We start from the raw sequence: 227331 nt of genomic DNA on the forward strand, positions 1-227331 counted from the left end.
CGTGCAATTTGCTTGCACGCAACTGAGTCGGGCCGAGCTGCTGGAGCAGCTCACCGCCTTCGCGGCCCCTTTTCAAATGCAGATGGGCCTGCACCCGCTGGCCCAGCCCATGCGCACGGTGATCTTCGTGAGCAAGGAAGGCCACTGCCTCAACGACCTGCTGTTCCGCTGGAAGAGCGGCCTGCTGCCGCTGGACATCCGGGCCATCGTGAGCAACCACCGCGACTTCTACCAGCTCGCGGCCAGCTACAACGTGCCCTTCCACCACATCCCGGTCACGGCCGCCACCAAGCCCCAGGCCGAGGCGAAACAGCTCGAGATCATCCGCGGCGAAGGCGCCGAGCTGGTGGTGCTGGCGCGCTACATGCAGGTGCTGTCGAACGACCTGTGCCGCGAGCTCGCAGGCCGCGCGATCAACATCCACCACAGCTTCCTGCCCAGCTTCAAGGGCGCCAAGCCCTATTACCAGGCGCACGACCGCGGCGTGAAGCTGATCGGCGCCACCGCGCACTACGTGACGGCCGACCTCGACGAGGGCCCGATCATCGAGCAGGACGTGGCGCGCGTGGACCACACCGACACCGTGGAAGACCTCACCGCCCTGGGCCGCGACACCGAAAGCCAGGTGCTGGCGCGCGCCGTGAAGTGGCACGGCGAGCACCGCGTGCTGCTCAACGGCCACAAGACCGTGGTGTTCAAGTGAGGCTGCGTCACGACGAAGAGGCACGGCCCGCCGCCGGGCCGCCCCAAGGCGGGCCAGCCCCCTCGGGGGGCAGCGACCCGCGTCAGCGGCGGAGCGTGGGGGCCCTATGATCCGCATCCCGCCGATCCAGTGCCTGCTCACCTTCGAGGCGCTGGCGCGGCTGCGCAGCGTCACGCAGACCGCCGACGAGCTCAACGTCACGCCCAGCGCGGTGAGCCACCGCATCCGCCAGCTCGAGGAGGTGCTGGGCACCAAGCTGTTCGGCCGCGCCGACTTCTCGCTCACCACCGAAGGCAGCGAGTACCTGGCGCACGTGCGCGAGGGCCTGAGCTCGCTGCAGCAGTTTCCGAGCCAGAAGGCCGCGCCCGGGCGGCGCAAGCTGCGCCTGGCCATCACGCCCACCTTCGCGCGCTCGGTGGTGCTGCCGCGGCTCAAACAGTTCAGCGACACCTACCCCGAGATCGACCTCACGCTGCAGGTGAGCATCCCGCTGCTCGACGTGGTGGCCGAAGACGCCGACCTGATGGTGCGCTTCGGCACCGGCCGCTACGCCGATGTGGAACACCTGCTGCTGGCCAAGGACGAGGTCTCGCCCATGGCCTCGCCGGCTTTCGTGCGCGAGCACGGCCCCTTCGACACCCCGCAGGACCTTGAAGGCCTGCCCTTGCTGCGCAGTCCGCTGGAGCCCTGGCGCACCTGGTTCGCCGCCCACGACCTCGACTGGCCCGAGCCCGCCGAGGGCTCGCAGTTCAACGACATCGGCCTGATGTGCGACGCCGCCGCCGCCGGCATGGGCGTGGGCCTGCTGCGCTACAAACTCGCCGCGCCCTGGATCGACAGCGGCGCCCTGGTGCCGCTCTACCCACGCCGAGTGCCCAGCCCGCACGCCCACTACCTGTGCTGGCGCAGCGGCACCATGGAGCGCTGGGAATGCGCGGCCTTTGCGCGCTGGTTGCAACAGGCCATGGGGTAACACCCAGCCGCGCGGCCCCTGCTTGCCACTACCATCCGCGGTAACAAAAGGTAGGAGGTGGGGGTATGCGTGAGGTGTTGGCGCGCTGCTGGCGCGCGGCCGCCTGGGGTGTGGCGGCCTTGGTGCTGACCGGATGCGCGGCGACCGGTCCCCGCTTCAGCGAAGTGCAGGAAAACTTTCCCTCCATCAAGCCCGGCCATGGCCGCGTGATGGTGTACCGCACGGGCGGCCTGGGGCCGGCGATCCAGCCCGACGTGCGCCTGGACGGCGAGGTCGTGGGCCAGATGGTGCCCGAAGGCTTCTTCTTCGTCGACCGCCCCGTGGGGCGCCACACCGTGTCGGCACGCACCGAGGTGGAGAGCAGCGTGGACGTGGAGCTGGTCGACGGCGGCACGGTCTACGTCGAGGCCCTGATCACCCTGGGCCTGTTCGTGGGCCAGCCGCGCCTGAGCCTGCAAGGCGAAACCGTCGCCCGCGCCAAGCTCGCGGGCCTGGCCTACACCGGCGCCATTCCGCTGGTCGCGGGGCGGCCCGGCGGCACCGGCCAGGCGCCGCCCGCGGGCATCCCCAGCGGTCCTGGCGCCGCGCCCCGCACCGGCGGGCCCGTGACCCTGGACGATCTCAACGGCCTGCTGCCGCCCTCACGCTGAACGACATGCCCAAAGTGCTCACGACACGGATCCCTTGGCTGGTGGCGGCCCTGGCCGGCGCGCTGCTGGCGCCGGCCAGGGCCCAGCCCGTTCTCACCCCCGAGACCCTGTTCGAGCAGGTCTCGCCCAGCGTCTGGGTGGTGCGCACGCAGGACAGCGCGGGCAAGCCACTCGCACTCGGCAGCGCGGTCGTCATCGGCCCGGGCCGCCTCATCACCAACTGCCACGTGCTCGCGCGCGCCAAGACCGTCAGCGTCGCGCGCGAGAACGTGAGCTACGGCGCCACGCTCGAATTCCCCGACCCCGAGCGCGACCTGTGCCAGCTCAAGGTGGCCAACTTCACCGCGCCCCCCGTGACCATCGCCCCGCCCGACAGCCTGCGCGTGGGCGCCCGGGTCTACGCCATCGGCAACCCGCGCGGGCTGGAGACCACCATCAGCGACGGCCTGCTCTCGGGCATCCGCCGCAGCGAACAGAACAGCTTCGAGGCGCTGCAGATCACCGTGCCCATTTCTTCGGGCTCCAGCGGCGGCGGCCTGTTCGATGCGCGCGGCCGGCTCATCGGCATCACCACCTTCATGCTGCGCGACGCACAGAACCTGAACTTCGCGCTGCCCGCGAACTGGATTGCCGAGGTGCCCGAGCGCGCCCAGGCCGCGCTGGCCAAGCGCCAGGCCCAGGCCAGCACGGCGACCGCAGCGGGCGCACCGGCCGCGGCAGCACCCACGGGCGACCGGGTGTTCGAGTACCGGCTGCGCGACCGCCGCACCGGCGTGGCGCAGGCCATCGTGTACCGCCTGGACCGCGTGGACGGCGACCGCCTGGTCTTCAACCAGGGCAACCGCGTGGAGCGCACCGGGGGTGCGGTGCTCGAGAACAAGCAGCCCAGCGCCGGCGATTTCGATGCTGCCATGCCGCCGGGGGGCTGGGTGTCGGCGCCGCCCGAACCCGGGGCGCGCTGGTCGCTGCGCTACACCAACCGGCAGCTCGATCGCACGCTGCAGCTCGAACTCACGGCCCGCACCGGCGAAACCTCGAGTTTCCAGGTGGCCGGGCGCGAACTGCAGATCGTGCGCGTGAGCTTCGACGGTTACGTGCAACGCAGCGCGACCTCGATGCCCACCTCGGGCACTTTCAAGGCCAACGCCTGGTACGCCCCCGAGATCGGCCGCGTGGTGCGCTTCGACGTGCGCAGCCGCGGCGGCAACGGCCTGGCGCAATTCGACATCGACGAGGTCGTCGAGCTGGTCGACATCCGCAGCGAATAACCCCAGATCCCCATGTCCAGAACGCTCGCCACATCCCTGCTGCTGACCCTGGCCCTGCCCGCCCTGGCCCAGCCCGTTCTCACGCCCGAGACCCTGTTCGAGCAGGTCTCGCCCAGCGTCTGGGTGGTGCGCACGCAGGACAGCGCGGGCAAGCCACTCGCACTCGGCAGCGCGGTCGTCATCGGCCCGGGCCGCCTCATCACCAACTGCCACGTGCTCGTGCGTGCCAAGACCATCAGCGTCGCGCGCGAGAACGTGAGCTACGGCGCCACGCTCGAATTCCCCGACCCCGAGCGCGACCTGTGCCAGCTCAAGGTCGCCAACTTCAGCGCCCCACCGGTGACCATCGCCCCGCCCGACAGCTGGCGCGTGGGCGCCCGGGTCTACGCCATCGGCAACCCGCGCGGGCTGGAGACCACCATCAGCGACGGCCTGCTCTCGGGCATCCGCCGCAGCCAGCAGAACAGCTTCGAGGCGCTGCAGATCACGGTGCCGATCTCGCCCGGCTCCAGCGGCGGCGGCCTGTTCGACGCCCAGGGCCGGCTCATCGGCATCACCACCTTCGTGCTGCGCGACGCGCAGAACCTGAACTTCGCGCTGCCCGCGAACTGGATCGCCGAGGTGCCCGAGCGCGCCCAGGCCGCGCTGGCCAGGCGACAGACGGCCGCGAGCGCCGCCGCCACGCCGGCCGCCGCGCCCGCGGGCGACCGCGTGTTCGAGTACCGGCTGCGCGACCGCACGACCGGAAACGCCCAGAGCGTGGTGTACCGGCTCGAGCGCACCGAGGGCGACCAGCGCATCTTCAACCAGGGCGCGCGCGTGGAACGCGAAGGCGGCGGCGTGGTGAGCAACCGGCTGGCCATCGGCGGCGAGTTCGATGCCGTGATGCCCCCGGGCGGCTGGGTCTCGGCCCGCCCCGAACCCGGCGCGGGCTGGGACGCCCGCTACGAGGTGCGGCGCAACGACCTCTTGGTGCGCATGGAGTTGCGCGCGCAGGTGGCCGACAGCAGCACGCTGCGCGTGGGCGCGCGCGACCTCGAGGTGGTGCGGGTGAACTTCAGTGGCTTCACGCACCGCATCACCGGGGGCCACATGGTCAACAGCTCGCCCTACGAGGCCTCGGTCTGGTACGCGCCCGCCATCGGCCGCGTGGTGCGCTTCGAGGCGCTGGCGCGCGGGCGCGCCGTGCAGGTCAACGAATCGCTCGAACTCATCGACATCCGCGGCGAATGAGCGCGCGCGGCCAGGCGGCCGCGCCCGCCGCCGCTCACTCGATCGTCAGCCGCTGGCCCACCGCCGGGGCCTTCTTGGGCAGCGTCAGGTGCAGCACGCCGTTGTCGTACCGGGCGCGCGACGCGCTTTCGTCGATCTCTTCGGGCAACTGGAAGCTGCGCGCCACCGCGCCGTAGTAGCGCTCGCTGCGCAGCACGCGCTCGCCTTCGCGCTGGGCGTCCTGCTGCTTCACCTCGGCGCGCAGCGTGACCACGTTGCCTTCGATGGTCACGTGGATGTCTTCCTTGGACACGCCCGGCACCTCGGCATCGACGGTGTAGGCGTTGGCGGCCTCGCGCACATCGACCTTCATGCGTGCCGGCAGCGCGTCGCCGTGCAGCGGCTTGACGTAGAAGCCCGGTGCCACGTCCTTGAAGAAGTCGTCGAACAGGCTGCCGCGGGAGATGAGAGCGTTCATGGCTGGGTCCTCCAGATTCGGTTGCACAACAAGGGGGGCCGCGACCGCCGCAGCACCCGGTGAGCGTCAACTGGCGTTGCCCCCGGGGCTTTTCAAGCCCCCCGGGCGGCCCCGGCGACGGCCGCGGCTCACGGTTCGATGCAGGTTTTTTCAATGACCGTTCGGCGGCCGCGGCCTACACTGACCGGCACGGAAGCCGCTCCATGAACGCCCCCACCCTGCCCCCGCACACCGACCACCTGCAACGCGCCGAACGCCAGGCCGCCGTGGTGCGCGCGCTGCAGCCGCTGCTGCCGGCGCACGCCCTGCTCTGGCACGACGAGGACACTATTCCCTACGAATGCGACGGCCTCACCGCCTACCGCGAACGCCCGCTGGTGGTGGCCCTGCCGGAGACCGAGGCCCAGGTGGCCGCGGTGCTCAAGGCCTGCCACGCGCTGGACGTGCCCGTGGTGGCGCGCGGCGCCGGCACCGGCCTGTCGGGCGGCGCCATGCCGCACGCGCAGGGCGTGGTGCTGTCGCTGGCCAAGTTCAACCGCATCGTGGCCATCGACGCCCGCGCGCGCACCGCCACCGTGCAGGCCGGCGTGCGCAACCTGGCCATCAGCGAGGCCGCCGCTCCTTTCGGCCTGTACTACGCGCCCGACCCGAGCAGCCAGATCGCCTGCACCATCGGCGGCAACGTGGCCGAGAACTCGGGCGGCGTGCACTGCCTGAAGTACGGACTCACCATCCACAACGTGCTGCAGGTGCGCGGCTACAGCATCGAGGGCGAACCGCTGGTGTTCGGCGGCGAGGCGCTCGACGCGCCCGGGCTCGACCTGCTGCCGCTGGTGGTGGGCAGCGAGGGCATGCTGGCCGTGACCACCGAGGTGGTGGTGCGCCTGGTGCCCAAGCCCCAGCTCGCGCGCTGCATCATGGCCAGCTTCGACGACGTGCGCAAAGCCGGCGACGCCGTGGCCGCGGTGATCGCGGCCGGCATCATCCCGGCCGGTCTGGAGATGATGGACAAGCCCATGACGGCCGCGGTCGAGGACTTCGTGCACGCCGGCTACGACCTCGATGCCGAGGCCATCCTGTTGTGCGAGAGCGACGGCACGCCCGAAGAGGTGGCCGAGGAGATCGGCCGCATGAGCGCGGTGCTGCGCGACCACGGCGCCACCGCGATCGCGGTCAGCCGCGACGAGGCCGAGCGGCTGCGCTTCTGGAGCGGCCGCAAGAACGCCTTTCCGGCCAGCGGCCGCATCAGCCCCGACTACATGTGCATGGATTCGACCATCCCGCGCAAGCGGCTGGCCGACATCCTGCTCGCCATCCAGGGCATGGAGAAAACCTACGGCCTGCGCTGCGCCAACGTGTTCCACGCCGGCGACGGCAACCTGCACCCGCTGATCCTGTTCGACGCCAACGACCCCGACCAGCTGCAGCGCTGCGAGCGCTTCGGCGCCGACATCCTCGAAACCAGCGTGGCCATGGGCGGCACCGTCACCGGCGAACACGGCGTGGGCGTGGAAAAGCTCAACAGCATGTGCGTGCAGTTCAGCGCCGAAGAGAACGCGCAGATGTTTGCGGTGAAAGCGGCATTTGACACCAAAGGCTTACTCAACCCCGGCAAGGTGATTCCGACCCTGCAGCGCTGCGCCGAGTACGGCCGCATGCTGGTGCGCGGCGGACGGCTCGCACACCCCGAACTGCCCCGTTTCTGATCGGCTTTTCGCACGCCGGGGGGCGCGGCACCTCGGGTACATTGCGGCAATGAGCGCCACGCTGCCGCCCGGTCTGGAGCAGTTGGCCCGCCGTGAGGGCGAGGCCGGCGCGACCGAGCGCGAACGCGCGCTGATGCTCGAACTGCGCACCCTGCGCGCCGAGAACGCCTACCTCCGCCAGCGCTACGCGCGGCAACTGGGCGGCGAACCGGCGGCCAACAGCAGCGGCCCCGGCGCACCGCCCGAGGATCTGCCCCTGCCGCTCGAGCCCACGGGCGCGGGTGCGCCCGTGGCGCCCTTCGAGTACGAGGCCTTGTTCAACGCGCTCGGCAGCGTCTTTCCCATCGGCATCTTCCGCACCGACGAGGCCGGGCTGCTCACCCACGTGGACGCTCAGCTGCTGCAGATCTGCGGCATGCAGCGCGACGAGCTGCCCAACTTCGGCTGGCTCAAGAACGTGCACCCCGACGACGCCGAGCGCGTGCAGGCCCACTGGGTGCGCGTGATCTCGCGCGGCGAAGCGCTGAGCATCGAATTCCGCCTGCTGCGCGCGGGCGAGGTCCGCCACCTGATCGCGCGCAACGCGCCGCTGCGCGACGCGCAGGGCGTGCTCACCGGCCAGCTCGGCTTCGTGCAGGACATCACCACGCTGCGTGTGCTCGAAGCCGAGTCGCGCATCAAGGAAGAGCTCAACCGCCAGATCATCGCCAGCAGCCCCGACTGCACCAAGGTGCTCGATCTCGCGGGCCGCCTGGTGCAGATCACCGAACAGGGCCGCCGCCTGGTCGAAGTCGACGACTTCGAGCAGATCCGCCTGAGCGACTGGACCAGCTGGTGGCCCGAGGAAGGCGCCACGCTTGCGCGCGAGGCCGTGGCCGCGGCCGGCCGCGGCGAGAGCTCGCGCTTCGTGGCCTACGGCACCACTTTCAAGGGCACGCCCAAGTGGTGGGACACGGCCGTCACCCCGATCTCCGACAACCTCGGCGAGCCCGTGATGCTGCTCGTGATCTCGCGCGACATCACCGAGCAGCACCGCCAGCAGGAGGAGATCCGCCGATTCAACGCCGAACTCGAGAAGCGCGTGCGCGAGCGCACCGACGAACTCGCCGACGCCAAGGAGCGCGTGAGCATGGCGCTCACCGAGGCGCAGTCGCTCTACAACGGCGCGCCCTGCGGCTACCACTCGCTCGACGCCAGCGGCACCTTCGTGCTCATGAACCGCACCGAGCTCGAATGGCTGGGCTACGAGCGGCACGAGGTGGTCGGGCAGCTGCACCTGCGCGACGTGGTGCTGCCCGAGCAGCTCGATTTCGCGCTCGGCCGGCTGCGCGATCTGGTCATGGGCGGGAAGATCGAGCCCGCCGAGATGACCATGCGCCGCCGCGACGGCAGCAGCTTCGTGGCCCTGGTCAGCAGCACCGCGGTGCGCGACCAGAAGGGGCGCTTCGTGCGCACCAACAACACGCTGATCGACATCACGGCGCGCAAGCAGGCCGAAGAGGCGCTGGCCGTGCAGACCCGCTTCCTGCAGGCGGTGACCGACACCGTGCCGGTGCAGCTCGCCTACTTCGACCGCGATCTGGTGTGCCGGCTGGCCAACAAGAGCTACGCGCGCTGGCGCAGCGGCACGCCCGGCGAGGTCGTGGGCCTGCACCTGCGCGACATCGCGCAGCCGCAGGACTACAACGCGGCGCTCGATCGGCTGCAGGCCGCGCTGCAGGGCGTGCCCCAGCGCTTCGAGGGCGAGCGCTCGTTCCCCGACGGCCACCGCTTCTACGCGAGCATCGAGTACACCCCCTTCGTGGTGAACGGCGAGGTGCAGGGCATCATCATCCAGATGCTCGACATCACCGAGCGCAAGACCGCCGAAGACACCCAGCGCGAGCAACAGCGCTTCCTCGAACGCATCACCGACCAGGTGCCCGGGCTGATCGCCTACCTCGACGCCGGCCTGCACTTCCGCTTCGCCAACGCCGAGCACCAGCGCCTCTATGGCATGGACCCGCAGCAGATCCTGGGCCGGCACATCCGCGACTGCGTGCCGCCCGGCGAATGGGCCGACATCGCACCGCACATGGTGCGCGCGCTGGCCGGATCGCCGCAGCACTTCGAGACCTGGCGCCAGACCGTCGACGGCCAGCCGATCTTCATCAGCGCCAACTACCTGCCCGACATGGACGCCGACGGCCGGGCGCGCGGGCTGTTCGTGCAGATCATCGACATCACCGAGCGCAAGCGCATCGAGGAGCGGGTGAGCCACCTCAACGAGGAGCTCGAGCTGCGCATCCAGGAGCGCTCGGCCGAGCTGCTCGAAAGCGAGCAGCGTTTCCGGCTCATGGTGGACAACCTGCGCGACTACTGCATCTTCTTCATGGATGCGAACGGCTTCATCACCGACTGGACCGACAGCGCACAGCGCATGGACGGTTATTCGCCGGTGCAGATGCTGGGCCGTCACTACGGCGTGCTGTTCGACCCGGGCGACCCCGAGGCCGGCAAGCTCGACGCCGAGCGCATGCTGCGTCTGGCGGCCTCGCGCGGCCAGCACGACGTGCAGGGCTGGCTCACCCGCAAGGACGGCTCGCGTTACTGGTCGCATTCGGTGCTGATCGCGCTGCGCGACCAGAAGGGCGACCTCAAGGGTTTCGCGAAGATCAACCGCGACATGACCGACGCCAAGCAGCTCGACGACCTGATGCACAACATCAACGACGAGCTCGAAAAGCGCGTGGTCGAGCGCACCGAGCAGCTGCTCGCGGCCAACCGCGACCTCGAATCCTTCTCGTACTCGGTGTCGCACGACCTGCGCTCACCGCTGCGCCACATCTCCAGCTTCGTGAGCCTGCTCGAAGAACACCTGGGCACCGAGCGCGACGAGACCACCACCCGCTACCTCGCCACCATCGGCAACTCGGCCCGCCACATGAGCCAGCTCATCGACGGGCTGCTGGCGTTCTCGCGCCTGGGCCGGGCGGCGGTCAACATCGCGCCGGTCGATTTCAACCACCTGGTGAGCGCCGTGGTGTCGCAGATCGCCCACGACACCGACGGGCGGGTGGTCGACTGGCACATCGCCCCCGACCTGCCCCTGGTGCACGGTGACGCGCTGCTGCTGCGCGAAGTCTGGGCCAACTTGCTGGGCAACGCCTTCAAGTACACGCGCCCGCGCGAGCGCGCCGTGATCGACGTGAGCTGGAACCTCGAACCGGTGCGCGGCTACGTGTTCTCGATCCGTGACAACGGCGTGGGTTTCGATACAAAATATTCCCAGAAGCTTTTTGGCGTTTTCCAACGCCTGCACCGCGCTTCGGAATTCGAAGGAACAGGGATCGGGCTCGCGCTCACACGGCGCATCATCGAGCGACACGGCGGCAGCGTGTGGGCGGAAAGCCGCCTGGGCGAAGGCAGCGTGTTCCACTTCTCGCTCCCGATAGATGGCCCTCGTTTGCCGGACACGACCGACTCCATGCCGGCCCCGCTCGAACCATGAACAAGAACGCCGATGCCATCCTCCTCGTCGAGGACAACCCCGATGACGCCGAGCTCACCAAGCTCGCGCTCTCCCGCCATGGCCTCGAGGGACGTGTCACCCACGTCTCCGACGGCATGCAGGCGCTCGACTACCTGTTCCGCCGCAACCAGTTCGCCAACCGCCCGGGCAGCCACCCGGTGCTGGTGCTGCTCGACCTGAAGATGCCCCTGCTCGACGGCATCGGCGTGCTCAAGGAAATCAAGAGCTCCGATCAGCTGCACAACATCCCGGTGGTGGTGCTCACCTCGTCCACCGAACCGAGCGACCTGCTGCGCGCCTACGACGCCGGCACCAACGCCTACATCGCCAAACCCACCGAGTTCTCGCAATTCCTGAGCGCCATGAAGCACGTCTGCGAGTTCTGGGTGAACATCAACCAGACCGCGCCGCCCATGGCCACGGCCGGTGTGCGCAACACCGGCTTCGGCGAGCTGCTCTGAGCCCTCACCAGGGGTCGACGTAACGCGCCGGCCCCGGGCGCAGCTGGGCACCGGCCAGGCCGCGCAGCAGCCAGTCGCGCGTGTCGGCGGGGTCGATCACGGCGTCGATCTCGAGTGTGGTGGCCATGGGGATCGCCGCGCCCTGTGCCACCTGGCGCGCCAGCAGTTCATCGAACAGCGCCTGCCGCTGCGGGCCCTCGGGCAGGGCCTCGAGCTCCTTGCGAAACCCCAGGCGCACCGCACCCTCCAGGCCCATGGCGCCGCATTCGGCGCTGGGCCAGGCCACGGTGAAGCCCGGCGCGTGGAAACCGCCCCCGGTGAGCCCCATGGCCCCGAGACCGAAGGCCTTGCGCAGCAGCACGCTGAAAAACGGCACGCGCAGCGAAGCCGCAACCACGAACAGGCGGCTCACGTGGCGCACCTGTGCGCGCGATTCCGCCTCGGGCCCGACCATGAACCCCGGCGTGTCGACCAGGCTCACGATCGGCAGGCCCCAGGCATCGCAGAGCTGCATGAAGCGCGCGAGCTTGTCGGCCGCGTCGGCGTCGACCGCGCCGCCCAGGTGCTGCGGGTTGCTGGCCACGAAACCCACGGCGCGCCCGCCCAGCCGCCCCAGACCGGTGTGCACCGCCTGGCCGAAGCCCTCGCGCAGCCAGACCACGCGCCCCGCGTCGGCCAGGCCCAGCACCACCGGGCGGCTGTCGTAGCTGCGCACGCGGCTCTCGGGCAGGGCCTTGCGCAGGGCCAGCGGGTCGGGCGCCGGGCCGGCGGGCGTGCCGCCCTGGAACAGCGCCAGACAGTGCTTCGCCCGAGCCACGGCCTCGGCCTCGTCGTCCACCAGGAGGTCGATCACGCCATTGGCCTGCTGCACCGCGGCCGGACCGATGTCTTCGGGCCGGTGGCGGCCCAGGCCCGCGCCCTCGACCATGGCCGGTCCGCCCATGCCGATGTTGCTGCCGCGCGTGGCGATGATCAGGTCGCAGCAGCCCAGCAGCGCCGCGTTGCCCGCAAAGCAGCGCCCGGCCGCGATGCCGAGCGTGGGCACGCGGCCCGACAGGCGCGCCATGGCCGCGAAGGTGCCCACGTGCAGGCCGGCCACGATGGCCATGTCGGTGTCGCCCGGGCGCCCGCCACCGCCTTCGGCGAACAGCACCACGGGCAGTTGCTGGTCGAGCGCGATGCCCAGCAGCCGGTCGGTCTTCTGGTGGTTGCGCATGCCCTGGGTGCCCGCGAGCACCGTGGCGTCGTAGGCCAGCACCGCGGTGCGCGCGCGCGGGTCGCCGAACAGCCCTCCGTTGACCGAGCCGATGCCCGCCACCAGGCCGTCGGCCGGTGTCTGGGCGATCAGCTCCGCCTCGCTGCGGCGCGCGGTCTGCGCCGCGATGGCGAGCGCGCCGTATTCGATGAAGCTGCCCGGGTCGCAGAGGTCCGCCACGTTCTCGCGCGCCGTGCGCAGGCCCTGGGCGTGGCGGCGTGCCACCGCCTCGGGCCGCGCCGCATCGGCCACGAAGGCCATGCGCTCGCGCCAGCGGCGCAGATCCTCGCGCTCGCCGGCCGGGGCAGCGGCCTGGGTGGATGCGTCGGGTGGGGTCGGGCGGGGGGCCGGGGCGGCCGCGTCGAGCCGCCAGAGCGGGTCGCCGGTCTGCACCGTGTCACCGGCCTGTACCAGGCATTCGGCGAGCCGGCCGTCGCCCTCGGCGCGCAGCTCGTGCTCCATCTTCATCGCCTCGACCACCAGCAGCGGCTGGCCCTGGCGCACCGCCTCACCCGGCCGTGCGAGCCATTCGACGACCTGGGCCTGCAGGGGGGAGCGCAAGCGCGGCGCTCAGTAGATGTCGGAGTCGGCCCACTGCGACGAGGGGCCGAATTCGGGCTGCTTGGCCGGCATGTTGAGGTTGAGCACGAACACCACCTCGCCGCCGAAGCGGCCCACGCCCAGGCTCTTCATGAGCTGCTGCTCCTGCTCCGGGCGTTCCATGCGCAGGAAGCAGATGGCCTGCTTGGTGCCTTCGTGCATGGCGGTGAGGATGTCCAGACGCGTGATGCGGCCGAATTCGCTGCACAGCTGGTGCAAGGCGGATTTCAGGCTCGACACATCGCTGTGCTGCCTGAGTTCTGCGAGTGCGCTCACCTTGTCAACTCCGGTCGGGTCTGGATGGGTCGTTTGCATGCGGTTTCGCGAGTGTCGGGGGCCTGTGCGAAACCACGATGACGTTGCCTGGGCATCGTAGACGAGTCGCTACAGGAAGTCACAAGTATGTTACAAAAATCCGCCACACCCGGGCCCAGCGTGCCGCAGTTCACGCCCGGCACCCCACCTTGTGTCTCCTGAACCGCGTCCGGCGGCCGGCGCGCTCGCTATCCTAGCCCTGCCATGCGCCGCTCCCCCACCCTGCCCACCCCGATTCCTCCCCACAACGTCGACGCCCGCGAGGCCTTCGACCGCGTGTCGCACCACCTGGTGCGCGAAGCCGACTTGTCGGCGGCCGCGTGTCTGGAGCGCCAGGGCGCGCAGTGGGCGCTGCTGGGCAGCGCGGGCCTCGACGAGGGCCAGGCCGAGGTGGTGGTGCAGCTCTGCGCCGACTTCGGGGCCGGCGAGGAATGGATCGGCGATGCCGGGCGCGAGGCGCGCTGGTCGGCGCTGGACCTGGGCCGTGGGCGGCGCGGCCTGCGCCACCTGCACTGGCTGCCCATGAGCCGCGCGCCGGGCGCGGCCATTTTGCTGATCGACGCCCAGCCGCGCGAGGAACGGCGCGAGCTGCCGGCGCTGGCCCTGATCGCCGAGCAGGCCTGCGACCTGCTGCTGGCGCTGCGCGAGGCGCGCGCGCTGCGGGCCGAGCAGCAGGTGCAGCGGCGCAACCACCAGAGCCAGATCGCGCTGATCGAGCGCACCGCTTCGCTCGGCAGTTGGTCGATCGAAACCGAAGGCCAGCACCTCGAATGCTCGCCGGGCCTGCTCGGGCTCTTCGACCTTCCGCCCGATGCCCACCCGCGCACGCTCGAAGAAATGCTCGAACGCCACGCGCCCGAGTGGCGCAACGGGCTCAAGCAGCGCATCGAGCGCTGCGCGCTGCGCGGCGAACCCTTCGACGAAGAGGTGCAGATCCTGCTCGAGGGCGTGGGCCCGAAATGGGTGCGCACCGTGGGCGACGCGGTGGAAGACCCGCACGGCAACGTGGTGCGTGTGCAGATCGCGGTGCACGACATCTCGGCCACCAAGCAGGCCCAGCAGGAAACCCTGCGCCTGGCGATGCGCCTGACCACCACGCTGGCTTCGATCACCGAGGCCTTCGTCACGCTGGACCGCCAGTGCTGCTTCACCTACCTCAACCAGGAAAGCGAGCGGCTGCTGCAGAAGACCACGGCCGACCTGCTGGGCCTGGAGCTCTGGCACGACTTCGCCCCCGCCGTGGCGCAGCGCCTGAAGGAGCAGCTCTACCGCTCGCTGCAGACCAACCGGCGCGTCGAGATCGAAGACTGGTTCCCCTCGCTGGGCAAGTGGCTCGAGGTGCGCGCCTACCCCTTCGCCGAGGGCCTGGCCGTGTACTTCCGCGACGTGACCGAGCGCCGCCGCTCGCAGGAGCAGCTCATGCTGCTCGAGACCAGCGTGGCGCGGCTCAACGACATCGTGCTGATCGCCGAGACCGCCAGCGGCAACGACGAGCCGCGCATCGTGTTCGTCAACGACGCCTTCGAGCTGCACACGGGCTACGCGCGCGCCGACGTGCTCGAACAATCGCCGCGCATGCTGTTCGACCTCGAGGCCGTGGGCGCGCGGCTGCACGAGCTCGCGCGCGGCCTGCGCGACACGCGCAAGGCCCGCACCGAGCTGCTGGTGCGGCGCAAGAGCGGCACGCAGTTCTGGGTCGAGCTCGAGGTGGTGTCGGTGCAGGCGGCGGCCGACGAGGTCTCGCACTGGGTGGCCGTGGGCCGCGACATCACGCAGCGCAAGACCGCCGAGGACATGATCCGGCACCTGGCCTTCTACGACCCGCTGACCGACCTGCCCAACCGCCAGCTGCTGCTCGACCGGCTGCAGAAGGCCACGGCCAGCAGCGCGCGCAGCGGCCAGCACGGCGCGCTGCTGTTCATCGACCTGGACAACTTCAAGATCCTCAATGACACGCTGGGCCACCACATGGGCGACCAGCTGCTCAAGAAGGTGGCGCAACGCCTGAGCGCGAGCGTGCGCAAGACCGACCTGGTGGCGCGCCTGGGCGGCGACGAGTTCGTGGTGATGGCCGACGACCTCAGCAACGACCCGGCCGCGGCCGCGCACAAGGCGCGCGTGCTCGGCGAGAAGGTGCTCAACACGCTGCGCGAGCCTTTCGGCCTCAACGGCCACCAGCATTTCGCCACACCCAGCATCGGCGTGGCCATCTTCAGCGGCGCGCAGGCCGACGTGGGCGAGCTGCTCAAGCAGGCCGACCTCGCCATGTACCAGGCCAAGTCGATGGGCCGCAACACGCTGTGTTTCTTCGACCCGGCGATGCAATCGGCCATGACCGCCAACGCGCGCACCGGCTCCGACCTGCGCAGCGGCCTGCGCCGCGGCGAATTCCTGCTGTACTACCAGCCGCAGGTGGACCGCGCGGGTGTGATCACCGGCGTGGAGGCGCTGCTGCGCTGGAACCACCCCGAGCGCGGCCTGATCCCGCCGTCGGAATTCATCCCGGTGGCCGAAGACACCGGCCTGATCCTGCCGCTGGGGCAGTGGGCGCTGGAGACCGCGTGCGCGCAGCTCGCCGCCTGGGCGCGCCGCCCCGAGACCGCGAACCTGAGCATCGCGGTGAACGTGAGCGTGCGCCAGTTCCGCCACCCCGATTTCGTCGACCTCGTGATGGCCTGCATCCGCAACAGCGGCATCCGGCCGCAGCGGCTCAAGCTCGAACTCACCGAAAGCCTGCTGGCCGACCGCATGGAGATCACCATCCAGAAGATGGGCATGCTCAAGGCCCTGGGCGTGACGCTCTCGCTCGACGACTTCGGTGTCGGGTACTCGTCGCTGTCGGTGCTCAAGCGGCTGCCGCTGGACCAGCTCAAGATCGACAAGGCCTTCGTGGCCGACGTGCTGACCGACCCCAACGACGCCGCGATCTCGCGCGCCATCATCGCGCTCGCGCAGTCGCTGAGCCTGCAGGTGGTGGCCGAGGGCGTGGAAACCGTGGAGCAGCGCGACTTCCTCACCTACCAGGGCTGCGACCAGTTCCAGGGCTACCTGTTCTCCAAGCCGCTGCCGATCGAACAGCTCGACGCCCTGCTCGCCAACCCCATGGCGGGCATGGTCGTGATGTGAACGCTCAGACGTTGAGCAGCAGGAAGCGCCGCTCCCAGGGGCTCACCACGTCGAAGTACTCGCGGTACTCGGTGTCCTTGATGGCGCCGTAGGCCTGGATGAAGTGCTCGCCGAACAGCTCCACGAGCGGCGCGCACTGCATGAGCTTTTCCACCGCGTCGTCGAGGTGGCGCGGCAGCTGGTGCGGCTGCTCGTAGGCGCTGCCGGTGAGCGGCTCGCTGGGCTTGAGGCCCTGCTTCATGCCCAGGTAGCCGCAGGCCAGGCTGGCGGCCAGCGCCAGGTACGGGTTCACATCGACCCCCGCGAGCCGGTTCTCCACGCGGCGCGCCTGCGGCCCCGAGTGCGGCACGCGCAGGCCGCAGGTGCGGTTGTCGTAGCCCCAGCTCAGGTTGATGGGTGCCGAGGTGTAGCGCGACAGGCGCCGGTACGAATTGACGTAGGGCGCGAAAAAGGCCGTGGCCGCGGGCAGGTAGGTCTGCAGGCCGCCGATGAAATGGAAGAAGCGGTCGGAGGCCTCGCCGTCGGGCCGGCTGAAGATGTTCTGGCCGTCGTGAAGGCCCACCACGCTCTGGTGGATGTGCATGGCGCTGCCGGGCTGGCCCTGCATGGGCTTGGCCATGAAGGTCGCGTACATCTGGTGGCGGATCGCCACCTCGCGGATGGTGCGCTTGAACAGGAAGACCTGGTCGGCCAGCGGCAGCGGGTCGCCGTGGTCGAGGTTGATCTCCATCTGCGCCGTGCCCATTTCGTGGATCAGCGTGTCGAGCTGGATGCCCTCGGCCTCGCACCAGTCGTACATGACGTCGAAGATGTCGTCGTACTCGTTGATGGCGTCCATCGAGAAGCTCTGCATGCCCGCCTCGCTGCGGCGCGTGCGGCCCACGGGCGCCTTGAGCGGGATGTCCTCGTCGGGCTCGACCTGCACCAGGTAGAACTCCATCTCGGGCGCCACGATGGGCTTCCAGCCCTCGTCTTCGTAGAGCTTGAGCACGCGGCGCAGCACGTTGCGCGGCGACAGGTCCACCGCCTGGCCGTCGAAGGCGAAGCAGTCGTGGATGATCTGCGCGGTGGGCTCCTTGGCCCAGGGCACGGGCCGCAGCGTGGTCGGGTCGGGCCGCAGCTGCATGTCGGGGTCGGCCACCGAGGTGTAGTCCTTCTCGGGGTAGTCGCCGGTCACGGTCATGGTGAGCACGGCCTCGGGCAGGCGCAGGCCCACGGCGGGGTCGTACTTGTGGCGCGGCACGATCTTGCCGCGCGCCTGGCCTGCCATGTCGGGAATCAGGCACTCGATTTCGGTGATGCGGTTGTCGTCCAGCCACTGCTGGATGCGCAAGGCGTCGGTCATGGTGTCGCGCAGGGCCGCCACGGGCCCTTTACCAGTTGGTGATGCGGGGGTTGTCGAACCGGTACTCGTTGGGCACGGCCAGGTTCGAATACGAGAAGGACAGGCTGACGTCGAGCGAGCTGACCTGGTGCCACCAGCCCAGCGGCAGGAACACGGTTTCGCCGGGCTCCACCACCACGTCGAGCACCTTGGCCTGCGCGAACAGCGGGTAGCGCGCCAGGTCGGGGCGGTCGATGTCGACCGGGCTGTACACCTCGAAGTGGTTGTAGAGCAGCGGCGTCTGCAGCGGCGAGATGAAGCGCCAGCGCTTGCGGCCCACGACCTGCGTGTGGCAGAGCATGAGCGTGTCGTGGTGCAGCGGCGTGACCGTGCCCGCGGGCCCGAACCAGAACGAGGCGCGCCGCGCGAGCTGCGAGCGGTCGCAGAACGCGGGCAGCGTGCCGATGTCGTCGAGCAGCGGCGCGAAGCCGGGGCGGCTCAGCATCTCGTTGTTGGCCGTCAGGTAGTAGTCGTTGGTGGCGCCACCGGCCAGCACGCGGTCGACGAAATCGGCCAGGCGCGTCTTGCGCTGGTGCTCGAGCTTGTTCACCTCGTAGTTCGGGTCGGCGCTGCGCTCGGCCTGCACCTCGACCTCGAGATGGCCGAAGCGCTCGCGCAGGTCCTGCGGCGACCAGCGCCGCATCGCCGGCCAGTCGCGGGCCACGTCGGTCAGCACCACGGGCCGGCTGCCGATCACATACTTGTCCATGAACTCGGCCGGCGACACGCGGCTGCGCTTTTCGACGTGGCCATACAAAGGGTCGAGCTCGCGCAGGCGCTGCTGGTTGGCCATGACCGAGGCCAGCTTGGCATTGAGTTGCTGGAACTTGCGCGCCGCGAGGAAGGCCGGGTCTTCTTCCATGGCGCGGAGGGCGCGCTCGCACTCGGCCGGGTCGAGCCCGGCCTGCGCCATGGTGGCCAGCATGGATTCGGGCGTGCAATGCCGCAGCCGGTTCTCGGCGATCCACTGCCGCCAGCCGGCGTCGAGCGCGCGAAACCCCTCGCCGCCCGGTCGGGGCGCTGGCGGGATGGCGGGGTCGTGGCTCATGCGGGCGCAGTATCGCACCGCCATGGTCCGCGCCAGGGCCGCTTGGGCGCGGCCGCGCAGCACCACACGCCAGGCTCAGGCCGCTGCCGGGTCCTTGAGCGGCCGGTGCCCGAAGACCGCACGCCCCACGCGCACCAGGGTGGTGCCGGCGGCCACGGCCGCCTCGAGGTCGTCGCTCATGCCCATGGACAGGGTGTCGAGCGCGTGGCCCCGGGCCCGCAGGTCGTCGTAGGCCTCGCGCACGCGCAGGAACACGGCGCGCTGGGCGTCGAAGCCGGCCACGGGCTCGGGAATGCTCATGAGGCCGCGCAGCCGCAAGCCGGGCAAGGCGGCCACCGCGTCGGCCAGCGCCGGCAGCTCGGCCAGCGTCACACCCGACTTGTTGGCGCCGCCATCCACGTTGAGCTGCAGGCACACGTTGAGCGGCGCCAGGCCGGCCGGGCGCTGCTCGCTCAGGCGCTGCGCGATCTTGAGCCGGTCAACCGATTGCACCCAATCGAATTGCGCGGCAACCACCCGCGTCTTGTTGCTTTGCAGCGGGCCGATGCAGTGCCATTCGAGCGCGGCACGCGGCACGCTTTCGGCCACCAGCGCGATCTTCTCGATGCCTTCCTGCACATAGTTTTCGCCGAAAGCCGTCTGGCCGGCGGCATGGGCCTGACGGACGGCATCGGCTCCGAAGGTCTTTGAAACCGCGAGCAAAGTAACCTCTGAACTCTGCCGCGAAGCCGCTTCGCAGGCCGCTCGCAGCCGCTCCCGCACCTGCTGGAGATTGGCAGCGATGCTCGTCATAATCGTTTGCACATTCCTACTCGAACACGGAAAACCCGGGATGGACATCACCCAATTGCTGGCGTTCAGCGTCAAGAACAAGGCCTCCGACCTGCACCTGTCCGCCGGGCTGCCGCCCATGATACGGGTGCATGGCGACGTGCGGCGCATCAACGTCGAGCCGCTGGACCACAAGGCCGTTCATGCCATGGTCTACGACATCATGAACGACAGCCAGCGCAAGCAGTACGAGGAGTTCATGGAATGCGACTTCTCGTTCGAGATCGAAGGCCTGGCGCGTTTCCGCGTCAACGCGTTCAACCAGAACCGCGGCGCGGGCGCCGTGTTCCGGACCATTCCGAGCAAGATCCTCACGCTCGAACAGCTCAACGCCCCGAAGATCTTCGCCGACCTGGCGCTGCGCCCGCGCGGCCTGGTGCTGGTCACCGGCCCCACGGGTTCGGGCAAGTCGACCACGCTGGCCGGCATGATCAACCACCTCAATGAAACCGAGTACGGCCACATCCTCACGGTCGAAGACCCGGTGGAATTCGTGCACGACTCCAAAAAGTGCCTGGTGAACCAGCGCGAGGTGGGTCCGCACACGCTGAGCTTCTCGAACGCGCTGCGCTCGGCGCTGCGCGAAGACCCCGACGCCATCCTGGTGGGCGAGATGCGCGACCTCGAAACCATCCGCCTGGCCATGACGGCCGCCGAAACCGGCCACCTGGTGTTCGGCACGCTGCACACCTCGAGCGCGGCCAAGACCATCGACCGCATCATCGACGTCTTCCCCGCCGAAGAAAAGGACATGGTGCGCGCGATGCTGTCGGAATCGCTGGTGGCCGTGATCTCGCAGACGCTGTGCAAGCTCAAGGACGGCAGCGGCCGCGTGGCCGCGCACGAGATCATGCTGGGCACCAGCGCCATCCGCAACCTGATCCGCGAGGCCAAGGTCGCACAGATGTACTCGGCCATCCAGACCGGCAACAGCGTGGGCATGCAGACGCTCGACCAGAACCTGGCCGACCTCGTGCGGCGCAACGTGATCAGCGCCGCCGAGGCCCGCAGCAAGGCCAAGATCCCCGAGAACTTCCCCGGCTGACACCCGACGCGACCGAGGCAGCACCACCATGGAACGCGACCAGGCATCCAAGTTCATCAACGACCTGCTCAAGCTGATGCTGAGCCGCGGCGGCAGCGACCTCTTCATCACGGCCGACTTCCCGCCCGCCATCAAGGTCGACGGTGCGATCACCAAGGTCTCGCCGCAGCCGCTCACCGCGGGCCACACGCTTGCGCTGGCGCGTTCGATCATGAACGACAAGCAGGCCGCGGAATTCGAGCGCACCAAGGAGTGCAACTTCGCGATCTCGCCGCCCGCCATCGGCCGCTTCCGCTGCAACGCCTTCATCCAGCAGGGCAAGGTGGGCCTGGTGCTGCGCACGATTCCCGCCACGCTGCCCACCATCGACAAGCTCGGCCTGCCGCAGGTGCTCAAGGACGTGGTGATGTCCAAGCGCGGCCTGTGCATCCTGGTGGGCGCCACGGGCTCGGGCAAGTCCACCTCGCTCGCGGCCATGGTCGACTGGCGCAACGAGAAATCGCACGGCCACATCGTCACGGTCGAAGACCCGATCGAGTTCGTGCACCCGCACAAGAACTGCGTGGTCACGCAGCGCGAGGTGGGCCTGGACACCGACAGCTGGGAGGCCGCGCTCAAGAACACGCTGCGCCAGGCGCCCGACGTGATCCTGATGGGCGAGATCCGCGACCGCGAGACCATGGAGCACGCGATCCAGTTCGCCGAAACCGGCCACCTGTGCCTGGCCACGCTGCACGCCAACAGCGCCAACCAGGCACTCGACCGCATCATCAACTTCTTCCCCGAAGAGCGCCGGCCCCAACTGCTCATGGACCTCTCGCTCAACCTGCGCGCGCTCATCTCGCAGCGCCTGGTGCCGCGGCAGGACAACAAGGGCCGCTACGCCGCGGTCGAGATCCTGCTCAACTCGCCGCTCATCTCCGACCTGATCTTCAAGGGCGAGGTGGCCGAGATCAAGGAAGTGATGAAGAAGAGCACCAACATCGGCATGCAGACCTTCGACCAGTCGCTGTTCGACGCCTTCGAGGCCAACCTCATCACCTACGAAGACGCGCTGCGCAACGCCGACTCGCTCAACGATCTGCGGCTGCACATCAAGCTGCACAGCCAGCGCGCGAAGACCCTCGATCTCGCTGCCGGTACGGAGCACCTGACGATCGTCTGAGCCAGGCTGGGTACCATCTCCGGGTTGCCAACAACACAACCCAGGAGATGACACCTTGAACGCCAAGACCTACGAACCCACGCCTGCCCGCCGCGTTGCCTTCCTGGGGCTGGGCGTCATGGGCGGCCCGATGGCCGCCCACCTCGCCAAGGCAGGCCACCAGGTCACGGTCTACAACCGCACCGCCGCCAAGGCCGAGGCCTGGGCGAAACAGCACGGCGGCGCCTTCAAGGCCACGCCGCGCGAGGCCGCCGCGGGCGCCGAGATCGTGTTCGCCTGCGTGGGCAACGACGACGACCTGCGCTCGATCACGCTCGGGGCCGACGGCGCCTTCGCGGGCATGCAGCCCGGCGCCATCTTCGTCGACCACACCACCGCCTCGGCCGACGTCGCGCGAGAGCTCTACGCGGCGGCCAAGGCCCTGGGCATCGCCTTCGTCGACGCGCCCGTCTCGGGCGGCCAGGCGGGCGCCGAGAACGGCCTGCTCACCGTGATGTGCGGCGGCGACGCGCCCGCGTTCGACACCGTCAAGCCCGTGGCCATGGCCTTCTCGCGCGCCTTCACGCTCATGGGCGCGAGCGGCGCCGGCCAACTCACCAAAATGGTCAACCAGATCTGCATCGCGGGCCTGGTGCAAGGCCTGTCCGAGGCCATCGCCTTCGGTCAGAAGGCGGGGCTCGACATGAACCTCGTGCTCGACGTGATCGGCAAGGGCGCGGCCCAGAGCTGGCAGATGGACAACCGCGGCAAGACCATGGTGGCCGACCAGTTCAACTTCGGCTTCGCGGTCGACTGGATGCGCAAGGACCTGGGCCTGGTGCTCGACGAGGCCAAGCGCAACGGCGCCCGCCTGCCCGTGACGGCGCTGGTGGACCAGTTCTACGCCGACGTGCAGGCCATGGGCGGCGCGCGCTACGACACCTCGAGCCTGATCAAGCGGCTGCGCTGAGCCGCGGCGCGTTCACTGGCGCGGCGCTTCAGTGCCGCTGCCCGTGCCCGTGCCCGGCTGCGCGGCCGGCGCGGGCGCCAGGCGCTGCAGCTCTTCTTCGCTGAGCACCTCGAAGATGCGCACCACGCGCTGCACGCCCTCGGTGTTGCGCGCCACCTCGGTCGCGCGGTCGGCTTCTTTCTGCGTCACGCGGCCCATGAGGTAGACCACGCCATTGGCCGTGGTGACCTTGATGTTGGTCACGGGCAGGTCGCGCGCATCGACGAAGCCGGCCTTCACGCGGCCCGTGATGAGCGAGTCGCTGGTGCGCTGCGACAGGCCGGGCGAGTTCATCACCTTGAGCTCGTTGACGATGCTGCGCACGTTGTCCACGCCGGCCACGATCTTCTCGGCCTCGGCGCGCGTGGCCTCGCTGTTGACCTCGCCGGTGAGCAGCACCTGGCGGTTGTAGCTGTTCACCGACACGTTGGCGCGGCCACCCAGGGTGTCGCGCAGGCGGTTGGCCGCGCGCAATTCGATCGCCTGGTCGTCGACCTGCGCGCCCGAGCTGCGCCGGTCCACGGCCATGAGCGTGCCCACGGCCGCGCCGCCGATCACCAGCGGCGCGCAGGCGGACATCAGGGTGGACAGCGCCACCGTGGCGAGCAGGGTGGTGCCGATGCGGGGCAGGCGTTTCAGGTTCATGCGGGGTTCTCCGTGTCGGTCGAAAGGGCGTCGGGCAGGCCGAGCAACTGGGCGTCGAGCCCGTCGGCCAGGCAATGCAGCACCAGCAGCTGCAGTTCGATCACGCGCGCCGCCTGCTCGTGCGGCACGCACAGGTGCACGTCGGTGTCGCGCATCAGCGGCGCGATGCGTCCGCCACGCGCGCCGGTGATGGCGATGACGGTCATGTCGCGCTCGTGCGCGGCCTCGACGGCGGCCACCAGGTTGCCGGCCTGGCCGTCGGGGCTGATCACCAGCAGCACGTCGCCGGCCTGGCCGAGCGCGTGCACCTGGCGCGCGAACACCTGGCGACCGTCGAAATCGGCCGCAATGCCGGTGATCACGGGAGCGTTGGACGCGAGCGCGAAGGCCGCCAGGCCGGGCCGGTCGCGTTCGTGGCGGCCGACGATCTGGGCCGCGAACAGCTGCGCGAGCGCCGCGCCCGCGCCGTTGCCGCAACTGAGCAGCCGGCCGCCCCCCGTGAGGCCCGCGAGCAGGGCGGCCACGGCCGCCTCGATCAGGGGCGCGAGCGTGGGCGCGCTCTGGTACTTCAGGTCGGCGCTGTCGATGAACTGCTGCTGGATGCGCTGCAAGAGCATGGGGCGATGATAGCGGCGGGGTTCGTATCAAAAAGCGTCACCGGCATCGAATGCGGCGCGCAACCATTGCGGCGCTTCATCGCCTTCGAACAGCACGGCGTCGAAGCGGCACCTGGGCGTGGACCGCATGCGCGCCAGAAAGTGCCGCGCCGCGAACACGATGCGCCGCCGCTTCACCGAACCGATGCTCGCGGCCGCGCCGCCGTGGTCGCCCGCGCGGCGCTGGCGCACCTCCACGAAGACCAGCGTGCCATCAGGCTCCCGCATAATCAGGTCGACCTCGCCGCCCCCGCGCCCGGGGGTGCGGAAGTTGCGCATCACCAGCTGCAGGCCGGCCCGGCTCAGCAGCGCCAGCGCCTGGTCTTCGGCCTGCCGCCCCAAGGCGGTCGGCGACGCCGGCGACGGCTTTTCATTGCCCCTCACGTGTCACTCCCTTCGATCGATCTGCTCACCGCCGCGCGCCTGGCCGCGGGGGCGCAGCATTATCCGAACGGGTCGCTGTACCTTCTGGCCACCCCGATCGGAAATCGCGCAGACATCACATATCGCGCGCTGCACCTGCTCGACCTGGCCGACGCCGTGGCCTGCGAGGACACGCGCCACACCGCCGCGCTGTTGCAGGCCTACGGCCTGCACAAGCCCCTGATCGCGGCGCACGAGCACAACGAGCGCGAGGCCGCGCAGGCCGTGATCGAGCGCCTGCGCCAAGGCCAGCGCGTGGCCTACGTGAGCGACGCCGGCACGCCCGGCCTGAGCGACCCGGGCGCGCGCCTGGTGGCCGAGGCCCGCGCCGCGGGCTTTCGCTGCGTGCCGCTGCCGGGCGCGAGCGCGCTGACGGCGCTGCTCAGCGTGGCGGGCGAGGTGGTGGGCGAGGGCCGCTTTCGCTTCGCGGGCTTTCTGCCCCCCAAGGGCGCGGAGCGCGAGCGCGCGCTGCAGGCCATCGCGGCCAGCCCCGAGGCCTGCGCCCTGCTCGAGGCGCCGCACCGCATCGAGGCGCTCGCCACCTCATTGGCCGCGCATCTGGGCCCGCGCGCGGTGACCGTCGGGCGCGAGCTCACCAAGCAGTTCGAAGAGGTGGACACCGTGGCCGCGGCCGCGCTGCCCGGCTGGCTCGCTGCCCACCCGCAGCGCACGCGCGGCGAATTCGCGCTGCTGGTGCACGCGCTTGCGCCCGGGCCTGCGACCGAAGGCGAGGTGGACGCCGAGGCCCTGCGCGTGCTCGACACGCTGCTCGAGGAGTTGCCGCTGAAGTCGGCGGTGAAACTGGCCGCCCGCCTCACGGGCCGGCCACGCAACGCGCTCTACGAGGCCGCGCTGGCGCGCAAACCCCCGGCCTGAGTCAGGGCTGGCGCGAGGGGCCGCGCGCGTCGGGAATCTCGCGCGCTTCCACGTCGACCACCTCACCACGCGGCGCTGCGGCCGGCTGGCCCCAGCCGCCCTGGGCGAAGCGCTGCGAGCGCTCGCGCATGCGCGCGAACAGCACCACGGGCGCCGGCTTGCGGCCCGTGAGCAGCGAAAACAGCGAGAGCCCGAGCACCGCCAGCAGCGACGCAAGCAGCAGGCTCAGCAGGAAGACCGCGGCGGCCAGGCCCAGCGTCAGGCGCAGCACGGTGCGGCCCAGGCGGCCCAGCAGATCGGCAACAGCGTTCATGGGTGACAGAGCGGTGTCAGGCACAGGAGTTCCGGCGATGAAAAACACAGCACCCAGCTGCGGCCAGGCACTCTGCTTGCAAGCACCGCCCGTCGGCGCCGCCGCGGCGCCACCGACGGCTGCTATTCTCCCCCGCGTCCCGACCCCACACCATGAAGTCCCGACTGACCCAAATCTTCCTGCGCGGCCTGCTGGCCTTCCTGCCGGTGGCGCTCACGCTCTACGTCCTCTACCTGTTCGTGGCCTGGACCGAGCGGCTCGCCATGGGCCTGATCCGGCCCTTCATCGGCGATTTCTACCTGCCCGGCCTGGGCATCGTGATCGCGGGCTCGCTGATCTTCGGCCTGGGCATGCTGGTGTCGCACCCGGGCTTTGCGCGCGTGCTGGCCTGGGCCGAGCTGCCCTTCACCAACCTGCCGGTGGTCAAGAGCATTTACTCGTCGCTCAAGAACTTCGCCGAGTACTTCGCGCCCCACGGCAAAGACCAGCCGCAGCAGCAGCAGGTGGTGCTGCTACGCGCACCCGGCCAGGACATGTCCATCGTGGGCCTGGTGACGCGGCAGAACTTCAGCGGCCTGCCGGGCGCGCTCGGCGAGCTCGACCAGGTGGCGGTGTACCTGCCCATGGGCTACATGATCGGCGGCTACACCGTGTTCGTGCCGCGCGACTGGATCACGCCCATCGACATGTCGGTCGAGGAGGCGATGCGCTCCTCGCTGATCGCCTGGATGTCCTCCAACCGAGACCCGGGCTGACGCTGCCATGGACTCGCTGACGCAGGTGGCGCTGGGCGCGGCGGTGACGGTGGCCGTCATGGGACGGCGCACGGCCGTGTGGAAATCGGCGCTCTGGGGCGCCGTGGCCGGCACCTTGCCCGACCTCGACGCCCTCATCGACCACGGCGATGCCGTGCTCAACATGGTGCTGCACCGGGGCGAGTCGCACGCGCTGTTCTACCTGAGCCTGTTTGCGCCCCTGATGGCCTGGGGCGTGGCGCGCCTGCACGGCGAGACCGCCCTGTGGCGGCGCTGGTGGCTGGCCCTGTGGCTCGCCCTGGTCACCCACCCGCTGCTCGACACCATGACGGTGTACGGCACGCAGCTGCTGCTGCCCTTCACCAACCACCCCTACGGCGTGGGCAGCGTGTTCATCATCGACCCGCTCTATACCGTGCCGCTGCTGATCGGCGTGGTGCTGGCGCTGCGCACGCCGCTGGCCGTGGGCCTGAAGGCCAACGCCGCGGGGCTGCTGCTGAGCAGCGCCTACCTGGTGTGGAGCGTGCTCGTGCAGCAGCACGTGGAGCTGGTGGCGCGCGACTCGCTGCAACGCCAGGGCATCGACGCCAACGCGGTGCTGGTCACGCCCGCGCCGTTCAACACCGTGCTCTGGCGCGTGGTGGCCATGACCGACACCGAGTACGTCGAGGGCTACCACTCACTGCTCGACAACCCGCCGGTGATCGAGTGGCACCGCTTCGACCGCGGCGCCGAACTCGCGGCCGCGCACGGCGACGTGGAGGGCCTGCGCCGCCTGGCCGCGTTCACCCACGGCTTCTACAGCGTGCACGAACACGACGGCCGCCTCTTCGTGACCGACCTGCGCATGGGCCAGGAGCCGAGCTACATCTTCCGCTTCGACCTCGGCACCATGACCGAGCGCGCGCACGGCCCGGTGGCCGCGCAACTCAGCGGCGAGCGCATGGACATGCGCGCCGGCCTGCAGTGGCTGTGGCCGCGCCTGCTGGGCCAGCCGCTGCCGCCGCCGGGCCTGAACCTGCCCTGAGCGGGCTCAGCCGAGCAGCAGCGTCACCACCACGATCGCCAGGCCGATCAGCAGGTTCACGAACACCCAGGTGCGGACCTTGGCCTGCGCGGCGGCGCCCGCGGCCCAGTCGCCGGCAGCGACGGCGCGCGACAGGCGCTTGTACAACGCAAAACGGATGTGGCCGAAGATGGCCATCATCACGATGCCCAGCACGGCCATGATGGTCCAGTGCAAGGGCATGTGAAACGGCACGCCGGCCTGCACCGAGGCCTTGGCCACGCGGCCGATCATCCACAGCCCGGTCACCAGCACCAGCGGCGCGGCCACCAGCACGGCCTGGAAGAAACGGCCCAGCACGGCGTGCACGAGGCGCAGCCGCTGCTCGGGGCCGGGCAGCACACCCAGCGAGGGGCGCAGGCAGAAGTGGGCGAAGAGCATGCCGCCGACCCAAAGCACCACCGCGAGCACGTGAACGAGTTTGAGGAGTGAATCGATCATGGGGCGGATCTTCACACATCCGCCGTCACGCCCGCCTGCCGTTTCTGCAGGCGGTACGGCGGCAGGCCCTTGAGCATGCGCCGGCCGTACGACTGGCGCAGCAGCCGCGCGTCGTAGCAGACCACGGTGGCTTCGTCGGTCTCGGTGCGCAGCGCGCGGCCGGTCCATTGCAGCAGCCGCGCGCCGGTGGCGGGCACCACGAGCTCGCTGAACGGGTCGCGGCCCTGGGCCTTGAGCCAGTCGGCGCGCGCCTGGCCCACCGGGTCGCTCGGTGAGGCGAAAGGCAGCTTGGTGATGAACACCCACTCGCAGAGCTCGCCCGGCAGGTCCAGGCCTTCGCCGAACGATTGCAGGCCGAACAGGATCGAGGGCTCGCCGTCGGCCACGCGCTGCGCGTGGCGCTTGAGCAGCGCGGTGCGCGAGGCCTCGCCCTGCACCAGCACGCGCGCGCGCAGGTCGGCGTTCGCGCCGCGTTCGAGCAGGCTGGTGGCGCTGCGCATCTGCGCGCGCGAGGTGAACAGCACCAGCGCACCGCGACGCACCTCGCGCAGATCGGCCATGAGCAGATCCAGCATCTCGCGCGTGTAGCCGTCCACGTCCTTGGGGTCGGCCTCGGTGTGCACCACCACGAGCCGGCCCTGCCTGGCGTGGTCAAAGGGGCTTTGCACCATGCGCGTGACCGTGGCCGCGTCCCAGGCCAGGCCGGCCTCGTGCAGGAAGTGCTCGAAGCCGCCGCAGGTGACCAGCGAGGCCGAGGTGACCACCGCGCCGCGCACGTGCTTCCACAGGTGGTGGTGCAGCAGGCTGCCCGGCTGCAGCGGGCAGGCGTGCGCGCTGAGCGTGACCATGCCGTGCTGCACGCCGGCCTGCAGCCACTTGGCCAGCGGCGGCCCGCCGGCCTCGCCGCCCTGCAGCCACAGGCCCGCGGTCTCGTGCAGGCTTTGCAAGCGCGGCGCGAAGCGGCCGATGCGCGCGTAGTGCTCGGCGCTGCGCGTGGCCTCGCCGGGGTTCTCGCGCGCATTGGCGCGCAGCTGCACCGCGAGCGCCTCGGCGAGCTTGAGCAGCACGCCCGCATGGGCCTGCAGCGTGGCCAGCGGTTCGGTCCATTCGCCGGGCAGCACGCCGTTGTCGAAGCGGTGCGCCAGCGGCGGCGCCTCGGACGCGAGATCGCGCACCGCAGGGCCCACGGCCGCCATGCCCAGGCGCGCGAGCTCGGCCAGCGCGGCCTTGGCGCCGCGCGCGTGCTCGTTCAGGTCCACGCCGTGCGGGTGCGCCATGGCCTTGGCCACCTCGTCGAAGGCCTTGGGCAGGCGGTCGAGCCAGGTGCCGTGCATCAGGTCCATGTGCGCGGTGAACTGGCCCTGGGCCACGTCGGGCAGGTGGTGCGCCTCGTCGAGCACCAGGTAGCAGTCCTGCGGCTTGGGCAGGGCGTGAAGGCCCAGCGTGGACAGCAGCAGGTCGTGGTTGACCACGATCACCTGCGCGTGCGCGAGCCGGTTGCGCGCCTGGTAGTAGCTGCAGCCGTTGTAGGCCGGGCAGTGGCGCGCGGTGCAGGTGTGGCGCTCGGCCGCCACCGGCGCCCAGAGCGCGCCCTCGGGCGGCTCGGCGAGGCGGTCGCGGTCGCCGTCCCAGTCGCCCTGGTCGAGCGCGATGGCCCAGCGGGCGTAGGTCTGGGTGCGTTCGGCCAGGTCGCCCGCGGGCCGGGTGCCGGGCTCGCCCTCGAACAGGTCGGCGCTGCCGTCGTCGCCCGCGGCCAGGGTGTCGAGCTTGAGCCGGCACACGTAGCGCCCGCGCCCCTTGGCGAGCGCATAGGCGAAGGGCTGCGGCATGAGCGCTGCGAGCGCGGGCAGATCCTTGGCGATCAGCTGTTCCTGCAGCGCCACCGTGGCGGTGCTGATGATCACGCGGCGCTCCTGCGCGAGCGCGAGCGGGATCACCGTGGCCGCGTAGGCCGCCGACTTGCCCACGCCGGTGCCGGCCTGCACCACCGCGATGCCGCGCTCGGGCCGGCCCGCCTCGCCCGACACGCTGTCGTCGCCGAGCTTCACGCCCGCGAGCGTCTCGGCGATGAAGGCGGCCATCTCGCGCTGGCCCGCGCGGGCGCGAAAGCCCGGGGCGCGCGCCACCACGTGGTCGAAGGCGGCCAGCGCGAGGGCTTCGCGCGCCAGGTCGCCCTGCGGCGCGGCGGATGGGGGGGAGGCGGGGGACGGATCGCTCATGCAGCCCGGCATTGTCGCCGTTGGCCCGACTTCCCCCCTGGTCATGTTGCGGAGCAACAATGCGCGCATGGCCACCCGCAAGACCCCCCCTCCCCCCATCCAGAAGATCGACCTGGCCCTGCAGGGCGGCGGCTCGCACGGCGCCTTCACCTGGGGCGTGCTCGACCGCCTGCTCGACGACGACACGCTGGAGATCGCCGCCATCAGCGGCACCAGCGCGGGCGCGATGAACGCCGTGGCCCTGGCCGCGGGCCTGATGGAAGGCGGCCGCGAAGGCGCGCGCGCCGCGCTCAAGCGCTTCTGGACCCGCGTGGGCGAGCTCTCGCCTTTCGGCGCCGCGGGCGGCGGGGTCGAACCCTGGCTCGACCCCGAGAGCCCCTGGGCCGCGCCCTGGCTGGCGCCCGCGCGCGCCTACGCGCAGTGGTTCAGCGCCCAGGTCTCGCCCTACCAGTTCAACCCGCTCAACCTCAATCCGCTGCGCCGCATCCTGCTCGACACGGTGGACTTCGAGCGGGTTCGCCACTGCCACAAGACGCGGCTGTTCATCTCGGCCACGCGCGTGCGCACCGGCGGGCTGCGCATCTTCGGCCAGCACGAGCTCACGCCCGAGGTGGTGCTGGCCTCGGCCTGCCTGCCCCTGCTGTTCCAGGCGGTCGAGATCGACGGCGAGGCCTACTGGGACGGCGGCTATGCGGGCAACCCCTCGCTGATGCCCCTGGTGCTCGACACCCCGGCCGACGACCTGCTGGTGGTGCAGATCAACCCCGCCGAGCGCGAAGCCCTGCCCACGCGCGCGGGCGAGATCCTCGACCGCATCAACGAGGTCACCTTCAACGCCAGCCTGCTGCGCGAGCTGCGCTCGATCGCGCTGCTCAAGCAGGTGCTCGCGGCCGAGGGCTGGGTCGCGCGCCAGCTGCGCAGCCCGGTGCTGCGCGGCATCGAGCGGCTGCGGCTGCACCGCGTGGACGGCGGCGACGCGCTCGCCGCCCACGGCGCGGGCAGCAAGACGCGCACCGACCCGGCCTTCCTTGAGCGCCTGTTCGCGCAGGGCCGCGAGGCCGCCGAGCACTGGTTCAAGGCCCACCGCAGCGCCGTCGGCGTTCGCAGCACCATCGACGTGGACGCCGCGGCCCGCGGCTGAACGCCGCCGCCACAATCGCGCCATGCTCACACGCCTGCTGCGCGGCCTGCTCGCGCTCGCCATCGCCGGCCCGTTGGCCGCCCAGACCCCGACACCGGCGCTCTCGCCGCCCGCCCCGGCCCCCGCCGCCTGCCCGCCCCAGGCCCAGCCGCCCGGCCCGCAGCAGCTGCAGGCCGCGCAGGCGCAGGCACGCGACCGCGGCGCGCTCTGGCGGCTCGAACGCGACGGCCGCACGTCCTGGCTCTACGGCACGCTGCACGTGGGCAAGCTCGAATGGGCCTTTCCCGGCCCGCAGGTGCTCGATGCGCTGCGCCGCAGCGACAGCGTGGCGCTCGAACTCGACGTGAGCGACCCCGCGCTGGCCCAGCAGCTGCGCGAGGGCCTCGCCGGGCCCGCCCCCACCCCGCCGGCCGCGCTGCAGCAGCGGCTAGACCGCCAGATCGCCGCCGCCTGCGTGCCGGCCGCGGCGTTCGCGGCCCTGCACCCGCTGCAGCAAGGCATGGCGCTGCTGCTGCTCGACGCGCGCTGGATCGGCCTGGACCCGGGCTACGGCGTCGAGCACGTGCTCGCGGGTTTCGCCAAGTCCAGCCGGCGCCCGCTGATCGCGCTCGAATCGGCCCGGCAGCAGCTGCAGGCCCTGGCGCCCGCCACGCCCGAAGAGGCCTTGCGCGCGCTCGACGGCACGCTCACGCTGCTCGAAAGCGGCCGCTCGCGCGAGGTGCTCGCGCGGCTCGCACAGGCCTGGGCCGACGGCGACCTCGACACCGTGGCCCGCTACGAAAGCTGGTGCGACTGCGCCACCACCGACGACGACCGAGCGGCGCTGCGCCGGCTCAACGACGGGCGCAACCCGCACCTGGCCGATCGCATCGCGGCCCTGCACGGCGAAGGCCGCCGCCTGTTCGCCGCCGTCGGCCTGCTGCACATGACGGGCGAGCAGGCGCTGCCGCGGCTGCTCGCCGAACGCGGCTTTCGCGTGGCGCGCGTGCCGCTACAGTGACAGGCCGCGCGCTCCCTTCCACCCAACGCCCCCGCCGCCATGCCCCACCCCATCCAGCACGAAGAGCCCGGCCCGACCGGCGCCTTCTTCTACGAACTTGGCGGCGAGCGCCTGGCCGAGATGACTTACAGCCGCACCAACCCTTCGCTGATCATCATCGACCACACCGGGGTCGACGAGCGCCTCAAGGGCCAGGGCGTGGGCCGCGAGCTGCTCGACGCCCTCGTGGCCTGGGCGCGCGAAACGCAAACCCGGGTGATCGCGCTGTGCCCCTTCGCCAAGGCCCAGTTCGACAAGGACCCCTCGATCCGCGACGTGCTGAAGTGAGCCGCGCCTAGGGCAGCGGCAGCCCGAAACTGAAGCGCGCGCCCTGCCCGGGCTCGCCCTCGCCGCGGATCCAGCCGCCGTGGCGTTCGAGCACGCGCTGCACCGTGGCCAGGCCCACGCCCGTGCCCTCGAAGGCCTTGGGCGAGTGCAGGCGCTTGAAGGGCTCGAACAGCTGGCCCGCGTAGCGCATGTCGAAGCCCGCGCCGTTGTCGCTCACGGTGAACGCGGTCTCGTCGCCGCCCGTGTCCAGGCGTTCGACGCGGATGCGCGCCACCGGCGCCTCGCGCGTGTACTTCCAGGCATTGCCCAGCAGGTTCTGCAGCACCGAGCGCAACAGCGCCGGGTCGCCCCAGGCGCGCAGGCCGTCCTCGATGAACCAGTCCGATGCGCGCTGCGGCTCGCCCGCGCCGAGTTCGGCCGCCAGCGTGCGCGCCAGCGCGCTGATGTCCACCCAGGCCGGCTTCAGCTCGCCGCGGTTCACGCGCGCGAGCGCGAGCAGCGCGTCAATGAGCTGGCCCATGCCGCTGGCCGACTGCCGGATGCGTTCGAGGTGCTCGCGCGCCTCGGCGCCGAGCCGCTCGCCGTGCTCCTCGGCGAGCAGGCTGGCGAAGCCGTTGATGCCGCGCAGCGGCGTGCGCAGGTCGTGCGACACGCTGTAGGCGAAGGATTCAAGTTCGCGGTTGAGCTGCGAGAGTTCGCGCGTGCGGGCCGCCACGCGGTCTTCAAGCTCCTCGTTGAGGCGCCGCAGCACCTCTTCGGCCTCGCGCACCGCGGTGATGTCCTGCACCGTGCCCACGCTGCGCACCGCCTGCTCGCCATCGAATTCGGTGAGGGCGGTCTCGCGCACGTGCTTGATGCGCCCATCGGGCATGCACAGCCGGTGCACCATGCCCTGCAGTTCGCGCGTGTCCACCACGGCGCGGTAAGCCTCCGCCACCAGGGCCTGGTCGTCGGCGTGCACGCGCGACAGGAAGCTGCGAAACGACGGCCGGTGCGTCGCCGGATCGAGTTCGAGGATGCGGTAGATCTCGTCCGACCAGCTGAGCTGCCCGCTGCGCAGGTCGCGCTCCCAGTTGCCGATCGACGCGATGCGCTGGGCCTCCTTGAGCCGCGTTTCGCTGGCCTGCAGGCGCTCCTCGACGCGCCGGCGCGCGGTGATGTCGATCACCGTGAACTGCAGCAGCGTGCGGCCTTCGGACTCGAAGCGCATCAGGTGCACCTCGGCGTCCCAACGCTGCCCGTCGCTGCGCTGGTGCAGCCACTCGAAGACGGCCATGCCCCGTTCCATGGCCTGCGCCATGTGGGCCTGTGCGGCCTCGGTCGATTCCACGCCGTTGCGCTGCTGCGGCGCCGACACGGCCGACACGTGGGTGCCCAGGGTCTGTTCGCGCCCGCCCAGGCGGTAGGCGCGCACCGCCGCGTCGTTGCATTCGATCAGGCACATCGTCGCCGGGTCGATCACGCCCATGGGCACCTGCGAGCTGTCGAACAGGCGGTTGCGCAGCGCTCGCGCCGCCTGGGTTCGGGCCTCGCTGCGCGCGAGCCGGCGCAGCAGCAGCACCATGCCCAGGCCGCCGAGCAGCAGCAGCGCGGTCAGCGCCGAGGTGAGCTCGCGCGCACGCGCCACCGCGGGCGCGAGCGGGGCGAGCACGCCCTCGTCGGCCAGGCCCACGCTCACCACCAGCCCGTGCTCGCGCAGGCGAGACCAGCCGTACAGGCGCGGCGTGCCGTCCATGTGGCCGCTCATGCGGAAGGTGCCCTCATCGCGCAGCGGCAGGGCCGTGCTCAGGAAGGGCCGGTCGGCCGGCAGCCGCTTGCCCATGGCGGCTTCGTTGTCGCGGCTGCGCGCAAAGAAGGTGCCGTCGGGGCCGACCAGCGCGATCACGTCGAGCGGCGACAGCGCCACCGCGCCCAGGCGCCGCGCGAGGAATTCGGTCGACAGGCCCACCTGCACCGTGCCCTCGAAGCGGCCGTTGCGCAGCAGCGGCCGCGCCGCGGTCACGGTCCAGCCCCCGTTCAGGCGCGAGCGCTGCGGCTGGCCGATGAACAGGCGGTCGCGGCCGTCGCTCAGGGCCTGGAAGTGCGGCTGCTCGTCGATGCGCGTGGGCGGGCCGCGCTCGGTGGTGTGGAAGACGATGCGGCCTTGCGCGTCGGCCACCGAGAGGTGCGTGACCATGCGGCGCGGCACGCCCTCGATCAGCACCCGCGCCGCGCGCTCGACATCGGCGGGGTCGCGCAGCCATTCGCGCCGGGCCGTCTGCAGCTGCCCGTCGGCGAGCGCGATCAGGCTTTCCACCTGGCCGGCCACGGCGTCGGCCAGGTGCAGGCTGCGCTGCCCGGCGGCCGCGCGCAGCTGCTCCTGCAGCTGCGTCTGGGCGCGGCCGGTCTGCCACCACAGCAGGGCCGCGGCCAGCGCGGTGAGGGCCAGCACCAGCAGCACCGGCAGGCGGGCGCGCCAGGCCTTCATGGGGTGGGCACCTCGCCCAGCAGGTGCACCGCACCGGCGTAGTCGAGCACCTCCACCGCCTCGCGCAGCGCGCGGGCGCGCGCCGCGCCCAGCTGCAGCACCAGGGCCGCCTCGCGCCCGAGTACCCATTGCACGGCGTCGAGGTCGCGGCGCAGCAGCAGCGCCATCAGCTCGCCCACCACGGGGCGCTCGGTCTGCGCGCCGCCGGGCGCGGGGGCCGCGGAGGGCGACAGCGCAGCGATCTGCACCAGCAGCGCGCGCAGCAGGGCGTCGGTCCGCGCGACGGCATCGGTCACGCGCGCCCAGTCCTCATCGGCCGCGAGCCGGGCCGCGGCCTCGGTGGCCGCGGCGCGCAAGGCCTCGGCGCCCACGCCGGCGGCGCTGCCGCAGAGCTTGTGCAGCGAAGCCTGCAGCGCCTCGCGGCCGCCGTCGGCGCGGGCCTGCAGCCAGCGGTGGGCTTCGTCGCCCCAGCGCGCGTACTGCAGGGTCATGGCGCGCAGCGCACGCCACAGCACGTCGGGCGATCCGCCGCAGCGCTGGCGACTCAGGGCCTCGTCCAGCCCCGCCACACGCGGCCACTGGGCGGCCGCGGCCGGCGCATCGGCCACCACCACCCCCACCCGCGCCAGCGTGGCCGCGGGCAGGGCGTCGCGCAGGGTCTGGGCCATGTGCAGCGGCGTGAAGGGCTTGCCCAGAAAGCCGTTCATGCCGGCCGCCCGCGCGCGCTCGCGTTCGTTCGCCAGCGTCCCCGCCGTCAGCGCGATCACCGGCAGTGCCGCGGTGGCCGGCTCGGCGCGCAGGCGCTGGCAGGCCTGCAGGCCGTCGAGCACGGGCATCTGCACGTCCATCAGCACCAGATCGACCGCGCCGGGGTGGCGGCCCAGCCAGTCGAGCGCCTGCTGGCCATCGGCACAGACCGTGCTCGTCGCGCCCTGGGCCGTGAGCAGCGCGGCGGTGATGTGGCAGTTGGTGTCGTTGTCGTCGCAGACCAGCACGCGCAGGCCCGCAAGCCAGCGCAGCGGCTGCGGGCCCGCCTCGGTGCGGCGCACCCAGCGCTGCGACGGCACCTGCCGCGCCGGCAGCGCCTGCGCCAGCGCGGCGAGCACGGCGGCGCCATCGGCGCGCAAGGGCAGGTGCAGGGTATCGGGCGCGTCCGGGTGCGGCGCGGGCGCGCCCAGCACCAGGCGCAGGCCGGCCGCGTCCGGCAGGGCCTCGCCATCGCGGCCATCGATCAGTTGCACGTCGGCCGCGGGCGTGGCGCCTTCGTGCAGTTCCCAGCCGAGGTCGTGCACCCAGCGCGCCCAGCGCTCGCGCCAGGCCGGCCGAGGCGTGTGCACGGCCACGCGCAGCGGCGGCAGCGCCAGGACGGCGTCGCCGCTGCCGGGCTCCACCAGCGGCAGGTCGACCCAGAAGGTGCTGCCTTCGCCGGGCCGGCTGCGCACGCCGACCTCGCCCCCCATGAGCGTGGCGAGCTGCTTCACGATGGTCAGGCCCAGGCCGCTGCCGCCGTGGCGGCGCATCACGCCGGGGTCGGCCTGCACGAAGGGCTCGAACACCTGCTCGAGCCGGTCGGCCTCGATGCCGCGGCCGCTGTCGATCACGCTCAGGCGCAGCCACTCGCGCCCGGCCTGCGTGTGGCGGCGCCAGCGCAGCACCACCGCGCCGCGCTCGCTGAACTTGATGGCGTTGCCCAGCAGGTTGGTGAGCACCTGCCGCACGCGCTTGGCATCGCCGAACAGCCAGGCCGGCAGTTGCGCATCGAGGTCGTTGCGCAGGCTCAGGCCCTTGGCCTGGGCCTGCAGGCCGTACACGCCCACCAGCTCCTCGGCGAGCGCGCGCGGCTGCCAGGGCACGGGGTCGAGCGCGAGCTCGCCGGCCTCGATGCGCGCCAGGTCGAGTACCTCGTTGACCGCGTCGAGCAGGGCCTGGCCGGCCTGGTCGGCGCGGTGCAGCAGGTCGCGCTCGCGCGCGCCGCCGAGGTCGCGCGCGAGCAGGCGCTGGATGCCCAGCAACGCGTGCAGCGGCGTGCGCAGCTCGTGGCTCATGATCGCGAGGAAGTGCGTCTTGGCGCGGTTCGCGGTCTCGGCCTGCAGGCGCGCGTCGGCCAGGGTCTGCTCGAGCGCCTTGCGCTCGGTGATGTCCTGGTGGGTGCCGTACATCCACTCGGGCTGGTCGTCGGCGGTGCGCGTGAACACCCGGCCCCGTGTGTGCACCCACACCCAGTGCCCGTCGCGGTGGCGCATGCGCACCTCGCATTCGTAGAACGGCGCTTCGCCCTGGCAGTGCGCCTGCAGTGCCTGAGCCGAACGCACCAGGTCCTCGGGGTGCAGGTGGTCGTGCCAGGTGTCGGCGCTCACGGGCTGCAGCTCGTCGAGGCGCCAGCCGATGATGCCGGCCCAGCGCTCGTTGTAGCGGGTGTCGCCGGTCTGCAGGTTCCAGGCCCAGGTGCCAACGTTCGTGCCTTCGATGATGCTGGCCAGCTCCTGGCGTTCACGGCGCTGGCGCTCGAGGGCGCGCGCGAGTTCGTGGCGCATGCGCGCGAGCCGGTCGAGCATGGCGTCGAAGCTGCGCGTGGCCATGCCCATCTCGTCGCGTGCCACGTAGCCCACGCGGGTGTCCGGCAGGCCGGTGGCCTCCACGCGCGCGGCGGTGGCCGCCAGCAGACCGAGCGGGCGCACCAGGCGGCGCACCACCACGCCGGCCAGCAGCAGCATGAGGGCCACCAGCGCGGCGTTGTAAAGCACGGCCCAGCGCGCCTGGCGCTGGCGCTCACTCTGGCGCAGCGCCTCGATGTGGCCCTCGTAGTGGTAGGCCTGCGCGCTCAGCGTTCGCAGGCTCTGCATCAGGCGCTCGCTCACCGGGCCGTCGCCGATGCGCCCCGCGGGCGCGGCGAGCGTCAGGCCGTCGAACAGCGACTCGAGCTCGGCGAACGCCTTGTCGAACTCGCCCACGGCGGTGGCGTCGATGGCGTCCAGGCGCCGCAGCTGCTGCAGGTCGCCGCGCAGCTCGGCCAGCTCGGTGGCCCAGCGCTGCGCCATGCCCGGGCGGTCGCGCAGCAGGTCGTCCTGCACGGTGGTGAGCAGGCGCACCGAGGTGGCCGCCATGTGGCCCACGAGCCGCTGCTGCTGGTCGACGCTGCCGATCCAGTCGATCGCGCGGTTGAGCTGACAGCCGCGCGCGAGCACCACCACCAGCGTGGTGACCACCACCGCCAACAGCAGCGCGCGCAGGCTGGCGCGAAAGGGAACCCCGGGTGTGCTCATCGCGACGGGCCTGTGTGCCGGGCCGGCAGGGGTCGATGCATGGCTCTGTTTCTCCGAAACCCGGGGGGCCGTCGGCGCGGCCTTTGCTGTGGTGGTCCCTGACGCAACGCACCCGCGTTGGCCGTTCAGCTTACTCAGCGGGCCCGGCGTTTCCGGGCCGCGGCGTGTGGGGAAACCTTGACAGGGCGCGCCGGACTTTCTGGCGCGTGGGTTCGAAGCGATCCGGCGCCGGGCCGCCCCAAGCCGGATCAGCCCCCTCGGGGGGCAGCGACCCGCGCAGCGGCGGAGCGTGGGGGCTCAAGGTTCGTCGTCGGGGTTGTCGCGCGCCAAAGGCGGCGCGCCCGCCAGCAGCGCGTCGGCGCGCGCCTGGATGCGCGCGATCACGGCGTCGAGCACCTCGCGCTCGCCGGCCGACAGGTCGGCCACCAGCGCCTGGTTGATGGCGCGGATGCGCGGAAAGATGTCGCCATGCACGCGGCGCCCCGCCTCGCTCAGGAACACATGCACCTCGCGCCGGTCGCTGGGCTTGGGGCGGCGTTCGATCAGGCCCTTGTCGGCCAGGGTGGTGAGGGTGCGCGAGGTGCGCGCGCGGTCGAGCATGGCGCGCTCGGCCAGCTCGGACGACAGCACGCCCTCGTTCTCGGCCAGGAAGGACAGCACGCGCCATTCGCGCCGCGTCATGCCGTGCAGGCTCTCGCAGAGCTGCACCACCTGCCGGCCCGCGGTCACGTGGATGCGGTAGAGGCGGTAGAGCAGGAATTCGGCCTGGTGGCCGGGCTGGGCCAGGGTGTCGGCTGGCATAGGGTTATCCCCCGCAATGATTGATTTCTGCAATCGATTGTGAATGCCTAGCATGGGCCCTCCAAGGGGGAACACACCCCGCCGCGCCCCGACCGGAGACACGCCATGCCCCTCACCCGCCGCCTGCTGCACGCCGCCCTGCTGGGCCTGACCGTTCTGGCCGCCGCCCCGGCCCCGGCCCAGGACAAGACCCCGCTCAAGATCGTGGTGGGCTTTCCGCCCGGGGGCTCGGCCGACACGCTGGCGCGCCTGATCGCCGAGAACCTGCGCGACCAGTACGGCCCCATCGTGGTCGAGAACAAGCCCGGCGCGGGCGGGCGCATCGCGCTGCAGCAGGTCAAGCGCGCCGAGCCCGACGGCCACACCGTGATCGTGCTGCCCAGCGGGCCCATGGTGCTGTTCCCGCACGTCTACAAGAAGCTCGACTACGACCCGGTGAAAGACTTCACCCCGGTCTCGCTGATCGCCAACTTCCAGTTCGGCGTGGTGGCGGGCCCCGCGAGCAAGGTGAAGACCGTGGGCGAGATGGTGGCCGCGGCCAAGGCGCAGCCGGGCGTGATGTCGTACGGCACACCGGGCCTGGGCACGCTGCCGCACTTCATGGGCGTGCTGTTCGAGCAGCAGGTGGGCGCGAAGCTGAACCACGTGCCGTTCCAGGGCGGCGGCCCGGCCAACACGGCCCTCATCGGCGGACACATCGACTACAAGTTCGACGTCGTCTCCGAGACCGCCGAACTGCACCGCAGCAACAAGGTCCGCATCATCGCCGTCACCGGCGCGCAGCGCGACCCGCAGGTGCCCGAGGTGCCCACGCTCAAGGAGAGCGGCATCGACATGGTGGCCGGTGCCTGGTTCGCCATGTACGGCCCCGCCAACCTCAACCCCGCGGTGCGCGATCGCCTCTCGCGCGCGGTCGCCGCGGCGGTGAAGACGCCCGCCTTGCGCGAGCGCCTGATCGGCCTGGGCTACGAGCCCGTGGGCTCCACGCCCGCCGAGCTCGCCACCGCGCAGGCCAACGACCTCAAGCGCTGGGAAGCCCCGATCAAGGCCACCGGCATCCAGCTCGATTGAAGACATGGCCCCCACGCTCCGCCGCTTCGCGGGTCGCTGCCCCCCGAGGGGGCTGATCCGGCTTGGGGCGGCCCGGCGCCGGATCGATTTCATCACCCAAGGAGATTGCCCATGACCCCGCGACGCGCTGTGCTGGCCCTGTGCCTGGCCGCCGCCCTCGTTCCCCCCGCCGTGCAGGCCCAGACCGCCTGGCCCACGCAGACCGTCCGCTTCGTCAACAACTTCCCCGCGGGCGGGCCGTCGGACATCCTGGCGCGCTCGGTCGGCCAGGTGCTGCAGGAGCAGTTCAAGCAGAGCGTGGTGGTCGACAACAAGCCCGGCGCGGCCGGCAACATCGGCGCGGCCGACGTGGCCAAGGCCGCGGGCGACGGCAGCACCCTGCTGTTCGGCATCGACACCACCTTCACCATCAACCCGCACCTCTACCCCAACCAGGGCTTCAAGGGCAGCGACCTCAAGCCGGTGATCATCATGGCCTCGTCGGGCCTGCTGATCGGCGTGAACCCCGCCACCGGCCTCAAGACCCTGCCGCAGCTGGTGGAGCAGAGCAAAACCAAGGCCTTCAACTTCAGCTCGGCCGGCAGCGGCAGCCCGGGCCACCTCGCGGTCGAGGTGTTTGCCGAGGCCACGAAGCACAAGCTCAACCACATCCCTTACCGCGGCAACACCCCGGCCGTGACGGCCGTGCTCGCGGGCGAGGTGGACGGCGGCACCCTGGCCACGCCGGGCATGCTGCCGCACGTCAAGAGCGGCAAGATCACCGCGCTGGCCGTCACCAGCCGCCAGCGCTCCAAGCTCGCGCCCGACATCCCCACCGTGGGCGAGCTCGGCCTCAAATCGCTCGAGCAGGAGGTGTACTACCTGGTGATGGCGCCGGCCAGCACGCCCGACGCCCTGGTGCAGGCCATGGGCAAGGCGATCGCCGACGCGCTGCAGCGCCCCGATGTGCAGGCCCGCCTGCTCAACCTCGACCTGTTCCCCGAAGGCCTGCAGGGCGCGGCCGCGGCCAAGCGCCTGGCCGACCTGAACGCGCGCTACGGCGCGCTCGTGAAGGCCACCGGCATGAAGGTGGAGTGAACGCGCCGTGACCCGACCCAACATCGTCTACATCGTCTGCGACGACCTCGGCTACGCCGACCTGGGCTGCTACGGCGGCCGCGAGGCCGGCTTCGGCCGCGTCTCGCCGCACATCGACGCGCTGGCCGCGGGCGGGCTGAAGTTCACCGAGGGCTATTCGAACTCGCCGGTGTGCTCGCCCACGCGCTTCGCGCTCATGACCCTGCGCTACCAGTACCGGCTGCGCGGCGCGGCCGAAGAGCCCATCAACAGCAAGGCGCGCAAGAGCCAGACCCTGGGCCTGCCGTCCGAGCACCCCACCCTGCCCTCGCTGCTGCGCGGCGCGGGCTACCGCACGGCGCTGATCGGCAAGTGGCACCTGGGCTACCCGCCGGCCTTCGGCCCGCTGCGCTCGGGCTACGAGGAATTCTTCGGCCCCATGGCCGGCGGCGTCGACTACTTCACCCACTGCGCGAGCACCGGCGACCACGACCTGTGGTTCGGCGAGAACGAGCACCCCGAGGTCGGCTACCTCACCGACCTGCTGAGCCGCCGCGCCGTGGACTACGTGCACCGCATGGCCGAGGGCGCGAAGGCCGGCACGCCCTTCATGCTCAGCCTGCACTACACCGCGCCGCACTGGCCCTGGGAAACGCGCGACGACGCGCACGTGGCGCCCGAGGTGGCGAAGAACCTGTTCCACCTGCACGGCGGCAACATCGAGAGCTACCGCCGCATGATCCACCACATGGACGAAGGCATCGGCTGGCTGATGGACGCGCTGCGCCAGCACGGCCTGGCCGACAACACCATCGTGGTCTTCACGAGCGACAACGGCGGCGAGCGCTTCTCGGACAACTGGCCGCTCGTGGGCGGCAAGATGGACCTCACCGAAGGCGGCATCCGCGTGCCCTGGATCGTGCACTGGCCCGCGCAGGTGCCGGCCGGCACCACCACCGCGCAACACGGCATGAGCATGGACTTCTCGCGCACCCTGCTCGACGCCGCCGGCGTGGCGCCGGCCGACTCGCACGCGCCCGACGGCGTGTCGCTGCTGCCGGTGTGGCGCGAGCCCGCCAAGCGGCTGCACCGCCCCATGCACTGGCGCATGAACCACCGCGGCCAGCGCGCGCTGCGCGACGGCGACTGGAAATACCTGCGCGTGGACGGCCACGACTACCTGTTCAACATCGCGCAGGACGCGCGCGAGCGCGCCAACCGGGCCGCGCACGAACCCGAGCGCCTGGCCGCGATGCGCGAGGCCTGGGAGGCCTGGAACGCCACCATGCCGCCGATTCCCGAGGACGCGACGGTGAGCCTGGGCTACGGCGCCAAGGACATGCCGCAGCGCTGAACCCGCGCCCGCCGCGCGGGTGCGCGGCTACGATCGCCCCATGAGCCGCTGGCACCGCCTGTTCCCTTTCCTGCAATGGCCGCGGCCCGATGCGGCGCTGTGGCGCGGTGAAGCCCTCGCGGGCCTCACCGTGGGCCTGATGGTGATCCCGCAGGGCGTGGCCTACGCGGCCATCGCGGGCATGCCGCTGGTGACCGGCATCTACGCGGCGCTGCTGCCGGCGCTGATCGCGGTGCTGTTCTCGGCCTCGCCGCGGCTGTCGGTGGGGCCCACGGCGCTCACCTGCCTGCTGGTGGGCAGCTCGCTTGCGCCACTGGCCGCGCCGGGCAGCGCGCAATGGGTGCAGCTCGCGGTGTGGTTGGCGCTGCTCACCGGCCTGCTGCAGGTGGTGCTGGGCGCGGCGCGCTTCGGCTGGCTGCTCAACCTGGTGAATTCGCCCGTGCTCATGGCCTTCACGCAGGCCGCGGCGGTGCTGATCATCGCGTCGCAATTGCCCGCGCTGCTGGGTTTTGCCAACGGCGCGGCGCTGCTCGCGCTGCAAGGCTGGCAGCCCGCTTCCCTGGCGTTCGGCGCGGGCGCGCTGCTGGCGCTGGTGGCCGCGCGGCGGCTGCGGCCGGGCTTTCCGTCGGTGCTCGCATTGGTGCTGGCGAGTGCGGCCATCGCGCGCGCCACCGGCTTCGAGGCCGCGGGGGGTGCGGTCATCGGCGCGCTGCCGCAGGGCCTGCCCGCGCTCGCGCTGCCGGCCTGGCCGGGCTGGGACATGCTGGGCGCGCTGCTGCTGCCGGTGCTGGTGATCACGCTGGTCAGCTTTCTGGAAACCGCGAGCAGCGCCAAGGTGGACAACGGCCGCCGCGGTGCGCGCTGGGACCAGGACCAGGACCTGATCGGCCAGGGCCTGGCCAAGATCGCCTCGGGCCTCACGGGCGCCATGCCCACGAGCTCGTCGTTCTCGCGCTCGGCGCTCAACCTCTACGCGGGCGCCCAGACCGGTTGGGCCACGGTGTTCTCGGTGGGGGTGGTGCTGCTGGCGCTGCTCCTGGCCATGCCGCTGCTGCACCACGTGCCGCTGGCCGTGCTCGCGGCCATCGTGGTGCTGCCGGTGTGGGGGCTGATCCAGCCGCGCGGCTTCACCCGCCTGTGGCGCGTCTCGCGCGTGGAGGCCGCGATCGCGCTCGCCACGGCCGCCATCACGCTGCTGGCCGCGCCGCGCCTGTACTGGGGCGTGCTCGCGGGCGTGGTGATGGCGCTGACGCACTTCCTGTACCTGCGGCTGCACCCGCGCATCATCGAGGTGGGCCTGCACGCCGACGGCAGCCTGCGCGACCGCCACCTGTGGCAGCTGCCGCCGCTGGCGCCGCGGCTGTATGCGCTGCGCATGGACGCCGCGCTCGACTTCGCCACCGCCGCCGGCTTCGAGCGCGCGGTCGGCGAGCACCTGCAGGCGCAGCCCGACACGCGCCACGTGATGCTGATCGCGCACCCCATCAACTGGATCGACGCCACCGGCGCCGAGGCCTTCGGCCGCGTGCACGAGCAGCTCGAGCAGCGCGGCGTGCACCTGCACCTGGTGGGCATCAAGCTGCCGGTGGAGAACGTGCTGCGCGCTGCGGGCCTGCTGGGCGAGAGCGCGCGGCTGCACCTGTACCGCACCGAGGCCGAGGCCCTGCAGGCGATCGGCGCGGGCGCACTGGCCGACGACTAGGCCGCGGGCCCGTCTTCGGCCGCGAGCGCCGCGGCCTGCAACTGCTCGGCCGCGGCGTCGAAGCACAGATCGTCGATCGCCACGGCCACGGCCTGGGCCACGGCCGCGCCCAGGCGCCGGGCGATCGCCGCGCGCAGGTGCGCGAAGCTCGCCCCGGCGTCGAGGTCGTTCGATTCGAGCTGGGACAGCAGCGCCTGCAGCTGGGCCTGCCATTGCACATCGTCGAGCGCCTGATCGGGCGGCGCGGCGGCGCCGGCGCGCTCGTCGTCCGCGCGGAGTTCACGGGCGGTGTAGACCGCAGCGCCCTGTTCCAGCTGGGCGAAGCGGCGCTGCAGCTCGGCCAGCGTGGCCGCGGCGTCGGCCAGGGCGTGCGCGTCGAGTGCGGCTTCCAGGCCGGTGGCGGCGCGTGCCAGGTCGAGCGCACCGATCATGCCCGCGCTGCCGCGCAGCCGGTGCGCGCGCACACGCCAGTGGTCCTGCTGCGCGGCGTCCCAGGCGAGCGGGCCGTCGGCGGGCAGCGCGGCCCATTCGTGCTGTTCGGCCAGCAAGCGCGTGAGCACGCGCTGGAACAGCTGCTCGTCGCCGCCGAGCGTGCGGTGCGCGCTGAGCGCGTCCACACCCTCGACCCGGGGCCAGCCGGCCGGCGGTGCGGCCGCGGGCACGGCGAGCGGCGCGGGCGTGGCCGCCACGGCCGCACCCGCGCCGGGACAGGCGCGCCGCAGCGCGGCCAGCAGCAGCGCGGGCTCGAGCGGCTTGGCCACGAAGTCGCTGAAGCCGGCGTCGAGCGCACGCTGGCGCTCGTCGGCCAGGGCGCCCGCGGTGAGCGCGATCACGGGCAGGCCCGTGAACGAGGTGTCGGCACGGATGCGGCGCGTGGCCTCCAGGCCGTCCATCACGGGCATCTGCACGTCCATGAGCACCACATCCACCGCGCCGGCCTGGGCCTGCAGCCAGGCCAGGGCCTGCGCGCCGTCGCCGCAGGTGTGCACGCGTGCGCCCTCGCGTTCGAGCATGCGCCGCGCGATGTCGAGATTGACCTCGCTGTCGTCGACCAGCAGCACGCGCAGGCCGTTGAGGCCGTGTGCGGGGGCCGCCGCCGGCGCCGGCCGCAGCGCGCTGACCGCGGCCTCGTGCAACGGCACGCTGACCCAGAACTCGCTGCCCTGGCCCGGCGTGCTCGACAGGCCCGCCTCACCCTGCATCAGCCCGACCAGGCGGCGCACGATGGACAGGCCCAGGCCCGTGCCGCCGAAGCGGCGCGTGGTGGTTTCGTCGGCCTGGGTGAAGGGCTGGAACAGGCGCGCCTGCTGCTCGGGCGTGATGCCGATGCCGCTGTCGCGCACGCTCAGGCGCAGGCGCGGCGCGCCGCCGGCCTCGTCGCGCGCCGCCGCGATCACCACGCCGCCGCGGGCGGTGAACTTGATGGCGTTGCCCACCAGGTTGACCAGCACCTGGCGCAGCCGGCCCGCGTCGCCGATCAGCGCCTCGGGCAGTGCGGGGCCGCGCTCCAGCGTGAGCGCGAGGCCCTTGTGCTGCGCCTGCACCCCATAAACCGACTCGACCTCGCGCAGCAGCTCGCACAGCGAGAAGGGCTCGCGTTCGAGCCGCATCTCGCCGGCCTCGATCTTGGCCAGGTCGAGCACGTCGTTGACGATGCCCAGCAGCGCACGTCCCGCGGTCTGCGCCTTGGTCAGCAGCGCGCGCTGGTCGCCGTCGAGCGGGCTGTCGGCCAGCAGGTGGGTCACCCCGAGCACGGCGTTGAGCGGCGTGCGGATCTCGTGGCTCATGTTGGCGAGGAAGGCGCTCTTGCTGGCGCTGGCGGCCTCGGCCGCGCGCTTGGCCTCGCGCAGGTCCTGCTCGATCGCCTTGCTGGCGCTGATGTCGAGCTGGGTGCCGTACATCCATTCGGGCTCGCCCGCGGGGGTCCAGCTGCGCACCTGGCCGCGGTTGAGCACCCAGATCCAGTGGCCCTCGGCATGGCGCATGCGCACCTCGCTGGCGTAGAAAGCGTGTTCGCCCGCGAAGTGGCGGCGCAGCGCGCGCTGCGCGCGCGGCACGTCGTCGGGGTGGACGTGGTCGAGCCAGGCCTGCTGGCTGCTCGGGCGCAGCTCGTCGTAGTCGTGGCCCAGCATCTGGGCCCAGCGCTCGTTGTAGCGGCACTCGCCGGTCTGCACATTCCATTCCCAGGTGCCCACGTGGGTGCCCTGCAGGATGCTTTGCAGCCGCATGCGCTCGGTGGCCTGCTGCGCGAGCGCGGCCTCGAGGGCGCGGCGGTTGCGGTTGCGTTCGGTGACGTCGTCGATCACCGCGTACCAGCCCTGCACGCCGCCGTCGCGCAGGTCGGGCAGGTAGCGCATGTGCATCTCGCGCAGTTCGCCGGTGAGCGGGCTGGCCATCGAGAGCTCGAAGGACTGCGGCTCGCCGCGCAGCACCGCCGCGATGTGCGGTTGCAGGGTGGCGTAGACGGCATCGCCGACCACCTCGTGCGCGCGCTGGCCGCGAATGTCACCGCCATGCGGCCGGCGCCACTCGAGGTTGGCCCGGTTGGCCTCGCGGTTGACCTGGTCGCGGTCCCAGTAGCTGATCATGGAAGGCATGGCGTCGAGCACGGTGCGCAGGAAACGCTGCACGTCTTCGAGCGATCGGGTGCGCTCGACCACACGCGCCTCGAGACTGGCGTTGATGTCGAGCAGGTGCTGCTCGTGCTGCTGACGCTGCACCAGCAGCACCCATTGCAAGGCCGCCACCAGCAGGGTCACCAGCGCGCCCACCCAGGCCACCAGCGCAGGCGACAGCAAACCGAACTGCGCCGCGTACGACGGGCGCATCTCGGTGCGAACCATCCAGGAGCGGCCATAGGGCACCCGCAGCAGCGACACGCTGCCCGCGCCGGCCGCCGGCGGCGCGCCTTGCGCCGCGGTGTTGAAAAACACGGCCGCATGCTCGACATCGGTGATGTCGGTGAGCGACAGCGCGATGTGCTCGGTGTGCAGCGGCAGCCCCGCCAGCACATCGTCCACCAGCAGCGGGGCGTAGGCCCAGCCGAAGGCCGCGGCCTCGCGGCGCTCGGGCGAGTCCAGGGGCAGGCCCGGCCGGTAGATCGGCAGCAGCAGCAGGAAGGCCCGGTCCTCGGCCTTGGTCGCCTGCACCAGCGTGATCGGCGCGCTCAGCATCGCGCGGCCGCTGCGCATGGCGGTCTGCGCCGCCAGGCGGCGCCGGGGCTCGCTCGCGATGTCCAGCCCGACGGCCTCGCGGTTGCGTTCGAGCGGCTCGACCAGTTCGATGATGAAGTGGTCGCCCGCGTGCGGCGCGTGCGCGGCGCCGTGGGTCGGCGGCGGCACGGCATGGTGGCGGGCGTGCTCGCGCCATTCATCCGCGGGCACGCGGTGCACGAAGCCGAAGCCGCGCGCGCCGGGAAACTCGCGCTCCATGTCGCGCGAGGCCATGTAGTAGCGGAAGTCGGCCGCCGTGATGCCGTGCTCGCCCGCCTTCTGGATCAGGCCGCGCGCGCCGCGCAACCCGTATTCGTAGAGCGCGAACCGCGCGTGGATGGCGTCGGCCAGTTCGCGCGACTCGACGGCGAAGCGCTCGTCGACGAAGGCGGCGTTGCTGCGTTCCTGCCGCAGCACCATCAGCGTGGTCAGCAAGGCGCCGAGGGCCAGCGTGCACACGACCCAGAAGGCGTTGGCGTAGCGCGAAGGCCAGTTCATGCAGCGCCCAGCCCCTGACTCAGGCGGCCGCAAAGGCCTGGCGCACCGGGGCCGCCGCCTCGGCGATGCGATGGACCAGGGTGGCCAGGCGATCGGTCTGACCCGCGCGCGCGGCGCTTTCGAAAGCGTCGAACAGGTGGCCCAGGCGGTACGCACCCACCGCGTGCGACGAGGACTTGATGCGGTGCGCCGTGAGTCCGGCGCGGTGCCAGTCGCCCGCGCGCAGGGCCTCCCGCAGCTCGCCCTCGGCGCGGCTCAGCGTGCTCAGGAAGATCTGGCGCATCTCGTTCTGCGCGTCGGGGTCGGGGCCGATCGCGCGCGTCAGGGCCTCGGGGTCGAAGTCGGGCCGGCCCGCGATCGAGGGGCCGCCTTCCTCCACCGCCGCGGGCCCACCCGGGGGCAGCCAGCGGCGCAGTGCGGCGGCCAGGCGCTCCAGCGGCACGGGCTTGGTGAGGTAGTCGTCCATGCCACAGGCAATGGCGCGCTCGGCCTCGCCGCGCACCGCGTTGGCGGTGAGCGCGACGATGGGCAGGCGGCGGCCCGCGGTCTCTTCGGCGCGGATGGCGGCGCACAGGGCATCGCCGTCCAGCCCCGGCATGTGCAGATCGGTCAGCAGCACGCTGAAACGGCCGCCCTCGGCGCGCCAGCGCGCAAGCGCCTGCTCGCCGTCGTGAACCATCACCGCGGGCACCCCCAGCCGCTGCAGCTGGCGGCCGATCACCAGCCGGTTCACCGGGTTGTCTTCGGCCACCAGCACCGGCAGGCAGCCGCCGGGCAGGTCGCAGTTCGGTTCGGACTCACCGGTGTCGGCGGGCATGCGCAACTCGGGTTCGATGGCCCGCTGCACCGCCTGCAGCAGCGCGCGGCGGTGCAGGGCGTCGGCGTCGAGCCAGAGCCAGCCGCCGCTGTCGGGGCGCGCGCCACGTTGCGGGCCGGGACGCAGCGCCACCCGGCCCTGCAGGCCTTCGCGCTCGACCAGCCAGTGGCCCAGGGTGCCGGGCTCCGCGGATTCGGCGGTTTCGCTCAGCACCACCGTGGCACCCGCATGTTCGAGGTAGTGGCCCCAGTCGCCGAGACCGTCGGGGCGGCGGCCGTGCCAGGTGCAGCGCACACCGGCCAGCGGCGCCGGCACACCGGCGTCGGCCGCCAGCGGCTGCGCCGCGCGGGCGCTGCGCAGCGGCAGGTGCACGGTGAAGCGCGCGCCCGCGCCGGGCCGGGACTCGACCGCGATGTGGCCGCCCATGCCCTTGACCAGGCGCTGCGAGATCGCCAGCCCCAGGCCGGTGCCGCCGAAGCGGCGCGTGGTGCGGGCATCGGCCTGCTCGAAGGGACGGAACAGGCGCGCCAGCGCGTCGGGCGTCATGCCCACGCCGTTGTCGCGCACCTCGATGGCGAGCCGGCCTTCGTGTTCAAAGGCGCGCAGCGCCACCTGGCCGCCGACACTGGTCTTGCTGCCGCTGAACTTGATGGCGTTGCCCAGCAGGTTGGCCACCACCTGGCGCAGCCGCACGGCGTCGCCCATGAGCGCGCGCGGCAGCTCGGGCTGCACGAACACGTGCAGCGCCACCTGCTGCTGCGCAGCGGTGCCGAGCCAGGCGTCGGCCGTGCTTTCGATCAGGCGGCGCAGCTCGAAGGGCTTGTCTTCCAGATCGAGCCGGCCCGACTCGATCTTGGAGAAATCGAGGATGTCGTCGATCAGGCCCAGCAGGGTGTGGGCCGATTCGCGCGCCGAGTGCAGCAGCTCCTGCTGGTGCGGCGGCAGGCCGCTGCGGTCCATGAGCTCGATCAGCCCCACCACGCCGTTCATGGGCGTGCGGATCTCGTGGCTCATGGTGGCCAGGAAGGCGCTCTTGGCCTCGCTCGCGGCCTCGGCGGCGCTGCGCGCCTGCTCGAGTTCGGCGGTGCGCAAGGCCACCAGCGACTGCAGGCGTTCGCGCTGCAGGGCCTCGAGTTCGAGGCGCTCCTGGCGCTCGCGCCGGGCTGTGAGCCAGTGCGAGGCGGCGCGCGCCAGGTCTTCGAGCGTCTGGCGGGCGACCGGGTCGAGCTGGCGCGGCTCGGTGTCGATCACGCACAGCGTGCCCAGCACCTCGTCCTGATCGCCGATGGGCAGCCCGGCGTAGAAGCGGATGTGGGGGTAGCCGGTCACGAGCGGGTGGCGCGCGAAGCGCTGGTGCTCGCGCAGGTCGTCGACCACCAGGGCGCGGCGCCGGTCGACCACGGTGGAGCAGAAGGCGGTTTCGCGCGGCATCCAGGCGCGCGGGGTTTCGGTGCTGGCCACCGACCAGGCGCTGTCCGTGCCCACCACGTTGACCATGGCCACGGGGCAGTTCAGGGCCCGGGCCGCCACGCGCACCAGGCCGTCGAGCACCGGGTCTTCGGGCATCGCATCCAGCGACAGGCGATCGAGCGCCTGCTGGCGGCGCAGCTCGGCGGCGCTGGCGAGGTCGATCACCGCGCTCATTGCATGTGCTCCGGCGGGCGCGTGCCCTCCTGGCCCGGCAGGTGGCGCTTGGCCCACCAGCGCAGCACCATGGGCAGCTCGCGCCAATGCCAGGTGCTGGGCCCGCTGGGCGGGGCGCCGGCGGCGGGTTCTTCGAAGGCGAAGACCTCGAGCTCGGCGCGCCAGCGCGCGAGCTGACCGATCAGGGCCCGGCCACCCGCGCGGTCCAGCCGCGCGTCCACGATGGCCACCGAGGGCGGCTCGGCCAGGGCCAGGCGCAGGGCGTCGATGGGATCGCTGGTCCAGCGAACGCGGACCTGCACCGGCCAGCGCGACAGCACCTCGCGCACGGTCGGCACGCACTGGCTGCGGGCGCTGACCACGAGCACGTCCACCGGATCGATCCGGGGAGAGCTGTCGGCGCTGAGTGGCATTCGAATCTCCGGGTACATGGAGACGAATGGTGCGCTCGGGGGACCCCGGCGAATGCCGGGAAAACTGGATCGGCCCGCGGCGGAAACTGTGCGTTTCCAGGCCACACCGATGCGCGCGGCCGACCTTCACATACCCCGCGCCCGTACCGGCCCCGCGCACGCTCTAGATTGCCTCCCCACGCCCCGCCCCTGAGGGCGTTCCAGGGAGGCCCCATGTTCTTCGCCCTGCGGCGCGTGCCCGTGTTCGCGCTCGCGCTGGCCTGGCTGCTCTGCGCCGCACCGGCCCGCGCCGACACCGCCCCCACCCCCACCTACGACTGCGCCCAGGGCCAGTGCATCGGCTACTACTGGAGCGATCCGGCGGTGCACTTCCCCACCCCGGCGCAGGCCTGCGCCTACGGCGGCACGCAGTACCGCCCGCCCATCCCCATGAGCTGGTGCCCCGCCGATGGCTTCTGCCGCCAGGCCCCCGCCACCAACCCCTGCGCCGGCCCCGGCTACATCGTGCCCTACGTGCTGCGCTGGACTGCGCCGCCACCGCCTCCACCGCCTCCACCGCCTCCACCGCCTCCACCGCCTCCACCGCCACCGCCCACACCCCCCACCGCCGCGCTCGAAGAGCGTTCCTGCCCCGTCGGCAACCCCACCCTGCCCGGCAGCGGCACCAAGGTCCACCACGAGCGCGACTACGCCCCCGCCTTCGCCCACCCCATCCCCTTCGAGCGCCACTACCGCTCGCACTTCACCTACGCCCCCCTGGCCCCCGACAACGGCTGGCTGCACACCTACAGCGCCCGCCTGGACTGGCCCGGCGCGGGCAACGAGGTCTTCGCCCTGCGCCCCGACGGCCAGGTGCACCGCTTCGTGCGCGGCGCCAGCGGCGCCTGGGCCGCCGAGCAGCCCGGCCTTGAACTCACGGCCGAGCTCGACGCCACGAGCCGGCTCAGCGGCTGGCGCCTCACCCAGCGGCCCGAGGGCCGCAGCGAGCGCTACGACCCCAGCGGCCTGCTGCAAAGCATCGACGAGCGCAACGGCTGGCGGCTGCGCCTGCTGCGCGACGCCCAGGGCATCACCGTCGTCAACCACTTCGGGCGCTCGCTGCGCCTGCAGCACGACGCCCAGGGCCATGTCAGCGCGCTCACCACGCCCGCGGGCGAGCGCATCCGCTACGAGCACGATGCGCAAGGCCGCCACGTCGGCGTGGTCTGGCCCGACGGCCACAGCCGGCGCTACCACCACGAAGACCCCGCGCTGCCCTACGCCCTGACCGGCATCACCGACGAGACCGGCCAGCGCATCGGCACCTACCGCTACGACGCCCAGGGCCGCGTGATCGAAACCCAGCGCGCCAACGGCGCCGAGCGGCTGCAGTTCGCCTACGGGCAGGACAGCAGCGGCGCCCCGCAGACCACCGTCACCGACTTCAGCAGCGGCCCCCCGATCGGCCGCACCTGGCGCTTCGTGCGGCAGGGCCGGCTGCTGCAGCCCGCCGGCGTGAGCGCGCCCTGCACCGTGTGCGGGGCCACCGCGCAGGCCATCGAGTACGACGGCGCCGGCCTCAAGCGCCGCGCGCTGCAGCACGACGGCAGCGTGGTCTTCTACCGCCACGACGCGCGCGGCCTGGAGATCGAGCGCGCGGCCTTCCCCGCCACCCTGGCCAGCGCCAGCACCCGCCCGGAGCTGGCCCTGGCCACATCGGTCACCACCACCGAGCGCGACCCCGACTCGGGTCTGCCCACGCGCATCGCCGAGCCCGCTCGCCTCACCACCTTCGAGCACAGCGGCGCAGGCATCACCGCCGTGGGCACGCAGGCCACCAGCGACCCCAGCGGCGCGGCCGGCTTCAACGCCACCCCCAGCGGGCCGCTGCGGCGCACCGAGTCCCTCTACGACAGCCAGGCCCTGGTCACGCGCATCAGCGAGTACGAAGACGGCACGCTCACCCAGCGCTGGGACCTCGCCTACAACGACCTGGGCGACCTCACGGGCGTCGTCGATGCGACGCGGGGGCAGCGCGCAACGGTCACGCAACACACCGCCGACGGGCGCGTCCTGCAGGGCACCACCGACCAGGGCGTGCCGATCGCGGTCGCCTACGGCCCCAGGGGCGCCATCACCCAGATCACGCGCGGCAGCCAGACGGTTCGCTTCACCTACAACCCGGTGGGCACCCTGGTGCAGGTTCGCCTGCCCGACGGCCAGGTGATCGACCACGTGGTCGACGCGATGCAGGCGCTCGTGGACGCTCGGCTCAACGGCGCCTCGGTCACGGCACAGATGCTGGCCCGGGGTGATTACGCGGACTCAACGGCCAAAGGGCAGGTCGAAGCGGTCCGGCAGGCACTGATCCGAAGTGTGCAGGGGCTGCTGCCCACCGCCCACGCCCAGGTCGTGGTGCTGGGCGGGGGGCGCGTGCCACCACCGCCCGTGTTCGATCCGCGCACCGATATGCTGATGTCGCCCATCAGCGCGGCGGACCAAGCGATACAGGCGCTCAACGAGGCCATCGCGCGCGCCTGCCGCTGCGACCCGTATCAGGGCTTCGGTACACCCAAGTTCACCGCTGTGACCTTTGCGCATGTGTTCTACGGCGGCCACATGCTCCCGATGTTCTCGGATAAAAGCTACTTCGCACCCACGGAGAAGGTGGGGCAGGCGTTGGTCGATGAGGTGGTTGGCCGTGCCACGAAAAGCAAAACCCAGGGCAACCGCGAGATCTTTAACGTTGAAATGGGTCGGGTGATGGGCATGCGGTACGACACCGAAAGCACTTCCAGCGACAAACTGACGCCCACCCAATGGATCACCATGGTCGTGGAGCGCAACAACTGCTCAAGCAATTGGCGCTTCAACGAAGTGGTCACCCTCTATCCAGACCAAGAACGCAAATGAAGCACCTGCGAATCGGGGACATCGATCTTTCCGAATACGTTTGGCAGCCCACCCACGTGCACGATCGGACCGTGATCCGCATCGACCGAGCGGTGATGGCGCTCGATCCTGAAGCCGAGATAAGCAATGGCGGTCCCGGGGAAAGGAGTGGCATTCAATGGAGCTTTCTGGTCACCAAGAACGGACAACCTACCCCGAGGAAACTCCAAGAGTTTCTGACGGGCGAAGACGAGCAATGGCAAATCGCACTCAGCTACCGTGGGCCCTTGATCACCGCGATCAGCTTCCAAGGAGAGCGTCGAGCAGGCAACCGCCCTGACCTGATCCACATGATGGCGGACAAGGTCACGTCCCCCGCGCTGGTCGCCATGACCAAGAAGTTGGCCGATGATCTCCGTCTTGTTTATCTCGACGCCGGCGAACTCATGGCCCTGGAAATCCCCTGGGACGAGTTGCAAGGCAATGCGGCAGACCGCCTCGACTACTCGGAAATGCCCAACGCATTCAACCTGCTGTTCTACGAGTACTGAGGCTGTTGCCAGGGCAGCTACGGCCCTCCCGCCCAATGCTTCCCTGGACGCAGGCTTGACTCGCCCAACCACCGTGCCGTCAAGGGCGTGCCCGCCAAGGGGCGGATCAGGCTGCACGAGCCTGTCCGCAATCCGAAACAAGCCGTGCCTCAAAGATCGTCGGCGCTGATCAGCCCTTCGCGGATGGCCAGGCGCACGAGCGCGGGCAAGTCGGTCACGCCGAGTTTGGCCATGAGCCGGCTGCGGTAGCTCTCGACGGTCTTGGGCGACAGGTGCAGCTTCTCGCCGATGGCCACGCTGGTGTGGCCTTGCACCACGAGCTGGATCACCTGGCGTTCGCGCACCGACAGCGATTCGATGCCGCCACCGTCGCTGCCCTGGGTCAGCCCTTCGACGGCCAGCTCGGCCACCTCGCCGCCCAGGTGCTTGCGCCCGGCGGACACCGCTTCGACCGCGGCCAGCACCTCGGCCGCGGGCGAACCCTTGAGCACGTAGCCGTGCGCGCCCAGGCGCATGGCCTCGGCCACGTGTCGCGGCTGGGCCGACATGGTGAGCATCACCACGCGCGTGGACAGCTTGCGCTTGACCAGCTGCTCCAGCAATTCGAAGCCCGAACGCTGGCCGAGCTGCAGGTCGAGCAGCACCACCGTGGGCGTCAGGCGCACGATCTCGGCCAGTGCCGCGGTGGGGTTGTCGGACTCGCCCACCACGCGATGGCCGGCGTCTTCGAGCACGGCGCGCAGGCCGTCGCGCAGCATGGCGTGGTCATCGACAAGGTACAGGTCGCTCATGGTCTGGGATCTCCTTCTTGTTTTAGCCGGGAAGCAGGTTGTCGCGCACCGAGTCGAGTGCGCCGAAGCCGCTGTCGGGCCGCGCGGCCCAGATCAGCGTGATCACGGTGCCGCCTTCGCGGCGCGCGCGTGCCTGCAGCCGCGCGCCGATGGCCAGCGCGCGCTCGCGCATGCCCACCATGCCCAGGTGGCCCGGACGGCCTTCGGCCAGCTCGGGCGGCAGCCCGACACCGTTGTCGCCGATGTCCAGCCGCAGGCGATCGGCATCGCCCGAGACGCGCACGCGGATCTGCGTGCCCCGCGCGTGTTCGATGGCATTGGCCACGGCCTCGCGCGCCACCATGAAGGCCGCGTACTCCACGTCCTCGGGCCAGCGCTGCCCGGCGATGTCGGGGTCGTGCGTGAGCTCCAGCCGCACGGGATCGGCCTCGGGCACGCGCTGGCGGATCTCGTTGTCGAGCGCCGCAAGCAGCCCGGCCTTCTCGAGCAGCGGCGGGCGCAGCTTCACCAGTGCCTGGCGCACCTCGACGATGGCCTGGTCGATCTGCGTGTTCACGACGCGCAGGCGGTCCTGCGCGCGCTGGGGCAGCGCGATGTCGCGCAACTGGTTGCAGACCGAATCGAAGGACAGCCGGATCGCGCCCAGCGTCTGGCCGAGCTGGTCGTGCAGGGTCTGCGCGAGTTCGCGCGTGGTGACCTGTTCCTGGTGCAGCAGGCGCTGCGTGAGCTCGGACAACTCGACCTGGTAGCGCGACAGCGCCTGCTCGGCGCGCACGCGTTCGCTCACGTCGCGCAGGATGGCGGTGAGGCGCTTCTCGCCACGCACCGTCACCTGCGAGATCGAGGCCTCGAGCTCGATCTCGGTGCCGTCGGGCCGCAATCCCTTGACGCGGCCGAAACCCATGGGCCGCGTGGTCGCGCTCGACTCGCCGAAGTGCCGCATCAGCCCGAGGTGGCCGCCGCGGTGCTCCCGCGGCAGCAGCGCGTCCAGCGGCTGGCCCAGCATTTCGTCGGCGCTGCGCCCGAAGATGCGCGCCGCCGCGGGATTGAAGAGGTTGATGCGGCCGTTCATGTCCACGCTGATCACGGCGTCGCTGGCGGCGTTGATCACGGCCGCCAGCACCTCGCCCTGCTCGCGCAGGCGCTCCGCGCCCTGGTGTTCGGCCGTGAGGTCGCGCACCTGCACCAGGATGCCCAGCGGCTCGCCATCGACGCCGAACACCTTGCTCAGCCACCAGTCGCCCCACACCTCGGTGCCGTCGCGCAGCACCAGGTGGCCCTGGAAGGTCTGCGGCTCGTTGCGCACCGCCATCAGCGCACGCAGGTCCTGGCGCACGCGGCTGTCGGGGTCTTTGTCCCGAAAGATCTCGTCCACGTGCCGGCCTTCGGCCTCGGCCGCGCTCCAGCCGAACACGCGCTCGCAGGCGCGGTTCCAGAACAGCACGCGGTAGTCCTTGTCGACCAGGTAGACCGGCGCAGGCAGGTTGGCCAGCATGGCCTGCAGGCGGCTCGCGTCGTGCAGCAACTGGGCCAGCGCGAGCTCGCTGCGCGTGCCGGTGCCGCTGCGGGGCAGGCGGCGCATCTGCTCGGTGATGGTGCGCAGCACCGCGCCCGGCGCGTTGGCCGACTCGCCGTCGAGCCGCTCGGCCACGGCGTCGAGCAGCTCGCTGTAGGGCCGCGCGAGGCGGCGCGACAACCAGAACCCGGCCACGCTCAGGATCAGCGCGGTGAGCCCGCCGGTCCACAGGATGCTGAGCTCGAGTTCGCGCACCGGCGCCAGCACCTGGTCGAGCGGTTGCCAGGCCACCACCTGCCAGTCCGATCGCAGGCCCGCATCGAAGGCCTTGACGCCGACGCGCACCAGCATCACGCGCCCGTCGTTCTCGCCCTCGAGCACCGTGGGCAGGCCTTCGGCGCTGTTGTAGAGCGTGCTGCGCAAGGCGTCGGACACGGGCGCGCGCTGGCCCAGCAGCAGCTTGCCTTCGAGATCGGTGAGTTCGAGCTGCAGGCCGCGCTGCGTTTCGGGCGCGCCCAGCGTGCGCTCGCGCAGCGCATCGAAAAAGGCCGCGTCGAGGTGCGCGGCGAGCACGCCGCCGGTGCCGCCCGAGGCGTCGGGGTACGGCATGGCGATGTCGGCCAGTTCGTCGGGCACGCGCATGCTGCGCGCCTGCAGCGGCGCCACCAGCGCCACCGGCGCGTGCAGGCTGCCGAACCAGGGGCCGCGCAGGCCCTCGGTGAACACCGGGCGCTGGGCGATGTTGCTGCCCAGCAGCAGGCCGTCGCTGGCGGCCACCACCGTGCCGCGCAGGTCGGTCGCGCCGATCCACACGTAAGCGGGTGAGCTGTGCCGCAACCGGCCCAGGTGCTGCTGCCACACGTCCAGGCCCATGCCGAGCGCGGGCATGCCGGCGACCAGTTCGAGCTCGGCGCCACGGCGCGCCAGCGCGCGCGATATCTGATCCGCGAAAGCCTCGGCCACCTGTTCGACGCGCTGTCCCGCGCGTCGCTCGAGCTCCTGGCCGATGATGCGCTCGACCAGCCACACCACGAGCGCCAGCAGCAACACGGCCACGGCGGCGGGCAGCAGTGGCAACCAGATCTGCACCGAGCGTTTTCGGTGTTCCGCCATGCGGGCGTTCTCCTTCTCCCTGACCGGCGCCCTCCCCGGTTCGCTGACGGGCGGTCCCCACTTTACATACATCACCGGGTATCAACAACCGCAGCCCGTGCCTGCAGCGGTCCCTTGCCGGCCGCGCGTGCAAGCCGTCACGCTGGCGCGATGCGCGAAGCGGCGCTAGAGTCGCCCGGACCGGGGAGCCGCCCCGGCAAGCGCCATGCGGGCAAAGCCCGCACACCAGGGAGGCGATGCATGACACCTGCGGCCCAGGAACCCACCACCGCTGCGTCCGCCGATGCCGCGGCCGATGCGCTGCTCGCGCTCGGCCGGCAGGCGCCGTGCGGCCTGCTCGCACTCGACGCGGGGCTGCGCGTGCGGGCCCTCAACGACACGCTGCTCGACTGGCTGGGCCGCGACCGCGCCGAGCTCGAGCGCCTGACCGGCCACTCGGGCTGGGCCGACTTCCCCACGCTGGCCCGGCTCAATGCCGAGTCCGACCTGCAACAGCTGCGCGCGCACCTGCACGCCCTGCAGACCAGCGACAAGGCCCCGCCGCTGCAGCTGCGCCTGTTCGGCAAGGACGGCGGCTTCTTCACGGTCGAGCTGATGTCGCAGGCCGAGCGCGATCCGCAGGGGCGCTTTCTGCACTCGCGCACGGTGGTGGTCGACGTGAGTGCGCGCCAGAAGATCGAGCACCAGATCGTGGCCCGGCTGCGCCTGCTGCAGACCATCACCGACCGCACGCCTTCACGCCTGGCCTATTTCGACAAGGACCTGGTCTGCCGCTTCTGCAACGCCGCCTACGCCGAAGGCTATGGCCTGGCGGCCGACGACGTGATCGGCGCCGAGCTGGGCCGGCTGCTCGCCCCCGAGGTGCTGCCCGAGGTGCTGCCGCGCGTGGCGCGCGTGCTCAATGGCGAAGCCCTGAGCCATGAGGCCGAACGCCGCGACGCCAACGACCAGCCGCACTACCACGAGGTGCACTACCTGCCCGACCTGCAGGACGGACGCACACAGGGATTCTTCATCGAGCTCATCGACATCACCGAGCGCCGCCGCACCGAAGACTTCGTCTTCAACGCCAACCTGGACCTCGAAGAGCGGGTGGCCCAGCGCAGCGCCGAGCTCTACGCGAGCGAGCAGCGCTTTCGCCTCATGTCGCAGGCGATCCGCGACCACGCGATCTTCTTCCTCGACCCCGACGGCGCCGTGCACGAATGGACCGACAGCGCGCAGCGCCTGCACGGCTTCGAGCGCGGCCACATCCTGGGCCGCGCGCTCGACGCGGTGTTCCAGCCCGAGGCCGACGGCCAGCCGCAGGACCCGCAGGAACTGCTCGACCGCTGCGTCGAACAAGGCCACGCCGAGCAGCAGGGCTGGAGCCTGCGCCGCGACGGCTCGCGCTTCTGGTCGAACGCCACGCTGACCGCGCTGCACGACGACAAAGACGGCTTGCAGGGCCTGTCGGTGATCGTGCGCGACCTCACCGAGCACAAGCGCCTGGCCGACATGACCGCGCAACTGCACCGCGAACTCGAACAGCGCGTGGCCCAGCGCACGGCGCAACTCGACGCCGCGCACCGCGACCTCGACGCCTTCTCGTACACCGTGGCGCACGACCTGCGCGCGCCGCTGCGCCACATCGGCCAGTACGTGGCGCTCACCCAGGAGGTGCTCGAACCCGAGGCGCGCCACGAGCTGCTGCAGCACCAGGCCGCGATCGCGGCGGCCACGCGGCGGATGGGGCTCATGATCGACGGCTTGCTCGAGTTCACGCGCCTGGGCCGCGTGCGCATCGACCTCGTGCCGGTGTCGCTGTCGCCGCTGGTGCACGGCATGGTGAACCGGCTGCGCGGCGAGGTCGCGCCGCGCGAGATCGAATGGTCCATCGACACCGGCCTGCCGCTGGTGATGGGCGATCCGATCCTGCTCGCCGAGGTGTTCGACAAGCTGCTGGACAACGCCACCAAGTTCACGCGCCGCGTGCCGCAGGCGCGCATCGAGATCGGGCAATTGCCCGGCACCGACCCTGAGCACCACGTGCTGTTCGTGCGCGACAACGGCGTGGGCTTCGACCCGAGCAAGGCGCGCTCGCTGTTCCTGCTGTTCCAGCGCCAGCACCACTCCATGGACTACGAAGGCATCGGCCTGGGCCTGGCGCTGGCGCACCGCATCGTCTCGCGCCACGGCGGGCGGCTGTGGTGCGAGACCGCGCCCGGCGAGGGCTGCACCTTCTTCATCGAGCTGCCCCGCGCCACGGTGGACGCACCGGCGCCGGCCGAGACCTGAGGCCCGGGCGCCAGGCGGTGGTCAAACGGCGACCGCTGGCAGTGATTCCCGACGTCCGGCGTCAAGGTTTCCCCACAGCGCTCCGATAGAGCAGGGAATTCGCCGGCGGCCACGAGCCGCGCGCGAAGACGAACCGTTCCCCTGCCTCTCGATCCCGCCACAGCGGGCAAGCCCCATGAACCTCGTTCGCAACATGAGCGTCGGCGCCAAACTCTGGGCCGGCGTCGCCCTGATCATCCTGGCCCTGCTGGCCACCATCGCCACGGCGGGCATGCGCTCGGCGCGCCTCAACGAGGCCTCGCAGAAGAGCCTGTCCATGCTGTCGACCAAGACCGCGCTGGCCATCGAATGGGCCGGCCTGACCGAGACCAACGTCACCCGCGTGCAGGCCTCGACCCTGTCGAGCGACCCGGTGATCGCCGAGATCTACAAAGACCTGATCCCTGCGGGCGTGGCGCGGATCAGCGAGCTGCAAAAGCAGCTCAACGCGATGGAGATGAACGCCGCCGAGAAGGCCCAGCTCGACAAGATCGCTGCGCACCGCAAGGGCGTGCTCGATTCGCTGGCCAAGGCCAACGAGCTCAAGAAGAACGGCGACGCGGCCGGCGCGGCCGAAGAAATCCGCGCGCGCTTCAACCCGCTCGTGGGCCCCTACCTGCAGGCGCTGCGCGACTTCGGCCAGATGCAGACAGTCATCATGGAAGAAGCCCAGGCCCGGCTCGCGCACGAGCGTTCGGCCAGCCTGGTGATCGCGAGCGCGCAGGTGGTCGGCCTGATCGTGGCGATCGCCGTGGGCGCGTTCTTCCTGATCCGCAACATCCGCACGCCGCTGCGCGACACCATCGCGTTTGCCGAGCGCGTGGCCGAGGGTGACCTCACGGCGCGCATCGACAACCAGCGCGGCGACGAGTTCGGCGCCATGATCCGCGCGCTCTCGGGCATGCGCGACCGCCTGGTGCACGTGGTGGCCGACGTCAAGCGCGGCACCGACAACATCACCGTGGCCGCGCGCGAGATCGCCACCGGCAACAACGACCTGTCTTCGCGCACCGAGCAGACCGCGAGCAGCCTGCAGCAGACCGCGGCCTCGATGGAGCAGATGTCGGGCGCGATCAAGCAGTCGGCCGAATCCGCCCGCGTGGCCAACCAGCTCGCCGACGTGGCGGGCCAGAGCGCGCAAAAAGGCGGCCAGGTGGTGTCGCAGGTGGTCGCGACCATGGAAGAGATCAACCAGGCCTCGCGCCGCATCAACGACATCATCGGCGTGATCGACGGCATCGCCTTCCAGACCAACATCCTCGCGCTCAACGCGGCGGTGGAAGCCGCGCGCGCCGGTGAACAGGGCCGGGGTTTCGCGGTGGTGGCCGGCGAGGTGCGCAACCTCGCACAGCGCAGCGCCGAAGCGGCCAAGGAGATCAAGGGCCTGATCGGCGCCAGCGTGGAGAAGGTGACCGTGGGCAGCGAGCTCGTGGGCCAGGCCGGTCAGTCGATGTCTGAGATCGTGGGCAACGTGGCCCGGGTGCGCGACATCATCGGCGAGATCGCGAGCGCCTCGGGCGAGCAGGCCGATGGCGTGAACCAGATCAACGCCGCCGTGGCCAACCTCGACCAGATGACGCAGCAGAACGCCGCGCTGGTGGAAGAAAGCGCGGCCGCCGCCACCAGCATGAACGAGCAGGCCACGCGCCTGGCCGAGGTGGTGCGCATCTTCCGCGTGGACGCTCAGCGCGGCTGAGCGCCTCGGGCGGCGGAGGCGCGCTCGCGCCCCGCCTCAGGCCGTGGCGCGCGCCGCGGCTTGCACCGGCTGCAGCCGGGCGATCACCTCGTCGCTCGCGAGCACGTCGCCGAAGAACAGAATCCAGTTGTTCAGGCAGTGCTCGTGCTCGGCCGGCGTCACGGCCGAGAGCGCGTCGTCGACCATGATGGTGGCGTAGTCCATCATCATCGCGTCGCGCGCGGTCGATTCGCAGCACACGTTGGTCACGGTGCCACCGATCAGCACGTGCGTGATGCCGCGCGCCTCGAGCACCTCGGCCAGGTTCGACGAACCCGGCACCAGCGCGCTGTAGCAGCGCTTGACCACGCGCACGTCCTGCGGCTGCGGCGTGAGGCCGGGCGCGATCTGGAAGCCCTCGTGGCTGCTCGAAAGCTCGCGCAGCCGGCGCGCGCTGCGCTCGGGCGTGAGCATGTGCGCGTGGTGGTGCGACCAGAAGTCGTCGGCGCCGTCGGCGCTGGTCTGCACCCAGATCACGTGGCCGCCGGCCGCGCGCAGCGCGTCGGCCAGGCGGTTCACCGCGGGGAAGGTGGCGCGCGAGGGCGCACATTCGCCGAGGTAGCCGGGCTGGGTGTAGTAGTTCTGCAGATCGATGACCACGAACGCGGTGCGCGCGGGGTCGAGCCGGTCGTAGGGGTGCAGGCGGCCTTGCCGGGCCACCACCCGATCGACCACCCAGGACGGGAATTGCATGCGGGGGCTCCTGCGGTTCAGCCGTAGCGGCGCGCCATCATGGCTTCGACGCGCGCGATCACGAGGTACATCAGGCCCGAGAGGATGCCCAGCACCACGATGGCCGTCATGACCACGTTGAGCTGGAACACCTGGCTGCCGTTGACGATGAGAAAGCCCAGGCCGGCGCTGGCCGACTGGAACTCGCCCACGATCACGCCCACGAGCGCGAGGCCGATGTTCATCTTGAGCGCGGCCACCAGCGTGGGCACGCTGCCGGGCATCACCACCAGCCGCAGCACCTGCGCGCGGCTGGCGCCGAGCGTGCGCGCGAGCTTGATCTTGTTCGGGTCGATGCTCTTGAAGCCGTCGTAGACCACCATGATGGTCACGAACACCGCGATGGCCACGGCCATGCCGTACACCGAGTACTCCGAGCCGAGCCAGATGTAGAAGATCGGCACGAAGGCGATCTTGGGCATGGCGTTGGCGACCACGAGGAAGGGGTCGAGCACCTTGTGCGCGAAGTCCGACCACCACAGGCCCGCGGCCACGCCGATGCCGATGACCATGCTGAGCACGAAGCCGATCAGCGTGGCCTTGAAGGTGGCCCAGGTGTGGCCCAGCAGGTTGCCGTTGTTGAGCAGCTCCAGAAAGGTGGGCCAGAGCGCGCTCGGGTAGCTCGTGAGCATGGGGTTGACCACGTGCGTCTTGGCCAGCACCTCCCACAGCACGAGGAAGGCCACCAGCAGCGCGATGCGGGTGGCGAAGATGTAGTGGCGGCGGCGGCGTTCGCGCGACTGCCACTGGCGGTAGGCCGGGCTGGGCTCGCGGCCCGCCGCGGGCGGGGTGGGCTGGGCCATGGCGCTGGCCATGGTCACGGGGGCGGTGGTGTTCATGGGGGTCATCCTTCCACGTGGACGTCGAGTTCGTCCCACAGCAGCGAGAAGTAGGTGTTGAACTCGGGCAGCGAGCGCACCTCGAAGGGGCTCGGGCGGCCCGGGCCGTGGCTGTCGAAACGCATCAGGTGCTGTGACTTGATGCGCCCCGGGCGGCGCGAGAGCACCACCACGCGGTCGGTCATGGCGATGGCTTCGCCGATGTCGTGCGTCACCAGCACCACCGATTTGCCTTCGTCGCGCAGCACCTCCACCACCTCGTCGGCGATGGCCAGTCGGGTCTGCGAGTCGAGCGCGGAGAAGGGTTCGTCGAGCAGCACCACGTCGGGGTCGGTCACCAGGGTGCGCGCGAGCGCCACGCGCTGGCGCATGCCGCCCGAGAGCTGGCGCGGGAAGTGGTGCAGGAAGTCGCCCATGCCGCATTTGTGCAGCAGGTGCGCGGCGCGCTCGCGCGCTTCGCGCATGGGCCGGCCCTGGATCTGCGCGCCCAGCGTGGCGTTGTCGAGGATGCTGCGCCATTCGAACAGGTAGTCCTGCTGCAGCATGTAGCCCACGCGCGGCGACGGGCCCTTGACGCGCTCGCCGTGCACGCGCACCTCTCCCGACGAGGGCTCGAGGATGCCGGCCATGAGCGAGAGCAGCGTGCTCTTGCCGCAGCCCGACTGGCCGATCAGGCTCACGAATTCGCCCGGCGCCACGTCGAGCGAGATGCGGTCGAGCGCCTGCGTTTCGCCGGCGGTGGTGAAGTAGCGCAGCGAGACGTCGTTGATCTCGATGCGCGGCTGCGCCTGGCTGGCGGCGGCGGGCGCGGGCCGTTCGAGCACGGCGCTCATTGCGAAGCCTTTGCGGTGAAGTCGGTCACCACCAGCTGCTCGTACTTCACGCGCTTGGCGTTGTCGAGCACACCGCTGGTCACGAGCATGTCCTGCAGCGTGTCCATGGCCTGGCGCTGCACCGTGGGATTGGTCTTCCACAGACCGATGCCGCGGTAGCGCTCGACCGCGGCCACCAGATCGGCCTGGCTCATGGACGGGAAGTATTCGGCGATGTGGCTCGCGAGGTCGGCCGCGGGGGCGCTGGCCACGTACTTCTGCGCCTTCACGATGGCGTTGGTCCAGGCCTGGGCCACGGCGGGGTTCTTGGCGAGGAAGGCGTCGGTGGCGGTGAACACGGTGTAGTCGACCGGGCCCACCACGCGGCCGATCGAGGCCACCACGGTGCCCTTGCCGGTCTTCTCGAGCATGGTGGCTTCGGGCTCCAGGAAGATGCCGTAGTCGTTCTGCCCCGCGAGCCAGGCGCCGGTGCGCGCGGCCGGGCCGATGTTGTTCACGAGCTTGAGGTCCTTCTTGGGATCGAGCCCGTTCTTGCGCATCGCGGTTTCCAGGAACACATCGGGGTTGGAGCCCGGGCGGAAGGCCATCACGGCCTTGCCCTTGAGCTGGTCCCAGGCGAAGGCCCCCGCGGGCTTCTCGCGCGCCACGAGCAGGAAGCCGTCGGTGGCGGTCAGGCCCGAGAAGATCTTGGGTTTCACCGGCGATTCACTGTTCGCCACGTAAATCGAGGCCTCGGGGCCGATGAGCACGATGTCGGCGCTGCCCGAGAGCAGCGCGGCCATGCCCTTGTCGGTGCCTTGAGAGGTCTTCATGCTCACGTCGAGCCCGGCCTCCTTGAAGAAGCCGCGGTTGAGGGCGACGTAGGTGGGCAGATAGAGCACCGAGCGCACCACCTCTTCGTAGCGCACCTTGGCGGGCGCGGCGGTCTGGGCGGCGGCCGGGCCGGTCAGACCCAGCCCGAGGGCCACCACACCCAGGGCGTGGACGGCGCGGGACCACAAAGGTCGGAACGGGCGGCTGGGCGATACGGACATGGCAGGCTCCTGTGAGGGTTGAAGGAGGAAGGGGTGTTGACGAATACTGTATGCAATCAACGTGCCAGCACCCCCGGGCCACCCCGTGGCCTCTGGACGGCACTCTATCCGGAATACAGTATTCCGAGATTAGGGATTGCCCGTGCCCACAGCCCCCTGTCATACACTCCGCGCCCATGCCCGCCCGCAGCCCTGCACCACCGCCGCCGCGCCGCCCGGCCGTGGTGCACGACCACCACACGCTGCTCTCCACCGAAGACTCGCCCTACTACCAGATCTGGGTGCTGACCAACCTCACGGGCAAGCCCTTCAACGCGCGGTTCGGTGAGCGCTTCGACCTCAACCTCACCGAGTGGCGCATTCTGCTCACGCTGGCGGACAAACCCTACATCACGGCGCAGGCGCTGGCCGACTACACCGGACTCGACAAGATGAGCGTGTCGCGCGTGGTGCGCAAGCTCGAGGCCCAGGGTCGGCTGGAGCGCGAGAACAGCGCGACCGACCGGCGCAGCTTCCACCTGCTGCTCACCGAGGCCGGCTGGGCCGTGTACGAGGAGATCGCACAGGCCGCGATCGAACGCGAAGCCGACATCTACGCCGGCCTCACCCCGGCCGAACTCAAGACCCTGCACAAGCTGCTGGGCAAGCTGTCGGAGCGGGCGCGCCTCGACCCACTGGCAGGCGAAAGCGCCTGAGACCCGGGCCTCAGAAGCCGTAGGGCTCGAGCCGCGCATCGCCGCCCGCGTGCGCAGGGCCCTCGGCCCAGGCCAGCAGCGTGCAGCCGAAGGTGCTGCACACCGACACCTCCGAGCCAGGCTCGATCACCACCACCGCCGGCCCGGCGATGCGCGTGCCGCCCACGCTGAGGTCGCCGGCGAGCAGGAACCAGTCGGTCAGGCCGCGGTGCTGCAGGGCGTCGAGCCGCGCGCCGGGCCACAGCTGCAGCGCACAGATGCGGCGGTCATGCCCGGTGCCGGCGTAGTCGAACACCGCGCGGCGCGACACGCCCGCGAAGGGCGAGGCCACGGGCACCACTTCGTCGAGCACCACCGTGATGTCGGGCGGGTTGAACGGCGCGTCGTTGCTCACCACGGTCTTGCGCGCATGCGGGTGGATGGCGGCGCCATCGGGTTCGATCACCACACCGCCTTCGAGGCGCGAGAAAAGGGTGCAGCCGCCGTAGGTCACGGCGTCGTGCGTGGCCCCCGCGAGGTTGATGCCCACCGCGCCGGCACGCGTGGTGCACTGGTAGTCCACCAGTTCGCCCGACAGGAAGTAGCTGCTCGCAGTGCCGCGGTGCTGGTGCACACCCGAGCGGCTCATGGGGTCGAAGCTGATCAGGCCCAGGAACAGACCGGCGGCCTCGTCGCGCCGCACCGCCTTCTCGCGCGCGGTGCCGCGCGGCGTGGTGCGCCAGGGCAGGGCCTCGAGGTCGTAGGCATAGACGCCAGGCTGCACACGGTGGCCGGCGATCCAGCCCGGGGTTCGCACGTCGTCGGGCAAAGCAGGGGCGGCAAGGGTGCTCATGGGCGGTCTCCTAAGGGTAAATGCGGGGGTCGGCTATTTGGTAACGATCGTTACTATATGGCCGAACCACCGGAGTTGTCATGTCTTCTGCTGCCGATGCCGCCGCGTCCGATGCGCGCACCACCGTCGTCACGGGCGGCTCGAGCGGCATTGGTGCGGCCACGGTGGCGCTGCTGATCGAACGCGGCCATCGCGTGGTCTCGCTCGATCGCGCGCTGCCCGACGCATCGCTGGCCGCCGCCATCGCGCAAGGCCGCTTCGAACACCTGGCCTGCGACCTGGCGCGCGAGGAGTCGGTGGTGCAGGCCTTCGCGCAGATCGCGGCCGAGCACGGCGCCGTGCACGGCCTGGTCAACAGCGCGGGGGTGGAATCGCGCCACCTGTTGTGCGACATGCCCCTGGACGCCTGGGACCGCGTGATCGACATCAACCTGCGCGGCACCATGTTGTGCGTGCGCGAGGCCGCGCCGCTGATGCCCGCGGGCGCGGCCATCGTCAACGTGGCCTCGATCGCGGGCAAGCGCATGTCGTACTCGGGCGATGCCGCCTACACCGCCTCCAAGGGTGCGGTGCTGGCCTTCACGCGCCACATGGCATTCGAGCTCGCGGGCCAGGGCCTGCGCATGAACGCGGTCTGCCCCGGCCCCACGCTCACGCCCATGATCCACCGCAGCCTCGGCCCCGAGCGCATCGCCGCCGTGGCCCAAACCGTGCCGCTGGGCCGCTGGGTGGACGCGCGCGACGTGGCCGAAGCCATTGCCTTCCTGCTCTCGCCCGGCGCCGCCATGATCACCGGCAGCACCATCGACGTCGATGGCGGCATGCTGGTGTCGAACGGCACCCCGCACCGGGACTACATCGCCGCACGGCAAGCCCCCCACCGCACGCCACCTTCAATGGAGACAACGCCATGAACCGGATCCGCCCCCTGCTCGCCGGGATCGCCCTGGCCGCCACCTGCGCCCTGAGTGCCACCGCCCAGGCCCAGCCCGCGCTGCGCATGGCCTACGTGGCACCGCCGCCCGTGTGGGGTCCCATCGCCGATCGCTTCGCCAAGGAGGTCGCCGAGCGCAGCAACGGCGAGCTCAAGGTGCAGAGCTTCGGCGCCGGCCAGCTCGGCAGCCTGCCGCAGAACTACGCGGGCCTGCGCACCGGCCAGATCGACATGATGCTGGCCGACACCGGCACGCTGGCGCTGGCCAAGGGCGGCAAGGATTTCAATGCGCTGTTCGCGCCCTACGTGTTCCGCGACCACGCGCACTTCAAGGCCTACATGCAATCGGACACCTTCCGCCAGATGCTCGCGCCCGTCGAGCAGGAAGCGGGCTTCAAGTACGTGGGCTACGTGTCCGACCGCGCACCGCGCCAGCTCACCACCAGCAACCGCAAGGTGCTCAAGCCCGACGACATGAAGGGCCTGAAGGTGCGCGTGCCGGAGACGCCCGCGATCCTCGAGGTGATGAAGGCCTGGGGTGCGGCGCCCACGCCGGTGCCCGCGGCCGAGCTCTACCTGGCCATGAAGCAGGGCCTGGTCGATGGTCAGGACAACGGCTTCGACGCCATCGCGGGCGCCAAGTACTTCGAGGTGCAGAAGTACGCCATGCGCATCGACTACATCCAGTCGGGTCTGATGGTGCTGATGGCGGCCGACAAGTGGGCGCGTCTGTCGCCGACCCAGCAGAAGGCCATGACCGAAGCCGCCGCGGCGACCGAGAAGTGGGCCAGCCAGATGACCTGGGACGTGTCGGCCAAGTCCATCGACACGCTCAAGGCCAACGGCATGGAGATCGTCGAACCCGACCTCGCGGCCTTCCGCAAGTCGGCCGACGAGGCCAGCACGAAGTTCGACGGCCAGCTCTGGTCCAAGGGCACGCTGGAGAAGATCCGGGCCGTGAAGTGAAGGCCGCGCGATGAACGCCCTGTTCGCCGGGCTCGACCGGCTGATCACCGGCCTGCTCGGCCTGTCGCTGCTCGCGCTGGTGGGCATCGGCGGCGCGCAGATCGTGCTGCGCGTGGCCCTGTCCTACCCGCTGCCCTGGGCCACCGAGTTCAGCGTGGTGCTCATGATCTGGGCCACCATGCTCGCGGGCTATGTGGGCGTGCGCCGCAACAGCCACCTCTCGGCCGATTTCCTCGGCCTGTCCATGTCGGCGGGCGTGCGGCGCGGCCTGCGCCTGTTCTCGCTCGCGCTCTCGCTGGCCTTCGTGCTCACCTACGGCTGGCAGAGCCGGCTCGTGATCGACGCGATGGAGGGCATCCCGTTCACCTCGTTGCCGCTCACGCAGCCGCTGCTGTACTGGTCGCTGCCCGTGGGCGCGGCGCTGATGGCGCTGGCGCTCGCCGACCAGCTCTGGCGCGAACGCCGCGCCGCGCCGGAGGCCTGAGCCCATGCAGCAGGTGATCCTGTTCGGCGTGCTCATGCTCGCCTTCATGGCCCTCGCGGTCATCGGTGTGCCGGTGTTCTTCGCGATGGGCCTGGCCGCCATCGTGTTCATCGCTTTCAGTGGCGGGGCGGTGCCGCTCAACATCGTGGCCTCGTCCATGGTGCAGGGCATGGACTCGTTCGCGTTCCTCGCGATCCCGTTCTTCTTCCTCGCGGGCGAGCTCATGAACACGGGCGGCATCACGCGCCGCCTGCTCAACGTGGCCATGGCCGCGGTGGGCCACATCCGCGGCGGCCTGTCGCACGTGGCCATCCTGGCGAGCATGGTGTTCTCGGGCGTGTCGGGCTCGGCCGTGGCCGACGCCTCGGCGATCGGCTCGTCCATGATCCCGGCCATGAAGGACAAGGGCTACCCGGGCGCCTACGCCGCGGCGGTGGTGGCCGCGGCCTCCACCATGGGGCCCATCATCCCGCCCTCGATCGCCTTCGTGGTCTATGCCCTGGTGAGCGATGTGTCCGTGGGCCAGCTCTTCATTGCAGGCGCGCTGCCGGGCCTGCTCATGGGCGTGTACCTGCTGGCCGCCGCGAGCTGGGTCGCGCACCGGCGCGCCCTGCCCTTCTCCGAGCGCACCTCGCTGCGCGCGCTGATGCGCGCCGTGTGGGACGCGCTGCCCGCGCTGGCCATGCCGGTGATCATCATCGGCGGCATCGTGGGCGGCGTGGTCACGCCCACCGAGGCCGGCATCGCCGCGGTGCTCTACGCGCTGGTGATCAGCGTGTGCTTCTACCGCGAGCTCACGCTGCGCCAGTGCTGGACCATCCTGTGCGAATGCATGGTGAGTTCGGGGATCATCCTGCTCACCATCGCGGCTTCGGGCATCTTCTCGTGGCTGGTCGCCAACCTGGCCATCGGCGAAACCCTGGCCACCACACTCAAGGGCCTCACCGACAGCCCCTGGGTGATGCTTGCGCTGATCAACATCGTGCTGCTGCTCTGGGGCCTGGCGCTCGAGCCCGCCGTGGCGCTGGTCACGCTGGTGCCCGTGCTGGTGCCGATCGCCAATGCCTACGGCATCGACCTGGTGCACCTGGGCGTGATCGTGGTGCTCAACCTCATGATCGGCCAGCTCACGCCGCCCTCGGGCGTGATCACCTTCCTCACCGCGCAGATCGCCGGCTCGCCGCTGCACGCGGTGTTCAAGGAAGCCTGGCCCTTCACGCTGGCGCTCATCGCGGTGCTGCTGATCGTGACCTTTGTGCCCGCGGTGTCGCTCTGGCTGCCCGCGGTCCTCGGCGGATGACCCAAGCTTAAAGAACCTTAAGTACGCACCAAAGGCCCACGGCGGCGCCATTCGGCGCGTTTTCATGCGGCCTTTGGTTTGCATCGGCCTGCCGCTCGTCGCGCCGCCCTAAAGGCGTGCACGCGCCGACGATATCGGTGCCAGGGTCACCATTTTGTGAACCCCGCGAGTCTTAGATTCTTGGAGCGGTGCCATGGGGTTCGATCGCCTCTCGGTCAAGGCCAGATTGCTGGCTGGTTTTCTGTTGTTGTCGGTCATCGTGCTCGCGGTGGCCACGCTGTCGGTGCGTGCGCTCGGGCATGAGCACGCTGCCTTCACGCAGTACGTGAGCGAGACCTCGTACCGCATGACGCTGGCCAACGACATCCTCGATGCCACGAACGCGCGCGCCATCGGCGTGCGCAACCTGGTGCTGGTGAGCACGCCGGCCGACCGCGAACAGGAAAAGAAGGCCACCGAGACCGCACACGCGCAGGTGGTGGACCGGTTCAAGAAGCTGCGCGAAGCGCTCGACGCCGACGAGCACACCACCGCCACCGAGCGCAAGCTGTTCGATGAAGTTGTGCAGGTGGAGGCGCGCTACGGCCCGGTGGCGCTGGACATCCTCGAGCGCGCGAGCCGCGGCGACCGCGAAGGCGCCATCGAACGCATGGACCGCGACTGCCGGCCGCTGCTGGCCGCCCTGGTGAAGGCCGCACACGCCTACCTCGAGCATGCGACGAACGAGGCCGCCCGGGAGGTCAAAACCTCGGACGCGGGCTACGCCTTCAACCGCAACCTCATGATCGGCAGCAGCGCCGTGGCCCTGGTGGCCGCGCTGATGCTGGCCCTGCTGCTCACGCGCTCCATCGTCACGCCGATCCGCGAGGCGGTGCAGGTGGCACAGACCGTGGCCGCGGGCGACCTGCGCTCGAGCATCGTGGTGAACAGCCGCAACGAGCTCGGCGAGCTGCAGGCCGCGCTCAAGGCCATGAATGAAAGCCTGGTGCGCATCGTGTCCGACGTGCGCCAGGGCAGCGACAGCATCGCCACCGGCAGCACGCAGATCGCCACCGGCAATGCCGACCTCTCGTCGCGCACGGAACTGCAGGCCAGCAACCTGCAGCAGACCGCGGCCTCGATGGAGCAGATGAACGCCACCGTGCGCACCAGCGCCGACACCGCGCGCCAGGCCACGCAGCTCGCCCATTCGGCCAGCGGGGCCGCCGTCAAGGGCGGCGAGGTGGTGGGCCAGGTGGTGCAGACCATGCAGGACATCCAGCACAGCAGCCAGAAGATCGGCGACATCATCGGCGTGATCGACGGCATCGCCTTCCAGACCAACATCCTCGCGCTCAACGCGGCGGTGGAAGCGGCGCGCGCCGGTGAACAGGGCAGGGGTTTCGCGGTGGTGGCCGGCGAGGTGCGCAACCTCGCGCAGCGCAGCGCCGAGGCGGCCAAGGAGATCAAGGGCCTGATCAACGCCAGCGTGGAAAAGGTGGACGCGGGCTCGCGCCTGGTGAGCGACGCGCGCGGCGCGATGGACGACATCGTGGCCCAGGTGCAGCGCGTGACCGATCTCATCGCCGAGATCGGCGCCGCCACGCACGAGCAGACCCATGGCATCGGCCAGGTCAACTCGGCCATTGCCCAGCTCGACCAGGCCACGCAGCAGAACGCCGCGCTGGTCGAAGAGAGCGCGGCCGCGGCCGAGAGCCTGCGCACGCAGGCCGCGCGGCTGGCCGAGGCGGTGGGCTTCTTCCGCCTCAACCACGCCTGAGCGGCGCGCTCAGGCCGCGGTGCGCAGCGCCCAGGCGCGTTGCGCCGCCGGCCGCGCCAGGCAGCGGCGGTGCCAGTCGTGGGTGCGCGGCAGTTCGCCACGCGCGAGCACGCTCAGCCGCTGCAGCACCGCGGCCAGGTTCAGGTCGGCCACGGTGAAGCGCTCGCCCAGCAGCCAGTCGCGCGTGGCCAGGTGGTCTTCGAGCACCCGCAGGCGCTGCTGCAGCTTGTCGATGGCTTCTTCCGCCAGCGCGGGAATGCGCTGCTCCGGCGGCAGGAAGCCGGTGTGGTGGAACCACTGGCGCGCCAGCGGCTCGGCCTCGGTCGCGGCCCACAGCGTCCATTGGTAGATCTGCGCCACGCCGCGGGCGTCGTCGGCCCACAGGCCGCCCTCGGGCCGCGTCTGCGCCAGGTGCAGCGTGATCGCGAGCGATTCGAACAGCACCAGGCCGTCGTCGTCGATCGCGGGCACGGTGCCGTTGGGGTTGATCGCGCGGTAGGCCGGCTCGCGGGTTTCGGGGCCCTGGTAGTGCCAGCGCAGGTGCTCGTAGGGCAGGCCCAGTTCTTCGGCCGCCCACAGGGGGCGGATCGCGCGCGAGGCGGCAATGCCATAGATCTTCAGGGTCACGTCGGTCCTTGGATGAGGGAGAGAAAGCGCACGTTTCAGCAGGCCAGCGCCATGCCGTCCTTGCGGCGGTCGGAGCCGCCTTCGAGGCGGCCGTCGTCGAGGCGCCGCACCACCTGGGCGCCGCCGAAATCGCTGCGGCCGCCGAGCTCGCCCAGGCCCGCGGGTTCGGTGTAGCCCGCGGCACGCAGCGCGCGCACCACGGCCTCGGGCGTGCCGGCCTCGATGGCCAGGGCGCGGCGCGCTTCGAGCCGCCAGCGCGGCGCGTCGATGGCGGCCTGCAGGGCCTGGCCCCAGGCCGCCGTGCGCACCATGAGCTGCACGTGGCCCTGTGGCTGCATGGCCCCGCCCACCACGCCAAAGCCCGCGTGGAACGCGCCGCCGCGCAGCGCCGCGCCAGGGACCACGGTGTGGTACGGGCGCTTGCCGGGCGCAGCGCCATTGAGCTCGCCGGGCGCGGCGAAGCCGAAGCCCCGGTTCTGCAACGCGAAGCCCGCGCCGGGCACGCCGATGCCGCTGCCGAAGCGCTTGAACACACTGCTCATGAGCGTCACGGCCAGGCCTTGTGCGTCCACCACCACGGTGCACACCGTGTTGCCGGCCGGGTCCGCCACCACGCGCTTGGCCTCGGCCATGGCGGCGTCCATGGCGTCGACCATGGCCACGGCGGTGGCCGGGTCCTCGGGGTCCAGCGGCAAGGCGTCGAGCGCTTCGAGCGCGTGCAGCACCGCGAGGCCGTGGGTGTTGGGCGGGCATTCCAGCACCTCCAGCCCGCGGAAGCGGCCGCGCAGCGGGGCGGCGAAATCACCGCGGTGGGCCGCGAAGTCGCTCGCCGACAGCACGCCGCCACGCGCGCGGCTGGCCTGTTCGGCCGCGCGCGCGGCGGGGCCTTGGTAGAAGGCTTCGGGGCCGTCTTCGGCAATGGCCTGCAGCGTGGCCGCGAGCTCGGGGTTGCTGAACACCGTGCCGGCCGTGGGCACCGCGTCGGCGCGGTACAGGCGCGCCGACACCGGGTCGGCCGCGATCACGGGCTGGAACAGCGCCCATTCGCGCGCCGCCACCGGCGACACCGCAAAGCCCTGGCGTGCGGCCTCGATCGCCGGGCCGAACAGCTCGCGCCAGTCGGCGCGGCCATGGCGCTGGTGCAGGTCGTGCCAACCGCGCACCGCGCCCGGCACGGTGAGGGTGTGCACATGGCGCTCGGGCAGGCGCTGGCCCGGGAAGGCGGCCAGGCAGGCCGGATCGAAGGCCGCGGGCGAGCGGCCCGAGCCGTTGTAGGCCTGCGGCTCGGCGCCGGGCGGCACCAGCATGGCGAGCAGATCGCCGCCGATGCCGGTGGCCATGGGCTCGACCACGCCCATCACCGCGTCGGCCGCGATCGCCGCATCGACCGCGCTGCCGCCCAACGCCAGCAAGCGGGCCGCGGCCTGCGCCGCCAGGGGATGGCCGGTGGCGACCATGGCGCCGGTGCTGGTCACGGGGGGTGAAGGGGGGGTATCGGTCACGGGCCTCTCCAATTCATGAATACAGTATACCGATGAGATGGAAGGGGCGGCGGCACCGATTGCACCGCTGCCGCCCACGGCCCGGCCGTCATTTCTCTGCGGAAGCCACCCGCCAGCCTGGCACGAAGCCTGCATAGGCTTTTTCGTCTGGATGTATACCGTATCCAGATTGATCAGAAGATGGTTTTCGATTCCCTTGAATGCGTACTTTCCACCTCATGAACGCCCCAAACGCGGGCCCATGACGCACCAAGGGAGGGCGGGAAAACCCTGTCAGCCCCATAAAAGTATTCTGTATACCATCTGACGCCCTCTTGACCCCCTCACAGCCCCCCACCCCACGGACAAGCTTATGGATTCCAACGTAACCCTCACAGCGGCGCACTGGATGTACCTGCTGGGCGTGATCAGCATCATCGTGACGATGGTGTTCCGCGCCAACGTGCTCGTGCCCTCGATCGCGGCCACCTTCCTTGTCGGTCTCGCCTGGACCGGCAGCGCCCTCGGCGGCCTGGGCAGCATCTACAGCGCCAGCCTGGTCGCGGCCAAGGAGCTGTTCAACATCTTCCTGGTCATCGCGCTGATGACGGCCCTGCTCAACGCCCTCAAGGCGCTGAAGTCCGACATCCTGATGGTCAAGCCCTTCCGGGTGCTGATGAAGAACGGGCCGGTGTCGTACCTGCTGCTCGCGGCCATCACCTACTTCATCTCGCTGTTCTTCTGGCCCACGCCCGCGGTGCCGCTGGTGTGCGCGGTGCTGCTGCCCGCCGCCATCGCCGCCGGCCTGCCCCCGATCGTGGGCGCGGCCGCCATCGCCGTGGCCGGCCAGGGCATGGCGCTGTCGTCCGACTACGTGATCGGCGTGGCCCCCGGCATCAGCGCCAAGGCCGCCGGTGCCGCGGCCGCGGTGATCGCCGACCGCGCGCTCGCGCTCTCGCTCATCACCGGCCTGGTCGCGCTGGTGCTGATCTTCGTGTTCCACCGCCGCAAGTTCCTGCCCGCCAGCCCGGCCCACCTGGAGCGCTGGCAAGAGCTGGCCGTGAAGGGCGAGCTGGCGCAGCACGAGCACGAAGGCACGGCCCACAAGGCCGAGATCGCCCAGGGCACGAGCCGCGAGCACCAGCCCGTGACCGGCCAGGACCTGCGCCGCGAGCTGCAAAGCGTGCCGGCCGACGACATCAAGTGGTCCAAGCTGTTCGCCGTGGTCACGCCGCTGGTGTTCCTGGCCGTGATCGTGCTCATGGTGCTGCCCAAGCTCGGCGTGCCGCTGGGCGACTTCAAGGGCGGGGCCGGCGCTTCGCTGGTGGGCGGTGCGGCCGCGCTGCTGATGATCTTCGCCACGCTCGCCATGAAGGGCGCGCGCCAGATGCTCGAAGCCAGCGCCGACCACATCACCGAAGGCTTCGTGTTCGCCTTCCGCGCCATGGGCTCGGTGCTGCCGATCGCGGGCTTCTTCTTCCTGGGCGCGAGCGAGACCGCCGCGGCCATCTTCGGCGGCGACGCCGGCGCCACGCCCAGCCTGCTGTTCGACCTGGTGCGCAGCGCGCAGGACTGGATCCCGCACAACCCGCTGTTCGTGGCCTTCGGCCTGCTGATCGTGGGCATGGTCACCGGCATCGACGGTTCGGGCTTCTCGGGCCTGCCGCTCACCGGCGCGCTCGCGGGTGCCCTGGGCCCGGTCTCCAACATCGACGCCACCACGCTCGCCGCGATCGGCCAGATGGGCGCCATCTGGACCGGCGGCGGCACCCTGATCGCGTGGTCTTCGCTGATCGCCGTGGCCGGTTTCGCGCGCGTCTCGGTGACCGACCTGGTGCGCGTGCTGGCGCTGCCGGTGCTGCTCGGCCTGGCCGCCTCCACCATCGCCGCGGTGGTGCTGTTCTGAATCTCCCGTCCCCTGTGTTCCCTCACCTCTCACCAAGCAAAAGCATGAAAAAAACCCTTCTCATCGCCTGCGCCACGCTCGCCAGCGGCGCGGCCTTCGCCCAGTCCAGCGTCACGCTGTACGGCCTGGCCGACATGTACCTGTCGAGCCAGAAAAACCCCGCCACCGGCCTGCGTACCACCAGGCTCGACAGCAGCGGCATCTATGAAAGCCGCTTCGGCTTCAAGGGCAGCGAAGACCTCGGCGACGGCACCAAGGCCAACTTCCAGCTCGAATCGGGCTTCGCCATGGACAACGGCGGCGCGCCCGGTCTGTCGTTCACGCGCCAGTCGTGGGTCGGCCTTTCGGGCGGCTTTGGCGACGTGCGCTTCGGCAAGGCCTGGAGCGCCTTCGACGACATCAGCGGCAGCGCCCTGGTGGCCAAGAACTCGGTGCTCGCCCCCAACCAGGGCGCCTGGCTCAGCACCTCGTACCGCGACGCGCCCAACAACGGCTTCTACTACGCCTCGCCCGACTTCGGCGGCTTCAGCGGCGTCGTGAGCTACGGCATGGCCGAGAACAAGACCGCCACCGTGGGCCAGGGCTCGATCAGCAGCGTGCACGTGAAGTACGCCGCCGGCCCGGTGTTCGCGGGCGCCGCGTACCAGACCGAAAAGGCCACGGGCAACGCGGAGGCCATCAAGTTCACGCGCCTGAACGGCTCGTACCAGCTCGGCCCGGCCAAGCTCATGGCCAGCTACGGCCGCGTGGCCTTCGGCGATGCCAAGACCAACGAATGGGCGCTGGGCACCGACTACGCCCTGGGCGGCGCGTGGACGATCTCGGCCGGCATCGCGCAGTCGAAGGGCGCGGTCACCGGCTTCACGGGCGACACCAACTACACCGGCAAGCTCGTGACCACCGTGGCCGCGGGCGCGCCCGACGTCAAGCGCACCGGCTACAGCGTGGCGGCCTTCTACAGCCTGAGCAAGCGCACCACGGTGTACGGCGGCTACCGCGGCAACACCATCAAGACCCCGGGCGCGGCCGACCAGAAGGGCGACCTGTTCGCGCTGGGCCTGCTGCACCTGTTCTGATCACGACCCGCCGCGCCCCGCGCGGCGTCTGCCTTTTCTTCCTTTGGAGTCCTTCGGGATCCTTTGGCCGCGCGGTGCGCGGCCTTTTTTCGTTCATGAAGCGCTCGCATAGAATCCACCGGCTTCGGGCCCGACCGGACCTTGCCTGTCGCCACCCCCACGGAGCCCGGACCACGCCATGACACTGCCCAGAAAGGAAGCCTCCCTCGGGGCCAGCCATTCGCCTCTGACCACCCTGGTCGTCGAGGCCCTGCGCGAACGCATCATGAGCGGCTCCATTCCCCCGGGCGAACGCCTGGTGGAAAGCAAGCTGTCCGAAGAACTCGGGGTGTCGCGCATGCCGGTGCGCGAGGCGCTGCGCCAGCTCGCGGCCGAGGGCATCGTCACCATCGAGCCGCGCCGCGGCGCTTCCGTCACCGCCTTCAGCCCCGAACAGGTGCGCGAACTGGTCGAGGTGCGGGCCACGTTGGAAGGCCTCAACGCCAAGCTCGCGGCCCAGCGCCACGATGCGAAGCAGATCGCCGAGATGGAGCGCATCCTGGCCGAGGGCAGCCGCCTGATCGACAGCGACGACCAGGCCGCGCTGCTCGAGATGAACAAGCGCTTCCACGACGCGTTGGGCAGCATCGCCGCGAACTCGGTGCTGCAGGAACTCATGCGCTCGCTGCGTGACCGAACCGCGCTGCTGTTCGCGCCGCTCAACCGCGGGCGCGGTCAGCAGAACTGGGACGAGCACGCCGCGATCCTGCGCGCGGTGATCAAGGGCGATGCCGAACTCGCCTCGCTGCTCGCGATGCGCCACGTGTACAACGCGGCGCAGATGGAGCCCTGAGGAGCACCCCCCCCGCCGGGCGGGGTTCGCTCAGGCCTGGCCGGCCTGCATCCGCTGCCACACCAGGCCCGCCAGGGCCACGTCTTCCAGGCCCACGCCCACCGACTTGTAGAGCGTGATCTCGCGCGGGTCCTGGCGGCCGGGCTGCAGGCCCGCCACCAGCTCGCCGAGCTCCACCAGGCGCTCTTCGGTGACCAGGCCGGGCGCGGCCAGCACGAGATCGCCGGCCTCTTTCAGGGTCTGGGGCTTCCACTCCACCGCGATGCGGGACGCGCGGCGCAGCGCCGTGTCGTCGAGCTCGCGCGTGTGCGGCAGGCTCGAGCCGATGGCGGCCACGAAGCTGCCCTCGGCCAGTTGCTCGCCGCGAAACAGCGGCGTGGTCGATCGCGAGGCCGTGACCACGATGTCGGCGCCCTCCACCGCGGTCTCGGGCGCCACCAGGCGCACCGGCACGCCGCAGGCGGCCTGCAGTTCGTCGGCCAGCGTGGCGGGGGCATACGGATCGCTCACGCGGATCTCGCGCAGCGGGAACGCGGCGGCCATCTGCTGCGCGTGCATGCGGCCCTGCACGCCCGCGCCGTACAAGGCCATCACCTGCGCATCGGGGCGCGCCAGGCGGCGCGCGGCGATCACCGAGCACGCGGCGGTGCGCAGCCGCGTGATGGCGCCGGCGTCGAACGAGGCCAGCGCGCGGCCGTCGTCGGCGGCGAACAGCAGGATCACGAAGGTGAACTGGCCCTGCAGCGTGGTGTAGACCTTGGCCCCCACCACGCCCTGCCCCGGCACCACCGCGCCCAGCGTCGAGAGCTTGATGCCGCCGGCCTCGGTGCGCACGCGCGTCTGCATCGCGGCCTCGCCGCGGCCGAAGCGCGCGAACGCGTCTTCGAGCACGGCCTGGGCCTGCTCGGGGCCGATGGTGGCGTCGACCATCGCGTCGGTGATGTGTTGCATGGGGGCTTTCAGGCGGTCAGGGTGCGGAACAGGACGACGAGCGCGCCGATGGCCGCCATGGCCAGCAGCAGCTTGCGCACCAGCGGCGCGGGAACGTGGCGCTTGATGGGGTTGGACGCGAAGAAGCCCAGGAACATCCAGGGCATGAGCAGCGCGCTCAGCAGGTATTCGTGCGCGCCCATGCGGCCCACCACGGTGAGCACGGCGATGGACACCGCCGAGCCGATGAAGAAGATGGCGCCGAAGGTGCCGCGCAACTGCGCTGCGCCCATGTTCTGCATGGCGATGGCGAACGGCGGCGCGCCGGCCGAGGTGATGGTGCCCATCATCCCCGAGGCCAGGCCCGCCACGGCCATGTTGCGCCGCGTGGGCATCACGCGCCAGCCCGTGAGGCTCAGGCTCACGCCCGTGAGGATGAGCAGCGCGAACAGCAGCGACAGGGTCTGCACCGACAGCATCACCAGGCACGCGGCCGCGAGCACCGTGCCCCCCAGGCGGCCGACCACGGCCACGCCGGCCAGCGGCCACTGGATGGCCTCTCGGTCGCGCAGGCCGCCCATGAGCGCGAGCGGGCAGCTCAGCACCAGCAGCGGACCGGGCACGAGTTCGGGGAACCACATGGCCGCCAGCGGCGCGCTGAACATGGCAAAGCCCAGGCCGCTCACGCCTTGCAAACAGGCGCCCACCACCACGAGCAGGCCGGCCGCGAGGTAATGCGCCCCGCTCACGCCCTGCACCAGGTCGTTGGTCAGCCAGTCCATGGCGTTCACCAGGACACGGCGATGTCGCCCTTGACGAAGGTCTGGCAGGCCATGCGGTAGCCCGCGGCGAGGTCGGCCTCGCTCAGGTGCTTGCGTTCCTTGGCCTTCACGTCGTCGGTGTTGGCCAGGCCTTCTTCGATGCGGCACTTGCAGGTGCCGCACAGGCCGCCGCCGCACTTGAACGGAATGCCACCCTTCTCGCGCAGCGACACGCGCAGCAGGTTGCTGTTCTCGGGGGCGCTGACCTGCTTGCCGGCGTTGCTGATGAAGGTGATGTTGACGGTGCTCATGGGGCTCAGGCCGGGGCGTTGAACGTGGCCGTGTCGCGCGGCTGCAGGCTCGCCTGCATGCTGCCGAAGCTGCACAGGTGCTGCAGTTCGCGGCGCGCGGCGTCCAGGCTCTGGAAGGATTCGAGGAATTTCGACGGCACCGAATTGACGGTGACGGGCTCGCCCTCGTCGATCACGCGCACGCGGGTGGGCGTGAGCAGCTCGGCGATGAGGAAGCGCGCCTTCACGCGGCCGAAGAACACGTAGTCCCAGGCTTCGATGGGCTGCAGGCCTTCGCCCGCTTCGGTGCGGAACTGGCCGGGCTTGGTGGTGAGGATCACGTACATGGCGGGGCTCATTCCTGCAGCAGTTCGATGTCGTGCTCGATCCAGAGCTGGCAGGTGAGCCGCCAGCCCTGCTCGAGCCGTTCGCCGAGCTGTTTCTTCTCTTTCCAGTTCGGCGGCGGCAGGTGCTCGGCCCCGGCGATCACGCGGGTGGCGCACTTGGAGCACTTGCCCATGCCGCACTCGTACTTGAGGTGGGGATACGGGTAGGCCTTGATGCCCGCGCGCACCACCAGGTTGGTCTTGGGCTGGACCTCGTCGCGGTAGGTCTGGCCGTTCTTGTGGAAGGTGACGATGGGCATGGGCGGAAGGGGTGGAGGGACGGATTCGCATTGAAAGTATACAGTATACTTTCAACAGTTCTGAGTGATTTCCTTACGGATGGCTCGGAAAACCCCGCTTTGGATCTCGCTATGTATACTGTATACGCCAATCGGGGTGAGCACAGCCCCGAAGCCGCTGTCTCCACACCTTCCACCCCTCAGGAGCCCACCATGTCCGCACTGCTTTCCCGCGACGAATTCCGCACCGCCCTCGAAAACGCCATCAAAGGCAAGAGCGCCAACCAGTCCCCCTTCAGCCTGGCCTGGGCCGGCGGCACGCTCTCGCGCGAGCACCTCGCGCGCTGGGCCGAGAACCACTACCACTACGTGGGCCCGTTCGCCGACTACCTGGGCTACCTGTACGCGCGCACGCCCGACCACATGACCGAGGCCAAGGACTTCCTGCTGGCCAACATGTATGAAGAAGAGATCGGCGGCGACCGCCACACCGACCTGCTGATCCGCTTCGGCGAAGCCTGCGGCACCACGCGCGAGCGCATCGTCGACCCCGACAACATGAGCGCCACCACGCGCGCCCTGCAAAGCTGGTGCTACGCCGTGGCCATGCGCGAAGACCCGGTGGTGGCTGTGGCCGGCCTGGTCGTGGGCCTGGAATCGCAGGTGCCCTCGATCTACCGCAAGCAGACCCCCACGCTGCGCGAGAAGTACGGCTTCACCGATGAAGAGGTCGAGTTCTTCGACCTGCACATCGTGTCCGACGAGATCCACGGCGAGCGCGGCTACCAGATCGTGCTCGAGCACGCCAACACGCCCGAGTTGCAAAAGCGCTGCCTGCGCATCTGCGAGATCGGCGCCGAAATGCGCCTGCTCTACACCACCGCGCTCTACAACGACTACGTGGCCCCCAGCCTGATGCCGCTGGCCAAAGCCGCCTGATCGCCCGCGCGTCGACAGCCCCCCGGAGCCGCACACATGCAGACCGAAGAGTTCCTCAACCACATCGATGGCCAATGGCTGAAGTGCCGCGGCGCCCGCACCTTCGACAACACCAACCCGGCCAACACCGATGACACGGTGGGCCGCTTCCAGGCGTCCACCGCGATCGACGCGGAAGACGCCGTGAACGCGGCCACGGCCGCCTTCGAGACCTGGCGCAAAACGCCCGTGAGCCAGCGCGCCAAGGTCTTGAACAAGGCGGCCGATTACCTCGAAGCCAACGCCCAGCGCTTTGGCGAAGAGCTCAGCCGGGAAGAAGGCAAGCCGGTGGCGCAAGGCAAGGACGAATTCCTGCGCGCCGCCCAGACCTTCCGCTTCTACGCCACCGAAGGCCAGACCTTCGGCGGCGAGACCTATGTGCAGGACGACGCCGACATGATGGTCTACAGCCAGCGCGAGCCGCTGGGCGTGGTGTCGGTGATCTCGCCCTGGAACTTCCCCGCGTCCATCCCCGCGCGAAAGATCGCGCCCGCGCTGATCACGGGCAACACGATCGTGTTCAAGCCTTCGTCGGACGCGCCGCTCAGCGGCCTGCGGCTGGTGGAGGCGCTGATCGAGGGCGGCATTCCCAAGGGCGTCATCAACTACATCACCGGCCGCGCCGGTGACGTGGGCCCGATCATCACCACCTCGAAATCCATCCGCGCCATCTCGTTCACGGGCTCCACGCAGGCGGGCATGCACATCCACCGCACGGTGCACCTCACCACGCGGCTGCAGATGGAGCTCGGCGGCAAGAACCCGCTGATCGTGATGGAAGACGCCGACCTCGACAAAGCGGTCGACCTCGCCATCAAGGGCGGCTTCTCGCTCACCGGCCAGGCCTGCACCGGCACCAGCCGCGTGATCGCGATCAAGAGCGTCAAGGCCGCCTTCACCGAGAAGCTGGTGGAGCGCGTGAAGGGCCTGAAGATCGGCCCCGGCACCCAGCCCGGCATGGACCTGGGCCCGCTGGCCACCGCCAAGCAGCTCGAAACCGTGCTGCGCTACCTGGAGATCGGCCGCGCCGAAGCGCGCCTGCTCTGCGGCGGCGAACGCCTCACGGGCGAACCCTTCGACAAGGGCTTTTACGTGACGCCCGCCGTGTTCGACAACGTGACGCAAGACATGCGCATCGCGCGCGAGGAAATCTTCGGCCCCGTGATCGCCGTGATCGAGGCCGAGGACTTCGCCGACGCCATGGCCAAGGCCAACGACAGCGAGTACGGCCTGTCGGCCGCCATCGCCACGCGCAACCCGCGCTACATGCACGCCTTCGCCAACGAGATCCAGTCGGGCACGGTGAAGATCAACCGCACCACCACCGGCAACCTGGTGAACGCGCCCTTTGGCGGCATGAAGAACTCGAGCACCTCCACCTTCCGCGAGTCGGGCCGCGTGGGCCTGGAATTCTTCACGCAGACCAAGGTGGTCTACCGCGGCCTTTGAGCCCCAACGCATTGCACACAGCCCCATGAAACAAGCCCTCAAACTGCAACTGCCCGAAGCGCGCGCCATGGCCGCCGCCGCCCTTGAAAAAGCCCAGGCCCTGGGCGTGCCCGAGACGGTGTGCATCACCGACGAAGGCGGCTTCCCCATCGTGCTCGAACGCATGGACGGCGCCCGCGTGACCGGCCCGCAGATCGCCTGGAACAAGGCCTTCACCGCGGCCGGCCACAAGCGCTCGACCCACCTCTTCAACACCCCGCCCAACGGCCCCGCCCTGCCCGGCAACGAAGCCTTCGGCATCCAGTGGAGCTTCGAAGGCAAGTTCGCCGTGTTCGTGGGCGGCTTCCCCATCGTGGTGAATGGCGAGGTGGTGGGCGGCGTGGGCCTGAGCGGCGGCAACGGCGAGCAGGACACCGCCTGCGGCGTGGCCGCGCTGCAGGCCCTGCAAGACCTGCTGGCCGCACAAGGCCTGCAGGTGCAGGTGAAAGCCGACCTCAAGCTCTGATTTCAGGAGCAAGGCGCATGGCCCACCGCATCACCTGGCTCGAAACCGGCCACAGCTTCGAGGCCGAGAGCGACGAGGCCGTGCTGAGCGCAGCGCGCCGCAGCGACGTGCCCTTTGCCTACGACTGCCGATCGGGCGGCTGCGGCACCTGCCGCGTGCGCGTGGTGCAAGGCGAGGTGCGCTACGACGACGAACTGCCCATGGGCCTGAGCGAAGAAGAAGCCGCCGCGGGCCAGGCCCTGCTGTGCCAGGCCCGCGCCTGCAGCGACCTGGTGCTGAGCGCCGACCCGCCCGACCTGGGCACGCCCCCGCAGCGCCTGCTCGCGCGCGTGGACAGCGTGCAGCCCCTGTGCAGCGACGTGACCCGCCTCTGCCTGGAACTGCCCGTGGACGCCGGCTTCAGCTACCGCCCCGGCCAGTACATGAACGTGCACCTGCCCGACGGCGGCCACCGCAGCTTCTCGATGGCCTCGGCCCCCAAGGGCGCGGTGGTGGACTTTCACATTCGCCGCATTGCGGGCGGCCGCTTCACCGACGGCGAGCTTGCGCAACTGCAGCCCGGCGACGCGCTGGAGGTGGAGCTGCCCCTGGGCAGCTTCTGCCTGCGCCCGCAGGACTACCGCCCCATCGTGATGCTGGCCACCGGCACCGGCCTGGCCCCGCTCAAGGCCATGCTCGAAGCCCTGCAAGGCGACCCCGACTGCCCGCCCGTGAGCCTGTACTGGGGCGCGCGCACCGAGGCCGACCTGTACCTGCACGACGAAATCGCCCAATGGGGCGAAGGCCTCTACGAATTCAACTACGTGCCCGTGCTCTCACGCGCGGGCGATGCGTGGACCGGCCGCCGCGGCCACGTGCAACACGCCGTGGTGCAAGACCTGGGCGAACAGCTCGGCGAATGCGCGTTCTACCTCTGCGGCTCGCCCGCGATGATTGCCGACGCGAAGAAGACGCTGGTGGCGCACGGGGCGGATGCGGGGTTCTTTTATTCGGACGGGTTTGTGTTTCAGCGGGAGCTGGCGGCGGGCTGAGCGCCTCGCTTCGCTGCGGCCCCCGCCGCTACACTGGCGCGCATGCACGCCGCCATCGCCCAGCACCGCGCCGCCATCGCCGCCATCTGCGAGCGCTACCGCATTCGCCGGCTGGAAGTGGTGGGCTCGGCGGCCCGGGGCGACGACTTCGACCCGCAAACCAGCGATGCGGACTTTCTGGTGGAGTACGCGCCCGATGCGCAACCCGGGCTGCACACCTACTTCGGTGCCAAGGCCGAACTCGAACAGGTGCTGGGGCGGGGCGTCGATTTGATCGAGCCCGATGCGGTGCGCAACCCTTACGTGCTGGCCAGCCTCAACCGGCATCGGGAAGCGATTTATGCATCGTGACCCGCGGGCGTTCTTGTGGGACGTGCGCGAGGCAGCTCAGGCGATCCAGTTTTTCATCGATAGGCACTGGTGAATGGAGGCACGGTGCAGAACGGCGTGCGCGCGCGTCTTCTGCACAGTTCACCGAACCCATATCCCCCAACTGAGGGATGTATGAGGCGGCGGTGTGATCGTTCGCACGCCATTAGGTGGGAGCCCTGTTGGCAAGCGTGCATTGCACCCCTAGGCTAGGTTTTCTAGATTCGGGAGGCCTTATGAAACGCATTGCACTTCCTAAAGCAGCGACGATGTTCACGGCGTTCGCCGCGCTGTCGTATGCGCAATCCTGCGATCGGTCATGGCAGACGGCCAAGGATGGGTCGCGGTGTGGGGATCGGGCGGCGGATATAAGGGTGGGTGAACGGTGAATGAGGCGGTTGGGACTTCTGCGTACGATTGCCATTGAGTGATTTCAATGTTTCGACACAGGGAATCGACGTCCGAACCTTACCCAAGCAGATCGACTGACCAAAGAACAAACGGCGGTTGATAGGCAAACCGCGGCACGGCACGTGGCCCGCCCCGCCTCAGTACGCCTTGGTAATCGCACTCGGTACGTCCTCGCCGTTCCGCTGTCGCGCCCGATAATCTTTAGGATCACAACGAGCGGTCAACGTACACCATGACAAAAATTATCTGTCTCTTCAACCATAAGGGCGGCGTAAGTAAGACGACTACTGCCTTCAATCTCGGTTGGATGATGGCCGCTATGGGAAAAAAGGTCATCCTCGCGGACTTCGATCCGCAGTGCAACCTCACCGGAATGGTTATGGGCTTTAAGGGCCTAGACGACCTAGCGGCAATTTACGACGGTGCGCCGCCCAACAACGTTAAGGATGGCTTGGCCCCTGCCTTCGAATCCCAGCCGCGAGCGATTACCGCTGTGGCCTGTGAGCAGGTCAAAGGCAACGATAACCTCCTTTTGATCCCTGGCCACATAAGGCTGGCCGAGTACGAAACAACGCTTGGAATCGCGCAAGAGCTTAGTGGCTCGCTGCTCGCGCTGCGAAATTTGCCAGGATCGATTCGCTACCTTTTGAATCAGACCGGAGCCAAATACAACGCAGATTATGTGTTAGTCGATATGAGCCCAAGCCTCGGGCCTGTCAATCAAAATTTAATTGCCACCTGCGATTATTTTCTGGTCCCGCTGCACCCCGACTACTTTTCTGCAATGGCACTAGATTCGCTCGCAGCAACATTGCCACGATGGCGCGCATGGGCTGAGACGGCATTCAACATCGATGTCCTTGCGAAGGCAGACTATCCGTTCCCTGAACCGAAGGCACAGTTCATCGGGGCTGTTATTCAGAAGTACCGGCCTCGCAATGGCGGAGCTAGTAAAGCGTTTCAACACTGGATTGATCAGTTGGTCGCAGGTCTGAAGGACTCGCTGGTGCCAGCACTGGAAGCGGCCAAGATGGTTGACGCTAAAGACTTTAAGGCTCGCACCGGCTTTGATCCATGGCAGCCACTGCTTGAGATGCAGGACTTCAATAGCCTCATTGCATACTCGCAAGAGCATCAAACACCCGTATTTGCTTTGACTGAGACACAGATTCAGCAAGGTGGGGCCGTCTGGGCGACGGCCAAAAAGAATATGGATGGTTTCGCGGGCTTGCTGGAGGAGTGCGCTGAGCGAGTCTTTAAGCTCACAGCCTAGGCGCCGTGACACCGATTCAACTCTACCAACAGGTGTGTCTGCGTGCCGATCACCTGTTGAGCATTCAGGCCTATGTTTCGGCTAATGCAACAGCGGCCGTGAACTCCGATGAGCTTCTCCGCGCGGAATGGGCTGCCCGCGTCAGTGCACTCGACTTATTTGTGCACGAGTTGGTAGCCCAGAGAATGGTTCAGATCTTCGACGGGGCACGGCCAAGCTGTGATGGTTTCAATCGCTTCCTGCTCTCCACGGAAACGGCACGTCGAATCGCCGAGGCAACATCGAAGGCTACTAGGAGCGCAGCCTTTGACCTTGCAGTAAGAGCGCAGATTGAGCGTGCCACCTACCAATATCCTGATGATGTTGCTGCGGGAGTGCGCAATTTCAGCTCCGTAGAGCTATGGCCTTCCGTGGCACTCCAATTTGGCGCGACCAACGCCACCAAAGCAAGTCCAGCGAACGCCATTAAGCTTCAGCTCACACAGATCGTCCGTAGAAGAAACAAGATAGTCCACGAAGGCGACTTGCAGCCATCGTCGCCAAGGACGCCTTGGCCCATTTCCGCCGGGGATGTGGCTAGCGTTCGCCAGTTCATCGACTCAGTTGTTGCGGCAATCGATGCCGTGACTGCATAGTGCGAAAAACGACCGAGCCCTAACTGGCGCCCGTGCGTCTGCCAGCCTTTAGCGGATAGCAGCCAGCGAGCGCGAGATGGCTGACCGCCGGCAACCGCTGATTTGCTATTAAGCACCACCGCCCCCAGTCACAGCCTCCTCCCCTGCCCCTCCCTCGCCGCCACAAACGCCTCAAACGCCTGCGCACTCGTCTTCTTGGGCACATACCCAAACCGCCGTTTCAGCGCCGTGTTCAGCAACACCGGCCGATACCGCAAAAAGTCGATTTGCTCGGGCCCATACCTTGAGACGCCCAGCGCCTGCCCCACGGTGAGCAGCACGCGCAGCAGGCGCGGGGGCAGCACCAGCGGCCGCTTGCCCAGGCGGGCGGCAATTTCGTGGATGGTGAGCGCGCCGTCGCCCGCGAGGTTGTAGCAACCGGGGGGCGCTTCGCCGCTCAGGGCGTGCAGCAGCGCGCCCACCACGTCTTCGTCCCACACGAACACAAAGGGGCTGTCGCTGCCCGCAATGGCAATGGGGCGCGGCTTTTCGAACAGGGCGGTGATCTGGTTGTCCACGCGCTCGCCCAATATCGTGCCGATGCGCAGCACGGTTTGCGCAAGGTTGGGGTGGTTGCGGCGGGCCTGGGCCAGCATCTCTTCCACCAGGCGCTTGTGGTGCGCGTAGGCAAAGGCCTCGTGGCCGCGCAGCGGGTGGTCTTCGGTGATCCACGCGGGGTTGTCGGCGTGATAGCCGTAGGCCGCCCCGCTCGACGACACCACCAGGTGCCGCACGCCGTGCGCAAGGCAGGCGGTGAGCACGTTGCGCGTGCCGCCCACGTCCACCGCGTACTCCAGCTCGCGGGTCGATCCCTTGCCCGGGGTGACGATGGAGGCCAGGTGCACCACGGTGTCGATGCGGTGGTCGGCCAGCACGCCGCCCAGGCCGTGGTCGCGCACGTCGAGCACGCGGTATTCCACACCGGGCAGGCGGCGCTCGGGCGGCACCTCGCGCACGTCGGTGGCCACCACCACGGTGTCGGGCCGCTGCGCGAGCGCGGCCACCAGGCCGCGGCCCAGGAAGCCGTCGGCCCCGGTGATGAGGATGCGCTCGGCCCGCGTCATGCGCGGTGCTCCGGCACACCGCCCTGCAGCGGCCGCTTGCCCCACCAGCCCGCAAGCAGCATGCCCGCGATGATGTCCCAGAAGCCCCACACGCCGGCCACCACGGCCATGCCGCCGAGCCCGCCGAAGAAGCTGAAGATCAGCACCAGGCCCAGGCCCGCATTGCGAATGCCCACCTCGATCGAGAGCGCGCGGCGGTCGTAGTCGGGCAGGCCCACGGCGCGCGCGCTCAGCCAGCCGATGAGGAAGGCCAGCGCGTCGTGGATGGCCACGGCCACGATCACCAGGCCCACGTAGTCGAGGAAGTAGCGCCAGTTGCCCGCGATGGCGCCCACGATGAAGCCGATGAGCGCGAGGAAGCTCAGGATGCGCACCGGCTTCTTGAAGCGCGCGGTGGCCGCGGGAAAACGCTGCGCGAGCCACACGCCCAGCACGAAGGGAATGCCGATGATGAGCAGGATGTGGCCCACCATCTGCACCGGGTCGAGCGCGATGGTTTTGAGCAGGCCCGAGGCCGTGGGGTGCAGGCCGCCCCAGAAGGCGAAGTTCAGCGGCATGGCGACGATGGCGATGGCGTTGGACACCGCCGTCATGGACACGCTGAGCGCCACGTTGCCGTTGGCGCGGTGGGTGAGGATGTTGCTCACATTGCCCGGCGGGCAGCAGGCCACCAGGATCATGCCGAGCGCGATGCTCGGGCCCACGCCCAGCAGCAGCGTGAGCCCGAAGGTGATGGCGGGCAGGAACAGGAACTGCGCCACGATGCCCACCGCAAAGGCCAGGGGCATGCGCAGCACGCGCTTGAAATCGTCCACCCGCGTGTCCAGCGCAATGCCGAACATCAGGAACCCCAGCACCGCGTTGAGCACGGCCAGCGACGCGGGGTTGAAGTTCAGCCGTATCTCGTCCACAGGCAGCATGCGGGGGTCTCCTCGTTGTGGTTCTTCACATCAACCCAAGGCCTGGGCGGCTTCGCGCACGGCCTTGCGGTAGGCGTCTTTGTTCACGTAGTAGGCCATGCGCTCGAGCTGCAGGTAGCGGTAGCCGCCCGAAAGATCGGGCCAGCGCCCGGGGCCGGCGCTCTTGAGGGCCTTGAGCGCGGCGGCCGGCGGCGCGCCATCGTCCAGGCCCTTGAAGTAGCGCGCCACGAGCTCGGCCTGTTCGTAGCGGCCCTGCCAGCCCAGGCCGCTGGCCTCGACCATGCCGAGCACGGCCAGGCGGTCGAAGCCGGGCGCGAAGATGTTGAGGTACAGGCGCGGCGCCATGCCCTGCCAGTTGAGCAGCGCGTGGTCGAGGAAGGGGTAGTGCAGCTTGTAGCCGGTGGCGGTGAGGATGAGGTCGTAGTCGCGCGCGCTGCCGTCCTTGAAGTGCACGGTGTCGCCGTCGAGCCGCTGCACGTCGGCGCGCACGCCCACGTCGCCGTGGCCGATGTGGTACAGGATGAGCGAGTTCACCACCGGGTGCGACTCGTACATGCGGTAGTTCGGCTTGGGAAAACCGAAGCGCACCGGGTCGCCTGTGAACCACTTGAGGATGGTGCTGTCGATGCGCTGTTTCAGCCAGGGCGGCAGCCTGATCTTGCCGCCCACCGAATCGGCCGGTTTGCCGAACACATACTTGGGCACGAAGTAATAGCCGCGCCGCACCGAGATGTCGATGCTGCGGGCGTGGTGCACCGCGTCCACCGCGATGTCGCAGCCCGAGTTGCCCGCGCCCACGATGAGCACGCGCTTGCCCGCGAGCTGCGTGGCCGATTTGTAGCGCGCGGTGTGCCAGATCTCGCCGTTGAAGTGCCCCTCGAAGCGCGGCACGCTGGGCTCGGCGAGCGTGCCGTTGGCCACCACCACGCCCTTGTAGCGCGCGGTCACGGGCGCGTCGTCGCCGGTTTGTGTGGTCACGCGCCACAAGGTGTCGGGCGCGGCCGATTCGGGCGCCACCTGCAGCACGCGCGTGTTGAAGCGGTAGTGCGCGTTGAGGCCGAAGCGCTCGGCGAAGGCGCGGAAGTAGTCGAGCAGTTCGCGGTGGCTGGGGTAGTCGGCCACGTGATCGGGCATGGGGAATTCGCTGAATTCCGTCATGCGCTTGCTCGAAATCAGGTGCGCCGATGCATACACCGTGGAGCGCGGGTTGCCGATGTTCCAGAGCCCGCCCACCTCGCTGTGCGCCTCGAAGCCCTGGAAGGGCACGCCGTGCTTCTGCAGGCAGCGCGCGCCCGCCAGGCCCGAGGGCCCGGCGCCGATGAGGGCGATCTGTTGTTCGGTGGCGGTGGTCATCGATGGAGTCCGGGGATGTCGGTGGCACCGGCTTCGCCGGCGCGGGGTTTGCGCGGCTGGCGCAGCAGCAGGCGGTCGTGCCACGCGGCGGGCAGCAGGCCCAGCGCGCGCGACAACCAGCCAATGCGCCGCGGCAGCACGATGTGCTCGCGCCCCGCGGCCACGCCCGCGAGCAGGCGGCGCGCGGCCTCGTCGGGTTCGAGCAGGCCGGGCATGGCGAAGCGGTTGCCCGCGGTGAGCGCGGTGCGCAGGTAGCCCGGGCTCACGGTGTGCACCGTCAGGCGCGTGGGGCGCAGCTCGGCGCGCAGGCTTTGCAGGTAGGCGATCAGGCCGGCCTTGCTGGCGCAGTACGCGCCGTTGCCCGGCATGCCGCGCCAGCCCGCGATGCTGGCCACGCCCACGAAGGCGGTGCGGGCCGCGGCATGGCCGCGCAGCGCGGCCAGAAAGGGCGAGAAGGTGCAGGCCACGCCGAGCAGGTTGATCTCGAGCATGCGGCGCAGCACGGGCAGGTCGTCGGGCACGGCGGTGTCGAAGCCGCCGGCCACGCCCGCGTTGGCCACCACCAGGTCGGGCGGGCCCATGTGCTGCAGCCAGTCGGCCGCCATCGCGGCCATGGCCGCGGGCTCGCTCACGTCGGGCGTGTAGGCGCGGCAGCGTTCGGGCGCCAGGGCCACGAGCGCGTCGAGCGTGGCGCGGTTCAAACCCACCAGGGCCACGCGCGCGCCGCTGGCGATGAGCGCGCGCGCGAGCGCCTGGCCCAGGCCGCCGCAGGCGCCCGTGATCACGGCGTTGCCGAAGGGGGCGGTGTGCTGCAAGGGGGCTCCCGTTAGACCAGGGTCTCCACGGGCGTGTCGAAGCGGTAGCCCGCGCCGCGTTCGGTCACGATCAGCGTGGGCTTGGCGTGGTCGGCCTCGATCTTGCGGCGCAGGCGCAGCACCTGCACGTCGATCGTGCGGTCGTACACCTCGGCGTTGTGCAGCCGCGAGAGGTCGAGCAGCTGGTCGCGGCTGAGCACGCGCTGGGGCGCGCTGCAGAAGGCCACGAGCAGGCTGTATTCGTTGTTGGAGAGTTCGAGCTTGCGGCCGTCGGGCGCGGTGAGGCGGCGCGTGCGCAGGTTCAATTCCCAGCCCGCGAAGCGGAAGGCGCGGCGCTTGTCGGTGCGCACCGTGTCGAGCACGGGCTGCGGCTGGTAGCGGCGCAGCACGGCGCGGATGCGCGCGAGCAGCTCGCGCGGGCTGAAAGGCTTGGTCACGTAATCGTCGGCGCCGAGCTCCAGGCCCATCACGCGGTCGGCCTCTTCGGCGCGGCCCGTGAGCAGGATCACCGGAATGGGCGCGCGTTCGCGCAGTCGCCGCGCGAGCGTGAGGCCGTCTTCCCCGGGCAGCTTGAGGTCGAGCACCACGAGGTCGATGGCCTCCTGGTCGAGCAACGCAAACATCGCGCGGCCGTTCTCCACCGCGGTCACGCGCAGGTCCGACTCGCCCAGGTAGCCCGACAAAAGATCGCGCAGCGCAGGGTCGTCGTCCACCACCAGAATGTGGGGTGGCGCCACCGGCGCGTGCTGCTCCTCCAGATCCGACATCCATCACTCCATGCAAGGCCAGGCGCGTTCGATGGTAGCGTGAACACCCCGCGCCCCGCCCATTCCACCATGCAGACCCCCGAACTCCTGCTCGACGACGCCGAGGCCGACAGCGGCCCGCCCCGCTGGCGCGAGCTGCTGCTGCACCGCTCGGTGCTGGTGCCGGTGCTGGTGGCGCTGCTGCTGTTGCTGGGCCTGGCCGCGGGCCTGGCCTCGCTGCGCGAGCAAACGCTGAACGCCGAGCGCCGCACCCTGGGCGCGCTGGTGGCCGCGCTGGCCGACCAGGCCGACAGCGCGCTGGCCGCCTCGCAAACCGCCATGCAGGCCACGGCCGAAGAGCTCGCCGCGGGCGCCTGGGAAGCCGACGACGAGGTGGCGCAACCGCTGCTGCGCGCGCGCGCCGCGGCCCTGCCCTGGGTGCGCCAGATGCTGCTCGCGGGCACCGACGGCCACGTGCTGCAGGCTGCCGACGACGACACCGACATGCCGCCATTGACCGGCGCCGACTACTTCCGCGCCGCGCTGGGCGCGCCCGCGGGCGAGGCCGGCCTGGGCACGCCCGAGCGCTGGCCCGGCCAGCCCCATCCCTGGGTACCGCTGTCCATGCCCTGGTACGGGCCCGAGGGCCGCCAGAGCGGCGTGATCGTGCTCGCGGCCGACCCGTCGCTGCTGGTGGGCGGCTTCACGCGCACCAGCCCCGCGCCCGACGCGCGCCTGCAGCTGGTGCGCAACGACGGCCGCCTGTGGCTGGCCGAGCCCGCGGGCGCCGGGCCCACGGTCTGGCCCGAGGGCTGGCCCCCGCCCGACGAGCGCCCCGCGTGGTCGCTCGAACTCGACAGCGCGCACGACGGCGACGCCGTGCGCCACTGGATCGTGGTGGGCCACGCCATGCGCCGCGCGCCCATGAACATGGTGCTCGCGCGCGACCGCGACGCCGTGCTGCGCGACTGGCGCTCGCAGGCCTGGCTGGTGGCGGGTTTCGGCGTGCTGGCGCTGTTCATCACCGCGGCGCTGAGCCTGCGCCACGCGCGCGAGCAGCGCTGGCGCGAACAGAGCCAGCGCCACCTGCAACGCCAGCAGGAACGCGCGGCGCGCGCCTTCCTCGCGGCGCGCGAAGGCCTGTGGGAATGGGTGCCCGAGCGCCAGCGCCATTCGCTGTCGCCGCGCATGCGCGAGCTCGCGGGCTTCGGCCCCGGCGACGACGTGAGCGCCGACAGCCCGCTGGGCTGGCACGACCGCGTGGCCGCCGACGAACACGCGCGGCTCGCCGAGGCCGTGCAGGCCCACCTGCAGCAGGCCACGCCCGATTTCTCGGTGGTGCTGCGTATCGCGCCGCCCGGCCAGGCGCCGCGCCACGTGCGCGTGCGCGGCCGCGCCATGGCCCACGCGGGCGACGGCCCGCCGCCGCTGGCCGGCACCGCCTACGACGTGACCGACGAGGTCGCCATGGCCGAGCAGACGCGCCGCCTCGACGAGCAACTGCAGCGGGCGCGCCGGCTCGAAGCGCTGGGCACGCTCGCGGGTGGCGTGGCGCACGACTTCAACAACGTGCTCGCGGCCATCCAGGGCTATGGCGAGCGCGCGCAGGACCAGGCCGGCCCGGACAGCCCGCTGCGCCCGCACCTCGACCGCATCCTCGACGCCGCGCGCCGCGGCAAGACGCTGGTCGAACGCATCACCGCCTCGGGCCAGCCCGGCGCGGGCCAGCGCCGCCGCTTCGAGCCGCGCGAGCTGCTCGAAGAGGCCTGGGCCCTGGCCACGCAAGACCTGCCCGACACGGTGCAGGCGACGCTCGACGCCGGCAGCGACATCCCGCCCATCGAGGGCGATCCGGTGGCCTGGTTCGAGGCCTGCCTGAACCTGCTGCGCAACGCGGTGCAGGCGCTGCCCGGCGGCGGCCGCCTGCACGCGGTGCTGGCGCAGGAGACCGTGACGCAGGCGCGCGTGCTCTGGCACGGCCGCCTCACGCCGGGCCGCTGGCTGCGGCTGAGCGTGAACGACGACGGCCCGGGCATTGCACCCGAGCACGTGCCGCACCTGCTCGAACCCTTCTTCACCACGCGCGCCGGCCACGGCGGCACCGGCCTGGGCATGACCGTGGTGCACAACACCGTGCGCGACGCGGGCGGCGCGCTCGACCTGCGCACGGCGCCCGGCGAAGGCACGCGCTTCGACCTCTACCTGCCCTGCCCGGCGGGCGACGCCGCGGGCCCGCGCGCCGGGCTCGCGGCCGCCGACGCGCCCGGCCAGGGCGAGGTGGTGCTGGTGGTCGACGACGAGCCCGCGCTCGTGGCCCTGCTCGAAGAGACCCTGGCCGAGCTCGGCTACGAGCCGCGCGGCTTCACCGATCCGCTGCAGGCCCTGGCCGCGTTCGAGGCCGAGCCCGCGCTGTTCACCGGCATCGTGAGCGACCAGCGCATGCCGGGCCTCACCGGGCTCGCGCTGGTGGCGCGCTGCAAGGCGCTCGCGCCCGGGCTCGCGAGCGTGATCGTCACCGCCCACGGCGGCGCCGATTTCGAGCAGGGCGTGGCCGACACCGGCGTGGACGCCGTGCTGCGCAAGCCGCTCTCGCTCAACGAACTCGGCGAGGCCCTGGCCCGCGTGTTCGCGCAGCGCCGTCGCTGAGCGGCGACACCCCAGGTTGCAAGTGAAACCGGCGCCCGGCGCGCCGACACACGGCGTGCAACGCGCCCCACGAGCATCAGCCCCGTGGTTGATCGAACGCAGCAACGACCGCAAACCCCCACCGCTGCACCCTGGAGAGACACATGAAATTCCGCACCGCCCTGATCGCATCCGCCATCGCCGCCCTCGGGGCGAGCGCCTGGGCCCAGGCCCCGGCCACCCCGGCCACCCCCGCAACGCCGGCCGCCCCCGCCGTGACCGCCCCGGCCGCACCGTCCACCATGACCATGCCTGCGCAGGCCAAGGACACCACCAAGGCCAAGGCCGACAAGAAGGCCACCGCGAAGAAAACCACGCACAAGAAGAAAGTCAAGAAAGCCAAGGCCAACGCCGCCAAGCCCGCGTAAGCCGGCCCCCACCGAATCCTCCCCCTGCGTCGACAACGACGCTTCACAGAGGCCATCATGCGATGGCCTCTTTTTTTTCCGCCATGGCCGACGACACCCCCACCCCCGCTCCCCGCCCCGGCTGGCGCGCGCTGCCCTGGCGCTGGCTGGTCAGCGCAGGCAGCCTGCTGGCGCTGGCCGCGGCGCTGTGGTGGTTGCACCGCGCGCTGGCCGGCACGCCGCTGCGCGAGGTGCTGCACAGCCTGGGCGCCCTGCCCTGGCCCGCGCTGGGCCTGGCGCTGGCGGGCACCGCGTTCAGCTATGGCGCGCTCGCCGCCCACGACGTGCTGGCCCTGCGCGTGCTGCAGCGGCGCGACCTGCCCTGGCCGCGCGCGGCCCTCACCGGCTTCATGGCCACGGCCGTTGGCCACAACGTGGGGCTGTCGCTGCTCAGCGGCGGCGCGGTGCGGCTGCGGCTCTATGGCGCCTGGGGCCTGGGCGCGGGCGAGGTGGCCACCCTCACCAGCCTGGTGGGCCTCTCGTTCGGCCTCGGCGTCACCCTGTGCGCCGGCGCGGCGCTGCTGCTCGAACCCGCGTCCACGCTGGCCGCGCTGCACCTGCCGGCCACCGCCGCGCGCGCGCTCGGCGTGCTGCTGGTGCTGCTGCCGCTGGCCTGGCTGCTGCGGCTGGCGATCGGGCCGCGCACGCTCACCGTGCGGCACTGGCAGTGGCCGCTGCCCACACCGGCCCAGGGTGCGCTGCAGCTGCTGCTCTCGCTCGCCGACCTGGCCGCGGCCTCGCTCGTGCTGTGGAGCCTGCTGCCGCCGGACACCGTGGGCTGGGTGCCGTTCCTGGGGCTGTACCTCATGGCCATGGTGGTGGGCATCGCGAGCCATGTGCCCGGGGGCCTGGGCGTGTTCGAGGCGGTGCTCATCGCAGGCCTGCCGCAGGTGCCCGCGCACACCCTGCTCGCGGCCAGCCTGGCCTACCGCGCCGTGTACTACCTGCTGCCGCTGGCGCTGGCCGCGCTCGCCGGCCTGGCCATGCTGCTGCACACGCAGGCGGCGCGCGCGCAGCGCTGGTTCTCGCTCACGCAGCCGGTGGCCGCCTGGGTCGCGCCCTGGCTGGGCGCCACGGTGGTGTTCGCGGCGGGCGCGGTGCTGCTGTTCTCGGGCAGCCTGCCGGCCGACGGCGCGCGGCTGCACGCGCTGCGCGGCGTGGTGCCGCTGGCCGCGGTCGAGGTCTCGCACCTCGCGGGCAGTCTCATCGGCCTGGCGCTGCTGATCCTCTCGCAGGCCCTGCTGCAGCGCGTGGACGCGGCGCGCCGGCTTGCACTGGGCCTGCTGCTCGCGGGCGCGCTGGCCTCGCTGCTCAAGGGCCTGGACCTGGGCGAGGCCGCACTGTCGCTGGGCGCGGCGGCCGTGCTGTACGCGGGCCGCGCGGGCTTCCGGCGGCAGGCGCGCTGGCGCTGGGGCCGCGACCTGGGCGCCCTCGGGCCGCAGGCCTGGCTGGGCGTTGGCGTGGTGGTGATCGCCACGCTCTGGCTCGGTCTGTTCAGCTTCCGCCACGTGGAGTACAGCAACGAGCTCTGGTGGCAGTTCGCCCTGCGCGCCCAGGCCCCGCGCGCGCTGCGCGCCGGTGTGCTGGTGGCGGTGGCCTGCGTGGCGCTGCTGGTGTGGCAGGCGGTGCGGCCGCGCCGCGCGCCGCCCGAACGCGCCACACCCGAACAGCTCGCGGTGGCCGCGCGACTGGTGGCCGCCAGCGCGCGCACCGACGCGGCGCTCGCGCTGCTGGGCGACAAGCGCCTGCTGATCGACGAAGGCGGGCAGGCCATGCTCATGTACCAGGTGCAGTCGCGCAGCTGGATCGCCATGGGCGACCCGGTGGGCGAGCCCGAGGCCGGCGAGGCGCTGGCCTGGCGGCTGCGCGAGATGGCCGACCGCCACGGCGCTCGCGCGGTCTTCTACCAGGTCGACGCGCAGCGCCTGCCGCTCTACCTCGACATGGGCCTGAGCGCGATCAAGCTCGGCGAGGAAGCGCTGGTGCCGCTGACCGGCTTCACGCTCGAAGGCCCGCGCCGCGCGGCGCTGCGCCAGGCCGTGCGACGCGCCGAGCGCGACGGCCTGTCGTTCGAGGTGGTGCCGCCCGAGGCGGTGCCCGCGCACCTGCCTGCGCTGCGCCGCGTGTCCGAGCGCTGGCTGCAGGCCAAGGCCACGCGCGAGAAGGGCTTTTCGCTCGGCCGCTTCGACCCCGACTACCTGCGCCACTTCCCCATGGCCCTGGTGTGGCGCGCGGGCGAGGTGGTGGGCTTCGCCAACCTCTGGACCGGCAACGGCCGCGACGAGCTCTCGATCGACCTCATGCGCCACGACCCCGGGGCCGTGCCCGGGGTCATGGACTACCTGTTCGCGCAATGCATGGTGTGGGGCGCGGCGCGCGGCTTCCAGGCCTTCAGCCTGGGCATGGCGCCCCTGGCCGGGCTCGAGACCCACCCGCTCGCGCCGCTGTGGCACCGGCTGGGCACCACGCTGTTCCGCAGCGGCGAGCACTTCTACAACTTCCAGGGCCTGCGCGCCTACAAGCAGAAGTTCGACCCCGAGTGGAAGCCGCGCTACCTGGCCTGCCCGGGCGGGCTCGCGCTGCCTGGCGTGCTGATCGACGTGGCCACGCTGATCGGTGGCGGCTGGCGCGGCGTGATCGCGCGCTGAGCGGCCTGTGTTTCATTCGAAACACGCGCGGCGCCAGCGGTAGCGCGGTGGAGATGCGCGGCGCGCATCCTTGCGTTCACACGCTGGACCCAGAAACCCGGACATGGTGCCCGGGCAGCACCAGCCGGAGGTTTTGCAATGGACGCGATGCAAACAGCCTTGGTGGGTATCGATTCCCTGATCCATGCCACGGGTCATCCGCACCCCACCGCCCCCGCCATGGGCAGCACCGACGTGCAGGCCCTGCGCGACGACGTGCGCGAGGCCATCGTCGCGATCTACTGCGACCACGACGAGCAGGCCGCGCGACGCGTGGGCCATGCGCGCTGGCTGCTGCGCGAAAGCGCGGGCGCGGGCTCGCTCTCGTCGGTGCACATCGAGGAAGCGGCCTTCCACCTCCGGCAGCACCACCCCTGGGAAGCGCTGAGCGCGCTGCGCCTGGCGGGTGATGCCCTGCTCGCGGTCCAGCCCCTTTCAGGAGAACGCTCATGAACCTCGATACCGAACCCGCACCCGACCGCCGCGCCCCGCGCACCGGCCCGCGCTGGGTGCTCGCCCCGCTGCTCGCCGCCATGCTGGCCTCGGGCGCGGTGGGCGGCCTGTCCACCCAGTGGTGGCAGCAGCGCCACGCCGCGCCGGCCCGCAGTGCCGCGGTGGCCAGCCCGGCCGGCACCCGGCTCAGCGTGCCCGACTTCTCGGCCATCGCGCAAGAACACGGCGACGCGGTGGTGAACATCGCCGTGAGCGGCACGCGCCGCGTGGCCTTCGATGGCCAGAACAACCCCTTCGAGGGCATTCCGGGCTGGGGCCCGCGCCAGCCGCCCGGTCCGCAGACCGTGCGCGGCCAGGGCTCGGGCTTCATCGTCGACGCCGACGGCGTGATCCTCACCAACGCGCACGTGGTCGAGGGCGCGCAACGCGTGACCGTGAAGCTGCGCGACCGCCGCGAGTACAGCGCGCGCGTGGTGGGCGTGGACCCGCAGACCGACGTGGCCGTGCTCAAGATCGACGCCAAGGGCCTGCCCGTGGCGCCGCTGGGCAGCGAGCAATCGCTCAAGGTGGGCGAATGGGTGCTGGCCATCGGCTCGCCCTTCGGCTTCGAGAACACCGCCACCGCGGGCGTGGTGAGCGCCAAGGGCCGCAGCCTGCCCGACGAGACCACCGTGCCCTTCATCCAGACCGACGTCGCCATCAACCCCGGCAACTCGGGCGGCCCGCTGTTCAACGCCGACGGGCAGGTGGTGGGCATCAACTCGCAGATCTACAGCCAGACAGGGGGCTACCAGGGCCTGGCGTTCGCGATCCCGATCGACGTCGCCCTCAAGGTGAAGGACCAGATCATGCGCACCGGTCATGCAGAACACGCGCGCCTGGGGGTGGCCGCGCAAGAGGTGGACCAGGCGCTCGCCGAGTCTTTCGGGCTGAAGTCGCCGCGCGGCGCACTGATCACCGACGTGGAGAACGGCAGCCCGGCGCAGCGCGCGGGCCTGCGCGCAGGCGACGTGATCCTGAGCCTGGGCCCGAAGAAGATCGACACCGTGGCCGACCTGCCGCTGGCCATCGGCCAGGCCAGACCCGGCGACCGCGTGGAGATCGGCTACTGGCGCGAGCGCCACGACGCGCACGCCACGGCCGAACTCGCCGACGCGCGCGCCAAGACCAGCGCCACGGCCAAAGCCGAGCGCGGCGGCCGCGAATGGGGCGGCGATGTGAAGCTCGGCCTGGCGCTGCGCCCGCTCACGCCGGGCGAGCGCGAGGCCTCGGGCCAGCGCCGCGGCCTGCTGATCGAGGGCGTGACCGGCCCGGCCGAGTCGGCCGGCGTGAGCCCGGGCGACATCCTCATCGGCATCAACGGCCAGCCCGTGTCCACGCCCGACGAGGTGCGCGCCGCGGTGAAGGGCCTCAAGGGCTCCGTGGCCCTGCAACTTCGCCGCGACGACGCGGTGCTGTTCGTGCCGGTGCAGGTGGGGTGATGCGCGAGGGGCCCCGAAGGCCTCAACCCGCGACAGACCACCCCGACAGGCGCAACTCTTCGGCCATTACGCCGGCGATCCATCGCCGGCGTTCATCGCTCATGCGCGCGCGGATGGCACCCACGCTGATGGCCGCATAGGTGCCGGGTGTGACCTCGAAATACACACCCACACCACTCACGCCTTCGGCCACCAGGTTGTCGGTGAAGGCATGGCCGCGCCGGCGCGTCTGCGCCACCTGGCGCCGAAGGTGGGCCAGCGAACTGCGCTCGGGTGGCAGTTCACCGCGGTGGCGTGTGTGGAAGGCGTCGAGCTCAGCTTCGCTGAGCGTGGCGAGCAATGCGGTACCGGCCGAACCGACGCCCAGCAGACGCAAGCCCCCCAACTGCAGCACCAGCGCCTTGATGGGGAACGCGCCTTCCTCGTAGTGAACGCAGTGCGCGTAGTCACCATTGCGCACCACGAGGTAGACAGTGTCCTCGGTCCGGCGGGCCAGGCGGATCATCAGCGGGCGGCAGCGTTCGACGATGGGCACACGGCTCATGGTGGCCAAACCGAGTTGCATGGCCTCCAGCCCCAGGCGATAAAGCTTTCGGTCGTCGCGCGCCACCAGGCCGGTTTGCACCAGCGAACTCACCAGACGGTAGGTGGTACTGCGGTCAAGCCCCGTGGCCGCCACGAGCGACGCAAGCGAAATGCCGCGCTCGTGGTTCAGGCCCACGAGCTTGAGCAGGTCGATGGCACGAAACACCGCCTGTGCACCGGGCAGGCGGGCGCCATCGGCCAGCGGCTCAGGGGTCACCGGCATCGCGAAGCGGGTTGATTTGTTCACCATGTGCACATCATCGGCGGCGTGCTTGACTCTGTGCAAGGTACTTTTGTTCACGATGTGAACAAAACGCCAAGTCGGGCCCGCCGCGCGCGAAAGGCCCGCACGATACTGACTTGGACGGCCAAGGCATCGACCGCAGCCGCAACCACAACGGAGACAAGCCTTGAAACGATCCACCTTCATCGCCCTGAGTTGCCTGGCTGCCCTGGCGCCGGCGGCCTTTGCACAGGGCAGCAGCGACTACCCGAGCAAGCCGGTTCGCGTGCTCGTGGGCTACCCGCCCGGCGGGGCGTCCGACATCATTGCGCGGCTGGTCAGCGAAGAACTCGCGAAGCTCAACAAGCAGCCCTTCGTGGTGGAAAACCGCCCGGGTGTGGGCGGCATGCTGGCCCTGCAGCAACTCACCCGCGAGGCACCCGATGGCCAAACGCTCGGCCTGGGTGTCAGCGGCACGCTCACCACCGGCCCGCACCTGCAGAAGAACAAGCTCTACGACCCACTGACCGACTTCGCGTCTGTGGGTCCGGTGGCCAAGGCGCCCATGGTGCTGCTGGCCTACCCCGGCTACAAGTACGACACCGTGAACGCGGTGGTGCGCGAAGCACGCGCCAAGCCGGGCGAAGTGATGTTCGCGTCGGGCGCGCAGGCCTTCGAGCTCGCGCTGCAACTGCTCAACACCCAGGCTGGCATCAAGATCACCTCGGTGCCCTACCCCGGCGGCGCCAAGGCCTCGATCGACGTGATGTCGGGCCGCGTGCCGCTGATGGTCGACACCATCGGCGCGCAGCAGGAGAACATCAAGGCCGGCAAACTCAAGGCCCTGGCCGTGCTCGACAGCCGCCGCTCGCCGGTGCTGCCGGACGTGCCGACCATGCAGCAGTCGGGCGTGAGCGGCTACCAGGCCGTGGGCTGGACCAGCCTCGTGGCGCCCAAGGGAACGCCCGATGCGGTGGTGAACAAGCTCAACGCCCAGGTGCAGCAGATTCTGGCCATGCCGCACATTCGCGACAAACTGCTCGGCATCGGCTTCGAGCCCTGGCCGGGCAGTGCGAAGCAGCTCACCGAAACCGTCGCGACCGAGTACGCGAAATGGGGCGAGGTGGTGCGCGCCGCCGGCATGCAGCCGCAGTAAGCCACCCGCCCGTTCCCACGCCTTTCCCCACTGCCGTGCCGCGCCACCCGCGTGGCAGGGCGCAGCTTTGCCCGCCAACACCATGAACTCTGCCACCGACACCCTCGACACCTGGATCCGATCACTTGACCACGCGCTGCCGGACGCCAACGTGCCCACCCTTCTGATGACGCTGCTGCACCTCACCGGCGACACGCGCTGGCTCGGCGACCGCTACCAGTGCACGCACATCCGCGGCATCGACGACCACGACAGCGGGGGCCTGCCGCCCGACGTGCAGGCCGAGGTGCGTGAGGCCGCGCGCGAAGCCATCGTGGCCTGGAAGCGGGGCCGCGCGCCGGTGCTGCCAGCGCCGGACATCGAGCAACTGGTGGAGATGCTCCGCCGCAGCGTGGGCGAAGAAGTGCCGCACGCCTACGGCCCGATGGTGTCCGCGTGGCTGGGCAACGACCCGGCCTGGCGCATCGACCAGCGCGACAGCACCTGCGTGCCGCCGGGCTTTCATGTGGTGGTGATCGGCGCTGGCGTGGCTGGGCTGTGCGCGTCCATCCGCCTGCAGGGCGCGGGCATCGCGCACACGGTGATCGAGAAGAACAACGAGGTGGGCGGCACGTGGTACGAGAACCGCTACCCGGGCGCTGGCGTGGACACGCCCAACCACATCTACTCGTACTCCTTCGCGCAGGCCGACTGGACGCGCTACTTCGCGCTGCGCGAAGAGATCCAGGCCTACTTCGTCGAGGTGTCGCACCGCTTCGGTGTGCGCCAGTACATCCGCTTCAACACCCGCGTGGCTTCGGCCACCTACAACGAAGCCGGCATGGACTGGTCCGTGCGTGTGTGCGACGGGCAGGGCCGCAGCGAGGTGCTGCATGCCAACGTCGTCATCAGCGCAGTGGGCCTGCTCAACGTACCGAAGATGCCCGACATCAAGGGCCTGTCCAGCTTCCAGGGCCCGTGCTTTCACAGCGCGCGCTGGCCCGAGGGCCTGGACGTGCGTGGCAAGCGCGTGGCCGTGATCGGCAACGGCGCCAGCGCCATGCAGATCGTGCCCGCGATCGCCTCGCAGGTGGCACAGCTCACGGTGTTCCAGCGCTCCAAGCAGTGGGCCGCACCATTCGACCGCTTTCAGAAGCCGGTCCCCGCGAGCGCGCGCTTTCTGCTCAAAGAGGTGCCCTACTACCAGCCGTGGTACCGGCAGCGCCTGGCCTGGATCTTCAACGACCGCGTACACGCGTCGCTGCAGATCGACCCCGAGTGGCCGCACCCCGAGCGCGCGATCAACCGCCGCAACGACCGGCACCGCGAGATGTTCGTGAAGTACATCCAGGCCGAACTCGGCGAGCGCCAGGACCTGCTGCCCGAGGTGCTTCCCGACTACCCGCCTTTCGGCAAACGCATGCTGATGGACAACGGCTGGTTCCGCACCGCCACGCGGGAGAACGTTCGCATCGTCAACGACGGCATTGCCCGTATCGAGCCCGACGCCGTGGTCACGGCCGATGGCACGCGCCACGAGGTTGACATTCTGGTGGTGTGCACCGGCTTCGATGCCATCAACCTACTCTCCTCCTTCGAACTGGTGGGCCGCGATGGCCGCACGGTGCGCGAAGCTTGGGACGCGCAGGGCGCGCAGGCCTACCTGGGCGTGGCCACGCCGGGCTTTCCCAACTTCTTCATGCTGGCCGGCCCCAACACCGCGCTCGGCCACGGCGGCAGCGTGGTGGCGCTGCTGGAAACCCAGGTGCAGTACGTGCTGACGCTGATCAGGGACGCGCTGAACCAGCACGGCGCGCCGTTCGAGATCGAGGTTCGGCGCGATGTGCACGACGCCTACAACCTGCGGGTTCAGGAAGCGCACGCCAGGATGATCTGGACACACAAGGGCATGACCAACTGGTACCGCAACAAGCGCGGTCGGGTGGTGGCGCCCATGCCCTTCCGCAACGACGACTACTGGCACATGACGCGCCGTCACGGCCTGGCCGACTACCAGGTGCGCCGCGGTACGCCCGCCGCGAGCAACGTGGTGGAGGCCGCAACGTGACGACCGGCACCTCGCCACGGCCAGGGCCGCACCTGCTCAGCGGGCTGCGCATTCTCGACCTGGGCACCATGGTGGCCGGCCCGGTGGCAGCCACGCTTTTCGCCGATTTCGGCGCTGAGGTGATCAAGGTCGAAGTGCCTGAGCGCGGCGACACGGTGCGCGACCTCGGCCCCTTCGTGGACGGCAAGTGCCTGTACTGGAGCGTGGAGGCACGCAACAAGAAGTCGGTGACGCTGGACCTGCGCAAGCCCGAGGGCCGCGAGCTGCTGCTGCAGCTGGTGGAGCAGGCCGATGCGGTGGTGGAGAACTTCCGCCCCGGCACGCTGGAGAGGTGGGACCTCTCCTACGAGACCATGAAGGCGCGCAATCCGAAACTGGTGATGCTGCGCATCTCGGGCTTCGGTCAGACCGGCCCCTACCGCGAGCGCGCCGGCTACGACCGCATCGCACTGGCCTTCGGTGGGCTCATGGGCATCACCGGCTACGCCGACCGGCCGCCGGTGCGCATCGGCACCTCGATCGCCGACTACCAGTCGGCGATCCTGGGCGCGTTCGCGCTGATGATGGCCATCTACCACCGCGACCTGCACGGCGGTGAAGGGCAGTCCATCGACCTCGCGATGTACGAATCCATCATCCGCTTCACCGAGGTGCTGGTGCCGGCCTACGACCGCCTGGGCACGGTGCGTGAGCGCCGCGGCAACAAACACTTCGCGGCCGCACCGGGCGAACACTTCCGTACCAGCGACGGCCGCTACGTGATCCTCACCGTGTCGGCCGACGCGGGCTTCCAGCGGCTCGCGCGCTGCATGGGCCGCGACGACTGGTTGGTGGATCCGCGCTTCGCGACGCACGAGCAGCGCTGGGCACACGTGGACGAACTCAATGCCGCGCTGGCCACCTGGATCGAGTCTCTGCCGGTGGACGAGTTGTGTGCGCGACTCGACGAGGCCAAGCTCGCCTACTCGTTCATCTACAGCATCGAGGACATCATGAAAGACCCGCACTACCAGGCGCGGGGAACGATCGCCTCGGTGCCCGACCCGAAGATCGGGCCGGTGCGCATGGCCGGTGTGGTGCCACGCTTCTCCGACACGCCCGAACAGCCGATCGCGCCCGCCCCCGACCTCGGCCAGCACAACGACGAGATCTATGGCGGCCTGCTCGGCCTGAGCCCCGAGCGCATCGCGGCGCTCACCAAGGCGGGCGTGCTGTGATGCGCGCGGCGGTGCTCGGCGGCGGTGGCGTGGCCGGCATCGCCTGGGCCAGCGGCCTGTTGGCGGGCATGGCGCGTGAGGGCGTGCACGTGGCGCAGGCCGATGTTTTCGTGGGCACCTCGGCCGGCTCGGTGGTGGGTGCGCAGCTGGCTTGCGGCGCGGCACCCGAGGCCCTGCTCGCTGAGCACCTGACCCCAAGGCATGCATCCCTCGAAACCGCACGCCCGTATTCGCAGGCCGATGCAGAGGCGCGCAACCGCGCGCTGATGGACAAGGTGGCTGGCGACCTCGCGGCCGCGCGCCGCCGCATCGGCGCGTTCGCGCTGCGCAGCGGCACCGTGCCGCCCGCCGAGCGCCGCGCCATTGTGGCTGCGCGGCTGCCACAAACGCACTGGCCGGACAGCGCGCTGCGCGTGGTGGCGGTGGACGCCGCCAGTGGCGAACACCGGGTGTTCGACCGGCACAGTGGCGTGGAACTGGTCGATGCCGTGGCCGCGAGTTGCGCGGTGCCCGGCGCCTGGCCGGTGGTGGCCATTCAGGGCCGGCAGTACATGGACGGCGGCATTCGCTCGCTCACCAACGCCGACATCGCACTCGGCGCTTCGCGGGTGCTGGTGATCGCGCCGCTCGGCTGGGGCGATGGCAACCCGGTGAGCGGCCACCTGCGGGCCGAGGTGGCCCGGCTGCGCGAAGCCGGTGCCCGCGTGAACGTGATCGTGCCCGACCCGGCTTCGGCCGAGGCCCTGGGCGACAACGTGCTCGACCCGGCCCGCCGCGCACCCAGCGCACGGGCCGGGTTGGCGCAAGGGCTGCGCGCTGCCGCCGGCGTGGCCGCCGACTGGGCGACCTGAGTCAAAGCCCCCAACCACCACAGGAGACAAGACATGCCCCTTTCCCGACGCCACCTGCTGGCCGCCGCCGCGGCCCTGCCCCTGGGCGCGCCACTGTGCGCCGACACCTGGCCCGACCAGCCGATGAAGGTGATGGTGCCCTTCCCCGCCGGGGGTTCCACCGACATCCTGGGCCGCATGGTGGCCGAACACCTGCAGAAGCAGTTCGGCAAGCCCTGCACGGTGGAGAACCTGCCAGGCGCCACCGGCACCATCGGCGTGGGCGCGGTGGCGCGCGCCAAGGCGGACGGCCACACGCTGCTGATGGGCTCGGTGGGCACCATGGTCACCAACCATTTCGCTTACGAGAAATTGCCCTATGGCATCGACGCCATCGCGCCGGTGATCAACCTGGCCGAGACGCCCAACGTGCTGATGGTGCGCACCAGCCTGAACGTCAACACACCACAGGAGCTGGTGGCGCTCATGAAGGCCCAGCCCGACAAGTTCCAATACGGCAGCTCGGGTATCGCCTCCAGTTCGCACCTGTCGTGTGAGCTGTTCAAGGCGCGAGCCGGCGTGAGCGCGGTGCACGTGCCCTACAAGGGCGGCGCGCCCATGCTCAACGACCTCGTTGGTGGCTCGATCGACTTCAGCATCGACCAGATCTCGTCCTCGCTCAAGCTGATCCAGGCCGGCCGCATCAAGGCCCTGGCCGTGACATCGCGCGCGCGCTCGAAGCAGTTGCCCGAGCTGCCCACGCTCGGCGAAAGCCTGCTGCCGGGCTTCGTGGCCTCGCCGTGGTTCTGTGTCGGCGCGCCCGCGGGCACGCCGCGCCCGGTGGTGGAGCGCATCAACGCCGCGCTCAACGCCATGCTCGCAGAGCCCGCGGTGCTGGCGCGCCTGGAGGGCTACGGCATCGTGCCGGTGGGCGGCAGTGCCGACGAGCTGGGCGCCCTGGTGCAGCGCGAGGCGGCACAGGTGCGCGAACTGGCCACGCGCGTGAACCTGCGCGCGGGATGATGGCGATGCACCACCCCGACTACACCCCGCAACGCGTGGCCGACCGGCTGCAGATCCAGGACGTGCAGCACCGCTGGTGCCGCGCGGTCGACCGGCTCGACGCCCCGGGCATGCTGGCCGTGTTCTGGCCCGGCGCGATCGACAGCCACGGCCCCTACATCGGCCCGGTCGAGGGGCTGGTGGACTGGATCCTCGTGCGGCACCAGCCGATCGCGGTCTCCAGCCACTTCATCGGCAACCTGCTGATCGAGTTCGCCGGCCCCGACCTGGCACTGGTGGAAACCTATGTGCGCACCATCCAGCAGTACCCGGCCCACGCCAAGTCGCAGCTCGCGCAGCTCACCGGCGGTGCGGCGGGCGACGAGGGCACGGCGATGGACATGTTCACCTCGTCGCGCTACCTGGACCGCATGGAGCGGCGCCAGGGCGAGTGGCGCATCGCGCGCCGCGACCTGATCCAGGACTGGAAGCAGATCGTGGACGTGAAGTACCCGGCGCTCGCGCCCAAGCCGGGCTGGCACATCGGCCTGCGCGACGGCCAGGACCTGATGCAGACCCGCCGGCGCGAACTCGGCATTGGCTGAGGCGCGGCCTCAGCCGTTCAGCGCCGCCGCGTGGTGCGCGATGTGCTCGCCCACGAAGCTCTGGATGAAGAAGTAGCCGTGGTCGTAGCCCGCGTGGCGGCGCAGCGTGAGCGGCTGGCCGGCCGCGGTGCATGCGGATTCGAGCCGATCGGGCGCGAGCTGCTGGGCCAGGAAGTTGTCGTCCAAGCCCTGGTCCACCAGCAGCGAGGGCGCGCGCACACCGGCTTCGATGAGTTTCACCGCGTCGTGCCTGGCCCAGGCGGCGCGGTCGTCGCCCAGGTAGCCGCCGAAGGCTTTGTGGCCCCAGGGCACTTCGGTGGGCGCGCTGATCGGCGCGAAGGCCGACACGCTCTGAAAGCGCCCCGGATGGCGCAGCGCCAGCGTGAGCGCGCCGTGCCCGCCCATGGAATGGCCGAGGATGCCTGCGCGATCGGCCTGCACCGGGAAGTGCGCCGCGAGCACGCCCGGCAGCTCGTCCATGAGCCAGCTCTCCATGCGCCAGTGCGTGGCATAAGGCGGCTGCGTGGCATCGAGGTAGAAGCCCGCGCCGTGGCCGAAGTCCCAGTGCGCGTCGGCCTCGGCCACGCCGGTGCCGCGCGGACTGGTGTCGGGCGTGATCAGGATCAGGCCGTGCGCGGCCGCGTGCTGCTGCGCGCCGGCCTTGATCGCAAACGTCTGCTCGTTGCAGGTGAGGCCGGCCAGGCAGAACAGCACGGGCCGCGGGCCCTGTTCGGCCTGCGGCGGCACGAACACGCCGAAGCGCATGGGCAGGCCGATCTGCGCCGAGTCGTGTTCGTGGAAGCCCTGCACGCCGCCGAAGCAGCGGTGCGTCTCCAGCGTCTTGATCCCGGCCATCTCAGAACACGACCACCGAACGGATGGACTCGCCGGCCTTCATCAGGTCGAAGCCCTTGTTGATGTCTTCGAGCTTGAGCGTGTGCGTGATGAGGTCGTCGATGTTGAGCTTGCCTTCCATGTACCAGTCGACGATCTTGGGCACGTCGGTGCGGCCGCGCGCGCCACCGAAGGCCGAGCCTTCCCACTTGCGGCCGGTGACGAGCTGGAACGGGCGCGTGCTGATCTCGGCGCCCGCCTCGGCCACCCCGATGATGATGCTGCGGCCCCAGCCCTTGTGCGTGCACTCGAGCGCCTGGCGCATCACCTGCGTGTTGCCGATGCACTCGAACGAGTAGTCGGCGCCGCCGTCGGTGAGCTGCACGATGGCATCGACCACGTTCGGCACCTCCTTGGGGTTGATGAAGTGCGTCATGCCGAACTTGCGCGCCATGGCCTCGCGCGCGGGGTTCAGGTCGATGCCGATGATCTTGTCGGCGCCCACCATCTTCGCGCCCTGGATCACGTTCAGGCCGATGCCGCCGAGGCCGAACACCACCACGTTGGCGCCCGCCTCCACCTTGGCGGTGTAGATCACCGCGCCCACGCCGGTGGTGACGCCGCAGCCGATGTAGCAGACCTTGTCGAAGGGCGCGTCGGGCCGGATCTTGGCCAGCGCGATCTCTGGCGCGACGATGTGGTTGCTGAAGGTGCTCGTGCCCATGTAGTGCAGGATGGGCTTGCCGTTGAGCGAGAAGCGCGAAGTGCCGTCGGGCATCAGGCCCTTGCCCTGCGTGCCGCGGATGAGCTGGCACAGGTTGGTCTTGCGGCTCAGGCAGAACTTGCACTGGCGGCACTCGGGCGTGTAGAGCGGGATCACGTGATCGCCGGGCTTGAGCGAGGTCACGCCCGCGCCCACCTCGAGCACCACGCCCGCGCCCTCGTGGCCCAGCACCGCGGGGAACAGGCCCTCGGGGTCCGCGCCCGAGAGCGTGTAGTAGTCGGTGTGGCAAATGCCCGTGGCCTTGATCTCCACCAGCACCTCGCCCGCGCGCGGGCCTTCGAGGTCGAGTTCTTCAATGGTGAGGGGAGCGCCTGCTTTCCAGGCGACGGCGGCACGGGTTTTCATGGGAATGTTCCTCGGGCAATGGATCGAAAAGAGCCGCCGATCCTAAGGGAACCCCCTGGCGCATTCAGGGCGCGGGACATTCGCCGCCTTGGGCGCCGCGCCCACCGCCTGCCCCAATCACTCGGGCCGGATGCCGGCCTTCTGGACGATGTCCTTGTAGCGCGCCGCGTCGCTGCGGATGCGCTGCGCGAAGTCGGCCGATGACATGCCTCCCAGTTCGGCGCCGGCTTCGGCAAAGCGCTTCTTCACGTCGGGCTGCTCCAGCGTCTTCACCACCTCGGCGTGCAGCCGCGCCAGGACGTCGGCCGGCACGCCCTTGGGCGCGAACAGGCCCACCCAGTTGGAGGCGTCCACGTTCTTCACGCCCGCTTCGGCCGCGGGCACCCAGTCCTTGTTGAAGCCTGAGCGGCGCGCGGTCGTCAGGCCCAGCACCTTCACGCGGCCGGCCTGCAGGTGTGGCAGCACCGCGGGGATCGCGACCACACCGAGCGCCACCTCGCCCGAGGCCACGGCCGCCATGGCAGGCGCGCCGCCGCGATAGGGCACATGCAGCAGCTTGGCGCCCGCTTCCACCGCGAACCATTCACCCGCCAGGTGGTTGATGCTGCCGTTGCCCGGCGAAGAAAAGGTGATGCTGCCCGGCGCCTTGCGCGCCGCGGCCACCAGTTCCGCCACCGTGTTGAACGGCTGCTGCGCGTTGGCCACCAGCAGCATCGGGGTGTCGCTGATCATGGTGATGGGCGCGAAGTCGCGGTCGAGTTCGTAGGGCACGTTGGGGAAGAGGCCCGGGTTCACCGCGAACTCGCCGGTGTGCGCGGCCAGCAGGGTGTAGCCATCCGGTGCGGCCTTGGCCGCGGCCGAAACGGCGATGAAGCCGTTGCCGCCCGGCCGGTTGTCGACCACGAAGTTCCAGCCCAGGCGTTCGGTCAGCTTCTGGGTGAGCAGGCGTGCCGTGATGTCGACCACTCCACCCGGTGCGAAGGGCACGATCACACGGATCGGTCGGCTCGGGTAGTCCTGCGCCAGCAGAGTGCCGGGCATGAAGGCGGGCGCAGCCAGCAGCGTTGCCATCCGCAGGGCGCGGCGTCGGTCGGGTTGGAAGGGGCGCATCCTTGTCTCCTCGTTGTTGGTTTCAGGGGCGCGATGCTTTGGGAGACGCGCGCGACGCGCAAACGATTTATCTCGGGCATCACCATGAAGAAGATTCATGCGCCCTCGGGCCGGGGCCGCAGGCCTGTGACGCTCGCGGCTCAGGCATGAAAGACTTTCATTCGCTCCACCGATATTTCTCGTTTGTCAGCCCAGGGGGCGCTGGCCAGAATCCGCGCCCTATGAAGAACGAAGTTCCCGGCGCACTGCTGAACGCCAGCGATGGTGTCCCCATCGCCTACCAAGCCCGCATGGCTCCGGCCGGTGCGCCCGTGATGGCACTGGTGCACTCGCTGGGCATGGACCACAGCTTCTGGAACGCGGTGGCGCAGCGCCTGGGCGATCGCGCCTCGCTGGTGGCGATCGACGCCCGCGGCCACGGCCGATCGGGCACGGCCCGCACACCGGCGAGCACCGCGCGCATGTCGCAAGACCTGCGCGAGGTGCTCGCGCAACTCGGCCTGAACCGCGTGGTGGTCGGCGGCGCGTCCATGGGCGGCTGCGTGGCGCTGCAGTTCGCCATCGACCACCCGCAACGCACCGCCGGCCTGGCCCTGATCGACACCACCGCATGGTACGGCCCCACGGCACCGACCGATTGGGAGGCCCGCGCGCAAAAGGCGCTCGCGCAGGGCCTGGCGTCGCTCACCGACTTCCAGGTCACGCGCTGGTTCAGCGACGGTTTTCGCGAACGCGAACCGGCCCAGGTGCAGCACTGGGTCGACGTGTTCCTGCGCAACGATCTCGAAGGCTACGTGCAGGCCTGCCGCATGCTCGGCGGCTTCGATGCCAGGGCCTCGCTCGCGGGGATCCGCGTGCCCACGCTGATCCAGGTCGGCGAAGAAGACTACGCCGCGCCGGTCGCCATGTCGCGCGCGATGCACGAGGCGATCCCCAGGGCGACGCTCGACGTGATCGAAGGCGCGCGCCACCTCACACCGCTTGAGGTGCCCGACCGGGTCGCCCAGGCACTCCTCGACCTCTGCGCCCAGGTGTCGCCATGACCCCGTTCGAATTCCTGCTCCCGTACTCGCTCGACGAAGCGCTGTCCCTGCTCGACCCCGAAGACCCCAACGTGCGCCCGGTGGGCGGCGGCACGGCGGTGATGCTGATGATGAAAGCGGGCGTGCTGCGGCCCACGCGGCTGGTCAGCCTGCAGCGCATCGGCGACCAGCACGCCCGCATCGCGCGCCAGGCCGATGGCAGCCTGCGCATCGGCGGCATGGCGCGACTGGCGGACATCGAAGCCCACCCCGCCGTGCGCGAGGGCTGGCCAATGCTGGCGCACGCCTTGCGTGGCGTGGCCAATCCCCGGGTGCGCGCCGTGGCCACCATCGGCGGCAATCTCAGCCACGCCGATCCGCACATGGACATGCCGCCCGTGATGGCGGCGCTCGATGCCACGGTCGTCATCAGCGGGCCGCAAGGGGTGCGCGAGGTTCCTGCCGCGGCCCTGTGCACCGGCTACTACGAGACCGTGGTGCGGCGCGACGAACTGATCACCGAATTGCGCGTGCCGCCGCAGGCCGGACCCGGGGCCTACCTCAAGCTCACGACGCGCGCGGCCCACGACTGGCCTGCGCTGGGTCTGGCCGTGGTGCTGGGCCTGCAAGGCGAGCGCGTCACGCACGCACGCATCTTCACCGGGGCCGCCACCGACTGCCCGACGCCGCTGCGCAACGCACAGACCATCCTGGAGCAGCGCGGCCTGAGCGCGCCGGTGCTGCGCGAGGCGGCCGAGGCCGCGGTGGCCGAGGCGCCGCTGGTGGCCGACTCGCACGGCAGCGCGGCCTACAAGCGCCAACTGTTGCGCGTGGCCTTGCCCCGCGCCGTGCAGAACGCCCTGAACCGCAACCGGAGCCACGCATGAGCGACATTCGCACGCCAGACCCCCAGGTGGGCCGGCGCATGGACCGCCTCGAATCGGTGGCCAAAGTCACCGGCACCGCCGACTACACGCACAACGTCGAGCTGCCACGCATGCTGCACGCCAAGGTGGTACGCAGTCCGCACGCGCACGCGCGCATCCTCGGTATCGACACCCGGGCCGCCCAGGACATGCCTGGCGTAACGCATGTGATCACGGCGCAGGACGTGATCCGACGGATCCCCGATCCGCACTACGGCCCGGCGTTCCATGACCAACCCATCCTCGCCATCGAGAAGGTGCGTCACGTGGGTGAACCCGTCGCCGTGGTGCTGGCGGGTGATCCGCACGCCGCCGAAGCCGCGGCCGGGCTGGTGGTGGTGGACTACGAGGTGCTGCCCGCGGTATTCGACGAGGTCGAGGCGGCCACGTCGACGGTGCTGGTGCACGACGCGCTCAAGCCCGCCGGCACCTTTCCCGATCTCAAGCACCTGGCCGGCCGCAAGGGCACCAACGTCGCCCTCGACTACCGGCTGCGTCACGGCGACGTGGCCAAGGCCTTTGCCGAAGCGGCGCAGGTGTTCGACCACACCTTCAAGACCCAGCAGGTCATGCACGTGCCCATGGAGCCCATGGTGACGGTGGCTGAGCCCCAGGGCGAAGGCATCGTGATCCACACCGCTTCGCAGAGCCCGTCGTTCGTTCGCATCGAGATCGCGCGCCTGCTGGGCTGGCGCGAGAACCAGGTGCAGGTGAAGACGCGCCTGCTCGGCGGCGGCTTCGGCGCCAAGCTCTACATCAAGCTCGAGGCGCTGACCGTGGCGCTGGCGCTCATCGCGCGGCGCCCGGTGCGTCTGGCGCTGACGATGGAAGAGCAGTTCTACACCATCACCAAGCACGCCACCACCTTCCGCATCCGCAGCGCGGTGGATGCCGAGGGCCGCATCACAGGTCGCCACTGCGAGGTGTACTGGAACGGTGGGGCCTACGCCGACATCGGCCCGCGCGTGACGCAGAAGTCGGGCTTCACCGCCGGCGGTCCGTACGACATTGCCAACCTCGACATCGACTCCTACCAGGTCTATACGCACCTGCCGCCCGCCGGTGCGTTCCGCGGCTTCGGCATCACGCAGGTGGTGTGGGGCTACGAATGCCAGGCCGACCTGATCGCGCGGGCGCTGGGCATGGACCCCCTGGCATTCCGGCGCTTGAACCTGTTGGAAAACGGACGACCGCACGCCACGGGCACGGTCATGAAAGACGCCGCACTGCGCCAGGTGCTCGACGCGGTGGCGCGCCGCATGCAATGGGAGCAGCCGATCGACCGGGGCACGGGCACCGTGCGGCGCGGCCGCGGCATCGGCCTGGGCTTCAAGGCCCTGGTGGCCCCCACCACATCGGTGGCCACCATCACCCTGGGGGGCGACGGCAGCTGTGTGCTCCTGATCAGCACCGTGGACATGGGACAGGGCTCGGACACCGCCATGGCGCTGGTGGCCGCCGACGCCCTGGGCCTCAAGGCCGAGCAGATCCGTGTGGTGCACCCGGACACCGACGTGACGCCTTACGACATGGCCACCCTGGGCTCGCGCTCGACCTTCCACATGGGTCACGCCGTGCGCCTGGCCGCGCAGGACCTGCTGGACCAGCTGGCGGCGCTCGCGCAGCAGCTCGGCCTTCCGTTCCAGGGCATCGCCGATGCGGGCCTGCTGCTGCGCAAGAAGTACGGCATGCCCGCGGGCACGCTGGTGGGCACGGGCACCTTCATGCCGCCATACCAGTCGCCCGATGCGCAAGGCCGATCGCCCGACATCACGCCCAACTGGATGATCGGAGGCACGGGCGTCGAGGTCGAGGTGGACACCGAGACGGGCCACTTCCGCCTGCTGCGCATCGAGAACGTGGTCGATTGCGGCACGCCACTCAATCCCAAGGTGGTCGAGTCGCAGATCTCCGGCGCGGCGATCATGCAGCTCGGCATGACCCACCTGGAGAAGATGGAGTTCGATGCCGAGGGCCGGCTGCGCAACGCCTCGTTCTCCGAGTACAAGATCCCGGGCATCCACGACATCCCCGAGGCCTTCGGCTGCGAGGCGGTGGACGCACAACAGGCATCGGGCCCCTATGGCGCCAAAGGCCTGGGCGAAAGCGGCTGCTTCGGCGTCGCTTCGGCCGTGGCGGAGGCCATCCACGACGCCGTGGGCGTTCGCATCTTTTCGCTGCCCATCACGCCCGAATCGGTGATGCGCGCGCTGGCCGCGCAGCGCGGCGAAACCCTGGCCGATTGAGGCACGACCCCATGAGCACCACCAGCACCCTGATCCAGTTCCATCTCAACGGTGAGCCTGTGGCACGCCAGGTCGAGGCTTACCACTCGCTGGTCGAGGTGGTGCGCGACTGCGGCCTGCACGGCGCGCGCGAAAGCTGCGGCCAGGGCCTTTGCGGCTGCTGCACCGTGGTCGTCAACGGCCAGGCCGTCACCGGCTGCATCTTCCCCGCCATGCACGCCGACGGCGCCGAGGTGGCGACCATCGAAGGCCTGGCGCGCGACGGTCAGCTCGACCCGGTGCAGCAGGCCTTCATCGACGCTGGCGCGTTCCAGTGCGGCTTCTGCACGCCCGGCTTCATCCTGATGGCGAAGCAATTGCTCGCGCACAACCCCGAACCCCAGGACCACGAGATCCGCAACCACCTGGCCGGCAACCTCTGTCGCTGTGGCGCGTATCCCGAGATCGTGAAAGCCGTGAAGCTCGCGGCCGAGCGCTTGCGCGCGCCCACCCACGCGGCGCCGTGACCCGCACAACGAAGAACACCATGGACATCCAAGGCGAAAAAATCCTCCAGGCCGACCGCGACACCGTGTGGCGGGCCCTCAACGACCCGCGCGTGTTGCAACGCTGTCTGGCGGGTTGCGACACCTTCGAAGCCGACGGCGACAACCGCTACCGCGTGGCCATGGCGGCCACGGTGGGGCCGGTGCGCGCGCGCTTCGCGGGCAAGCTCGAGCTGCGCGACGTGCAGCCCCCCACCTCCTACGCCCTGAACTTCGAGGGCTCGGGCGGCGTCGCGGGCTTCGGCAAGGGGAGTGCCTCGGTGGCGCTGGATGACGTGGCCGAGGGCACCCGCCTGCGCTATCGCGCCAACGCCCAGGTGGGCGGACGGCTGGCCCAGGTCGGCGCGCGCCTGATCGACGGCGTGACCCGGCGCATGGCGGACGATTTCTTCACCCGCTTCGTGCGCGAGCTGTCGGCGCCTGCGGACGGCGCCGGCGACACCGCGGCGCAGCCAATGCGCCCGGCGGCAGCGCCCGCCACCGCACCCCAGGCGGCACCGGCCCTGGTCCCGACGGCCCAGGTACCGGCCACCGCCGGCACCAGCGCAAACACCATCGCGGTGATCGCGGCCGCCGTTTCGGCCACGGCCGCCTCGGTGGCCGTGCTGGCCGCGGTGCTCGCCCTGCGGGCGGGCTGAGCACCCCCAAAGACAACCGGCCCTCGAGGGGCCGGTGTCAGGAAGTGGGCCGGGGCCACGCCCCGGCGGCGCCCCTCAGCGGCGCGCGTCCTCGCGAATCATGTCCGCCCCCTTCTCCCCGATCATGATCGCCGTGGCATTGGTGTTGCCCGAAATGATGCGCGGCATGATGGACGCGTCGACGACGCGAAGCCCCTGCACCCCGTGCACCCGCAGCCGCTCGTCCACCACGGCCTGATCGTCCTGCCCCATGCGGCAGGTGCCCACAGGATGAAAGATGGTACCCGCCATCTTGCGGATGCCATCGAGCAGTTCGTCGTCGCCCTGCACCTGGTGGCCGGGCAGAAACTCCTCGGGGGCGAAGCGTTGCATGGCCGGCGCCTGGCACACCTCGCGCAGCATCCGCAGCCCCTTCACCACCGTTCGGCAATCGCGCTCGGTGTCGAGGAAGTTCAGCTGGATGGCCGGCGCGGCCAGCGGGTCCGGGCTCTTGAGGCGCACGCTGCCCCGGCTCTCCGGGTGCAGCATGCAGACACCCGCGGTGAACCCCGGGAACGCGTGCGGCGGGTCGCCGAGCTTGTCGTAGGTGATGGGGTAACAGACGAACTGCAGGTCGGGTGTGGGCTGCGACGGATCACTGCGCACGAAGGCATTCACCAGGGCGGGCGGGATCGTCAACGGGCCACGGCGGCGCAGCGCATAGTCCAGGCCCATCAGCGCCTTGCCCCACAGGCTCGAGGCCTGCTGGTTGAGGGTGACGGTGTCCTTCACGCGCAGCATGGTGCGCGCGGCGATGTGGTCCTGCAGGTTGGCGCCGACGCCGGGCAGGTGTTGCACGCTCGGGATGCCCAGGCGCTGCAGGGCCTGGGCATCGCCCACGCCCGACAACTGCAGCACCTGGGCCGAGCCGATGGTGCCGCCCGAGAGGATGACCTCGCGCGCCGCCTCGATCCGCAGGTCCTGCCCGCCGCGCCGCACCACCAGACCGGTGGCACGGCGGCCCTCGAACGCCACGCGCAGCACCTGGGTGCGGGTGAACACCGTGAGGTTCGGACGCTGGCGCGCGGGCTTGAGGAAGGCGCGCGCGGTGCTCATGCGAACCCCGCGCTTTTGCGTCACCTCGAAGTAGCCCACGCCCTCGTTGTCGCCGGTGTTGAAGTCGTCGCTGCGGGGAATGCCGCACTGCACGGCCGCGTCGCAGAAGGCGTCGAGCACCTCCCACCCGGCGCGCAACCCCTCCACGCGCAGCTCGCCCCCGCTGCCGTGCGCGGCGCTGGCGCCGCGGTGGTGGTCCTCGGAGCGCTTGAAGTAGGGCAGCACCTCGGACCACGACCACCCGCGGTTGCCCATCGCGGCCCAGCCGTCGAAATCGGCGGCCTGGCCGCGGATGTAGACCATGGCGTTGATGGACGATGAGCCCCCCAGCACGCGGCCGCGGGGGTACTTGATGCCGCGGCCCGCGAGGTTGGCGTCGGGCTCGGCCGTGTAGCACCAGTCGGTGCGCGGGTTGTTGATGGTGTAGAAGTAGCCGATCGGGATGTGGATCCACGGGTACCAATCGGTCTCGCCCGCTTCGATCAGCGCCACGCGCACAGCGGGATCGGCGGACAGCCGGTTGGCCAGCACGCAGCCGGCCGAACCGGCGCCCACGATCACATGGTCGAAACGACCCAGCGATTCCATGCTCATCGCGGCGTCAACCCAGCTTGAACGGATCGCGCAGGTTGCCGCTCAGCTCCACCCACACGGTCTTGGTTTCGAGGAAGGCGTCGAGCCCGTCCTGCCCGTTCTCGCGGCCGATGCCGCTGTGCTTGAAGCCGCCAAAGGGCGCGAACGGTGCGGTGACGCGGTAGGCATTGACCCAGACGCTGCCGGCGCGCAGCTGCGTGGCCACGCGGTGCGCGCGCTGCACGTTCTGCGTCCATATGCCGGCGGCCAGGCCGTAGCGCGTGTCGTTGGCGATGCGGATCGCTTCCTCTTCGGTGTCGAAGGTGATCACCGACAGCACCGGCCCGAACACCTCCTCGCGCGCGATGTCCATGCCGTTGTGCACCTGGGTGAGGATCGTGGGCTGCACGAAGTAGCCGCCCAGCGCGTCCTGGCGGCCGCCGTAGGCCAGGCAGGCCCCTTCGGCCTCGGCCGCCTTCACCATCGACAGGATCTTGTTGAACTGCTGGCCGGTGGCGGCCGGTCCCATTTCGCTGGCCAGGTCCAGCGGGTCGCCGAGCTTGATGCTGCGCGCGCGGGCCACCAGCCGCTCGACCACCTGGTCGTGGATGGATCGGTGCACCACGAGACGCGAGCCCGCCATGCAGGTCTGGCCAGTGGCCGCGTACACGCCGGAGATGACGCCGTTGACCGCCGCCTCGATGTCACAGTCCTCGAACACCACCTGCGGCGACTTGCCGCCGAGCTCGAGCGACACGCGCGTGAGGTTCTCGGCGCCGGCCCGTGCGATGGCCTTGCCCACGCCGTCCGAGCCAGTGAAGCTGATCTTGTCGATGTCGGGGCTGGACACCAGCCAGCGCCCCGCGTCGGCCCCACCCGTGACGACGTTGAAGACGCCTGGCGGAAACCCCGCCTCCTCCACCAGCTCGGCGAAGCGCAGCGTGGACACCGGGGTGTGCTCCGAGGGCTTCACCACGAAGGTGCAGCCGGCAGCGAGCGCCGGTGCGAGCTTGAACATCATGAGCAGGCAGGGCGAGTTCCACGGCGTGATGGCCGCGACGACCCCGATGGGTTCCTTGCGCGTGAAGGCGATGAAGTTGGGTCGGTCGCTGGGCAACACGTCGCCCTGGCTCTGCGTGGCCATGCCGGCGTAGTGGTACATCCACTGGGGCAGGTAATTCCACTGGCCGAGCATCTCGCGCAGCAGCTTGCCGTTGTCCATCGACTCGATGCGCGCCATGCGCTCGGCGTCGCGCGCGATCAGGTCACCGAGCTTGCGCATCAGCGCGGCCCGCTGTTGCGGCGTGGTGCGGCGCCACGGCCCGTTGTCGAAGGCGTCACGGGCAGCCGCGATGGCGGCTTTCACGTCGGCTTCGCCGGCATCGGGAACGGTGGCCCAGACCTGCTGGGTGTAGGGGTTGAGGCTGTCGAGCGTGCGGCCGCTGCTGCCATCGACCCATTGCCCACCGATGTACATCTGCAGGCGTTCGGTGCGGGCGTCGGAAGGGGAGGTTCGGGTGTCCATCGTGGTTCGCAAATTGAATGGCCAGGAAGTGGCTGCGTGCAGTCTAGGAGGGCGGCCTCGACGCGGCGAGCGATTGTTTTTCATCGCCGCATGAGGGGGTCTCATTCGGCGGTGGTCACGGCAACCAGCTGCAGCTCGATCAGGCAGCCATGGTGCAGCTCGGGCACCGGCACCACGGCCCGCGCCGGGCGATGCGGGCCCAGCACCTGCGCATAGACCGCATTGAATGCTGGCCAGTGGCCAACGCCCGCGAGGTAGGCGGTGCACTGCACCACCTGGGGCCAGTCGCATCCCGCGGCCTGCAACACCTGATGGCAGCGCTGCAACACGTCGCGCACCTGCGAATCGAAGTCCGGCAGGGCGGGGTCGGGCAGCATGCCCGACACGAACACGAAACCGTTGGCCCGCACGGCCTGCGCGTAGTGGCCTGCGGGCGCGGGCAGGCCGGGCGCCTGGATGAATTGCATGGGATGCTCCTGAACGAAAACGCCGACCCCACCCGCGGCGGAGGTCGGCGTGCAAGGGACCGGGGATCAGTGCGCCGCGATCACTTCCACAGCGCGCACTTCGATTCGGCCTTGGTGTTGAAGGCGTCTTCGCCCTTCACCGTGGCCACCAGGTTGTAGTAATCCCAGGGGTACTTGGATTCGGATGGCTTCTTCACCTGCATCAGGTAGTAGTCGTGCACCATGCGGCCGTCGGGGCGGATGTAGCCGTTCTTGGCGAAGAAGTCGTTGATCTTCGCGGTCTTGAGCTGCGCCATGACCTTGTCGGCGTTGTCGGTGCCCACCGCCTTCACCGCGTTGAGGTAGGTGGTGGTGGCCGAGTAGGCCCCGGCCTGCAGCACCGAGGGCATGCGCTTGGTCTTCTCGAAGAAGCGGCGCGACCAGGCGCGGGTTTCCTCGTTCAGGTCCCAGTACCAGGCCTCGGACAGGTACATGCCCTGGGTGGCCTGCAGGCCCATGGTGTGGGTGTCCGAGATGAACTGCATCATGGCGGTCATGCGCATGTTGCGGTTGACGCCGAACTCGGCGGCGGCCTTGACCGAGTTGTGCAGATCGCTGCCCGCATTGGCCAGGCCCAGCACCTGCGCCCGCGACGCCTGCGCCTGCATCAGGAACGAGGAAAAGTCCGACGCCGACACCGGGTGGCGCACCGAGCCCTGCACCTGCCCCCCGGCGGACTTCACCACCTCGGAGGTGTCCTTCTCCAGCGAATGGCCGAAGGCGTAGTCGGCCACCAGGAAGTACCAGGACTTGCCGCCCGCATCCGTCACCGCCCGGCCGGCCACACGCGCCTGCGCGATGGTGTCGAGCGCGTAGTTCACGGTGTAGGGCGTGCACTCCTCGTTGGTGAGGCGGGCGGTACCGGCGCCCACCGAGATGTAGACCGTCTTCTTCTCGGCCGACACCTTGGACATGGCCAGGCCGACGGCGGAGTTCACCCCGCCCAGCAACAGATCGACCTGGTTCACGTCGATCCACTCCCGCGCTTTGGTGGACGCGATGTCGGGCTTGTTCTGGTGGTCCACGAACATCAGCTCGATCTTCTTGCCATTCACCTGACCGCCGAAGTCGGCAATCGCCATGCGCACGGCCTCCACGCCACCCGCGCCGTCGATGTCGGAGAACAGGCCGGACATGTCGGTGGCGAAACCGATCTTGACCACGTCTTGCGTGTACTGCGCATGCACCGGTGCGGCCAGGCACAGGGCGGCGCCCAGGAAGAGCGCGGACTTGGCGCCGGGGAAGGATTTCATGTTCATCTCCTGCTGCGTGTTCGTGAATGGAGCCCGGGGGGCGCACGCAGGCCTGCGTGGGCTTGGTCGGGTGCGGCGGAGAGTACTGGTGGGGTCCGGGGCGTGCGAGCGATAGTTTTTCATCCGGCCATGAGAGCCCCTCATTCGCGCACACGGCGGGTGAGAACGCCTCATGACGCCATGAATGGGTTTCAGTGGTGAAGCGCCGGCGCTGTGCCTAAGCTTTTCTCATGCAAGCACCGCGATCCCCCCACGCCGGCTCAGCCCACCACGACGCGCCCGAGTCGGTGGTCGACAACCCGTTCCTCGAACTGATCGGCGTGCGGCAGACGCAATGGTGCGAAGGCTATGCCGAGTTCGAGTTGCCGGTTCAGCCCTGCCTGCTCAACCGGCAAGGCGTGCTGCAGGGCGGCGTGCTGTCCACCCTGCTGGATGTGGCCTGCGGCTACGCGGGTCTCTACAGCCCGCCGGCGCACGAACCCCTGCACGGCCACACCGTCTCGCTCACGGTGAACTTCATCAACAAGGGCGCCAGCGGCGTGGTGGTGGCCAAGGGCTTTCTGGTGCAGCGCGCGCGCACGCTGTTCTTTGCGCGCGGCGAGGCCTGGCTCGACGGCACCCTGCTGCTGGCGAGCGCACAAGGCAGCTTCAAACTCACGGGACGCGCGCGATGACCGCTCACCGCGCCGCGCCGGGCCCAGCCTGCCGCTACCATTGCGCCGCTGGGTCAATAGGGAATGCAGGGTTGGAAGAGCGCAGGGATCATCCCGCGCCGACACATCGACGCCGGACGGAAGAAGCCGGGCCGCAGCACTTGAGAGCACCCGCATGAGACCCTTCATTCCTTCCTTGCAGAGCCTGCTGGCATTCGAGTCCGCAGCGCGTCACCTGAGCTTCACGCGCGCCGCGCAAGAGCTGTCGGTCACGCAGACCGCCATCAGCCACCAGATCAAGGCTCTCGAGGACCGGCTGGAGATCAAGCTGTTCACCCGCAAGCGCAACACCCTGGCGCTCACCCCCGCGGCCACGGAGTACCTGCGCTCGGTGAGTGAAGCCATCAGCATGCTGGCCATCGCCAGCGACAACACGCGCAAGAAGGTGGTGAACACGGTGCTGGTCATCGCCTGCCTGCCGGCCTATGCGGTGCACTGCCTGATCCCGCGCCTGCCCGATTTCCAGCGCCGCCACCCGGACATCACGGTGCACCTGTCCACCAGCGCCAACTTCGACGAGTTCGACAACAACACGCACGACGTGTCGATCCGCTACGGCTCGGGACGCTGGAGCGGCATGCGTGCGGACCTGCTGCACGGCGAGACCTTCTTCCCGGTCTGCTCCCCGCAGTTGCTGGAAAGCCTGGGCAGCGAGGGCAGCGAGGCGGAGCGGCTGGCCCGCTTCGTGCGGATCCGCACCTACTTCTACTCGCTTTACCAGGACGACTGGCCCGCCTGGCTCGATGCCGCGGGGCACAGCCATGTGCGTTTCGCGGGCGAGTCCGTGTTCCAGTTGCAGCTCACCTCGCAAGCTGCGGCCGTGGAAGGTATGGGCCTGGCCATCGGACGCACGCCGCTGATCGACCGCGACCTGGCCCGGGGCACCCTGGTGGCCCCCTTCGGCACACGCGTGGCGTCCAGTTCCAGCTACTTCCTCGCCTCGACCGCGGCCAAGTCCAAGCTGCGGCGCGTGGAGCTGTTCCGTGAGTGGGCCCTGGCCAATCTGAGCCTGCCGAAGGCAGACGGCGCCAGCGCCTGATGCCGCCGTCCATGGAGCGCTGCGACGCCCTGGTCGACTGGCAGCCGGTGGAGTGCCTGCTGGCCGCCCACGCGGCCAGCAGCCCACGGCGCCCGGCCCTGGTCGACGTGGATCGGGACCAGTCGCTGGACTTCGGCGAGCTGGCGCGCCTGGTGGACGGCGTGGCGCTGCAGCTGCGGGACCTCGGCGTGCACCGCGGCACGCGCGTGGTCCTGATCGCCGACGGCCCGATCGAGACGCTGGTTGTCTGGCTCGCGCTGTGGCGCCTGGCCGCCGTGGTCTGCCCGTTCGACATTTCGCAGATCGGCGCGGCCAGCACGCAAGCCGCATTCAACACGCTGCAGCCGGCGCTGGTGCTGCACGGCCAGCGCATCGGGGTGGTCGACATCCCGGCCAGCGCCGTGCCCTGCGCGCGCTTCAGCCAATGGCCACCGGTGCCGGGCCAGGCCACGGCGATCACGCTCACCGCGGCCGACCCTGGAGCCGCCGCCCGGCTGCGGGGTCTGGGCCCGACACCCGGGGATGTCGCCGCAGCCTGCTGCACCTCGGGCAGCAGCGGTCGCATGAAGATCGTGATGCATGACCACGCCTCGTACTGGCTCAACGGCCTGGTCAGCAGCGCACTGCTCGACCTGCGTGGCGACGACCGTCTGCTGGACTACCGCTCGCTGAGCTGGTATTCGCCGCAGATCCTCACGCTCATGCCGTTTCTCCAGACCGGGCTCTCGTTGTGCCTGGCGCGGCAGTTCTCGGCGTCGCGCTTCGCCGACTGGATTGCGCAGCACCGCATCACCGTGGCGGCCGGGGTACCCACCGTGCTGAATATCCTGCTGAGCCAGCCGCTCGAGCGCCTGCGGGCCAGCGCGCAAGGCCTGCGCGTGATGTCGTCGAGTTCGGCGCCGCTGGCCCAACGCACCTGGGAACGCTTCGAGCGCGAGACCGGCATCACCGTGCTCAACCTGTACGGTTCGTCCGAAGGCGGCTGGATCTGCGGCAATCGGCTGGGTGACCGGCGGGTGGGCACTGCCGGCAAACCGGTGCCCGGCATCGCCTTGCGCATCGTGGACGCGACCGGTCGCACGTGCGCGGCGGGCGAGCCGGGCGAGGTGGTGATCGAAGGTGCCAAGCTGGCCCTGGGCACGCTGCAGGCCGATGGTGCGCTGCAGCCGATTCGCGGTGGTCGCTTCGCCACCCGCGATCTGGCGCTGCGCGACCGCGATGGCTTCGTGCGCCTGCTGGGTCGCATGGACGATCTCGTGATCCGCGGCGGCGTCAAGCTCTCGCCTGGCGAGATCGAGGACGCCTTGCTGCAACACCCGGCGGTGGCCGAGGCCGCGGCCGTGGGCGTGAGCGATCCCATCTACGGCCAAGAGGCTGTGTGCTTCGTGGTGCTGCGAGAGGGCAGCCACACCGACACCGCCGCACTGCTCGCGCACGCGGCGGCGCTGCTGCCGCGCGAGAAGCGGCCCAAGGCGGTTTGCGCGATCGACACCCTGCCGCGCAACGCGCGCGGCAAGTTGCGGCGCGACGCGCTGCGCGCGCGCTGGCACGACATGGAAGGCGGCGCGCCCGAGGCGCCGGGCGCCTGATCGGCTCAGGCGGTCTCGACCAGCGTCAGCAGGCGCATCACCATGTTCGCTACGGCGTCGGGGCGCTCGATCTGCACCAGGTGACGGGCCGAGGGGACCACGGTGAGCCGTGCGTCGAGGATGCCGCGCTGCAGCGCCTGCGACATTGCCACCGGCGTGGCGTAGTCCTCCTCACCCACGAGGATGGCCGTGGGCACGCCGATGCGCGGCAGCAGGTTGCGTCCGTCGAAGCGGCCCAGCATTTCCGACATCGCTGCGAAAGCGGGCACATCGTTGCCCAGAAAAGTGTGCACGCAGCGCTCCACCGCATCGGGTCGCGCGACGCGGAAGGCGTCGGTGAACCACCGCGTTTCCTGGAACGGGATCATGGCCGCCAGCCCCTCTTCCCGGGCCCGGCGCGCGCGCGCGTTCCACGTCATCGGAGCATCCGGGCCGTACCAGGCCGTGGTGTCCACCAGGCCCAGCGCACACAGCCGGTCGGCGTGGTCGGCGGCGAACTGCAGCGACACACAGCCCCCGAGCGACGCCCCGACGAGCACGGTGCGCTCCCACCCCAGGTGATCCAGCACGCCACGCAGGTCGCGGGCCAGGCGCTCGGTGCCATACGGCGGCGGCGGCTTGTCGGAGCGGCCGTGCCCACGCAGGTCCAGGCAGAGCAGGCTGGCGCTGTCGCCCAGGCGTTCGGCCACCGGTGTCCACAGCGCGTGGTCCATGCCCAGCGAATGCAGGAAGGCCACGCGGGGCCGCGCGGCCGAGACCTCGCGCAGCCGGAAGGCGATGCGCGTGCCGTCGTCGGCGCGGGCAAACTGCAGGGCAGCTTCGCTCATGCGCCGTCCTGTCCGGCTGCCGGCCGGCGCTTGCCGGCACGCAGGCCCATGATGCCGCGGCGGAAGGCCAGCACGCAGAAAATGAACATCACGCCCATGGCCGTGGTGACCGACTGGCCCAGGGCCGTGAACCCCTCCCACCCGCTGAGCTGGGTGAGCAGGCTGCCGAACTGCCCGAGCTTGCCTTCGAGCAGCAGCACCAGCGTGGAGCCGACCACAGGACCGAACAGCGTGCCCACGCCGCCGATCATGGTCATGAGGATCACCTGCCCCGAGGTGAGCCAGTGCACATCGGTCAGCGTGGCAAAACCGAGCACCAGCGTCTTCAAAGAACCGGCCAGCCCCGACAAGGCCGCCGACAGCACGAACGCGGTGAGCTTGACGCGGTTGGCGTCGTAGCCGAGCGAGGTGGCGCGCGCCTCGTTCTCGCGCACCCCCTTGAGCACCTGGCCGAAGGGCGAGGTCGTGGTACGCATGATCAGCAGGTAGGCAGCCACCACGATCGCCACGGTCACGTAGTACATGTTGAGGTCGTTGCGCAGGTCGATGAGTCCGAACAGCGTGCCGCGCGGCACGCCCTGCAGGCCGTCCTCACCACCGGTGGCGGGTGTCTGCACCGCGATGAAGTACACCAACTGGGCCAGCGCGAGCGTGATCATCGAGAAGTAGATGCCCTGACGCCGGATGGCGATGGCACCGAACACCCATCCCAGCAGCGCGCCGGCTGCGGTGCCGGCGATCAGGCCGACCTCGGGCGGCCAGCCCCAGGCCTTCATGGCGTGGCCGGCGAGGTAGGCCGATCCCCCCAGGAAGGCCGCGTGTCCGAACGACAGCAGCCCCGCGTACCCGAGCAGCAGGTTGAAGGCCGAGGCAAACAGCGCGAAGCACAGCACCTTCATGACGAAGACCGGGTACGCGCCGAGCAGCGGGGCCACCAGCAGCCCGACGAGGACGAGGCCGTAGCCCCAGCGATGCAGGCGCTTCATCTCAGCGCTCCTTTCCGAACAGGCCGGCAGGCCGCAGCAGCAGCACCACCACCATGACCACGAAGACCACGGTGGCGGACGCTTCGGGATAAACCACCTTGGTCAGACCTTCGAGCACACCCAGCCCCAGGCCGGTGAGGATGGAGCCCATGATCGAGCCCATGCCGCCGATCACCACCACCGCGAAGACCACGATGATCAGGTTCTGCCCCATGAGCGGCGACACCTGCATCACCGGTGCGGCGAGCACCCCCGCAAAGCCCGCCAGGGCCACGCCGAAGGCGTAGGTGAGCATCACCATCAGCGGCACGTTGACGCCGAAGGCCTCGACCAGGCGCGGGTTCTCGGTGCCGGCGCGCAGGTAGGCGCCGAGGCGCGTCCGCTCGATGAGGAACCAGGTGCCGAAGCACACGGCCAGCGAAGCGACCACCACCCAGATGCGGTAGTTGGGCAGGAACATGAAGCCCAGTTGCGTGGCCCCCTGCAAGGCGGGCGGCGGGCTGTAGGGCAAGCCCGAAGCGCCGTAGATGGCGCGCAGCACACCTTCGAGCACGAGCGTGACGCCCAGGGTGAGCAGCATGCCGTAGAGGTGGTCGAGCTTGTAGATCCAGCGCAGCAGCAGCCGCTCGATCGCGACACCAAACACGCCCACGAGCAAGGGTGCGATCACCAGCATGGCCCAGTAATTGATGCCGAACTGGTTGAGGCCGACCCAGGTGAGCACCGCGCCGAGCATGAACAAGGCGCCGTGCGCGAAGTTGATGACGTGCAGCAGGCCGAAGATGACGGCGAGGCCCAGGCTGAGGATGGCGTAGAACGAGCCATTGACCAGGCCAAGCAACAGTTGGCTGAGCAGAACGGAGGCGGGGATATCGAACAATTGCATGGCTTTGCTCACACGCCCAGCAGCTCTTGCAGCTGAGGCATCCTGGCATTCAGTTCTGGCGCGGCAAAGGCTTCCACCACGCGGCCGTGCTCCATCACGTAGAAGCGATCGGCCAGCGGCGCGGCAAAGCGGAAGTTCTGCTCCACCATGAGCACGGTGTAGCCCTTGGCACGCAGCGTGCGGATCATGGCGGCCAGTGCCTGCACGATCACCGGCGCCAACCCTTCGGAGATTTCGTCGAGCAGCAGCAAGCGCGCACCGGTGCGCAGGATGCGACCGACAGCCAGCATCTGCTGCTCACCGCCCGACAGGCGTGTGCCCGGGCTCTGGCGCCGCTCGGCGAGGTTGGGGAACAGCTCGTGGATTTCCTCCACGCTCATGCCCCCGGCGGCATTGCGCAGCCGCGGCGGCAGCAGCAGGTTCTCCTCCACCGACAGGCTGGCGAAAATGCCGCGCTCCTCGGGGCAGTAGCCGATGCCCAGCGGGGCGATCCGGTGGGTCGGCAGGCCAATGGTCTCGCGGCCAAACACCTCGATGCTCCCGCGGCGCGAACCCGTGAGTCCGAGAATGGCGCGCAAGGTGCTGGTGCGCCCCGCGCCGTTGCGCCCCAGCAGGGTGACCACCTCGCCCTCGCGAACCTCAAGGTCCACGCCGTGCAGCACATGGGATTCGCCGTACCAGGCGTGCAGCCCGGTGATGCGCAATGCGGTGCCCATCTCAGTGCACCCCCTGCAGGCTGGTGGCTTCGGACCCCATGTAGGCCTCAAGCACGGCCGGATTGGTCGACACGTCGGCGTAATTGCCTTCGGCCAGCACGGCGCCGCGCTGCAACACCGTGATGGTGTCGGCGATCGTCGAGACGACGTTCATGTTGTGCTCCACCATGAGCACCGTCCGGCCCACGGCCACGCGCCGGATCAGTTCGGTGACGCGGTGCACGTCCTCGTGGCCCATGCCCTGGGTGGGCTCGTCCAGCAGCATGAGCACCGGGTCCATCGCCAACGTGGTGGCGATCTCGAGCGCCCGCTTGCGGCCGTAGGACAGGTTGACACAGGTTTCATTCGCGAACGGCGCCAGCCCCACCTCGTCCAGCAGCTCGAGGGCCCGCGCGTGCAGCGGACGCAGCGACGCCTCGCTGCGCCAGAAGTGGTACGTGGTTCCGAGCTGGCGCTGAAGGCCCAGGCGCACGTTTTCGAGCACTGTGAGGTGCGGAAACACCGCCGAGATCTGGAACGAGCGGATCACGCCGCGGCGGGCGATGTCGGCGGGTGCTTCTCGGGTGATGTCATGGCCATCGAACACGATGCGGCCATCGCTGGGCTCGAGGAACTTGGTCAGCAGGTTGAAGCAGGTGGTCTTGCCCGCGCCGTTGGGTCCGATCAGGGCATGGATCGTCCCCCGGCGCACGGTGAGGTTCACGCCGTTCACGGCGGTGAAGCCCTTGAACGCTTTCGTGAGGTGTTGGGTTTGCAGCAGGATCGGGCTCATCGGCGGTGTCTCGAATGGGCGCGGATACTAGCCACGGGGTTCGGGAGGCGCCAACGAGAGTTCTTCATGCGTGCATGAGCGAACCTGTGGCGCTGCCGCCGAGCCAACAGTCCACCTCATGACCGCATGAAGAACTCTCGCTTGCGACGCGTTCGGGCGCTGGGCTAGCCTATCGGCATCCCGGTTTTCCGCCGGGCGGGCCCGCCCCCGCTCCGCCCTCCCCCCAGAAGAGACAAGGACCTTCCATGAACCAGGCCACCACCGCTCCCGCCACCGAACAACCCCTGGTCCGTGCCGCCATGCCGGCCAAGGCCGCCGACCGCTTCATCCGCAACACGTGGTACGTGGCCATGTGGTCGGCCGACCTCGAGCCCGGCAAGATGGTGGCGCGCACCCTGCTCAACGAGCCCATCGTGTTCTTCCGCAAGGAGGACGGCGGCATCGCGGCCATGACCGACCGCTGTTCGCACCGATTCGCGCCGCTGTCCATGGGCAAGCTGATGGCGGGCGACCGGGTGCAATGCATCTACCACGGCCTGGAGTTCGGCGCCGATGGCAAGTGCGTGAAGAATCCGCACGGCAACTGCACCATCCCGGCCGCGGCCCACCTCAAGGCCTACACGGTGGTGGAACGCCACACGCTGTTGTGGATCTGGATGGGCGACAAGACACCCGACCCGTCGAAGATTCCGGACTACAGCTGCCTGGACGACCGGCCGGACCTGCACATTACCCGCCCCGGCTACCTGTCGGTGAAAGCCAACTACGAGCTGGTGGTGGACAACCTGCTCGACCTCAGCCACACGTCGTACGTGCACGCGGGCATCCTGGGCAATGCCGATACCGTCGAAGCCGACATCAAGGTGGAGCAAACGGGCGATGTGGTGGCGGTGAGCCGCCCCTCGAAGAACGCCGACACCCCGGGCATTCTCAAGATGATGAGCCCGCCCGGCTTCGAGCGCGGCGACCAGTGGAGCACGATCAGCTGGTATGCGCCCTGCTACATGATCCTGGAGTTCGGCGTGAGCAAGCCGGGCGAGCCCAAGGAAAAAGGCACGGGCTACTTCGCCCTGCACCTGCTCACGCCGGAGACCGAGCGCACCACGCACTACCACTACTCCGCCGCGCGCTGGAACGTGCTCACCGAGGGCGACGAAAAGAACAGCGCGATCCGCGACAAGATCTTCGAGATGCGCACCTTCGCCTTTGCCGAACAGGACGTGCCCGTGATCGAGGCCCAGCAGCGCCTGATGGACCAGTCGCGCACGCCGCTCTCGCCCGTGCTGCTCGCCATCGACGCAGGCCCGACGCGCTACCGCCGCGTGCTCGACCGCCTGCTCAGCGAAGACGCACGGCCGCAATGAGCGCCCCCCATGACGGCGAACGCATGAGCGTTCGCATCGCGCGGCGCGAAGCCGCCGCCACCGACATCGTCGCGCTCGAGCTGGTGCCTGCCGACGGTGGCGAGCTGCCGCCTTTTGATGCGGGCGCACACCTGGACGTGGAGGTGGCCCCGGGGCTGGTGCGCCAGTACTCGCTTTGCAACCCGCCGGGCGAGCGCCACCGCTACCGGCTCGGGGTATTGCGCGATCCGGCCTCGCGGGGCGGCTCGCTCGCGGTGCACCGCGACCTGATCGAGGGCCGGCTGCTGCAGGTCGGCCGCCCCCGCAACCAGTTTGCACTCGCCAGCGACGACCGCCCGGTGGTGCTGGCGGCCGGGGGCATCGGGATCACGCCGCTGCTGGCCATGGCGCACGCACTGCACGCGCGGGGCACGCCGTTCACGCTGCACTACTGTGCGCGCAGCCGCGACCGTGCGGCCTTCGTGGCCGAGATCGAGGGCAGCGGCTTCGGCGCTGCGCTGCGGCTGCACCTCGACGACGGCCCCGACGCCCAGCGCCTGTCGCTGGACGCCCTGTTCGCCGACCGCCAGGCGCACGTGTACTGCTGCGGACCGGAAGGCTTCATCGCCCACGTCAGCGCTGGCGCGGCCGCCCGCGACTGGCCGGCGGACCAGATGCATGTCGAGCATTTCAAGGCCGAGGTGGAACAGTCAGGCGGCGCCTTCGCCCTGGAGGCCCGCCGCAGCGGCGTGACCGTGCTCGTGCCCGAAGGACGCAGCGCCGCGCAGGTGCTGATGGAGGCGGGGGTGGCGGTGCCGCTGTCGTGCGAGCAGGGCATTTGCGGTACCTGCCTGGTGGCGGTGATCGAGGGCGTGCCGGAGCATCGCGACGAATACCAAACCGACGAAGAGAAAGCGGCCAACACGCACATGACGCCATGCTGTTCACGGGCGCGCTCGGCGCGCCTGGTGCTCGACCTCTGAAACCGGGGGCCAGCGCTCAGCGCGTGTGCGTGTTCTTGCGGTGCGCCGGCTTGGTCACCGCGGCGGCGGTCGACTCGGGGTCGTACTCGTTGACGTAGGGAATGCGGGCCGTGGTCCGCTGCAGCAGGTCGACGAGCACGTCGATCTCCTCGGGGCTCAGGTCGGACAGCAGGCGGCGCTCGCGCTCGAGCGCCACCTGGATGATGCGGTCGTGCAACTCGTAGCCCGCGGGCGTGAGCTCGAGCACGTTGCGGCGCGCATTGGTCGGGTCGACGGTGACGCTGAGGTAGCCCTTTTCTTCCAGGCGGCGCGACTCGCGGCTCACCGAGGCCTTGTCGATGCCGATCACCGTGGTCACGCGCGCGGACGCGATGCCAGGCTCGATCGCCACCATCGCGAGCACGCGCCATTCGATGATGCCGATGTCGAAGCGCTTGAGGTAAAGCCGCGACGCGCCGCTGGACAGCTTGTTGGCCAGGACGGTGAAGTAATACGTGACGTAGTACGAGAGGTTGAGCACCTCCCGCTTGGGGCGGCTACGGGGTGCCGCCTTCTCTTTCGCCTTCTCTTTCGCCTTGCCCGCTGCCGCAGGCTTGCCCGCCGTCTTGCTCATTCCGATGGTCCCTGGTCACGTGCTGTGACAACGGATGTACTGTACAAGCTCCCCGGGCAGCCCCGCCTTCACAGGCCGTTGGCGAACGCCGCGATGTCGTCGGCGAGCAGCTCGGGCACCTCCAGGCCGGGGAAGTGGCCGCCGCGCGGCAGCGCGGTCCAGCGCACCACGTTGTAGGCCTTCTCCACCAGGCCGCGCGGCGGGGGCACGAACATCGGGTCGCGCGTGGCGGCGAAGGCCACCGGCACGTTCACGCGCTGGCCACCGGGGTAGCCGGGCGGGCCTTCGGCGGTGAGCGCGCGGTAGATCCAGATCGACGACGCGGCGGTGCCGGTGACCAGGTAGAGCATCACGTTGCGCAGCAGCCGGTCGGCCAGCTCGGGCGTGCGGAACAACGCCGACGGATCGCCCTGCGCCGGGTCGCTCCAGGCGGCGAACTTTTCGAGCATCCACGCGAGCAGCCCCACCGGGTTGTCGGCCAGCAGGAAGCCCGCGGTCGCCGGTCGCGTGGTCTGCAGGCGGAAGTAGGCGCCGTCGTCCTCGAAGCGCTCGCGAAAGCCCGCGAGCCAGGCCTGCTCCTCGGGCTCCTTGACCAGGCCGGCCACGAAGCGCGGGCTGACCATGGTCATGTGCACCCCCGCGCAGTGCGCGGGCTGGTCGAAGCCCAGCCAGGCGGACACGATGGAGCCCCAGTCGGCGCCGTGTGCCACGTAGCGCGCATGGCCGAGCACCTCGGTCATGAGCGCATGCACCGAGCGGGCCACCGCGCGCGGTCCCATGGGCTGTTCGGGCGTGTCCGAATAACCGGTCCCGGGCAGCGAGACCACCACCACGTCGCGGCCGCCGTCGTCCGCGCCGGCCACGCGGTCCGCCACCTCGAGGTATTCGAGAAAGCTGCCCGGCCAGCCGTGCACCAGCACCAGCGGTGCGCGGTCGCTGGCGCGGGCAGCACGCACGTGCACGCCATGCAGCACCGTGCCTGCGGCCTCGGCTTTGAAGTGCTCGCGCTGGTTCAGCCGCGCTTCCTCGGCGCGCCAATCGAAGTGGTTCAGCCAGCGGTCCGCCAGGTGGCGCACCGTTTCCGCCTCGGCCCCGCAAGACCAGCCCAGGCCGGGCGGCACATGCGGCCAGCGGTATTCGGCGAGCTGGCGGCGGATGCGGCTGAGAACGGCCTCGTCGGCGTGCGGCGTGAAGGGGATGGCGGTGGCCATGGCGGTCTCCTGAATGGGGGCTTGTTGAATGCGGAAGGCCTGAGCATAATGTTGCAACCTCAACGTTGCAATACCAACTGCAAACCGATCGAGGCCACGAACCGGACAACCCCGCCACGAAGGAGACAACCGTCATGAGCAGCCCCGAGCAACAACCCGCGCAGCATCCCCGGCACCGCGTGATGCACACCATGGTGCGCGTGCGCGACCTGGAGCAGTCGCTGGACTTCTACACCCGCCTGCTGGGCATGAAGCTGCTGCGCCGCAAGGACTACCCCGAAGGCCGCTTTTCGCTGGCCTTCGTGGGCTACGGCGCCGAGATCGACCACGCCGTGATCGAGCTGACGCACAACTGGGACCAGGACAAGCCCTATGAGCTCGGTGGCGGCTACGGCCACATCGCCATCGCGGTGGACGACCTCTATGCCGTCTGCGCGGATCTCAAGGCCAAGGGCGCGAACATCGTGCGTGAGGCCGGCCCGATGAAGAACGACACGCTCCACCTGGCCTTCGTGCAGGACCCGGACGGCTACAAGATCGAGCTGATCGACGCCAAGACCGTGGCGGCCTGAGGGAACGGCATGATCACCTTCTACACCTACCCCGGCCCCAACGCGCGCAAGGCGCAGATCATGCTCGAGGAGTCGGGCGAGGCCTACCAGGCCGTCACCGTCGACATCAAAAAGGGCGAGCAGTTCGACCCGAAGTTCCTCGCCATCTCGCCGAACAACAAGATCCCCGCCATCGTCGACCACACGGCGGACGGCCCGGTACCGGTGTTCGAGACCGCGGCCATCCTCACCTACCTGGCGGAGAAGAGCGGCCGGCTGTTGCCCGCCGCGGGCGCGAAGCGCTACGACGTGCTGGCCTGGCTGGTCTGGGGCACGGGCTCGGTGGGCGGCACGCTGCCGCAGTTGCATCACTACAGCGATCTGCCCGATCGCGTGCCCGGCACGGTCGAGCGCTTCAACACCGAGGCGGTGCGGCTCTTCAAGGTGCTCGAGCGGCGGCTGCAGCAGAACGAGTACATCTGCGGCGATTACTCGATCGCCGACATCCCCACCTTCTGCTCCACCGCGGGCTGGCTGCAGCGCGTCAAGGGCTGGTCGGATGGCGCGCTGGGCGACACGCCCGCGATCGATCGCTGGCTCAAGGCCGTGGCCGCGCGCCCGGCGGTGCAGCGCGTGGGCTGACACGCCGCGGGGGCGGCGCCCGCCCCCGCCCTTCAGAGGCAGCGCGCGAACAGCGCTTCGAGGCGTTGCCAATGGCGCTCCGCGCTGACGGCGTCGTAGGCGTGCGCGCGCTGCGGAAACACGAAGCCGTGCTGGGCGCCCGGGTACCACTCGAGCGTGTGCGGCGCACCGCTGGCGCGCAGCTGCCGTTCGAGCTCGGCCATCTCGGCCGGCGGCGCCCATTTGTCGATCTCGGCGCAGGCCACGTAGGTCTCGCAGCGCAGGCGCGCTGCAAGGCGGTGCGGCGAATCGGGCGCCTCGGTGACCATGTTGGCGCCGTGGATGGACGCGATGGCGGCGATGCGATCGGGGTAGCGATCGGCCGCACCGATGACGAAGGGGCCGCTCATGCAATAGCCCACGGCGCCGATGCGCTCGCGCCGCGCCGCGCGGTCGCTGTCCACGAAGTCGAGCATCGCGCCGGTGTCGCGCTGCACCATCGCGATGCTCAGGCGGCCCATCATGGCGCGCAGGATGTCCATGCCGGCCTCGCCGGGCTGCAGCACGAAGCGGCGCGTCTCGCGGTAATAGAGGTTGGGCATGAGCACCAGGTAGCCCAGGCCGGCCAGGCGGCGCGCCATATCGCGCAGTTCGTCGCGCACGCCGAAAGCGTCCATGTAGAACAGCACCACCGGGTGCGGCCCGGGTCCGTCGGGCACGAACCGCTCGGTGTTCATCACGCCGTCGGGCGTGTTCAGGTCGATGACGCTTTCCTGCACTGTCGAAGTCCTCAAAGATCGAGCACGAGCTCGGGGGTTTTGGCGCGCGAGCAGCACAGCGCCATGCACTGGCCGCTGGCGCGCTCGCGTTCGTCAAGGTAGCTGTCGCGGTGGTCGGGCACGCCCGCCAGCACGCGCGTGACGCAGGTGCCGCAGACGCCTTGCTCGCACGACACCGGCACCTCCACGCCGGCCTCGGCCAGCGCTTCGTGCACCGCGCGGCCCGGCGCCACGCGCACGCGCAGGCCGCTGCTGGCCACGACCACGTCGAAGGCGGCATCGCCGGCCTGCACCGCGGGCGATTCGGCGCTGAAGCGCTCCACGCACACCTGTTCATCGCGCCAGCCCTGCGCGCGGGCCGCGGCCAGCACGTCGGCGATGTAGCCCGCCGGGCCGCACACGCACAGGCGCGCGCGCGCATCGGGCCGGGCCAGCACGCGCTCGAGCGCGATGCGCGCGCAGCCCGGGTCGCCGCTGGCGTGCACATGCACGCGGTCGGCATAGCCCGCGGTGGCGAGCCGCTCGCGAAAGGCGGCCGTCGCCGCATGGCGCACGCTGTAGTGCAGCGCGAAGGAAGCGCCATCGGCGTGCAGCTGCTCGGCCATGGCCAGCAGCGGCGTGATGCCGATGCCCGCGCCCAGCAGCAGCGTGTGCGAAGCCGGCGCGAGCGCGAACAGGTTGCGCGGCGTGCCGATCTGCAGCACCGCGCCTTCGTGCACCGCTTCGTGTAGCGCCACCGACCCGCCGCGCGAGGGCGCGGCACGCTGCACGCCAAGCAGGTAGCGGTCGCGTTCCCAGGGCGCGTTGCACAGCGAGTACTGGCGCACCGCACCACCGGGCAGGTACACGTCCACGTGCGCACCGGCGCTGAAAGGCGGCAGCTCACTGCCATCGATCGCACGCAGCTCGAACACCGCCACGGCCGCGCCGTCGAGCGTCTTGCGCGCGACCCTCACGTCGAGGCCGCTCATGACCGGGTCGCCCTCAACCCGGCGTCGCGGTCGCGGGCTGAATCGGCACCACCGGGCGGACCGCGGCGTCCTGCTGCGCCTTGTGGGCCACCTGCCGCGCCTCGGCCTCGGCCATGCGGCGCACGATGCGGCGCAACTGCACGCGGGTGGCGTCGGACACGATGTCGACCAGGCCGTCTTCGCCGAGCTCGTTCAGGCGCGCCTGCTGCCCTTCGCAGATCAGCTTGTCTTCCATGAAGGCTTCGGAGATGTGGTCCATCAGCGCCGCGGTGGCCGCCTCGTCTTCGGGCCGATAGCCGTTGGCCGGTGCAAAGAAATAAAAGCACGTGTTCTCGGTCTCGGGCGTGAGGCCGTGGAAGATGCGCAGCGAGAAGCCGCCGCTGCGGTGCCCGTGCTCACGCGCGCCGGTGCCGGCGTCGACCGCGCCGCTCCACTGCAGCACATTGCTCGGCGGCGAGAACTCGAACTCCTGCCAGCGGTCGACGCGGCCCTGGAACGGCACGGCGGCGAGGTAGGTCGGCGGCGGCACCGAGTTGAGCATCCAGCGCACGTACTTGATGCTGTCGTCGGTCTTGGTGACGTCCATCAGCGCCTCGACGTGCGTGAGCGGGTTGCCGCCGATGGTGGAGCCGTGCACGTAACCCAGGTGGGTCAGGTCCATGAGGTTGTCCACCATGAGCATGTAGCCGGCCTTGATGTGATAGAAGCCGCGGTGGTGGGGCCAATTGGCGTGGTCGTCGTTGTAGGGGTAGTCGACGATCTTCGACGGGTCGGCGAGCTCGGGGTCGCCCATCCAGATCCAGATGAACTCGTTCTTCTCGACCACCGGGTAGGCGCGGACCTTGGCGCGCGCGGGGATCTTGTCCTGCCCGGGAATGTGCACACAGCGGCCCGCGCAGTCGTGCACCACGCCGTGGTAGCCGCACTGCAGGCCGGCGTCCACCACCACGCCCATGGACAGCGGCGCGGCGCGGTGGCAGCACTTGTCCTCGAGCGCCGCGATCTGCTGCGTCTGTTTGTCCCGGAACAGCACCACCGGCTGGTCGCAGATGCGGCGCGCGAAGGGTTTGTCGGCGACCTCGTGGCCCCAGGCGGCGATGTACCAGGTGTTCAGGATGAACATGGCGCTTCCTTTCTCTTGTCTCAGCTCTTCGAGTACTTGGCGATCAGCGACTTGGCCGTCTGCAGCAGCCTCTCGCCGTCGTAGCCGCGCTTGTTCATGTCGGCCACCCACTCTTCTTTCACCGGACCCGCGAGGCGGATGAACTCCTGCGCATCGGCCTTGGAGATGGTGTGGATGGTGTTGCCGCGGTCGGCCACGGCCTTGCGGCCGATCGCGTCGCTGGACTGGGTGATGGTGCCGAACTGCGCCGAGGTCTCGATGCCCGAGTTCGCGTCGATCACCTTCTTCAGATCCGGCGGCAGCGACTCGTACTTGCTGCGGTTCATCGCCATCACAAAAGTGCCGGTGTAGAAGCCGGGCACGTCGTCGGCGAAGTCGGTCGAAAACTTGGTGAGCTCGTGCACCTTGACCGACGGCACCACGTCCCAGGCCGTGGCCACGCCCTGGATGGTGCCCTTGGACAAGGCGTCGGGGATGCCTGGCAAGGGCATGCCCACCGGCACCGCGCCGTAGGTGGAGAGCTGGCGCGTGATCAGGCGCGACGGCGCTCGCAGCTTCATGCCCTTGAGATCGGACACCGTCCTGATCGGCTGCGTGGTGTGGAACGAGCCGCGGCCGTGCACGTGCAGCGCGAGCACCTTGGTGTCCTTGAACTCGTCGGGCGCCTGGGTCTGGATGTACTCCCAGTAGGCGCGCGAGGTGGCGCCGGCCTCGGACATCATGAAAGGCAGCTCGAACACCTCGCCGCGCACGAAGCGACCGGGCATGTAGCCGGGCAGGGTCCAGACGATGTCGACCACGCCGTCGCGGGCCTGGTCGTAGAGCTGTGGCGGCGTGCCGCCCATCTGCATGGCCGGGTAGGCCTCGAAGCGGATGCGCCCGCCCGCGTCTTTTTCGACTTTCTCCATCCAGGGCTTGAGCATGAGCGTCCACACGTTGGACGTGGGCGCCATGAAGGTGTGGAAGCGCAGGGTGACCGGCGCCTGGGCATGGACGCCGGACAGCGCACTGCCCAGCGCCACGGCGGCCGACGATTGCAGGAACTGACGTCGTTGGATCATGTTGTCTCCTTCGGGGGTGGATGAGCGCCCGGATCTTTTTGTCCGCTGCGGCAAATGTTCCTACTGCAACGTTGCAACCGCAACATATGGAATGCCCTCTTGACAGATCGCCCGCGCCGGATCAAGCGGGATGCGGCGCCGTCTCCACGTCGACGCTGGTGGCGTCGTAGGAGAACAGCCAGTCGTAGCGCTGCTGCACGCGCTCGGGCGACCATTCGCGGTTCACGTAATCGGCCGCGCCCTCGGCACTGGCCAGGCGCGGGTCGTGAAAGCGGCGCGCGTTGTCGGCCGAGCCGCGCACGATGCGCGCGGTGCGCTCGTGGCGCAACGCCTCGAAGCGGCGGAAGGCCTCGGCCGGGTCGTCGGGCCGGGCGGCAAGACAGCGCGCCACCACCACGCCGTCTTCGATGGCCATCATCGCGCCCTGCGCGAGGAAGGGCAGCGTGGGGTGGCAGGCGTCGCCAACCAGCGTGGCGCGGCCCTCGCTCCAGCGCGGCATGGGATCGCGCCCCAGCAGCGCCCAGCGGTACGGCTGTTCGATGGCGCGCACGATGGCGTGCACGTCCTCGTGCCAGTGCGCGAAGTCGCGCAGGCATTCGTCGACCGTGCCGCGGGTGTTCCACGACTCGTCGGTCCAGCCGGGCTTCTCGACCACACCGACGAAGTTGAGCAACTCGCCGCGGCGCACCGGGTAGGTGACCACGTGCGCCCCCGGCCCCACCCAGTTGGTGCCCACGGGCGCAGCCAGGTGCGCGGGCAGGCGCGACATCGGCACCAGGCCGCGCCAGGCCATGCAGCCGGTGAACCAGGGCACGCCAGCGCCGAACAGGCGCTCGCGGCAGGCCGAGTGGATTCCGTCGGCGCCGATCAGGGCGTCAAAGTGCTGCGCCCCGTGGCCTTCGACCTCGAGCCACACGCCGTCGCCCTGTTCCTCGTGGCGAAGGTAGCGCCCGCCCGCATGGATGCAGCCCGGCTGCGCCGCGAGCACCGCCTCGGCGAGCACCCGGTGCAGGTCGGCGCGGTGCAGCATGAGGTAGGGATAGCCGTAACGCGCCACCGAGCTCTCGCCGAGGTCGAACAGCGTCCAGCGCTGCCCGGTGCTCCAAAGGCGGATCTGCTTGCCCGCAGGCGCGCTCGCCACCTCGCGCACCGCGGCCTCCAGGCCCAGCGCGAACAGGCAGCGCGTGCCATTCGCGCTCACCTGGATACCGGCCCCCACCTCGCCAAAGGCCGGGGCCTGCTCGAACACCTGCACTTCGGCGCCTTCGCGCAGCAGCGCCAGCGCCGCCGTCAACCCGCCAATGCCCGCACCGATCACCGCCACCCGCAACCGCTTCGCCATGTCACCGCCTTTCATGAAGCGGCATTGGAGCGCGCCGGGGCCCGCCGGTGAAGTTTGACTATCTGATCGACTGATATGCTGCGCTTATGAATCTCAGCCTGCGCCAACTCGAGGCCTTCGTGGCGATCGCGCGCTGGCGCAACCTCACGCGCGCGGCCGACCAGATCCACATCACCCAGGCCGGCCTGAGCCTGATGCTGCGCGACATGGAAACGCAGCTCGACTGCCGGCTGTTCGAGCGCACCACGCGCTCGGTGTCGCTCACCGAGGGCGGCGCGCGCCTGCTGCCGCTGGCCGAACGCACGCTGCGCGACTTCCGCGAGGTCAGCGGCCAGCTGGGCAAGCTCACGGCCGAAGCCGCGCGCACCGTGAGCGTGGCGGCCACACCGCTGGTGGCCGCCGACGTGCTGCCCCAGGTCTGCGGCGAACTGGCGCACAGCCACCCGCAGCTGCGTGTGGTGGTGAAAGACGTGGACCGGCGCCAGATCCAGCCCCTGGTGGACAGCGGCGAGGTCGACCTGGGCCTGGGCATCCTGTTCCGGCCCTCGCCCACCACGGTGCGCGAGCGGCTGCTGCGCCTGCCCCTGGTGTGCGTGGGCGCGCGCGGCAGCCTGCAGCCGCTGCTGGGGGCGCGTGGCACCCTGAGCTGGGCCGCCTTGCGCAAGGTGCGCCTGCTGGCGCTGCCACCCGGCAACGCCATCCAGCAGATCGTGGACGCCCAGCTCGCGCCCGCTGCCCCGGCCGAAGACCGCCCCACTTTCGCCAACCTGCACACCGTGATCGCCATGGCGGAGGCCGGCCTGGGCGTGGCCGTGCTGCCCGCGTTCGTGCGCGGCACCTGCGAGCGCCACGCGGTCGACGTGCACCGCATCGGGCCGCCCGCGGTGTCGATCGAGTTCTTCTCCATCGCGCGCCGCGGCAGCGTGCTCACGCCGGCGGCGGTGCCGCTGCTGGCCGCACTCAAGGCGCGGCTGGCGCGCTTCGCCTAGCGGCGGTGCGCCTCAGCCCGCGCGCAGGGCCTTCAGTTCTGCCTCGGCCACATCGATGCGCACCGTGCCCTTGGCCACCAGCACGCGCGCCACGCGCTCGATTTCCTCGCCGAGGGCGCCGGCCATCATGGCAATGTTCTGTGCGTGCAGCGCCATGTGCCCCTTCTGGATGCCGGTGGTGGCCAGCGCCTTCATGGCGGAGAAGTTCTGCGCCAGGCCCACGGCCGCGATGGTGCGCGCCAGCGCTTCGGCGCTGCGCACGCCCAGCACCTTGAGCGCGATCTTGGCCGTGGGGTGCAGCTTGGTGGCGCCGCCCACCAGGCCCACGGCCATGGGCAGTTCGATACTGCCCGCCAGATCGCCTTCGGCCGTGACCTCCCAGTGCGTGAGGCTGGCGTAGCGGCCGTTGCGCGCGGCGTAGGCGTGGGCGCCGGCCTCCACCGCGCGGGTGTCGTTGCCCGTGGCCAGCACCACCGCGCTGATGCCGTTCATGATGCCCTTGTTGTGCGTGGCCGCGCGGTAGGGGTCGGCATCGGCGAAGTGGTAGGCCGAGAGCATGCCGTCGCGCACCGCTTCGCCGCCGATGGCGGCCAGCGGCCACACGCAACGCGCGCGCGCCAGGCGCCGGTCGGCGAGGTTGGAGAGGATGCGCAGGTTGGTGCGCCCCCCGGTCCAGCCCGCGATCTGGGGGGCGAGTTTCTCGGCCATGGTGTTCACCGCGTTCGCGCCCATGGCGTCGCGCGTGTCGACCACGATGTGCGTGATCACCATGGTGCCGCCGCGCGTCTCGAGCACGCGCACCTCGAGGTCGCGGAAGCCGCCGCCGAGCTGCAGCAGCACGGGGTCGCAGGCGTCGCAGCTGGCCTGCACTTCGGCCTTGCGCTCAAGGATGCGCAGCCGCGCGAGCTGCGGATCGCCCACGCCGGTGAGCTGGATCTGGGCAATCATCAGCGTGCCCGACATCGAGGTGGTGAAGCCCCCGGCGTCGTAACACTGGCGCGCGGCATTGCACACCGCGGCCACCACCGAGGATTCTTCGGTGGCCATGGGAATGAGCCGGTCTTCGCCATCGATGCGCATGTTGGTCGCGATGCCCACCGGGATGTTCATGGTGCCCACCACGTTCTCGATCAGGTGGTCGGCGAGTTCGGCGGGCAGGTTGCCGGTGTCGAGCAGGTGCGCGCACTCGCCCGGCTCGAGGCCGGCGAAGCGCGCCACGGCCTCGACACGATCGGCGATGGGCAGCTTGTGAAAGCCGGCGATGCGGCTGCTGGATGCGGGAGTGCTCATGGGCGGTCTCGTGCGGAGGAAGAAAGGGAAAGGGATCAGCGCGCCGCCATCAGGCGCGGCAACCAGGTGATGAGGTCGGGGAAGGCGGCGCAGACCAGCAGGCCCACGAACTGCAAGCCGAAGAAGGGCAGGATGCCGCGGTACACGTGGCCCATGTCCAGGTGCTTGGGCAGCGTGCCCTTGATGTAGAACAGCGTGTAGCCGAAGGGCGGGCTGATGTAGCCCATCTGGATCGTGATCGCGTAGAGCACGCCGAACCAGATCTCGTCGAAGCCGAGCAGGCGCACGATGGGCAGGAACACCGGCACGGTGAGCAGGATGATGCCCAGCTCGTCGAGCACCGTGCCCAGGAAGATCAGCAGCAGCATCATGGCCGCGAGCACCACCCAGCGGTTCACCTCCAGGCCCTTGATGAACTCGAGCAGGGTGTCGGCGCCGCCGAGGCCGGTGAAGATCGCCACGTAGGCCTTGGCCCCGATGGTGATCCACAGGATCATCGAGGTGGCCTTGAGCGCGTCCACGCCTGCCTCGCGCAGCATGGGCAGGCGCAGCCGGCGCTTGAGCAGGGCCGGTACCATGGCGCCGGCCACACCCACGGCGGCCGATTCGGTGGGCGTGGCCACGCCGAAGAAGATCGAACCCAGGATCAGCACGATCAGCATCGAAGGGAACACCAGGGCCTTGAGCGCGAGCAGCTTGTCGCGCAGCGGCGCGCGCTGCGCGCCCGCCTCCAGCGGCACCCACTCGGGTTTGAGCCAGCCCACCACCACGATGTAGGCGATGTAGAGCACCGCCAGGATCAGCCCGGGCACGATGCCGGCGATCAGCATCTGGCCGATCGAGACCTGCGCCGTGACCGCGTAGACGATGGTCAGCACCGAGGGCGGGATGAGGATGCCCAGCGTGCCGGCGGCGCAGATGGTGCCCAGTGCGAGCTGGGGCTGGTAGCCACGGCGCAGCATCTCGGGCAGCGCGAGAATGCCCATCGCCGTGACGGCCGCGCCCACCACGCCGGTCATGGCCGCCATCACCACGCAGATGATCACGGTGCCGATGGCCAGGCCGCCGCGCAGGCCGCCGAACCACAGCGCCATGGCGCGGTAGAGGTCTTCGATCACGCCCGAGCGCTGCAGCACGCAGGCCATCAGGATGAACAACGGGATCGCCAGCAGCGCCTCCGACTTCATCGTGTCGAAGATCTGCAGCACCAGCACGATGACCGCGCTGGGCTCCCACAGCGTCACGGTGAACAACAGCGACAGGCCGCCCAGCACGAAGGCGATGGGCAGGCCGCTGAGCATGAACAGCGTGAGGCTGCCGAACATCAGCAAGAGCACCAGGTTGCCGCTCATGCCGCCCCCTGCACCGGTTCGCCACAGAGGGCGTGCACGAACTCCACCAGCGCCTGCAGCAGCATCAGCAGCAGCGCGACCGGCACCGCGGCCTTCACCGGCCACACGGGCGGGTTCCAGGCCGAGAAGCTGGTCTCGCGGTACTCGAAGGCGCTGAGCGCCGCGGGCACGCTGAAGTACAGCAGGATGGCGCAGAACACCACGATCACCGGGTAGTTCACCAGGTCGAGCCGGCGCGTCCAGGCGGGGCTCAGGCGCTGGCGCAGCAGGTCGAGCGCCACGTGGCCCTTGAGGTGCAGCAGGTAGGGCCCGCCGAACAGGAAGTAGGGGCCGAACAGCAGCACGGCCAGTTCCATGCCCCACACCGTGGGGGCGTTGAAGCAGTAGCGCATCACCACCTCATAGAGCATCACCGGCACCACGATGGCCATGCCCCAGACGGTGATCTGGAACAGCCAGCGGTTGGCGGTGGTGATGGCGCGGGTGGTGGCAGACAGCCAGACGGGCATGCCGGGTCTCCTGGGTCGGGGCGCGCGGCGCCACGCCGCCGCGGGGGCGGCGGCGCGGTCCGCGGCGGCGGGGTTCAGCCCAGCAGGCCGAGCTCTTTCATGAACGCGACCTGGCTGTCCAGGATGCGCGTGGCCAGGGCGTCGCCCTTGGTGGCGGTGCGCCAGGCCTCCATGGCCTTGGGCCGTGCGGCGGCCACGTCGGCCGGGTTGAAGCGGATGATTTCGCAGCCCTTGGCCGCGTACTTCGCGAGCACCGTGGCGTCGCTCACCAGGATGTGCTGGCGCAGCGAGGCCGAGACCTCGCGCGCGGCCCCCGCGAGCGCCACCTTGAACTCGGCGGGCAGGCGGTCGTGCGCACCGCGGTTGGCCACGTAGGCGGTGGCGGTGGTGGGCTGGTGAAAGCCCGGCACCACCACGAACTTGGCCACCTCGGCCAGGCCGGCCTCGAAGTTGGCGGTGAGGTCGCCGCGGTCGGCCATGTCGATCACGCCCTTGTCGAGCGCGGAATACACCTCGCCCGTGGGCAGCGGCGTCACCGCCACACCCATCGCGCCCATCACGGTGGAGGCCAGGCCCACGAAGCGGCCCTTCTTGCCCGCGAGGTCGGCGATCTTGCGGATCGGCACCTTGGAGTGCAGCGGCTCCTGGCCGTACACCGTGGGCGCGATGTAGTGCAGGCCCGCGGGCGCGTAGGCCTGGCGCACCAACTCGAGACCGCCGCGCTCATAGAACCAGGCCTCGTACTCGTCGCTCTCGGCAAAGCCGAAGGGGATGGTGCTGGTGAAGGCGAAGGCAGGAATCTTGCCGGCCTCGTAGCCGTCGAAGGTCTTCATCATTTCGAAGGCACCGCCGCGCACGGCGTCGAAGGCCTGGGCAGCGGGCACGATCTGCCCGGCCGCGAACAGGTTGATCTTGAAGCGCCCGCCCGTGAGTTCGGCCACGCGCGCCACGAAGCGCTCTTCGTACTTCTGCGGCGTGGTGCCGCCGTCCCACAGGGCCTGCATGCGCCAGGTGACGGCGGGCGACTGCGCGTGCAGCGCCAGGGGGGCGGCCGCGCTGGCGGCCAGGGCGGTCTTGAGCAGACCGCGGCGTGGGATCGCTGGGGGTTTCATGGCTTGTCTCCAGAGGCTTGTGGTTGTTCGCCCGCCCATCGGCCGGGTCGTGCGCAAGGCCTGCGCTGCGCAAAAGTCTATGGACGCGCGCCCATGAGCATGGGTACAGTTTGGACACAGATCCACAAACTGTGTCCATCGGTCGATGGACACAATCCCCGAGGCCCGCGCATGGAAACGCCCACCCCGCACACCAAGGCCGAGGCCCTCACCGCACGGCTGGCGCAGGCCATCGAACAGGGGGGCCTGCCCGCGGGCAGCCGCCTGCGATCGGTGCGCGACGCCGCGGCCAAGGAAGGCCTGGGCGTGAACACCGTGGTCGAGGCCTACAACCGGCTGGTGGCGCGCGGCTACGCCGAGGCGCGCCCAGGCTCGGGCTTCTACGTGCGCCGCCTCGCGCGCTCGCGCACCGCGGCGGCGCCTTCGCACGTGAGCGAAGCGGTGGACGTGGTGTCGCTGCTGCGCGAGCAGCTCGAACAGCACTACGAGGTGCGCGTGGGCGACGGGCGCCCGCCGGCCTCGTGGATGGAAGGCTCGGACATCGCGCGCCAGCTCAAGCTCGCGCGCGGCAGCGACGCGCCCGACCCGGGTCACGGCTACGGCTCGCCCTGGGGCTATGCGCCCTTGCGCGACACGGTGGCGCGGCTGCTCAACGAACGCGCGATCCACGTGCACGCGCGCCAGGTGCTGCTGACCCAGGGCGCCAACCACGCGCTCGACCTGATCGTGCGCCACCTGCTCGAGCCCGGCGACACGGTGCTGGTCGACTCGCCGGGCTACTACCCGCTGTTCGGCAAGCTCAAGCTGGCCAAGGTGAAGCTGCTGGGCGTGCCGCGCCTGCCCGACGGGCCCGACCTCGGCGTGCTGGAGGCGCTGCTGCGGGCCCACCGGCCGCGGGTGTTCTTCACCCAGTCGCTCGCGCACAACCCCACGGGCGGCTCGCTGAGCCTGCCCAAGGCGCACAAGCTGCTGCAGCTCGCGGCCGAGCACGACTGCCTGGTGGTGGAGGACGACCCCTTCGCCGATCTGCAGCCCGCGGGCGCGCCGCGGCTGGCCGCGCTCGACCAGCTCGAGCGCGTGATCTACGTGAGCAGTTTTTCCAAGACGCTGTCGGCCGGCCTGCGCGTGGGCTACATCGCGGGGCCGGCGCAGCACATCGGCGCGCTGTGCGATCTCAAGATGGTGACCATCGTCTCGACCTCGGATTTCGTCGAGCGCGTGGTGCACCAGCTGGTCACCACCGGCCAGTACCGGCGCCACCTCAACCGGCTGAAGGCGCGCCTGTCCGAGGCCTTCCTGCCGGCCACGCGGGCGCTCACGCGCGCCGGGGTGCAGGTGCAGCCCGCCGACCCGGCGGGCTACTACCTGTGGGCCACGCTGCCGCGCGGCCTGTCCGAGCTGGCGCTGGCGCGGCAGGCCGCGAAGGCGGGCATCTTCCTGGCCCCGGGCTCGGTGTTCTTCCCCGAGCGCCGGGCCGACGTGGCGGCCGTGCGCGTGAACGTGGCCTACGCCAGCGACCCGCGCTTCCTGCGTTTTCTGGCGGCTGCGGTGAAGGCGGCGCGCTGAGCGGGCCGCCGCGCGGCCGGCCTCAGGCCGCGACGGGCTCGAGCAGGGCGTCCACCTCGGCCTCGGCCGCGGCCAGCGCGCGGCCGCGCGGTTCGTCGCCCATGGCCAGGCCTTCGGCGTGCACGAAGCGCACGTCGCTCATGCCCAGGAAGCCCAGGAAGTTGCGCACGAAAGGCGTCTGCGTGTCGTGCGGCTGGCCCTTGTAGAGACCGCCGCGCGCGGCGAACACGTAGACCTGCTTGCCCTTGACCAGGCCCTCGGGGCCGTTGGCGGTGTAGCGGAAGGTGATGCCGGCGCGCGCGATCTGGTCGAAGTAGGCCTTCAGCGTGGACGGGATGCCGAAGTTGTAGAGCGGCAGGCCCAGGGCGATCACGTCGGCGCCTTGCAGCTCGGCGATCAGCGCATCGGACGCGGCCACCAGCGCCTGCTGCTCGGGCGTGCGCTGCTCGGCGGGCGTGCCGAACGCGCCCACGTGCGCCAGGCTCAGGTGGGGCAGCGGCTGCGCGGCGAGGTCGCGCACCACGACGCGGCCTTGCGGGTTCGCGGCCTGCCATTGCGCCACGAAGCGGTCGGCAAGGCGGTTGGACTGGCTGTTGTCTTGCAACAGGCTGGAGCGGATCAGGAGCAGGGTGGACATGGCGGTGTTTCCTTGAAGGGGTGGGTGGCCGGGGGCCATGCAGGCATTGAAACATCGGCTGAGTCCATGGAAAAGCGCAAAATCTCGCTCTGATCCATCGAACCAGCCGATACATCACGCCATGAACCACCCCCGCGTCACGCTCGACCAATGGAACGCCCTGGTGGCCGTGGTGGAGGCGGGCAGCCATGCGCGCGCGGCCGAACGGCTGCACCGCAGCCAGTCGTCGGTGACCTACGCGGTGCAGCAGATCCAGTCGCAGCTGGGCGTTCAGGTGTTCGAACTCGACGGCCGCAAGGCGCGGCTCACGCCCACGGGCGAGCAGCTGTACCAGCGCGCGCGCTACCTGGTGGCCGAGGCGCAGGCACTGGAGTCGGCCTCGGGCTGCCTGTCGCTGGGCTGGGAGGCCGAGCTGCGGCTCGCGGTGGAGGTGATCTACCCCAACCAGCGCCTGTTCGATTGCCTGGAGCGCTTCGGCCAGAGCGCCTCGCACACGCGCGTGGAGGTGTTGGAGGCCGTGCTCGGGCACCGCACCACGCTGCTCGACGAAGGCAAGACCGACCTGGCCATCTACGGCAGCGTGCCGCAGGGCTACGAGGGCGAGCACCTGATGCGCGTGCGCTTCCTGCTCGTGGCGCACCCCGACCACGCGCTGCACCGGCTGGGCCGCGCGGTCACGCTGCGCGACCTGCGCCAGCACCGCCACCTCGTGGTGCGCGAGACCAGCCCCGAGCGCACCACCGCCACCAGCCTGCAGGCGCCGCAGCGCTGGACCGTGGGGCACCTGTCGACCTCGATCGAGGCCGCGCGCCGCGGCCACGGTTTCGCCTGGTTGCCCGAGGAACGCATCGGCGACGAGCTGCGCTCGGGCCAGCTCAAGCCGCTGCCCATGCGCCACGGCGGCGAGCGCTTCGCCGACCTGTACCTGATCTTCGGCGACCGCAGCGCCGCCGGCCCGGCCGCGCTGCGGCTGGCCGAGATCCTGCGCGCGGACGCGCTGGGCGCTGTGGCGGGCGCGGCGCCCACTGCTGCGGTGCCGGCGCCGCTCAGGCCGAAGCGGTCCCGCCGCTGAGCCCCTGCGCCAACCGCGCGAGCTTGTCGGGGTTGCGCTGCACGTGGATGCCCACGACCCGGCCATCCGCGATCTGCAGGCTCTGCGCCGATTCGAGCGCGCCATCGATCCAGCGCAGCAGGCCCCATTCGCCGTTGAGTCGCACCAGCGCATAACGCACGCGCTGCGGAAAACGCAGCGCCGCAGCCAGGTACAGCTGGGCGATGCGCTGGCCGCCGAGCAGCGGCACACCGAAGCTGGCGACCTTGCCACCGCCGTCGCTCACGAGCTGCGCGTCTTCGGCCAGCACCGCCTTCAGGCCCGCGATGTCGCCATTCGCGGCCGCATCGGCGAAGGCCTGCAGCAGGCGCCGCTGTTCATCGGCCGGCACCGGCCGGCGCGCGCGGCCGTCTTTCACCTGCACGCGCGCGCGGTGCACGAGCTGGCGCACCGCGGCCTCGCTCTTGCCGAGCGCGGTCGCGATCTCGCCGTAGTCGGCCTCGAAGACCTCGCGCAGCAGGAAGGCCGCGCGCGATTCGGGCGTGAGGCGCTCGAGCACCATCAGGAAGGCCACCGAAATGTCGTCGGCGCGTTCGAGCATCTGCTCGGGCGAGTGCGGCGCGTCGGTGAGGATGGGCTCGGGCAGCCAGAAGCCCACGTAGTCCTCGCGCCGTGACTGCGCGGCGCGCAGGCGGTCGATGGCCAGCCGCGTGGTGACCGAGACCAGCCAGGCCTCGGCGTTGTCCACGCCCGCGCGCTCGGTCTGGTGCCAGCGCAGCCAGGCGTCCTGCACCACCTCCTCGGCGTCGGCGGCGCTGCCGAGCATGCGGTAGGCGATGCCACGCAGCCGGGGGCGCAGGCGCACGAAGGGGTCGGGTTCGGGGGTCATGACGCACCAGACGGATGGACCGCGGCGATTGTGACGCCGCCCCGACGGGCGGCTGTCACGATGCTCCGCGAAGCTTGCCCATTCCTGCAAACCACGGCCAGACAAAACCCCAGCGGCGCACGCCCGCGCGGCGCATGCCCGATCATCGCGGCTCCGCCCTGCCCCAGAGCCTCACCATGCTGCCACCCCAGGACGCCCTGCGCGAGATCAACGACGCGATTGCCCGATCCACCGAGGCCGACGGCCTCACGCCGACCGCGGTCGACCACCTGTTCTTCGCGCGCCAGAGCTCGCCTTCGCTGCCGCTGCACATTGCGCAGTGGCCGTGTTTTGCGCTCGTCACCCAGGGCAGCAAGCGGCTCACGCTGGGCGACGAGGTCTACCACTACGGCGCGGGCGACTGCCTGCTGGTGACGCTGGACCTGCCCGTGGTCTCGTGCATCGTCGAGGCCACGCCCGAGCGGCCCAAGCTCGCGCTGGGCATGGCGATCGACCCCGGGCGGCTGCAGGAGGTGCTCTCGCGCGTGAGCCTGCCGCCCGAGGCGCTGCGCGCCGAGGGCGGGCGCGGCGTGGCCGTGCACAAGGCGCCGGCCGAGCTGCTCGACGCCACGCTGCGCCTGGTGCGCCTGCTCGAGCGCCCGCAGGACATCGCCTCGCTCGCGCCCCTAATCGAGCAGGAGATCCTCTACCGCCTGCTCACCGGGCCGCACGGCCCGACGCTGCTGCGCATCGCCTCGGCCAACAGCCCGGCCAACCGCATCGCCAAGGCCATCGCCTGGCTGCGCCAGCACTACGCGCAGCCGCTGCGCATCGAGGCCCTGGCGCAGCACGTGGGCATGAGCGCCTCGTCGCTGCACCACCACTTCCAGCAGGCCACGGCGATGTCGCCGCTGCAGTACCAGAAGCGGCTGCGCCTGCAGGAGGCGCGACGCCTGATGCTGGTGGACGACCTCGACGTGGGCAGCGCGGGCTACCGCGTGGGCTACCAGAGTCCCTCGCAGTTCAGCCGCGAGTACAGCCGCCAGTTCGGCCTGCCCCCGCTGCGCGACGTGGAACGCGCGCGCGGCCGCAGCGAGGGCTACATCCCCGTCACCGCCGCCTGACGCCCCGCAACCCAGGGGCGCCGCGGAACCGGCTTTGCCGGGCCGCTGGCGCCGCCCCCTCGAGGGGGTCGCGCGCAGCGCGGCGGGGGTGTCACCCCAGCTTGAAGGGCAGCTCGCGCAGCGGCTTGCCGGTGAGCCGGGCGATCGCGTTCGCGAAGGCCGGCGCCAGCGGCGGCAGGCCGGGCTCGCCCATGCCCGTGGGCGGGTCGGCGCTGGGCACGGTGTGCACCGCCACCTCGGGCATCTCGGTGATGCGCGCCACGCGGTAGTCGCCGAAGTTGCTCTGCTCGACCACGCCGTCCTTGAGGGTGATGGCCGCGCCGGGCAGGCACATGCCCAGGCCCATGAGCGCCGCGCCCTGCACCTGGGCTTCCACGGTGCGCGGGTTGACCACCAGGTTGCAGTGCACGCCGGCGGTGATCTTGTGCAGCACGGGCTCGCCGTCTTTCACCGAAGCCTCGACCACATAGGCCACCACCGAGTCGAAGCTCTCGTGCACCGCCACGCCCCAGGCGCGGCCCGCGGGCAGCGTGCGCTGGCGGTAGCCGCTCTTGTCCACCGCGAGCTGCAGCGCCGCGCGGTGGCGCGGGTGCGCGTCGCCGAACAGGGCCATGCGGTAGGCCACCGGGTCCTGCTGCGTCTCGCGCGCGATCTGGTCGATCAGCGTTTCCATGACGAAGGCCGTGTGGGTCGAGCCCACACTGCGCCACCACAGCACCGGCACGTTCACCTTGGGGTGGTGCACCGTGAGCCGCATGGGCAGCGGGTACGGCGCGCGCATGCCTTCGACCGCGGTCTGGTCGACGCCGTTCTTGACCATCATCTGTTCGAAGAAGGTGCCGCCGATGATGGACTGGCCCACGATCGTGTGGTCCCAGGCGAGCACGCGGCCGCGCTCGTCGAAGCCGATCTGCGCGCGGTGCACGTGCATGGGGCGGTAGTAGCCGCCCTTGATGTCGTCCTCGCGGCTCCACACGGTGCGCACCGGCGCCTTCAGGCCCGCGGCCTGCGCGGCCTTGGCGATGGCACAGGCCTCGACCACGTATTCGCTGCTCGGGATGGCGCGGCGGCCGAAGCCACCGCCGGCCGATTGCACGTTCACGCGCACCTGCTCGGGCTTCAGGCCCAGCACGCGCGCGGCCGCCATGCCGTCCAGGCCCGGCATCTGCGAGCCCACCCACAGCGTGGCGCCCTGCTCGCCGATCTCCACCGTGCAGTTGAGCGGCTCCATGGGCGCGTGCGCGAGGTAGGGGAAGACGAACTCGGCCTCGATGCGGCGCGGCGCGCTGGCCAGCGGCGCCATGTCGGCGTCGAAGTGCTTGGCGCCGGGCTGGCGCGCGAGCTCGCGGTACTGGGCGAGCTGGCGTTCGCTGTCGACCTTCTCCACCGCGTCGGTGGCCCAGTCGAGCTGCAGCGCGTCGCGCGCGGTCTTGGCGGGCCAGTAGCCGTCGGCGACCACGGCCACGCCTTCACCGCCGCGGTCCAGCGGCACGCGCAGCACGGCCTTCACGCCCTTGACGGCGCGCGCGGCGCTGTCGTTGACGCTGCGCAGCTTGGCACCGAACACGGGCGGGCGGGCGATCACCGCGGTGAGCTGGCCGGGGCGGCGCACGTCGATGCCGAAGTCCTGCCGGCCGCTGCTCTTGGCGCGCGCGTCCAGGCGCGTGGTGGGCTGGCCGATCAGTTTGAACTGTTTGGGGTCCTTGAGCGCGACCTTCTCGGGCACGGGCTGCTTCATCGCCTCGTCGGCGAGCGCGCCGTACGCGAGCTTGCGCCCGCCCGGGCCGATCACGTGGCCGGCCTCGGTGCGCAGGCGCGCCGCGTCGGTGTTCCAGCGCGCGGCCGCGGCCGACACCAGCATGGCGCGGGCGCGCGCGCCGAGCTCGCGGTACTGCGTGTAGCTGTGCTTGAGCGCGGTGGAGCCACCCGTGAGGTGCATGCCGAACAGCGGATCGGCATAGGCCATGTCGTTGGTGCCGAGCTGGCTGCGCACCTTGGACCAGTCGGCATCGAGTTCTTCGGCGAGCACCAGCGGCAGCGCGGTCTGCACGCCCTGGCCGAACTCGAGCCGGTTCACGGTGACGGTCACGGTGCCGTCGCGCGCGATCTGCACGAAGGCCGCGGGCTGCTGCGTGGGCTTGAGGCCTGCGGGCTCGGCGGGCTTGTCGGCCTGTGCGAACACGGTCTGCGGCGCGACGCCGAGCGCAAAGCCGCTGCCCAGCGCGAGCTTGAGGAAGCCGCGGCGCGGCAGTTCGGCCGCGCCGTCGGCGGCGGGGTGCTGGCGCGACACCAGGTGTTGCAGCGCGCGCGGCATCTCGGCGGAGAGGTGGGACAACATGCGGTGCTCCTTGCTCAGGCGATGGCGCGCGCGGCGTCGGCCACGGCGGCGCGGATGCGCGCGTAGGTGCCGCAGCGGCACACGTTGCCGGCCATGGCGGCGTCGATCTCTGGCGCGCTGGGCTGCTTGCCCTTGGGCAGCGACTTGAGGAAGGCGGTGGCGCTCATGATCTGGCCGCTCTGGCAGTAGCCGCACTGGGCCACGTCGTGCTTGACCCAGGCCGCGTGCACCGCCTTGCCGATCCGGTCGCTGCCGTCGGTGACGGCTTCGATGGTGGTGATGGGCTTGCCTTCGGCGGCCGAGACGGGGGTGATGCACGAACGCACGGCCTGGCCGTCGATGTGCACGGTGCAGGCGCCGCAGAGCGCCGCGCCGCAGCCGAACTTGGTGCCGGTCATGCCCAGCGTGTCGCGCAGGGCCCAGAGCACGGGGGTGCCGGGGTCCACGTCGAGCGCGTGGTCGCGGCCATTGACTTGCAATCGGGTCATGGGGGTCTCCCGGGAAAGGGGGGTGAACGAACATGCACGATCCGGCGGCGCACGCGCCACCGGGACCGCGAGAGTGTTCACCGCCGCTCCGGGCGGCCGTTAGCCCGATCCTGCGAATGCCTTGCCTGATCCTCCAGCGGGCGGGCTCATACGTAGCGCCAATCCAGCACCGCGTCGCGCGTGACCGCGAACGCCAGGCGCGCACCTTCGGGGGCCGCCAGCTGGGCATCGATGAAGGCCTGGCCGATGGCGGCACGGCACATCACGGCCTCGTCGGGCCAGCGGGGCAACGCCTCGGGCCAATCCTCACGCCAGCTGTCCACGTAACGCGGGTCGGCATGGGCGAACGCGCGCAGGGCATCGCCGTCGATGGCGTCGCGCTCGGCGAGCAGGCGCATCGCATCCAGGGCCAGGGCCTGCAGGGCGTCGGGGTCGGCCTCGCCGGTGCCGATCGCGGCGAGCGCCGCATCGTGCGCCGCCAGCGCCGCGCCGATGCACAGCGCGTTGGCGAGCCGCGCCGCATCGGCCTGCTGGTCGGCAGCCACCTTGTCGGCGTATCGCAGCGGCTGCTGGTGCGCGGCGCGGTCGGCCACGCGCCGGGCATGGCGGTCGATGCCCGCCAGGTGGTGGGCGGCGTCGAGCAGGTGGCGGGCCAGGCGTTGGTCCCAGGGCATGGATCGGGTGTAGCGGTGCATGGCAAATGGCGTGGGTGTCGCTGAACGGGGTAAGCCGTCTGGCCGGTCAGCGGGCATGAAATCTTCATCACACTGTGCTGGGTATGCGCCCAAGCACCGGGCGCCTCTGGGCCAGCAGGGGGACCATCCACAACGAGGGCTTCACCATGCACAGCAGCGGCCGTGTCCGATCCCTGTCTTCACCCACCCGGCTCACGCACGACAGCCATGTCGACGCATCGCCGCTGCGCGCAGACACGGCAGCGCAGACCTGGCGCGAAGCCCTGAACACGGCACGGGGCCGGCTCAACGAGGACCTGTTGCAGGCGCTGGACCGTTGTGCACACGGCGACCGGGGCGAACTGGACCTGAGCGAACACCGAGAGCCCATCGCGCGCGCCGGCGCGGACGGCACGCTGGAGCGCGTCCTGGCGGCCTGCACGGGGTTGCGCGCGGCCCGGGGGTACCCGCTGCAGACCCTGGTGCTGCCGGCGGGCCTGCGCCAGCTGCCCGGCTGGCTGCGGCATGTCGACACGGTCACCACGCTGCGGGTGCCGCACTACCGAGGCCGGCAGTTGGACGCCCGCGGCCTGCCGGGCCTGCGGTCGCTGGACCTGGGGGCGATGGTGCCGCGCGAGCTGGAACTGCTGCTGCCCAAGGAATGCGCATGGAGCGTGCAGCACCCCGACGGGCGAAAGCCCGCATCGACCGAGACCAGCGGTGCACAGCACCGGGCGGTTGGCTTGCGGTTTCGACCGCTGAACTTCAATGGGCTGGTGGCGCGGCAGGACAAAGCGGACGACCCCTATGTGTGCCGCCACCTGTCGATGGAGAAGGTGCGGCTCTGGGGCCGCCCCCGGTTCCTCGACGACGCGCCCGAAGACCCCATGGCCAGCATCACCGGCATCCAGCGCACGGTGACGCCCGACACGGAACAGCTCTGCGCCGACCTGGACGATCGGGCGCGACAAACGCACCTGGTGGACAGGACGCTGTGGCGGCCCTTCGTCGAAGAGCAGTTCCGGCAGATGGCCCTCGAAGGCAGGACCACGGTGGTGGCAATGTTCCAAACCGAGACCCATTCGATGGCCCTGCGCTTCGACGCCAGCGACCCGAACAATCCCGGCGTGGAGTGCTGGGACCCCAACTTCACCAACGTGAGCACCTTCAGCCGCACGCCGTTCGATTTCAACGCCCTGTTCTGGGACTTTGAACGGGTGCAGCCGCTGTACTTCCGCGAACAGAAGGGCTTTGGCGTGCCCCCGCTGGTCCGGGTCACGCCCATCGACGACCCTTTGTTTCCCGAGCACAGCGTGGTGCGCCGCGCAGCCGACCGCTCGGTATCGATGGCATTTGCGAACCTGCCCCACAGCTGGCATCCACACGTGGTGCAGACCCTGATCAAGCACGGGCTCGAGCCTCCCGGCCTGCAAGGACTGATCGGCTTCATCGAACACACCAAGCCCACCCCGGCGCAATGCCGCCATTTGCTGACCGCGGCCGACAGCCACCACTTTCCGGCGCTGAACATGGCGGCCGCACTGGGCCATGGTCAGGCCTTCGCGATGATGGAGCCCGTGCTGGAGCGGGCCTTCCAGCTCAAGCTGCTGACGGAGAAGGACGTGCTGGCCATCCTCGAAGCGCGCTCGACCCTCGGCACCGCGATGAACGAGGCCTTCCGCAAAGGTCACGCGGATGTGGTTGCCTCACTGGGTGGCACGGCCAAGCGCCTGTGGCACAAGGGCGCGTTGTCGCAGCGTTCGGTGTACCACCTCATGCGCGCGGCCAACCACGAGCGGGCGTCCACCATCGACCAGATCAAGGACCCGCGCGTTGCCAAGCGGCTTGAGCGCACGCTGAACAAGTTGCTTCGCGCCGGCGCGCTGACCCGGGAGGACCACAAGGATCTGGTCGAGGAGGTCCGCGGCGTCCGAAACGACATCCGCGACGAGGCCAAGGCCGCGCGCCGGGCCGCAAAGGCCAGGGCCCTGGGGCCGCACCCGGCTGCCCCACTCATCCGGGGGTGACCCGGCTCTCTGGCTCGCGCAGGGCGAAGCGGGCGGTGCCGTTCGCGATCCGCGGGGCCGTTGCCCGCGGCACGGGCCTGGGCGCATGCTGGCATACTGCCCGGTTCCCGCCAACAGGGGTCACAAGCCCCGCTGATCCGTTCCCGAGGAGTCAATACATGGATCGTCGTTCCGTCATCAAGAACGCTGGCTTGGCCGGCGTGCTCGCCACCGGCATCGCCCCCGCGGTGCATGCCCAGGCCGCCGTGCGCTGGCGCCTGGCCTCGAGCTTCCCCAAGTCGCTGCCGACCATCTTCGGCTCGGCCGAGAAGTTCTCCGAAACCGTCAAGGCCCTGTCGGGCGGCAAGTTCGAAGTCTCGGTGCACGCCGCCGGCGAAATCGTGCCGGCCTTCGGCGTGGTCGACGCGATCCAGGACAACACCATCGAGATGGCGCAGACCGCGCCCTACTACTTCACCGGCAAGGACTCGATCTTCGCCTTCGGCTGCGCCGTGCCCTTCGGCCTGACCGCGCGCCACATGGACGCCTGGATGGAGCACGGCAACGGCCGCAAGCTCATGGACGAGTTCTACGCCAAGTACAACATCGTCTCGATGAGCTCGGGCAACACCGGCACCCAGATGGGCGGCTGGTACCGCAAAGAGATCAAGACCGTGGCCGACCTCAAGGGCCTGAAGATGCGCATGGGCGGCGGCCTGTTCGGCGAGTCCATGGCCAAGCTGGGCGTGGTGGCGCAGAACATGCCCGCCGGCGAGGTGTACCAGGCGCTGGAAAAAGGCACGCTGGACGCCACCGAGTTCGTCGGCCCCTTCGACGACGAGCGCCTGGGCTTCAACAAGGTCGCGCCCTTCTACCACTACCCCGGCTGGTGGGAAGGCGGCGCCGAGCTCGAGTTCTTCATCAACAAGAAGGCCTTCGACGCGCTGTCGCCCGAGAACAAGGCCATCGTGCGTGCCGCGGGTGCCGTGGCCGCGCGCGACATGACCGCCAAGTACGACGCCCAGAACCCGCTGGCGCTCAAGCGCCTGGTGGCCTCGGGCACCAAGCTCATCGCCTTCCCCAAGGCCGTGATGGACGCCGGCTTCAAGACCGCGATGGAAGTGTTCGCCGAGCACGAGGCCAAGTCGCCCGAGTTCAAGAAGATCCACCAGGACATGCGCGCCTTCCAGCGCGACCAGATCCTGTGGAGCCGCTTCTCGGAATGGCGCTACGACAGCTACATCACGTCGGCCAAGATCTGAGCGATCACCGACCTGCCCCGAAAGGCCCGCCACGCGGGCCTTTTTTCATGCCCGCGCGCCGCTGCCGGCGCGGGCCATGCGGGTGCCGCGCCAGTACTGCGTGAACGAGGCGCAGGCGCGCGCCGGCTCGTCGAAGGCCGCGGCCACGGGCATGGCGCGCGCGCCGGCCAGCCAGGGCGCGGCGTGCGGATCGGCCCAGGCCGTGGCGCCCGCGGGCACCGGGCCTTCGCACCAGTGCGGCACGCCGGCGATCTGCTGCAGCCGATCGGCCGCGAAGCGCCAGCGCCGCTCGCTCCAGGGCCAGCGCGCGTGAAAGTCCGCGAAGAACACGCCCGCCGCGGGGCCACCCGGTGGCGCGCCGGCCAGCGACCAGGGATGCACCAGCGCGGCCGCGGGCGGCAGCGGCCCGGCCGCGGTGGCCAGGCCCGGGGGCGGGGTGCGGTGCAGCGCGGGCTCGTCCACCGGCTCGCCGCGGCCGCCGCCCACCTCGCGCGGGCGGCGCGCGAGCGCGTCGAGCGCTTCGTAGCTCAGGTCGATCGCGCTGCCCGCGCTGTGCCACTCGCGCGGCGCAAAACGCGCCACGTTGTCGGCGTTGAACAGGTAGGGCTTGTGGCTGCCGGTGCCGGCCACCCACTGCCAGCTCAGGTGGTTGCTCGCGAGGTCGCCGTCGAGCAGGTGGCCGTAGAGCCAGTCGGCGCCCGCGCGCCAGTGCACCTTGCGCAGGTGCACCACGTAGCTCGCGAGCCACAGGCGCGCGTGGTTGTGCAGGTAGCCGGTGGCGTAGAGCGTGCGCACCGCGCGGTCGATCGCGGGCACGCCGGTGGCGCCGCGGCGGATGTCCTCGGGCAGCGTGGGCGCGTAGGCGTCGTCGGGCAAGGGGCCGGCGTGCAGCGAGGCGAAGATGGCCTCGCCGCGGTGGCGCCACACGTGGTGGAAATAGGCGCGCCAGCCCAGCTCCTGCACCAGCTTGTGGGACTCGTCGAGGCCGTGGCGCTCGCGCAGCGCCTGCAGCACCTCGGCCAGCCCCAGCAGGCCGTGCGTGAGGTAGGGCGACAGGTGCGTGACCGCGCCTTCGAGGTGGTTGCGGCTGCGCGCATAGGCCTCGGGTTGCAGGGCCGCAAGGCGCGCGTGCGCGGCCTCGCGCGTGGGCTCGAAGGGCTGGGGCGCACTCATGCCACGCTCCCGGCGCGGACCGCGTCGGCGCGCGCCACGATGGCCTCGCGCTCGGCGGGGCCGATGCGCGCGAGGTTCTTCACCTGCAGCGCAAGCCGCGGGTGCGAGGCAAAGCGCGCCTCGTGGCGCAGCAGGAAGTCCCAGTAGAGCGTGGTGAACGGGCAGGCGCGCTCGCCCGTGCGCTGGCCCGGATCGAAGCGGCAGCCGCGGCAGTGGTCGCTCATGCGCTCGATGTAGCGGCCGGTGGCGATGTAGGGCTTGCTCGCGAGCAGGCCACCGTCGGCGTACTGGCTCATGCCCAGGGTGTTGGGCAGCTCCACCCACTCCACCGCGTCCACGTAGACGCTCAGGTACCAGGCGTGCACCTGCTGCGGCTGCACGCCGTAGAGCAGCGCGAACAGGCCCGTGACCATCAGGCGCTGGATGTGGTGCGCGTAGCCGTGGCGCAGGGTCTGGCCGATGGCGTCGGCCAGGCAGCGCATGGGTGTGTCGCCGGTCCAGAACCAGGCGGGCAGGTCGTGCGGCGCGGCCAGCGCGTTCTGCTCGGCGTAGTCGGGCATACGCAGCCAGTAGATGCCGCGCACGTACTCGCGCCAGCCCAGGATCTGGCGAATGAAGCCCTCGGCCGATTCGAGCGGCACGCGGCCCCCGCGCCACGCGGCCTCGGCCGCGGCGATCACCTCGCGCGGGTTCAGCAGCTTGAGGTTGAGCGCGGCGGCCAGGTGGGCGTGGTAGAGCCAGGGCTCGCCGGTCCACATGGCGTCCTGCCAGCGGCCGAAGTGCGGCAGGCGCTCGTCGATGAACACCTGCAAGGCCTGCAGCGCCTGCGCGCGGTTGACGGGCCAGCCGAAAGGGTCGGCCTGGCCCGGGTGGTCGGCGAAGCGCTGCTGCACCAGCGCGATCACCTCGCGCGTGATCGCATCGGGCTCGAAGCGTGTGGGCGGCGGCAGAAAGCCCGGGCCATTGGGGCCGAAGGCCTCGCGGTTGTCGGCGTCGTAGTTCCAGGCGCCGCCGCAGGGCTGGTCGCCGTCCATGAGCACGCCGTGCTCGCGCCGCATCTCGCGGTAGAAGAACTCCATGCGCAGCTGGCGCCGGCCGCGCGCGTGCGCGGCGAAGCGCGCGCTGCTGCACAGGAAATGGCGGTCTTCGGTGAGGTCCAGCGGCGTGTCGCCCGCGGCGGCCCGCAGCGCCTGCAGCACGCGCCAGTCGCCGGGCTGGGTGAGGCGCACGCGCGCGGGCCGCCAATGCGCGATGGCTTCGCGCAGTACGTCGGCCAGGCCGCCTTCGCGCAGGGTTTCGTAATGCAGCGGCAGGCCTTCGCCGCGCAGCGCCTGCGCGAAGTGGCGCATGGCGGCCAGGAACTGCACGGTGCGCTGCTGGCTGCTCCAGACGTGCGTGCTTTCTTCGGCGGCTTCGCACATCCACACGCGGTCGAGCGCGGGGTCGAAGCCGTCGAAGGCGCTGGCGTCGCGATTGAGCTGGTCGCCGAGCACGACCACCAGGTGTCGACAGGGTTGGGTCATGGTGAAGGGAGAGGTTTCAGGACGCGTTCTTGCGCGCGCGGCAGGCGTCGGAGCAATAGCGCACCGAGTCCCAGTTCTTGGCCCAGGCGCGGCGCCAGACCATGGGCCGGCCGCACACCGCGCAGGGCTTGCTCGGCAGGTCGCGCTTGTTGCCCTTGAAGCCTTTGCCGTCGTCGCGCGCGCTCACCGGAACAGCTCCTGCTGCAGGGGCGAGGCCTCGGCTTCGGCACGGCGGCGTGCGCGCGGCGCGCGCGCGCCCGAGGGCGGCAGGCCCGCCTTGCGCGAGCCGTGGCGCTGCTGCACCGCGTCGGCCTCGGCGCGCGCTTCGGGCGTGGCGCGCAGCGCGTACAGGCGCTCGCGCGCCAGGCGCAGCGCGGCGCGTTCGTCCACGATGGGCCGCGGGTAGGCGGGCGTGCCGAACTCGGGCACCCAGCGGCGGATGAACACGCCCTCGGGGTCGTGGTCCATGGCCTGCTTGGTGGGCGAGTAGATGCGCAGCGTGTTGATGCCCGTGGTGCCGCTCTGCATCTGCATCTGGCTCCAGTGGATGCCGGGCTCGTAGTCCAGGAACTGGCGCGCGAGGAACAGACCCGGCTCGCGCCAGTGCAGCCACAGGTGGTAGGCCGCGAAGCTCACCAGCATGGCGCGCATGCGGAAGTTGAGCCAGCCGGTGGCGCGCAGGCTGCGCATGCAGGCGTCGACCATGGGAAAGCCGGAGCGGCCCTCGCACCAGGCCTCGAAGCGCTCGCGGTCGAAGGCGTCTTCGCGCAGGCCGTCGCACACGCGCGCGAAATTGCGGTGTTCGATCGCGGGCTCGTCTTCGAGCTTCTGCATGAAGTGGCAGTGCCAGCGCAGGCGGCCCGCGAAGCCGCGCAGCGCGTGGGCCAGCGTGCGGTCGGGCGTGTTCGCGATGGTGGCCTCGGTGGCCTGGTGCACATGGCGCATCGAGACGGTGCCGAAGGCCAGGTGCGGACTCAGGCGGCTGCAACCCTCGGCCGCGCTCAGCGGGCTCGAGAGCGCGCGCCGGTAAACGCGGCCGCGGCCGGCCAGGAAGCCGTCGAGCAGGTCCAGGGCCGCGCGTTCACCGGCCGCGGGCAAGGGCCGCGCGGGTGGCAGGCCGAGCGAGGCCAGCGTGGGTCCGTCGGGGGTGTCGATGCGCGCGCCCGCAAAGCCCTCGGGCATGGCCACCTCGGGCGCGTCCATGCGCGCGTGCCAGCGCGCGGCCCAGCCCTTGCGGTCGCGCAGGCGGCGCACCACGCCGGTCTGCGGCGACTCGGTCCACACCACGCCCTGCGCGCGGCACCACGCGGCCACGGCGCGGTCGCGCGCATAGCTCCAGCCCTCGCCGGTTTCTTCGTGGCTCAGCAGATGGCGGTACGGGTACTCGCGCCGCAGCTGCGCCAGCACGTCCACAGCCGGGCCCACGCGCACCAGCAGCGGCAGCCCGCGCGCGCCGAGCGTGGCGCGCAGCTCGGCCAGGCAGGCCAGCGCAAAGGCCAGGTGCTGCGGGTCGAAGCCCGGGCTGGCCAGCCACTCGGGTTCGACGATGTAGAGCGCGAGCGCCTGCTCGTGCAGGGCCGCGGTGGCCAGCGGCGCGTGGTCGTGCCAACGCAGGTCGCGCTTGAGCCAGACCAGGGCGCTCATGGGGACGCGGGTTCAGGTGCCCAGCAGCGCGGGGTTGGCGCGCCACACCGTCCAGGTGAGCGCGGTGGCGAAGCTCACCCAGGCCCAATAGGGCAGCAGCAACAGCGCGGCGCCGCGGTGGCGGGTGAAGAACGCGGCCACGGTGGCGGCGATGAGCAGCCACAACAGCACCACGTCGGCAAAGGCCCAGTAGCCCAGGCGCCAGCCGAAGAACAGCCAGCTCCAGAGCGCGTTGGCCACGAGCTGCACCCCGTAGAGGCCGAGCGCCCAGCGCGCGCCCTGCCAGCCGTGGCGGCGCCAGACCAGCCAGGCGGCCACGGCCATCGACAGGTAGAGCACGGTCCAGACCGGCCCGAACACGCTGCCGGGCGGCGCCCACGGGGGCTGCGTGAGCGCGGCGTAGAAGGTGCGGGCGTCGGCGGACGCCCAGGCGCCGAGGGCGGCGGCGATGGCGGTGAACGCGATGAAGGCCATCAGGCCGGTGGTCGGGGATCGGCTGGGCATGGGGGCATGCTAGCCCGAAACGATCAAAACGTGACCGGTCAGTCACAAAGTTGAGCAAAAGCCCGGGCGCGGTTGCAGATGTGCGCGAAGAGAAAAGTGTGCGGGGGGACTTCAACGCACACAAAACCGCCATCACTGGACGCAGCACGCGCATACGCGGCCATGCCGGTGTCAATCGGATCATTTTTACTCCCCGATCGAATCTGTCTTCTTGATCATCAATCCGCCGAAGCCCTCGTCCACCACGTTGTGGCTCACGCTTGAGATGCCGTTGACGTCGCGACTTTCGTGTAAAGCGCATGGCAAGTTCCAACCTCCGACTTCTCGATCCCCTTCGCAGAAAAGGCTAGAGATCAACTATTGCTGCACCGAAGGCTTCGCCGGACTCATCAGCAAGATAGACATTCCCAGCCACCTTCGGAGCGATGAATCCATAGCCGATCACCACGACGGAGGGATCCAACTGCCCGAGCTTGGCGATGAGCTGATCCAAGCCAAAGATTCGCTTCCCGGTACGGGTCGAATTCACTAGTCTCGCCGTTAGGGTCGGCAAGAGGTCTCTAACCTCTTCACGGGTGGGCGCTCCATCGACCAAGCGAGTTTCTGTATCTTGCAGAAGGGCTTCGGCCTTTGATGCGCATTCTTGCTCGAGCACCGATTGCACCTTCTGGAGCAACTCAGCAGTGGTCACACTCATTTAAGTACCTCGACACCGGTTCGAACCCCACGCAATAGAACTTCGGACTCACCCCACACATCGGGTGACCACTCCCATGACCAACCGGCACCTCGGGACGGGGCTCCTTGCGGAACTCGCAATACAACACCGCCAGGACCGTTCTTAGCGGCGTGGGTCGCCGCAATCGCGCGATCGCGCGTCCATGAAGTCATGGAACTGTTCGCTGCTTGTCCTCCAAGGTTATGTGCTTCTGCCGACACCGTTCCGTTCACGTTTCCCGGCACAACACGTCCACGCTTAGCGGCGCCAAGCGCTGGATGACCGGCGTGAACACCTCTGTAGAGGTAGCTCGTTTCCTTCGCCGCCCGCAATTGCTGCAGCTTGGCAAGATAGCTCCCTGCCCCTCCAGTAAGCGCGCCAATGCCCGCAGACACTCCCACCTGCTTCCAGTTCACACACCCGAAGTGCCCGCCGTTCGCAGCGAGTTGCAGCGCAACGTCCGTCAAGGCACCCCAGCCCGCCGCTGCCAGCATGGGCACGAAGAAGAACTCACCGCGCGGGTCGATGTTGCTTACTGGATCGCCGCCCACATAGGCGTAGGTATTGATGCCCCCGTCGAGCCCGATGGGGTCGGACTGCATGTACCGCCCCAGGCGGGCGTTGTAGTCCCGGTGCCAGTTCTGCAGCAGCCCGCTCTCGGCATCGAAGACCTGCCCGGGGAAGCGCGGGTGGTACGTGAACACGCCCAGGCCCGATGGGTTCTCATCCGCGGGCGTGCCCCCGAAGGCCTCTGCCGTGTCCCACCGCCACACGATGGTGTGATCCTGGCGCGTGATCAGGCGCGCCGTGGCGATGTGGTCCGCATGCAGGTTGTACAGCTGCACGCTCAGGTCCGCGTTGGCCGCACTGCCCGCTTGCTTGAGCACCCCCACCGGGTAGCCGTTGAGGTAGATCGTCTCGTACAGCGGCACCCCATTGACGTCGTACTCACCCAGCAAGCGCCCGGCCTCGTCGTAGACGTAGTGCGCCTTGCCCGTGGGCACCAGCCCACCACTCTTGCTCGCGCGCTGCTCCAGCCCGTTGTACAGGTACGTTGTCGTGCCCCCCGCGTTGGTGACGCTGGCCAGGCGCCCGCGGTCGCTGTAGGTGAGCGTCTGCGCTCCCTGCGCGGTGATGTTGCCCACCGCGTCGTGGCTCACGCTGAGCGTTCCGTTGACATCACTGCTCTGCGTGAGCCGGTTGCTGTTGGCTGCAATCGTGTTGGCGTAGCTGTTGCCGCCAATGGTCTTGCTCGTGCGATTGCCCGTGGCGTCGTAGCTGTACTGCGTGCTCGAGCCACCCAGGCTGGCGCTCAGGAGCCGGTTCAGTTTGTCGTAACTGAAGCCTTGCTCGAGCGCCGTCTGTGCCGTGGCGTTGTTGGTGTGGCTGTAGCCCGTGATGCGCCCGCCCGCATCTCGCGTGAGCGTTCTCATCACCCCCGCTTTGTTGCCCGTACCCTGCGGGTCACCCAGGCTGTAGCCGCTGATGAGCCCGTAGGCGTTGTAGGCGATGCTGCGCGCCTTGCCATCGCTCCAGAGCCAGCCCGCGAGATTGCGATCGGCGTTGTAGGCGACGGCGCTGAGCAGGGCCAGACTGGCGCCGCTGGTGCCCACCCCGTTGGCGTTGACCGGGCTCACGCTGATCGCGCTCACATCCCCGTGGCTGTCGTAGGCGTAGTTGACGCGGCTGCCGCTGGGGTAGGTGATGCTGGTGAGCTTGTCCAGCGCGCTGCCCGCATCACCCCAGCCGTAGACCACAGTGAAGCTCTTGGCACCGATCACCGTGGTCTTGGCGGTGATTCGCCCCAGCGCGTCGTGCGTGTAGCTCGTGCTGCCCGACTCATCGGTGATCTTGGTGAGCTCACCCAGCGCCGCCGCCGTGGGGCTGGCTCCTCCGTCGTATTCGAAGACGGTGCCCACCCCCGTGGGGTAGCTGACGGTCTTGAGCCGCTCCAGGCTGTCGTAGGTGTACGTGGTGGTCTTGCCGCGCGCATCGGTGCGCGTGAGCACGTTGCCCTTGGCGTCGCGGGTGAAGCTGCTGGTGCCTGTGTCCGGGCTCACCAGGCTCACCACGTCGCCCAGGCCGTTGCGGCTGTAGCTGGTGGCCAGGCCTCGCGGGTCCGTCACCTGGGTGAGGTGATCACCCCCGTTGTGCTGCAGGTCGATGACGGTGGGCGTCGTTGTGCCTTCGTTGGGCGGCTGCTGGCTTTGCTGGGGGCGCCCCAGGCTGTCGTAGATGATGTGGCTGCTGTGGGCATTGGGGTTCACCACCGTGTGCAGCCGCCCCATCGCGTCGTAGCCATACTGCCAGGTCATCGCAGGCGGCGGCGTCTGCGCAGCAGCGCTGGTGCTCAGTGCGGCCAGGGCGCTCAAGGCCAGCAAGGCCGGGGTGTACTTCTTCCTCTTCTTGCTCATCTCTGTCCTCCCTGTTGATCTCACTGCGCTGCACCCGTGATCTGTTGCAGCCGGTTCAAGGGGTCGAAGCTGCGGCTGATGCTGCGCCTCAGAACACCTCCCGGGTCCTTCACCTCCTCACCCACCCGGTTACCCATGTTGTCCAGCGTGTAGCTCACCGTGTTGCCCCGCTCGTCGCTCACCCCCACCAACCTCTGCGCTGCGTCGTAGACGTAGCTCAGCGTCGTCCCGTCGGGCTGGCTCACGCTTGTGAGCTGGCCCGCGTTGTCGTAGCTGTAAGTGGTGGTACGCGCCGCGCCCCCAGGTGGAGTGCTCGACACGCTGCTCAACCACCCGCGCGGCGTGTACGTGATATCGCTCACCACACCCTTCGGATCAATCATCTGCCGCACTCGACCGGCCCTGTCGTACTTCGTGTACCGCGTCACGTGACCCGCCGCGTTCGTCACGCTCGCCAGGTCTCCCTTGCTGTGGCCCACGTCGTTCGGACTGTACTGTGGTGCATGAGCGGGGAACTCAGCCGTGGGCGGGGTGAAGCTTTCGGTGTAGCGTGCCTTGCCTCGCGTGATGCGGAACTCGTCGATGTAGCCATTCAAGCTTCGGTTAGTTCCAGATTGACTTGCAGATTGACCTCCGATTGAGCGGGTGTTTGAGGATTTCACATACAAGGGCGTGCTTTTGCCAAGCGTTGTAGTGATCGTGTATTTCACTCCATTGACAAATGTGAAGACTGACCCTCCTGATCTCACAACAGCCAAGTGATACCACTGACCGTTCGCGAGGGTGGCGACTGCGGGCTCCGAATACTCCCAAGCGGAACCTGACGTAGAGAGGTACACCCCCAAGTCACCATTTCCGTAGACCAATATTGCGGGGCTATCAATAGAGTCTCCGTTTCCGTTCCACAGTCGGCTCGCGTTTGAATTGTTAGCGACCTTGTAGACAAACATCTCAACAGTGAAGTCCCCTGTCGACAGAGAATTTGTCGCGTCATGGGGCACGGTGATGTAGTCGCCAATACCGTTAAAGGTAATCGACGTGCCACCGAACACACTCTGCGCATTACTGATACTGGTGTTGCCGAATACTCCAATCGGAGTCTGCCTGGAGCTGCCGTCTAATACTGCTCTCGACCCTGGTAGCCCATTACCCTTGAGCAATAGCGTGACCTTGTCGAAGTCGTCGTCGATCGGGTCTCCTGCCGGACTGATGTAGCTGGTGCTGGCGTGGTAGCTGTAGCCCATGACCTGACTCCTCGAGTCGGTGTGACTGCGCAGTCGACCATCGACGTCGTAGCTCATCGTCTGGATCTGCGCGGCTATCGCGGCATCAACCGACCCCGCTCCATCCAGCGCTTGCTCCACGCGCTTACACACCAATGGCAGCGTTTTGCCGTGGCTCATGAGCGGCGCGGCCGAGCAGCTGGCGATCGCATTGCCCGCCGTCGGATCGGGCTGGCCCTGGTAGACCGTGCGCGTCATGCGCCCGGGCTGCGTCACCTTGGTCGGCAGATTCCAATCCGGGTGCCACTCATAGTCCGTTCGCCGGGCCCCACCTGGCAGCGTCGAGCCCGTGGGCAGCACGCTGGCGCAGCTCACGCTCGTGGCTAGCCCATCGACGCGCGTCGTCATCCTGTTCAGGCTGTCGTACGCCATGCAGCTGCGCTCACCGCTGAAGTTGTCTTCAACGATGGTGTTGCCCACGCTGTCATAGCCCTTGTGGCTGCTGGCCGCCGCACAGCCCGAGCCCGCCGGCTGGCTACTGGAAGTCACGTGCGCCACGCCATCGATGAGCGCTGCGCCGACATCGCCTAGCTGCCCATTCGGACCCGTCACCTGCGTACCTTGCGGCGCCACCGCCGCCTGGCGGCGGATGCTGTAGCCCGTGGTGGGATCGCTCTGCATCTGCGTGCTCACCCCGGGCGGTGTGCCGTAGCTCACCTCGTAGCGGTTGACCCCACCAGCGCGCTCGGTGCTGGTGGCGCGGCCGGCGCCGTCGTAGGTGAAGGTGGACAGGCGCGTACCGCGCTCATCCACGACACCGGTGAGGGCGTGGGCGAAGCTGCCGTTCTCGTACAGGAAGGTCTTGATCTGGGTGTCGGGCCACTCGATGGTGGCAAGCAGACCGTTGGCGTCGTAGCTCAGTTTGAGTTCGCGGGTGCTGGGGTCGGTCACGCGAACGAGTCGCCCGTTGGCGTTGTATGCGAAGCGCATGACGCGCGTGTTCTGGTCCGTCACTTCCAACAGGTAGCCCGCCCCGGGTGCGTCGGCCGAGGTGGCCGTGCTGTAGGCAAACGTCAGCTGGCTGCCATCAATACCTTCATAGCGAGTGATCTTGCCGGCACTGTTGTAGGTCTCGACGAAGCCGTCTCGGTTCACAACACGATATAGACCGCCGGCGTAGCTCAGGGAGTAGCTCGAGCCGGCATCGGCCACGTAGATCTTGCTTACCTGGTCGTAGCGGAAGTTGGTGGCGTGACCATCTCCTCGGTGCAGCTGAATGCTCAAACCCTTGCCCGGGAAGTGGAGTTGGCGGTGCAGGCTGGACTGCCAGTGCCCGCCGACGATGGGCGAGGCGCCCAGTGTGCTGACCGCGCGGGCCGCTGCCACGGCTTGGATCGCTAGATCGCTGCTGTAGGAGAGTGCCAGCTCCTGCCCGCCCACACCCATACCGCTAAGCTCACGATGCAGCTTCGCGCCTGTCGTCACCCGAATTGGGTTCCCAACCACGCCCTCCGCCTCACAACGCTGATCGCCGGGCTTGAGAGCAGCCATCTCCTCTTCCACGAAGCCGCTGTTCGCGTAGCAGATGCTGTCTTGAGGCGAACGCGTCTCTCCAGCAGGACACGCCGGCGCAGCAACACATGCGGTTTGATTCCCATTCTCTACGTAGCCGCCATCGCATCGGCACAGGGGTCCCACCGCAAAGCTGTTGGCGGGACATACACCGGCAACTTGACGGGTGTAGAGGGAGGTATACGCATACCCGGCACAAGGATTTGATTCAGGAGCTTGTCTGCAGTATCCATTACTGGCGCACCAGTTCATCAATATCGGCGGGTTGTACTGTGTTCCCCCGTACTGACAGGCTTGCTGCTGAGTTGGGAACTCTGGTCCACCCCAGTGATACCAGCGGTAGGTAATACAGCTGCCCCCGCTGCAGGTGTGACCTTCAAGGTTTGGAGAGAAATCCGCCCACGCAGAGAAGGCACATCCAAGCAGCAGGACCAACGCACAGAACAGTCGTTTGGCCTCTACGTCGGGTTGCCACATGGGCCCCGCAAGCGTCCACGCATTTGACAACGCGTGTGCAGCCTTTCTCAATGTCCGCTTCACACTGGCCCACAGACCCAAGCTCTCTTTGTTCCAAATTTCATTCACTTTTTGTTCCCACCCTGTATCGCCCATCATTCTTTAAATCACTGCGCTGCGCCCGTGATCTGCTGCAGCCGGTTCAAGGCATCGAAGCTGCGGCTTATGCTGCGCCGCAGGCCCCCTCCCGGATCCTTCACCTCCTCCGCCACCCGTCTGCCCGCGCCGTCCAGCGTGTAGCTCACCGTGTTGCCCCTCTCTTCATTTTTCGTTTCCACCCTGAAGTCGATCATCTTCTTGTACGCCCAGCTGCACCTTGATTCGCACCAGTCACTTTATGAAGGCTCAAGGTACACGGACCCTGAACTCCCATTCACGGTAGGCTCCACGCCGCTCAAAATCGCGATAGTCGTTTGAGAACCCAACCTCCTTGATTGGCTTGAGCGTCGATCGGCTCCGAATCCCAACCACACCGTTGTTCTCTACGATGAGTTCCCAATCAACCTGACCTGTCATCGGATCGGGATAGGCTTGGCGCAGGTGGTGTACCGGGCTGGGAAATCGAGTGTCGTTGAGCAGATCCTCGATGCTGCGAGGCCAAGCACGCGAGCCGCCTGCAGGAAATACTCCGCGGTAGGAGCTGATTGCTCGTCGATACTGATCGCCGACAAAAAGCAACTGCTTCTCCCTCTCCCGCTGAGTATGGGTTTGTTGGATCGCCACAAGACTGCTCGCTGCCAGCGTGGCGACTAGGATGAACAACAGGGCCCCCATCAAGACCACCCCCGTCTGATGTGGGCGCGATGACATCGAGATCGGCCTACCAGTCACGCAACCAACTCCCATCCAAGGCCTGACCGTCAGCACGCGACGACACATCAAAAACGTCGTCACCGGGTGCGTGGTCTCCCGCCTGAGCACCATAGCGCCGTAGATCCCAAGTCCTGGAGGCCGGCACTGTCTTGTCGGAGTGGAAAGGGTCGCGCGGAATCGAGCGCAGAAACACCATGGCCGATGAATTGAATCCGAAGGTGGATGTTCTGGGAGCACCCTTGACCAAGGTATCCAGATCGGGGGGATACCCTGAGGCGCCAGTCCTCTTGGCAATCAGCCCCGCGTCCGCGGCGGTTTTGTACTCGTCAATCGCGGTTCGCAAGACTCGCAACGCCTGTCGCAACTCGGCCTCCTTGGCCCGCTGCTCCACCAAGCTGGCCATCGGCAACACCACGACAGCTGCGACGCCAACGAGTGCCAGCGTGACCAGAAGCTCCACCAGCGTAAATCCTCGCTGGCAGAAATCGCGGTCAGGTCGCGTCGATACGAGACGCTGCATCAATCAGGCTCCTCGCTCGACTTTGGGGCCGCCACATCGTAAACACCGGCCTCTAAGCCCGTAGGATGAAGAAGAGGCCCCCAGTTGGCTGTCCCACTGACGGGATCGATCGGGATGGCGCGCAGATACTGGCGTTGCACCAGCTCCGTGAGCTCGGTGGGATAGCGTCCCTGATCCGCCCGAAACTTGTCCAGAGCGTCGCGGATGGTGCTCTGGTTCTGCAGCCTGGCCTTTTCGCGGGATCGATCCACGGTGGAGAGATACCTCGGCGCGGCCAGGCTCAACAGCAAGGCAAGCAACAGGAAGACGGCCAGGATCTCAATCAACGTGAAGCCTCGCATCTGTCGATGGCGGGCTTTGCTCGCGATGGCATTGAAGGTCCACATCCGTAAGCTTTCCACTGGCTTGCGCGAGAACCTACCGAGAGACGGGTGGCCTGACCACCAAGGGCGGCGGCGGTGGGAGCAAGGCACCTGCGGCTGGCACAGGCGCGCCCGGTACAACGGGCGAGGCCGGGTTGAACAACACCTGACCTGGGGGCGAAGGAGCGATGCCCGATGGCTGACCCGCACCCTCCGCGCCCGCTATGGGCGCGCCGCGTCCACCACCCGCATTCGGCGCACCCACAGCACCTGAGATGCGAAGCTCCGGTATCGGATCGACCAGGATTGGGCGCTCCCGAATCGAGTTGACTGTGCCGGAAAAGATTTGTCGCGACTCCAGTGCCGCGATAGGAATATCGCGAACGATCCTGGGCGTGATCGCCAGCACGATCTCGGAGCGAGAATTCTCGCCATCGTTGTTGCCGAACAAGCGACCGACGATGGGCAGATGCCCCAGGCCCGGCACCAACGAGGCTGTGTTGCGCTCTTGGTCCGAGATCAACCCCCCAAGAACCTGGGTCTCCCCATCTTTCAGACGTAGGTTGGTGCTCGCGTTTCTCGTACCGATCTGATACGAGCGGCTGCCGTTGGCATCGGTAAACGACTGCGCAATGTTCGACACCTCCAGACTCAGTTTGATGCCCACTTCGCTGTTGCTGTAGACCTCGGGTTCAAATTCGAGCTTGAGACCCACATCCTGGTAGGTCACCGTACCGGTGACCACCGAAGAGCCCGTGGAAATGGGGGTAACCGTGTTGGTCACCGTGGGGACACGATCACCAATCATGATCTTGGCCTTCTCCCTGCTGCGCGCACGAATCCGTGGGCTGGCCAGTGTCTTGACGTCGCCATCCTCGAGTTTGAAGTTCAAGGCAGCAGACAACTGCGAGGTCAACAAATCACGGCTTGTGAGATTGTTGAGCTGGCCCAAGGTCAGTGGCGCGCTTGCAGACCCTGGAGTGGTCAGCGTGAGGCTGGTAGGTGGCTTGAAACCGATGTTGCTGCTGCGGCTGCTGGAGACTTCCAGGACCTGCACCTCCAGCATGATTTCTGGATCCGGCAGATCGTGCGCGGCAATAAGGCGTTCGGTAAGACGCAGTCGCTCGGGTGTATCGCGAACCACAAGGATGCCGGTCTTCTCATCAGCCGCCACCTCCTTGAGTCGAAGCATTGTTTTCAGCACGCCACTCAGGTGCTTGAGATCGGCGTTGGTGACACGAAAGCTGCGGATCGTGAGGTCCTCATACTCAGCTTGCTTGGCCCCATTGGCGGGGTAGACAAGAATGGTGTTGCCGTTGACGACCCGCTTGTCCAGTTGGTTCTGAAGCAGGATCAGATCGATGGCATCCGATACGGAAACATCCCGGACATAAATGGTGATCTTCGCGTCTTGCCTGACATCCTTATCTACCAGGATGTTGAGCTGCGTGGATCGCGACAACGCCTCGAAGGCCATACGCAAGGTGGACTCTCGCAGTTGCAGTGTGACGCGGGCATCGAGAACACTGCGAGCCAAGCGGTCTCGCTCTCGCGCCGCTTCGTGCTCATGCTTGGCGTCGCGCAATACGTTCCTGAGATGCAACGCCTTGCGATGCTGGGGATTGCCCACCAGTACCGCATCCACACGCTCTAGCGCGGAATCGAACCTCTCCTGCTCGAAAAGACGTTCTGCCTCGACAAGCGTTTTCTCGTGACGTGCATCGCGTTGCAACGCCAGCAAACCTTCTGCGGCACGAGCATGGCCAGGGTCAAGGCGGAGAACCCTTTCGTATGCCTCGCGAGCAGCGCTCAGGCTCCCCTCAGCGCGCAATGCATCCGCCTCCTTGAGGAAGTGATCCGCCACGCGGTCGCGATGATTGAGAAAGTCGATCTGATATTCAGCGTCGCGCGGGGCGGTCTTCGCCGCAACCCCTAGAGACTGGACACCCTCCTCGCGAAGGTCTTGCGCGATTTTCGCCTTGCCAACCACGTTGTGGTAGCTGGCACAAGCGGTGATGCTGAGGCCGATCGGTAGCGCCAAACAACACCTAAGTGCCAAACGCGCTACCCAAGCGTTGGCGTCAGTACGCCTCTCCCCGAAGTACATGAGCATTTCCTAGCTACTTTTCGCTAGCAGTCCGTACTTCGCAGACTGCCTCCCCAATACGGAGTGCTTGAGTGCACCTGCCACCCCGCCTCCACGCGCCTCCAAGGCCAACCAATCGCGTCTATCTCTCTTGCATTGTTTGCGCGCTGATGCATGCTAGTGCAAAGCGCTCAGGAGTGCGATGAGGGACCTACCGATGTCGCCAACTTGCTACAGCTTGGCGAGCATGCACTCGTTGTACGAATTTACTCCTAGGGGGTAATCGATTGACATGGCATGGGCGTAGTCCGTGAATAATGGATCCCATGCGTGAGCCTTCTGGGAAGGTGGCTCGCGAAGCTTTCACAAGAACTTTTGTTTCGTTGGTCGCACGGCTCGTGCGGCGCGCTGTCACACCATCTACGTCATGTCTACTGCATCACATCTTGGCGCGCGGTTGCCAAACGCGCGCCAGCGTGGCTTCACGCTTCTGGAACTGCTGGTCGTGATCGTCATCATCGGCCTGCTGTCTGGCCTGGTGGTCCCGCGATACTTCAACACGGTGGGCAAATCTAAAGCCAAGGTCGCCAAAGCACAGATGGTTGCGCTTGAGAAAGCCCTCGAGCAATACCGCCTCGATGTGGGTCGCTATCCCACAGTGGAGCAAGGACTCGACGCCCTGTCCACACCACCCCCCGGGGTTGCCCGCTGGCAAGGCCCATACCTCAAGGGCACGGTTCCCATGGATCCATGGGACAGGGGATACATCTATCGACCTGCAGCATCACTACAAGATGTGGAAATCGTCTCGCTGGGTGCTGACGGCAAAGCGGGAGGAAGCGGCGAAGACCGCGATATCGCACTGTCCGACAGGGATTGAGTTGCGGATCAGTGCAGCAATACCTTCGTAGAGAGACATCGTGGAACACCGTGTGATCGGCGTCGACGAAACAGGACAACTCCGGTCGATCACGATAGACGTCGACTCCAGCGAGCTTGCGCGAGAGCGCATCGCCAGACAAGGAATGTCGGTCCTGCGTTGCGACCCTGTTACCCAACGCCGGTTTCGATTGCTGGATGGCCTCAGCAGTCCACGACATCGTGTCGACGTCATCGCATTTGCGCTGGATCTGTCCACTCTTCTCGATGCGGGAGTGACGGTCAAGGAGTCCCTGCAAGCGTTGCGCTCGCGTGAGCGAGCCCAATCCACGAGATCGTTAATCGATCAATTGATCCAGCACATCACGCAAGGACACTCGCTGTCGGATTCGCTCAAGCGATCCAGCGGATTCCCTGATCTGCTGATCGCCACCGTCGCGGCCAGTGAACAAACCGGAGATCTGGCCCTTGGACTCAGGCGATACGCCAAGCACCAAGAGGGCTTGCGCGCCGTTCGCGATCGCGTGGTAGGCGCAAGCGTATATCCCTTGTTGCTGCTGATCGTCGGCACGATCGTGGTCGTGTTGCTTTTGAGCGTAGTGGTCCCCCGCTTTGCTGCGCTCATCGACATCAACGGTCGTGATCTGCCACTCCTTTCACGGCTGATGATGGACTGGGGACGCTTCGTTGCGCAAAACACCGGCAAGACATATGCCATGTTCGCCGTGCTCACTGCCGCCGCGATCTGGCTGATATCGAAGCTCAAGACCGCATCCAATCGCCGCAAGTGGCTGGCCTCATTGCCCGTGATCAACCAGATCGCGCGGGAGTTCCAGCATCTTCAGATGTATCGCACCGCGGCCATCCTCACCTCCCGCGGCGTCCCAATCCATACAGCGCTTCCCTATTGCAAAGAGCTGTTGGAGCCAAGAGATCAGGATCGGCTAGCACATGCACTGCAACTTATCCGCGAGGGTACAGGGCTGAGTGACGCACTTACAAGGGCTGGACTTTCTGACGCCGTCGCCAGCAGCATGTTGGGCGTGGCCGAACGCTCCGGCTCGCTGTCAGAGATGCTGGACAGAACGGCCGACTTCTATGAGCGATCCCTACAGAGGAAGATCGACATCGCCAGCCGATTGATCGAGCCAATCATGATGATCATCTTTGGCGTATTGGTTGGCGGCATCGTCATCATGATGTACCTACCCATCTTTGACTTGGCCTCCAGCATTGAGTGAATTGCTAATGATCGACCTGGCGCCAATCGACATCACGCCATCAGAGTCCCTGCAAGACTCAACGGATGCGGCCCTGCATGACCTAGCACGCTACTACGGCATGCAGGCCATGGACCGAGGGACACTAGAGGGGTTGCAACCTGACTTCGGTCTCTTGGGGTTTTCTGACTGCGCCAAGCGCGGCTCCATACTGGCCCGCTGCCCCCGGGCCGGCATGGCGGAAGTGATCTTCTGGGTACAACACAACCCGCTCGACCTTGATCGCCATCGCTGGATCGAAGCTCGCCTGGAACACCTTGCGGCACCTTTGGTTGTCCGAGTTCTGACGACCAAGGATGACTTCGACCACCGTCTTCTGATGGCGGAGCAAGGTCAGCGCGCCATGGATTCAGTGGACATGAACGGATGGAGCGGTGGCCTTGATACAGACGAGCCGCCATTGAGCCTGTCCCTCGCCACCATCGAGTCCACCGGCAATCCCACTGTTCGCTTGCTCGACTCCACGCTACTGGATGCACTTCGATCAGATGCCTCAGACATCCATTTCGAACTCCAGGGCAACAGTTTGCGCCTGAAGTACCGCATGGATGGCGTGCTTCAAACGATCAAGCAGGTGGAGAACGCCGAAACCGCGCATCAAGTCATCTCGCGCATCAAGGTGCTCTCCAACCTCGACATTTCCGAGCGACGCGTTCCTCAGGATGGTCGATTTCGTGTGGCAATAGATCAGAGAGAGGTCGACTTTCGGGTGTCGATCATGCCCAACGCCTTCGGCGAGGATGCCGTACTCAGGATTCTGGATCGAAAGCATCTGACTGGTCACTTGCAGACACTCACGCTGGATTCGCTGAAGTTTGGTTCCAAGACAAAGTTGTTCATTCGCCGCTGTTCTGGCCTGCCCTATGGCCTGCTTCTAGTCACCGGCCCGACAGGCAGCGGTAAGACGACCACCTTGTACGCCGCGATCTCCGAGATCAATACCGGCCTGGACAAAATTGTCACGATTGAAGATCCCATCGAATACCAACTGCCGGGGGTGCTTCAGATCCCGGTAAACGAGAAGAAGGGACTCACCTTTGCGAGAGGTCTGCGCTCCGTACTTCGACATGATCCAGACAAGATCATGGTAGGGGAGATTCGTGACAGCGATACCGCGCAGATTGCGGTGCAAGCCGCGTTGACTGGTCACCAGGTATTCACCACGATCCACGCCAACAACGTGTTTGACGTGATCGGTCGATTCGCCAACATGGGTGTTGATCGCTACAGCCTGGTAGCAGCCCTGACAGGCGTGGTCGCTCAGAGACTGGTTCGCACGACTTGTCCATCGTGCGCCGTTCTAGAGTCACCTACAGATGACGAAAGGAGATACTTGCCCGAGACCACCAATCACGACGAAGGATTTCGCTTAAAGCATGTTGTCGGCTGCTCCCATTGCCGAGGAACCGGCTACCGAGGGCGAACAGCCATCGCAGAGACCCTTCATATCGATGACGATATGCGCGATTTGCTGCTCCGGCACGAGTCCATCACGGCGATCAAGCAAGCGGCCTTGAAGAACGGTTTTCAAAGTCTGCGGGACGCGGCACTTGAACTCGTGACATCTGGCGTCACGACGGTCGACGAAATCAATCGGGTTACCCCCGCGAACTAGTTTGAAGTGGCTTTTGAACATTGATGTGGCGGCCGATCACATCAACATGCAGTTGACAGAACCAAAGCGTCTGCCATGGTGGCTGGGCCGCAAGCACGCTCACACTGACGAGCGTGCCGACGTCGCTGCGCGCGCGCATCGACAGATCCTGAATGGTCGGTCGATTTCCAACGCGCTCGACGAAGCCTGGCTTGACTTGCGAGGGCTTTTCCCAGGCAAACCCTCGGACGTCATGCTAGATGTCCGACTGAGCGCAGCTCACGTGTTCGTCGGCTTAATGAAGCTTCCTCCCGGGGAAACCGCCACGACGCCTCACCATGCAATGCAAGGTATCGCCGAGACCTGGGCACATCATGTGTGGCGACTAGAGCCCGGTGAGCGGATCACACGTTCGCAAAAGTTGGCGCCTACCGGCGCATTCCTGGTGTCGTCCACCAACCGCTCGGTTCACGAGGCAATTTCTAGTTTCGCAAAAGAAAGCAGGCTGCATCTACGCTCCTGCTTGCCCGCGGCGCTGTCTCCACAGCTCATGCAAAGGGTATTTGATGCGCCAGCAAAGTACCGCAGGCAAGATGCAAGCGCCGCGGACGCTCTGATTCTCTGGACAGAACTCATGAGCACGGGTTGCCGGGCGCCACAGGTACAGCTATTTCGCTGGAGCAATGGATCGCCTAGCGCCATGTGGCGGGGGTGGATCCCACCTCAAGGCACTTCTGAGGCAGACGACACTGCCTTGAAAGCTGCGATCCGCCGCTTCCTGAGGTCGTCAGACGAAGTGCTTGACATTGCCATCTATCGCACCAGTTGGCCGCGCGCTGCGAACAACGTTTCACTCGAATCCAAGGTGTGAGCATGGTGCGCTTTCGACCAAACGGTATTGATCTTGCACTAGATGATGTTTCTGTATGGCGTCGCCACCAGGCATCGATACTGATGGTTGGGCTGACGCTTCTGGTCTCAGGAACGGCGGCCCTGACGCTCAGCTACACACACCTTCGCGATGCACAGACTCAGGCAGCGGAGGTAGAGAGCAGTGTTCAGGCCGCACGTGACGCAGAAAGATCTCGCCTGCAGAGAAGCCATGCAAGTCTGGAGGCTGCCCGTGACGAAAGTCGGTATATCGCAGCGCTGCAAAAGGCAGGATGGCTGGATCTTCTGAGGGCGTTCGAGACCGTTGGGAAAGCATCAGGAGGGCGAGTCGTTTTGTTGTCACTGACGCCAGAAGAACGCCAAAGCTTCGATGGAACTGCTCGTGTGACGGCCGTGGCCTTGACCGAGTCGGGCATGGTCGACTACTTGGACCGACTTCGTCGCACCGAGCCCATAGTGGCAGTAGAACTTGTCTCCCACAGTCCGGTGGACGATCTCAACAAGGATTCTCGTCAAATGGTCTTCTTGGTGCACTGGAGTTCGAGCAGAGCTAAGCCTTCAGTCAATAGCTCAACGGGCAAGGTGCAATGACAAACCTTTGGAAGGTCCCCCGCCTCAAGCGTCATGATGGCCTCCTATTGAGAATGCCGTGGCGCGCGCTTGTAGGCGCCTCCAGCGCCGTACTCGGCCTCTTGCTGGGAGCCGCCGCGTTTGTTATGCAGGCAGAGGTTGACCGCTTCAGGACACTGACACATGCCGAAGTTGCCAATGATTCGGATGCACGGGAGATGCAAGAGATGCTCAAGCTGCCCCAACCCACGCCGACCCTCACCAGGGACGAAGAGCACCTACAAGACTTGCAGGGTATCTTCGAAGTTGCGAGAGCCAACAATCTACGATTGGGCCAGGTCGACCACCAATGGGCGCCAGATCCAAAGCCTGGGATTCGCTTGCACACGATGACCGTGCAGATGAGTGATTCGTACCCTCGAATTCGCTCATTCCTGCACAGCATGGCCGAGACCTTCCCTCACCTAGGCATTCATAGCCTGACTGTCGAACGACCTGATCTGCAGGCGACGGAGGTTGACACCACATTTCAGTTTCTGATGCTGTACCGCGCATCGGCCGGCTCTACAAATGTCGACTGAATCGGTCTCTGGGAATCGCCCCATCCGTTGGTGGCAGGTGATGGGCTTGATCGGAGCCGCCAGCCTGAGCTTTTTTCTCTCCGCGTACTGGAGCTTGTCTCTCTCCCCAGAAGAAGGCAATGAGAGCCCGTCTCAAGGACCGAACTGGCCCTCCAAAGAGGAGCCAGCGCTACTCGCAACACCGCAGCCTTTGGAGGCCGCGCCCAGTCCGCGTGCTACTCCACAGGTGCCCTTGACGACCATCCCTCGCGATCCCATGGCGTGGAATCCATTCGGGCCACTTGGCTCTAGAACGGGATCTGAGACCAACGATGCAAGCGCCTCGACGATCTCGGCTTCCGCAAGACCACCCAATCCCGCCTCTACAACGCCATCACCAAGTGTTGCTATCGTGGGCTCCCCAGCCATGTCTGTAGCGCCCTCGGTTCCTTTCGAGATACTGGGCGGCATATCTGGAAAGAGTCTTGGCGATGGGCGACCATTCGCCTTTCTGCGAGCGGGAAATGACGTGATGGTCCTGAGACCTGGAGATGAGATCGATGGCTATCGCGTTGAGGAGATCACAAGCGAACACGTCAAGTTGGTAGCTTTGACCGACGGACGCCGTCATGTTTTGTCGCGTCGACATCAATAATCAATAAGGGTGCTCCTGCGATGCCCGCTCCCGATGCATTGGGCTGCTGCAGGGCAAATTGTCGCTGACCCATCACTTTGAGCATGCTCAAACTGGGCTGCTGCCGGTTTCAAAGACACAAAGTTAAGCTAGCGAGGGAGCATTGCTAGTGCATCCAGCGAGCGCCACCTTGCATGCGATCCTCATTCTCACCAAGTTCGATCGGCAGATCCTGCATCCCGATCTGGTGCGATCCGCGGCGCGCCGCCGCGGCAGAGGCTCCCAAGGCCGTCTGATAGATCTCCCGCGCACTCAAGTGCGCCAACGCCACCACGACTCGCCGATCCGGCTCCCCTGCCCCGAACCCCGCAGCCTTCAGCGCGTGCTTCACCACGCTCCTCGCCAACTGAATCGCCTGCTCTGCATCCGGCGGCATGATCAGGAACTCCTTGAAGCGCGATCGCAATGTGGCCGGCACCCACCAGGGGTAGTTGGCCGTGGCGATCCAGGCGATCTGGCTCGCATCGAGCTCCATGTCCAGACTGATGTCCCGAACCTTGGCAGCTGAGACCGGCTCCAGCAGTGAGTGCAACACCCCGATCGGCGATGAGAACCCGCCCGTGGTTTTGCTCACCGCCTGCGCCTTGTCCAGCTCATCCAGGATCACGAGCGGATTGGCATATTCACCCAGCCCCAGCAGATCGAAGACCAGCCCATAGCGCGAGTTACCCCAGGTCGCGTCCGAGCCGAGCAGCGCTGAGGAGGTCTCGGCCTGATCCATCGGGTGGCGGCGCACCGGCATCCCGAGCACCTTGGCCAGGGATTCGCAGAAGTGGGTCTTACCGACACCGGGTGGGCCGTAAAGCAGCAAGGGAGGCAGGCGCACTGGTGGCACCGGCGCGTTCACCTGGTCTGCCGCCTCAAGGCTCGAGCTTGGCCCTTTGCCCGCGCCCTTCCCCGCCCTGACCTTCTTTCCCTTCGCCGGCGCATTCCCCGTCCCGGCGTCCCCTGCGTCGAATCGCATCTTCTGCAGCGCCACGTGGTTCGCCACGAACTCGATGACTTCACCGAAGTGCGGATGATCCTCCTGCAACGCCAGGATCGCCTCCACCGACTCCGGCGATCCGATCCGCCGCCAGGGGCCCTTGGCCTTGAGCAGGTAGCCCAGCGGCTCATTGCGCTTATTCACGTCCGTGTCCACGCTCTGCGCTGAGGCCGCCATGCGCTGCACGTCTTCTTCCCGGTACACCCGCAGGCGCTGGGTCAGCGGCAGTTTCTCGACCTGGGCCCGCAGCTCGCCCTGATCCGGGTTGACGCCCATGCGCCGCAGTTCCGCCTCGAGCCTCTCCCGGGTCTGCTGCTCCTGTCGCTCGGCCGCCTTGGCAGCAAGCGCCTGCCGGTCTCGCTCTCGCTCTCGCTCTTGTTCTCGCTCTCGTTCTCGCGCTCTCTCTCGCTGCGCCGGATCCTCCGGCCGACCCACGTGCTGGCCGTCTTCGTCGGTCTCGGGCGATTCAGCCGCCTCCTTCTCCAGGCGCTGTTTGAGCTTCTTGAACTGCTCGGCCACGCCAGGGGGCAGCAGGAGCTCGTGGTCGTAGTTGTCGGCGAAGTGGGGTAGGCCCACGAAGTTGCCGTCCTGCAGCAGCCGCGAGCGGCCCTCCGCGGGTTTTGCAGTGAAGCTGGGCGGTCGGCGCCGGGCCATCGGGGCCAGTACCCAACCCGGCTTGGGGCTCAGGTACGGGCTCACCGCGGCGACCATGGACACGCCTGGGCCGATCGGGGTGGTGGTCTCGGGATCGGTCCTCTCGGAATCGGTCTTCTTGGGGTCGGTCATGTCTGCTCTCCCCGGCCTCACTTCAACGCGCGCAGCTTGTTGTAGTGGCTGATGCGGATCTGCTCGATCGCAGGCGGCACACCCCGCACCCCGAAGCGCCGGCCCACCTGGCCTTTGTCGATGAAGGACAGGGCCACTTCGGCTTCTGCCCGCTTGCGCACCAGGTGAGCCGCCAGGCGCTGCAGCACCAGCACGGCTTTGGGGCCGGAGTACATCAAGGCGTAGACCTGCCGGTTGTGGCTGATGCGGCGCTTGACCTCATGGATCTGCTCGGGCACGCCCACGCACACCCGGAAGTGCTTGAGGGTCTGCAGGTCGTTCTGCGTCACCTGCACCACCAAGCGGTAGGTGCTGGCGCGGTTCGGATACGTTTGCTTCACGATGGCCACGCACCCGTCGCCGTCGAGCATGCCGGCCGCCCAGGCCAGGCTCGGGCGGGGCCAGGGGATGGAACGGTTTTCGTAGGCACGGCGCTCGTGGTCGGGGATGCGCACCGGAGCAGGTTTCGAGGCCGAGAACATTGCCAGGGACCAAAGCCCCGCAGAATCATCGATGCTGGAATCATCGATCTCGGGCATCTCGGTGAGAGGACCTTCGTCGAGAGCGAGCGCGAGCTGGTCCTCGTCGGTCTCTGCGGAGGAGAGATCGCCGGAGCCTTCGGCATCGGCCTGGGCATCAGGTTCAACCTGTTCAGCCGGGACCCGCGCCAGCGCCGCCGTGACCAGCGTAGGCACTGGCTCCAGCGGCAGCGGCTGCTGGGCTTCGCCATCCGAATCGCGCAGACGGGCATAGGCTTCCCGGCGCGCCAGCCGCATGGCATCGCCGAACGTCTGCGCCATGAGCGCGAACCGCGGGTTCACCGGGTTCTTGCCCAGCGGGCCGTATTTGCTGCCGATGCGGTACTGCTGGTGCACCGCATCAGAGAGCAGGAGTTGCAGCCAGACGCCGTCGTTGACCGCTTGCTTCATGCCGCCCTGGCAATCCACCTCAGCACCCATCGGCTCCAGGTTGATGAAGCGCGTGAGCAGGCCGCGCAGCGTGAGCTGGGTCAGCGGGTGCGCGGCGCGCTCGGCTTCGCGTTCACGGGCCAGGGCTTCACTGGAGGAATAGCCACCACCGGACGCCAGATCCGGCGCTGCATGCAGAGAGCCGAGCTCGGCGATCAGGCAGGCCAGGCGAACGAGGGAGGTTTCGTCGCGGGTCAGCTCCGGGCTGTTGACCTGCTCGGCCGCGACCACGCCCAAGGCCAACGGGTGAACCACGCTGCGCGCACGCACCTCGGGCAGCAGGGCCACCAGCGCCTGCTCGATGTCGGCCCGGGCGATCGCAGCCATGAAGAAGGCCTGGTGAGCGGGTTTCAGGCTCAGGATGGCGTGGCTCAGGTCGGCGGTGATGCCCTCCGACAAGCCCAGGTGATCGAGCAGCCAGGGACCCGAGCCGCGGCCCGAGCGCTGCTGATCGATGCCGGTGACCAGCAAGGCATCGCCCGGGACACCTGGCATCCGGGTCTTGGTGGCGCGGATCGAGCGCACACGGGGAGAAGCGGCCTCGGCGATCTTGGTCTGCTCCGTGGGCGCGGGCAGCACGAGCGTCTGGTCACCGCTACCGAGCAGGGCAATCGACACACTGCCCTCGCGGCGCGGGCAGATCTGGCCGTGCTGGTTCATGTACGGGCCCACAGGGCCGAACGGGAAAGCCGCACTCAGCAGCGTGTTCACGCGAAACACCGAGCCGGGCTCGGCGAGTTCACCCAGCAGGTTGGGCATCTCTTCGCCGGGGGAGACGGCGTAGGGCGCGAAGCCGTTGGTGCCCGCGCCAGCACCGGCGCCGGAGCGAGTCGAGTTTTCCGGGAGGGCCTTGTCGTTGGCCGCCTGCTTGTTCAGGCGCGCCGAGAGCTGACTGCGCACGTCCTTCTCGAACTCGCCCATGTTCCTGGAGAGTTCCTGCAGGATGATCGGCATGGCCAGGGCGTGGGCCACCGGGTCCGCGTGCGGCTGGATGTGACCGGTGAGGCCATGGGCTGCTTGGTCAACGGCCGGGTTGTTGATCTGGGCGATGGTCTTGAGATTCGAGTTCATGGTCTTGGTCCTTGGTGATGAATCGGAAATTCGGGTTTTGGGTTCGGAGATCGGGCTGGTCTGAGTGGTGGTTTCGATACGCTTGGGCTGTTTCAGGCAAGGCTTCGCCTCACCGGTGCAGCGGACTCATCGGTCCGGCCGGTCAACAGTCAGCTGGTAAGGGTTCGTGGGTCGAAAAAGCGCCTGGGCGCTCAGCGCTGCGCTATGAGCCGTGCCTCAGGAACGGCGGCAGCGGGGGTGGCCTGAGCAAGGCAGCAAGCTCCGCCTCGCCCGGATCGGTGCCGACTCGATTCCGGCCTTCGGCACCCGATGCACTTTTGCGGCGGCGCGGCGCAGGCAGCACTTCGAAGGCTTGCGCCTCGTTGGCCGCCGGCGCCGAGCTGGCCTGCCCGTTCTGAAGCGGCGCGCCAGGCTGCGACAGGAGAGCCGACGGATCGAGCACATCGTTGGCCGCGGTCTCGGCTGATGCAGCGTGCGCCCCTGCCTGCTGGGCCGCAGGCAACATGGCCGCTTCTTCCGGCAGGCGCACCACCAGGCCCTGCACCGGGGCGACCGAGATGTGCTGCTTCAAGAGCCGCTCCATCGCCGAGCCGTCACGGCGGGTCAGATTCGGCACGTAGCGGCTGTACACCCGGAACAGCATCTCGGTGCTGGTGTGGCCGAGCTGGCGCGCGATCCACTCCGGTGCTTCGCCCGCGGCGAGCCACAACGTCGCTGCCGTGTGCCGCATCTGGTACGCCCTGCGGTGAGGGATATTGAGATGGCGCAGCAGCGGCGACCAGACCCGATTCAGAAAATTCTGGTTGTCGATCGGCTCACCCTTGCGGTTGCAGAACACGAACTCGGAGAGTTTTCCGGTGACCTTGAACTGCGCCTGCAGGGCATCGAACACCAGGTCAGTCATCTGGATGTCGCGCACGCTGCCATCGGTCTTGAGCTCATCTTCCTCCTTCATCACGATGGCCTCGCGAACCAGGATCAGGCGGCGCTCGAAGTCGATGTACTTCCACTTCAGGCCATGGACTTCCCCCGTGCGCATGCCGGTGAAGAAGCGCACGGTGAAGTAGGTGCCAAAGTCGGCCCGCACGGTCGTGAGGATCTGCTGGACCTCCTCGAGCGTGAAGGGCATGACGTCGCTTCGCTTCATCTTCAGCGGCTTGATGTTGCGAAACGCGGACGTAAACTCCAGCCGGTCGGCCGCCTCGTTGAGGATCTGACGCAGCGGCTTCATCACGGAGTTAATGCGACGGTTGGACAGCGTGGAGAGGCTTTTTCGGGCGGGTACTTTGGCGAGTGATGCCCGAAAAGCCAGAACGTCTGCCTTGGTGATGTGGCCGACCTCTTTGTCCCCGAAGTACGGGATCAGATACTGGTCCAGCGATCCCCGTTGCGTGACGCGGTAGCTGCGGCGCCAGGACACTTCGCACTCGGCAAACCACATGTCGGCGAAGTCCTTGAACAAGGGAGTGCCGCTGCGCGCGGTTGGCTGAGAAGATTCAGCGTCGTTACTCGAAGCTTCGGAGTCCGTATGGCCAGACTTGGCCGGAAGTGGCTTTCCGAAGGTCTTCTCGTAGTCGAACGTGCCGAGGGCGATTTCGCCTTCGATGCGCTCAAGGGCCTTTTGTAGGCGCTTGCGGTTCATCGGCGTGTCCGCGAGAGCGGTGTACTCGCGCAGACGTTGTCCGGCGTATCGGAAGTCAAGGAACAGCGTGCCCTTGCTGTCGAGGCGGCGGATACTACCCATGGAGCATGCCTCCATTGGCCAGCGGAATCGTGGCAGAGCCGCCCGATGACGCCATCGCCATATCGGCTTCGATGTGCTCCCAGATGTAAAGCGTCTTACGACCACCGAAGGGGCGAATGTAGTGACGCCCTTCGATGAGAACGCTGTCCTTGAGCCGATCTCGGATCGTTCGGCTGTCGTACTTGATCCGAGCGGAAAGCTCGTCCGTGGTGAGGTAGGTCGCTGTAGACACTGGTCACTCCTTTCATCCAATGCGACAATTCAGATGCCAAAAACGCTCGAAGGATCGTTTTTTGTCACCTTGAACGACATTATGGACGCCTAAATGCCACTGTCAAGTGCTTTTTTGCATCCTGAGTGAAAAAAAGCCACGGAGAGTGATGTGATCAAGTGCCACCTGTCCCGCGTGATGGGGGAGCGAAAGCTCAAGATCAGCGATGTTGCGCGAGACACCGGCCTTCACCGGAACACCATTACGCTGCTGTATCAGGAGACTGCGACCAGGGTCGATCTCGACGCCATCAACGCGCTCTGCAATTACTTCAGCGTCGGCGTAGCTGACTTATTCGAGTACGTGCCTGACGAGGGCTGAAGACTTGAATCGCCGGCAACGTTGCCGCGTAGCGTTGGTCTTCCGGACAGGTACGCAACCAGTTCCACACGTCATACCAACAAGTAGCAAATGGCGACATGCACAAGAGTCTGAACGCGCAGACACTGCGTCAGCCCTCGCACTAGTGTGCTCGTGCCTGACAACTTGAAAGGCGCCTCTGCGGCGGGCGCCGATCAGCGAGGCAGTGATGTGGAATCGCGCTCTTCACGGATGGTCGTCATTCGCTGCCACTGTCGACTCCAGAGGCTCGGCAAGTGTCAGCAAACTCCGCTGACCGCTTACGCTTGATGAGCCAAGGCGTCCGCCACCCAAGAACCCACGCGGCGGTCGTTCAAATACCCAGAGATGCTGTGCGCGTTATCCGTGTCGTTGCATACACCGTTGAAGTTCTCAATTCTAGGCTGAACGTCCCAACGGGATTGGTCAAGAGGAAGCAGCGCGACGACGTCCCGGTCGTCGTACGCGTTCTGCCACTTCCTCACACGACGGGGCACAGCCAAAGGATTCGGTAACTTGCGGCGCACAGTGTTTAAGCCAAGTGGGGACCCAAGCGTGATCAGCGCTCTGACATCAACTGCGCCAGCCAGCGCGGTGAGCACGCGGTACGTGACTACCGTTCCCAAGGAGTGCGCGACAATGACGCACGGCTCCTCTCCTCCGAATGCAGCACTCAATATCGCGTCGACCGCTTCCGACACGGCGGGGTAGTTCAGGTAAGCATGGACCTCAGCGGTTGCCTGCTGTAGGGTGATGTCGCCCATGAAGACCGACTGGTCCAAAACCGACAGGACGGCATGCACCCATTCCCACTGCAAAGGCCCCTTCTCCCGGATCATAGGCGACAGCTGAGCTTCGATCTGCTGCCGTGAAATCCCTGCATTGCTGGCAAGTTCTAACGCGAGCTCGAGCCGTTCGGAATCCCCAGATGGCCACGCCGATCCTTTCAGCTTCACGCCGAGGGGCGGTGTTTGAGCCAATTGAGCAGTCAAGCCGAAAAGCACATCACCGTAGAACGGGAATCCAATCTCTACGTTAGCGGGTAAAGCCGTTCCTGCAAGTTGCAGGTTGTCCTGCAGGACCTCGTACCACAGTTGCTTTAGCTGATCGGGATCCTTGCCCTGCTGAGCGATCCCATGAACAAAGATCAACCTCATCGCTCCACCACCAGCTTGCTTTCCAGGATCTCCATTCCCTCCGGGGCGAACCGGGTCCATAAGCCGGGCATGAGGTAGCGTCGAGCTTCCCGCAGGACTGGTGGCATCAACTCTTCGATTTCTCCTAGCAGAAGCCACCCCTGTGACAGCAAAGGCATCCAAGGCGCGAAATCCAGCCGCTTCAATGGCTCAGCCACCGCTGGCGAGAGCTGGGTCGCTTGCGGGGCTTGAGATGCCAGCATGGCCACATCGAACAGTACCGGCAGGCCATCGCGGTACATGTGGCGATAGACTGAAACCACTTCCGCGTCGATGTTCGACAGCGCATAGGCATACGTAGCGAACAAGCCAAGTGTTGGATCCACTCGCTTGTATCGCCGGAGTTCGCTGGCCACGGCTCTAACGGTGGCTTTGGTCAAACGAAGTTGGCCGTGGAGCGCGAGCGCGCCCATGAGTGCCTTGCTTTCTTCCACTTCCTCCCTGCGGTCACTGTATGTCTCCCAACCCAACTCGTTTACCGGAGATGGACGATAGTTCACTGTAATGATGCGGCCAGCTTCAGCGATCACGACGCCGATGAAGCCAGGAAGCACGGACAACGACATGCCAGTCCCATCGGTGAAGCGGACGAGTACGGCGTCCGCTTGCTGAGTCGGTTCTACCAAACGTGGGGAAGTGCGCAGCAGATGCAGTTGCCGCCCAGACGTAAGCCGAGCGCGATAGTGACCTCGTTGCACGAAGGCGCGTTCGGCTTCAATGCCAATAAAAGCGAAGCCGGTTTCGATGTTCGCATCGAGATCAGGTGCGACGGTGAGTATCCGCCGCAACTCCGCCGTTGGGTCCTCGACTCCAAGAGTGAGGCTGTCGCGCATCCGTTTGTGCTTCCGCACTCCAGGCGAGCCCAGCGCCAGGTCAAGTTGCTCGTAGAGTCGCGCCGCGAGAGTCAGCTCAAGCTTTGGCTCTGACGAAGCCTCGGTCTTGGCCGCCGCCCCTACGTATTTTGATATTAACTGTCCCGCGAGCCGCTCGCTGAAATCGGGCGGTGGAGTCACTTCAGCCAAGTATCGGGGCAGTTCCGACTCCACACGGATATCGGGCGACTGCGTGAGGTGAATAGACGCCGCCCGTGCAGCCTTCGGTACGGCATTGAGCAAGTGCCGCTTAAGTTCTCGGGACGCCACCACATGGAGGCTAGCGCCATCGTGGTGCACTTGCCTTATGAGGCTGGGCGGCTCCCCCTTCAATGCCTGCAACAGGCAGTGAGTGAGCAATGCCCGGTAGCTCGGTACGGCCTGATCCGGAGGCACCTCGTAAGCCGGGTTGCCTGGCAGTGTGGCATAGAAAGTGTCGACCTCAGGCGCATTTGACTGTGGCGACGCACTCGGAAAGACGCTTCCCGGCGTCACCATGGCCAATCCATACGTAGCCGGCATGGACCGGCAGGCATCCGACACGAAAACGACATGGGGAATGCCACTTACACGAGCGAGGCGGATGCATTGGGTGACGTTTACCGCCTCGTTCGGATTGGCGGGCGCCTGTGACAGCAGCCAGGCCTCGGAGTCCGGCGCCAACAGCAAACCGTGCCCGGAGAAGTACAGGACAAGTTGTTCGTAGACCCGCTTGTCAACGATCCTCCTCACACAGTTGAAGATCTCCGCCAAAGTGACTTCGCACTCATTGGCATCCGTCAGCTCATCTACCTCGAACCCCTGCGACCTGCCCCACGAAGCCATCGCAGCAGCACTTGCGGCGGCCGCATTGAGTGGCGGGAAATCGGAGCCGCTTGTCCTATCCACACCGATAACAACCATCGCTCGGCGCATTGCTACTCCTTGAAGTTGTATTACTTGTGGCCCTCGCCCCTACACCATTGGCGGCAAGGCCGCTTCATACTGGAGTAGCTGCAGTGAGTTTAGGTTGCGAAATGCCAGGTACGCGCTTGACCACTTCCGACTCTCTTCCTAGGGCAACTCGCGGGCCTCCGTGGTGCTGATCGAGCGGCGAGCCTAGGCGAACCTTCGTTGACCGTGCATTCGAACGCCCGGTCGCGGCGGTAGCGGCCACTGAGGCCAGCTTTGCGAGTGACTCTGACCAGTCTGGAGCCGACTCTGAGTCTAGCCGCGCATTGGACGGCCAACATGCAACCTCTGATCAAACGAAAACACCTGTTCCCGCGGTGAGTTGCCGCAGCGACCCACGATTCGGCCTTTGAATTCCTCGCCCCCGTCGTGCAGCAAGACACGTCCTTTGCATTGGGGACAGGTGGCGGTGTAGCGCACGAATGCGAACGCTCCCGTCTTGTTCCCATCTCTGGGTTGGAGTTCCAAGGTAACGTGGTCTTCTTTGAACGGGACCAGAAACTCGGGAGCCAAGACGATCCCGAGTTCGGCAAGCTCACTCATGAACTTGAATACACGCCACACAACCCATGAGACGAAGCACCACATGACCGTGTAGGAAACATGCGCAGTAGATAGAGGACTGTTCGAACGCAGTCCCGTGACCACCAGCCACCACGCGCTGAACAAAAGCAGAAAAACTGCGACAGTCACGAAGACACTCGTGGAAACGATTAGCGGGAGGGTGTGACGCACAACTCCGCCACGCAATCCAGCCGATATCACCGCCCCCGGAGCCGCCACTGCTGCGGGCGTATACCGGATTCCTCCATCCGGGGTGGGTGTCGGATGCCTGTCGCCGGCATCAATCTCTACAGGATCCGCGGTCAGCTGGTACTTGGCGGGAGAGCCATGGAGTTTCCTTAGTTTGGGCGTGAACCTGTAGCCCATTTGAATCGCGGTCGATCTCAGGCCTGGGCCCCAGCTCTCCTGGCGATCCTCCAACTGTTTCCACAACGGGCTCATCCACGCACTCGCCCCTTTGAGAGTATTGGCCGCCACGATCTCTTTCAAAGCCACCGTTTCGAACTCGATGTTCGATAGTTCGTGACCCCGCTCAGCTGCGATTTGGGCCATATGGCGGAATACTTGGACGGCTTGGTTTCGTTCAGTCTGACCAGTTTCTTCGAGAAATGTGAGCGCTACCTTACCAGCCTGAGTCAACGCAGACTCGGACGGTACATGGAGGTTTGAGGACTGCAAATCTGACTTCATCGCTGGCAGCTTACCCGCACCCGAACCAACTGAGGTGTGCCATGAGCAAGAAGCAAGATTTGCAGTCTCGCGCCATGCGTAATGCGCGCAAGCGCTCGGGGAACCGGCGGGCAACCAAGACGAGGAGCCTCTACAGCCCTCACCGAATGGCAATCAATGTGCTTCGAGAACAGCTTCGAGCAGGCCACATTGTGTACGGGTGGTTTCACGGTGGCGTGACGTGGCGGGGTGCGACTCCTTTGATAGAGAAAGGGGTGCACGTGACAGTTCGGGCAGAAGCTCCGCTGAAAGCGGCTGGGCGGCGATACATACCAGACTTGGTCGTGAACTGCGCGAACTCTGGTCGGCTCCTCCTGGCCATAGAGGTCTGGCATACACATGCGGTGTCCGCCATCAAGCGGTTGGCATATCAATCGGCAGGCATACCTTGGATCGAGGTACGGGCCTGGGCAGTCATCAGCCGACGCTCCGGGCAGCGCCTACCCATCTTGGATTGGGGAGGAATCGGACCGATTGAAACGCCTATCCAGCTAGGGCTATTCGAGTCGACTCCCACAGCTGTCAAACCGCCTCGAGAGAGGGCGGCCAAGTTGTTCAGTCTCAGAAGCAGTGATTGGCGCCTACCGGAAGCGCGTTCGCCATTCGGCACAATAGCTGGTTCTCTTCAATGACAAGATCAGACTGATGTGAGTCGTTCGCGTAGCCGAACTTGAACGGCAGCATCCGCCAACACCAGCCATTGAGCGTCGCCGGCCGCGAATGGCTGCGTCACCCTCGCAACCTGTCACTCGGCCGCGTGGCTGGCCGTGCACACGTCCGAATGGCAGCTTCTTCGTGTCGCGGCAAACTCATGTCGCCCAAGGCGGAAGTAGAGTTCTACTAAAGAGCCGCGCAAAGTTGTCGTTCAACGTCAATGCTCAGCCCCTCGCCGGCTGTGCTCAACGGTGGTCCTCGAGCGATGTCAGCAGCTGGTGATTCGGGAAGTCTTCCTTCGCCGCCGCTACAAGCGATCCAAAGCTGATGTTCTTTCCGCCTCCGCCATTCTTGAGGGTCCGCAGCGCCGAATGCCACATGGCTTGACCCGACCCATAGAGCATAAGCTTCGAAAGGTCGCCACCGGCCCGCGTCCACAACTCATGTTCACGCGGCCCGGTTGGGAAGAGCTCAATGAGGCACTGCTCCAGCTGGCTCCAATGGTCAGCACCGACCGGCATTGACGGCGTGGAAGCGCTGGCGGGTGATTTCCTTCCGCCACGACTCAACGCGATCGGGAAGTTCTGCTCAAGATTGTCAGCCTTAAAGACGGGATGCTGGTTGTCCGAGACAGCCTTAGGAACCTCTTCGGCCACGTACTCAAACAGGTCGAAGACCTTGATGACTCCGCTGTTGTCTCTGTCCGCGGCGCCCTTTAGGCCTGCAAGCAACGCAGTGGTGAAAATGCTGTTCCTCGCTCCCATAAAGACGCCGGACTCCTCATCAGCGCGGCACGATGCCATCAAGGCTCGCCCTGTGCCGACCGCGAGCTTGGCGAAAGCACTTGGGCTGTATCCAGACTTGAACTCGTGGCCTTGGCTGTCCGTCAGGCCCTTGGAAAGGCCGGCGCCGCCAGCGTGGCAGGAGTCGATGAAAACAAGGACGCGCTTCGCCTTGATTTGGCCGAGTGCGGCGGCCAGGTCGCCGGAACTGATGGCGGTGCCGGCGAGGTCGGCAAGGTCACTGTCCACGGTTAGCAGCGCACTGTCATCGCCACTGGTGCTCGGCAGAACTGCACCGTGGCCAGAGAAGTACACGCAGACAGTTTCATCTTCCCCGGCGCGGGCGGCCAGAGCGCCCAGACCATCCAACACTGTTTGTCGCGTGGCATCGGCATTGAGCAGCGACACGACGTTGTCCCGCGCGTAGCCGCAGTAGTCAGCCGACGACAGCGTCGCGGCGATGTCCTTCACGTCGTTCAGGATCGCGGTCGGCAGGGATGAGATGTGTTGGTACTTAGAAACGCCGACCAGCAGCGCATGTCCTTGGTGGTAGCCAGGCAAAGTCATGACTGAAATGGATTGTGATACGCGGGTCAGCGATAGCCCACAATGTCGGTGTCGTTGGCGTAAAGCCGCAACTGCTCGTTGTCGGGGAAGTCCTTCAGCATATGGAAAAGAAGCTCTCCGGCTTTAGGTCGACCGCCGAACCGAACTGAACTCAGCGCGGCATGCCAACGGGCGGCGCCGCTCTGGGATCCCCCGGGAAGGTCGGACTTCTTACCTCCTGCCCGTGACCAAAGCTGCTCGTCATCAGGGCCGGCCGGGTAGAGATCGCATGCTACATCTTCCAGAGCAGCCCATTTCTCAGTGACCGTCGGGGCAGAAACGCCAAGCCGCCAGCGGGTAAACATGCCCAGCAACCCCGAACACGCACGGAGAGCCGGCAAAAGGTCGGCGCGCCGACGCGTCGAATAGAAGTCGGCGAGAGTATTCGCAGCACAGTCCCAGCGCTGGGACGCAACGAGCGTCCCCAGTCGCTTCGAGGAAGCGGCGGAAAGCACACTCATGCCCCGCAGCATTGTTTCGAGCCATGTGATGAACATCGGCTCCGAGAACGACGCAAGCGCCGCAATGATCGAAAGGCTTGCGTCGACTGAAACAGACGGCCTACCAAGGACAGCTGGCAGCTGAGGGCTCGCGACTATGGCTCGCTCGAGCATGTCTTCGGGAGCTGTTGCTTTGCCGCTGGCCCCAGCATGTTCTAGCCATCCGGCAGCTGTTGCCTGCAGGTAAGCATCTCGTTGGGGCAGCCGATGCCAAAGCTCAGCTCGTCGCGGGAACGAACAGACATCCGCAAGCGGTGTGTGCGCCAAGGCTTCGAGCAGGCTCGGATCGACCGCATGCCCGTCGACAAGCTGCTCTAAGACGGTGTCGCGAACGTCAGCGGCCTTCTTCGGCGCGTTCCACAGTGAGGACTTCTTCTTGATAGCAGAGGCCCAAACCTTCTGCTCGGCGATGTCCTTGCCACGGATGCTGGAAAGCACTTTGGGGTCAGAAACCGACATGTCCGCAGCCATGTCCACCAAGCGCGAGTCTTTCTCGTTGACCGCGCACTCAAGCACCTGCGCAGCGCTAGCGTGGCCAAGGGCAGCCTTCAGGCCTTCCGAATGGCCGGCTGCCTTGTCGACCTCGAGCTGCTGGCGCGCTGCGTCACGCGGCGCCAGCGTCGCCGCCAGAATGGTGCCATAGGCCATCAGCCAGCGCTTCTTCAACACAGTCGCGAGCAACTGTTCTGGCTTGGCGACATGGAGCTTCCTCGGCACAGCAGCAGCGAGACGCTGCTCAAAGGCGCGCTCAGTCGGCAAAGCATCTACGAGCGCAGAAAACGCCGGCGCGTTGCCATCGGCCCATCGCCAGACCGCTTGGTAGATTGGCGCACCGTCCTTGCGCGCGGCAGTCAATATGCCCGCGGTTGCGGCGGCACGCCACGGTTCGAACGCAAGGTCCTGGTCGCCAGCGGCTTGCGCGAGTTCACCGAGCTCCGCGTCATGCGCCGGCTCGAACTTCAGCTTGGCCACAGCAAGCTCGACCGCCGACCAGAACTGCTGGGCCTGCGGGAACCCGGCCAAGAGGAGATTTCTCAAGACGAGCAACTGGCTCACACTGGCAGCAGGGACGAGCCCAACAAGCCTGCTCAGGAGAGCGCCTTTGGTGGCAACGCCAACCTTCGGGTCCGAGGAGAGCCCGTCGACCATGCGAACCGCCGAAAGAAGGTCATCGAAATCACCCTTGCCTTCAAGTAGGGCGTGCAGCCGTTCAAGGCGGCCCAATTCCTTGACTGTCGCAAGCGTCACCCCAAGGTCGGAGGCGAGCGCCACCAAGGGGGCAAGCGGCCGTTGACCACAAAGCACCGCAGCCACCGCCGACGCCGGCACGGCGTCCTCCGGATTGACAACAGCATGCTTCAGCCAGCGAGCGCGCAGCTGCTCAGGCGTGCAGACGATTGTGGGCAGCGGCTGCTCCACCAGGTCGGCAGGCCCAAAGCTCAGTCGAAACGCAAAAGAGCGACGCATCTCGGGGCTGAGGTTCTGCCACAGCGCATCGACCAGACCCTCAAATCCTGGCACGCCTACGCTGACGACCGGCAGCTGCTGCAGCGTCGCCAGCGCGTTGGCCGCTCCGACCAGGTCCGGTGCATACGGCTCATGACTGCTAGCAAGTTGAAGGTCGAGAGTCGTGATCGAAATCGGGAACTGGTTTACGGCCGTTGCCAGAAGCCCGAACAGCGGGGCCAGGCTACCGAGGTCGCAGACGTCGTCCAAGCTCACTATGAGCGCGTGAGACAGGACCATGCCGCCGCGGGATGCGCTCGGGTCCAGGAACGTCTTGGCAATCACATAGTGGTCGGCAATGGGGAAGCCCCGGACGAACGGAGACCACCCCTGCACCCCGCCGGGCACGCCGTCGGGAAGGTCCAGCCGGCCAAAAATTTCCGCCGCAAGCCGAGATTTGTCGCTCGAATCCCGCAAGCCATGCCCACGCTCGCTAACCTGTCCGTAGACGGCCTGTTCGACTCGCATTTGCGCTCAGGCCGGTTCGGCCATCAGCCGCTGGATAGGCAGCGTGATGTCCTTGTCCTTCTTGCCATCAGGCAAGATGACGTAGCCGAACTCCTCCGGGCCGCGAATCGCGTATTCCTCATTCGACTCGGTCTTGCTGAGCGCCTTTTCCAGAGCCGACAGACCCATGACCGTGGGAGATTGCCAGTTGCTCCGGATGAACGACCAGAACATCGGCAGCATTGCTGCAAGCAACTTCTCCGGCAGCTCGCTGGTTTCAAGCTCGTCCCAGCAGCTCAGCAACACCGTCAGGCGAGGCTTGCGCAGTTTGCGGTCAAGGTTCAGCTGGGCGAGGTAGAGCAGCATCTGCAGTAGTTCGATCGTCCTGGCCTGGTCTGACGACTCGTACTCGGTGACTTCCTTGGTCTCAGGGCCAGCAAAAGCCTGCAGCGGCCTGGAGAACAGGTCGTCCTCCGCACGCAGCGAGTGCAAGCGAAGCAGCACCACCCAATCCGTGGTGGCCAGGACGCGCTCACGCCACGCAGCAGGAATACGCCGCTGCTTCACAAGGTTGCGCACCTGCTCGCCGCCGTAGTCCGGCCATACGAGTTCCGCGGTGCGGCCTGCATCGTCCTTTATGGGCCAGACGCTCTCAACGTAAGTGCTGGCGGGAGTGTGGTCGGTCGCCTTTCCGTCAGCCAAGCAGCTGAGCGCAGTGGTGAAGGCTTCCAGGTTGGTCGCGGCGCCATTGCGCTTGAGCGCGCATGACTCGACCATCAGTCGCTTCAAGAACTGCGCGCCGTAGTGTGTCTTGCCGACATTCGATTCGCCGACCAAAAGGATGCTGTGTTGTGCGGACACCGGTTATCTCCTTCCGTAGCGGAACAACAGGTCGTGGCCGGCCACTTCCGATGTGGGCAGTTGCATGCCTGGGCGCTTGGTCTCAAGGATCCAGCTGAAGAGCTTCTGAAAGCCTTCCGAGGCTTCGACCTCGCCGCGTTTGAAAACGCTGACCGTGAACTCGGGCACATTGGATGCAGTGGAGCCCAATGACTTCCTGATCTGCGCCTCCATCGCTGGTGCCACTTCCACATCGCCTTTGGTCCAAACAAGAGCCAAGCGCCGGCCTTGTGATTCAGCGACCGCACGCTGCGCCAGCAGCTGGAAGTCGTTTCTGGCGGTGCCCTTCGCGGGCCCAGCGAGCGCTTGACGGTCGGCAATTAGCAAGGTGACGTCAGCATGCTTGGCAATCCAGCGGGCGCCTTCGGCTTCCGAAGACTGCTGATTGATGGACCACTTCTGGAACCACTCTCCAGGGGCGTCAGCGAAAAGCAGATCGCGCAGCGCTCCATCCTGGCGGCGGAAGGCCATGTGGAGCATGCCCGGTGCGCGCGCGGCCCGGCTGGTGGTGTGCGGTGGGAAGTGAGGGGCTTGTTGGCCAGGTTTCCAGCGAAGGTTGTTGGCGACAGCCTCCCAACCAGCCAGAGTGTACGAATTGCTGAAGAGGCTGTCTTCGCGCGTCAGGTTGCCACGACCGAGCAACAGATAGAACGCGGCCAGCACCGTGGTTTTCCCTGAGCTTTCCGGGCCCACGAGTCCAACGGTAATGGGTTTGCCCCTGCCACTGATGAAGTTGAGGTCGGACTCACCAAGGGCAGAGCCGCTCCACGGCACGGCCAGTTCGTCTGGATTAGATTGCGCGGACGTGGAGGTTGGGACGACCTTCTTCCACTCAGGGCAATTTGCGAGCTTGATGTGGCCCAGGGAACATGTGATGTTGTCGTCAGCAGAGCACTTGGGGTGCGGACAGCGGTCCATGGCGACCTACTTCCGCTTCGAACGCTTGACGCCGACGTTGGTCGCTCGCGCGCTCTGAAGTTCTCGAAAAAGGTAGGTGCCCCACTCGGCAGGCGTCATCTTTGCAGTTGCATCGATGCCGACAAGCGCACGGAGCTGCCCAGCGTCGATGGTTCCAGGGTTCTGCGGGTGACCAATCACCGACAGCAGAGGGCCACGTCCTTCCGCTGCTTGCACGTATTGCGCCGCGAGGTTGCGGAACGGCTGCATGAAAGCGGCGGTTCGCGCGTCTTGAACCAGCGCGGCGACTTCTTGCTTGCCGCTTTCGGCAGCAACTGGGTCCACAGGCAGGCAGCGGATGGTTTCCTTGAGGAACGACGATACGCTCGCCGGGGAGTAGGTTGGAACTTGCTCATGAAGGTCCAGCGCCATCAGGGCCGCCGCCGCATAGGGAGGCAGGTCAAGATAACTCTCGTGGGCACTGGGCGAGTACAGTGCCTCCTTCCACCAGAGAAGGTTGGTACGGCGTTGCAGGCCGGCCGTTGCGCCGCTGAAGCTTGCAAGTGCCTTCTCAACGTGAGTGCCGACTGCGCTTGCAAGCGCCGAAAGAGGCCCGGAGAGGTCAACAGGCGTCGGCACTAACCCCTTCGCCATCGCCTCCAGCTCGTCGGCAATGGCCGCACTCATCTTTTCCGAAAACGATGCAGACCAAGGCTGGGGGTTATTGTGTGGAGAGTGCTGGTTGGATCCGTTGCCACCCCAGGGTCCCGCTGCGCGAAGAATCAAAGAGGCAAGCGTCTCGCGATTTACTGCGGGCACCTTTATCTTCTGGGCTACCGAGGCTGGTGCGGCGTACTGCAGTGGGTCAACCGTAATCTTCTCCGGCGTCGCCCACTCTTCCTCAGCGCGCGCATCGACTTTGGCTTCAATCTCGCCAACCGCCTCGCGCCAGACCGCCTCCTCGTCGGAGGTCTCTGCCTGGGCGAGTGCGTTGCGCGCAGTATTGACGAAAGCAACCGAGATTGCGTCATCCAACCTGGCGGCCTGGACGATGGCATCAAGGAGGATTGCTCGCAGGATGGCCACGGGAGGACGGGCATAGGCGTTGGACACTGTCTCCCACTGCTTGCGCAGCGCCGCCATCGCCTCTTGGATGGTCGGATCATTCGATACGATGCCAGGGTCTGCGGCCGCCATGGTGAAGCAGACCGTCTTGGCAGGTGCATTTTTCAAGACCGTGGACAGGTCTTTCGCTGTAGCGCGCAGTTTTTCGAGTTTGGCGTCATCGCCTTTCAGATCGATAGCACCAATCTCGAGGAATCTCATCAGATATTCGCTACTCATCCGTGGCCTCCTTGCCCTTATTCGATTTGCAGTAGACCGTAGCTTAGCGCCCAAACGGCACACGTTCGCGGCGGGCTGAATGCTTAGGCGGCTCCTCCATCATCGACAGCAGCCATCGGTGAAGGTAGGTCAACCAGTGAGCCGTTAACCGATTTGATCTACATAGCGTGAGTCGAGCCTCATGCCACGAAAGACGGCAATAGCTGCGTAGCCGTCCTCTACACCTTGGCGATGGTCTTGCAGAAAACCGAACTGATGTGCAGGAGTCCCATCACGGTTCTCTCGGAGCCAACCAGACTCGGTATCCCACTTACTACAGGCACGCCTGCCCTAGCGCCGAAGCCGAAGGTGGTGGGCGTCTTCGCTCTTTCGAACTTCGACCACCGCCTCCAGGGCCTTGAGCATTTCGCCGAATCCGGCGTAGCCGAAGTCTTTGGGGTCGAAGGTAGGGTCCAGCCGCTTGATCAGTGGCAGCACGTTGGCTTTGTTCACCCAGGGTTCGCCCGTGGATTCGGACAGCAGGTGGAGGGCGCGGCGTAGCAGGTCGGCGGCAGGGTTAGCCGGAGGTGTGGTGGACGCCTCGGGAGCATCGCCCTTCTTACTATCGACCAGGGCCTCCGGCTCAATGAGGCTGTCATAAAAGCGGAATTCGTGGCAGCTCTTGGCCCAGTGCTTGTTGGTGTTCTTGCGGTTGCCAATGCCGATCAGGGTGCGTCCAGCAGCCTTGATCTTCTGCGCAACAGGCATGTAGTCGCTGTCCCCGCCCACGACGATGACCGTCTTGATGTGAGCAAACCGGCTGAGATCCTCGGTGGCATCGAGGCAGAGCTTGATGTCGGCGCCATTCTTGGCGGAGGCTCCCGGCGGGAATAGTTGGATCAGCTCGACTGAGCCCTGAAGCAGGGCATCGCGGTACCGACCGAAGTACTGCCAGTTGCCGTAAGCGCGGTTGATGGCGACCGGCCCGAACGAGGCGCCGAGTTCCACCAAGGCCTGGACATCGATTAAAGGTTCTTGAACCTTGAAGCGATTGTCTTGCTTCGCATACGCACCTTCGCCGTATTTGGCCTCCATGAGGCCAGCGTGCAGATTCTCGAAGTCCCAGTACAGGGCGACAGATCCGCTTTCACCGTTATCGTTGGTTCGCACAGTTTTCTCCCCCCAGTCGTGATGCAGTCATCGTAATGCCCGCGGGTAGACTTAATTGACCGAGGAGGGGGAATACCACCCCGACGTCCGGAGCCATGGCAACAGCGCATCACACGAAGGAATGCGTCGGACCGGGATATTCACACTACGAGACGCTCAGACAACCGCAACCGAGGTGAGTGGCATGCCAGCTCGGAGGACGCTGTAGCTCCTGACTTCGGCGCGAGCATCGCGAGGACTGTCTTTGTCAAAACGGTGGTCTCCCCGCCTGTAACGTTCTGAGGCGACCTCCTGGGCCTGCCTTTTAGGCCAAAGAGCGATGGTCGTTCCCCGAGGCAAAACCACATCACGCGGATTCCGCTGGGCCAGCAGTGGGCCAGTTGCGGGCCACATCAAACCGCGTAGCAGCTCGAAGACCATCGCCTCAGTGCCTAAGCTGGCCCACGAACGGCGCACTGCCAGGAAGAGGCAGCATCTCCACTACATGTTCGACCCACGCTTGGATTCACGTAAATCGTTGATTTGGCGCGGCTGGCGGGGATCGAACCCACGACCCTTGGCTTCGGAGGGCCAAAAACCGATGCGTAGATACATCGGTTCCGCGATGTGCCAATCAGCATTTGTCAGCGTCGTTCATACGGATCAACGACTTAGCGCATCTGACTTGTGACATCCAACAGCGCCTGACTGCGACCACAACACTTCGGCTGTCACAAGTCCGCCACCAAAAGCGCGGCAGAGCACTGGTCCGTCGCCTCGGTCAACATGAGCATAGCCCACCACCTTCGATGCACTCGGAGCCCCCAGATGCTCAGCGCTACTCGGCTCGCCCGCGACTATATGCTGCCCGCCCTTTGAATGGAGCTCTGGTACCTCAAGCCCAGGAAGGTGGCGAGATTGCGCTCACGTTCTCGCGCCCGACTTGGTCAGTGAGGCAACTTCTCTGGCCAGTGCGAAGCCGTGTTCCCACGCTTCCTCAATCTTGGGCACCAAATCCTGTGGAACTCGCTCTTGATGCCGGATAGTAGACAGGGTACCTGCCATGGCGTCTGCTGCCTTCAGGATGAACTCGTGGGGCCGCTCGACGCCGCATGCACGACGGCCAAAGTCGAGAAGTTCCTTGGCCAAGGGGTACGTCCGGGTCTTGTCGCCCTTTCGCAGCTTCAGCGCCATGGTCCGATCCTCGATTTCCTCACCCGTGCCGAAGCGGGTGTACTTGTAGATCGAGGTGGTCAGCACGTCGAACATCGGCGCCAGGCGGATATCGGTCGGGCTGGAGTACAAGACACCGAAGTTCTTCAAGTGGGCGTCGCCGTTCCTCACCAGGATGGAAAACGCGACCTGCTGGAAAAACTTCTCCAGTTCAGGCTGAGGCATGCCAAGCTGGTTACGCAGCAGATCGGCGATCAACTCGTAGCTGCCGTGGTACTTGCGCTCGTCCAGCTTGTTGCGCACCTGCATGCCCAGCAGGGACGGGATGTCCTCGAAACCAAGACGTGAACCGTCGGCGGCGATGTCAAAGCGATCAAGCACCAGCAGGCCGCCATCGGCGCTTAGATCAAAGCCCGAGACTTCGATGCCCGCACGCTTCGCGGCGCTCATCGCAATGAACTCGTTGGCCGAGAGCCCGGGGTAGTAGTCCGGGCCACTCTTCACGATGAGGGTGGGCACCGGGATCGAGGCACGATCGGGCAGCATGATCTTGGGCTGAACGCCGGATACACCTGCGCCACTGGCCAGGTAGGCATCCACCAGCTCGGGAAACAACGCCTGGCTGTTGGTGCTGTTGAGCAGCGTTGCGCGATCGATCGTTGGTCCACCCACCCGCGCGGGCGCCCCGGGCAATCGAGCGCTGTTACGGCCAATGCTGTTGGTGCCGACGGCCAGCAGCAGATGCATCTCGGTGATGTTCTGCTTCGGAAACCGCGCGCGGATCTGCTCGTACAGGTAGCCCTCAGGCAGGTTCATGTCGAGCACCGGGAGCATGGCGTTGTTCTGGTAGACCGACGCCTGATCCGGGTTCATGAGCAGACTGAGCCAGGGGCCTCGATAGGCGCCGCTTTCATCGGGCTTGTAAGTGAACACATACTGTGACTCACGTCCCAGCAACCCGGCGGGCTTGGCCCCGATGTCAATCTCGAGCGCCTTGATGCGTTCGGGCATTTCCAGCTCAGCGCTCACCGTCCTCCCCCAGCTCGCGTGCGGTGTAGTCCTGCATCTCTGCCAGGCTCGGCAAGCCCCTCTTCTCCAGCCTGATCGAGTAGCCCATGGCCCGCAGGGCATCGAACAAGGAAGAAACGTAGACCTCATCCCCGCGCTCCAGGCGGTTGAGCACGTCGCGGCTTCGACCGCTGTCCTTCGAGAGCTGCACGGACTTGATCCCCAAGCGCTTTCGCAGGGCGCGAAGTTCGCGACCTAGATCGACAGGGTTGTTTATTTTGTCCACGATGCGAGTCATTTTATGAACAACAACAAACAACGTCCACCATATAGGACAAAAAAGTGGTTTGGTCGTGTTGCGTGGGACTGCGTGCCACGCGAGGAGCTCGTAAGCCTCACACCCGGTCAGCCCGGCAGGCGGAGTCCATGCTTGTCACCGCCCCAGACCAAGTCGATCGTTCCGCGGCGAGCCACTTTGGGGCCTTGGCGAACCCGCCAAACCGCGCCGAAACAACCGGGGCGGTTCATCTTGCCCATCTCTCGTTTGCGAAGGATTGGTCGTCCAGACATCTACCTCACGGTACTTGACCCCTCACGAGTTCAAGCAACACCAACTGCACAATCCACCCATTCCCAACCGGGCCGTCTTACAGGAATGAATGGTCCGAATACGCCGAGCAGGCCACCATCGCAACCGGCAGCAACCCAAACACTATGCCCAGCAGCATCCGTGGTCTTTGTCAGCCCATCAAACGCCGATACTCGCTGGCACTTCAACGGTGAGTCCCAATGTGTGAATCTTTCTGTTACAGAGGCTGATGCGTACCGGTTGCGCTAAGCAGGTCGATAGTTCGCAATAGAGCTGTGGGATCTGCAACACCAGCGCCCGCAATGTCCATTGCACTGCCATGCCCAACAGTTGACAGCACAACGTCAGCACCAATACTCAGGGCGCTTGCACCTTTAGGGGCAAGAAGTTTGACTGGAATATGACCCTGGTCATGGAAGATCGCAACGTATAGACCGTGCTGGCGGCGACTCAGTAGCTCATCGGCGCCGATTGGATCGCTTACCAAGTAACCTTCCTGACGGAGCCTATTCACCGCAGGAACAGTCAAGGCCTTGTCCTCGGGACCAAATAGACCACCCTCTGATGCGTGCGGATTGATTCCGAACATTCCAACGGTGAGCAGTTCGCTGCCGATTCTCTCACTAGCCGCAACACCGCATCTTGTGGCCGCGCAGATAAGGTCAACCGTCAACCGATCGAGCGCATCGCGAACGCTTTCATGCAGAGTGACATGGACGATACGTAGCCCACCGCCCACGAGCATCAGAAACACTTCGCTCGATGCTAGGCCGCACACACGCGCAAGCAGCGAGGGATAGCCACTAAATGGAATGCCCGCCAATGAAACCGCCGTCTCATGATGAGGGCAGGCAATGACTGCATCGCATTCACCGGCCTGCGTCGCGAGAATGGCTGCTGTTGCACTTGCCACTGCAGAGGCTCCAGCCGCTGCATTCACCTCGCCTGGGCGTGCCGATTCAGAGTCCAAAGAGCCAGCCTCTTTATGGCGGACTGATGCCAGCAATGTGGTCATGCCTAGGCGTTCCGCTGTGGCATGCAACACATCCCCAGGACCGAACACCGTGAAGCGGAACAGGCTGGCCGCAGGCTGGGCGGCCAGCGCTTTTAGGGCAATCTCCGGCCCGATCCCGTTGGGATCACCCAAGGCCAGAGCAATGCGGTTGGGGACGCTCATGCGGGCTTGTACTTTGCGATTAGTGCCCTCGCACCTGCCAACAGCCTCTCACCGTCGGCCCCACGCCGGTTCATATCCTGCACCCATTCGGCAGCGATATCGCCGGTGAGTTTGATGAACTCCTGCGTTTCTGCATCTGTGAACACATGCACCTTATTGCCTCGATCGGTTGCCGCCTTGCGACTAACAGGATCGACGTCCTGCTGCACTTTTCCGAACCATACCGATGTCTCGACGCCAGAGTTGTCGTCGATGACCTTGCGCAGGTCAGCGGGTAGCGAGGCGTAGCGTGCCTTGTTCATCACCATTACGAAAGCGGTGTTGTATAGAGCAGGCTTTCCCGGCGCGAACTCGCTGTGATGCTGCGCAAGCTCATGCATCTTCACTGAGGTAATCACTTCCCATGGCAGTGCCGCACCGTCGATCACCCCCTTGGAGATGGCGTCAGGAATCTGGGGCAGCGGCATGCCCACCGCAGTGGCACCGGCGGCATTGAGTAGTTTGGTGGCCTGGCGAGTCGGGCCGCGCATCTTGAGACCGCGAAGGTCAGCCGCGCGCAGGATGGGCTTGCTGCGCGAGTGCAGAACGCCCGGTCCGTGCGTGTGAAAGGCCAACGGTTGCACATCCTTGAATTCGTCAGCGGCGTAGGTCTGCAAATACTCCCAGGCAGCACGCGAGGCTCCAACGGCGTCGTGAGTCATGAAGGGCAACTCGAACACCTCAGTGCGGGGAAAGCGTCCTGGGGTGTTGCCAGCCAGTGTCCAGACGATGTCAACTACGCCGTCGCGAGCTTGGTCGAACAGCTGCAGGGGCGTACCGCCGAGCTGCATGGCTGGATAACCTTCAAACTTGATCCGCCCTCCCGATGATTGCTCGACCTTGGCCATCCATGCTTTGTGTGCGTTGAGATACACATTGGACGTTGGCGCCATGAAGGTATGAAACTTGAGCGTCACGGCCTGCTGTGCGAAGGCGCCCAGTCCGGGCGCGCCAACGGTAGCCGCAATGGCGGCTGACTTCAGAACGGTTCTACGGTACATTTAGATTGTCTCCATGAAGTTGAGGGCAAAACCATCCCTCTCCCTTGCGCACGGGATGCCGTGGCCGGTCCGCAGGATGAGGTCGGACCAGAGCGTTGTGTTTGGGGGTTCAGTCAGGCCGGGCTGGCTTGTGATACGAATTTGGTAATCAGGTAGCCATCGAAGGTTTCGCTGCCTCCCTCGCTTCCAATACCGCTGTCCTTGACGCCGCCAAAGGGCGTTTCGGCGAGCGTGATGCCGAAGTGGTTGACGTTGACCATACCCACCTCGAGGTCGTTGACCACGCGGGTGGAGGTCTTGATGGAGTTGGTGAACACGAAGCCCGTCAGGCCGAAGGGCAGCGCATTAGCGCGGCGCAGCACCTCGTCGATGTCCCGAAAGCGAGTGAAAGGCGCCAGCGGGCCGAAGGACTCTTCAACCATCACCCGCGCGTCGTCGGGCACATCGGTAAGCACAGTGGGCGGGAAGAAGTGGCCGGTACCCGGAAGGCGCTGGCCGCCGCATGCCACTCGGGCACCCCGCTCCAGGGCATCGTTCACAAAGTCGTCCATTGCATCGACACGGCGCGCATGCGCGAGCGGGCCCATCTGCGTGTTCTCGGCCAGACCGTCGCCCACCTTGAGGCTGCCGTATATGGCCGTGAAGAGCTCCAGGAACTGTTCGTAGACGCCTTCCTGAATGTAGAAACGACTGGGCGCAATGCAGAGTTGCCCGGCGTTGCGCGCCTTGAAGCGCGCGAGCAACTGGGCCGCGGCCTCCACGTCGGCGTCCTCGAAGACGATCACTGGCGCGTGGCCGCCAAGCTCCATGGTGATGCGCTTCATGTGCGCGCCTGCTAGCGCGGCGAGCTGTTTTCCTACCGCCACGGAACCGGTGAACGACACCTTGCGCGAGATCGGCGAGGTGATGAGGTGATGCGACACCTGCGCAGGATCGCCCCAGACCACGTTCAGCACACCCGGCGGTAGGCCGGCGTCGTGGAACAGGCGGGCCAGTGCCACCACGGCGCTGGGCGAGTCTTCCGGTCCCTTGAGCACCAGCGTGCAGCCCGCGCCGATGGCCGCGCACATCTTGCGGATGGCCTGGTTGAAGGGAAAGTTCCAGGGTGTGAAGGCCACGCACACGCCCACCGGCTCGCGCAGCACCATCTGGCGCACGTGCGGCTGGCGCGGCGGAATCACGCGGCCGTAGATGCGACGGCATTCCTCCGCGTGCCACTCCGCGTGTTCGGCGCAGGTGTTGACCTCGAGCAGGGCCTCGGCCAGGGGCTTGCCCTGGTCGAGCGTGAGCTCTCGTGCGATCTGCGGCGCGCGTTCGCGCGTGAGCTCGGCCACACGGCGCAGGATCTTCGATCGCTCAAGCGGCGACGACTGCCGCCACGTGGCGAAGGCGCGCTGAGCTGCCTGCAGCGCACGGTCCAGGTCATCGATGCGCGCGTGCGGCAGCGAGCCGATCCGCTGACCAGTAGCGGGGTTGACGATGTCCTGGTGGCGGCGGTCGCCACCGGTGATGAACTCGCCGTCGATGTAGAGGTAGGAGGGCCCGTAGGCGGTGTCGGTCATGTGAGGACTGGCTCGCTGGCTCAGATGAAGACCGATCCGCCATCGACGGCGATGGTCTGGCCGGTGATGAAGCCCGCGCCATCGCTGGCGAGAAACAGCAGGGCACCCACCAGGTCTTCGGGCACTTGGTCGCGCTGCAGCGACCGGCTGGTCTTGCGCACCACGTCGCCCATCTGGCTGTGCAGGTCGTTCTGCAGCACGCCGTCGCTCAGCGTGAAGCCGGGCGAGATGGCGTTGACGGTGATGTTGTCCTTGCCCAGCTCACGCGCCAGCGAGCGCGTGAAGGCAACGACCGCGCCCTTGCTGGCCACGTAGTGCAGCAGGTTGGGCGTGCCCTTGTTGATCGTGGTCGATGCGATGTTGACGATGCGGCCGAAGCCGTTGCGGCGCATCGCGGGCACCGCGGCCTTGGCGCACACAAAGGGCCCCAGGGTGTTGACCTCCATCACCCGCATCCATTCCTCGTTCGGGATCTGCTCGAACGGCCGCATCGCCAGCGTGGTGAACAGGCCCGCGTTGTTCACCAGCACATCGAGCCGGCCGAAGGTGTTGACCGCCTTGTCGACCATGGCCTGCACGGCGGCCGGGTTGACCACATCGGTGTCGGCGCCGATCGCCTGATGGCCTTCGGCAACCAGGCGTTGTGCGGCGTCTTCAGCGCCGCGCAGGTCGGCGATGACCACGCGGTGGCCGGCTTGCGCCAGGGCCTTCGAGAAGGCGAAACCGATGCCGCTGGCGCCGCCAGTGATCGCAATGACGCGGGAGGGGTTGCTCATGTCTTGTCTTTCCTGAAGTGCGGGAGGTGGGAAGGGGAGGGCTCAGGCGAGGGCGAGCGTCGCCTCTGTCAGTGCCTTGCGCGCGCGCATGTGGGCACTGGGGTCGTTGAGGGATTCGACCGCGACGAGCTGGCCATCGCGCCAACGTTGCACGGAGAAACGGTCGCTGTCCGGATCGCCGTCGATGCGGGCCTCGTCGTCAGGGCGCGCCAGGCCGGCGATCTGCAGGCGGCAGGCGCCTTGCTCGCTCCAGAACCACGGCAGCTTGTCGTACGGTGCGCCGGCCGCGCCGGTGCAGCTGCGCAACCGGGTGGCGATGTGGCGCGCCTGATCGACCGCGGCCTGGACCGATTCGATGCGCACGCGCTCACCGCGCCAGGGAAAGTTTGCGCAGTCGCCTAGCGCGGAGATTGCGGGGTCAGCGGTGAGCAGTTGTTCGTCGACCGCGATGCCGTTGTCGGTGGCGAGGCCGGCGTCGCGTGCCAGCTGGTCGTTCGGCGTGACGCCGATCGCGATCACCACGAGATCGGCGGCAATGCGTTCGCCATGGACCAGTTGCACGGCCTGCACCTGGCCATCGTCGCCGTGACCGCCTTCAAAACCCGCGAGCCGCGCACCGAAATGCAGCCGCGCGCCTTGCGACACATGCCAATCGATCAAGTACTGTGCCATGCGCGTCGACAGCGCGCGCTGCAAGGGCCGCTCGGCCGCTTCGATGACATCTATCTCGCGCCCGAGAGCGCGTGCCACGGCCGCCAGTTCGAGACCGATAAAGCCCGCACCCACCACGGCGATGCGCTGCGCCTGCCCGATTCGTTCGCGCAGGGCTTGCGCGTCGGCCAGGGTTCGCAGCCCGAACAAGCCCTTGAGCGAGGCGCCGGGCACATCGGGCCAGCGCACGCGCGCCCCGGTGGCCAGCACCAGATGGTCGTAGGGGAGTGTCTGGCCATTGCTCAGGCGCGCGCAATGTGCGGCGCGATCGATGGCCTCGACGCGCACGGGCGACAGCACCTCCAGGCGCAGGCGCTCATAGAGGGCCGCGGGCCGCAGAAGCAGCCCTTCGGCGGTGACGGTGCCCTTGAGGAATGCCTTGGACAGCGGCGGGCGCTGGTAGGGCAGGCCGGGCTCATCGCCCACCATCGTGATGGGTCCTTCATGCCCGGCTTCGCGCAGCGAGGCCGCGAGCTGGAAGCCGCCCTGACCGGTGCCGACGATGACGATGCGCGAGGCCATCACACCTGGCGTTCGGGGATGTTGACCACGAGCGTTTCCATGCCCGGGGCAAGCACCAGCTGGCAACTGAGGCGGCTGTTGTCGCGCCGTTCACTCGCGGCACTGGCGAGCATGGCGTCCTCCACCTCGCTGACCGGCGGCAAACCGGCGAGCGAACCTTCGTCGACATAGACGTGGCAGGTGGCACACATGGCCGATCCGCCGCACTCGGCCACGATGCCGGGAACGCCATGTGCCATGGCGGTGGCCATGACGGTGCTGCCGACGTCGGCAGTGATGGTCTGTCGCGAGCCGTCGGGCTGAACGTAAACGATGCTGGGCATGAGGGTTTCCTTGGGTTCTGCGGATGGGCGGTTCAGTGAACGGCGGCGAGCGAAGGCTCCACCGACACGGGCAGGGACTTGAGGCCGCGCACGGTGTTGTTGAAGTGCAGCACGGGTTCGCCTTCGCGGTGAATGCGGGCCACACGGCGCGCCAGCGCGGTGAGCAGCACCTCGCCCTCCAGGCGCGCCATCATCTGGCCGGCGCAGCCGTGGATGCCGGCGCCGAAGCCGGTGTGGCCGGTGGCCCGGCGGGTGATGTCGAAGGTGTCGGCGCCGGGCCAGCGGCGCGGGTCGCGGTTGGCCGATGCGATGAACACGGCCACCTTCTGTTCCGGCTGCAGCGTGATGCCGTCCACCTCCACCGCTTGCGTGGTGGTGCGGTAGAAGGAATGGAAGGTCGGGTCGTAGCGCAACACTTCCTCCAGTGCCTGGCGCGCCAGCGAGGGGTTCTCGTGCAACAGCGCCCATTGCTCCGGATGCGCGGTGAAGCTGACAATGGCATTGCAAAGGGTGAAGATCGTGGTGTCCAACCCGGCCGAGAGCAGCGTGCGCACCAGCATGCTTGCCTCTTCGTGCGTGATCTCGCCATCGTCGGCGGCAGCGTAGAGCTGCGCGCCCAGGCCGTCCGTGGTGAGCGCTTCGCGGCGGCACACCTGGGCGATCCAGTTCACCGCTTCGCCCGAGGTCTTCATGCGCTCGTGGAAGCGTTCGTTGATCGGACCGAAGCCGTTGAACACCATGTCGCCGTAGGGCAGCAGGTGCTCGCGTCCCTCGGCGGGCAGGCCCACCGCATCGCCGAAGGCCTTGGTCGGGAAGGCCTCGCACAGCTCGCGGGCGATGTCGAAGGAGCCGCGCTCCACCAGTTCATCGACCATGCGCGCGGCCACGGCTTCGAAGGTGGAACGCAGCCGGCCGATGGAGGCAGGCGAGAGCACGCGAGCCACCACCTTGCGGATGCGGCCGTGGTTCGGCGGATCGGCCTCCAGGATGATGCTGGGCTTGCGCCAGGGCGTTTCGGTGTGGAAGTTGGCCAGACCGACGCCGGCGCTGGAGCAGAACAGGTCGGGCTTGGACAGCACCGCATGCACCTGCTCGTGGCGCGCGACAGCCAGTGCTCCATAGCGCTCCAGCCACACCCACGGGCCCGCCTCGCGCAGTCGCTCGTAGTGCGGGTAGGGGTTGGCCAGCACGGCGCTGTCGTAAGGGTCGAAGTCGCTGACGGGAACTCCGCTGTAGGGGTTGGCGTGCATCGTGGGTCTCCTGTGGGTTCAGTCGGCGAGGGCGGCCGCGGGGCGCGTGGCCACGGCAAAGGCGTCGCAGAAAAAGGCGTCGGGTGAAAGGCCGCGCAAGGCGGTGAAATCGTGGCGCGCGGCGGCCACCATGGGCGGTGCGCCACAGGCGTACACCACATGCGCCGCCAGGCTGGCGTGGTCGGCCAGCACCGCCTCGTGCACGAGACCGGTGCGCCCCTGCCAACTGTCGCCCGCGGTGGGTTCGGAGATCACCGGCTCGAACCGGATGCCGCGGGTTGCCGCCCAACCTCGCGCGAGATCCAGCAGGTACAGGTCGCGCGGCGTGCGCGCGCCCCAGTAGAGGCTGATGTCGCGCTGCAGGCCGCGGCGGAACGCGTCTTCCAGCATCGACTTGAGGGGGGCGAAGCCGGTGCCGCTGGCCAGCATCACCACCGGTCCTTCGTGCTGCTCGCGCCAGTGGAAGTCGCCGTGCGGGAGTTCCACCTCGACCGTGTCGCCCGCGGCGAGCCCGCCGGAGAGGCATTGCGAGAACGCGCCATCGGGCAGCACGCGGATGTGCAGTTCGGCACCGTCGTTCTGGTGCGGTGGGTTGGCCATCGAGTAGCTGCGGCGCTGGCCATCGGGCAGCAGTACCTGCAGGTACTGGCCGGCCTGAAAGCGCACCTTCTCGCCCGCCGGGAACCGCAGCTTCATGCGCACCACGTCGCTGGCCAGCCAGTCCAGCCGCATCACGCGGGCGGCCACGCGGCGGCGCGCCAGCGGATCGATGCGCGTGAGCGTGCGCGGCTCGATGACCAGGTCGCTCAAGGGCCGGGCCTGGCAGAACAGGGCCATCCCTTGTGCGCGCTCGGCATCGCTGAGCGCGTGGTCGCCAGCGCGGCCCGGGGCCACGCGGCCCGACAGCACACGGCCTTTGCAGCTGGCGCACACACCGGCGTTGCACGAATAGGGCAGCTCCCAGCCGGCCTGGCGCACCGCCTCCAGCACCGACTGGTCTTCTGCGCAGGCAATGGGTTCGTCGAGCCCGACCACCTGAATGCGGTAGGACATGCTCACAGCGGAATCGCCAGCAGGGTGTCGATGGCGTGGCTGTCGCACACCACGTCGCGCTGCGCGATGCGCAACTCGCCGTCGGCGTCGATGACGAGTCGGTCGATGTAGCGTCCGCTGGCGAACACGCTGGTTTCGCCGGTGCGCATGATGCGAATCACGAGGAACGGTGTTTCGCAATGGCGGCCCTGGAGCGTTTCGTCGAGCAGGGCCGGCATGCCGAGCAGGTGCCGGTAGCGCTGGCGTTCGTACACGTTGGCCCGGCGCAGCGAGAGGATTCGATCGCCGAGCATGGCGCGCGAGTCGGCGTAGATCAGCGCAGCCGACAGGCCCTGGCGGTGGTTGTCCTCGGTGGTGACTCGGTAGAGGCAGTCCTCGGTGAAGAAGCCGGGCCAGTCTTCCAGGTGGTCATTGTCGATGCAGCGCGCGTAGTGCGAGTTCAGTTGCATCACGGCTTGCGTGTCGATGGTGTTGTTCATGACCGCGTTCATGCCGAAGGACCTTCCATGTGGGCGCGGTAAGCCTTCCAGAAGCCACGCACCGAGGCTTCGGTGGTGCGGCTGGTCTGCGTGTGCACGCTCTCGCCACCCATTTCCACCACGGCGTTGTCGTCTTGCGCGGTGGCAATGCCTCGTTGCACGAAGCCGCCCACCGCGCCGTCTTCCATCGAGACGAAGCCCGCCGGCCCGATCAGGTTGCTCTGCTTGTGGCGCATGGTGCGCAGCTCGGGGGTGTCATCGGCGAAGCCGAGGTAGGTCCAGTTGAGGGCGGTGCTGTCCACACCTTCGGGCAGCACCTGGCGCACGGCGATGGTGTTCTGGATCTGCGCGAGCACGAAGCCCGGGAACACCGAGAGGATCTGCAGCGTCACGCCGTCGCCGAACTCGTCCACGCCCTTGAGCAGGCTGGTGTCGGCCAGACGGAAGTCGTCCTTCTCGGATCGCAGCTCTTCCTTGTCGTAGTCCTGGCCCTTGTCGCTGCCCGGGTCGATGGCGGAGAAGCTGATGTGGTTGCCGCCGCACTCGCTGACCACCACGCCGCCTTTCTGCGACAGCCGGTTGAGGCGGAAAGTCGTGAAGAACACGTGCAGCAGGCTGGCGTGGTAGGTGTCGCGCACGTTCTCCACGTAGAGCTTCCAGTTGTTGGGCAGGGTCTGCTTGAAGCGGCCCAGCACCTCCACCGGCTTGTGCAGCACCCGGGCGATGCCGCGCGCGATCTCGGGACCGAGGTAGTCCTCGAGGTCGGGCACGTCCTCGCTGGCGCTGCCGAACACCAGGCCGCAGTAGACGGCCGTGCGCAGCTTGCGCGGGCTGTGACTCTTCATGCAGAAGGACGGGTCCATGCCGCCCTGGCCGTTGACGCCGTTCTGGAAGGCGATGCCCTTGAGGTTGCCCTGGCAGTCGTAGCGCCACGCGTGGTAGACGCACTGGAAGTCCGTGGCGTGGCCACTGTCTTCCAGCACGATGAGTGCGCCGCGGTGCGAGCAACGGTTCTCGAAGGCGTAGATCTCGCCGTCGGTGTCGCGCGCCACGACCACCGGCATGCGCCCGAGGAAGGTGGTGCGGAAGTCACCGGGCTGGGGCAGCTCGGCTTCCAGGCAGAGGTAGTTCCAGGTCACGCCTTCGAAGATGCGTTGCTGCTCGGCGGTGGCCAGGTCTTGGTCCTGGTACACGCGGTAGGGGATGCGCGTGAGCGAGGGAGAGGGCCAGAACCGCAGCGGGGCTGGGTCTGGGGTGCTGGCGGGATGGGGGGCATTCATGGCGTGAGTGGTTCGGTTACCGAACCATTTGTCGTTCAGTGAACACAACTGTATTTTCCCGTTTTCACGAGGTCAACGAAATCCGGTAAAGTTTTCGCATATCGAACAAGAACAAACGGAAAGGCAGAACCGCATGGACAGTGAAGTGCGCGACGGCGTCGACAAGGAATACGTGATGGGCCTGGAGAAAGGTCTGTTGCTGATCGAGGCCTTCGGGGTGAGCAACGCGCCCATGACGCTGAGCCAGGCGGCAGAAATCACCGGCCACTCGAAGGCGTCCACACGCCGCCTTTTGCTGACCCTGGTGAAGCTGGGTTACGCGCGCTGCGATGGACGAATGTTCTCTCTAGAGCCGCGAACATTGCGGCTCGTGCACGCCTACGTGCACTCCACTCCGCTCACCAAGGTCGCCCAGCCTATTCTCGAGTTCACGAGTGAGCGGGCCCGCGAGTCAGCATCGCTGGCCGTGCTGGATTCGCAGTTCGTCGTTTTTGTAGCTCGTTCAACGCGACGGAGAAGTCTTTCATTTGGGCTAGGGATTGGCGCGCGCCTGCCAGCCTACTGCTCGGCCACAGGACGGGTACTAATGTCCTCTCTCAGTGATGTGGAGATCACCTACCGGCTTGGGCGTATGGCAAGACCAGCACTCACACCCCACACCAAGACCGAGCCGGAAGCGATCCTTGAAGACATACGCTGGATTCGAAAGTACGGCTTCTCTGTCAATGATCAAGAGTTAGAGTTGGGTTTGCGATCGATCGCGGTACCTATACGCAATGGGAGTGGTGAATTGGTCGCTGCAATCAGCCTATCGGTTACGACATCGCGCATGTCACTGGACGACATGGTGAACAAGTTGCTTCCTGAGCTTGAGGTCGCACGGCGTACATTCGAATCTCAACTGTCATGATCTTCTAGAGCAAGACTCGTTACTCAGTTCACCGCAAGACGCTCCACAACATATACCCCTTCTCGCTCCCGAGCAGAGGTGGCTAGTTCAATGAACTGAGGCTTTGCCGCTGATGTTGTCTCCAACCGGTCGCAAAATCGGAACGTCCGAAGATGACGGACCGGCACCCCACACTGAACCCCTTACCGTCAGCAGCGGTCTTTCCGCGCAGAGAGCACGATGCCTGCAGCAACGGCACTTATTCGACCTGAGGTCGCTCAGCTAACCGCGTCCGGAGTACGAGGCGGGCTCCGAATTTCCCAGGTGCGGGGATCGAAGAGGCGCGGCTCGCTGATTGCGCGACTGCTCGTAGCCGCGGATTGGCGCACCGCGGGCGCCACATGGCGCCGGGGGGTCACCGCAGCCGCACTGCTAGATCCTCGATGCGCCTCGTTGGTGCGAGTCCGATGAACCCCTCACCGGCATCAGCTCGCTAGTGCCGCTGGGCCACTACGCCTTCGCGGCGCGTGATGCGTACACGGCCAATAGTGACTATCCGCTAGGCTTCCGAAGGCCTTCCGGCACCGGATAGCGACGCGTGGACAGGCCTGCCTTCATGACCTGGCCGGGGACGTCGTGCTCCACGATCTGCGCGATGCGGCGCGAGCAGGCGATCAACGCTTCCAGATAGACGCCGGTGTCGAAGCCCATCGCTTCGAACATGTGCACCATGTCCTCGGTGCAAACGTTGCCACTGGCGCCCGGAGCGAACGGACACCCGCCGAGCCCGGCGATCGAGGAGTCGAAGCGAATGATCCCTGCCTGCAACGCCGCCAGGGCATTGGCGAGTCCCATTCCGCGCGTGTTGTGGAAATGCGCGGCGAGCTCGACCTCGGGCCAGCGCTCCACCACACGCGCGCAAAGCTCATACACTTGGCGCGGGTGGGCCATGCCAGTGGTATCACACAGCGTCAGTCGCCTGATGCCGAGGTGAACGATCTGCTCCACCAGGCCGAGCACGCGCTCTGGCGGCACCTCGCCATCGAAGGGACAACCGAAGGCGGTGGAAAGGGAGGCGCAAAGGGCGACCCTACTGTCCACGACAGCGGCGATTTCGCGGAACTGCTCCAGCGACTGCTCCGGTGTCATCCGCAGGTTGGCCAGACCGTGCGTCTCGCTGGACGACATCACCAGGTTGAATTCATCCAGCCGGGTCATCAGCGCGCGGCGGGCGCCGCGAACATTGGGCACCAGCGCCGTGAATTCGACACCGGGAACGCGCTCGATGCGCGCGAGCACCTCCTCGGCATCAGCCAGGGACGGGATCGCCTTTGGCGAGGTGAAGGAGGTCACCTCGAGCTTGGCCAGGCCGGTGCGACCAAGCGCATTGATCAGATCGACCTTGGTGTCGGTGGGCACGAAGATGGGTTCGTTCTGGAAGCCGTCACGAACCGAGACCTCCTGGATGTAGAGCCGCCGGGGGCTGGGCAGCAGCGCCGTCATCGAGCGCTCCCGGCCACGACCCCGCGACGCTTCAGCTCGCTGATCTGCTGCGCACTCAGGCCTATTTCCGCCAGTACTGCATCGGTGTCCTGTCCCAGTGCCGGCGCACTACATCGATGCTCACCCGGTGTGCGGGACAGTTTGGGAACGATGCCCGGAACGGAAAGCTGGGTTCCATCCTCCATCCGAACCGTGTCCAGCATGCCGCGTGCACGGTAGTGCGGATCCGCCGCAATGTCGGCGATCGTGTAGATCCGTCCCGCCGGCACGCCGGCGCGATCCAGCGCCGCGAGAACTGTAAGCGTCCGGCAATCCCATCTTGAGATAGACCCAGTGTCGAGGCATCGTGTGCACGATGAACATCACGCACACTATGGCGAACGACACGATCGCCCAGCGCCCCAAGCGGCACTACTACTCCCCGGAACTTAAAGGCCAGATCGTGGCCGAATGCCAGGTCTCCGGCGCGTCAGTGGCCGGCGTAGCGCTTGCACACGGAATCAACGCCAACATCGTTCATCGCTGGATGCGCGAGCAAGCAGACTCCCTGTTGCCAGCGCCCCGGAATGAGTTCGTTGCGCTGAATCTGCCTCCACCAGTTGAACAGCTCCCAGCAACCGAGACCAGCTCGCCGCCCGTGTCGCGTGCGATTCGCGTTGATGTTCGGCGCAGCGCCAGCGTAGTCACCGTGAACTGGCCCCTGGAAGATGCAGCGTCATGTGCAGCGTGGCTGCGCGACTGGCTCCGATGATCCGCATTGATGCGCTGTGGCTCTCCACCGAGCCGCTGGACATGCGAGCAGGCACCGAGACGGCGCTCGCCCGGGTAGTGGCTGTCTTTGGCGCAGCGCGCCCACACCACGCCTATCTGTTCGCCAATCGACGAGCCAACCGCATGAAGGTGCTGGTGCACGACGGCATCGGTGTCTGGCTGGCGGCCCGGCGCCTGAATAGCGGCAAGTTCGTCTGGCCGCGCGATGCCGCCACCACCGCCACACTCAGCCGAACGCAGTTCGATGCGCTCGTGCTGGGCCTGCCCTGGAAGAACGTCGGCGAGGCTGGAGTCATCACTGTACTTTGAGTGCTCCGGTCGTTGGCCAGGCAATCAGCGCTTGCACCGATGCGCGAATGTGATGTTAGCCGCATCATCTTCTCCCGTGATCACCGCAGACCACCTTGACACCCTGGAGCCGCAGCAGATGCGAGCGGCCCTGCTGTCGTTGATGGGTGAGCTGGCCGAGCGAGACGGCGTGATCGCACGCCAGGGCCAAGAGGCGGTCTTCAAGCAGGCGCAGATCGACAAGCTCACGCACGAGAACGCACTGCTCAAGCGCATGAAGTTCGCCGCACAGTCGGAGCGCTTCAGCGCCGAGCAGAAGAGCCTGCTCGATGAATCGCTGGATGAGGACCTGCAGGCGGTGGCCGATGAGATCGAGCAGGCCACGCCGCCAGTGGCAGGCCGCCAAGACAAGCAAGTCACCAAACGCGCACCCCTGCCGGCCAACCTGTCGCGGCGCGAGATCCGCCACGAGCCCGAGTCCACCACCTGCGCCTGCGGTTGCCAGATGAAGCGCATCGGCGAGGACGTGGCCGAGAAGCTGGACTACGCGCCCGGCGTGTTCACGGTGGAGCGCCACATCCGGGGCAAGTGGGCCTGTGCCCAGTGCGAGACGATTCACCAGGTGCCTGTCGATCCTCACATCATCGACAAAGGCATCCCTACCACTGGGCTACTGGCGCAAGTGCTGGTGGCCAAGTACGCCGACCACCTGCCGCTGTACCGCCAGGAAGCGATCTTCGGCCGCGCCGGCCTAGCCATCCCCCGCTCCACGCTGGCGCAATGGGTGGGCTCGTGTGGCGTGCAGTTGCAGCCACTGGTTGACGCCATGAGGACAGAGCTGCTGCAGCGCCGCGTGCTGCATGCCGACGAGACGCCGGTGTCCATGCTCAAGCCGGGCAACGGCAAGGCGCACCGGGCGTACCTATGGGCCTATGCCACGGGCGCCTTCGAGAACATCAAGGCGGTCGTCTACGACTTCTGCGAATCGCGCTCGGGCGAACACGCCCGGCGCTTCCTGGGCGACTGGAGAGGCAGCCTCACCTGTGACGACTTCAGCGGCTACAAGGCCTTGATCGCAAGTGGTGTGACCGAGGTCGGCTGCCTGGCGCACGCGCGGCGCAAGTTCTTCGATTTGCACGCGGCGAACCAAAGCCAGATCGCCGAGGTCGCGCTGCAGCAGTTCGCGCGGGTCTACGAGATCGAGCGTGAGGTCAAGGAGATTGCGACCGATCAGCGCCAAACCATCCGGCAACAACAAACGAAGCCGCTGCTTGATGCCTTGCACCAGTGGATGGTGCTGCAACGCCAGAAGGTGCCGGAAGGCTCGGCAAGCGCCAAAGCGCTGGACTACAGCTTGCGGCGCTGGGAGGCTTTGACCCGGTTCGTCGATGACGGACAGCTGCCCGTGGACAACAACTGGATCGAGAACCAGATTCGGCCGATTGCCATTGGCCGCAACAACTGGCTCTTTGCGGGCAGCCTACGAGCTGGTCAGAGGGCAGCAGCCGTCATGACGCTCATCCAGTCAGCACGACTCAATGGGCATGATCCCTATGCGTATCTCAAGGACGTTTTGGCTCGCTTGCCGACGCAACGGGTTAGCCTGGTTCACGAGTTGCTACCGCATCGTTGGTTCGCACCGAGCTGAATGTCGTTATTTGAGGCTCCGCTCAGCGAACGGTTGGCCAGCTTGCCCCAGTGGCGCTGCGCAGCGATTCAAGTGCACCGCAATCGCCAACGCATACCCCTCCCGCACAGGTACTGCGGATGGCACGCAGTTGCTTGCGCAGCGCCTGCAACTCGGCGATTCGCTGCTCTACCAAGCGCATTTGATCGTCAAGCAAGGCATTGACCTCGTCGCAGGACATGGCGGGGTCGTCCTGCAACTGCAGCAGAGCCCGGATATCGTCGTGCGACATGTCCAGCGAGCGGCACCGAACGATGAAGGCCAACCTGTCGACATGCTGTTGGCCATATTGCCGATAGTTGTTGGCGGCCCGCAGGGGCGCCTGCAGAAGGCCCTCTGCTTCATAAAAGCGCACCGCGGGAACGGAGCACCCTGCCAATGACGATAGTTCACCGATTTTCATATTTGCCTACCTACCGCTTGACTCTACAGCTACTTGAGGGTTTCTAATACGGGACATGAGTACATGTCAAAGCAGTAGCTGCTCGAGCAGTTGCAATTCGCAGACGGTCGACGAGGCCCCAAGCGCCATTGCTTCCGTGGAGAGCACATTTTCAGTTCCGGGAATGGACTGCCCCTCCGAGGAGAACCTCATTCGCATGGCGCTGGGTGGTCTGACCGGGGTTGGGCCGATGACCTTCGATCTGGCCCATCGGCAGCTCCGGGTGGTGCACTCGGGCGAGCCCGCCAGGATCGCCCAGAAGCTGACGCCCCTGAACTTGGGTGCGGTTCTGCTGACAAGCGAGAGGCGCACCGAAGGCGGGCAGTGGAAGACGCGTTTCTCCGTGCCGAAGATGGATTGCCCGTCGGAGGAGAATCTCATTCGGATGGCGCTGGCCGATGCGTCGGCTGTTGCGGCACTGGACTTCGATCTGAAGGACCGTGTACTCACCGTGCAGCATGGGGGAAGTACGCAAGAGCTGCTGGGCCGTCTCATCCCTCTCAACCTCGGCGCGCAAGTGTTGGACAGCGTGCAAAGCGACGAGTCTACGGCCCCAGACGCAGAGGGGAATGCCTCTGAGGCTCGGACCTTAAAGCTGCTGCTCGCTATCAACGGTGCGATGTTTGTCTTTGAGTTGATCGTTGGCCTGATCGCCCAGTCCACAGGTCTCATAGCGGACTCGCTTGACATGTTCGCCGATGCGGCGGTCTACGGACTGGCGCTCTATGCGGTGGGCCGCGCCGCCGCCTTGAAGATGAAGGCAGCGCACATCGCTGGTTGGTTGCAAGTCGTGCTTGCGCTTGGCGCGCTTTTGGAGGTCGTTCGGCGGGCAGTTGTGGGAAGTGAGCCGGCGTCCATGCTCATGATGAGTATCGGGCTGGTCGCATTGATCGCCAACGTCACCTGCCTGGTGCTGATCGCCAAGAAGCGGGATCGGGGCGCCCACATGACGGCAAGCTACATTTTTTCTGCGAATGATGTGATCGCAAACGCGGGGGTGATAGTCGCTGGTGTTTTGGTCGCTTGGACGGGCTCCTCGTACCCTGACCTCGTGATTGGCGCAGTCATTGCGCTGATAGTGCTCAGCGGTGCCCGGCGCATCCTGAACCTCCGATAGCCAATCTAGCGGCATCCCACACCGATGCCTAGCCAAGGTGGGATGGCCGGCCGCTTACATCTCAGGGCGGTGTGACCGAGCAGAAATAGCCGCGGGGCAAGCCCGCGCCGCGGTAGGCCAGCGGCTTCAGGATGAGGCTCTTCAGTTTCTGCTGCACCGCAGCATTCTAACAGTAGCGGAGTATGGGGCTACCCAGCACGCCCGTCCACTACACGCTGGCCGTGAGATTGGTGCGCCTGGCGAGATCCTCGGCCGACTCCTTGCGTTCGCTGTAGCGATCCACGAGGTACGGCGACACATCTCGTGTAAGCCACGTGAACTTGAGCAGTTCCTCCATCACGTCCACCACCCTGTCGTGATAGGGCGAAGGCCTCATTCGGTCATCGTCCCCGAACTCCTGCCAGGCCTTGGCAACGGACGATTGGTTCGGGATGGTGATCATCCGCATCCAGCGTCCGAGGACACGCATCTGGTTCACAGCATTGAACGACTGGGAACCTCCGCTGACCTGCATGACCGCCAGCGTCTTGCCCTGCGTCGGGCGGATGGCCCCCATGGCAAGCGGAATCCAGTCGATCTGGGCTTTCATGATGGCGGTCATCGCGCCGTGGCGCTCGGGCGAGCACCACACCATCCCCTCGGCCCACTGCACCGCCTCGCGAAGTTCCTGAACCTTGGGGTGGGACTCCGGTGCATCGTCGGGCAGCGGCAGCCCATGCGGATGAAAGACGCGCGTCTGCGCACCCAGTGCGATGAGGATGCGTTCGGCCTCCAGGGTGACCAGTCGGCTGAACGATCGCGGACGTGCCGACCCGTACATCAGAAGGATTCGCGGGGCGTGTGTCGAGCGTTCTGCCGGGAACAGCCGCTCGGGATCCAGCGGCCGGAAGCTGGCGCCGTGCAGTTGGGGCATGTCTTCGAGGGAAGGCGAGTGATCAGGGGACATGGCGTGACGATAGGTGGCTTCAGGTGTTCTGTTGAGTCTGGGCAACGAGGCGAGATTCCCGCGAACGGCCCACGGCGATGCTGCTGAACAAGGCAAACGTCAGGAGCCCACCCACGGCGGTGACCACCAGGGCGTGAACCCCCAAGGGCGCCAGCAGCCCCGCAAACGCCCAGGGCGCCAGGGCCTGAGCCATGCGCGCCGGCGCCATGAGCCAACCCTGACGTTCACCATAGCCCCTGGATCCGAAGACGGCCAGCGGCAGTGCGCCAGTGACGATGGTCATGAGGCCGTTGCCAGCTCCGTGCAAGATCGCGAAGGGGATGGCCGCCATCGGACCCAGCACCATCAGCGCCAGGGCGGCCAGCGGGTGCAAGGCAGCCGCCACGCAGGCCACCACAAGCACCGAACCATGACGCTGCAACAAGGATTCCATCAGTCGCGCCGCCACCTGTGCCGGGCCCAGCAGGGCGGCGGCCGTCACGGCCAGTGCGGCAATGGCGCCCGCTGTCTTGAGCATCGATGGCAGGTGCGCTGCCATGGCCGTACCGATGAACGCCGAGATCGCAAACCCCATGGCCACGGCGAGCGCCAGGCGTATGGGTACTTGTGAACCATGAGACGGTGCAATCGTGGTGTGCACAGCGCCCGTGACGGAACGCTCGGGCGCAACAGAATGCCTTCGCAGGCCGGCATTGAGGGGAAGTCCCAGCAGCAAGTGAAGTGCGGCCCAGGCCAGTACCGCCGTGCGCCAATCCCATTGGCTGGCGAGCCAGGTCGTGAGCGGCCAACCGACGGTGCTGGCAAAACCGGCGATCAGCGTCACCTGGGTGATCGCCGATCGCGCCTGCGCGCCGCGTGCGCGCACCAGGCTTGCAAAGGCCGCCTCGTACAAGCCCATGCCCATGGCGACACCGATGAGCGCCCAGGCAAGAAACAGCCCAATAGCCCCCTGCGCCGCGGCCAGGCTCGACAGGCCAAGGGCGAACACCCCGTTTGACCACATGAGCACCGATCGCCCGCCACGCCGGTCGATCGCCCTGCCCGCCACCGGGCCGATCAGCGCGGCAACGAGCAAGGCGCCTGAAAATGCAGCGAACACCGTCGGTACACCCATGCCGAGCGAGCGCGCCATCGGTTCCGCCAGCGTTGCGGGCAAGTAGTAGCTCGATGCCCAGGCCAGCGTCTGGCTGGCTCCCAGGCGCAGTGTTTCCCGGCGAAGACCCCCTGCCTCAGACACCTTGATCGGCGCCTTGCGTCACACGCACGGACTTGTCGGTGGCAGTGCCGCAACCGCAGCCCCGACCCGTGCTCACCTTGGCAAGCTCATCCCGCACACAGCAGGCCGTTGTGTCGACTTGAGGTGGCCCGCCGCAGCAGCCCGGCGATGCTGCGGCGCTTGCAGCGCCCGAGCTCTGGGGCCTCAGATCGGTGGAGCACACCCCTGTTTGAGGCAGTTCGAGTCGAACATCATCTGCGGCCGCGAGGTCGCCAGCCAATGCCGCTGCGACCGAGCGTGCCTGCTCGTACCCGGTGGCCAGCAGGAAGTTGGGTGCTCGTCCGTAGCTCTTGGCACCGATCGCGTAGTAACCCGGCTCATGCTGGTGTGCCAGTTCCCGATGACCGTGGGGACGCACCGTGCCGCAACTGTGTTCGTTGGGGTCAATGAGCGGCGCCAGCGCATCGGTGCTTTCCAGCCAGGGATCAAGCCGCACGCGCAACTCGCGGGTGAGCGAAAGGTCCGGCCGCGAACCCGTGGCGGCGATCAACTGGTCGATCGCCTCGATCGGCGCGCGCGCATCGTCCACGGCCTTCACCAGCAGGCCCTGTTCGCTGAGCGTGATGTCGGCGATGCCGAAGCCCAGGTGCAACTCGATGGCGCCTTGCTCCACTTCCTCGCGCAGGCGTTGCCCCAAGGTCCCTCTTGCACTCAAACCATCGAGCCGCGCCCCGCCGTAGAGTCGCCGAAGGTCCGTGCCACGCACCGCCCACACCGCCTGCGTGCCAGGCGCCTGCCGGGCCAGCGCCGTCAGTGCCAACAGGTTGCCGGCCGCCGAGTGACCGGCGCCGACCACTAGGGTGCGTTTGCCTGCGTAGCGGCGTCGTTCAGCGCCGAGGATGTCCGGCATGCCGTGGGCAATGCGAGCTTGTGCCGCGTGCTCGCCCCGAGCGGGCAAGCCATGCACACCCAACGGATTGGGCTGCCCCCAGGTGCCCGTCGCATCGACGATGGCCCGGGCTTGCCATTCGTGCTCGCCCGCGGGCGTGGCCACGCGCAAGAGGAACGGGGCCTCCTGCCGTCCCTGGCTCCTCACCTTGTCGTGCCCCCGCCGGGTGATGTCGAGCACGCGATGCGACAGGTGCAGCTGGCTGGCGATGGCGGGCAACTCGCTCAGCGGGCGAAGGTACTGCTCGATGAGTTCTCCCGCCGTGGGGAGTTGTTCATCCGAGGGCACTTCGATGCCCGCCTGAGCAAGCAACTCGCGCGCGCTCGCATCGACGTTGAACCGCCAGGGCGAGAACAAACGGACGTGCGCGACGCTTGCCAAGTGATCGGCGATGCGATCAGCGCCCTCGAACAGCACGAACGGCAGACCCCGTTTGTGTAGGTGGGCTGCCGCCGCCAGACCGACGGGACCCGCACCGATCACGGCTACGGGCAATGGCGAAACGGCTGTCGTGACTTGGGCATTCGTCATGGTGATTCCTTTCGTGTTGACTATTTCGTCGTTCGTAGATGTACGAAAATGAGAGCAAAAAAGAGAGACGCCCTCTTCAGAGCGCCATAACCAGTCGTTTGAGGATCGCCAGGCGATCCGGATTGACGCAATAACAGGTGCGCTGCTCTTCGGCCGAACCCAGCAAGAGCCCGGACTCCTTCAACACCTTGACATGCTGGGACGTGGTGGAAGGGGCGAGCCCCACGACGTCGGCGAGGCTGCCAAAGTAGCAAGTGCCCTGCTGCGCCAGGTACTGCATCAGCTTCACACGCGCCGGATGCGCCAGCGCCTTGCACAGCACGGCCAACTCCTCGGCTTCGAGTTCGTCGGGCGGGCTCGCCTCGACGCAGGGGCCACAGGAGATATCAGGGAGTCTAGACATCGAAAAGGCGGACAGGTAGAAAATTCGTTGTTCGTAGTTTAACGAATAAATATCGGCTGTCAACCGGCATGGGTTGCACCAAGGGTGGAGGGACCTTCAGGTGACCCGCTTGCCGCTTGCGTCCAGCACCGGCTCGCCATCTTCCTTGCGGAAAGCCTGCGCTGGGGGCGGCGGCAGCAGGTCGAGCACATATTCGGAAGGCCGGCACAAGCGTGTGCCCAGCGGCGAGACCACGACGGGTCGGTTCATCAGGATCGGGTGCTGGCCGACGAAATCCAGCAGTTGGTCATCGCTCCAGTGGGCCTCGCCCAGGCGCAGCTCGTCATACGGAGTGCCGCGCTGGCGCAGGATCTCGCGCACCGACATGCCCATGCTTTGCAACAGGGCCACGAGCTCTTCGCGCGAGGGCGGTGTTTTCAGGTACTCGATGACCTCGGGCTCGATGCCGCAGTGCCGCATGAGCGCGAGCACATTGCGCGACGTGCCACAGCCCGGGTTGTGATAAATGCGGTAGTCACTCATGACACGCCCTTCGCAGCTTCACCCCCTAGGCCCGGCCGCCAACGGTTCACCAGCGCCACCAGCGACAACATCACCGGCACCTCCACCAGCACCCCCACCACGGTCGCCAGGGCCGCGCCCGAGTGCAGCCCGAACAGCGAGATGGCCACCGCCACAGCGAGCTCGAAGAAGTTGGAGGTGCCGATCAGGCAGGCCGGGCCGGCCACCTCGTGCGGCAGCCTGAGCCAGCGCGCGCCCCACCAGCCGAGAAAGAAGATGCCGTAGGTCTGGATCAGCAGCGGCACCGCGATCAGGGCGATGACGCCAGGTTGCGCGAGGATGGTGTCGGCCTGGAATCCGAACAGCAGCACCACCGTGCCCAGCAAGCCGGCGATGGACCAGGGCTTGAGGCGTGCCGTGAGGCGCGGCAAGGCTTCGGGCCCTTGGGCGAGGAGTCGCGCCCGCGTGAAGACGCCGGCCACCAGCGGCAGCACCACATAGAGCACGGTCGACAGCAGCAGCGTGGACCAGGGCACGGTCACGTCCGTCACACCAAGCAGGAAGGCGGCGATGGGCGCGAAGGCCACCACCATCACAAGATCGTTCACCGACACCTGCACCAGGGTGTAGTTCGGGTCGCCACGCACCAGCTGGCTCCACACGAACACCATGGCCGTGCACGGCGCCACGCCGAGCAGGATCATGCCGGCGATGTACTCGCTGGCCGATTGCGGGTCGACCCAGGGCGCGAACAGGTACTTGAAGAACAGCACACCGAGCGCCGCCATCGTGAAGGGCTTGATGAGCCAGTTGATGACCAGCGTGAGCACGAGGCCCTGCGGGCGACGACCGACGTCGCGCACAGCGCTCCAGTCGATCTGCACCATCATCGGATAGATCATCACCCAGATGAGCACGGCAACCACGAGGTTCACATGCGCGTACTCCACCGACGCCAGCACCGCAAACCAGCCTGGCGTCGCCGTACCGAGCGCCACCCCGGCGACGATGGCCAGCGCCACCCAGAGGCTCAGCCAGCGCTCGAACAAGCCCATCATGCAGCCGCTCCGGCGGGTTTTCCGCTGAGGCCGATGCGGCCGAGCTCCCTTTGCAGCGCCAGACGATCGAGCTTGTCCAGTGGCAACGCCAGGAAGATCGCGATGCGCCGGCTCAACACCAGCAATGCGTCGTTGAAGGCTTGGCGGCGCTTGTCCTCGGGGCCGGTGGCGGCGGCCGGGTCTTCCACGCCCCAATGGGCCGAGATCGGCTGCCCGGGCCAGACCGGGCAGACCTCGCCCGCGGCCTTGTCGCACACGGTCAGCACGAAGTCCATCTCGGGCGCGTCGGGTTGCGCGAACTCGTCCCAGCTCTTGCTGCGCAACGTGGACGTGTCGTACCGGTTGCGCTCCAGGAGCTCCAGCGCCATGGGGTGCGGCCTGCCCGCAGGCTGGCTGCCCGCACTGAATGCGCGAAAGCGCCCCCCACCGAGCTGGTTGAGCACCGCCTCGGCCATGAGGCTGCGCGCCGAGTTGCCGGTGCAGATGAACAGGACGTTGTAGGGCCGGTTTTCCATGGTGCTCCTTTCAGCACGTGGTGCAGGTGGCGTTGATGCCGGCGCTGACCTCACACGGCTGCCCTTCGCAGCAATGCTCGGTGAGGTAGCCCAGCAGGGCGTTCATGTGGGCGAAGCCGGCGCGGTAGATCAGGTGGCGGCCGTCGCGCTCCTGCGTGATCAGGCCGGCGCGGTGCAGCTCCTTGAGGTGGAACGACAACGTGGTCGCCGTCGCCTCAAGCTTCTCGGCGAGTGCCGTCGGTGTGAGCCCTTCGGGCCCGGCCTGCACCAGCGCGCGGAAGGTGCGCAATCGCGTGACCTGGGCCAGCGCAGCAAGTGCTTGAACGGCATCGTTCTCGTCCATCGGGGTCTCCTCAGTTGCCCGCACGGGACGCGGCGGGCGAAGCGACGCTGGCGGTGCCGGCGTGCAGCGGCAGGCGCAACGTGATGAGCCAGCACGCGGTCAGCATCAACGCCGAGCCAGCCAGCGTCCATGCGAGGCCGCCCCACTGGTACAGCAGGCCCGACATCAGCGTGCCGAAGAAGCGGCCCAGGGCATTGGCCGCGTAGTAGAAGCCCACGTCCTCGGCCGCCTTCTCGCTGCCCGCATAGGCCAGCACCAGATAGGAATGCACCGAGGAATTGACCGCGAAGGCAAAGCCGAACACGGCGAGCCCGCCGACCACCACCCATCGCAGGTGCGGCGCGCCCGCGAACACCGCGACCGCCAACGCCGCCGGCACCAGCGCCAGCGCAGCCGACCACGCACGCGCCGCGGGCACCTCGCGGCTCAGGCCATCGGCGCTGCGACGCACGATCTGCGGCGCCAGCGCCTGCACCGCGCCGTATCCGATGGTCCAGGCCGCGAGGAAGCCGCCCACCATGGTGAAGGTCCAGCCCTGGGCGTACAGGAACACCGGCACGCCGACCACGAACCACACGTCCCGCGCGCCGAACAAGGCCACGCGTGCGGCGGCCAGCGCGTTGATGCCGGGGTTCTTGGCGAACAGCTCCTTCGCGGACTTCGATGCCTTGCTCTTGCCCATCATCGTGGGCAGCGAAGCGATCACGCCGATCAGCACCAGCGCCAACGCCGCGGCCATGAGCCACAGCGCGTGGCGAAATCCCAGCGTTTCGAGCAGCAGGCCGCCGAGGAAGAAGCCCACGCCCTTCATGGCGTTCTTGCTGCCGGTGAACCAGGCCACCCACTTGAAAAGCTGGCTGTTGCTGCCCCCGCCTTCTTTCGCCTGCGCGCTCGTGACCTTGATGGCCGACTTGCTGGCGGTCTTGGTCAGGTCCTTGGCGACGCCGCACACGCCCTGCGCGAGCACCACCCAGGCCACCGACGCGGCCGCCGTCCATGCGGGGTTCAGGAACGACAGCAGCGTGAAGCCGACGATCTGCGTGGACAGGCCCACGGTGAGCATGCGCGTGATGCCGTAGCGCGTGGCCAGCCAGCCACCGATGAGGTTGGCCAGCACGCCCGCCGCTTCGTACAGCAGGAACAGGAAGGCCAGCGTGAACGGCGAATAGCCGAGCCGATAGAAGTGCAGCAGCACCAGCATGCGCAGCGCGCCGTCGGTGAGCGTGAAGCCCCAGTAGGCGGCGGTGACGATGGCGTAGTGGCGGACGGCGGCGTGCATGTCGGGCAGCGCGTCAGAGGCCGATGGCGTCGAGGTGACAGGCCAGGTCCACCATGCGGCAGGCGTAACCCATCTCGTTGTCGTACCAGGCGTACACCTTCAGCAACGTGCCGTCGGTGACCATGGTGGACGGCGCATCGACGATGCTCGAGCGCGTGTCGCGCGCGTAATCGGCGCTCACCAGCGGACGCGTCTCGTAACCCAGGATGCCCTGCAGCGGGCCGCTGCTGGCCGCGGCCTCGAACAGCGCGTTCACCTCGTCGGCCGTGGTGGCGCGCTGCAGTTCGAACACGCAGTCGGTGAGCGAGGCGTTGAGCACCGGCGCGCGCACCGCGTGGCCGTTGAGCTTGCCCTTGAGCTCGGGGTAGATGAGCGCGATGGCGGTGGCGCTGCCGGTGGTGGTGGGCGCCAGGCTGGCCATGGCGCTGCGCGCGCGGCGCAGGTCCTTGTGCGGCGCGTCGACCACCACGTTGGTGTTGGTCGGGTCGTGGATGGTGGTGATCTGGCCGTGGCGGATGCCGATCGCTTCGTGCACCACCTTCACCACCGGGGCCAGGCAGTTGGTGGTGCAGCTCGCGGCGGTGACGATGCGGTGTCTCGCGGGGTCGTACAGATCGTGGTTCACGCCGACCACGATGTTGAGCACCGAAGCCGGATCATGGGCCACCTTCACCGGCGCGGCCACGATCACGCGCTTCGCACCGCGGTCCAGGTGGCCCTGGATCGTCTCGGGCGTGAGGAACTTGCCGGTGCATTCGAGCACCAGGTCCACGCCGAGATCGCCCCAGGGGATGTCGGCCGCGGTGGCGTGGCTGGTGAAGCGCAGTCGATGGTCGTCGATGCGGACCGTGTCATCGCCCTCGGCCGCGATGTCGGCGCGCCAGCGGCCTTGCACCGTGTCAAAGGCCAGCAGGTGGGCGGTGGCCGCGGCGCCGCCCTTGGTCTCGTTAAGGTGCACCACCTCCAGGCGGTTGCCGGCGCGCGGATCGTCCGCTGGCCGTTCGGCCGCGCCCATGGCCGCGCGCAGCGCCAGCCGCCCGATGCGGCCCATGCCGTTGATGCCCACTCTCATTAGCTCTGACTCCGCAATCTGGCAATTAATTCAATATTCGTAGAATTATAGTTTCTTTCATGACGGCCTCATGACAAGAAGTCCACAGCGCTTACTCACTGATCCATGGCGGATCACCGTGCGAGAACTGCCGCGGCGCATTCCTGACGTGGCCGCCGACGAGTTGGTCTGCGCCGGCGTGATGCTCGCCGGGGCCTTGACGCTGTGGGTGGGCTGGGCTTGGCTGAACCGGGGGGGGGGAGCCTGCTGATCGCGTGCGTGATTCCCCAAGGCATAGGGAGCCCTTTTCGGCAATCACTGCATTTGCTGTTCTAGGACGTACCGCAAACGCACGAACGGATCGTCGCCAGTGACCCTGGCCGAAAAACGTTGCCACCTTTGCGCCCGCGAAGCGTCTCACCCCAAGCGGCGCCCTTCGGGTTCAAAGGATTCTGGGGCGCCATGCGCGGCCTCTACGAAACTTCGCGGAAGAATCCCATGACACCAACTCGACGCTTTGCCATTGCGTTGGTTTTCACGACAGTGCTGCTGGCAAGTACCGTCTCTGCGCAGTCGTTTGATTCACGCCCCTCCCCTGAACGCCCCCGCGACATAGTGGCCCTGGGGCGCTACCTTGTGCAGACGACCGGCTGCAACGACTGCCACACGGCAGGCTACAACGCGGCGGAAGGCAAGCTGGCCGAAGCACAGTGGCTGACAGGCGACCGGTTGGGCTGGAAGGGCCCCTGGGGCACCACCTACGCAACCAACCTTCGCCTCTACTTTGCCGGCATGACAGAAGAGCGCTGGATCACCCATGCACGGGTCATGAAGCCCAGACCGCCCATGCCGTGGTTCAACCTGCGCGCCATGTCCGACAGCGATCTGCGCGCCATCTACCGATACATCAAGGCCGCAGGACCGGCCGGTGAGCCAGCCCCCGCCTATGTGCCGCCGGGCAGAACGCCAGCAGGACCGCTGGTGCAGTTTCCTTGAGCCCGCACATGACCATCTCCTGGAACCCGAAACCCGTCGACAGCGCGAGCAGCGGCATTGAAGTTTTGCCGGATGGCCGGTTGCGATGCTGGATCGAGCACGAGACCCTGCACGGTGTCACACCGACCATGCTTGCCTGGTGGTTTCGCCACCTTGAAGGACACATGGAGTTCGAGGAGCAGCACGTGTCACGCTACCACGTGTGGCATCCGCGTGACCACATCGCCGTCTCCTACACGCGCCGCCTCGCTGACGGCAGCGTCGGGGTCGGCGCGCAGCTACACATCGTCGAGATGTTTGGCGGCAATCCCCGCTACAAGGGCAACGCACGCAGCGACATCGTGCGGCTCGATGAACGGGGCTTCGGACACCGGCCGCGGTGGTTCGGGCTGCAGGTGGCGGCCATGGACTATTGCTTCGCGCCAGTCCCCGAAGGCACGCGCTACGCCAACAGTCTCACGATCGGCTTCCCCTCGAAGCTGGCCAAGCCACTCAATGTCCTGTTGCGCCGATTCGTTTTCAACACTGCGCGCGCCAACGCATGGATACGCCATAACATTGAAGAAGTGGGACAGTTCGAGCGGTTTCTGCCGGCGCTCTTCACCAGCGAGACCAACGAG

Annotated in this window: 200 protein-coding genes and 2 pseudogenes (2 of these 202 cut by a window edge); 85 read left to right on the plus strand and 117 right to left on the minus strand. The window is 68.2% G+C overall.

Annotation, left to right across the window (positions count from 1 at the left end; translation table 11 throughout):
* From purU to WDZ95_RS13115, 5 genes are all read left to right on the plus strand, one after another.
* Positions 1-703: the 3' portion of a formyltetrahydrofolate deformylase gene (purU, locus tag WDZ95_RS13095; RefSeq protein ID WP_425779054.1), read on the plus strand. Its footprint begins 146 nt before the window's first position; the window shows 703 of its 849 coding nt (coding positions 147-849); its start codon lies off the left edge, out of view; its stop codon occupies positions 701-703.
* 106 nt (positions 704-809) lie between these two features.
* Entirely contained in the window at positions 810-1676 is an 867-nt protein-coding gene (locus WDZ95_RS13100; RefSeq protein WP_166228276.1) for a LysR substrate-binding domain-containing protein, read from the plus strand.
* A gap of 65 nt (positions 1677-1741) precedes the next feature.
* On the plus strand, positions 1742-2326 hold the full coding sequence (locus tag WDZ95_RS13105) for a DUF2846 domain-containing protein (RefSeq protein WP_425779056.1): 585 nt from the start codon (positions 1742-1744) through the stop codon (positions 2324-2326).
* Between the two features lie 5 nt (positions 2327-2331).
* A complete protein-coding gene (locus WDZ95_RS13110) occupies positions 2332-3594 on the plus strand; it encodes a S1C family serine protease (protein ID WP_425779058.1) in 1263 nt (420 codons plus the stop codon).
* A gap of 12 nt (positions 3595-3606) precedes the next feature.
* Positions 3607-4827, plus strand: a complete 1221-nt coding sequence (locus tag WDZ95_RS13115; RefSeq protein ID WP_425779060.1) for a S1C family serine protease — start codon at positions 3607-3609, stop codon at positions 4825-4827.
* Between the two features lie 34 nt (positions 4828-4861).
* On the opposite strand, the gene WDZ95_RS13120 is transcribed toward WDZ95_RS13115, so the two are convergent.
* Positions 4862-5284, minus strand: a complete 423-nt coding sequence (locus WDZ95_RS13120) for an Hsp20/alpha crystallin family protein (RefSeq protein ID WP_425779062.1) — start codon at positions 5282-5284, stop codon at positions 4862-4864.
* Between the two features lie 203 nt (positions 5285-5487).
* On the opposite strand from WDZ95_RS13120, the gene WDZ95_RS13125 reads away from it, so the two are divergent.
* The 3 genes from WDZ95_RS13125 to WDZ95_RS13135 are packed head-to-tail and all read left to right on the plus strand — an operon-like array spanning position 5488 to position 10962.
* The gene (locus WDZ95_RS13125; RefSeq protein ID WP_425779064.1) at positions 5488-6990 is read left to right on the plus strand and encodes an FAD-linked oxidase C-terminal domain-containing protein; all 1503 of its coding nucleotides are present in this window, start codon (positions 5488-5490) and stop codon (positions 6988-6990) included.
* A gap of 49 nt (positions 6991-7039) precedes the next feature.
* Positions 7040-10480: a PAS domain S-box protein gene (locus tag WDZ95_RS13130; RefSeq protein WP_425779066.1), complete on the plus strand. Its 3441-nt coding sequence runs from the start codon at positions 7040-7042 to the stop codon at positions 10478-10480.
* On the plus strand, positions 10477-10962 hold the full coding sequence (locus tag WDZ95_RS13135; RefSeq protein WP_166228289.1) for a response regulator: 486 nt from the start codon (positions 10477-10479) through the stop codon (positions 10960-10962). Before WDZ95_RS13130 ends, WDZ95_RS13135 begins: the two co-directional genes overlap by 4 nt.
* A 4-nt stretch (positions 10963-10966) precedes the next feature.
* Here the strand turns inward: WDZ95_RS13135 and WDZ95_RS13140 are convergent.
* Both WDZ95_RS13140 and WDZ95_RS13145 read right to left on the minus strand, forming a co-directional pair.
* Positions 10967-12778: pseudogene (locus WDZ95_RS13140) on the minus strand (carboxyl transferase domain-containing protein); the annotation flags it as partial.
* Between the two features lie 9 nt (positions 12779-12787).
* The gene (locus tag WDZ95_RS13145) at positions 12788-13093 is read right to left on the minus strand and encodes an RNA recognition motif domain-containing protein (protein WP_240936401.1); all 306 of its coding nucleotides are present in this window, start codon (positions 13091-13093) and stop codon (positions 12788-12790) included.
* Positions 13094-13336: 243 nt separating this feature from the next.
* Between WDZ95_RS13145 and WDZ95_RS13150 the strand changes: the two genes are divergently transcribed.
* A complete protein-coding gene (locus tag WDZ95_RS13150) occupies positions 13337-16258 on the plus strand; it encodes an EAL domain-containing protein (RefSeq protein WP_425779069.1) in 2922 nt (973 codons plus the stop codon).
* Positions 16259-16262: 4 nt separating this feature from the next.
* Here the strand turns inward: WDZ95_RS13150 and WDZ95_RS13155 are convergent, their stop codons facing one another.
* The 3 genes from WDZ95_RS13155 to WDZ95_RS13165 all read right to left on the minus strand — a co-directional run bounded on the left by WDZ95_RS13155 (position 16263) and on the right by WDZ95_RS13165 (position 19482).
* Entirely contained in the window at positions 16263-17603 is a 1341-nt protein-coding gene (locus tag WDZ95_RS13155) for a glutamine synthetase family protein (RefSeq protein WP_425779414.1), read from the minus strand.
* 28 nt (positions 17604-17631) lie between these two features.
* Complete coding sequence (locus WDZ95_RS13160; protein WP_425779071.1) at positions 17632-18690, minus strand: cupin-like domain-containing protein; 1059 nt, start codon at positions 18688-18690, stop codon at positions 17632-17634.
* 75 nt (positions 18691-18765) lie between these two features.
* Positions 18766-19482, minus strand: coding sequence for a YggS family pyridoxal phosphate-dependent enzyme (locus tag WDZ95_RS13165; protein ID WP_425779073.1), 717 nt, complete (start codon positions 19480-19482; stop codon positions 18766-18768).
* A gap of 40 nt (positions 19483-19522) precedes the next feature.
* On the opposite strand from WDZ95_RS13165, the gene WDZ95_RS13170 reads away from it, so the two are divergent.
* The 3 genes from WDZ95_RS13170 to WDZ95_RS13180 are packed head-to-tail and all read left to right on the plus strand — an operon-like array spanning position 19523 to position 22680.
* Positions 19523-20566, plus strand: a complete 1044-nt coding sequence (locus tag WDZ95_RS13170) for a type IV pilus twitching motility protein PilT (protein ID WP_166228301.1) — start codon at positions 19523-19525, stop codon at positions 20564-20566.
* Between the two features lie 28 nt (positions 20567-20594).
* Positions 20595-21731, plus strand: a complete 1137-nt coding sequence (locus tag WDZ95_RS13175; protein ID WP_166228303.1) for a PilT/PilU family type 4a pilus ATPase — start codon at positions 20595-20597, stop codon at positions 21729-21731.
* A 55-nt stretch (positions 21732-21786) separates the two neighbouring features.
* Positions 21787-22680, plus strand: a complete 894-nt coding sequence (locus WDZ95_RS13180; protein WP_166228305.1) for an NAD(P)-dependent oxidoreductase — start codon at positions 21787-21789, stop codon at positions 22678-22680.
* Between the two features lie 12 nt (positions 22681-22692).
* Here the strand turns inward: WDZ95_RS13180 and WDZ95_RS13185 are convergent, their stop codons facing one another.
* From WDZ95_RS13185 to WDZ95_RS13195, 3 genes are read right to left on the minus strand one after another with little or no spacing between them, the layout of a single operon-like run.
* On the minus strand, positions 22693-23364 hold the full coding sequence (locus WDZ95_RS13185; RefSeq protein WP_425779076.1) for a BON domain-containing protein: 672 nt from the start codon (positions 23362-23364) through the stop codon (positions 22693-22695).
* Entirely contained in the window at positions 23361-23981 is a 621-nt protein-coding gene (locus tag WDZ95_RS13190; RefSeq protein ID WP_425779078.1) for an SIS domain-containing protein, read from the minus strand. Before WDZ95_RS13190 ends, WDZ95_RS13185 begins: the two co-directional genes overlap by 4 nt.
* Before the next feature lie 27 nt (positions 23982-24008).
* Positions 24009-24404, minus strand: coding sequence for a YraN family protein (locus WDZ95_RS13195; RefSeq protein ID WP_425779080.1), 396 nt, complete (start codon positions 24402-24404; stop codon positions 24009-24011).
* Between WDZ95_RS13195 and rsmI the strand changes: the two genes are divergently transcribed.
* The gene (gene rsmI / locus WDZ95_RS13200) at positions 24405-25319 is read left to right on the plus strand and encodes a 16S rRNA (cytidine(1402)-2'-O)-methyltransferase (RefSeq protein ID WP_425779082.1); all 915 of its coding nucleotides are present in this window, start codon (positions 24405-24407) and stop codon (positions 25317-25319) included. It abuts the gene before it with no gap.
* Between the two features lies 1 nt (position 25320).
* Here rsmI and WDZ95_RS13205 read toward each other — a convergent pair whose 3' ends face one another.
* Positions 25321-25632 (minus strand): hypothetical protein, encoded by a 312-nt coding sequence (locus WDZ95_RS13205; protein ID WP_425779084.1) that lies wholly within the window; start codon positions 25630-25632, stop codon positions 25321-25323.
* Positions 25633-25784: 152 nt separating this feature from the next.
* On the opposite strand from WDZ95_RS13205, the gene WDZ95_RS13210 reads away from it, so the two are divergent.
* Both WDZ95_RS13210 and WDZ95_RS13215 read left to right on the plus strand, forming a co-directional pair.
* The gene (locus WDZ95_RS13210; RefSeq protein WP_425779086.1) at positions 25785-26387 is read left to right on the plus strand and encodes a DUF502 domain-containing protein; all 603 of its coding nucleotides are present in this window, start codon (positions 25785-25787) and stop codon (positions 26385-26387) included.
* 7 nt (positions 26388-26394) lie between these two features.
* Complete coding sequence (locus WDZ95_RS13215) at positions 26395-27414, plus strand: metal-dependent hydrolase (RefSeq protein ID WP_425779088.1); 1020 nt, start codon at positions 26395-26397, stop codon at positions 27412-27414.
* Positions 27415-27420: 6 nt separating this feature from the next.
* Here WDZ95_RS13215 and WDZ95_RS13220 read toward each other — a convergent pair whose 3' ends face one another.
* Positions 27421-27894 carry a CopD family protein gene (locus tag WDZ95_RS13220; RefSeq protein WP_425779090.1) on the minus strand — a complete coding sequence of 158 codons (474 nt, stop codon included), beginning with the start codon at positions 27892-27894 and terminating at the stop codon, positions 27421-27423.
* 11 nt (positions 27895-27905) lie between these two features.
* On the minus strand, positions 27906-30113 hold the full coding sequence (dinG, locus tag WDZ95_RS13225; RefSeq protein WP_425779092.1) for an ATP-dependent DNA helicase DinG: 2208 nt from the start codon (positions 30111-30113) through the stop codon (positions 27906-27908).
* A 67-nt stretch (positions 30114-30180) separates the two neighbouring features.
* Here dinG and WDZ95_RS13230 point away from each other — a divergent pair, with 67 nt between their 5' ends.
* The 3 genes from WDZ95_RS13230 to WDZ95_RS13240 are packed head-to-tail and all read left to right on the plus strand — an operon-like array spanning position 30181 to position 32581.
* Positions 30181-31254 (plus strand): patatin-like phospholipase family protein, encoded by a 1074-nt coding sequence (locus WDZ95_RS13230; RefSeq protein ID WP_425779094.1) that lies wholly within the window; start codon positions 30181-30183, stop codon positions 31252-31254.
* Between the two features lie 22 nt (positions 31255-31276).
* Complete coding sequence (locus WDZ95_RS13235; RefSeq protein WP_425779096.1) at positions 31277-32254, plus strand: TraB/GumN family protein; 978 nt, start codon at positions 31277-31279, stop codon at positions 32252-32254.
* A 39-nt stretch (positions 32255-32293) separates the two neighbouring features.
* A complete protein-coding gene (locus tag WDZ95_RS13240; protein WP_425779098.1) occupies positions 32294-32581 on the plus strand; it encodes a GNAT family N-acetyltransferase in 288 nt (95 codons plus the stop codon).
* 7 nt (positions 32582-32588) lie between these two features.
* Here WDZ95_RS13240 and WDZ95_RS13245 read toward each other — a convergent pair whose 3' ends face one another.
* The 3 genes from WDZ95_RS13245 to WDZ95_RS13255 all read right to left on the minus strand — a co-directional run bounded on the left by WDZ95_RS13245 (position 32589) and on the right by WDZ95_RS13255 (position 39112).
* Positions 32589-35048, minus strand: a complete 2460-nt coding sequence (locus WDZ95_RS13245; protein WP_425779100.1) for an ATP-binding protein — start codon at positions 35046-35048, stop codon at positions 32589-32591.
* The gene (locus tag WDZ95_RS13250; protein WP_425779102.1) at positions 35045-38311 is read right to left on the minus strand and encodes an ATP-binding protein; all 3267 of its coding nucleotides are present in this window, start codon (positions 38309-38311) and stop codon (positions 35045-35047) included. Before WDZ95_RS13250 ends, WDZ95_RS13245 begins: the two co-directional genes overlap by 4 nt.
* 297 nt (positions 38312-38608) lie before the next feature.
* On the minus strand, positions 38609-39112 hold the full coding sequence (locus WDZ95_RS13255; RefSeq protein ID WP_425779104.1) for a MarR family winged helix-turn-helix transcriptional regulator: 504 nt from the start codon (positions 39110-39112) through the stop codon (positions 38609-38611).
* 105 nt (positions 39113-39217) lie between these two features.
* Here WDZ95_RS13255 and WDZ95_RS13260 point away from each other — a divergent pair, with 105 nt between their 5' ends.
* From WDZ95_RS13260 to WDZ95_RS13275, 4 genes are all read left to right on the plus strand, one after another.
* Positions 39218-40183 carry a Bug family tripartite tricarboxylate transporter substrate binding protein gene (locus tag WDZ95_RS13260; RefSeq protein ID WP_425779106.1) on the plus strand — a complete coding sequence of 322 codons (966 nt, stop codon included), beginning with the start codon at positions 39218-39220 and terminating at the stop codon, positions 40181-40183.
* A gap of 111 nt (positions 40184-40294) precedes the next feature.
* On the plus strand, positions 40295-41260 hold the full coding sequence (locus tag WDZ95_RS13265; RefSeq protein WP_425779108.1) for a Bug family tripartite tricarboxylate transporter substrate binding protein: 966 nt from the start codon (positions 40295-40297) through the stop codon (positions 41258-41260).
* A gap of 7 nt (positions 41261-41267) precedes the next feature.
* Complete coding sequence (locus WDZ95_RS13270) at positions 41268-42593, plus strand: sulfatase family protein (RefSeq protein ID WP_425779110.1); 1326 nt, start codon at positions 41268-41270, stop codon at positions 42591-42593.
* A gap of 40 nt (positions 42594-42633) precedes the next feature.
* Positions 42634-44295 (plus strand): SulP family inorganic anion transporter, encoded by a 1662-nt coding sequence (locus WDZ95_RS13275; RefSeq protein ID WP_425779112.1) that lies wholly within the window; start codon positions 42634-42636, stop codon positions 44293-44295.
* Here the strand turns inward: WDZ95_RS13275 and WDZ95_RS13280 are convergent.
* The 3 genes from WDZ95_RS13280 to WDZ95_RS13290 are packed head-to-tail and all read right to left on the minus strand — an operon-like array spanning position 44292 to position 50879.
* On the minus strand, positions 44292-48005 hold the full coding sequence (locus tag WDZ95_RS13280; protein ID WP_425779114.1) for a CHASE domain-containing protein: 3714 nt from the start codon (positions 48003-48005) through the stop codon (positions 44292-44294). The genes WDZ95_RS13275 and WDZ95_RS13280 overlap by 4 nt on opposite strands.
* Before the next feature lie 19 nt (positions 48006-48024).
* Positions 48025-50466, minus strand: a complete 2442-nt coding sequence (locus WDZ95_RS13285; protein ID WP_425779116.1) for an ATP-binding protein — start codon at positions 50464-50466, stop codon at positions 48025-48027.
* The gene (locus tag WDZ95_RS13290; RefSeq protein ID WP_425779118.1) at positions 50463-50879 is read right to left on the minus strand and encodes a hypothetical protein; all 417 of its coding nucleotides are present in this window, start codon (positions 50877-50879) and stop codon (positions 50463-50465) included. The genes WDZ95_RS13285 and WDZ95_RS13290 overlap by 4 nt, the downstream gene beginning before the upstream one ends.
* Positions 50880-51092: 213 nt before the next feature.
* On the opposite strand from WDZ95_RS13290, the gene WDZ95_RS13295 reads away from it, so the two are divergent.
* Together WDZ95_RS13295 and WDZ95_RS13300 are read left to right on the plus strand one after the other, a co-directional pair.
* The gene (locus WDZ95_RS13295) at positions 51093-53771 is read left to right on the plus strand and encodes a DUF6531 domain-containing protein (RefSeq protein ID WP_425779120.1); all 2679 of its coding nucleotides are present in this window, start codon (positions 51093-51095) and stop codon (positions 53769-53771) included.
* Complete coding sequence (locus WDZ95_RS13300) at positions 53768-54301, plus strand: hypothetical protein (RefSeq protein WP_425779122.1); 534 nt, start codon at positions 53768-53770, stop codon at positions 54299-54301. Before WDZ95_RS13295 ends, WDZ95_RS13300 begins: the two co-directional genes overlap by 4 nt.
* A 149-nt stretch (positions 54302-54450) precedes the next feature.
* Here WDZ95_RS13300 and WDZ95_RS13305 read toward each other — a convergent pair whose 3' ends face one another.
* Both WDZ95_RS13305 and WDZ95_RS13310 read right to left on the minus strand, forming a co-directional pair.
* Entirely contained in the window at positions 54451-55092 is a 642-nt protein-coding gene (locus WDZ95_RS13305; RefSeq protein WP_425779124.1) for a response regulator, read from the minus strand.
* Between the two features lie 22 nt (positions 55093-55114).
* Positions 55115-57721, minus strand: a complete 2607-nt coding sequence (locus WDZ95_RS13310) for a PAS domain S-box protein (protein ID WP_425779126.1) — start codon at positions 57719-57721, stop codon at positions 55115-55117.
* Between the two features lie 240 nt (positions 57722-57961).
* Here WDZ95_RS13310 and WDZ95_RS13315 point away from each other — a divergent pair, with 240 nt between their 5' ends.
* Both WDZ95_RS13315 and WDZ95_RS13320 read left to right on the plus strand, forming a co-directional pair.
* The gene (locus WDZ95_RS13315; protein WP_425779128.1) at positions 57962-59998 is read left to right on the plus strand and encodes a PAS domain-containing sensor histidine kinase; all 2037 of its coding nucleotides are present in this window, start codon (positions 57962-57964) and stop codon (positions 59996-59998) included.
* A gap of 175 nt (positions 59999-60173) precedes the next feature.
* Positions 60174-61733, plus strand: coding sequence for a methyl-accepting chemotaxis protein (locus tag WDZ95_RS13320; RefSeq protein ID WP_425779130.1), 1560 nt, complete (start codon positions 60174-60176; stop codon positions 61731-61733).
* A 36-nt stretch (positions 61734-61769) separates the two neighbouring features.
* Here WDZ95_RS13320 and WDZ95_RS13325 read toward each other — a convergent pair whose 3' ends face one another.
* From WDZ95_RS13325 to WDZ95_RS13340, 4 genes are read right to left on the minus strand one after another with little or no spacing between them, the layout of a single operon-like run.
* Positions 61770-62465, minus strand: a complete 696-nt coding sequence (locus WDZ95_RS13325; protein WP_425779132.1) for an isochorismatase family protein — start codon at positions 62463-62465, stop codon at positions 61770-61772.
* A 17-nt stretch (positions 62466-62482) separates the two neighbouring features.
* Positions 62483-63319 carry an ABC transporter permease gene (locus tag WDZ95_RS13330; protein WP_353844522.1) on the minus strand — a complete coding sequence of 279 codons (837 nt, stop codon included), beginning with the start codon at positions 63317-63319 and terminating at the stop codon, positions 62483-62485.
* A gap of 29 nt (positions 63320-63348) precedes the next feature.
* Entirely contained in the window at positions 63349-64176 is an 828-nt protein-coding gene (locus tag WDZ95_RS13335) for an ABC transporter ATP-binding protein (RefSeq protein ID WP_287469396.1), read from the minus strand.
* Complete coding sequence (locus WDZ95_RS13340; protein ID WP_287469397.1) at positions 64173-65210, minus strand: ABC transporter substrate-binding protein; 1038 nt, start codon at positions 65208-65210, stop codon at positions 64173-64175. Before WDZ95_RS13340 ends, WDZ95_RS13335 begins: the two co-directional genes overlap by 4 nt.
* A 176-nt stretch (positions 65211-65386) precedes the next feature.
* Here WDZ95_RS13340 and WDZ95_RS13345 point away from each other — a divergent pair, with 176 nt between their 5' ends.
* Positions 65387-65905 carry a MarR family winged helix-turn-helix transcriptional regulator gene (locus WDZ95_RS13345; RefSeq protein WP_166228369.1) on the plus strand — a complete coding sequence of 173 codons (519 nt, stop codon included), beginning with the start codon at positions 65387-65389 and terminating at the stop codon, positions 65903-65905.
* Positions 65906-65915: 10 nt separating this feature from the next.
* Here the strand turns inward: WDZ95_RS13345 and WDZ95_RS13350 are convergent, their stop codons facing one another.
* The gene (locus WDZ95_RS13350; protein ID WP_166228371.1) at positions 65916-66737 is read right to left on the minus strand and encodes a cupin domain-containing protein; all 822 of its coding nucleotides are present in this window, start codon (positions 66735-66737) and stop codon (positions 65916-65918) included.
* A gap of 80 nt (positions 66738-66817) precedes the next feature.
* Between WDZ95_RS13350 and WDZ95_RS13355 the strand changes: the two genes are divergently transcribed.
* The 5 genes from WDZ95_RS13355 to WDZ95_RS13375 all read left to right on the plus strand — a co-directional run bounded on the left by WDZ95_RS13355 (position 66818) and on the right by WDZ95_RS13375 (position 72180).
* Complete coding sequence (locus WDZ95_RS13355; RefSeq protein WP_425779135.1) at positions 66818-67651, plus strand: SDR family NAD(P)-dependent oxidoreductase; 834 nt, start codon at positions 66818-66820, stop codon at positions 67649-67651.
* A complete protein-coding gene (locus WDZ95_RS13360) occupies positions 67648-68637 on the plus strand; it encodes a TRAP transporter substrate-binding protein (RefSeq protein WP_425779137.1) in 990 nt (329 codons plus the stop codon). The genes WDZ95_RS13355 and WDZ95_RS13360 overlap by 4 nt, the downstream gene beginning before the upstream one ends.
* Before the next feature lie 10 nt (positions 68638-68647).
* Positions 68648-69121 (plus strand): TRAP transporter small permease, encoded by a 474-nt coding sequence (locus tag WDZ95_RS13365; protein WP_166228377.1) that lies wholly within the window; start codon positions 68648-68650, stop codon positions 69119-69121.
* A 4-nt stretch (positions 69122-69125) separates the two neighbouring features.
* The gene (locus WDZ95_RS13370) at positions 69126-70421 is read left to right on the plus strand and encodes a TRAP transporter large permease (protein ID WP_425779139.1); all 1296 of its coding nucleotides are present in this window, start codon (positions 69126-69128) and stop codon (positions 70419-70421) included.
* Positions 70422-70614: 193 nt separating this feature from the next.
* Positions 70615-72180, plus strand: a complete 1566-nt coding sequence (locus WDZ95_RS13375; RefSeq protein WP_425779141.1) for a methyl-accepting chemotaxis protein — start codon at positions 70615-70617, stop codon at positions 72178-72180.
* Between the two features lie 9 nt (positions 72181-72189).
* On the opposite strand, the gene WDZ95_RS13380 is transcribed toward WDZ95_RS13375, so the two are convergent.
* On the minus strand, positions 72190-72807 hold the full coding sequence (locus WDZ95_RS13380; RefSeq protein WP_425779143.1) for a glutathione S-transferase family protein: 618 nt from the start codon (positions 72805-72807) through the stop codon (positions 72190-72192).
* Positions 72808-72842: 35 nt separating this feature from the next.
* The gene (locus tag WDZ95_RS13385; protein WP_425779145.1) at positions 72843-74309 is read right to left on the minus strand and encodes a gamma-glutamyltransferase family protein; all 1467 of its coding nucleotides are present in this window, start codon (positions 74307-74309) and stop codon (positions 72843-72845) included.
* 352 nt (positions 74310-74661) lie between these two features.
* Between WDZ95_RS13385 and WDZ95_RS13390 the strand changes: the two genes are divergently transcribed.
* From WDZ95_RS13390 to WDZ95_RS13400, 3 genes are all read left to right on the plus strand, one after another.
* On the plus strand, positions 74662-76194 hold the full coding sequence (locus tag WDZ95_RS13390) for a hypothetical protein (RefSeq protein WP_166228385.1): 1533 nt from the start codon (positions 74662-74664) through the stop codon (positions 76192-76194).
* Between the two features lie 44 nt (positions 76195-76238).
* Positions 76239-77270 (plus strand): porin, encoded by a 1032-nt coding sequence (locus WDZ95_RS13395; RefSeq protein WP_425779147.1) that lies wholly within the window; start codon positions 76239-76241, stop codon positions 77268-77270.
* 178 nt (positions 77271-77448) lie between these two features.
* Complete coding sequence (locus WDZ95_RS13400; RefSeq protein WP_425779149.1) at positions 77449-78102, plus strand: GntR family transcriptional regulator; 654 nt, start codon at positions 77449-77451, stop codon at positions 78100-78102.
* Between the two features lie 30 nt (positions 78103-78132).
* Here WDZ95_RS13400 and WDZ95_RS13405 read toward each other — a convergent pair whose 3' ends face one another.
* From WDZ95_RS13405 to WDZ95_RS13425, 5 genes are read right to left on the minus strand one after another with little or no spacing between them, the layout of a single operon-like run.
* On the minus strand, positions 78133-79053 hold the full coding sequence (locus WDZ95_RS13405; RefSeq protein WP_425779151.1) for an ornithine cyclodeaminase family protein: 921 nt from the start codon (positions 79051-79053) through the stop codon (positions 78133-78135).
* An 8-nt stretch (positions 79054-79061) separates the two neighbouring features.
* The gene (locus WDZ95_RS13410; protein ID WP_425779153.1) at positions 79062-79814 is read right to left on the minus strand and encodes a sulfite exporter TauE/SafE family protein; all 753 of its coding nucleotides are present in this window, start codon (positions 79812-79814) and stop codon (positions 79062-79064) included.
* A gap of 5 nt (positions 79815-79819) precedes the next feature.
* Positions 79820-80104, minus strand: a complete 285-nt coding sequence (locus tag WDZ95_RS13415; protein WP_166228395.1) for a 2Fe-2S iron-sulfur cluster-binding protein — start codon at positions 80102-80104, stop codon at positions 79820-79822.
* Between the two features lie 5 nt (positions 80105-80109).
* Positions 80110-80442: a ferredoxin gene (locus WDZ95_RS13420; RefSeq protein ID WP_425779155.1), complete on the minus strand. Its 333-nt coding sequence runs from the start codon at positions 80440-80442 to the stop codon at positions 80110-80112.
* On the minus strand, positions 80439-80729 hold the full coding sequence (locus WDZ95_RS13425) for a 2Fe-2S iron-sulfur cluster-binding protein (RefSeq protein WP_166228399.1): 291 nt from the start codon (positions 80727-80729) through the stop codon (positions 80439-80441). Before WDZ95_RS13425 ends, WDZ95_RS13420 begins: the two co-directional genes overlap by 4 nt.
* Positions 80730-80921: 192 nt before the next feature.
* On the opposite strand from WDZ95_RS13425, the gene WDZ95_RS13430 reads away from it, so the two are divergent.
* From WDZ95_RS13430 to WDZ95_RS13460, 7 genes are all read left to right on the plus strand, one after another.
* A complete protein-coding gene (locus WDZ95_RS13430) occupies positions 80922-81647 on the plus strand; it encodes a TenA family transcriptional regulator (protein ID WP_166228401.1) in 726 nt (241 codons plus the stop codon).
* A 36-nt stretch (positions 81648-81683) separates the two neighbouring features.
* Positions 81684-83135, plus strand: a complete 1452-nt coding sequence (locus WDZ95_RS13435) for an aldehyde dehydrogenase family protein (RefSeq protein WP_166228403.1) — start codon at positions 81684-81686, stop codon at positions 83133-83135.
* Between the two features lie 25 nt (positions 83136-83160).
* On the plus strand, positions 83161-83640 hold the full coding sequence (locus tag WDZ95_RS13440; RefSeq protein WP_166228404.1) for a GlcG/HbpS family heme-binding protein: 480 nt from the start codon (positions 83161-83163) through the stop codon (positions 83638-83640).
* 17 nt (positions 83641-83657) lie between these two features.
* Entirely contained in the window at positions 83658-84671 is a 1014-nt protein-coding gene (locus WDZ95_RS13445; protein ID WP_425779159.1) for a 2Fe-2S iron-sulfur cluster-binding protein, read from the plus strand.
* Positions 84672-84713: 42 nt separating this feature from the next.
* Complete coding sequence (locus tag WDZ95_RS13450; RefSeq protein ID WP_425779161.1) at positions 84714-85022, plus strand: nucleotidyltransferase family protein; 309 nt, start codon at positions 84714-84716, stop codon at positions 85020-85022.
* A 661-nt stretch (positions 85023-85683) separates the two neighbouring features.
* On the plus strand, positions 85684-86724 hold the full coding sequence (locus tag WDZ95_RS13455; RefSeq protein ID WP_425779163.1) for a ParA family protein: 1041 nt from the start codon (positions 85684-85686) through the stop codon (positions 86722-86724).
* A gap of 5 nt (positions 86725-86729) precedes the next feature.
* Positions 86730-87359 carry a HEPN domain-containing protein gene (locus WDZ95_RS13460; RefSeq protein ID WP_425779165.1) on the plus strand — a complete coding sequence of 210 codons (630 nt, stop codon included), beginning with the start codon at positions 86730-86732 and terminating at the stop codon, positions 87357-87359.
* Between the two features lie 128 nt (positions 87360-87487).
* On the opposite strand, the gene WDZ95_RS13465 is transcribed toward WDZ95_RS13460, so the two are convergent.
* The 5 genes from WDZ95_RS13465 to WDZ95_RS13485 are packed head-to-tail and all read right to left on the minus strand — an operon-like array spanning position 87488 to position 92317.
* Positions 87488-88462 (minus strand): SDR family oxidoreductase, encoded by a 975-nt coding sequence (locus WDZ95_RS13465; protein ID WP_425779167.1) that lies wholly within the window; start codon positions 88460-88462, stop codon positions 87488-87490.
* Positions 88459-89382, minus strand: coding sequence for a bile acid:sodium symporter family protein (locus tag WDZ95_RS13470; RefSeq protein WP_205710657.1), 924 nt, complete (start codon positions 89380-89382; stop codon positions 88459-88461). The genes WDZ95_RS13465 and WDZ95_RS13470 overlap by 4 nt, the downstream gene beginning before the upstream one ends.
* Positions 89383-89412: 30 nt before the next feature.
* Positions 89413-90735, minus strand: coding sequence for a flavin-containing monooxygenase (locus tag WDZ95_RS13475; protein ID WP_425779169.1), 1323 nt, complete (start codon positions 90733-90735; stop codon positions 89413-89415).
* Positions 90732-91550 (minus strand): SDR family NAD(P)-dependent oxidoreductase, encoded by an 819-nt coding sequence (locus WDZ95_RS13480; protein WP_425779171.1) that lies wholly within the window; start codon positions 91548-91550, stop codon positions 90732-90734. Before WDZ95_RS13480 ends, WDZ95_RS13475 begins: the two co-directional genes overlap by 4 nt.
* Positions 91551-91561: 11 nt before the next feature.
* Positions 91562-92317, minus strand: a complete 756-nt coding sequence (locus tag WDZ95_RS13485) for a response regulator (RefSeq protein WP_425779173.1) — start codon at positions 92315-92317, stop codon at positions 91562-91564.
* 39 nt (positions 92318-92356) lie between these two features.
* On the opposite strand from WDZ95_RS13485, the gene WDZ95_RS13490 reads away from it, so the two are divergent.
* From WDZ95_RS13490 to WDZ95_RS13510, 5 genes are all read left to right on the plus strand, one after another.
* On the plus strand, positions 92357-94942 hold the full coding sequence (locus tag WDZ95_RS13490) for an ATP-binding protein (RefSeq protein WP_425779175.1): 2586 nt from the start codon (positions 92357-92359) through the stop codon (positions 94940-94942).
* Positions 94943-95085: 143 nt separating this feature from the next.
* Positions 95086-95349: a hypothetical protein gene (locus WDZ95_RS13495; RefSeq protein WP_425779177.1), complete on the plus strand. Its 264-nt coding sequence runs from the start codon at positions 95086-95088 to the stop codon at positions 95347-95349.
* A gap of 83 nt (positions 95350-95432) precedes the next feature.
* Positions 95433-98036, plus strand: a complete 2604-nt coding sequence (gene mprF / locus WDZ95_RS13500; protein WP_425779179.1) for a bifunctional lysylphosphatidylglycerol flippase/synthetase MprF — start codon at positions 95433-95435, stop codon at positions 98034-98036.
* A 219-nt stretch (positions 98037-98255) separates the two neighbouring features.
* Positions 98256-98528, plus strand: coding sequence for a hypothetical protein (locus WDZ95_RS13505; protein ID WP_425779181.1), 273 nt, complete (start codon positions 98256-98258; stop codon positions 98526-98528).
* A complete protein-coding gene (locus tag WDZ95_RS13510) occupies positions 98525-100009 on the plus strand; it encodes a Do family serine endopeptidase (RefSeq protein WP_425779183.1) in 1485 nt (494 codons plus the stop codon). Before WDZ95_RS13505 ends, WDZ95_RS13510 begins: the two co-directional genes overlap by 4 nt.
* Positions 100010-100031: 22 nt before the next feature.
* On the opposite strand, the gene WDZ95_RS13515 is transcribed toward WDZ95_RS13510, so the two are convergent.
* On the minus strand, positions 100032-100895 hold the full coding sequence (locus WDZ95_RS13515; protein ID WP_425779185.1) for an IclR family transcriptional regulator: 864 nt from the start codon (positions 100893-100895) through the stop codon (positions 100032-100034).
* 109 nt (positions 100896-101004) lie between these two features.
* Between WDZ95_RS13515 and WDZ95_RS13520 the strand changes: the two genes are divergently transcribed.
* The 6 genes from WDZ95_RS13520 (at position 101005) to WDZ95_RS13545 (ending at position 107674) form a co-directional block, all read left to right on the plus strand.
* On the plus strand, positions 101005-101973 hold the full coding sequence (locus WDZ95_RS13520) for a Bug family tripartite tricarboxylate transporter substrate binding protein (protein WP_425779187.1): 969 nt from the start codon (positions 101005-101007) through the stop codon (positions 101971-101973).
* Positions 101974-102055: 82 nt separating this feature from the next.
* Complete coding sequence (locus WDZ95_RS13525) at positions 102056-104020, plus strand: flavin-containing monooxygenase (RefSeq protein WP_425779189.1); 1965 nt, start codon at positions 102056-102058, stop codon at positions 104018-104020.
* Positions 104017-105237 carry a CaiB/BaiF CoA transferase family protein gene (locus WDZ95_RS13530; RefSeq protein ID WP_425779191.1) on the plus strand — a complete coding sequence of 407 codons (1221 nt, stop codon included), beginning with the start codon at positions 104017-104019 and terminating at the stop codon, positions 105235-105237. Before WDZ95_RS13525 ends, WDZ95_RS13530 begins: the two co-directional genes overlap by 4 nt.
* Positions 105237-106088: a patatin-like phospholipase family protein gene (locus tag WDZ95_RS13535; RefSeq protein ID WP_425779193.1), complete on the plus strand. Its 852-nt coding sequence runs from the start codon at positions 105237-105239 to the stop codon at positions 106086-106088. Before WDZ95_RS13530 ends, WDZ95_RS13535 begins: the two co-directional genes overlap by 1 nt.
* Positions 106089-106121: 33 nt before the next feature.
* The gene (locus WDZ95_RS13540) at positions 106122-107090 is read left to right on the plus strand and encodes a Bug family tripartite tricarboxylate transporter substrate binding protein (protein ID WP_425779195.1); all 969 of its coding nucleotides are present in this window, start codon (positions 106122-106124) and stop codon (positions 107088-107090) included.
* 5 nt (positions 107091-107095) lie between these two features.
* A complete protein-coding gene (locus WDZ95_RS13545; protein ID WP_425779197.1) occupies positions 107096-107674 on the plus strand; it encodes a nuclear transport factor 2 family protein in 579 nt (192 codons plus the stop codon).
* Between the two features lie 9 nt (positions 107675-107683).
* Here WDZ95_RS13545 and fghA read toward each other — a convergent pair whose 3' ends face one another.
* The 3 genes from fghA to WDZ95_RS13560 form a co-directional block, all read right to left on the minus strand.
* A complete protein-coding gene (fghA, locus tag WDZ95_RS13550; protein WP_425779199.1) occupies positions 107684-108529 on the minus strand; it encodes an S-formylglutathione hydrolase in 846 nt (281 codons plus the stop codon).
* 1 nt (position 108530) lies between these two features.
* Entirely contained in the window at positions 108531-109637 is a 1107-nt protein-coding gene (locus tag WDZ95_RS13555) for an S-(hydroxymethyl)glutathione dehydrogenase/class III alcohol dehydrogenase (RefSeq protein WP_166228434.1), read from the minus strand.
* Positions 109638-109754: 117 nt separating this feature from the next.
* Entirely contained in the window at positions 109755-110747 is a 993-nt protein-coding gene (locus tag WDZ95_RS13560; RefSeq protein WP_425779201.1) for a Bug family tripartite tricarboxylate transporter substrate binding protein, read from the minus strand.
* Between the two features lie 221 nt (positions 110748-110968).
* On the opposite strand from WDZ95_RS13560, the gene WDZ95_RS13565 reads away from it, so the two are divergent.
* From WDZ95_RS13565 to WDZ95_RS13585, 5 genes are read left to right on the plus strand one after another with little or no spacing between them, the layout of a single operon-like run.
* Positions 110969-111790, plus strand: coding sequence for an alpha/beta fold hydrolase (locus WDZ95_RS13565; RefSeq protein ID WP_425779203.1), 822 nt, complete (start codon positions 110969-110971; stop codon positions 111788-111790).
* On the plus strand, positions 111787-112656 hold the full coding sequence (locus WDZ95_RS13570; RefSeq protein ID WP_425779205.1) for an FAD binding domain-containing protein: 870 nt from the start codon (positions 111787-111789) through the stop codon (positions 112654-112656). The genes WDZ95_RS13565 and WDZ95_RS13570 overlap by 4 nt, the downstream gene beginning before the upstream one ends.
* On the plus strand, positions 112653-114941 hold the full coding sequence (locus WDZ95_RS13575) for a xanthine dehydrogenase family protein molybdopterin-binding subunit (RefSeq protein WP_166228442.1): 2289 nt from the start codon (positions 112653-112655) through the stop codon (positions 114939-114941). The genes WDZ95_RS13570 and WDZ95_RS13575 overlap by 4 nt, the downstream gene beginning before the upstream one ends.
* An 11-nt stretch (positions 114942-114952) precedes the next feature.
* Positions 114953-115447 (plus strand): (2Fe-2S)-binding protein, encoded by a 495-nt coding sequence (locus WDZ95_RS13580; protein WP_425779207.1) that lies wholly within the window; start codon positions 114953-114955, stop codon positions 115445-115447.
* A gap of 20 nt (positions 115448-115467) precedes the next feature.
* Positions 115468-116124, plus strand: coding sequence for a CoxG family protein (locus WDZ95_RS13585; protein ID WP_166228446.1), 657 nt, complete (start codon positions 115468-115470; stop codon positions 116122-116124).
* A gap of 75 nt (positions 116125-116199) precedes the next feature.
* Here the strand turns inward: WDZ95_RS13585 and WDZ95_RS13590 are convergent, their stop codons facing one another.
* The 4 genes from WDZ95_RS13590 to WDZ95_RS13605 all read right to left on the minus strand — a co-directional run bounded on the left by WDZ95_RS13590 (position 116200) and on the right by WDZ95_RS13605 (position 121082).
* A complete protein-coding gene (locus tag WDZ95_RS13590) occupies positions 116200-117807 on the minus strand; it encodes a GMC family oxidoreductase (RefSeq protein ID WP_166228448.1) in 1608 nt (535 codons plus the stop codon).
* 13 nt (positions 117808-117820) lie between these two features.
* Positions 117821-119317, minus strand: a complete 1497-nt coding sequence (locus WDZ95_RS13595) for an aldehyde dehydrogenase (protein WP_166228450.1) — start codon at positions 119315-119317, stop codon at positions 117821-117823.
* A 101-nt stretch (positions 119318-119418) separates the two neighbouring features.
* A complete protein-coding gene (locus tag WDZ95_RS13600) occupies positions 119419-119784 on the minus strand; it encodes a RidA family protein (protein ID WP_166228452.1) in 366 nt (121 codons plus the stop codon).
* Between the two features lie 80 nt (positions 119785-119864).
* Entirely contained in the window at positions 119865-121082 is a 1218-nt protein-coding gene (locus tag WDZ95_RS13605; protein WP_166228454.1) for an ABC transporter substrate-binding protein, read from the minus strand.
* 224 nt (positions 121083-121306) lie between these two features.
* Between WDZ95_RS13605 and WDZ95_RS13610 the strand changes: the two genes are divergently transcribed.
* The 3 genes from WDZ95_RS13610 (at position 121307) to WDZ95_RS13620 (ending at position 124417) form a co-directional block, all read left to right on the plus strand.
* Positions 121307-121750: a PaaI family thioesterase gene (locus WDZ95_RS13610; RefSeq protein WP_425779211.1), complete on the plus strand. Its 444-nt coding sequence runs from the start codon at positions 121307-121309 to the stop codon at positions 121748-121750.
* A gap of 154 nt (positions 121751-121904) precedes the next feature.
* The gene (locus WDZ95_RS13615) at positions 121905-122828 is read left to right on the plus strand and encodes a LysR substrate-binding domain-containing protein (protein ID WP_166228458.1); all 924 of its coding nucleotides are present in this window, start codon (positions 121905-121907) and stop codon (positions 122826-122828) included.
* On the plus strand, positions 122828-124417 hold the full coding sequence (locus WDZ95_RS13620) for a class I adenylate-forming enzyme family protein (protein ID WP_425779213.1): 1590 nt from the start codon (positions 122828-122830) through the stop codon (positions 124415-124417). Before WDZ95_RS13615 ends, WDZ95_RS13620 begins: the two co-directional genes overlap by 1 nt.
* 5 nt (positions 124418-124422) lie before the next feature.
* Here WDZ95_RS13620 and WDZ95_RS13625 read toward each other — a convergent pair whose 3' ends face one another.
* The 5 genes from WDZ95_RS13625 to WDZ95_RS13645 are packed head-to-tail and all read right to left on the minus strand — an operon-like array spanning position 124423 to position 128604.
* A complete protein-coding gene (locus tag WDZ95_RS13625) occupies positions 124423-125244 on the minus strand; it encodes an alpha/beta fold hydrolase (protein ID WP_166228462.1) in 822 nt (273 codons plus the stop codon).
* On the minus strand, positions 125241-126230 hold the full coding sequence (locus tag WDZ95_RS13630) for a branched-chain amino acid ABC transporter permease (RefSeq protein ID WP_166228464.1): 990 nt from the start codon (positions 126228-126230) through the stop codon (positions 125241-125243). The genes WDZ95_RS13625 and WDZ95_RS13630 overlap by 4 nt, the downstream gene beginning before the upstream one ends.
* Position 126231: 1 nt before the next feature.
* Complete coding sequence (locus WDZ95_RS13635; RefSeq protein WP_166228466.1) at positions 126232-127116, minus strand: branched-chain amino acid ABC transporter permease; 885 nt, start codon at positions 127114-127116, stop codon at positions 126232-126234.
* Positions 127117-127124: 8 nt separating this feature from the next.
* A complete protein-coding gene (locus WDZ95_RS13640; protein ID WP_166228468.1) occupies positions 127125-127832 on the minus strand; it encodes an ABC transporter ATP-binding protein in 708 nt (235 codons plus the stop codon).
* 1 nt (position 127833) lies between these two features.
* Positions 127834-128604, minus strand: coding sequence for an ABC transporter ATP-binding protein (locus WDZ95_RS13645; RefSeq protein WP_425779216.1), 771 nt, complete (start codon positions 128602-128604; stop codon positions 127834-127836).
* A 245-nt stretch (positions 128605-128849) separates the two neighbouring features.
* On the opposite strand from WDZ95_RS13645, the gene WDZ95_RS13650 reads away from it, so the two are divergent.
* Together WDZ95_RS13650 and WDZ95_RS13655 are read left to right on the plus strand one after the other, a co-directional pair.
* Entirely contained in the window at positions 128850-129968 is a 1119-nt protein-coding gene (locus tag WDZ95_RS13650) for an aromatic ring-hydroxylating dioxygenase subunit alpha (RefSeq protein ID WP_166228472.1), read from the plus strand.
* Positions 129965-130930: a PDR/VanB family oxidoreductase gene (locus WDZ95_RS13655; protein ID WP_425779219.1), complete on the plus strand. Its 966-nt coding sequence runs from the start codon at positions 129965-129967 to the stop codon at positions 130928-130930. Before WDZ95_RS13650 ends, WDZ95_RS13655 begins: the two co-directional genes overlap by 4 nt.
* 16 nt (positions 130931-130946) lie before the next feature.
* Here WDZ95_RS13655 and WDZ95_RS13660 read toward each other — a convergent pair whose 3' ends face one another.
* Together WDZ95_RS13660 and WDZ95_RS13665 are read right to left on the minus strand one after the other, a co-directional pair.
* Complete coding sequence (locus WDZ95_RS13660; protein WP_425779221.1) at positions 130947-131543, minus strand: MarR family winged helix-turn-helix transcriptional regulator; 597 nt, start codon at positions 131541-131543, stop codon at positions 130947-130949.
* A 68-nt stretch (positions 131544-131611) separates the two neighbouring features.
* A complete protein-coding gene (locus WDZ95_RS13665) occupies positions 131612-132754 on the minus strand; it encodes an epoxide hydrolase family protein (protein WP_425779223.1) in 1143 nt (380 codons plus the stop codon).
* Between the two features lie 134 nt (positions 132755-132888).
* Here WDZ95_RS13665 and gloA point away from each other — a divergent pair, with 134 nt between their 5' ends.
* Together gloA and WDZ95_RS13675 are read left to right on the plus strand one after the other, a co-directional pair.
* Entirely contained in the window at positions 132889-133326 is a 438-nt protein-coding gene (gene gloA, locus WDZ95_RS13670; protein ID WP_287469435.1) for a lactoylglutathione lyase, read from the plus strand.
* Positions 133327-133335: 9 nt separating this feature from the next.
* A complete protein-coding gene (locus tag WDZ95_RS13675) occupies positions 133336-133947 on the plus strand; it encodes a glutathione S-transferase family protein (RefSeq protein WP_425779225.1) in 612 nt (203 codons plus the stop codon).
* A gap of 32 nt (positions 133948-133979) precedes the next feature.
* On the opposite strand, the gene WDZ95_RS13680 is transcribed toward WDZ95_RS13675, so the two are convergent.
* The 5 genes from WDZ95_RS13680 to WDZ95_RS13700 all read right to left on the minus strand — a co-directional run bounded on the left by WDZ95_RS13680 (position 133980) and on the right by WDZ95_RS13700 (position 139202).
* Positions 133980-134705, minus strand: coding sequence for a dienelactone hydrolase family protein (locus WDZ95_RS13680; RefSeq protein ID WP_425779227.1), 726 nt, complete (start codon positions 134703-134705; stop codon positions 133980-133982).
* A gap of 11 nt (positions 134706-134716) precedes the next feature.
* On the minus strand, positions 134717-135676 hold the full coding sequence (locus tag WDZ95_RS13685) for a PDR/VanB family oxidoreductase (RefSeq protein WP_425779229.1): 960 nt from the start codon (positions 135674-135676) through the stop codon (positions 134717-134719).
* Between the two features lie 13 nt (positions 135677-135689).
* Entirely contained in the window at positions 135690-136799 is a 1110-nt protein-coding gene (locus tag WDZ95_RS13690; RefSeq protein ID WP_425779231.1) for a Rieske 2Fe-2S domain-containing protein, read from the minus strand.
* A 20-nt stretch (positions 136800-136819) separates the two neighbouring features.
* Positions 136820-137860, minus strand: coding sequence for a TRAP transporter substrate-binding protein DctP (dctP, locus tag WDZ95_RS13695; protein ID WP_425779233.1), 1041 nt, complete (start codon positions 137858-137860; stop codon positions 136820-136822).
* 121 nt (positions 137861-137981) lie between these two features.
* Positions 137982-139202, minus strand: a complete 1221-nt coding sequence (locus tag WDZ95_RS13700; protein WP_425779235.1) for an FAD-dependent monooxygenase — start codon at positions 139200-139202, stop codon at positions 137982-137984.
* Between the two features lie 86 nt (positions 139203-139288).
* Between WDZ95_RS13700 and WDZ95_RS13705 the strand changes: the two genes are divergently transcribed.
* The gene (locus WDZ95_RS13705) at positions 139289-140191 is read left to right on the plus strand and encodes a LysR family transcriptional regulator (RefSeq protein WP_425779237.1); all 903 of its coding nucleotides are present in this window, start codon (positions 139289-139291) and stop codon (positions 140189-140191) included.
* A gap of 12 nt (positions 140192-140203) precedes the next feature.
* Here WDZ95_RS13705 and WDZ95_RS13710 read toward each other — a convergent pair whose 3' ends face one another.
* From WDZ95_RS13710 to dctP (WDZ95_RS13725), 4 genes are all read right to left on the minus strand, one after another.
* Complete coding sequence (locus WDZ95_RS13710; protein ID WP_425779239.1) at positions 140204-141481, minus strand: hydroxymethylglutaryl-CoA reductase, degradative; 1278 nt, start codon at positions 141479-141481, stop codon at positions 140204-140206.
* 35 nt (positions 141482-141516) lie between these two features.
* On the minus strand, positions 141517-142833 hold the full coding sequence (locus WDZ95_RS13715; RefSeq protein ID WP_425779241.1) for a TRAP transporter large permease: 1317 nt from the start codon (positions 142831-142833) through the stop codon (positions 141517-141519).
* On the minus strand, positions 142830-143342 hold the full coding sequence (locus tag WDZ95_RS13720) for a TRAP transporter small permease subunit (RefSeq protein ID WP_425779243.1): 513 nt from the start codon (positions 143340-143342) through the stop codon (positions 142830-142832). Before WDZ95_RS13720 ends, WDZ95_RS13715 begins: the two co-directional genes overlap by 4 nt.
* A 74-nt stretch (positions 143343-143416) precedes the next feature.
* The gene (dctP, locus tag WDZ95_RS13725) at positions 143417-144454 is read right to left on the minus strand and encodes a TRAP transporter substrate-binding protein DctP (RefSeq protein ID WP_425779245.1); all 1038 of its coding nucleotides are present in this window, start codon (positions 144452-144454) and stop codon (positions 143417-143419) included.
* A gap of 171 nt (positions 144455-144625) precedes the next feature.
* On the opposite strand from dctP (WDZ95_RS13725), the gene WDZ95_RS13730 reads away from it, so the two are divergent.
* The gene (locus WDZ95_RS13730) at positions 144626-146020 is read left to right on the plus strand and encodes a PLP-dependent aminotransferase family protein (RefSeq protein WP_425779247.1); all 1395 of its coding nucleotides are present in this window, start codon (positions 144626-144628) and stop codon (positions 146018-146020) included.
* Between the two features lie 22 nt (positions 146021-146042).
* On the opposite strand, the gene WDZ95_RS13735 is transcribed toward WDZ95_RS13730, so the two are convergent.
* Positions 146043-146657, minus strand: a complete 615-nt coding sequence (locus WDZ95_RS13735; protein WP_166228501.1) for an FMN-dependent NADH-azoreductase — start codon at positions 146655-146657, stop codon at positions 146043-146045.
* Between the two features lie 121 nt (positions 146658-146778).
* Here WDZ95_RS13735 and WDZ95_RS13740 point away from each other — a divergent pair, with 121 nt between their 5' ends.
* A complete protein-coding gene (locus WDZ95_RS13740; RefSeq protein ID WP_425779249.1) occupies positions 146779-147729 on the plus strand; it encodes a LysR family transcriptional regulator in 951 nt (316 codons plus the stop codon).
* Here the strand turns inward: WDZ95_RS13740 and WDZ95_RS13745 are convergent.
* Complete coding sequence (locus tag WDZ95_RS13745; RefSeq protein WP_166228505.1) at positions 147704-148597, minus strand: RNA polymerase sigma-70 factor; 894 nt, start codon at positions 148595-148597, stop codon at positions 147704-147706. The genes WDZ95_RS13740 and WDZ95_RS13745 overlap by 26 nt on opposite strands.
* 176 nt (positions 148598-148773) lie before the next feature.
* On the opposite strand from WDZ95_RS13745, the gene WDZ95_RS13750 reads away from it, so the two are divergent.
* Entirely contained in the window at positions 148774-149700 is a 927-nt protein-coding gene (locus WDZ95_RS13750) for an AraC family transcriptional regulator (protein ID WP_166228507.1), read from the plus strand.
* Positions 149701-149791: 91 nt separating this feature from the next.
* Here the strand turns inward: WDZ95_RS13750 and WDZ95_RS13755 are convergent, their stop codons facing one another.
* From WDZ95_RS13755 to WDZ95_RS13765, 3 genes are all read right to left on the minus strand, one after another.
* Positions 149792-152038: a molybdopterin cofactor-binding domain-containing protein gene (locus WDZ95_RS13755; RefSeq protein ID WP_425779251.1), complete on the minus strand. Its 2247-nt coding sequence runs from the start codon at positions 152036-152038 to the stop codon at positions 149792-149794.
* A gap of 14 nt (positions 152039-152052) precedes the next feature.
* The gene (locus WDZ95_RS13760) at positions 152053-152526 is read right to left on the minus strand and encodes a (2Fe-2S)-binding protein (protein WP_166228511.1); all 474 of its coding nucleotides are present in this window, start codon (positions 152524-152526) and stop codon (positions 152053-152055) included.
* Between the two features lie 146 nt (positions 152527-152672).
* Positions 152673-153200, minus strand: coding sequence for a hypothetical protein (locus WDZ95_RS13765; RefSeq protein ID WP_166228513.1), 528 nt, complete (start codon positions 153198-153200; stop codon positions 152673-152675).
* Between the two features lie 167 nt (positions 153201-153367).
* Here WDZ95_RS13765 and WDZ95_RS13770 point away from each other — a divergent pair, with 167 nt between their 5' ends.
* Together WDZ95_RS13770 and WDZ95_RS13775 are read left to right on the plus strand one after the other, a co-directional pair.
* Complete coding sequence (locus WDZ95_RS13770) at positions 153368-155227, plus strand: hypothetical protein (RefSeq protein ID WP_425779254.1); 1860 nt, start codon at positions 153368-153370, stop codon at positions 155225-155227.
* Positions 155228-155385: 158 nt separating this feature from the next.
* The gene (locus WDZ95_RS13775) at positions 155386-156468 is read left to right on the plus strand and encodes a TRAP transporter substrate-binding protein (protein WP_166228517.1); all 1083 of its coding nucleotides are present in this window, start codon (positions 155386-155388) and stop codon (positions 156466-156468) included.
* A gap of 45 nt (positions 156469-156513) precedes the next feature.
* On the opposite strand, the gene WDZ95_RS13780 is transcribed toward WDZ95_RS13775, so the two are convergent.
* The 13 genes from WDZ95_RS13780 to WDZ95_RS13840 form a co-directional block, all read right to left on the minus strand.
* Complete coding sequence (locus tag WDZ95_RS13780) at positions 156514-157641, minus strand: FAD-binding domain-containing protein (RefSeq protein ID WP_425779256.1); 1128 nt, start codon at positions 157639-157641, stop codon at positions 156514-156516.
* Positions 157638-159164 carry a cryptochrome/photolyase family protein gene (locus WDZ95_RS13785; RefSeq protein WP_425779258.1) on the minus strand — a complete coding sequence of 509 codons (1527 nt, stop codon included), beginning with the start codon at positions 159162-159164 and terminating at the stop codon, positions 157638-157640. The genes WDZ95_RS13780 and WDZ95_RS13785 overlap by 4 nt, the downstream gene beginning before the upstream one ends.
* A 16-nt stretch (positions 159165-159180) precedes the next feature.
* The gene (locus WDZ95_RS13790; RefSeq protein WP_166228523.1) at positions 159181-159351 is read right to left on the minus strand and encodes a DUF2256 domain-containing protein; all 171 of its coding nucleotides are present in this window, start codon (positions 159349-159351) and stop codon (positions 159181-159183) included.
* Entirely contained in the window at positions 159348-160808 is a 1461-nt protein-coding gene (locus tag WDZ95_RS13795; RefSeq protein ID WP_425779260.1) for an FAD-binding domain-containing protein, read from the minus strand. Before WDZ95_RS13795 ends, WDZ95_RS13790 begins: the two co-directional genes overlap by 4 nt.
* Before the next feature lie 12 nt (positions 160809-160820).
* Positions 160821-161312 (minus strand): TspO/MBR family protein, encoded by a 492-nt coding sequence (locus tag WDZ95_RS13800; RefSeq protein ID WP_425779262.1) that lies wholly within the window; start codon positions 161310-161312, stop codon positions 160821-160823.
* A 346-nt stretch (positions 161313-161658) separates the two neighbouring features.
* On the minus strand, positions 161659-162009 hold the full coding sequence (locus WDZ95_RS13805; RefSeq protein ID WP_425779264.1) for a hypothetical protein: 351 nt from the start codon (positions 162007-162009) through the stop codon (positions 161659-161661).
* Positions 162006-164444, minus strand: a complete 2439-nt coding sequence (locus WDZ95_RS13810; protein WP_425779266.1) for an RHS repeat-associated core domain-containing protein — start codon at positions 164442-164444, stop codon at positions 162006-162008. The genes WDZ95_RS13805 and WDZ95_RS13810 overlap by 4 nt, the downstream gene beginning before the upstream one ends.
* A 20-nt stretch (positions 164445-164464) precedes the next feature.
* A complete protein-coding gene (locus WDZ95_RS13815; RefSeq protein WP_425779268.1) occupies positions 164465-167218 on the minus strand; it encodes a LamG-like jellyroll fold domain-containing protein in 2754 nt (917 codons plus the stop codon).
* Positions 167219-167862: 644 nt separating this feature from the next.
* Positions 167863-168000 carry a hypothetical protein gene (locus tag WDZ95_RS13820; protein WP_425779270.1) on the minus strand — a complete coding sequence of 46 codons (138 nt, stop codon included), beginning with the start codon at positions 167998-168000 and terminating at the stop codon, positions 167863-167865.
* Between the two features lie 100 nt (positions 168001-168100).
* Positions 168101-168517 carry a type II secretion system protein gene (locus WDZ95_RS13825; protein WP_425779272.1) on the minus strand — a complete coding sequence of 139 codons (417 nt, stop codon included), beginning with the start codon at positions 168515-168517 and terminating at the stop codon, positions 168101-168103.
* Between the two features lie 58 nt (positions 168518-168575).
* The gene (locus WDZ95_RS13830; RefSeq protein WP_425779274.1) at positions 168576-169088 is read right to left on the minus strand and encodes a type II secretion system protein; all 513 of its coding nucleotides are present in this window, start codon (positions 169086-169088) and stop codon (positions 168576-168578) included.
* Entirely contained in the window at positions 169088-169474 is a 387-nt protein-coding gene (locus tag WDZ95_RS13835; RefSeq protein ID WP_425779276.1) for a prepilin-type N-terminal cleavage/methylation domain-containing protein, read from the minus strand. The genes WDZ95_RS13830 and WDZ95_RS13835 overlap by 1 nt, the downstream gene beginning before the upstream one ends.
* Before the next feature lie 31 nt (positions 169475-169505).
* The gene (locus WDZ95_RS13840; RefSeq protein WP_425779278.1) at positions 169506-171557 is read right to left on the minus strand and encodes a secretin and TonB N-terminal domain-containing protein; all 2052 of its coding nucleotides are present in this window, start codon (positions 171555-171557) and stop codon (positions 169506-169508) included.
* 406 nt (positions 171558-171963) lie between these two features.
* On the opposite strand from WDZ95_RS13840, the gene gspG reads away from it, so the two are divergent.
* From gspG to WDZ95_RS13870, 6 genes are all read left to right on the plus strand, one after another.
* The gene (gene gspG, locus WDZ95_RS13845; RefSeq protein WP_425779280.1) at positions 171964-172416 is read left to right on the plus strand and encodes a type II secretion system major pseudopilin GspG; all 453 of its coding nucleotides are present in this window, start codon (positions 171964-171966) and stop codon (positions 172414-172416) included.
* Between the two features lie 40 nt (positions 172417-172456).
* The gene (locus WDZ95_RS13850; protein ID WP_425779282.1) at positions 172457-173656 is read left to right on the plus strand and encodes a type II secretion system F family protein; all 1200 of its coding nucleotides are present in this window, start codon (positions 172457-172459) and stop codon (positions 173654-173656) included.
* Between the two features lie 7 nt (positions 173657-173663).
* Entirely contained in the window at positions 173664-175310 is a 1647-nt protein-coding gene (locus WDZ95_RS13855) for a GspE/PulE family protein (RefSeq protein ID WP_425779284.1), read from the plus strand.
* Between the two features lie 13 nt (positions 175311-175323).
* Positions 175324-176160 carry a hypothetical protein gene (locus WDZ95_RS13860; protein ID WP_425779286.1) on the plus strand — a complete coding sequence of 279 codons (837 nt, stop codon included), beginning with the start codon at positions 175324-175326 and terminating at the stop codon, positions 176158-176160.
* On the plus strand, positions 176157-176771 hold the full coding sequence (locus WDZ95_RS13865; RefSeq protein WP_425779288.1) for a hypothetical protein: 615 nt from the start codon (positions 176157-176159) through the stop codon (positions 176769-176771). The genes WDZ95_RS13860 and WDZ95_RS13865 overlap by 4 nt, the downstream gene beginning before the upstream one ends.
* 206 nt (positions 176772-176977) lie before the next feature.
* The gene (locus WDZ95_RS13870; RefSeq protein ID WP_425779290.1) at positions 176978-177331 is read left to right on the plus strand and encodes a hypothetical protein; all 354 of its coding nucleotides are present in this window, start codon (positions 176978-176980) and stop codon (positions 177329-177331) included.
* Positions 177332-178110: 779 nt separating this feature from the next.
* On the opposite strand, the gene WDZ95_RS13875 is transcribed toward WDZ95_RS13870, so the two are convergent.
* The 4 genes from WDZ95_RS13875 to WDZ95_RS13890 form a co-directional block, all read right to left on the minus strand.
* Complete coding sequence (locus WDZ95_RS13875) at positions 178111-179775, minus strand: AAA family ATPase (protein WP_425779292.1); 1665 nt, start codon at positions 179773-179775, stop codon at positions 178111-178113.
* A gap of 17 nt (positions 179776-179792) precedes the next feature.
* Positions 179793-181853: a hypothetical protein gene (locus WDZ95_RS13880; protein WP_425779294.1), complete on the minus strand. Its 2061-nt coding sequence runs from the start codon at positions 181851-181853 to the stop codon at positions 179793-179795.
* 202 nt (positions 181854-182055) lie between these two features.
* A complete protein-coding gene (locus tag WDZ95_RS13885; RefSeq protein ID WP_425779296.1) occupies positions 182056-183597 on the minus strand; it encodes an Arm DNA-binding domain-containing protein in 1542 nt (513 codons plus the stop codon).
* Positions 183590-183829, minus strand: a complete 240-nt coding sequence (locus tag WDZ95_RS13890) for a hypothetical protein (protein ID WP_035624045.1) — start codon at positions 183827-183829, stop codon at positions 183590-183592. Before WDZ95_RS13890 ends, WDZ95_RS13885 begins: the two co-directional genes overlap by 8 nt.
* Before the next feature lie 150 nt (positions 183830-183979).
* Here WDZ95_RS13890 and WDZ95_RS13895 point away from each other — a divergent pair, with 150 nt between their 5' ends.
* Positions 183980-184189, plus strand: coding sequence for a helix-turn-helix domain-containing protein (locus WDZ95_RS13895; RefSeq protein WP_425779298.1), 210 nt, complete (start codon positions 183980-183982; stop codon positions 184187-184189).
* 299 nt (positions 184190-184488) lie between these two features.
* On the opposite strand, the gene WDZ95_RS13900 is transcribed toward WDZ95_RS13895, so the two are convergent.
* The 21 genes from WDZ95_RS13900 to WDZ95_RS14000 all read right to left on the minus strand — a co-directional run bounded on the left by WDZ95_RS13900 (position 184489) and on the right by WDZ95_RS14000 (position 210226).
* Positions 184489-185364 carry a hypothetical protein gene (locus WDZ95_RS13900; RefSeq protein WP_425779300.1) on the minus strand — a complete coding sequence of 292 codons (876 nt, stop codon included), beginning with the start codon at positions 185362-185364 and terminating at the stop codon, positions 184489-184491.
* Positions 185361-187190 (minus strand): caspase family protein, encoded by a 1830-nt coding sequence (locus tag WDZ95_RS13905; protein ID WP_425779302.1) that lies wholly within the window; start codon positions 187188-187190, stop codon positions 185361-185363. Before WDZ95_RS13905 ends, WDZ95_RS13900 begins: the two co-directional genes overlap by 4 nt.
* A 291-nt stretch (positions 187191-187481) precedes the next feature.
* Complete coding sequence (locus WDZ95_RS13910; protein ID WP_425779304.1) at positions 187482-188480, minus strand: hypothetical protein; 999 nt, start codon at positions 188478-188480, stop codon at positions 187482-187484.
* Positions 188481-189418: 938 nt separating this feature from the next.
* Positions 189419-190522, minus strand: a complete 1104-nt coding sequence (locus WDZ95_RS13915; protein WP_425779306.1) for a caspase family protein — start codon at positions 190520-190522, stop codon at positions 189419-189421.
* A 26-nt stretch (positions 190523-190548) separates the two neighbouring features.
* Positions 190549-193035 carry an effector-associated domain EAD1-containing protein gene (locus WDZ95_RS13920; RefSeq protein WP_425779308.1) on the minus strand — a complete coding sequence of 829 codons (2487 nt, stop codon included), beginning with the start codon at positions 193033-193035 and terminating at the stop codon, positions 190549-190551.
* A 6-nt stretch (positions 193036-193041) separates the two neighbouring features.
* Complete coding sequence (locus tag WDZ95_RS13925; RefSeq protein WP_425779310.1) at positions 193042-193875, minus strand: hypothetical protein; 834 nt, start codon at positions 193873-193875, stop codon at positions 193042-193044.
* Between the two features lie 3 nt (positions 193876-193878).
* Positions 193879-194832, minus strand: a complete 954-nt coding sequence (locus WDZ95_RS13930; RefSeq protein WP_425779311.1) for a TRAFAC clade GTPase domain-containing protein — start codon at positions 194830-194832, stop codon at positions 193879-193881.
* A gap of 6 nt (positions 194833-194838) precedes the next feature.
* Entirely contained in the window at positions 194839-196137 is a 1299-nt protein-coding gene (locus tag WDZ95_RS13935) for a GTPase-associated system all-helical protein GASH (protein WP_425779313.1), read from the minus strand.
* A gap of 348 nt (positions 196138-196485) precedes the next feature.
* Positions 196486-197304 carry an NYN domain-containing protein gene (locus tag WDZ95_RS13940; RefSeq protein ID WP_425779315.1) on the minus strand — a complete coding sequence of 273 codons (819 nt, stop codon included), beginning with the start codon at positions 197302-197304 and terminating at the stop codon, positions 196486-196488.
* Positions 197305-198207: 903 nt separating this feature from the next.
* On the minus strand, positions 198208-199467 hold the full coding sequence (locus WDZ95_RS13945) for a type II toxin-antitoxin system HipA family toxin (RefSeq protein WP_166228529.1): 1260 nt from the start codon (positions 199465-199467) through the stop codon (positions 198208-198210).
* A gap of 7 nt (positions 199468-199474) precedes the next feature.
* Complete coding sequence (locus WDZ95_RS13950) at positions 199475-199762, minus strand: helix-turn-helix domain-containing protein (protein WP_166228531.1); 288 nt, start codon at positions 199760-199762, stop codon at positions 199475-199477.
* Positions 199763-200270: 508 nt separating this feature from the next.
* Positions 200271-201230, minus strand: coding sequence for a PdxA family dehydrogenase (locus WDZ95_RS13955; RefSeq protein ID WP_166228532.1), 960 nt, complete (start codon positions 201228-201230; stop codon positions 200271-200273).
* Positions 201227-202270 (minus strand): TRAP transporter substrate-binding protein, encoded by a 1044-nt coding sequence (locus WDZ95_RS13960; protein WP_166228534.1) that lies wholly within the window; start codon positions 202268-202270, stop codon positions 201227-201229. The genes WDZ95_RS13955 and WDZ95_RS13960 overlap by 4 nt, the downstream gene beginning before the upstream one ends.
* Positions 202271-202383: 113 nt before the next feature.
* Positions 202384-203832 carry an NAD-dependent succinate-semialdehyde dehydrogenase gene (locus WDZ95_RS13965; RefSeq protein ID WP_166228535.1) on the minus strand — a complete coding sequence of 483 codons (1449 nt, stop codon included), beginning with the start codon at positions 203830-203832 and terminating at the stop codon, positions 202384-202386.
* Between the two features lie 20 nt (positions 203833-203852).
* Complete coding sequence (locus WDZ95_RS13970; protein ID WP_166228537.1) at positions 203853-204608, minus strand: SDR family NAD(P)-dependent oxidoreductase; 756 nt, start codon at positions 204606-204608, stop codon at positions 203853-203855.
* Between the two features lie 42 nt (positions 204609-204650).
* Entirely contained in the window at positions 204651-205841 is a 1191-nt protein-coding gene (locus WDZ95_RS13975; protein ID WP_166228539.1) for an NAD(P)/FAD-dependent oxidoreductase, read from the minus strand.
* Positions 205841-206164, minus strand: coding sequence for a 2Fe-2S iron-sulfur cluster-binding protein (locus WDZ95_RS13980; RefSeq protein ID WP_166228541.1), 324 nt, complete (start codon positions 206162-206164; stop codon positions 205841-205843). The genes WDZ95_RS13975 and WDZ95_RS13980 overlap by 1 nt, the downstream gene beginning before the upstream one ends.
* Positions 206165-206196: 32 nt before the next feature.
* Positions 206197-207414, minus strand: a complete 1218-nt coding sequence (locus WDZ95_RS13985; protein WP_166228543.1) for a cytochrome P450 — start codon at positions 207412-207414, stop codon at positions 206197-206199.
* 18 nt (positions 207415-207432) lie between these two features.
* Positions 207433-208467, minus strand: a complete 1035-nt coding sequence (locus tag WDZ95_RS13990) for a 2Fe-2S iron-sulfur cluster-binding protein (RefSeq protein WP_166228545.1) — start codon at positions 208465-208467, stop codon at positions 207433-207435.
* A gap of 2 nt (positions 208468-208469) precedes the next feature.
* Positions 208470-208946: an aromatic-ring-hydroxylating dioxygenase subunit beta gene (locus WDZ95_RS13995; protein ID WP_166228547.1), complete on the minus strand. Its 477-nt coding sequence runs from the start codon at positions 208944-208946 to the stop codon at positions 208470-208472.
* An 8-nt stretch (positions 208947-208954) separates the two neighbouring features.
* Entirely contained in the window at positions 208955-210226 is a 1272-nt protein-coding gene (locus tag WDZ95_RS14000) for an aromatic ring-hydroxylating dioxygenase subunit alpha (protein WP_166228549.1), read from the minus strand.
* 133 nt (positions 210227-210359) lie between these two features.
* Between WDZ95_RS14000 and WDZ95_RS14005 the strand changes: the two genes are divergently transcribed.
* The gene (locus WDZ95_RS14005) at positions 210360-211136 is read left to right on the plus strand and encodes an IclR family transcriptional regulator domain-containing protein (RefSeq protein WP_240936406.1); all 777 of its coding nucleotides are present in this window, start codon (positions 210360-210362) and stop codon (positions 211134-211136) included.
* Positions 211137-211667: 531 nt separating this feature from the next.
* On the opposite strand, the gene WDZ95_RS14010 is transcribed toward WDZ95_RS14005, so the two are convergent.
* Both WDZ95_RS14010 and WDZ95_RS14015 read right to left on the minus strand, forming a co-directional pair.
* Complete coding sequence (locus WDZ95_RS14010) at positions 211668-212618, minus strand: hydroxymethylglutaryl-CoA lyase (RefSeq protein ID WP_166228551.1); 951 nt, start codon at positions 212616-212618, stop codon at positions 211668-211670.
* Positions 212615-212914: pseudogene (locus tag WDZ95_RS14015) on the minus strand (CoA transferase); the annotation flags it as partial. The gene WDZ95_RS14010 and the pseudogene WDZ95_RS14015, both read right to left, overlap by 4 nt.
* Positions 212915-212973: 59 nt before the next feature.
* Here WDZ95_RS14015 and tnpA point away from each other — a divergent pair.
* The 3 genes from tnpA (at position 212974) to tnpC (ending at position 215325) form a co-directional block, all read left to right on the plus strand.
* Entirely contained in the window at positions 212974-213369 is a 396-nt protein-coding gene (gene tnpA, locus WDZ95_RS14020) for an IS66-like element accessory protein TnpA (RefSeq protein ID WP_006217728.1), read from the plus strand.
* Positions 213366-213698: an IS66 family insertion sequence element accessory protein TnpB gene (gene tnpB, locus WDZ95_RS14025; protein ID WP_003121550.1), complete on the plus strand. Its 333-nt coding sequence runs from the start codon at positions 213366-213368 to the stop codon at positions 213696-213698. Before tnpA ends, tnpB begins: the two co-directional genes overlap by 4 nt.
* Positions 213699-213774: 76 nt before the next feature.
* Entirely contained in the window at positions 213775-215325 is a 1551-nt protein-coding gene (gene tnpC / locus WDZ95_RS14030; RefSeq protein WP_166228553.1) for an IS66 family transposase, read from the plus strand.
* Between the two features lie 22 nt (positions 215326-215347).
* On the opposite strand, the gene cadR is transcribed toward tnpC, so the two are convergent.
* Entirely contained in the window at positions 215348-215767 is a 420-nt protein-coding gene (gene cadR, locus WDZ95_RS14035) for a Cd(II)/Pb(II)-responsive transcriptional regulator (protein WP_010791743.1), read from the minus strand.
* A gap of 55 nt (positions 215768-215822) precedes the next feature.
* Here cadR and WDZ95_RS14040 point away from each other — a divergent pair, with 55 nt between their 5' ends.
* Positions 215823-216923, plus strand: coding sequence for a cation transporter (locus tag WDZ95_RS14040; RefSeq protein WP_077446928.1), 1101 nt, complete (start codon positions 215823-215825; stop codon positions 216921-216923).
* A gap of 208 nt (positions 216924-217131) precedes the next feature.
* On the opposite strand, the gene arsH is transcribed toward WDZ95_RS14040, so the two are convergent.
* The 10 genes from arsH to WDZ95_RS14090 form a co-directional block, all read right to left on the minus strand.
* The gene (gene arsH / locus WDZ95_RS14045) at positions 217132-217869 is read right to left on the minus strand and encodes an arsenical resistance protein ArsH (RefSeq protein ID WP_166228555.1); all 738 of its coding nucleotides are present in this window, start codon (positions 217867-217869) and stop codon (positions 217132-217134) included.
* Between the two features lie 19 nt (positions 217870-217888).
* Positions 217889-219106: an MFS transporter gene (locus tag WDZ95_RS14050; RefSeq protein WP_425779324.1), complete on the minus strand. Its 1218-nt coding sequence runs from the start codon at positions 219104-219106 to the stop codon at positions 217889-217891.
* The gene (locus WDZ95_RS14055) at positions 219099-220565 is read right to left on the minus strand and encodes an NAD(P)-binding domain-containing protein (protein WP_166228557.1); all 1467 of its coding nucleotides are present in this window, start codon (positions 220563-220565) and stop codon (positions 219099-219101) included. Before WDZ95_RS14055 ends, WDZ95_RS14050 begins: the two co-directional genes overlap by 8 nt.
* Positions 220566-220641: 76 nt before the next feature.
* On the minus strand, positions 220642-221031 hold the full coding sequence (locus WDZ95_RS14060) for an ArsR/SmtB family transcription factor (RefSeq protein WP_240936408.1): 390 nt from the start codon (positions 221029-221031) through the stop codon (positions 220642-220644).
* Between the two features lie 33 nt (positions 221032-221064).
* Positions 221065-221490, minus strand: coding sequence for an arsenate reductase (glutaredoxin) (arsC, locus tag WDZ95_RS14065; protein WP_166228559.1), 426 nt, complete (start codon positions 221488-221490; stop codon positions 221065-221067).
* Positions 221487-222524 carry an ACR3 family arsenite efflux transporter gene (gene arsB, locus WDZ95_RS14070; protein WP_166231377.1) on the minus strand — a complete coding sequence of 346 codons (1038 nt, stop codon included), beginning with the start codon at positions 222522-222524 and terminating at the stop codon, positions 221487-221489. The genes arsC and arsB overlap by 4 nt, the downstream gene beginning before the upstream one ends.
* On the minus strand, positions 222524-223042 hold the full coding sequence (locus tag WDZ95_RS14075; RefSeq protein WP_166228561.1) for an arsenate reductase ArsC: 519 nt from the start codon (positions 223040-223042) through the stop codon (positions 222524-222526). The genes arsB and WDZ95_RS14075 overlap by 1 nt, the downstream gene beginning before the upstream one ends.
* A gap of 10 nt (positions 223043-223052) precedes the next feature.
* Positions 223053-223385, minus strand: coding sequence for an ArsR/SmtB family transcription factor (locus WDZ95_RS14080; protein ID WP_166228563.1), 333 nt, complete (start codon positions 223383-223385; stop codon positions 223053-223055).
* Between the two features lie 10 nt (positions 223386-223395).
* Complete coding sequence (gene arsJ, locus WDZ95_RS14085; RefSeq protein WP_166228565.1) at positions 223396-224664, minus strand: organoarsenical effux MFS transporter ArsJ; 1269 nt, start codon at positions 224662-224664, stop codon at positions 223396-223398.
* Positions 224665-224677: 13 nt separating this feature from the next.
* A complete protein-coding gene (locus WDZ95_RS14090) occupies positions 224678-225736 on the minus strand; it encodes an ArsJ-associated glyceraldehyde-3-phosphate dehydrogenase (protein WP_166228567.1) in 1059 nt (352 codons plus the stop codon).
* 441 nt (positions 225737-226177) lie between these two features.
* Between WDZ95_RS14090 and WDZ95_RS14095 the strand changes: the two genes are divergently transcribed.
* Positions 226178-226711 carry a c-type cytochrome gene (locus WDZ95_RS14095; RefSeq protein ID WP_240936409.1) on the plus strand — a complete coding sequence of 178 codons (534 nt, stop codon included), beginning with the start codon at positions 226178-226180 and terminating at the stop codon, positions 226709-226711.
* An 8-nt stretch (positions 226712-226719) separates the two neighbouring features.
* Positions 226720-227331 carry the 5' portion of a DAPG hydrolase family protein gene (locus tag WDZ95_RS14100; protein ID WP_166228569.1) on the plus strand. 15 nt of this gene lie beyond the right edge of the window, so 612 of the gene's 627 nt are visible here — the first part of the coding sequence; the start codon lies at positions 226720-226722; its stop codon lies off the right edge, out of view.

Origin of the sequence: Hydrogenophaga sp. T2, assembly GCF_049843535.1 — a bacterium.
GTDB classification, from domain to species: Bacteria; Pseudomonadota; Gammaproteobacteria; order Burkholderiales; family Burkholderiaceae_C; genus Hydrogenophaga; species Hydrogenophaga crocea.

Excerpts from the sequence above, each read along its gene's own strand:
- WDZ95_RS13100 (WP_166228276.1), top strand. The coding sequence starts at position 810 with ATGATCCGCATCCCGCCGATCCAGTGCCTGCTCACCTTCGAGGCGCTG.
- WDZ95_RS13105 (WP_425779056.1), top strand. The coding sequence starts at position 1,742 with ATGCGTGAGGTGTTGGCGCGCTGCTGGCGCGCGGCCGCCTGGGGTGTG.
- WDZ95_RS13110 (WP_425779058.1), top strand. The coding sequence starts at position 2,332 with ATGCCCAAAGTGCTCACGACACGGATCCCTTGGCTGGTGGCGGCCCTG.
- WDZ95_RS13115 (WP_425779060.1), top strand. The coding sequence starts at position 3,607 with ATGTCCAGAACGCTCGCCACATCCCTGCTGCTGACCCTGGCCCTGCCC.
- WDZ95_RS13120 (WP_425779062.1), bottom strand. The coding sequence starts at position 5,284 with ATGAACGCTCTCATCTCCCGCGGCAGCCTGTTCGACGACTTCTTCAAG.
- WDZ95_RS13125 (WP_425779064.1), top strand. The coding sequence starts at position 5,488 with ATGAACGCCCCCACCCTGCCCCCGCACACCGACCACCTGCAACGCGCC.
- WDZ95_RS13130 (WP_425779066.1), top strand. The coding sequence starts at position 7,040 with ATGAGCGCCACGCTGCCGCCCGGTCTGGAGCAGTTGGCCCGCCGTGAG.
- WDZ95_RS13135 (WP_166228289.1), top strand. The coding sequence starts at position 10,477 with ATGAACAAGAACGCCGATGCCATCCTCCTCGTCGAGGACAACCCCGAT.
- WDZ95_RS13150 (WP_425779069.1), top strand. The coding sequence starts at position 13,337 with ATGCGCCGCTCCCCCACCCTGCCCACCCCGATTCCTCCCCACAACGTC.
- WDZ95_RS13155 (WP_425779414.1), bottom strand. The coding sequence starts at position 17,603 with ATGACCGACGCCTTGCGCATCCAGCAGTGGCTGGACGACAACCGCATC.
- WDZ95_RS13160 (WP_425779071.1), bottom strand. The coding sequence starts at position 18,690 with ATGAGCCACGACCCCGCCATCCCGCCAGCGCCCCGACCGGGCGGCGAG.
- WDZ95_RS13165 (WP_425779073.1), bottom strand. The coding sequence starts at position 19,482 with ATGACGAGCATCGCTGCCAATCTCCAGCAGGTGCGGGAGCGGCTGCGA.
- WDZ95_RS13170 (WP_166228301.1), top strand. The coding sequence starts at position 19,523 with ATGGACATCACCCAATTGCTGGCGTTCAGCGTCAAGAACAAGGCCTCC.
- WDZ95_RS13175 (WP_166228303.1), top strand. The coding sequence starts at position 20,595 with ATGGAACGCGACCAGGCATCCAAGTTCATCAACGACCTGCTCAAGCTG.
- WDZ95_RS13185 (WP_425779076.1), bottom strand. The coding sequence starts at position 23,364 with ATGAACCTGAAACGCCTGCCCCGCATCGGCACCACCCTGCTCGCCACG.
- WDZ95_RS13190 (WP_425779078.1), bottom strand. The coding sequence starts at position 23,981 with ATGCTCTTGCAGCGCATCCAGCAGCAGTTCATCGACAGCGCCGACCTG.
- WDZ95_RS13205 (WP_425779084.1), bottom strand. The coding sequence starts at position 25,632 with ATGAACGCTGTTGCCGATCTGCTGGGCCGCCTGGGCCGCACCGTGCTG.
- WDZ95_RS13210 (WP_425779086.1), top strand. The coding sequence starts at position 25,785 with ATGAAGTCCCGACTGACCCAAATCTTCCTGCGCGGCCTGCTGGCCTTC.
- WDZ95_RS13215 (WP_425779088.1), top strand. The coding sequence starts at position 26,395 with ATGGACTCGCTGACGCAGGTGGCGCTGGGCGCGGCGGTGACGGTGGCC.
- WDZ95_RS13220 (WP_425779090.1), bottom strand. The coding sequence starts at position 27,894 with ATGATCGATTCACTCCTCAAACTCGTTCACGTGCTCGCGGTGGTGCTT.
- dinG (WP_425779092.1), bottom strand. The coding sequence starts at position 30,113 with ATGAGCGATCCGTCCCCCGCCTCCCCCCCATCCGCCGCGCCGCAGGGC.
- WDZ95_RS13230 (WP_425779094.1), top strand. The coding sequence starts at position 30,181 with ATGGCCACCCGCAAGACCCCCCCTCCCCCCATCCAGAAGATCGACCTG.
- WDZ95_RS13235 (WP_425779096.1), top strand. The coding sequence starts at position 31,277 with ATGCTCACACGCCTGCTGCGCGGCCTGCTCGCGCTCGCCATCGCCGGC.
- WDZ95_RS13240 (WP_425779098.1), top strand. The coding sequence starts at position 32,294 with ATGCCCCACCCCATCCAGCACGAAGAGCCCGGCCCGACCGGCGCCTTC.
- WDZ95_RS13245 (WP_425779100.1), bottom strand. The coding sequence starts at position 35,048 with ATGAAGGCCTGGCGCGCCCGCCTGCCGGTGCTGCTGGTGCTGGCCCTC.
- WDZ95_RS13250 (WP_425779102.1), bottom strand. The coding sequence starts at position 38,311 with ATGAGCACACCCGGGGTTCCCTTTCGCGCCAGCCTGCGCGCGCTGCTG.
- WDZ95_RS13255 (WP_425779104.1), bottom strand. The coding sequence starts at position 39,112 with ATGCCAGCCGACACCCTGGCCCAGCCCGGCCACCAGGCCGAATTCCTG.
- WDZ95_RS13260 (WP_425779106.1), top strand. The coding sequence starts at position 39,218 with ATGCCCCTCACCCGCCGCCTGCTGCACGCCGCCCTGCTGGGCCTGACC.
- WDZ95_RS13265 (WP_425779108.1), top strand. The coding sequence starts at position 40,295 with ATGACCCCGCGACGCGCTGTGCTGGCCCTGTGCCTGGCCGCCGCCCTC.
- WDZ95_RS13275 (WP_425779112.1), top strand. The coding sequence starts at position 42,634 with ATGAGCCGCTGGCACCGCCTGTTCCCTTTCCTGCAATGGCCGCGGCCC.
- WDZ95_RS13280 (WP_425779114.1), bottom strand. The coding sequence starts at position 48,005 with ATGAACTGGCCTTCGCGCTACGCCAACGCCTTCTGGGTCGTGTGCACG.
- WDZ95_RS13285 (WP_425779116.1), bottom strand. The coding sequence starts at position 50,466 with ATGAGCGCGGTGATCGACCTCGCCAGCGCCGCCGAGCTGCGCCGCCAG.
- WDZ95_RS13290 (WP_425779118.1), bottom strand. The coding sequence starts at position 50,879 with ATGCCACTCAGCGCCGACAGCTCTCCCCGGATCGATCCGGTGGACGTG.
- WDZ95_RS13295 (WP_425779120.1), top strand. The coding sequence starts at position 51,093 with ATGTTCTTCGCCCTGCGGCGCGTGCCCGTGTTCGCGCTCGCGCTGGCC.
- WDZ95_RS13300 (WP_425779122.1), top strand. The coding sequence starts at position 53,768 with ATGAAGCACCTGCGAATCGGGGACATCGATCTTTCCGAATACGTTTGG.
- WDZ95_RS13305 (WP_425779124.1), bottom strand. The coding sequence starts at position 55,092 with ATGAGCGACCTGTACCTTGTCGATGACCACGCCATGCTGCGCGACGGC.
- WDZ95_RS13310 (WP_425779126.1), bottom strand. The coding sequence starts at position 57,721 with ATGGCGGAACACCGAAAACGCTCGGTGCAGATCTGGTTGCCACTGCTG.
- WDZ95_RS13315 (WP_425779128.1), top strand. The coding sequence starts at position 57,962 with ATGACACCTGCGGCCCAGGAACCCACCACCGCTGCGTCCGCCGATGCC.
- WDZ95_RS13320 (WP_425779130.1), top strand. The coding sequence starts at position 60,174 with ATGAACCTCGTTCGCAACATGAGCGTCGGCGCCAAACTCTGGGCCGGC.
- WDZ95_RS13325 (WP_425779132.1), bottom strand. The coding sequence starts at position 62,465 with ATGCAATTCCCGTCCTGGGTGGTCGATCGGGTGGTGGCCCGGCAAGGC.
- WDZ95_RS13330 (WP_353844522.1), bottom strand. The coding sequence starts at position 63,319 with ATGGCCAGCGCCATGGCCCAGCCCACCCCGCCCGCGGCGGGCCGCGAG.
- WDZ95_RS13335 (WP_287469396.1), bottom strand. The coding sequence starts at position 64,176 with ATGAGCGCCGTGCTCGAACGGCCCGCGCCCGCCGCCGCCAGCCAGGCG.
- WDZ95_RS13340 (WP_287469397.1), bottom strand. The coding sequence starts at position 65,210 with ATGTCCGTATCGCCCAGCCGCCCGTTCCGACCTTTGTGGTCCCGCGCC.
- WDZ95_RS13345 (WP_166228369.1), top strand. The coding sequence starts at position 65,387 with ATGCCCGCCCGCAGCCCTGCACCACCGCCGCCGCGCCGCCCGGCCGTG.
- WDZ95_RS13350 (WP_166228371.1), bottom strand. The coding sequence starts at position 66,737 with ATGAGCACCCTTGCCGCCCCTGCTTTGCCCGACGACGTGCGAACCCCG.
- WDZ95_RS13355 (WP_425779135.1), top strand. The coding sequence starts at position 66,818 with ATGTCTTCTGCTGCCGATGCCGCCGCGTCCGATGCGCGCACCACCGTC.
- WDZ95_RS13360 (WP_425779137.1), top strand. The coding sequence starts at position 67,648 with ATGAACCGGATCCGCCCCCTGCTCGCCGGGATCGCCCTGGCCGCCACC.
- WDZ95_RS13365 (WP_166228377.1), top strand. The coding sequence starts at position 68,648 with ATGAACGCCCTGTTCGCCGGGCTCGACCGGCTGATCACCGGCCTGCTC.
- WDZ95_RS13370 (WP_425779139.1), top strand. The coding sequence starts at position 69,126 with ATGCAGCAGGTGATCCTGTTCGGCGTGCTCATGCTCGCCTTCATGGCC.
- WDZ95_RS13375 (WP_425779141.1), top strand. The coding sequence starts at position 70,615 with ATGGGGTTCGATCGCCTCTCGGTCAAGGCCAGATTGCTGGCTGGTTTT.
- WDZ95_RS13390 (WP_166228385.1), top strand. The coding sequence starts at position 74,662 with ATGGATTCCAACGTAACCCTCACAGCGGCGCACTGGATGTACCTGCTG.
- WDZ95_RS13395 (WP_425779147.1), top strand. The coding sequence starts at position 76,239 with ATGAAAAAAACCCTTCTCATCGCCTGCGCCACGCTCGCCAGCGGCGCG.
- WDZ95_RS13400 (WP_425779149.1), top strand. The coding sequence starts at position 77,449 with ATGACACTGCCCAGAAAGGAAGCCTCCCTCGGGGCCAGCCATTCGCCT.
- WDZ95_RS13405 (WP_425779151.1), bottom strand. The coding sequence starts at position 79,053 with ATGCAACACATCACCGACGCGATGGTCGACGCCACCATCGGCCCCGAG.
- WDZ95_RS13410 (WP_425779153.1), bottom strand. The coding sequence starts at position 79,814 with ATGGACTGGCTGACCAACGACCTGGTGCAGGGCGTGAGCGGGGCGCAT.
- WDZ95_RS13415 (WP_166228395.1), bottom strand. The coding sequence starts at position 80,104 with ATGAGCACCGTCAACATCACCTTCATCAGCAACGCCGGCAAGCAGGTC.
- WDZ95_RS13420 (WP_425779155.1), bottom strand. The coding sequence starts at position 80,442 with ATGAGCCCCGCCATGTACGTGATCCTCACCACCAAGCCCGGCCAGTTC.
- WDZ95_RS13425 (WP_166228399.1), bottom strand. The coding sequence starts at position 80,729 with ATGCCCATCGTCACCTTCCACAAGAACGGCCAGACCTACCGCGACGAG.
- WDZ95_RS13430 (WP_166228401.1), top strand. The coding sequence starts at position 80,922 with ATGTCCGCACTGCTTTCCCGCGACGAATTCCGCACCGCCCTCGAAAAC.
- WDZ95_RS13435 (WP_166228403.1), top strand. The coding sequence starts at position 81,684 with ATGCAGACCGAAGAGTTCCTCAACCACATCGATGGCCAATGGCTGAAG.
- WDZ95_RS13440 (WP_166228404.1), top strand. The coding sequence starts at position 83,161 with ATGAAACAAGCCCTCAAACTGCAACTGCCCGAAGCGCGCGCCATGGCC.
- WDZ95_RS13445 (WP_425779159.1), top strand. The coding sequence starts at position 83,658 with ATGGCCCACCGCATCACCTGGCTCGAAACCGGCCACAGCTTCGAGGCC.
- WDZ95_RS13450 (WP_425779161.1), top strand. The coding sequence starts at position 84,714 with ATGCACGCCGCCATCGCCCAGCACCGCGCCGCCATCGCCGCCATCTGC.
- WDZ95_RS13455 (WP_425779163.1), top strand. The coding sequence starts at position 85,684 with ATGACAAAAATTATCTGTCTCTTCAACCATAAGGGCGGCGTAAGTAAG.
- WDZ95_RS13465 (WP_425779167.1), bottom strand. The coding sequence starts at position 88,462 with ATGACGCGGGCCGAGCGCATCCTCATCACCGGGGCCGACGGCTTCCTG.
- WDZ95_RS13470 (WP_205710657.1), bottom strand. The coding sequence starts at position 89,382 with ATGCTGCCTGTGGACGAGATACGGCTGAACTTCAACCCCGCGTCGCTG.
- WDZ95_RS13475 (WP_425779169.1), bottom strand. The coding sequence starts at position 90,735 with ATGACCACCGCCACCGAACAACAGATCGCCCTCATCGGCGCCGGGCCC.
- WDZ95_RS13485 (WP_425779173.1), bottom strand. The coding sequence starts at position 92,317 with ATGTCGGATCTGGAGGAGCAGCACGCGCCGGTGGCGCCACCCCACATT.
- WDZ95_RS13495 (WP_425779177.1), top strand. The coding sequence starts at position 95,086 with ATGAAATTCCGCACCGCCCTGATCGCATCCGCCATCGCCGCCCTCGGG.
- mprF (WP_425779179.1), top strand. The coding sequence starts at position 95,433 with ATGGCCGACGACACCCCCACCCCCGCTCCCCGCCCCGGCTGGCGCGCG.
- WDZ95_RS13505 (WP_425779181.1), top strand. The coding sequence starts at position 98,256 with ATGGGCAGCACCGACGTGCAGGCCCTGCGCGACGACGTGCGCGAGGCC.
- WDZ95_RS13510 (WP_425779183.1), top strand. The coding sequence starts at position 98,525 with ATGAACCTCGATACCGAACCCGCACCCGACCGCCGCGCCCCGCGCACC.
- WDZ95_RS13525 (WP_425779189.1), top strand. The coding sequence starts at position 102,056 with ATGAACTCTGCCACCGACACCCTCGACACCTGGATCCGATCACTTGAC.
- WDZ95_RS13535 (WP_425779193.1), top strand. The coding sequence starts at position 105,237 with ATGCGCGCGGCGGTGCTCGGCGGCGGTGGCGTGGCCGGCATCGCCTGG.
- WDZ95_RS13540 (WP_425779195.1), top strand. The coding sequence starts at position 106,122 with ATGCCCCTTTCCCGACGCCACCTGCTGGCCGCCGCCGCGGCCCTGCCC.
- WDZ95_RS13545 (WP_425779197.1), top strand. The coding sequence starts at position 107,096 with ATGCACCACCCCGACTACACCCCGCAACGCGTGGCCGACCGGCTGCAG.
- fghA (WP_425779199.1), bottom strand. The coding sequence starts at position 108,529 with ATGGCCGGGATCAAGACGCTGGAGACGCACCGCTGCTTCGGCGGCGTG.
- WDZ95_RS13555 (WP_166228434.1), bottom strand. The coding sequence starts at position 109,637 with ATGAAAACCCGTGCCGCCGTCGCCTGGAAAGCAGGCGCTCCCCTCACC.
- WDZ95_RS13560 (WP_425779201.1), bottom strand. The coding sequence starts at position 110,747 with ATGCGCCCCTTCCAACCCGACCGACGCCGCGCCCTGCGGATGGCAACG.
- WDZ95_RS13565 (WP_425779203.1), top strand. The coding sequence starts at position 110,969 with ATGAAGAACGAAGTTCCCGGCGCACTGCTGAACGCCAGCGATGGTGTC.
- WDZ95_RS13570 (WP_425779205.1), top strand. The coding sequence starts at position 111,787 with ATGACCCCGTTCGAATTCCTGCTCCCGTACTCGCTCGACGAAGCGCTG.
- WDZ95_RS13575 (WP_166228442.1), top strand. The coding sequence starts at position 112,653 with ATGAGCGACATTCGCACGCCAGACCCCCAGGTGGGCCGGCGCATGGAC.
- WDZ95_RS13580 (WP_425779207.1), top strand. The coding sequence starts at position 114,953 with ATGAGCACCACCAGCACCCTGATCCAGTTCCATCTCAACGGTGAGCCT.
- WDZ95_RS13585 (WP_166228446.1), top strand. The coding sequence starts at position 115,468 with ATGGACATCCAAGGCGAAAAAATCCTCCAGGCCGACCGCGACACCGTG.
- WDZ95_RS13590 (WP_166228448.1), bottom strand. The coding sequence starts at position 117,807 with ATGGAATCGCTGGGTCGTTTCGACCATGTGATCGTGGGCGCCGGTTCG.
- WDZ95_RS13595 (WP_166228450.1), bottom strand. The coding sequence starts at position 119,317 with ATGGACACCCGAACCTCCCCTTCCGACGCCCGCACCGAACGCCTGCAG.
- WDZ95_RS13600 (WP_166228452.1), bottom strand. The coding sequence starts at position 119,784 with ATGCAATTCATCCAGGCGCCCGGCCTGCCCGCGCCCGCAGGCCACTAC.
- WDZ95_RS13605 (WP_166228454.1), bottom strand. The coding sequence starts at position 121,082 with ATGAACATGAAATCCTTCCCCGGCGCCAAGTCCGCGCTCTTCCTGGGC.
- WDZ95_RS13610 (WP_425779211.1), top strand. The coding sequence starts at position 121,307 with ATGCAAGCACCGCGATCCCCCCACGCCGGCTCAGCCCACCACGACGCG.
- WDZ95_RS13615 (WP_166228458.1), top strand. The coding sequence starts at position 121,905 with ATGAGACCCTTCATTCCTTCCTTGCAGAGCCTGCTGGCATTCGAGTCC.
- WDZ95_RS13620 (WP_425779213.1), top strand. The coding sequence starts at position 122,828 with ATGCCGCCGTCCATGGAGCGCTGCGACGCCCTGGTCGACTGGCAGCCG.
- WDZ95_RS13625 (WP_166228462.1), bottom strand. The coding sequence starts at position 125,244 with ATGAGCGAAGCTGCCCTGCAGTTTGCCCGCGCCGACGACGGCACGCGC.
- WDZ95_RS13630 (WP_166228464.1), bottom strand. The coding sequence starts at position 126,230 with ATGAAGCGCCTGCATCGCTGGGGCTACGGCCTCGTCCTCGTCGGGCTG.
- WDZ95_RS13635 (WP_166228466.1), bottom strand. The coding sequence starts at position 127,116 with ATGCAATTGTTCGATATCCCCGCCTCCGTTCTGCTCAGCCAACTGTTG.
- WDZ95_RS13640 (WP_166228468.1), bottom strand. The coding sequence starts at position 127,832 with ATGGGCACCGCATTGCGCATCACCGGGCTGCACGCCTGGTACGGCGAA.
- WDZ95_RS13645 (WP_425779216.1), bottom strand. The coding sequence starts at position 128,604 with ATGAGCCCGATCCTGCTGCAAACCCAACACCTCACGAAAGCGTTCAAG.
- WDZ95_RS13650 (WP_166228472.1), top strand. The coding sequence starts at position 128,850 with ATGAACCAGGCCACCACCGCTCCCGCCACCGAACAACCCCTGGTCCGT.
- WDZ95_RS13655 (WP_425779219.1), top strand. The coding sequence starts at position 129,965 with ATGAGCGCCCCCCATGACGGCGAACGCATGAGCGTTCGCATCGCGCGG.
- WDZ95_RS13660 (WP_425779221.1), bottom strand. The coding sequence starts at position 131,543 with ATGAGCAAGACGGCGGGCAAGCCTGCGGCAGCGGGCAAGGCGAAAGAG.
- WDZ95_RS13665 (WP_425779223.1), bottom strand. The coding sequence starts at position 132,754 with ATGGCCACCGCCATCCCCTTCACGCCGCACGCCGACGAGGCCGTTCTC.
- gloA (WP_287469435.1), top strand. The coding sequence starts at position 132,889 with ATGAGCAGCCCCGAGCAACAACCCGCGCAGCATCCCCGGCACCGCGTG.
- WDZ95_RS13675 (WP_425779225.1), top strand. The coding sequence starts at position 133,336 with ATGATCACCTTCTACACCTACCCCGGCCCCAACGCGCGCAAGGCGCAG.
- WDZ95_RS13685 (WP_425779229.1), bottom strand. The coding sequence starts at position 135,676 with ATGAGCGGCCTCGACGTGAGGGTCGCGCGCAAGACGCTCGACGGCGCG.
- WDZ95_RS13690 (WP_425779231.1), bottom strand. The coding sequence starts at position 136,799 with ATGTTCATCCTGAACACCTGGTACATCGCCGCCTGGGGCCACGAGGTC.
- dctP (WP_425779233.1), bottom strand. The coding sequence starts at position 137,860 with ATGATCCAACGACGTCAGTTCCTGCAATCGTCGGCCGCCGTGGCGCTG.
- WDZ95_RS13700 (WP_425779235.1), bottom strand. The coding sequence starts at position 139,202 with ATGGCGAAGCGGTTGCGGGTGGCGGTGATCGGTGCGGGCATTGGCGGG.
- WDZ95_RS13705 (WP_425779237.1), top strand. The coding sequence starts at position 139,289 with ATGAATCTCAGCCTGCGCCAACTCGAGGCCTTCGTGGCGATCGCGCGC.
- WDZ95_RS13710 (WP_425779239.1), bottom strand. The coding sequence starts at position 141,481 with ATGAGCACTCCCGCATCCAGCAGCCGCATCGCCGGCTTTCACAAGCTG.
- WDZ95_RS13715 (WP_425779241.1), bottom strand. The coding sequence starts at position 142,833 with ATGAGCGGCAACCTGGTGCTCTTGCTGATGTTCGGCAGCCTCACGCTG.
- WDZ95_RS13720 (WP_425779243.1), bottom strand. The coding sequence starts at position 143,342 with ATGCCCGTCTGGCTGTCTGCCACCACCCGCGCCATCACCACCGCCAAC.
- dctP (WP_425779245.1), bottom strand. The coding sequence starts at position 144,454 with ATGAAACCCCCAGCGATCCCACGCCGCGGTCTGCTCAAGACCGCCCTG.
- WDZ95_RS13730 (WP_425779247.1), top strand. The coding sequence starts at position 144,626 with ATGGAAACGCCCACCCCGCACACCAAGGCCGAGGCCCTCACCGCACGG.
- WDZ95_RS13735 (WP_166228501.1), bottom strand. The coding sequence starts at position 146,657 with ATGTCCACCCTGCTCCTGATCCGCTCCAGCCTGTTGCAAGACAACAGC.
- WDZ95_RS13740 (WP_425779249.1), top strand. The coding sequence starts at position 146,779 with ATGAACCACCCCCGCGTCACGCTCGACCAATGGAACGCCCTGGTGGCC.
- WDZ95_RS13745 (WP_166228505.1), bottom strand. The coding sequence starts at position 148,597 with ATGACCCCCGAACCCGACCCCTTCGTGCGCCTGCGCCCCCGGCTGCGT.
- WDZ95_RS13750 (WP_166228507.1), top strand. The coding sequence starts at position 148,774 with ATGCTGCCACCCCAGGACGCCCTGCGCGAGATCAACGACGCGATTGCC.
- WDZ95_RS13755 (WP_425779251.1), bottom strand. The coding sequence starts at position 152,038 with ATGTTGTCCCACCTCTCCGCCGAGATGCCGCGCGCGCTGCAACACCTG.
- WDZ95_RS13760 (WP_166228511.1), bottom strand. The coding sequence starts at position 152,526 with ATGACCCGATTGCAAGTCAATGGCCGCGACCACGCGCTCGACGTGGAC.
- WDZ95_RS13765 (WP_166228513.1), bottom strand. The coding sequence starts at position 153,200 with ATGCCCTGGGACCAACGCCTGGCCCGCCACCTGCTCGACGCCGCCCAC.
- WDZ95_RS13770 (WP_425779254.1), top strand. The coding sequence starts at position 153,368 with ATGCACAGCAGCGGCCGTGTCCGATCCCTGTCTTCACCCACCCGGCTC.
- WDZ95_RS13775 (WP_166228517.1), top strand. The coding sequence starts at position 155,386 with ATGGATCGTCGTTCCGTCATCAAGAACGCTGGCTTGGCCGGCGTGCTC.
- WDZ95_RS13780 (WP_425779256.1), bottom strand. The coding sequence starts at position 157,641 with ATGAGTGCGCCCCAGCCCTTCGAGCCCACGCGCGAGGCCGCGCACGCG.
- WDZ95_RS13785 (WP_425779258.1), bottom strand. The coding sequence starts at position 159,164 with ATGACCCAACCCTGTCGACACCTGGTGGTCGTGCTCGGCGACCAGCTC.
- WDZ95_RS13795 (WP_425779260.1), bottom strand. The coding sequence starts at position 160,808 with ATGAGCGCCCTGGTCTGGCTCAAGCGCGACCTGCGTTGGCACGACCAC.
- WDZ95_RS13800 (WP_425779262.1), bottom strand. The coding sequence starts at position 161,312 with ATGCCCAGCCGATCCCCGACCACCGGCCTGATGGCCTTCATCGCGTTC.
- WDZ95_RS13805 (WP_425779264.1), bottom strand. The coding sequence starts at position 162,009 with ATGAGTGTGACCACTGCTGAGTTGCTCCAGAAGGTGCAATCGGTGCTC.
- WDZ95_RS13810 (WP_425779266.1), bottom strand. The coding sequence starts at position 164,444 with ATGAGCAAGAAGAGGAAGAAGTACACCCCGGCCTTGCTGGCCTTGAGC.
- WDZ95_RS13815 (WP_425779268.1), bottom strand. The coding sequence starts at position 167,218 with ATGGCTGCTCTCAAGCCCGGCGATCAGCGTTGTGAGGCGGAGGGCGTG.
- WDZ95_RS13830 (WP_425779274.1), bottom strand. The coding sequence starts at position 169,088 with ATGCAGCGTCTCGTATCGACGCGACCTGACCGCGATTTCTGCCAGCGA.
- WDZ95_RS13835 (WP_425779276.1), bottom strand. The coding sequence starts at position 169,474 with ATGTGGACCTTCAATGCCATCGCGAGCAAAGCCCGCCATCGACAGATG.
- WDZ95_RS13840 (WP_425779278.1), bottom strand. The coding sequence starts at position 171,557 with ATGTACTTCGGGGAGAGGCGTACTGACGCCAACGCTTGGGTAGCGCGT.
- gspG (WP_425779280.1), top strand. The coding sequence starts at position 171,964 with ATGTCTACTGCATCACATCTTGGCGCGCGGTTGCCAAACGCGCGCCAG.
- WDZ95_RS13855 (WP_425779284.1), top strand. The coding sequence starts at position 173,664 with ATGATCGACCTGGCGCCAATCGACATCACGCCATCAGAGTCCCTGCAA.
- WDZ95_RS13870 (WP_425779290.1), top strand. The coding sequence starts at position 176,978 with ATGCTCAAGCTGCCCCAACCCACGCCGACCCTCACCAGGGACGAAGAG.
- WDZ95_RS13875 (WP_425779292.1), bottom strand. The coding sequence starts at position 179,775 with ATGACCGACCCCAAGAAGACCGATTCCGAGAGGACCGATCCCGAGACC.
- WDZ95_RS13880 (WP_425779294.1), bottom strand. The coding sequence starts at position 181,853 with ATGAACTCGAATCTCAAGACCATCGCCCAGATCAACAACCCGGCCGTT.
- WDZ95_RS13885 (WP_425779296.1), bottom strand. The coding sequence starts at position 183,597 with ATGGGTAGTATCCGCCGCCTCGACAGCAAGGGCACGCTGTTCCTTGAC.
- WDZ95_RS13900 (WP_425779300.1), bottom strand. The coding sequence starts at position 185,364 with ATGAGGTTGATCTTTGTTCATGGGATCGCTCAGCAGGGCAAGGATCCC.
- WDZ95_RS13905 (WP_425779302.1), bottom strand. The coding sequence starts at position 187,190 with ATGCGCCGAGCGATGGTTGTTATCGGTGTGGATAGGACAAGCGGCTCC.
- WDZ95_RS13910 (WP_425779304.1), bottom strand. The coding sequence starts at position 188,480 with ATGAAGTCAGATTTGCAGTCCTCAAACCTCCATGTACCGTCCGAGTCT.
- WDZ95_RS13915 (WP_425779306.1), bottom strand. The coding sequence starts at position 190,522 with ATGACTTTGCCTGGCTACCACCAAGGACATGCGCTGCTGGTCGGCGTT.
- WDZ95_RS13920 (WP_425779308.1), bottom strand. The coding sequence starts at position 193,035 with ATGCGAGTCGAACAGGCCGTCTACGGACAGGTTAGCGAGCGTGGGCAT.
- WDZ95_RS13930 (WP_425779311.1), bottom strand. The coding sequence starts at position 194,832 with ATGGACCGCTGTCCGCACCCCAAGTGCTCTGCTGACGACAACATCACA.
- WDZ95_RS13935 (WP_425779313.1), bottom strand. The coding sequence starts at position 196,137 with ATGAGATTCCTCGAGATTGGTGCTATCGATCTGAAAGGCGATGACGCC.
- WDZ95_RS13945 (WP_166228529.1), bottom strand. The coding sequence starts at position 199,467 with ATGCCCGAACGCATCAAGGCGCTCGAGATTGACATCGGGGCCAAGCCC.
- WDZ95_RS13950 (WP_166228531.1), bottom strand. The coding sequence starts at position 199,762 with ATGACTCGCATCGTGGACAAAATAAACAACCCTGTCGATCTAGGTCGC.
- WDZ95_RS13955 (WP_166228532.1), bottom strand. The coding sequence starts at position 201,230 with ATGAGCGTCCCCAACCGCATTGCTCTGGCCTTGGGTGATCCCAACGGG.
- WDZ95_RS13960 (WP_166228534.1), bottom strand. The coding sequence starts at position 202,270 with ATGTACCGTAGAACCGTTCTGAAGTCAGCCGCCATTGCGGCTACCGTT.
- WDZ95_RS13965 (WP_166228535.1), bottom strand. The coding sequence starts at position 203,832 with ATGACCGACACCGCCTACGGGCCCTCCTACCTCTACATCGACGGCGAG.
- WDZ95_RS13970 (WP_166228537.1), bottom strand. The coding sequence starts at position 204,608 with ATGAGCAACCCCTCCCGCGTCATTGCGATCACTGGCGGCGCCAGCGGC.
- WDZ95_RS13975 (WP_166228539.1), bottom strand. The coding sequence starts at position 205,841 with ATGGCCTCGCGCATCGTCATCGTCGGCACCGGTCAGGGCGGCTTCCAG.
- WDZ95_RS13980 (WP_166228541.1), bottom strand. The coding sequence starts at position 206,164 with ATGCCCAGCATCGTTTACGTTCAGCCCGACGGCTCGCGACAGACCATC.
- WDZ95_RS13985 (WP_166228543.1), bottom strand. The coding sequence starts at position 207,414 with ATGCACGCCAACCCCTACAGCGGAGTTCCCGTCAGCGACTTCGACCCT.
- WDZ95_RS13990 (WP_166228545.1), bottom strand. The coding sequence starts at position 208,467 with ATGTCCTACCGCATTCAGGTGGTCGGGCTCGACGAACCCATTGCCTGC.
- WDZ95_RS13995 (WP_166228547.1), bottom strand. The coding sequence starts at position 208,946 with ATGAACAACACCATCGACACGCAAGCCGTGATGCAACTGAACTCGCAC.
- WDZ95_RS14000 (WP_166228549.1), bottom strand. The coding sequence starts at position 210,226 with ATGAATGCCCCCCATCCCGCCAGCACCCCAGACCCAGCCCCGCTGCGG.
- WDZ95_RS14005 (WP_240936406.1), top strand. The coding sequence starts at position 210,360 with ATGGACAGTGAAGTGCGCGACGGCGTCGACAAGGAATACGTGATGGGC.
- WDZ95_RS14010 (WP_166228551.1), bottom strand. The coding sequence starts at position 212,618 with ATGACGGCGCTGCTGCCCAGCCCCCGGCGGCTCTACATCCAGGAGGTC.
- tnpA (WP_006217728.1), top strand. The coding sequence starts at position 212,974 with ATGAACATCACGCACACTATGGCGAACGACACGATCGCCCAGCGCCCC.
- tnpB (WP_003121550.1), top strand. The coding sequence starts at position 213,366 with ATGATCCGCATTGATGCGCTGTGGCTCTCCACCGAGCCGCTGGACATG.
- cadR (WP_010791743.1), bottom strand. The coding sequence starts at position 215,767 with ATGAAAATCGGTGAACTATCGTCATTGGCAGGGTGCTCCGTTCCCGCG.
- WDZ95_RS14040 (WP_077446928.1), top strand. The coding sequence starts at position 215,823 with ATGAGTACATGTCAAAGCAGTAGCTGCTCGAGCAGTTGCAATTCGCAG.
- arsH (WP_166228555.1), bottom strand. The coding sequence starts at position 217,869 with ATGTCCCCTGATCACTCGCCTTCCCTCGAAGACATGCCCCAACTGCAC.
- WDZ95_RS14055 (WP_166228557.1), bottom strand. The coding sequence starts at position 220,565 with ATGACGAATGCCCAAGTCACGACAGCCGTTTCGCCATTGCCCGTAGCC.
- arsC (WP_166228559.1), bottom strand. The coding sequence starts at position 221,490 with ATGAGTGACTACCGCATTTATCACAACCCGGGCTGTGGCACGTCGCGC.
- arsB (WP_166231377.1), bottom strand. The coding sequence starts at position 222,524 with ATGGGCTTGTTCGAGCGCTGGCTGAGCCTCTGGGTGGCGCTGGCCATC.
- WDZ95_RS14075 (WP_166228561.1), bottom strand. The coding sequence starts at position 223,042 with ATGGAAAACCGGCCCTACAACGTCCTGTTCATCTGCACCGGCAACTCG.
- WDZ95_RS14080 (WP_166228563.1), bottom strand. The coding sequence starts at position 223,385 with ATGGACGAGAACGATGCCGTTCAAGCACTTGCTGCGCTGGCCCAGGTC.
- arsJ (WP_166228565.1), bottom strand. The coding sequence starts at position 224,664 with ATGCACGCCGCCGTCCGCCACTACGCCATCGTCACCGCCGCCTACTGG.
- WDZ95_RS14090 (WP_166228567.1), bottom strand. The coding sequence starts at position 225,736 with ATGAGAGTGGGCATCAACGGCATGGGCCGCATCGGGCGGCTGGCGCTG.
- WDZ95_RS14095 (WP_240936409.1), top strand. The coding sequence starts at position 226,178 with ATGCGCGGCCTCTACGAAACTTCGCGGAAGAATCCCATGACACCAACT.